General features: G+C 62.8%; 145 protein-coding genes, 3 tRNA genes and 1 riboswitch (1 of these 149 cut by a window edge). Of the genes, 59 read left to right on the top strand and 89 right to left on the bottom strand.

The annotated features are described in order from the left end of the window. Positions 1 to 102 precede the first annotated feature (102 nt). Together A477_RS0113205 and A477_RS0113200 are read left to right on the top strand one after the other, a co-directional pair. Positions 103 to 831: a VIT1/CCC1 transporter family protein gene (locus A477_RS0113205; protein WP_017199457.1), complete on the top strand. Its 729-nt coding sequence runs from the start codon at positions 103 to 105 to the stop codon at positions 829 to 831. 49 nt (positions 832 to 880) lie between these two features. Beyond that, positions 881 to 1,888: an aminoglycoside phosphotransferase family protein gene (locus A477_RS0113200; protein WP_044568825.1), complete on the top strand. Its 1,008-nt coding sequence runs from the start codon at positions 881 to 883 to the stop codon at positions 1,886 to 1,888. A gap of 28 nt (positions 1,889 to 1,916) precedes the next feature. On the opposite strand, the gene A477_RS0113195 is transcribed toward A477_RS0113200, so the two are convergent. Beyond that, a complete protein-coding gene (locus A477_RS0113195; protein WP_017199455.1) occupies positions 1,917 to 2,714 on the bottom strand; it encodes a sulfite exporter TauE/SafE family protein in 798 nt (265 codons plus the stop codon). Further along, positions 2,711 to 4,522, bottom strand: a complete 1,812-nt coding sequence (locus A477_RS0113190) for a proline--tRNA ligase (RefSeq protein ID WP_017199454.1) — start codon at positions 4,520 to 4,522, stop codon at positions 2,711 to 2,713. Before A477_RS0113190 ends, A477_RS0113195 begins: the two co-directional genes overlap by 4 nt. A 500-nt stretch (positions 4,523 to 5,022) precedes the next feature. Here A477_RS0113190 and A477_RS0113180 point away from each other — a divergent pair, with 500 nt between their 5' ends. The 3 genes from A477_RS0113180 to A477_RS0113170 are packed head-to-tail and all read left to right on the top strand — an operon-like array spanning position 5,023 to position 7,153. Further along, positions 5,023 to 5,793 carry an ABC transporter ATP-binding protein gene (locus tag A477_RS0113180; RefSeq protein ID WP_017199452.1) on the top strand — a complete coding sequence of 257 codons (771 nt, stop codon included), beginning with the start codon at positions 5,023 to 5,025 and terminating at the stop codon, positions 5,791 to 5,793. A gap of 8 nt (positions 5,794 to 5,801) precedes the next feature. Beyond that, on the top strand, positions 5,802 to 6,545 hold the full coding sequence (locus tag A477_RS0113175) for an ABC transporter permease (RefSeq protein ID WP_044568824.1): 744 nt from the start codon (positions 5,802 to 5,804) through the stop codon (positions 6,543 to 6,545). Further along, on the top strand, positions 6,542 to 7,153 hold the full coding sequence (locus A477_RS0113170) for a TetR/AcrR family transcriptional regulator (protein ID WP_017199450.1): 612 nt from the start codon (positions 6,542 to 6,544) through the stop codon (positions 7,151 to 7,153). Before A477_RS0113175 ends, A477_RS0113170 begins: the two co-directional genes overlap by 4 nt. 13 nt (positions 7,154 to 7,166) lie before the next feature. Here A477_RS0113170 and A477_RS0113165 read toward each other — a convergent pair whose 3' ends face one another. From A477_RS0113165 to dxr, 5 genes are read right to left on the bottom strand one after another with little or no spacing between them, the layout of a single operon-like run. After that, positions 7,167 to 8,045, bottom strand: coding sequence for a GNAT family N-acetyltransferase (locus tag A477_RS0113165; protein ID WP_026005598.1), 879 nt, complete (start codon positions 8,043 to 8,045; stop codon positions 7,167 to 7,169). Further along, positions 8,008 to 9,174, bottom strand: a complete 1,167-nt coding sequence (gene ispG / locus A477_RS0113160; protein WP_011774258.1) for a flavodoxin-dependent (E)-4-hydroxy-3-methylbut-2-enyl-diphosphate synthase — start codon at positions 9,172 to 9,174, stop codon at positions 8,008 to 8,010. The genes A477_RS0113165 and ispG overlap by 38 nt, the downstream gene beginning before the upstream one ends. Positions 9,175 to 9,222: 48 nt before the next feature. After that, positions 9,223 to 9,516 carry a YciI family protein gene (locus A477_RS0113155; protein WP_017199448.1) on the bottom strand — a complete coding sequence of 98 codons (294 nt, stop codon included), beginning with the start codon at positions 9,514 to 9,516 and terminating at the stop codon, positions 9,223 to 9,225. Positions 9,517 to 9,538: 22 nt separating this feature from the next. Continuing rightward, the gene (locus A477_RS0113150) at positions 9,539 to 10,870 is read right to left on the bottom strand and encodes a M50 family metallopeptidase (RefSeq protein ID WP_017199447.1); all 1,332 of its coding nucleotides are present in this window, start codon (positions 10,868 to 10,870) and stop codon (positions 9,539 to 9,541) included. Positions 10,871 to 10,902: 32 nt separating this feature from the next. Continuing rightward, positions 10,903 to 12,087: a 1-deoxy-D-xylulose-5-phosphate reductoisomerase gene (gene dxr / locus A477_RS0113145; RefSeq protein ID WP_017199446.1), complete on the bottom strand. Its 1,185-nt coding sequence runs from the start codon at positions 12,085 to 12,087 to the stop codon at positions 10,903 to 10,905. A 104-nt stretch (positions 12,088 to 12,191) separates the two neighbouring features. Here dxr and A477_RS0113140 point away from each other — a divergent pair, with 104 nt between their 5' ends. Next, on the top strand, positions 12,192 to 13,649 hold the full coding sequence (locus tag A477_RS0113140; protein WP_017199445.1) for a lipase maturation factor family protein: 1,458 nt from the start codon (positions 12,192 to 12,194) through the stop codon (positions 13,647 to 13,649). Positions 13,650 to 13,678: 29 nt separating this feature from the next. Here A477_RS0113140 and A477_RS0113135 read toward each other — a convergent pair whose 3' ends face one another. Continuing rightward, complete coding sequence (locus A477_RS0113135) at positions 13,679 to 14,710, bottom strand: LacI family DNA-binding transcriptional regulator (protein ID WP_017199444.1); 1,032 nt, start codon at positions 14,708 to 14,710, stop codon at positions 13,679 to 13,681. A 249-nt stretch (positions 14,711 to 14,959) separates the two neighbouring features. On the opposite strand from A477_RS0113135, the gene A477_RS0113130 reads away from it, so the two are divergent. From A477_RS0113130 to A477_RS0113100, 8 genes are read left to right on the top strand one after another with little or no spacing between them, the layout of a single operon-like run. Further along, on the top strand, positions 14,960 to 16,285 hold the full coding sequence (locus A477_RS0113130) for an extracellular solute-binding protein (RefSeq protein WP_017199443.1): 1,326 nt from the start codon (positions 14,960 to 14,962) through the stop codon (positions 16,283 to 16,285). Continuing rightward, a complete protein-coding gene (locus tag A477_RS0113125; RefSeq protein WP_017199442.1) occupies positions 16,282 to 17,211 on the top strand; it encodes a carbohydrate ABC transporter permease in 930 nt (309 codons plus the stop codon). The genes A477_RS0113130 and A477_RS0113125 overlap by 4 nt, the downstream gene beginning before the upstream one ends. Before the next feature lies 1 nt (position 17,212). Beyond that, entirely contained in the window at positions 17,213 to 17,344 is a 132-nt protein-coding gene (locus tag A477_RS23865; RefSeq protein WP_286130200.1) for a hypothetical protein, read from the top strand. After that, positions 17,345 to 18,115, top strand: coding sequence for a carbohydrate ABC transporter permease (locus A477_RS22315; RefSeq protein ID WP_237715798.1), 771 nt, complete (start codon positions 17,345 to 17,347; stop codon positions 18,113 to 18,115). 12 nt (positions 18,116 to 18,127) lie between these two features. Then, positions 18,128 to 19,348, top strand: coding sequence for a Gfo/Idh/MocA family protein (locus tag A477_RS0113115; RefSeq protein WP_017199441.1), 1,221 nt, complete (start codon positions 18,128 to 18,130; stop codon positions 19,346 to 19,348). An 11-nt stretch (positions 19,349 to 19,359) separates the two neighbouring features. Next, the gene (locus tag A477_RS0113110) at positions 19,360 to 20,364 is read left to right on the top strand and encodes a sugar phosphate isomerase/epimerase family protein (RefSeq protein WP_026005596.1); all 1,005 of its coding nucleotides are present in this window, start codon (positions 19,360 to 19,362) and stop codon (positions 20,362 to 20,364) included. Between the two features lie 46 nt (positions 20,365 to 20,410). Next, positions 20,411 to 21,112: a ThuA domain-containing protein gene (locus A477_RS0113105; RefSeq protein ID WP_026005595.1), complete on the top strand. Its 702-nt coding sequence runs from the start codon at positions 20,411 to 20,413 to the stop codon at positions 21,110 to 21,112. Next, positions 21,097 to 22,236 carry a Gfo/Idh/MocA family protein gene (locus A477_RS0113100; protein WP_017199438.1) on the top strand — a complete coding sequence of 380 codons (1,140 nt, stop codon included), beginning with the start codon at positions 21,097 to 21,099 and terminating at the stop codon, positions 22,234 to 22,236. Before A477_RS0113105 ends, A477_RS0113100 begins: the two co-directional genes overlap by 16 nt. A 65-nt stretch (positions 22,237 to 22,301) precedes the next feature. On the opposite strand, the gene A477_RS0113095 is transcribed toward A477_RS0113100, so the two are convergent. The 7 genes from A477_RS0113095 to A477_RS0113065 are packed head-to-tail and all read right to left on the bottom strand — an operon-like array spanning position 22,302 to position 30,129. Beyond that, entirely contained in the window at positions 22,302 to 23,150 is an 849-nt protein-coding gene (locus tag A477_RS0113095; RefSeq protein ID WP_017199437.1) for an HpcH/HpaI aldolase/citrate lyase family protein, read from the bottom strand. A gap of 45 nt (positions 23,151 to 23,195) precedes the next feature. Beyond that, complete coding sequence (locus A477_RS0113090) at positions 23,196 to 23,681, bottom strand: MaoC family dehydratase (protein WP_017199436.1); 486 nt, start codon at positions 23,679 to 23,681, stop codon at positions 23,196 to 23,198. Then, the gene (locus A477_RS0113085) at positions 23,678 to 24,430 is read right to left on the bottom strand and encodes a CoA transferase subunit B (protein WP_017199435.1); all 753 of its coding nucleotides are present in this window, start codon (positions 24,428 to 24,430) and stop codon (positions 23,678 to 23,680) included. Before A477_RS0113085 ends, A477_RS0113090 begins: the two co-directional genes overlap by 4 nt. Beyond that, positions 24,427 to 25,194, bottom strand: a complete 768-nt coding sequence (locus A477_RS0113080; RefSeq protein WP_017199434.1) for a CoA transferase subunit A — start codon at positions 25,192 to 25,194, stop codon at positions 24,427 to 24,429. Before A477_RS0113080 ends, A477_RS0113085 begins: the two co-directional genes overlap by 4 nt. Before the next feature lie 20 nt (positions 25,195 to 25,214). Further along, complete coding sequence (locus A477_RS0113075) at positions 25,215 to 26,378, bottom strand: acyl-CoA dehydrogenase family protein (RefSeq protein WP_017199433.1); 1,164 nt, start codon at positions 26,376 to 26,378, stop codon at positions 25,215 to 25,217. Further along, the gene (locus A477_RS0113070) at positions 26,375 to 28,516 is read right to left on the bottom strand and encodes an ATP-binding protein (RefSeq protein ID WP_017199432.1); all 2,142 of its coding nucleotides are present in this window, start codon (positions 28,514 to 28,516) and stop codon (positions 26,375 to 26,377) included. The genes A477_RS0113075 and A477_RS0113070 overlap by 4 nt, the downstream gene beginning before the upstream one ends. 2 nt (positions 28,517 to 28,518) lie before the next feature. Then, positions 28,519 to 30,129 (bottom strand): carboxyl transferase domain-containing protein, encoded by a 1,611-nt coding sequence (locus tag A477_RS0113065; protein ID WP_017199431.1) that lies wholly within the window; start codon positions 30,127 to 30,129, stop codon positions 28,519 to 28,521. Positions 30,130 to 30,269: 140 nt separating this feature from the next. Between A477_RS0113065 and A477_RS0113060 the strand changes: the two genes are divergently transcribed. After that, positions 30,270 to 30,902 (top strand): SACE_7040 family transcriptional regulator, encoded by a 633-nt coding sequence (locus tag A477_RS0113060; RefSeq protein ID WP_017199430.1) that lies wholly within the window; start codon positions 30,270 to 30,272, stop codon positions 30,900 to 30,902. A 47-nt stretch (positions 30,903 to 30,949) separates the two neighbouring features. On the opposite strand, the gene A477_RS0113055 is transcribed toward A477_RS0113060, so the two are convergent. Both A477_RS0113055 and A477_RS0113050 read right to left on the bottom strand, forming a co-directional pair. Beyond that, on the bottom strand, positions 30,950 to 32,743 hold the full coding sequence (locus A477_RS0113055; protein ID WP_017199429.1) for an alpha/beta fold hydrolase: 1,794 nt from the start codon (positions 32,741 to 32,743) through the stop codon (positions 30,950 to 30,952). Then, the gene (locus tag A477_RS0113050; RefSeq protein WP_020372821.1) at positions 32,740 to 33,339 is read right to left on the bottom strand and encodes a TetR/AcrR family transcriptional regulator; all 600 of its coding nucleotides are present in this window, start codon (positions 33,337 to 33,339) and stop codon (positions 32,740 to 32,742) included. The genes A477_RS0113055 and A477_RS0113050 overlap by 4 nt, the downstream gene beginning before the upstream one ends. 209 nt (positions 33,340 to 33,548) lie before the next feature. Between A477_RS0113050 and A477_RS0113045 the strand changes: the two genes are divergently transcribed. Continuing rightward, a complete protein-coding gene (locus A477_RS0113045; RefSeq protein ID WP_017199427.1) occupies positions 33,549 to 34,421 on the top strand; it encodes an NAD-dependent epimerase/dehydratase family protein in 873 nt (290 codons plus the stop codon). Between the two features lie 94 nt (positions 34,422 to 34,515). Here the strand turns inward: A477_RS0113045 and A477_RS0113040 are convergent, their stop codons facing one another. From A477_RS0113040 to pdhA, 3 genes are read right to left on the bottom strand one after another with little or no spacing between them, the layout of a single operon-like run. Then, complete coding sequence (locus A477_RS0113040; protein WP_017199426.1) at positions 34,516 to 35,958, bottom strand: dihydrolipoamide acetyltransferase family protein; 1,443 nt, start codon at positions 35,956 to 35,958, stop codon at positions 34,516 to 34,518. Then, on the bottom strand, positions 35,955 to 36,965 hold the full coding sequence (locus A477_RS0113035; RefSeq protein WP_017199425.1) for an alpha-ketoacid dehydrogenase subunit beta: 1,011 nt from the start codon (positions 36,963 to 36,965) through the stop codon (positions 35,955 to 35,957). The genes A477_RS0113040 and A477_RS0113035 overlap by 4 nt, the downstream gene beginning before the upstream one ends. Further along, a complete protein-coding gene (gene pdhA / locus A477_RS0113030) occupies positions 36,965 to 38,134 on the bottom strand; it encodes a pyruvate dehydrogenase (acetyl-transferring) E1 component subunit alpha (protein ID WP_017199424.1) in 1,170 nt (389 codons plus the stop codon). Before pdhA ends, A477_RS0113035 begins: the two co-directional genes overlap by 1 nt. Positions 38,135 to 38,329: 195 nt before the next feature. On the opposite strand from pdhA, the gene A477_RS0113025 reads away from it, so the two are divergent. The 5 genes from A477_RS0113025 to A477_RS0113005 all read left to right on the top strand — a co-directional run bounded on the left by A477_RS0113025 (position 38,330) and on the right by A477_RS0113005 (position 41,916). Continuing rightward, positions 38,330 to 38,800 carry an Lrp/AsnC family transcriptional regulator gene (locus tag A477_RS0113025; protein ID WP_017199423.1) on the top strand — a complete coding sequence of 157 codons (471 nt, stop codon included), beginning with the start codon at positions 38,330 to 38,332 and terminating at the stop codon, positions 38,798 to 38,800. A gap of 431 nt (positions 38,801 to 39,231) precedes the next feature. After that, positions 39,232 to 39,642, top strand: coding sequence for a hypothetical protein (locus A477_RS23740; protein WP_017199422.1), 411 nt, complete (start codon positions 39,232 to 39,234; stop codon positions 39,640 to 39,642). Positions 39,643 to 39,771: 129 nt separating this feature from the next. After that, positions 39,772 to 40,179, top strand: coding sequence for a DUF4383 domain-containing protein (locus tag A477_RS0113015; RefSeq protein WP_011774231.1), 408 nt, complete (start codon positions 39,772 to 39,774; stop codon positions 40,177 to 40,179). Between the two features lie 41 nt (positions 40,180 to 40,220). Continuing rightward, entirely contained in the window at positions 40,221 to 40,823 is a 603-nt protein-coding gene (locus A477_RS0113010; protein WP_017199421.1) for a hypothetical protein, read from the top strand. A gap of 73 nt (positions 40,824 to 40,896) precedes the next feature. Further along, entirely contained in the window at positions 40,897 to 41,916 is a 1,020-nt protein-coding gene (locus A477_RS0113005; RefSeq protein ID WP_017199420.1) for a PHP domain-containing protein, read from the top strand. Between the two features lie 99 nt (positions 41,917 to 42,015). Here A477_RS0113005 and A477_RS0113000 read toward each other — a convergent pair whose 3' ends face one another. Together A477_RS0113000 and A477_RS0112995 are read right to left on the bottom strand one after the other, a co-directional pair. Beyond that, complete coding sequence (locus tag A477_RS0113000) at positions 42,016 to 43,635, bottom strand: monocarboxylic acid transporter (protein ID WP_017199419.1); 1,620 nt, start codon at positions 43,633 to 43,635, stop codon at positions 42,016 to 42,018. Next, positions 43,632 to 44,012 (bottom strand): DUF485 domain-containing protein, encoded by a 381-nt coding sequence (locus A477_RS0112995; protein WP_017199418.1) that lies wholly within the window; start codon positions 44,010 to 44,012, stop codon positions 43,632 to 43,634. The genes A477_RS0113000 and A477_RS0112995 overlap by 4 nt, the downstream gene beginning before the upstream one ends. Before the next feature lie 208 nt (positions 44,013 to 44,220). Here A477_RS0112995 and A477_RS0112990 point away from each other — a divergent pair, with 208 nt between their 5' ends. From A477_RS0112990 to A477_RS0112970, 5 genes are read left to right on the top strand one after another with little or no spacing between them, the layout of a single operon-like run. Continuing rightward, complete coding sequence (locus tag A477_RS0112990) at positions 44,221 to 45,420, top strand: sensor histidine kinase (RefSeq protein WP_017199417.1); 1,200 nt, start codon at positions 44,221 to 44,223, stop codon at positions 45,418 to 45,420. A gap of 19 nt (positions 45,421 to 45,439) precedes the next feature. Continuing rightward, positions 45,440 to 46,159 carry a LytR/AlgR family response regulator transcription factor gene (locus tag A477_RS0112985; RefSeq protein ID WP_017199416.1) on the top strand — a complete coding sequence of 240 codons (720 nt, stop codon included), beginning with the start codon at positions 45,440 to 45,442 and terminating at the stop codon, positions 46,157 to 46,159. Next, the gene (locus tag A477_RS0112980) at positions 46,156 to 46,527 is read left to right on the top strand and encodes a hypothetical protein (RefSeq protein ID WP_017199415.1); all 372 of its coding nucleotides are present in this window, start codon (positions 46,156 to 46,158) and stop codon (positions 46,525 to 46,527) included. Before A477_RS0112985 ends, A477_RS0112980 begins: the two co-directional genes overlap by 4 nt. Further along, a complete protein-coding gene (locus tag A477_RS0112975; protein WP_017199414.1) occupies positions 46,524 to 47,990 on the top strand; it encodes a sodium/solute symporter in 1,467 nt (488 codons plus the stop codon). Before A477_RS0112980 ends, A477_RS0112975 begins: the two co-directional genes overlap by 4 nt. A 48-nt stretch (positions 47,991 to 48,038) precedes the next feature. Beyond that, a complete protein-coding gene (locus A477_RS0112970) occupies positions 48,039 to 48,737 on the top strand; it encodes a hypothetical protein (RefSeq protein WP_017199413.1) in 699 nt (232 codons plus the stop codon). A gap of 28 nt (positions 48,738 to 48,765) precedes the next feature. Here the strand turns inward: A477_RS0112970 and A477_RS0112965 are convergent, their stop codons facing one another. The 6 genes from A477_RS0112965 to rpsB all read right to left on the bottom strand — a co-directional run bounded on the left by A477_RS0112965 (position 48,766) and on the right by rpsB (position 53,654). Next, entirely contained in the window at positions 48,766 to 49,350 is a 585-nt protein-coding gene (locus A477_RS0112965) for a DivIVA domain-containing protein (RefSeq protein ID WP_017199412.1), read from the bottom strand. Positions 49,351 to 49,370: 20 nt separating this feature from the next. Further along, positions 49,371 to 50,306 (bottom strand): phosphatidate cytidylyltransferase, encoded by a 936-nt coding sequence (locus A477_RS0112960; RefSeq protein ID WP_017199411.1) that lies wholly within the window; start codon positions 50,304 to 50,306, stop codon positions 49,371 to 49,373. After that, positions 50,306 to 50,863 (bottom strand): ribosome recycling factor, encoded by a 558-nt coding sequence (gene frr / locus A477_RS0112955; RefSeq protein WP_011774219.1) that lies wholly within the window; start codon positions 50,861 to 50,863, stop codon positions 50,306 to 50,308. Before frr ends, A477_RS0112960 begins: the two co-directional genes overlap by 1 nt. Before the next feature lie 101 nt (positions 50,864 to 50,964). Beyond that, positions 50,965 to 51,702 (bottom strand): UMP kinase, encoded by a 738-nt coding sequence (gene pyrH / locus A477_RS0112950; protein WP_014921238.1) that lies wholly within the window; start codon positions 51,700 to 51,702, stop codon positions 50,965 to 50,967. A gap of 121 nt (positions 51,703 to 51,823) precedes the next feature. Then, a complete protein-coding gene (tsf, locus tag A477_RS0112945) occupies positions 51,824 to 52,660 on the bottom strand; it encodes a translation elongation factor Ts (protein ID WP_011774217.1) in 837 nt (278 codons plus the stop codon). Positions 52,661 to 52,781: 121 nt separating this feature from the next. Beyond that, positions 52,782 to 53,654 (bottom strand): 30S ribosomal protein S2, encoded by an 873-nt coding sequence (rpsB, locus tag A477_RS0112940; RefSeq protein WP_017199410.1) that lies wholly within the window; start codon positions 53,652 to 53,654, stop codon positions 52,782 to 52,784. A gap of 407 nt (positions 53,655 to 54,061) precedes the next feature. Here rpsB and A477_RS0112935 point away from each other — a divergent pair, with 407 nt between their 5' ends. Continuing rightward, entirely contained in the window at positions 54,062 to 54,577 is a 516-nt protein-coding gene (locus A477_RS0112935; RefSeq protein ID WP_026005593.1) for a M23 family metallopeptidase, read from the top strand. 59 nt (positions 54,578 to 54,636) lie between these two features. Here the strand turns inward: A477_RS0112935 and A477_RS0112930 are convergent, their stop codons facing one another. Further along, the gene (locus A477_RS0112930; RefSeq protein WP_026005592.1) at positions 54,637 to 55,827 is read right to left on the bottom strand and encodes an acyl-CoA dehydrogenase family protein; all 1,191 of its coding nucleotides are present in this window, start codon (positions 55,825 to 55,827) and stop codon (positions 54,637 to 54,639) included. 249 nt (positions 55,828 to 56,076) lie between these two features. Here A477_RS0112930 and A477_RS0112925 point away from each other — a divergent pair, with 249 nt between their 5' ends. Then, a complete protein-coding gene (locus A477_RS0112925) occupies positions 56,077 to 58,845 on the top strand; it encodes an AAA domain-containing protein (protein ID WP_017199407.1) in 2,769 nt (922 codons plus the stop codon). Positions 58,846 to 58,911: 66 nt separating this feature from the next. On the opposite strand, the gene A477_RS0112920 is transcribed toward A477_RS0112925, so the two are convergent. From A477_RS0112920 to A477_RS0112900, 5 genes are all read right to left on the bottom strand, one after another. Then, a tRNA-Ile gene (locus A477_RS0112920) sits at positions 58,912 to 58,985 on the bottom strand. Positions 58,986 to 59,067: 82 nt separating this feature from the next. Continuing rightward, positions 59,068 to 60,264 carry a glycosyltransferase gene (locus A477_RS0112915; protein WP_017199406.1) on the bottom strand — a complete coding sequence of 399 codons (1,197 nt, stop codon included), beginning with the start codon at positions 60,262 to 60,264 and terminating at the stop codon, positions 59,068 to 59,070. 107 nt (positions 60,265 to 60,371) lie between these two features. Further along, a complete protein-coding gene (locus A477_RS0112910) occupies positions 60,372 to 61,277 on the bottom strand; it encodes a DMT family transporter (RefSeq protein ID WP_017199405.1) in 906 nt (301 codons plus the stop codon). Continuing rightward, positions 61,277 to 61,900: a CDP-alcohol phosphatidyltransferase family protein gene (locus tag A477_RS0112905; RefSeq protein ID WP_017199404.1), complete on the bottom strand. Its 624-nt coding sequence runs from the start codon at positions 61,898 to 61,900 to the stop codon at positions 61,277 to 61,279. The genes A477_RS0112910 and A477_RS0112905 overlap by 1 nt, the downstream gene beginning before the upstream one ends. 46 nt (positions 61,901 to 61,946) lie before the next feature. After that, positions 61,947 to 62,795, bottom strand: a complete 849-nt coding sequence (locus tag A477_RS0112900) for a phage holin family protein (RefSeq protein WP_017199403.1) — start codon at positions 62,793 to 62,795, stop codon at positions 61,947 to 61,949. A gap of 172 nt (positions 62,796 to 62,967) precedes the next feature. Between A477_RS0112900 and A477_RS0112895 the strand changes: the two genes are divergently transcribed. From A477_RS0112895 to A477_RS0112875, 5 genes are all read left to right on the top strand, one after another. Further along, positions 62,968 to 64,197, top strand: coding sequence for a multidrug effflux MFS transporter (locus A477_RS0112895; RefSeq protein ID WP_017199402.1), 1,230 nt, complete (start codon positions 62,968 to 62,970; stop codon positions 64,195 to 64,197). Between the two features lie 23 nt (positions 64,198 to 64,220). Continuing rightward, on the top strand, positions 64,221 to 64,400 hold the full coding sequence (locus A477_RS0112890) for a YMGG-like glycine zipper-containing protein (RefSeq protein ID WP_017199401.1): 180 nt from the start codon (positions 64,221 to 64,223) through the stop codon (positions 64,398 to 64,400). Between the two features lie 124 nt (positions 64,401 to 64,524). Further along, on the top strand, positions 64,525 to 67,038 hold the full coding sequence (locus A477_RS0112885; protein WP_017199400.1) for a bifunctional lysylphosphatidylglycerol flippase/synthetase MprF: 2,514 nt from the start codon (positions 64,525 to 64,527) through the stop codon (positions 67,036 to 67,038). A 22-nt stretch (positions 67,039 to 67,060) separates the two neighbouring features. Beyond that, complete coding sequence (locus A477_RS0112880) at positions 67,061 to 68,344, top strand: alpha/beta hydrolase (RefSeq protein WP_017199399.1); 1,284 nt, start codon at positions 67,061 to 67,063, stop codon at positions 68,342 to 68,344. 44 nt (positions 68,345 to 68,388) lie between these two features. Further along, positions 68,389 to 68,796, top strand: coding sequence for a hypothetical protein (locus A477_RS0112875; RefSeq protein WP_017199398.1), 408 nt, complete (start codon positions 68,389 to 68,391; stop codon positions 68,794 to 68,796). Positions 68,797 to 68,845: 49 nt separating this feature from the next. Here the strand turns inward: A477_RS0112875 and A477_RS0112870 are convergent. The 9 genes from A477_RS0112870 to A477_RS0112830 form a co-directional block, all read right to left on the bottom strand. Further along, positions 68,846 to 68,918 (bottom strand) — tRNA-Asn (locus A477_RS0112870). A gap of 116 nt (positions 68,919 to 69,034) precedes the next feature. After that, positions 69,035 to 69,107: transfer RNA gene (locus A477_RS0112865), tRNA-Asn, on the bottom strand. Between the two features lie 53 nt (positions 69,108 to 69,160). Beyond that, complete coding sequence (dnaG, locus tag A477_RS0112860) at positions 69,161 to 71,053, bottom strand: DNA primase (protein ID WP_017199397.1); 1,893 nt, start codon at positions 71,051 to 71,053, stop codon at positions 69,161 to 69,163. Positions 71,054 to 71,111: 58 nt separating this feature from the next. Then, a complete protein-coding gene (locus tag A477_RS0112855) occupies positions 71,112 to 72,428 on the bottom strand; it encodes a deoxyguanosinetriphosphate triphosphohydrolase (protein WP_017199396.1) in 1,317 nt (438 codons plus the stop codon). A gap of 64 nt (positions 72,429 to 72,492) precedes the next feature. Beyond that, on the bottom strand, positions 72,493 to 73,674 hold the full coding sequence (dusB, locus tag A477_RS0112850; RefSeq protein ID WP_017199395.1) for a tRNA dihydrouridine synthase DusB: 1,182 nt from the start codon (positions 73,672 to 73,674) through the stop codon (positions 72,493 to 72,495). Between the two features lie 133 nt (positions 73,675 to 73,807). Then, complete coding sequence (locus tag A477_RS0112845; protein ID WP_017199394.1) at positions 73,808 to 75,307, bottom strand: YibE/F family protein; 1,500 nt, start codon at positions 75,305 to 75,307, stop codon at positions 73,808 to 73,810. A 136-nt stretch (positions 75,308 to 75,443) separates the two neighbouring features. Then, entirely contained in the window at positions 75,444 to 76,406 is a 963-nt protein-coding gene (locus A477_RS0112840) for a GNAT family N-acetyltransferase (protein WP_017199393.1), read from the bottom strand. 2 nt (positions 76,407 to 76,408) lie between these two features. Beyond that, the gene (locus A477_RS0112835; RefSeq protein ID WP_017199392.1) at positions 76,409 to 77,794 is read right to left on the bottom strand and encodes a glycine--tRNA ligase; all 1,386 of its coding nucleotides are present in this window, start codon (positions 77,792 to 77,794) and stop codon (positions 76,409 to 76,411) included. 156 nt (positions 77,795 to 77,950) lie between these two features. After that, positions 77,951 to 78,955: a DMT family transporter gene (locus A477_RS0112830; RefSeq protein WP_017199391.1), complete on the bottom strand. Its 1,005-nt coding sequence runs from the start codon at positions 78,953 to 78,955 to the stop codon at positions 77,951 to 77,953. Positions 78,956 to 78,978: 23 nt separating this feature from the next. Between A477_RS0112830 and A477_RS0112825 the strand changes: the two genes are divergently transcribed. Continuing rightward, on the top strand, positions 78,979 to 79,206 hold the full coding sequence (locus A477_RS0112825; protein WP_017199390.1) for an RNA-binding S4 domain-containing protein: 228 nt from the start codon (positions 78,979 to 78,981) through the stop codon (positions 79,204 to 79,206). Between the two features lie 13 nt (positions 79,207 to 79,219). Here the strand turns inward: A477_RS0112825 and A477_RS0112820 are convergent, their stop codons facing one another. Continuing rightward, the gene (locus tag A477_RS0112820; protein ID WP_017199389.1) at positions 79,220 to 79,870 is read right to left on the bottom strand and encodes an alpha/beta hydrolase; all 651 of its coding nucleotides are present in this window, start codon (positions 79,868 to 79,870) and stop codon (positions 79,220 to 79,222) included. A gap of 70 nt (positions 79,871 to 79,940) precedes the next feature. Here A477_RS0112820 and A477_RS0112815 point away from each other — a divergent pair, with 70 nt between their 5' ends. The 3 genes from A477_RS0112815 (at position 79,941) to A477_RS0112805 (ending at position 82,479) form a co-directional block, all read left to right on the top strand. Further along, a complete protein-coding gene (locus A477_RS0112815) occupies positions 79,941 to 80,783 on the top strand; it encodes an SGNH/GDSL hydrolase family protein (protein WP_044568807.1) in 843 nt (280 codons plus the stop codon). An 8-nt stretch (positions 80,784 to 80,791) separates the two neighbouring features. Beyond that, a complete protein-coding gene (locus A477_RS0112810; RefSeq protein WP_017199387.1) occupies positions 80,792 to 81,967 on the top strand; it encodes a winged helix DNA-binding domain-containing protein in 1,176 nt (391 codons plus the stop codon). Positions 81,968 to 82,029: 62 nt separating this feature from the next. Then, positions 82,030 to 82,479, top strand: coding sequence for a hypothetical protein (locus A477_RS0112805; protein WP_026005590.1), 450 nt, complete (start codon positions 82,030 to 82,032; stop codon positions 82,477 to 82,479). A 3-nt stretch (positions 82,480 to 82,482) separates the two neighbouring features. Here the strand turns inward: A477_RS0112805 and metX are convergent, their stop codons facing one another. Together metX and A477_RS0112795 are read right to left on the bottom strand one after the other, a co-directional pair. Further along, a complete protein-coding gene (gene metX / locus A477_RS0112800; protein WP_017199386.1) occupies positions 82,483 to 83,604 on the bottom strand; it encodes a homoserine O-acetyltransferase MetX in 1,122 nt (373 codons plus the stop codon). 15 nt (positions 83,605 to 83,619) lie between these two features. After that, positions 83,620 to 83,736, bottom strand: a riboswitch (SAM riboswitch). Positions 83,737 to 83,898: 162 nt separating this feature from the next. Further along, the gene (locus A477_RS0112795; protein WP_017199385.1) at positions 83,899 to 85,239 is read right to left on the bottom strand and encodes a bifunctional o-acetylhomoserine/o-acetylserine sulfhydrylase; all 1,341 of its coding nucleotides are present in this window, start codon (positions 85,237 to 85,239) and stop codon (positions 83,899 to 83,901) included. Between the two features lie 203 nt (positions 85,240 to 85,442). On the opposite strand from A477_RS0112795, the gene A477_RS0112790 reads away from it, so the two are divergent. Then, positions 85,443 to 86,081: a VOC family protein gene (locus tag A477_RS0112790; protein WP_026005588.1), complete on the top strand. Its 639-nt coding sequence runs from the start codon at positions 85,443 to 85,445 to the stop codon at positions 86,079 to 86,081. 123 nt (positions 86,082 to 86,204) lie between these two features. On the opposite strand, the gene A477_RS0112785 is transcribed toward A477_RS0112790, so the two are convergent. Next, on the bottom strand, positions 86,205 to 86,978 hold the full coding sequence (locus A477_RS0112785; protein WP_017199384.1) for a CPBP family intramembrane glutamic endopeptidase: 774 nt from the start codon (positions 86,976 to 86,978) through the stop codon (positions 86,205 to 86,207). A gap of 23 nt (positions 86,979 to 87,001) precedes the next feature. On the opposite strand from A477_RS0112785, the gene A477_RS0112780 reads away from it, so the two are divergent. Then, positions 87,002 to 87,682: a histidine phosphatase family protein gene (locus A477_RS0112780; protein ID WP_026005587.1), complete on the top strand. Its 681-nt coding sequence runs from the start codon at positions 87,002 to 87,004 to the stop codon at positions 87,680 to 87,682. Positions 87,683 to 87,721: 39 nt separating this feature from the next. On the opposite strand, the gene A477_RS0112775 is transcribed toward A477_RS0112780, so the two are convergent. The 9 genes from A477_RS0112775 to tdh all read right to left on the bottom strand — a co-directional run bounded on the left by A477_RS0112775 (position 87,722) and on the right by tdh (position 97,183). After that, positions 87,722 to 88,513, bottom strand: a complete 792-nt coding sequence (locus A477_RS0112775; RefSeq protein ID WP_017199382.1) for a DeoR/GlpR family DNA-binding transcription regulator — start codon at positions 88,511 to 88,513, stop codon at positions 87,722 to 87,724. Positions 88,514 to 88,536: 23 nt separating this feature from the next. Next, positions 88,537 to 89,391: a class II fructose-bisphosphate aldolase gene (locus A477_RS0112770; protein ID WP_017199381.1), complete on the bottom strand. Its 855-nt coding sequence runs from the start codon at positions 89,389 to 89,391 to the stop codon at positions 88,537 to 88,539. Further along, complete coding sequence (locus A477_RS0112765) at positions 89,373 to 90,341, bottom strand: 1-phosphofructokinase family hexose kinase (protein WP_017199380.1); 969 nt, start codon at positions 90,339 to 90,341, stop codon at positions 89,373 to 89,375. The genes A477_RS0112770 and A477_RS0112765 overlap by 19 nt, the downstream gene beginning before the upstream one ends. Further along, entirely contained in the window at positions 90,338 to 91,273 is a 936-nt protein-coding gene (locus A477_RS0112760; protein ID WP_017199379.1) for an ROK family protein, read from the bottom strand. Before A477_RS0112760 ends, A477_RS0112765 begins: the two co-directional genes overlap by 4 nt. Positions 91,274 to 91,283: 10 nt before the next feature. Further along, a complete protein-coding gene (locus A477_RS0112755; protein ID WP_017199378.1) occupies positions 91,284 to 92,201 on the bottom strand; it encodes an SIS domain-containing protein in 918 nt (305 codons plus the stop codon). A gap of 204 nt (positions 92,202 to 92,405) precedes the next feature. Then, entirely contained in the window at positions 92,406 to 93,635 is a 1,230-nt protein-coding gene (gene hutI / locus A477_RS0112750) for an imidazolonepropionase (RefSeq protein WP_017199377.1), read from the bottom strand. An 11-nt stretch (positions 93,636 to 93,646) separates the two neighbouring features. Continuing rightward, the gene (locus A477_RS0112745; RefSeq protein ID WP_017199376.1) at positions 93,647 to 94,744 is read right to left on the bottom strand and encodes an NAD(P)/FAD-dependent oxidoreductase; all 1,098 of its coding nucleotides are present in this window, start codon (positions 94,742 to 94,744) and stop codon (positions 93,647 to 93,649) included. Between the two features lie 157 nt (positions 94,745 to 94,901). Further along, positions 94,902 to 96,095, bottom strand: coding sequence for a glycine C-acetyltransferase (locus A477_RS0112740; protein ID WP_017199375.1), 1,194 nt, complete (start codon positions 96,093 to 96,095; stop codon positions 94,902 to 94,904). 41 nt (positions 96,096 to 96,136) lie between these two features. Next, complete coding sequence (gene tdh, locus A477_RS0112735) at positions 96,137 to 97,183, bottom strand: L-threonine 3-dehydrogenase (RefSeq protein ID WP_017199374.1); 1,047 nt, start codon at positions 97,181 to 97,183, stop codon at positions 96,137 to 96,139. Between the two features lie 106 nt (positions 97,184 to 97,289). Here tdh and A477_RS0112730 point away from each other — a divergent pair, with 106 nt between their 5' ends. After that, complete coding sequence (locus A477_RS0112730) at positions 97,290 to 98,216, top strand: LysR family transcriptional regulator (protein ID WP_017199373.1); 927 nt, start codon at positions 97,290 to 97,292, stop codon at positions 98,214 to 98,216. Here the strand turns inward: A477_RS0112730 and A477_RS0112725 are convergent. The 5 genes from A477_RS0112725 to A477_RS0112705 all read right to left on the bottom strand — a co-directional run bounded on the left by A477_RS0112725 (position 98,213) and on the right by A477_RS0112705 (position 104,263). Next, the gene (locus tag A477_RS0112725; protein ID WP_017199372.1) at positions 98,213 to 99,406 is read right to left on the bottom strand and encodes a Gfo/Idh/MocA family protein; all 1,194 of its coding nucleotides are present in this window, start codon (positions 99,404 to 99,406) and stop codon (positions 98,213 to 98,215) included. The genes A477_RS0112730 and A477_RS0112725 overlap by 4 nt on opposite strands. 16 nt (positions 99,407 to 99,422) lie before the next feature. Continuing rightward, a complete protein-coding gene (locus A477_RS0112720) occupies positions 99,423 to 100,466 on the bottom strand; it encodes a LacI family DNA-binding transcriptional regulator (RefSeq protein WP_017199371.1) in 1,044 nt (347 codons plus the stop codon). A 55-nt stretch (positions 100,467 to 100,521) separates the two neighbouring features. Beyond that, a complete protein-coding gene (locus tag A477_RS0112715; RefSeq protein ID WP_017199370.1) occupies positions 100,522 to 102,180 on the bottom strand; it encodes a type 2 periplasmic-binding domain-containing protein in 1,659 nt (552 codons plus the stop codon). A gap of 82 nt (positions 102,181 to 102,262) precedes the next feature. Continuing rightward, positions 102,263 to 103,186, bottom strand: coding sequence for a carbohydrate ABC transporter permease (locus A477_RS0112710; RefSeq protein ID WP_017199369.1), 924 nt, complete (start codon positions 103,184 to 103,186; stop codon positions 102,263 to 102,265). Between the two features lie 42 nt (positions 103,187 to 103,228). Continuing rightward, a complete protein-coding gene (locus A477_RS0112705; protein WP_017199368.1) occupies positions 103,229 to 104,263 on the bottom strand; it encodes an ABC transporter permease in 1,035 nt (344 codons plus the stop codon). A gap of 346 nt (positions 104,264 to 104,609) precedes the next feature. Here A477_RS0112705 and A477_RS0112700 point away from each other — a divergent pair, with 346 nt between their 5' ends. Beyond that, positions 104,610 to 105,617: a formylglycine-generating enzyme family protein gene (locus A477_RS0112700; RefSeq protein WP_017199367.1), complete on the top strand. Its 1,008-nt coding sequence runs from the start codon at positions 104,610 to 104,612 to the stop codon at positions 105,615 to 105,617. Here A477_RS0112700 and A477_RS0112695 read toward each other — a convergent pair. The 5 genes from A477_RS0112695 to A477_RS0112675 form a co-directional block, all read right to left on the bottom strand. Then, positions 105,614 to 106,174: a DUF5666 domain-containing protein gene (locus A477_RS0112695; protein ID WP_017199366.1), complete on the bottom strand. Its 561-nt coding sequence runs from the start codon at positions 106,172 to 106,174 to the stop codon at positions 105,614 to 105,616. The genes A477_RS0112700 and A477_RS0112695 overlap by 4 nt on opposite strands. 106 nt (positions 106,175 to 106,280) lie before the next feature. Next, positions 106,281 to 107,789 carry an Asp-tRNA(Asn)/Glu-tRNA(Gln) amidotransferase subunit GatB gene (gatB, locus tag A477_RS0112690; protein ID WP_017199365.1) on the bottom strand — a complete coding sequence of 503 codons (1,509 nt, stop codon included), beginning with the start codon at positions 107,787 to 107,789 and terminating at the stop codon, positions 106,281 to 106,283. Beyond that, positions 107,789 to 109,342, bottom strand: coding sequence for an Asp-tRNA(Asn)/Glu-tRNA(Gln) amidotransferase subunit GatA (gatA, locus tag A477_RS0112685; RefSeq protein WP_017199364.1), 1,554 nt, complete (start codon positions 109,340 to 109,342; stop codon positions 107,789 to 107,791). Before gatA ends, gatB begins: the two co-directional genes overlap by 1 nt. 5 nt (positions 109,343 to 109,347) lie before the next feature. Next, positions 109,348 to 109,644 (bottom strand): Asp-tRNA(Asn)/Glu-tRNA(Gln) amidotransferase subunit GatC, encoded by a 297-nt coding sequence (gatC, locus tag A477_RS0112680; RefSeq protein WP_017199363.1) that lies wholly within the window; start codon positions 109,642 to 109,644, stop codon positions 109,348 to 109,350. 230 nt (positions 109,645 to 109,874) lie between these two features. After that, positions 109,875 to 111,371 carry a CitMHS family transporter gene (locus A477_RS0112675; RefSeq protein ID WP_017199362.1) on the bottom strand — a complete coding sequence of 499 codons (1,497 nt, stop codon included), beginning with the start codon at positions 111,369 to 111,371 and terminating at the stop codon, positions 109,875 to 109,877. A gap of 198 nt (positions 111,372 to 111,569) precedes the next feature. On the opposite strand from A477_RS0112675, the gene A477_RS0112670 reads away from it, so the two are divergent. Beyond that, positions 111,570 to 113,270: a sensor histidine kinase gene (locus tag A477_RS0112670; protein WP_026005585.1), complete on the top strand. Its 1,701-nt coding sequence runs from the start codon at positions 111,570 to 111,572 to the stop codon at positions 113,268 to 113,270. Further along, positions 113,263 to 113,922: a response regulator gene (locus A477_RS0112665; protein ID WP_017199360.1), complete on the top strand. Its 660-nt coding sequence runs from the start codon at positions 113,263 to 113,265 to the stop codon at positions 113,920 to 113,922. Before A477_RS0112670 ends, A477_RS0112665 begins: the two co-directional genes overlap by 8 nt. A gap of 95 nt (positions 113,923 to 114,017) precedes the next feature. Here the strand turns inward: A477_RS0112665 and A477_RS0112660 are convergent, their stop codons facing one another. Beyond that, a complete protein-coding gene (locus A477_RS0112660; RefSeq protein WP_017199359.1) occupies positions 114,018 to 114,398 on the bottom strand; it encodes a RidA family protein in 381 nt (126 codons plus the stop codon). A 58-nt stretch (positions 114,399 to 114,456) separates the two neighbouring features. Continuing rightward, positions 114,457 to 114,969 (bottom strand): GNAT family N-acetyltransferase, encoded by a 513-nt coding sequence (locus A477_RS0112655; RefSeq protein ID WP_017199358.1) that lies wholly within the window; start codon positions 114,967 to 114,969, stop codon positions 114,457 to 114,459. 300 nt (positions 114,970 to 115,269) lie between these two features. Here A477_RS0112655 and A477_RS0112645 point away from each other — a divergent pair, with 300 nt between their 5' ends. Continuing rightward, positions 115,270 to 116,637, top strand: coding sequence for an LLM class flavin-dependent oxidoreductase (locus A477_RS0112645; RefSeq protein WP_017199356.1), 1,368 nt, complete (start codon positions 115,270 to 115,272; stop codon positions 116,635 to 116,637). Positions 116,638 to 116,652: 15 nt separating this feature from the next. On the opposite strand, the gene A477_RS0112640 is transcribed toward A477_RS0112645, so the two are convergent. From A477_RS0112640 to A477_RS0112550, 19 genes are all read right to left on the bottom strand, one after another. Beyond that, positions 116,653 to 117,861, bottom strand: a complete 1,209-nt coding sequence (locus A477_RS0112640) for an AAA family ATPase (RefSeq protein ID WP_017199355.1) — start codon at positions 117,859 to 117,861, stop codon at positions 116,653 to 116,655. 24 nt (positions 117,862 to 117,885) lie between these two features. Next, positions 117,886 to 118,710: an inositol monophosphatase family protein gene (locus A477_RS0112635; RefSeq protein WP_017199354.1), complete on the bottom strand. Its 825-nt coding sequence runs from the start codon at positions 118,708 to 118,710 to the stop codon at positions 117,886 to 117,888. After that, on the bottom strand, positions 118,707 to 121,013 hold the full coding sequence (ligA, locus tag A477_RS0112630; protein ID WP_017199353.1) for an NAD-dependent DNA ligase LigA: 2,307 nt from the start codon (positions 121,011 to 121,013) through the stop codon (positions 118,707 to 118,709). The genes A477_RS0112635 and ligA overlap by 4 nt, the downstream gene beginning before the upstream one ends. Positions 121,014 to 121,052: 39 nt before the next feature. Further along, positions 121,053 to 121,688, bottom strand: coding sequence for a hypothetical protein (locus tag A477_RS0112625; protein WP_017199352.1), 636 nt, complete (start codon positions 121,686 to 121,688; stop codon positions 121,053 to 121,055). A gap of 12 nt (positions 121,689 to 121,700) precedes the next feature. Then, positions 121,701 to 126,155 (bottom strand): type VII secretion EssC family protein, encoded by a 4,455-nt coding sequence (locus A477_RS0112620; protein WP_017199351.1) that lies wholly within the window; start codon positions 126,153 to 126,155, stop codon positions 121,701 to 121,703. Continuing rightward, a complete protein-coding gene (locus tag A477_RS0112615; protein ID WP_017199350.1) occupies positions 126,152 to 126,856 on the bottom strand; it encodes a hypothetical protein in 705 nt (234 codons plus the stop codon). The genes A477_RS0112620 and A477_RS0112615 overlap by 4 nt, the downstream gene beginning before the upstream one ends. A 45-nt stretch (positions 126,857 to 126,901) precedes the next feature. Then, positions 126,902 to 128,662: a serine/threonine-protein kinase gene (locus A477_RS0112610; protein WP_017199349.1), complete on the bottom strand. Its 1,761-nt coding sequence runs from the start codon at positions 128,660 to 128,662 to the stop codon at positions 126,902 to 126,904. Continuing rightward, positions 128,659 to 130,542 (bottom strand): FHA domain-containing protein, encoded by a 1,884-nt coding sequence (locus tag A477_RS0112605; protein ID WP_017199348.1) that lies wholly within the window; start codon positions 130,540 to 130,542, stop codon positions 128,659 to 128,661. The genes A477_RS0112610 and A477_RS0112605 overlap by 4 nt, the downstream gene beginning before the upstream one ends. Beyond that, the gene (locus A477_RS0112600; RefSeq protein ID WP_017199347.1) at positions 130,529 to 131,455 is read right to left on the bottom strand and encodes a PP2C family protein-serine/threonine phosphatase; all 927 of its coding nucleotides are present in this window, start codon (positions 131,453 to 131,455) and stop codon (positions 130,529 to 130,531) included. Before A477_RS0112600 ends, A477_RS0112605 begins: the two co-directional genes overlap by 14 nt. Then, positions 131,452 to 133,002, bottom strand: a complete 1,551-nt coding sequence (locus A477_RS0112595; RefSeq protein ID WP_017199346.1) for an RDD family protein — start codon at positions 133,000 to 133,002, stop codon at positions 131,452 to 131,454. The genes A477_RS0112600 and A477_RS0112595 overlap by 4 nt, the downstream gene beginning before the upstream one ends. Continuing rightward, positions 132,995 to 135,478 carry a transglutaminase-like domain-containing protein gene (locus tag A477_RS0112590; RefSeq protein WP_017199345.1) on the bottom strand — a complete coding sequence of 828 codons (2,484 nt, stop codon included), beginning with the start codon at positions 135,476 to 135,478 and terminating at the stop codon, positions 132,995 to 132,997. Before A477_RS0112590 ends, A477_RS0112595 begins: the two co-directional genes overlap by 8 nt. Beyond that, entirely contained in the window at positions 135,475 to 136,878 is a 1,404-nt protein-coding gene (locus A477_RS0112585; protein WP_017199344.1) for a DUF58 domain-containing protein, read from the bottom strand. Before A477_RS0112585 ends, A477_RS0112590 begins: the two co-directional genes overlap by 4 nt. Positions 136,879 to 136,921: 43 nt before the next feature. Beyond that, positions 136,922 to 137,893: an AAA family ATPase gene (locus A477_RS0112580; RefSeq protein WP_017199343.1), complete on the bottom strand. Its 972-nt coding sequence runs from the start codon at positions 137,891 to 137,893 to the stop codon at positions 136,922 to 136,924. Between the two features lie 61 nt (positions 137,894 to 137,954). Next, on the bottom strand, positions 137,955 to 144,140 hold the full coding sequence (locus tag A477_RS0112575) for an Ig-like domain-containing protein (protein ID WP_017199342.1): 6,186 nt from the start codon (positions 144,138 to 144,140) through the stop codon (positions 137,955 to 137,957). Between the two features lie 157 nt (positions 144,141 to 144,297). Then, a complete protein-coding gene (locus tag A477_RS0112570; RefSeq protein WP_017199341.1) occupies positions 144,298 to 150,432 on the bottom strand; it encodes an Ig-like domain-containing protein in 6,135 nt (2,044 codons plus the stop codon). A 147-nt stretch (positions 150,433 to 150,579) separates the two neighbouring features. Beyond that, positions 150,580 to 151,758 (bottom strand): adenylate/guanylate cyclase domain-containing protein, encoded by a 1,179-nt coding sequence (locus tag A477_RS0112565; RefSeq protein ID WP_017199340.1) that lies wholly within the window; start codon positions 151,756 to 151,758, stop codon positions 150,580 to 150,582. Continuing rightward, positions 151,748 to 152,341, bottom strand: coding sequence for a PH domain-containing protein (locus tag A477_RS0112560; protein WP_017199339.1), 594 nt, complete (start codon positions 152,339 to 152,341; stop codon positions 151,748 to 151,750). The genes A477_RS0112565 and A477_RS0112560 overlap by 11 nt, the downstream gene beginning before the upstream one ends. Then, positions 152,334 to 153,284 carry a biotin--[acetyl-CoA-carboxylase] ligase gene (locus tag A477_RS0112555; RefSeq protein WP_017199338.1) on the bottom strand — a complete coding sequence of 317 codons (951 nt, stop codon included), beginning with the start codon at positions 153,282 to 153,284 and terminating at the stop codon, positions 152,334 to 152,336. The genes A477_RS0112560 and A477_RS0112555 overlap by 8 nt, the downstream gene beginning before the upstream one ends. A 67-nt stretch (positions 153,285 to 153,351) precedes the next feature. Then, positions 153,352 to 154,242, bottom strand: a complete 891-nt coding sequence (locus A477_RS0112550) for an SDR family oxidoreductase (protein ID WP_017199337.1) — start codon at positions 154,240 to 154,242, stop codon at positions 153,352 to 153,354. 216 nt (positions 154,243 to 154,458) lie between these two features. Between A477_RS0112550 and A477_RS0112545 the strand changes: the two genes are divergently transcribed. From A477_RS0112545 to A477_RS0112505, 9 genes are all read left to right on the top strand, one after another. After that, the gene (locus tag A477_RS0112545) at positions 154,459 to 156,042 is read left to right on the top strand and encodes an acyl-CoA carboxylase subunit beta (protein WP_017199336.1); all 1,584 of its coding nucleotides are present in this window, start codon (positions 154,459 to 154,461) and stop codon (positions 156,040 to 156,042) included. Next, entirely contained in the window at positions 156,039 to 156,296 is a 258-nt protein-coding gene (locus A477_RS0112540) for an acyl-CoA carboxylase epsilon subunit (protein ID WP_017199335.1), read from the top strand. Before A477_RS0112545 ends, A477_RS0112540 begins: the two co-directional genes overlap by 4 nt. 65 nt (positions 156,297 to 156,361) lie before the next feature. Continuing rightward, positions 156,362 to 158,044: a DUF885 domain-containing protein gene (locus tag A477_RS0112535; protein ID WP_017199334.1), complete on the top strand. Its 1,683-nt coding sequence runs from the start codon at positions 156,362 to 156,364 to the stop codon at positions 158,042 to 158,044. Between the two features lie 115 nt (positions 158,045 to 158,159). Then, positions 158,160 to 159,593 carry a dicarboxylate/amino acid:cation symporter gene (locus A477_RS0112530; protein ID WP_017199333.1) on the top strand — a complete coding sequence of 478 codons (1,434 nt, stop codon included), beginning with the start codon at positions 158,160 to 158,162 and terminating at the stop codon, positions 159,591 to 159,593. A gap of 94 nt (positions 159,594 to 159,687) precedes the next feature. Continuing rightward, positions 159,688 to 160,128: a YbjQ family protein gene (locus A477_RS0112525; protein WP_017199332.1), complete on the top strand. Its 441-nt coding sequence runs from the start codon at positions 159,688 to 159,690 to the stop codon at positions 160,126 to 160,128. Positions 160,129 to 160,300: 172 nt separating this feature from the next. Beyond that, complete coding sequence (locus tag A477_RS0112520) at positions 160,301 to 160,990, top strand: TetR family transcriptional regulator (protein WP_017199331.1); 690 nt, start codon at positions 160,301 to 160,303, stop codon at positions 160,988 to 160,990. Position 160,991: 1 nt separating this feature from the next. Further along, positions 160,992 to 163,517 (top strand): MMPL family transporter, encoded by a 2,526-nt coding sequence (locus A477_RS0112515; protein WP_017199330.1) that lies wholly within the window; start codon positions 160,992 to 160,994, stop codon positions 163,515 to 163,517. Between the two features lie 181 nt (positions 163,518 to 163,698). Beyond that, on the top strand, positions 163,699 to 164,370 hold the full coding sequence (locus A477_RS0112510; RefSeq protein ID WP_017199329.1) for a Maf family protein: 672 nt from the start codon (positions 163,699 to 163,701) through the stop codon (positions 164,368 to 164,370). Positions 164,371 to 164,430: 60 nt separating this feature from the next. After that, positions 164,431 to 166,302, top strand: coding sequence for an acetyl/propionyl/methylcrotonyl-CoA carboxylase subunit alpha (locus tag A477_RS0112505; RefSeq protein ID WP_017199328.1), 1,872 nt, complete (start codon positions 164,431 to 164,433; stop codon positions 166,300 to 166,302). A gap of 73 nt (positions 166,303 to 166,375) precedes the next feature. On the opposite strand, the gene A477_RS0112500 is transcribed toward A477_RS0112505, so the two are convergent. Beyond that, positions 166,376 to 167,785 carry an MFS transporter gene (locus A477_RS0112500; protein WP_017199327.1) on the bottom strand — a complete coding sequence of 470 codons (1,410 nt, stop codon included), beginning with the start codon at positions 167,783 to 167,785 and terminating at the stop codon, positions 166,376 to 166,378. 295 nt (positions 167,786 to 168,080) lie between these two features. Between A477_RS0112500 and A477_RS0112495 the strand changes: the two genes are divergently transcribed. Genes A477_RS0112495 through A477_RS0112485 form a run of 3 tightly spaced genes read left to right on the top strand, consistent with a single transcriptional unit; the run spans position 168,081 to position 173,239 of the window. Beyond that, complete coding sequence (locus tag A477_RS0112495) at positions 168,081 to 169,493, top strand: MFS transporter (RefSeq protein WP_017199326.1); 1,413 nt, start codon at positions 168,081 to 168,083, stop codon at positions 169,491 to 169,493. Next, entirely contained in the window at positions 169,494 to 171,680 is a 2,187-nt protein-coding gene (locus tag A477_RS0112490) for a molybdopterin oxidoreductase family protein (protein WP_017199325.1), read from the top strand. After that, on the top strand, positions 171,677 to 173,239 hold the full coding sequence (locus A477_RS0112485) for an FAD-dependent oxidoreductase (RefSeq protein ID WP_017199324.1): 1,563 nt from the start codon (positions 171,677 to 171,679) through the stop codon (positions 173,237 to 173,239). Before A477_RS0112490 ends, A477_RS0112485 begins: the two co-directional genes overlap by 4 nt. A gap of 184 nt (positions 173,240 to 173,423) precedes the next feature. Here A477_RS0112485 and A477_RS0112480 read toward each other — a convergent pair whose 3' ends face one another. After that, positions 173,424 to 174,833 carry an NAD(P)H-quinone dehydrogenase gene (locus A477_RS0112480; RefSeq protein ID WP_017199323.1) on the bottom strand — a complete coding sequence of 470 codons (1,410 nt, stop codon included), beginning with the start codon at positions 174,831 to 174,833 and terminating at the stop codon, positions 173,424 to 173,426. 121 nt (positions 174,834 to 174,954) lie between these two features. Between A477_RS0112480 and A477_RS0112475 the strand changes: the two genes are divergently transcribed. From A477_RS0112475 to A477_RS22305, 3 genes are all read left to right on the top strand, one after another. Further along, positions 174,955 to 175,755 carry a purine-nucleoside phosphorylase gene (locus A477_RS0112475; RefSeq protein WP_017199322.1) on the top strand — a complete coding sequence of 267 codons (801 nt, stop codon included), beginning with the start codon at positions 174,955 to 174,957 and terminating at the stop codon, positions 175,753 to 175,755. A gap of 458 nt (positions 175,756 to 176,213) precedes the next feature. Next, positions 176,214 to 177,812 (top strand): glycoside hydrolase family 68 protein, encoded by a 1,599-nt coding sequence (locus A477_RS0112470; protein WP_017199321.1) that lies wholly within the window; start codon positions 176,214 to 176,216, stop codon positions 177,810 to 177,812. A 90-nt stretch (positions 177,813 to 177,902) separates the two neighbouring features. After that, positions 177,903 to 177,978 carry the 5' end (the start) of a glycoside hydrolase family 32 protein gene (locus tag A477_RS22305; protein ID WP_017199320.1) on the top strand. The gene runs 1,547 nt beyond the window's last position, so the window shows 76 of its 1,623 coding nt (coding positions 1-76); it begins with the start codon at positions 177,903 to 177,905; its stop codon lies off the right edge, out of view.

Here is a 177,978-nt window from a genome sequence, read left to right as displayed (position 1 = left end):
CCCCCCCCCCCCCCCACCACTACCCCCGCATCCACCTCCGACGGCGGATAGGCGAGCCTAGCCATGCTGGTCACGGCGGGCTGCCAGTGCTTGGCTTGATGCATGGCCTCCACAGAAACTGCCACCACGCACGGGAATGAACCACACCGGGACGATCTGGCCCACCGCTTGAACTGGTTGCGGGCCGGAGTCCTCGGCGCCAATGATGGGATCGTGTCCGTCGCAGCGATTGTGGTGGGTGTGGCAGGAGCCACCACCAGCACAGGCAGCATCCTCGCCGCAGGCACCGCAGGCCTGGTGGGTGGCGCCATCTCCATGGCTCTGGGTGAATACGTCTCAGTCAGCAGCCAAAGCGACACCCAAAAAGCGTTGATCGAAAAAGAAAAACGCGAACTGGCGGAGCAACCGGAGGATGAACTCGAAGAGCTGGCAGCGATCTACGAGGCCAAAGGGCTCAGCACCAAGACAGCCCGGGCCGTCGCGCAGGAACTGACCGAGCACGACGCGTTGGCCGCCCACCTCTCGGCCGAGCTGAACATCCATGAAGACGACATCGTCAGTCCTTGGAACGCAGCCCTGGCTTCTGCCGTTGCATTCACCTTGGGAGCGGCGCTTCCCATGCTGGCCATTCTGTTGCCTCCACCGGAGCTGCGGGTGCCCCTGACGTTCATTGCAGTCCTGTTGGCCTTGGCGATCACCGGCGCCGTTGGTGCTTGGATCGGCGGCGCTGCCCGTTTCCGCGCAGCGGCCCGGGTGGTCCTCGGAGGAGCTTTAGCGCTGGCCGCCACGTTCTCGATAGGAACCCTGTTGGGAGCCAGCGGCGTTTTCTAGGAAGCTCGCGTTGACTCGGAGTTAGGCTGTTGGCGTGACCCTTCACGCGATGATTCCCATTCCGGGCGACCTCCACTCCCGGTACAACCGCGACTCCGCGGGCAGGGATTGGCTGGCCAGCCTCCCGGGGCTTATCTCAACCGCGTTGGATCGCTGGCAGCTATCGGTGGACCTGGCGCCTGGCGCTCAGCCTTGGAACGGTCACGGAGCCCTGGTGGTACCTGTCCTTCGGAGCGGCGCACCCGCAGCACTGAAGATCGCTTTCCCCCACGAAGAAGCTCTGGTGGAGCGCCACGCGCTGGCGCTCTGGAATGGCCGCGGCGCGGTTCGCCTGCTTGCGTCCGACGACGCAAGTTGCTCGATGTTGCTCGAACGCCTCGATGCCTCCCGCTGGCTCCAGGACGCCCCACTGGATGAAGCCAGGGACGTGTGGGGCACCATCATGCGCGAGCTCTCGATCCAGCCCGATGACCGACTCGAGTGGCGCGCTTTCGACCATGTTGCTGCAACAGCCGAGCGGTGGAGCGATGAACTCCCCGCAGAGTGGGAACACTTGGACCGCCCCTTCCCCAGGTGGCTGCTGGAGGCGGCACTGGAGGTGTGCCAAACGCGCGGGGCCGTGGGACGCCGTTCCGGCAGGGATGTCCTGGTGCATACCGACCTTCACTTCATGAATATCCTTGCCACCACATCTGCCGAAGAACTGTCCCTCCGCGGAGACTTTCTGGCCATAGATCCCCAACCACAGATTGGCGAGGCGGAGTTCGCCGTCGCCCCCATCCTGTGGAACCGCATCCACGACCTTCCGCGGACCGATGCGGAGGCCGGGTTGCTGGAGCGGTGCCAGGACTTCAGCCACGCCGCTGGATTGGACCCTGAGGTTGCCCGCCAATGGAGCATCGCCCGCGAGGTGCAGAACGCATTGTGGTACGCCGCAAAGCCCGGACACGGCGGTGACCTTGCGCGCTCCCTCTGGGTCGCCAGCACCCTCGCCGGCAGCACACTGGACAACCTGCCATCGCCCCACGACCTCCCCGAGCCCGGCGAAGCGGCCTGACACCAGGGCACTCCTGGCCGCAGCTGTCCTACGCTGCGAAGTTCTCATTCCAGACGTCCGTGCCAAGTTTAATGATCAGCGCAGCCACCACCACCAGGAAAACGAGGCGTACAAACTTACTTCCCCTCGCCACGGCGGTTCTGGCCCCAAGATAGCCGCCCGCCATGTTAGCCAGGCCCAGGAGTAGTCCCACGCCCCAGAGCAACGAGCCGTGCGGGAGGAAGAAAATCAACGCTCCGGCATTGGTTGCCATGTTAACGATTTTTGCTTTTGCGCTGGCCTCGAGGAAGGCATAGCCCATCGCCGAAACGAGGGCAATCACCAGGAACGAGCCAGTACCGGGGCCGATCAGACCGTCATAAAAGCCGATGACGCCACCGATGAGGCAGGCCACCACGTAATGCTTATGGCCATCGTGGCGGAGCGCGGTCAGTTCACCGGCGCTGGGACGCACGGCAGTGAAAACAGCGACGGCGATCAGCGCCACAACAATGATCGGTTTGAAGACGCTGGCCGGAAGAGACGCGGCAAGGATGGCCCCACCGAAGCTCCCGGCAAGTGCGATGACCGCCATGGGAATCGCGGTCTTGAGATCCGGGCCGACGCGGCGATAGTAGGTGACCGCGCTTGTGGTGGTCCCAAAGATGGAGCCCATCTTGTTCGTGGCCAAGGCCTGGACGGGCGTGATGCCCGGGACCAGCAGCAGGGCGGGGAGCTGAATCAGTCCCCCGCCCCCAACTACGGCGTCAACCCAGCCTGCTGCGAATCCGGCCACCACAATCAGGATGAGTGTGGTGAGCTGGATCGATTCGAAGCCGGAAATCACCGGGTTCGTACAGCGTTGACCACGTAATCCACGGCTTTGTCCACCGAAATGTTCTCGGCTTCGCCGCTGCGGCGGTCCTTGATTTCTACGACACCGTCCACCAGGCCGCGGCCAACGGCCAGGATGGTGGGCACACCCACGAGTTCGGCATCGCCGAACTTCACGCCGGGAGATACCTTCGGGCGGTCGTCGAAAATGACGTCCAGGCCGGCAGCTTCAAGCTCAGCCGAGAGCCTTTCAGCTGCTTCGAAAATCTCGTCGCCGCGGCCGACTGCCACGACGTGCACATCTGCCGGAGCCACGGAGCGCGGCCACACGAGGCCGCGGTCGTCATGGTTTGCTTCGGCCAGCGCTGCGACAGCACGCGTCACGCCAACGCCGTAGGAGCCCATGGTGACAACCTGCTGCTTGCCGTTTTGATCCAGGACCTTCAGGTCCAGAGCCTCGGCGTACTTACGACCGAGCTGGAAAATGTGGCCCATTTCGATGCCACGAGCGGTCTCAAGTGGTCCGGAGCCGTCCGGGGCGGGATCGCCGGCACGCACGTCAGTGCTTTCGATGACGCCGTCCCATGTGAAGTCGCGACCGGCGACCAATCCGAAGACGTGCTTGCCCTCGGCATTGGCACCGGTCACCCAGCTGGTGCCGGAGACAACCCGGGGATCCACAAGGAAGAGCACCTTGGAGGACCCTTCGAGGCCGAGGACGGGCTCGTCGAGGGACAGGCCCGGTCCGATGTAGCCCTTGACCAGCCACGGCAGCTTCTTGAGGTCCTCTTCGTTGGCAGCCTCGAGGCCGATTTCGCCGGCGACGGGCAGGTGGGATCCGATGTTGGCTTCCACGCGCTTGAGGTCCACGCCGCGGTCGCCGGGAACGCCGATAACCACGATCTGACGGTCACCGGTGGGCAGCGTGACGGCGAGGACAACATTCTTGAGCGTGTCAGCGGCAGTCCAGGGGCCGCCGTCGGCCTCGCTTCGGGGAGCGAGTTGATTGGCGGCGTCCACCAAAGTATCGATGGTGGGAGTGTTCGGGGTGTCCAGGACCTCGGCGGCCGGAGCGTTGGTGTAATCGATATCGTCCGGCACCACGGTGGTCACGGCTTCAACATTGGCGTAGTAGCCGCCGGCCGAGCGCACGAACGTGTCCTCGCCAATCTCGGTGGGGAACAGGAATTCCTCGCTCTTGGAGCCACCCATGGCACCAGCGGTGGCGGCAACGGGAATGACCTCCAGGCCCAGGCGCGCAAAGATCTTCAGGTAAGCACCCCGGTGGGCGGCGTAGCTTGCGTCCAAGCCGGCGTCGTCAATGTCGAAGGAGTAGGAGTCCTTCATGATGAACTCGCGGCCACGGAGGAGTCCTGCCCGCGGACGCGCTTCATCGCGGTACTTGTTCTGGATCTGGTAGAGGCTCAGCGGCAGGTCCTTGTACGAGGAGTACAGGTCCTTGACCAAGAGCGTGAACATCTCCTCGTGCGTGGGAGCAAGGAGGTAGTCCGCACCCTTGCGGTCCTGGAGGCGGAAGAGGCCTTCGCCGTATTCGGTCCAACGGTTGGTGGCTTCATAAGGCTCACGTGGAAGCAGTGCCGGGAAGTGGACTTCCTGGGCTCCGATGGCGGACATTTCCTGGCGGACAATCTCCTCCACCTTCCGCAGGACGCTCAGCCCCAGCGGCAGCCACGTGTAGATACCGGGTGCAGCGCGGCGGATGTAGCCGGCGCGAACCAGGAGCTTGTGGCTTGCGACCTCGGCGTCGACGGGATCTTCACGCAGGGTGCGCAGGAACAGCTGGGAAAGGCGAAGGACCACGGGTACGTATCCGTTTCTATGGCAGATGTGGCAAAAACAACTGCCTACTAATCTACCGGCTGACGGCAGGGCCGCTTGAACGGGGCCGCATCGCGTTCGAACAGCCTGAACACAGAAGAGCCACGCCGTCGCGTTTGGAAGCCCCTGGCCGCAACCGGCTGGTCATCCTGCGATGGCGTGGCTCAGCGGCCGGCCGGCCGCAGACTCTGTCCTGGGACTAGATCGCCGTTCCCTCCAGCGGAACGGGATCGGCTGCGGCTGGGAAGCATTGGTCACTGCCGAACACACGGATGGTACGGCCGCCACTGGCGCCCTTCAAGGACTTGTTCATGATTCCCCCTGTACCACCCGTACCCCAACGACACGGCTTGGGAAGAACCTATGTGATAGCGGACACATTTTCAAGGACTGCCTTCGCTGTCGGGCCCTTGACCTGCATCTTCGCTGGATCTAGCTTTAATTCATCAGTTGGTGAATTAATTGAGCCATCGGAGGCCCGCATGACACCCGCCCCATCGGCCATCGAGGCGACGGGACTTCATGTCTCCCGTTCACGCACCAAGATCCTTCGAGGCCTGGACTTCACGGTTGGCGCCGGTCGCATCACCGGGCTTTTGGGCCCTTCCGGAAGCGGCAAAACGACGCTCATGAGGGCAATCGTCGGCGTCCAGCGAATCACTCGGGGCACCGTTAACGTCCTCGGCCGACCGGCAGGCAGCGCACCGCTCAGGCACGACGTCGGTTACGTCACCCAAGGCGCGAGCGTTTATGGAGACCTCAGCGTTGAAGCGAACGTTCGGTACTTCGGAGCCATGCACGGCGCAACGGCGGCCGATGCAGCCGAAGCAATCGCCGCCGTCGGGCTTCAGGAGTTTGCCCGCCAGAAGGCGGCGGACCTGTCCGGCGGGCAATTCAGCCGGGTGTCCCTTGCATGTGCTTTGGTGGCCCATCCGCAGCTCCTGATTTTGGACGAGCCTACTGTGGGGCTGGATCCCGTACTTCGCGCCGAGTTGTGGGAGCGATTCGGCGCCATGGCTGCCGGCGGAACCACCCTGCTGGTGTCCAGCCACGTCATGGAGGAAGCTTCCCACTGTTCCTCACTCCTGCTGCTGCGCGATGGCCTGCTCCTGGCGCAACTGACTCCTGCAGAGCTGGCCGAACGCGGCGGGAGCGACGATCTGGAGCGGGCGTTCCTGACCATCATCAAAGCCGCTGAGCAGGCCATCAAGGGCGCTCATCGGGGCCAGGAAGAGAGCCAGGTGACGCCATGAATCTCCGCATGACCCTTGCCACCACCACCCGGGTCCTGGGACAACTGAGGCACGACCGTAGGAGCGTCGCACTGATCCTCGTGGTTCCGGCACTACTCCTGACCGCGGTCTATTTCCTCTTCGAGAACGAAACACTCCCACCCGGGTTCCCCCGCACCTTCGACCGCGTGGGCCTGATGATGTTGGCGATCTTCCCCTTCGTGGTGATGTTCCTGGTCACGTCCATCACCATGCTTCGGGAACGCACCTCCGGGACTCTCGAACGCCTTCTGACCACCCCGATCCACAAGGCAGACCTGCTGTTTGGCTACGCCCTGGCCTTCTCCATCATGGCCGCCCTGCAATCCTTGGTGGCAACAGCCGTGGCCTACTGGATTTTCGACCTCGACATCAAAGGAAGTCCCGGCTTCGTGGTGATGATCGCCGTGATCAACGCCGTCTTGGGCGTCGCATTGGGGCTCTTGTGTTCAGCGTTCGCCCGCACCGAGTTCCAGGCCGTGCAGTTCATGCCCGTGGTGGTGGTGCCGCAAATCCTGTTGTGCGGCCTGTTCGTGGCCCGTGACGATATGAACGAGGCCCTGGGAGCAATCTCCGGTGCTTTGCCGCTCACGTTCTCCGTGGACGCGCTGCAGGAGATCGCCGGGAATGCCGAAGCCACATCAGCGATGTGGCAGGACGCCCTGATCATGGGCGGGATCGTTGTAGGAGTCCTGGTCCTGGCATCACTGACCCTTCGGCGGCAGACCCGATGAGCCTCCCGCAGGCACGTCGGGGCCGTCGCAGCGCAGGCGATCATTCGCGCGAAGCCATCCTCGCAGCTGCACGGAAACTGTTCGCTGAGCAGGGATTCGAAGGGACAAGCCTGCGGCAAGTAGCCCGCGAGTCATCGGTGGATCCGGCTATGGTGCACCACTTTTTCGGGGGCAAGGACGAGCTTTTTGCCGCCAGCGTGGAGTTGCCCGCTGATCCGGCAGAAGTACTTGCCGGCGTCGATACCCTGGACCCGGACGTAAGGGCTGAAGCGATTGTCCGGGCCGTACTGCGGCTATGGGAAAGCCCAGCTCAGCACGGCCTGGTGGCCTTCGTCCGGGGAACCATCGGCTCCAAGGCCAAGACGGCACTCATGCGCGAAATGGTCACCCGCACCATCCTGTCCAGGATCATGGCAGGGCTGCCAGGTTCACCCGAGGAAGTGCGCGTGCGCGGAAATCTTGTGGCCACCCAAGTGGTAGGGCTGATGCTGGTCCGCTACGTGATCAGGCTTGAGCCCCTTGCCTCGGCGGATCAGGAAGACGTGGTCCGCTTCGTTGCACCAAATATCCAGCGCTACCTCACAGGAGACCTGGACACGTCCAAGTAGCTTGCAGTTGTGGCTAGAACAGCACCGTCGCGAAGGTGCCCACTTGTTCGAAGCCAACCCGTTCATATGTGGCGCGGGCTTTGGCGTTGTAGTCATTTACGTAAAGGCTCGTCACCGGGGCGAAGGTCCGCGAGAGATTCACGACGGCGGCCATGTAGCCACCGCTTTGGCCGCGGCCCCGCAATTCGGGGTTCATCCATACGCCTTGAACCTGGGTGACCTCCCGCGTGACTGCCCCCAACTCGGCCTTGAAGACCACAGTGCCATCGGCATCGATGTGGACCAAGGAATGGCCCTCGCGAATAAGGCCAGCGACGCGCCTGCTGTAGAACTCCTGCCCTCCGAGGAAAGGCGAGTAGCCAACTTCTTCTTCGAACATGGCTGCGCAGGCGGGCAGGATGCGATCGAAATCCGCCATGGTGCCGAATGTCAGCGCAGGGTTGGCGCCAATGACAGGTGGACTGGAAATGGTGAGTAGCGGTTGCTGGGAGCGAACTTCGTGGGCACCGTGACCCAATTGCTCGAATCGCGTATAGAGGGCCAGGACAGTTTCCGCCGGACCAAAAATTGACGCGTAGCGGCGGCCTGTTTCGTGTGCCGCGGTAGCCACATATCCCGCCAGGCCGGGATCGAGCTGCACAGGGACCAGGTTGGCTCCCGCCCAACACGCGCCAAGGAGCGTGTCGCCGTCGAAGACTCCGAAAATACTGGCACCGCCGCTGGTGGGCGCCGCTGTTCCGGTGCTTTCCAGGTGGGCGAGGATGAAGACGTTAGCTACCACGTCTTCCCGGGCCAGGGCGCGAAGAGCCAGGGTGTCGGCACTGCCGAGCACCCTGACTCCCAAGCCGTTCTCGTTACGAGACGCTAACCACGGGGCTACCCTTGACAGCATCTTCGCCATCGGCCTCCCCCATCTCTTCGGCGATGCGCATGGCTTCTTCGATCAGTGTCTCAACAATTTCGCTCTCAGGCACAGTCTTGATGACTTCGCCCTTCACGAAAATCTGGCCCTTGCCGTTTCCGGAGGCCACGCCGAGGTCCGCTTCACGGGCCTCACCGGGTCCGTTGACGACGCAACCCATGACGGCAACGCGCAACGGGATCTCCATGCCTTCCAAACCGGCCGTTACCTGCTCCGCCAACGTGTACACGTCCACCTGCGCGCGGCCACAGGACGGGCACGAGACGATTTCAAGCTTGCGCGGGCGAAGGTTCAGGGATTGCAGGATCTGGTTGCCCACCTTGATTTCTTCCACGGGCGGAGCCGAGAGGGAAACACGGATGGTGTCGCCAATGCCGCGGGACAGGAGTGCACCGAAAGCTGTTGCCGACTTGATAGTGCCCTGGAATGCCGGCCCGGCCTCGGTCACGCCGAGGTGCAAGGGCCAGTCGCCCTTCTCGGCCAGCATCTCGTACGCGGCCACCATGATCACGGGATCGTTGTGCTTAACGGAGATTTTGAAATCGTGGAAACCGTGCTCTTCGAACAGCGAGGCTTCCCAGACGGCGGACTCAACAAGTGCCTCCGGGGTTGCCTTGCCGTACTTCTTCATGATGCCGGGTTCAAGGGAGCCTGCGTTCACACCGATCCGGATGGACGTTCCATGGTCACGCGCGGCTGCGGCAATTTCCTTGACTTGGTCATCGAACTTGCGGATATTTCCCGGGTTGACGCGAACTGCCGCGCATCCGGCTTCAATTGCGGCAAATACGTACTTCGGCTGGAAGTGGATATCCGCGATCACGGGGATCTGGGACTTGCGGGCGATGATCGGCAGAGCCTCGGCATCGTCGGCAGACGGGCAGGCAACACGCACGATGTCGCAGCCGGACGCCGTCAGCTCCGCAATCTGCTGCAGCGTGGCGTTGATATCCGTGGTGGGCGTGGTGGTCATGGACTGCACGCTGATGGGCGAGTCAGAACCGACGCCAACCGACCCTACCTTGATCTGTCGCGTCTTACGGCGCGGGGCAAGGACGGGGGGTGGGGCTGCTGGCATTCCCAGGCTGACCGAGGTCACGTGGACTCCTTGGGTTGGGGTGGATCGTTGTGGTGGAGAACGTCCGGACTAGGACGCGTGGGGAGCCAGGACGCCGATGATGGGCGCCCATTCCGTGGTGCGGATGCCGGCGATAACTCCGGCTTCGGCAAACGGATCCTGCTTGAGGAGGTCATTGAGTTCGGCTTCGTCCGCGGACTTGAAAATCAGCAGAGCGCCGGCCCCGTCACCGTAGGGGCCGCTGGCCAGCAGCTTGCCTTCCTCGGCCAGATCGCCGAGCCAGGCACGGTGTGCGGGGCGGGCTTCGTCGCGGAGGGCGCCGGAATCGGCGACGTATACATACTCAACAGCGAAAACAGTCATGGAGCTAGCCTATCCCGCCTACTCAGCCGAAAATGTTCACGGGCTTGACGATGTCCGCGTAGATCAGGAGGGCGCCCATGGCCATCAGCAGCGCCGCAACCACGTAGGTGGCTGGCAGCAGCTTGGCGATGTCGAACGCTCCCGGGTCCGGTTTACCCAGTAGCTTGGCCACCCGGCGTCGGGCCCCTTCGTAGAGCGCACCGGCTACATGGCCGCCGTCGAGGGGCAGAAGGGGAATGAGGTTGAAGATCGCCAGGGCGAAGTTGAGTCCGGCGAGCAACCCGATCAGGGTGCCGATGCGGGCTTGCATGGGCACCTGTTCCATGGCCGCGACTTCACCCGCTACCCGGCCCACACCCACAACGCTGATGGGTCCGTTCGGGTCGCGGGGCTCTTCGCTGAAGGCCGCTTTCGCCACTCCAACCACTCTGGCCGGCAGGTTGAAGATCACACCGGATATCTGCTTGATGTTCTCTCCGGCCATGGGCAGAACGGCCGACGCCGGTTGGGGAACCAATTCACTGCGGGCCCCGATCCCCAGGAATCCGACTTCCTGGTATTTCAGCACCCCGTTGGCGTCCTGCTCAGGCCGGCCGTCGGCCCCGACCACGGGCCGTGAGGAGAGTACGGGCGTCACGGTAGTTTCCACCGTTGCTCCGTTCCGTTCCACAGTGATGGGCACGTCCCTTCCGGCGGACGCACGGATCCAGCTGGTGAGTTCGTCCCAGCTGGTGACGGCCTTTCCGTCGAAGGAAGTAATGGTGTCCTGAGGCTGGAGGCCCGCCGCCGCGGCGGGAGTCAGTTTGCAATCGGCGGAGTCGGGGTCCACGGTCTCCCCTGCGGCAACCTGGCACTTGGAAACGTCCGCGATGGTGGTAGTTGCTGTTGCCATGCCGAAGCCCATGAGCAGGACCGCCAGCAGTATCAACCCGATCAGCATGTTCATGGCAGGGCCGCCGAGCATGACGATGATCTTCTTCCAGACGGGTAGCTTGTAGAAGACGCGGTTTTCGTCTCCAGGTCCCACTTCCTCATGCGCCATGGAGCGCGCCTCAGTGGCGAGTGTCTGGAACATCCCTGTGCTGGAGGGGCGGACAGCGCCGTCTTCCTTGTTCGGCGGGTACATGCCGATCATGGAGACGTAGCCGCCCAACGGAAGAGCCTTAAAGCCGTACTCGGTCTCGCCCTTCTTCTTGGACCACAGGGTGGGTCCAAAACCAATCATGTACTTGGTGACGCGCACTTTGAACAGCTTGGCTGGAACCAGGTGGCCCACCTCGTGAAGCGCAATGGAAACAGCTACGCCGATCGCGACGAAGACGACTCCGAGAATGAAGAGAAGGACGGGACTCATACCGGTGGGACTGCTTCCATAAGGGTTGTGAGCTACAGGGCGCTGCTGGCTAAACGATCAAGGGTACGGGCGCGTGCCCACTTCTCAGCATCCAGCACGGACTCCACTGTTAGCTCAGAAGAGCCTGAATGTTCGCTGAGGACGGATTCCACGGTATCCACAATGTCCGTGAAGCGGAGGCGGCCAGCGTGGAAGGCCTCTACGGCTTCTTCATTGGCGGCGTTGAAGACCGCCGGGAACGTGCTGCCCTGCTTGGCTGCGTCTTTGGCGAGGTCCACTGCAGGGAAGGCCACCCTGTCCAGGGGTTCGAACGTCCAGCTGGTCGCCTGGGTCCAGTCGCAGGCCTGGGCAGCCCTGGGAACCCTGTCCGGCCAGCCCAGCCCGAGGGCAATCGGCAGCCGCATGTCCGGCGGCGAAGCCTGGGCAATGATGGAGCCGTCCACGAACTGGACCATGGAGTGGACCACCGACTGAGGGTGAACCACAACATCGATCCTGTCCAAGGGAACGTCGAACAGCAGGTGGGCCTCAATCACTTCAAGGCCCTTGTTGACCAGGCTGGCCGAGTTTGTGGTGACCATGAGGCCCATGTCCCACGTGGGGTGGGCGAGCGCCTCCTGCGGCGTGACGTCGTGGAGCTGTTCCCGGGTGCGGCCGCGGAACGGTCCCCCGGATGCCGTCAGGATCAGCTTTTCGACCTCCTGGTCGGTGCCCGAACGGAGGCATTGGGCGATGGCTGAGTGCTCGGAGTCGACGGGCACAATCTGGCCTGGGCCGGCAGCGGCTTTGACCAGGGCACCGCCGACAATCAGCGATTCCTTGTTGGCAAGTGCCAGGGTGGCCCCGGTGCCGAGCGCTGCCAGGGTGGGCGCTAAGCCGATCGAACCGGTGATGCCGTTGAGGACGACGTCACACTCAATCGCTGCAATCTGTGTGGAGGCGTCCGGCCCAACAAAGATTTCCGGCGCGAAGTTGCTCACGCCGGCCACGGCTGCCGCGGAGTCGATCAATTGGCGCAGGACTGCTGGGTCTCCCTGCGCAATGCCCACGGCTCGAGCCCTGGTGTGGACGGCCTGCTGCGCAATGAGTTCAAGGTTTCCTCCTCCGGCGCTGAGTGCCACCACCTCAAACCGATGAGGGGCGGCATCGACAACGTCAATGGCCTGTGTGCCGATGGAACCGGTGGACCCGAGGATGACGATCTTGCGCGGCTGCATTGCTTAAGTATCCCAGTCGCCACCGGGGGGTGCGAACGGAATGGGGCGTACGTGGAAAAAGCGGCAGTGCTTGACCGCCGCGTTCCCCCGCGTACCGTGGAATCGTGGAATGGCTGTCCTGGTTTGATGCGCGGGACTACGAGTTCGCCCGGCAAGTGCTGCAGCGCGGCACAGCCGTGCTCTACGCAGTTGCGTTCCTCTCGACGTTGAACCAGTTCCCGGCACTCCTCGGCGAGCGCGGCCTGCTGCCTGTACCGACTTTCCTGGACATGGCCCGCAAGCTGGCAAGGCCCACGCTGTTCCAGTGGCACTACTCCGACGCGCTGCTGAAGGCCGTGTGCTGGACGGGGATGGGCGTGTCGATTCTGCTGGTGGCCGGCCTCCCCCAAATGGGCCCTCCGTGGCTGCCCATGCTGGCTTTCCTTGCCCTCTGGTTCCTCTACATGTCGATCGTTAACGTCGGCCAAACGTTCTATGGGTTCGGCTGGGAGATCCTTCTCCTGGAGGCCGGATTCACCGTGGCATTCCTTGGCTCGGACCAGACTCCGCCGCCCACGACCATCCTCATTCTCATTCTGTGGCTCGTGTTCCGGCTTGAATTTGGTGCCGGAATGATCAAGATCCGGGGCGGCCGCGAGTGGCGCGACATGACGGCGATGTTCTATCACCATGAAACGCAGCCGATGCCTGGCCCGCTCAGCAGGCAGGCGCACCTTTTGCCGCGTCCGCTGCACAAGGTGGAAGTGGTGGGTAACCATTTCGCGCAGTTGGTGGTTCCGTTCTTCCTGTTCGCGCCACAACCGCTGGCAAGTATTGCCGCTGGCATCATCATCGCGACGCAGCTGTGGTTGGTGGGTACCGGGAACTTTGCCTGGCTGAACTGGGTGGCGATCATCCTGGCTTTCGCTGCCGTCAGCGATCCCGTGGCCCATGCGGTGTTTCCGTTTATCCCGCTGGAGTGGCACCAGGGCGCCAATACCCCCGCGTGGTGGCTCGCCGTCGTCGTGCTTGTCACCGTTCTGTTGCTGGTGTTCAGCTACCCGCCGCTCCTCAACCTGTTCTCCAGCCATCAGCTAATGAACGCCAGTTTTAACCGGTGGCGCTTGGTGAACGCCTATGGAGCTTTTGGAACGGTGACCAAGCAACGGATCGAGATCGTGGTGGAGGGCACCCTGGCCGAGGAACCCGACGCACCGGACGAGCACTGGCTTGAGTACGGCTTCAAGGGCAAGCCCGGCGATGTTCGGCGACTCCCCCGGCAATGGGCGCCGTACCACCTGCGCTTGGATTGGCTGATGTGGTTCCTGCCGCTGCGAACCGTCCATGAGGACTGGTTCCATATGTTCCTGCAGAGACTGCTGGAGGCCGACAAACCCACGCTCGGACTGCTGCGCCATGACCCGTTCGACGGCGAACGCCCCCGTTGGGTACGGGCGCGCAGTTACCTCTACCGTTTCGCCAGCCGCGCTGAGTTCCGTGAGACGGGCCAACGTTGGGTTCGGGTGCTGCTCCATGACGCGATCCCACCACTCTCGCTGAGTCCTCGACGGCGGCGGCCCTAGCGTTCGACGCCGGCCTGACGTCCGTGAGGCTATCGCGGCGGGGCCGTGGACTCACGAACCACCAGGTGGGTGGCCAGTTCAACCCTGCGGGAATCGATATCTTCACCACGCATCTGGCGCAGGATAAAACTCAGGGCGGAGCGCCCCATCTCCTGCAGTGGCTGCGACACGGACGTCAACGGAGGCACTGACTCCTCCGCCTGGGGTGTTCCGTCAAAGCCCACCAAGCTCATGTCTTCAGGAATCCGCACGTTTTGCCGCCGTGCCTCGGCAAGGACTCCCAGAGCGATGCTGTCGCTGGCAGCAAATATGGCAGTAGGCGGATTTTCCAAGGCCAGCAGTGCCTTCATACCGCGGACTCCGTTTTCCGGTTTGAAGGGGCCGGCGGAAACGTACTCGTCGTCCACGGTTATTCCCGCGGCCATCAGTGCAGCCATGTAGCCGTGCAGCCGGGCCTGGCTGCACTCCGCCGCGGACGGGCCGCCAATGTAGGCGATTTTTCGGTGTCCCAGCTCCAGCAGGTGTGATGCGGCAGCCTTACCTCCAGCCCAGTTGCTCGCGCCCACACTGAAGACGTCGGCAGGCGGTGGATTAAGCGGATCAATGACCACGATGGGAATCTGCCTGCGGTTGAAGGCCTCCAGCTGGGCGGTGCCGAATGCCGAAGTCACCACGATCATGCCGGCACGGCCTTCGTCGACCATACGCTGGGCCCGCGCCTCGGGGCCCAGCGGAGAAGCAGCCTGCCGCCTGGTGATCGAAAGGATCACTTCCATGTCCGACACCGCAGCCTGGTCCATCAAGCCGTTGAGGATTTCCACGCCGTAGGCCGAATTCAAGGAGTCGAAGACAACTTCAACCGCCCGGTGCACCGGGGCACTCTTGCGCTGGAGCGGCGATTTGTAACCAGTGCGATGAAGAGCTGCCATGACCCGTGCACGAGTAGCTTCAGCCACGTCCTCGCGGCCGTTGACAACCTTGGACACTGTGGGCGCCGAGACACCCACTTCGGCGGCCACGGCTGCCAAGGTTAGCTTGCTCGGCCGGAGATCTCGTTCCACAATGCTCCTATTTTCGAAATATTTCGATGCCACCGAGTATGACTCGCATTCGCACGAATCTCAACTTCCTCCTGATAAATGAGCAGAAATTTTTACGGGAAATCGTCTTGACGGCCCGATGGGAACCCTTTAGTTTGGACCGTGACCTAAATCATGGCCGCGAAATATTTCGATATTTTTCGGAGATAGGCACTTTTCGGAAGTGAGCACCGAAGCTTGCTCAGCAGTGCGACTACCCCTGGAGAAGCAATGAAGCAGTTCCAATCATCCCGGCGTTCCTTTCTGGCTCTCGCGGCCGTGACGCCCTTTGCAGTCATGGCAACCAGTGCCTGTGGGACCTCCGGGCCCGGAGGCACGACGGGTGGAGGAGCCAGCATGTGGTTCCTTTCAGGAGAACCGAACCAGACCACAATCCAGAAAGCCGTCGATGCTTTCGTATCGGCCAATCCGGACAACAAGATCGCCGTGACGTACTTCCAGAACGACGCGTTCAAGACGAAGATCAAGACAGCCATCGGCGCCGGCCAAGCCCCCACCATCGTCTACGGCTGGGGTGGCGGAACCCTGAAGACCTACGCCGAAGCCGAACAGGTAGAGGACTTGACCAGCTGGTTCGAGGCCAACCCGGAGCTCAAGAACAAGTTCTTCCCGGCGTCCTTCGGAGCGGCCACGGTCAACGGCAAGATCTACGCCCTCCCCAACCAGTACGTTGCTCCGATCGTCCTGTTCTACAACAAAGAACTGTTTGAGAAAGCCGGTGCTCAGCCGCCAAAGACCTGGGACGACGTCATGTCGTTGGTGAAGACTTTCAACGATATGGGCGTAGCTCCCTTCTCCCTGGGCGGACAGTCGCGTTGGACTTCCATGATGTGGCTGCAGTATCTCCTGGACCGCATCGGAGGCCCCGAGGTGTTTAAGGCCATTTTCGAAGGCAAACCTCAAGCCTGGATGGATCCGGCCGTGATCGAAACCGGCACCAAGGTCCAGGAACTTGTCTCCGCGGACGGTTTCATCAAGGGCTTCTCCTCCATCACGGCTGATTCAAAGGCTGATCAGGCCCTGCTGTTCACCGGCAAAGCGGCCATGATGCTCCACGGTTCCTGGACCTACGGCTCCATGAAAAAGGACGGACAGAATTTCGTCCAGGACGGGAAACTCGGCTTTGCCAACTTCCCAACCCTCCCGGGCGGCAAGGGCGATCCAAAGAACGGCGTCGGCAACCCCGCCCAGTACATGTCCATCTCGGCCAAAGCCACTGACGAGGAAAAGGAAACGGCGAAGAAGTTCTTCAAGGACGGGATCATGACTGATACCGTCATCGACGCATACATCAACTCCGGATCCGTTCCGATCGTCAATGGCATTGAAGACAAGCTCGCGTCATCCGAGGACAAAGACTTCCTGAACTTCGTCTACGATCTCGGCAAGAACGCCCCCAACTTCCAGCAGTCCTGGGACCAGGCCCTCAGCCCGACCGCTGCCGAGGCATTGCTGAACAACATCGACCAGCTCTTCCTCAAGTCGATCACCCCGCAACAGTTCGCCGAGAACATGAATGCCACCCTGGGCAAATGAGCGCCGCCACCACACACAGGGCTGCCAGCGGTCTCCCAAAAAACGAGCTGACGTCGCAGCCAAAGTCCGCCTTGGCCTGGCTGACGCTACCCGCACTGTTATTCTTCGCTGTCTTCGCCGTCATACCCCTGATAGGGGTATTGATCCTCAGCTTCGCCAAATGGGACGGCATTGGCGCCATCGGCGCGGCAGGGATGGAAAATTGGACCTCGGTTCTGGCAGATCCCGATCTCTACAACTCCCTTGGCCTGACCTTCCTGATCATGATTGTCTCCTGGCTCGTCCAGACGCCCATCAGCCTGCTGCTGGGCGTGTTCACGGCAGGCACCCAACGCTATAGGGCGGCTTTGGCAGTCCTGTACTTCTTGCCGCTGCTGCTTTCCTCGGCGGCAGTTGCCATCGCCTACAAAGCGCTGTTGGACCCCAACTTCGGTTTAGCCATGGGGCTGGGACTCCCGTTTCTGGCCCAGGACTGGTTGGGAGTCCCACAATTGGCCCTTGGCTTGATCATCTTTGTGATCGCATGGCAGTTCGTGCCTTTTCATACCCTTATTTACCAAGGTGGCGTCCGGCAAATCCCCAAGTCCCTCTACGAAGCGGCCCAGATTGATGGTGCAGGGACCATCAAGCAGTTCTTCCACATCACCCTCCCTCAGCTGAAATACACCATCATCACTTCGTCAACACTCATGGTGGTGGGGTCGTTGACCTACTTTGACCTCATCTTCGTTCTCACTGGCGGCGGCCCGGGCAACTCCACGCGCATCCTGGCGCTGGATATGTACCTTCGAGGCTTCCGGGCCAACCTCATGGGACCGGCCAGCGTCATCGCGGTCATCCTCGTCGTCATCGGACTTGCGCTTGCTTTGTTCCTCCAACGCCTCGGAGGCAAGGACAAACAAGGCAGCCAATTGGAAGGTATGTAAGGTGAGCACACTCCTGAAAGGCGTTCCGGTCACCGGGTCCCCTTCCCCGAACTCCCCGGTAAAGGCCAAGTTGAGCCCGGGCACACGCCTCAAACGGCTGAATATCCCCGGCGGTCTGGGCGGCTGGATCTGACTGGCCATCATCATTATTCCGATCTACTACATCGTCATCACCAGCTTGAAGACCTCCGAGGGCTACTTCGGGCAGAATCCGATGGCCCTGCCCGCTTCACCGACGCTGGAAAACTACCAGCTTGTTCTTGAGGCCAACTTTTCGACCTACTTCATGAACAGCGTGATGGTCACCTTGGGCTCGGTCATCCCCACCGTTCTGATGTCCTTTATGGCCGCCTTCGCGATCGTCCGTGGGCGCGGCAGGTACTTGAAGTTCGTAAACGGTATCTTCCTTATGGGCCTGGCGATTCCGCTCCAAGCAACCATCATTCCCATTTACCTGATGATCATCCGGTTGAACCTGTACGACAGCCTCCTGGCCATCATGCTTCCGTCCATTGCGTTTGCCATACCTTTGACAGTCCTTATCCTGTCAAACTTCATCAGGGACGTTCCCAACGAGCTGTTCGAGTCCATGCGGCTGGATGGCTGCAGCGACTGGCAGACCATGTGGCGCTTGGCACTCCCCCTGACGCGGCCCGCGATAGTGACCGTGGCCATCTACAACGGCCTGCACGTCTGGAACGGGTTCCTCCTTCCACTGGTCCTCACCCAGAGCCCGGAACTGCGTGTCCTCCCCCTGGGTTTGTGGACCTTCCAAGGCGAATTCAGCGTCAACATCCCCGCCGTCCTGGCTTCCGTCGTCCTGAGCACCCTGCCCATCCTGGTGATCTACGTCCTGGGACGCCGACAGTTGGTCAGCGGCCTGACCGCAGGCTTCAGCAAGTAGAAAGGATTTCCCATGACAAACCCTCAACCCTTGCGAGTCGGCATGGTGGGCTATGCCTTCATGGGCGCCGCCCACTCCCATGCGTGGAGGACCGCGCCCCGCTTCTTTGACCTCCCACTCGCTCCGGAACTGACCGCGGTGGCGGGCCGGAACACGGAAGGTGTACGGGCAGCGGCCAGCAAATACGGCTGGGCCTCCACCGAGACAGATTGGCGCCGCCTCATAGAGCGCGATGACATCGACCTCATCGACATCTGCACTCCCGGCAATACCCACGCAGAGATAGCTATTGCAGCGCTCGAAGCCGGCAAGCATGTCCTCTGCGAAAAGCCTTTGGCCAACTCAGTGGAGGAAGCCGAAAAGATGACGCTGGTGGCCCAGGCAGCGGCCGAACGCGGGGTGTTCTCAATGTGCGGCTTCAGTTACCGACGCACGCCTGCCCTGGCGCTGGCCAAGCGAATGGTGGACGACGGTCGCTTGGGCGAGATCCGCCACGTTCGCGCCCAGTACCTTCAGGACTGGCTCAGCGACGCCGATGCGCCGCTGACCTGGCGACTGGACAAGGCCAAGTCCGGGTCCGGATCCCTGGGTGACATCGGTGCGCACAGCATCGACGCCGCGCAATGGATCACCGGACTCAACATCACCGGAGTCTCGGCGCTGTTGGAGACTTTTGTGAAGGAGCGCCCGGTAGGCGGCGACTTTGTGGGCCTTGGCGGTCATGGTGGCGCGGGCGGACCTCGCGGTCCGGTGACCGTGGACGACGCTGCCCTGTTCACCGCCCGTTTCGAGCGCAAGCACGACGACGGCGCTGACGCCGGCCCACGCGGCAGCGGCACTTCCGGTCCCATCGGCATCTTCGAAGCCACCCGTTTTGCCTTGGGCCGCAAGAACGCCATGCGCCTGGAACTCAACGGCACCAAGGGGTCACTTTCCTTCGACTTCGAGGATATGAACTCCCTGCAGTTCTACGATGCCGCGTTGGAACCCGACGCAGGCTTCCGAAAAATCATGGTTACCGAACCGTCCCACCCCTACACCGCCAACTGGTGGCCCACAGGGCATGGACTCGGCTATGAGCACGGCTTCACGCATCAGGTGGTGGACCTCGTGACTGCCATCAGCGCAGGCGAGCAGCCCTCGCCGTCGTTCGCTGACGCCTTACAGGTGCAAAAGGTGCTGGCCGCCGTCGAGACGAGCGCAGGCAACGCAAGCCGCTGGCAGAACCTGTGAAAGGCAACACCATGAACCGACCCATCACCCTGTTTACTGGTCAGTGGGCCGACCTTCCGTTCGAGGAAGTGGCACGGCTGGCTGGAGAGTGGGGCTTCGACGGATTGGAGATCGCCTGCTGGGGCGATCACCTCGATCCCGAACGCATTGTGGCAGACGACAACTACCTGCAGGGCAAGCTGGACATCCTGGAAAAGCACAAGCTGACCGTCCATGCAATCGCCAACCACCTCACCGGTCAGGCGGTCTGCGACGACCCTATTGACGAACGCCATCGGGACATCCTCAGCCCCTCAGTCTGGGGCGATGGTGAGCCGGAGGGCGTTCGCCAGCGGGCTGCGGAGGCCATGAAGACCACGGCACGAGCTGCCGCGAGGCTGGGAGTAAAGACGGTCACAGGATTCACAGGCTCGTCCATTTGGAAGTGCGTGGCCATGTTCCCACCCGCCTCGGATGCCATGATCGAGCGTGGTTACCAGGACTTTGCCGACCGGTGGAATCCCATCCTGGATGTCTTTGACGAAGTGGGCGTCCGATTCGCGTTGGAAGTCCATCCCTCTGAAATCGCCTACGACTACTGGACGGCCAAACGAACATTGGACGCGGTAGGACATCGGGAGAACTTTGGCCTCAATTTCGATCCGTCCCATTTCATCTGGCAGGACCTGGACCCGGTGATGTTCCTCCAGGACTTTGCGGACAAGATCTTCCATGTCCATGTAAAGGAGTCCGTCAGGCAACTCAACGGACGGAACGGCCGGCTGGGTTCGCATCTCCCATGGGCTGATCCACGCCGGGGGTGGGACTTCGTCACAGCCGGCCACGGGGACGTGAACTGGGAGCCAATCTTCCGCACCCTCAACGCCATTGGCTACGAAGGACCAACCAGCATCGAGTGGGAGGACGCCGGCATGGACCGACTCATAGGAGCTCCGCAAGCGCTGCGCATGGTCCGGGAACTGGCCGCCATACGCCCACCGGCCGCCGCTTTTGACTCTGCCTTTGCAACGCGCTGATCCCAACACCTTTACGCACTCAAACACGCCCCAAACGAAGGAAACCATGACGAGCAACAACAAGACAGCGCTGGTGGTTCGCGGCGGCTGGGACGGACACCAGCCGGTGGAGGCCACAGAGCTGTTCATCCCCTACCTGAAGGACAATGGCTACGACGTCCGCGTGGAGGAATCCCCCAAAATCTACGCCGACCCCGAATATATGGCCACCGTGGACCTGATCGTCCAATGCATGACCATGACCACCATCGAGAAGGATGAATTTGAGGGCCTCCGCGCTGCGGTCGAAAACGGCACCGGACTGGCGGGCTGGCATGGCGGGATCGCTGATTCATACCGCAACAACTCGGACTACCTGCATCTGATCGGCGGCCAGTTTGCCTGCCACCCCGGCAAGCATGCTGACGAGCAGATCGGCGAGCAGTCAGACAACTACGTTCCGTACACCGTCAACATGCTGCCCGCAGCATCCAACCACCCCATCACTCAGGGAATCGGCGACTTCGACCTCGTCACCGAACAGTACTGGGTCCTGTCAGACGACTACATCGACGTCCTGGCTACCACCACCCAGAAAGTCCGCGAGTGGGACCCATGGAACCGCGAAGTCACCTCTCCCGCCATCTGGACCCGTCAGTGGGGCAAAGGAAAGATCTTTGTCTGCACCCCGGGCCACCGCGTGGAAATCCTCCAGGACAGCAACGTCCGCACCATCATCGAAAGGGGCATGTTGTGGGCATCCCGATAAAAGAGGCCAAGCCGCTGAACGCCGATACACCGCTGAACGTGGGAGTTATCGGCTGTGGAGCCATTATCGCCCAGTACTTGGCCAACTTCCGTCGGCTGGATTCCATTAATCTTGTGGCAGTCGCGGATCTGGATCCGGCGCGGGCTCAGGCCGTCGCGGACTCGTACGACGGAGTCCGGGCACTTACCGTGGACGACCTCCTGGCCGCGGACGACGTGGACCTCGTGCTGAACCTGACCATCCCTGCCGCCCACGCGGAGATCGCGCTCAGGGCCATCGCAGCCGGCAAGTCCGTCTACGGCGAAAAGCCGCTGGCGGCCACCACGGCAGAGGCGCAGCAGGTACTGGATGCGGCTGCCGCGGCCGGACTCACTGTGGGCTGCGCACCTGACACAGTGCTGGGAACGGGCATCCAGACAGCCCGTAAGGCCATTGATGACGGACTGATCGGCTCACCTGTTTCCGCTACGGCCACCATGGCGACGCCTGGGCACGAACGTTGGCATCCGAACCCTGATTTCTACTACCAGCCAGGGGGTGGCCCCTTGCTGGATATGGGTCCCTACTACGTCTCGGCGCTTGTCACGCTGCTAGGACCCGTGGTTTCAGTGGTGGGCGCTGCCAGCCATACCCGCAGCGAGCGCACCATCGGTTCCGGCCCCAGGCAAGGCCAAAAAGTTCCGGTGGATATCGACTCGCACGTCACCGGAGTTTTGGTACACGCCTCGGGTGCTTTGTCCACCCTGTTCATGAGCTTCGACGCCGTAAAGACCAAGAGCCCCAACATCGAGGTCCACGGGGAAACGGGTTCGCTGATGGTCCCGGACCCCAATTATTTCGACGGCGATGTGCAGTTGTTCGCGCTTGGTGCCGAGGATTGGGAGACGCTCCCCGTCTCGGCCGGCTACGTGGACTCAGGGCGCGGCTTTGGAATTGCCGACCTCGCAGCGACCCCGGCCGGCCAGGAACCCCGCGCCGGCGGCCAACTGGCTTTCCATGCCTTGGAAGTCATGGAATCGGTGCTGGAATCGGCCAAGAGCGGACAGTCGGTCGCCATCAAGAGCACCGCCTCCCGACCCGCCGTGGTTGAACTGACGGAACTGTCGACGCCGGTGCGCGCCTAGCGCTCAGCACACCCGCCGGGATGACAGTTAACACCTATGTTTCCGCCGAACATGGGTGTTAACTGTCATTTCACGGGGTGTCCGGCGCGGCGAAGTGTCGCTTCGGCGTGCTTGAGAATGGGTCCGTCGATCATCTTGCCCTTGAACTGGAACACTCCCGTGCCCGCAGATGCTGCCGCTTCCAGGAGCTCGGTGGCTTGGGCTATGGCTTCGGGAGTGGGCGCGTAAGCCTCACGGACTACTGCTACCTGATTCGGATGGATGCAGGCCTTCGCGCCGAATCCACTGGAAATGGCGTCGCGCGACTCAGCCAACAGGCCTTCGAGATCCGGGATGTTCACATACACCGAGTCGATGGCTTCCTTGCCCGCGGCTTTGGCGGCGAGCAGTACCGAGGACCGGGAGTGCAGGGCGACGGCCCGGTATCCGCCGTCGTCGTTCCTGCTGGAGAGGCCACCCAGTGACGCCAACAAATCTTCGGCGCCCCACATCAGCCCCACGACGTTCGGTTCTGCGGCGATAGCTGAGGCGTTGACGATACCCGCCGCAGTTTCGCAGAGTGCGATGACCTGATAGCCCTCCAAAGACCTGAGTTGCTCCGCACTCTCCGCCTTTGCCAGCATCACCGTGCTGTAAGGCGTTCTTGCCAAAGCCTCAAGGTCGAGGTCGAACTCGGGCGTCCCCACGGGATTGATCCGAACAATGGTGCGGCTTGGCTCCAGGCCACCGGAACCGGCCTGCTCAAGAATCGCGTCGCGGGCCCCCGGCTTGTCCGCAGGAGCTACGGCATCCTCCAAGTCCAGGATGACGGCATCGGATCGATCGGCGGCCTTGCCGAAACGCTCCGGCCGGTCTGCAGGGCAGAACAAGAGGGCAGGACCCATGGTGAACGGAGTCGCGTTGGAAGAAAGCATGGAGGTCCTTGCTGCTGGTGTCCTACAGAGTTTGGAAATGGTGGTTCAGGACTGCGCGGCGTGCGCTTCCTTGGTCCACATCAGGCAGGTCCGGGTAGCCAAGGCCACCACTGCCCCTTCCTGGTTGCGGCCCGTGTGCTGCATGGTCACCACGCCTTGACCCGGGCGGGACGACGACAGCCGTTTTCCCGTGATCACCGTTTCCGTATACAGGGTATCGCCGTGATAAAGCGGGTGAGGAAAGGTGACATCCGTCAAACCCAACTGCGCAATGATGGTCCCCTGCGTCAACTGGGTCACGGACTGCCCCACCATGGTGGACAGTGTGAACATGGAGTTCATCAGGCGCTGCCCGAACGGCTGCCCGGAGCTCCAGGCCGCGTCCAAATGCAGCGCCTGCGTGTTCATGGTCATGGTGGTGAAAATGACGTTGTCAGCCTCGGTGACAGTGCGGCCGGGTTTGTGGGCGTAAATCACGCCCTCTTCAAGTTCATCGAAGTACAACCCGCGTTGCTCAACCACCCTGGTCATACGGTGAGCTCCTGGTCTTCCTCGAACAGCTCGGCACCAGTAGCGGCCAGGACATCCTCAAGGGTGACGTTGGGGGCCAACTCACGGAGGACCAGGCGCGGGTCACCTTCGTCCTTGACGACGTCGATGACCGCCAAATCCGTGATGATCCGGTCCACGCAGCCTTTCCCTGTGAGCGGGAGCGTGCAGTCCTGGACGATTTTCGGCCGGCCGCTGCGGTCTACATGTTCCATCATGACTATGACCTTCTTGGCACCGAACACGAGATCCATGGCACCGCCCATACCCTTGACCATCTTGCCGGGAATCATCCAATTGGCCAGGTCACCGTTCGCGGCCACCTCCATGGCACCCAGGACGGCTACGTCCACGTGACCGCCGCGGATCATGCCGAAGGACGACGCCGAATCGAAGAATGCAGCCCCCGCATTCGTGGTGACGGTTTCCTTGCCCGCGTTGATGAGGTCGGGATCAACCTTGTCCTCGGTGGGGTAGGGCCCAACGCCAAGGATCCCGTTCTCGGAGTGAAGAATGACCTCCACGCCATCGGGAATGTAGTTGGGGATCAGCGTGGGCATCCCGATTCCCAGGTTTACGTATTGCCCGTTGGTGAGCTCCCTGGCAACGCGGGCGGCCAGTTCGTTGCGCGTCCAGCCTTTGGCCTCGTGATGTTCGACGTCGGCGCGACGGTACTCGTGCCGGACGGCTTCCGGGCGGGGCGGGATGTCGTGGTAGGTATTGTCGGTCATCGATCCGCTCCTGCCCTCAGCGCTACCGTACGCTTTTCTATCCGCTTCTCGTTCGAGGTTGCCACCACTACCCTTTGGACGAAGATCCCCGGAGTGTGGATGTGCTCCGGATCAAGCTCGCCGGGTTCCACCAACTCCTCCACTTCGGCAATGGTGGTCCTGGCCGCCATGGCACAGAGGGGGTTGAAGTTCATCGCTGTCGCGTGGAAAACCAGGTTGCCGTGCCGGTCTCCCTTCCAGGCGTGGACAAGGCCGAAGTCCGGTGTCAGGGACTCTTCCAGCACGTAGTCCGCGTCGTTGAAGGTGCGCACTTCCTTCGGTAAGGAGGCCAGCGCAACGTTTCCGTCGGCGTCGTACTTTTGCGGAAGTCCGCCCTCGGACACCTGGGTTCCCACACCGGCTTTGGTGTAGAAGGCCGGGATGCCGGCACCACCGGCGCGCAGCTTCTCAGCCAGGGTGCCCTGCGGGGTGAGGACTACTTCCAGCTCCCCCGCCAGATACTGCCGGGCAAATTCCTTGTTCTCGCCCACGTAGGAGCTGATGGTCCGCCGGATTCGGCCATCCTTCAGGAGAATGCCAAGGCCCCAGTCGTCCACGCCGCAGTTGTTGCTGACCGTCTCAAGATTCGTAGTGCCTTGCTGGTGAAGGGCATCGATGAGGGAAACGGGGATGCCGCATAAGCCGAAACCTCCCACCGCCAGCGAGGCACCGTCCGGAATGTCCTTCACCGCTTCCGCGGCACTGGCAACAACCTTGTCAATCATCCTTGATCCTTCCCGTACGGTTAGAGACCCAGCTCGCGGGCGATGAGCATCAACTGGACCTCGGTGGTGCCCTCCCCGATTTCAAGGATCTTGGAGTCGCGGTAATGCCGGGCCACCGTGAATTCGTTGATGAAGCCATAGCCGCCGAACACCTGGGTGGCGTCCCGCGCGTTATCCATGGCTGCCTCGCCTGCGACCATCTTAGCGATGGCCGCTTCGGTCTTGAACGGCTTGCCAGCCAGCATGCGGGAGGCGGCGTCGTAGTAGGCAAGGCGGGCAGTGTGGGCCCGTGCCTGCATCCGGGCAATCTTGAACTGGATGGCCTGGTACTTACCGATGTTCTGCCCGAACGCGCTGCGTTCCTTGGCGTACTTCACGGACAAGTCCACGCAACCCTGAGCTGCGCCGGTGGCCAGTGCTGCGATGGCGATGCGGCCTTCGTCAAGGATGGAAAGGAAGTTGGCATAACCCCGGCCACGCTCGCCCAAGAGGTTCGCTTCAGGAACACGGACGTTGTCCAGGGTGAGCGGGTGAGTGTCGGACGCGTTCCAGCCCACCTTGTTGTACGGCTTTTCCGCCCTGAAGCCGGGCGTGTCAGTCGGTACCAGGAGGGTTGAGATTTCCTTCTTGGTACTGCCGTCAGCGTTCTCTTTCCGGCCCGTGACTGCCGTGACGGTGACCAGCGTGGTGATATCCGTGCCAGAGTTGGTGATGAACTCCTTGTTGCCGTTGATGACCCATTCGCCGTTTTCCAAGTGGGCGTTGGTCTTGGTGCCGCCGGCATCCGAACCGGCTTCACGCTCCGTGAGGCCGAATCCAGCCAAGGAACGCCCGGATGCCAGCTGCGGCAGCCACTCTTGCTTCTGCTCCTCCGTGCCGAAACGGTACACCGGCATGGCACCGAGCGACACGCCGGCTTCAAGGGTGATGGCCACCGACTGGTCTACGCGGCCCAGCTGTTCCAATGCCAGCGCCAGCGCAAAATAATCGCCACCCATGCCGCCGAATTCCTCGGGGAACGGCAGGCCGAACAGGCCCATCTCCCCCATCTGCTTCACGACTTCATAGGGGAAGCTGTGCTCTTCGTCGTGCTTGGCGGAGACCGGTGCCACAACCTCGTCAGCGAACTCGCGGACGGAGTCGCTAAGGTCCTGGTATTCCTCATTGAGTTCAAACGTGCTCATCGCTGGACTTCCTCGTCTGTGCTGGTCTTGTCTACGTGAATGGTGGCGAGCACCTGGTCCGCTTTGACCAGGTCGCCGGGTTTGCTGCTGAGGTGGACGGTTCCCGCAACGGACGCCACCAGTTGGTGCTCCATCTTCATCGCTTCCACGGCAAGGAGCGCCTGGCCTTCCTCCACCAGGTCACCGTCGACTACGGACACCGAAACCACCGTCCCGGGCATCGGCGAGCGCACCTCCGGGTCAGCGGCCCCTTCCTCGCGTTGGATGCCGGCGAGCATCCGCCGCAGGCGCTCAGCACGGTTCAGCACCTCGAACCTGCAGGACCAGCCATCGTTGCCGACGTAGATTTCGCGGGCATCGCCTTGGGCAATGCCCACCGCGAAGGTGACCAGGTCGCCGTCGAGCTCCAACGCGATGCTGGTAGCGGTCCGATCCACCGCTTTGATGCTGGAGGGATTCCCGCCGTCGATGCTTGCAGTGACAGTCCCGTCCTCTTCGAGGATGGACACCGTCGTAATTCCACCGCCCGGAACACCAAGGCCGGTTGTCCACGCGCCACGGCCGCCGACGCGCCAGGCGTCGGGCGTCTTCCACGCGTCCCCCGCGAGTGCCGAACCCGTGCGCTCCAGCCAGAGGGTGAGCGCGGCGGCGATCAGTTCGGCGGGACCAGCGTGCCTGAATTCCAGGGACGGCAGCTTGCGCTCGATCAGCCCCGTATCGAGGTGCCCGGCGCGGACCTCGGGATCCTTGATCAGCAACCGCAGATATTCAACGTTCGTGTCGACACCCAGCAGTGTGTAACGGCCGAGCGCAGCGTCAAGGGTATCCAGCGCCGCTGCCCTGTCCTCGCCCCACGCAATGACCTTGGCGAGCATGGGATCGTAGTCCCCTGTGATCTCCAGGTTGTCCTGCATGGCGGAATCGATGCGTACGTTGGCATGGGCCTGCTGCTGCCCGGAAACGGTGGCATCCGCCGCGCCCTGCTCTGCGAGCGCCACAATGCGCCCCATCGACGGCATGAAATTCCGCTCGGGCACCTCGGCGTAGACGCGCGCCTCCACGGCATGGCCCTTAAGTACGACGTCGGACTGTGCCACGGTGAGCACCTCACCGGCCGCGATCCTTACCTGCCATTCCACAAGGTCGATGCCAGTGACCATCTCCGTGACCGGATGCTCTACTTGCAGCCGGGTGTTCATCTCCATGAAGAAGAACTCGTCGGGGTGTTCGTCGGAGACCAGGAACTCGACCGTCCCCGCGCCACTGTAGTTGACCGAACGTGCCGCGTTGCAGGCCGCCTCGCCGATGCGCGCCCGTTCCCCTGCGCCATCGGGCAGTGACTCGAAGAGCGCGGACGGGGCTTCTTCGATGACTTTCTGGTGGCGTCGTTGCAGCGAGCACTCGCGCTCGCCGAGGTGGATGACGTTGCCGTGGTTATCGGCCAGGACCTGGACCTCGATGTGCCGGGGCGCGCGAATGAGCCGCTCAAGGAAGAGGGTGTCGTCGCCGAATGCGGACGCTGCCACACGTCTTGCCGTGACCAGCGTGGAGGCCATGTCCTCGGGCCGTTCCACGATGTGCATGCCTTTGCCGCCGCCACCTGCGGACGGCTTGATGAGCAAGGGGAAACCGACCCTTGGTGCCGCCTCCATCAACTCCTGGTCGGTGAGTCCTGGTTGTGCGATGCCAGGCACACAGGGAACGTCGTAGGCCATCACGTGGTTCTTGGACCGGATCTTGTCTCCCATTACTTCGATGGCGCCAATTCCCGGCCCGATGAACGTGATGCCCGCGGCGTCCAGCGCCTTGGCGAACTCCACATTCTCCGACAGGAAGCCGTAGCCCGGGTGGACTGCCTCCGCGCCGCTTCGACGACACGCGTCGATGATGGCATCGATCTTTAAGTAGCTGTCGGCGGGCGCCGTGCCACCGATGGCGACGGCGGTGTCGGCGAGGGCCACGTGCTTGGCGTCTTTATCCACGTCCGAGTACACGGCGACGGAACGGATGCCCATCTCCTTCAGCGTCCTGATAACGCGGCAGGCGATCTCACCACGGTTGGCAACAAGGACGGCGTTGAAGGTTGGGGCTTCGACCGCCGGGATGGGTGGTGCTGTGGTGGTTGTTGGGAAGCTCATGGTCACATCCTGAAGAGACCGAAGGAGGTCTCGGGCAGTTGTTGGCGTGAGACGACGTCCAGGGCCATGCCCAGGACGCGCCGTGTGTCAGCGGGATCGATAATGCCGTCGTCCCATAGCCTGGCGGTGGAGTAGTAGGGGCTTCCTTGGTCCTCGTACTGTTGCTTGATGGGTGCTTTGAAGGCTTCCTCGTCCTCGGCGGACCATTCCTGGCCTGCGGCTTCGTACTGGTCCCTTTTGACGGTGGCCAGGACGCTGGAGGCCTGGTTTCCACCCATCACGGAAATGCGGGCCGCGGGCCACATCCAGAGGAACCGCGGCGAGTACGCGCGGCCGCACATGGAGTAGTTGCCTGCGCCGAAGGAACCGCCGATCACAACAGTCAGTTTCGGGACCCTCGCTGTTGCGACTGCTGTGACCATTTTGGCGCCGTTCTTTGCGATGCCGCCTTGCTCGTAGTCCTTTCCCACCATGAACCCGGACAGGTTCTGCAGGAAGACCAGCGGAATGCCTCGCTGGTCACAGAGTTCGATGAAGTGGGCGCCCTTCAAGGACGATTCGCTGAAGAGCACGCCGTTGTTGGCCACGATGCCCACGGGGTGGCCGTGCAGGTGCGCGAACCCGGTCACCAGGGTGGTGCCGTAGTTCTTCTTGAATTCATGGAATTCCGATCCATCCACCAGCCGTGCGATGACTTCGCGGACGTCGTATTGGGCGTTCACATCGGTGGGAACTACGCCGTAGATCTCTGAAGGGTCGACGACGGGCGGCAGGACGACGTCGGACACGTCCCAGGCCGGCTGCGCCGGCTTCGGCAACGTCGCCACGATGTCCCGAACGATTTCCAGCGCGTGCTGGTCGTTCTCGGCCAGATGGTCCGTGACCCCGGAAATCCGCGAGTGCACGTCGCCGCCACCCAACTCCTCGGCCGTGACGATCTCCCCAATGGCCGCTTTGACCAGCGGTGGGCCGCCCAGGAAGATGGTGCCTTGGTTGCGGACAATGACCGTCTCGTCGCTCATCGCCGGCACGTAGGCGCCGCCGGCCGTGCACGACCCCATGACGGAGGCGATCTGCGGGATCTTGGCCGCAGACATCCTAGCCTGGTTGTAGAAGATCCGGCCGAAGTGCTCCTTGTCCGGGAAGACCTCATCCTGCTTGGGCAGGAACGCTCCCCCGGAATCGACGAGGTAGATGCATGGAAGCTTGTTCTCCAACGCGATTTCCTGGGCCCGGAGGTGCTTCTTCACAGTCATGGGATAGTAGGTGCCGCCCTTGACTGTGGCGTCGTTGGAGATCACCAGGACGTGCCGGCCATGGACGAGGCCGATGCCGGCGATCACCCCGGCGCCGGGAGAATCGTCGTTGTACATGCCGTTGGCCGCCAAAGGTGCAATTTCAAGGAACGGGCTGCCGTCATCCAGCAGGAAATCAATGCGCTCCCGCGGCAGAAGCTTCCCCCGGGCGATGTGCCGCTCCCGGGACTTGGCCGGGCCGCCAAGTGCCGCCGTCGCCAGGCGTTGCCTCAGTTCGTCCACCAACGCCAGTTGCGCTTGCTGGTTGGTCTCAAAGGTGCCGCTGGCAGCTCCCGTCAGACTGGCAATTGTCTCCATTGACCCCTGTTCCATTCCCGGCCGCAGGCCATCTCGGTTAGTGCCACGTAACTGAAATTTAGGTTAGTCTTTATTAACTGTGATGTCCAGCACAGGCGGTCCCGCAAGCGCTGGGCCTGGACCGGCGCAAGGAGGAAGACGTGACCGCAGGTCAGGAAGCACGCATCGAGGGCACCCGAGCCGCCGCCACGCAACGCGGCCAGGCGAAGGAGCTCCGCAGATTGGCCTTGTTGTCCGCTGCTGCCGGACTCTTTGCGGAGAACGGTTTTACGCGCGTGTCGCTCGAGGACCTCGGAGCAGCAGCAGGCGTCAGTGGGCCCGCCGTCTACCGGCATTTTCCCGGCAAGCAAGCGGTCCTCGGAGAGTTACTACTCAGCGTCAGCCGTGACTTGCTGGACGGTGGACTGCGGGTAGTGTCGGAGTCCGAAGATCCACGGACCGCGCTGAAGGGACTCATCCAGTTCCAGGTCGATTTCGCCCTCAGCAATCCTGACGTCATCCGTGTCCAGGACCGGGACTTCGGAAGCCTCAGCGACGCCGACCAGGCAGAGGTCAGGTCACTGCAGCGCAGTTACGTCGAAACGTGGGTAGACGTCTTGGCCCGCATACACACAGACGCAGATGTCTCCGGCCTCCGTGTCCGTGCACACGCGGCCTTTGGTTTGATCAACTCCACACCCCACTCAGTGCGCCACCACGGCAGGAAGATCGCCATGAAGTCAGCCAGGCCTATCCTGGAACAGATGGCCCTGGCGGCTCTCACTTCAGCCTGATCGCCACGCCTCGTTGGCGGATTCTCACACGGTGCGGGGCGCCCTGTTCACTCGAGCGATCCCTTGATGAGCGCGACGAGATCATCACCATGCGTCAGTTGCGGATGGTGCCCGGCACCCGGCACCGAGATCAGCTGAACATTCGGAAGTGACTTGAGCTGCTCAACCACACCCGGGGCCAGGGGGTCATCGCTTCCAGTGACGATGCGGACCGTGCCGGTGAATCGCCCCAGCGCTTCCCGAAGCCCGGTACGCCACGGCTTCGATCCCGCAAGGGCGAGGTGCTCGGATACCCTCTTGGCACTGCTTCGCTTGAGGTCACTGAGACTGGACTCCAGACCAGCCGCGCTCCCTCCTGATCCGGTCAGTTGGTGTGACAGCCGCGCCGGGTTGACGTGTCGCAAGTAGGCGGACACGAGCGGCCGCAGTCTGGCCGGGCCACCCATCGGGACCTGGAGAAAGAATGGTGCTATCAGCGTGAGGGACTTAACCTGCCCCGGGAGCCGGTCAGCCGCGACTACCGCCGCAGCCGCACCGATCGAGTGGCCAATGAGGTCAGCAGGTTCCCCACCCAACACAGCAGGCAGCCACTTTTCCCAGTCCTGAACGCCTGTTCCACCACTGAGGCCGAGTCCGGGCAGGTCTACAACCCGGGCGCCGATGCCCGACGCCACGTCGGCCCACGTATCTGCGTTGACCGGTAGGCCGGGAAAGACCACCCTGCTGGACCTTGCTACGCCGAGCTCAAATGTCCTTTGACCGCCAACGTCGGCGAATCGACGACCGTCAGCCGTGACGGCGCCAAACCGATGCGCAGCCAAGTGGTCGGCCCACCGCTCCAGCGACACCAGCACATCCGGCATCGGGATCCTGTGCCTGGCGGCGAACTCGGTGGCTGAATCTGTCGGATAGCGGTCAGCGGACATGAACGTCAGTGTCTCGGGATCTGCCTTGGTGATCCGCTGCGGGAGCCGCTTGATGACACCGATCGGCATTCTTACCCGCGGGACCTTGACCCCGAGATGACGGCCAACGTGCGTGAGCAGATCTGCAAGCGGCGGGGTGGCGTCGTCGAGAATCCAATAGGCCTTGCCGGCAGCAACCGGATCGACCGCCGCTGCAGTCATGAAGGCCGCCAGATAGTCGACCGTGACGACCGGAAGGAACGTCTCTTGGTTTCCAGGCAGTGCGGCCATGGTGCCGTCCCAGATCTGCCCAATGGTGGTGGCCAGCCCGATGAGTTGATCGGACTCACCGGTCACGCTGTCCCCGATCACACTGGCCGGATTGACGATGGTCCAGGGGACTCCCCGCTCCAGCGCCCGGGCTTGAAAGATGGCGTCGGATTCCACCTTTGAGGCTTCATAGGCTCCAAGTTCCTCATAGACCGCGGTGCGATGGTCCTCTGACCATGGAACGGTCGCAGGGTCCTGCCCGCCGACGCGGTAGCCTGAGACGTGGACGACGCGCTGCAGATTGGGGAGTTCTTCGGCAAAGTCAATGAGCTTCTCGACAATGCCGACGTTCGCACTGCGCGCCTCCTGCGCGGTCATTCCGAACCGATACAACCCGGCGCAGTTATGGATCTCGGTGATGAACGGGAATGCCGAGGGGCCGCCCTCGATGATCTCTGGAGCATCGAAGTCGACGATCGTCGTGCGGATGCTCCCCACCAAACCATGCTCCCTGACCCATCCCTCGACCCGCGCTCCGGACTCTGGGGTACGAACTGCCGCCGTGACGTTAGCGCCAGCTTCAGCAAGGGACAGGACGAGGTGCCGGCCGACCATTCCCGAAGCCCCGAAGACCAGGGCGTGGCGGGAGTCTTCGTGCGGTGTCATCGCGCCCCGCCAACGGTCTTGCATCGCTGGTTGATGAGCGCCTCCACGACGTCAGCGGCCGAAAACAGGGGTTGGGTGCTTTGCGTGGCGCGAGAGACGATCACCGCCCCCTCGATCGTCGATACAACAACGGTTGCCAAGGACCGGGCCTCCCCGGCGTCAAGACCGCCGGCCTCGAGGAGCGCGGACGTCGGAGCTATCCAGGACTCGAAGGCAGCGGCACACGCCTGCCTCAGCCGCTCGCTTTCCGCGCCCATCTCCAGGGTGACGACGGAGACCGGGCAACCAAGCCGGAAGTTGCTCTCACTGACGATGGCGGCTAAGACCTCAATCGCGGTACGGGCAGCCTCAGCCACACTCCCAGCGGAAATTGCGGCCTCTGCAATGAGCGCCTCGAACTGCTTCGCGGCGAGCTCGACCGCTGCGACGCCCAGCCCCTCCTTTCCATCGGGGAAGTGGAAGTAGACCGATCCCTTCGGTGCTCCGGCGTGTTCGATCACAGCATTCAGCCCCGTGCCGCTGTAGCCACTGGTCTGGATGAGCTGGAGCATGGACTCCGCGAGCCGTGCTTTTGTCAGGTTCCCTTTTATTGCCATAAGCAAATAATAGACCGGTCTATATATTTTGCAAACCGCTGACTGCCCTGCGCACAAGCCAGCAGTGGGTCGTTCCGGCGTACCTAGGACTCCCAGGGCCAGCCTGACAGGCTGTTTTCTGCCGCCGCGCCGCTTAGGCTGAAGCTCGAACCCGTACCGAATCCATAAAGCAACAAGGTTTGGTACCAGCCACCATCGAGGAGCGCACCATGAGGATTGCCGTCACCGGCGGAAGCGGAAAACTGGGCAGGAGCGTGGTCCGACGTCTTACGCAGGACGGCCACGAGGTGCTCAACATGGACCGCGCAGGCACACGCGGCCGGGGTTACGTCAACGTTGACCTCCGAAATTACGGCCAGGTCCTGGATGTCGTCCTGGGCCTGGACGACCAACACGACGGCTTGGACGCGATAGTTCATTTGGCAGCCATTCCAGCACCGGGGCTGGCCCCCGATGCTGCGATCTTTGAAAACAACATGGTGTCCACTTACAACGTGTTCCAGGCGGCGCGGAGGGCGGGCATCAAGAAGGTGGTCTATGCCTCCAGCGAGACCGTGCTGGGACTCCCCTTCGACATCGAGCCTCCCTACATTCCCGTGGACGAGGAGTACGCGGCCAGACCGGAAAGCACCTACTCGCTGGTTAAGCATCTGGAGGAGCAGATGGCCATCCAAATGACGCGCTGGGATCCGGAGCTGAGCATCACGGCTTTGCGCTTCTCGAACGTCATGGACCCCGAGGACTATGACGCTTTCCCGTCCTTCGACTCAGACGCAACGCTCCGGAAATGGAACCTCTGGGGATACATCGACGCCCGGGACGGCGCCCTTGCGGTGGTGAGGGCCCTGGAACATGCGGAACCGGGCTTCGAGGCCTTCATCATTGCCGCAGCCGATACCGTGATGGGTCGAAGCAGCGCCGAACTGGCAGCCGAAGTCTTCCCCGGCGTCGAGGTCCTCAAGGAACTGGGCGAGCACGAAACCCTGCTGTCCATCGACAAAGCCCGCAGGCTGTTGGGCTTTGAGCCGGAGCACAGCTGGCGCAACGTCCACTCCAACCGCACCACGCCAACCGAAGACTGACGCCGCCCACCGGCTGACACGCGACGGCCCACCCCTTAGCCGCAGTTTCCTGCAAACACTCGTAAAGGGATGGGCCGGCGCAGCTTCGGACGCGTCAGATCATGGTCATGACCATGGCGGGGTCAGCCAGGATTGAGCCGAGGTCCGCAAGGAATCGTGAGCCCTGCTCCCCATCCACCAGGCGGTGGTCGAAGGACAGGCTGAGCGACATGACCTGCCGAACGGCGAGTTCATCGTCAACAACCCACGGCGCCTTCCGCACAGCCCCTAAAGCCACAATGGCGGCCTCGCCCGGGTTCAGGATGGGAGTCCCGGCGTCGATACCAAAAACGCCGATGTTGGTTATGGAGATGGTGCCACCAGACAACTCCGACGGCGAGGTCTTACCTGTCCGCGCCGTATCGGTCAGTTCAGTTAACGCCGTGGAGAGCTCACGCAGCGTTAGCCTGTCCGCGTCCTTGATGTTTGGAACCGTCAGGCCGCGAGGTGTTGCGGCCGCGATGCCCAGGTTCACGTAATTGAACCGGACAATCTCCTGGTTGGCCTCATCCCACCGCGAATTCAACGATGGGTTGTTCCGCAACGCCACCAGAACCGCCTTGGCGGCAATGGTCAGTGGCGTCAGCTTGTAGCCTTCGAATGCCTTATTGCCTTTGAGCCTGGCCAGCAATTCCATGGTTGCCGTGACGTCCACGGTGAGGAACTCCGTCACATGCGGAGCAGTGAACGCGCTCTGGACCATGGCTGCGGCCGTGAACTTGCGAACACCCTTGATGGGCGTTCGGGTTTCCCTCTGCCCCTGTGCAGCAGAAACGGGAGCCCCAGCTGGCGCTTCCGGTGTGGCGGAGAAGTTCTGAACGTCCTCGCGAGTGATGAGCCCGCCCGGTCCAGTGCCGGGAACGAGCTCCAGGTTGACCCCGAGGTCGCGGGCGAGCTTTCGGACCGGCGGGGTTGAGCGCGGGCGCTCAGAGGTTTGGACTTCTGCCTGATGTGACACCGCGGGCCCGGGGGTCGCCGCTGCCTCCGGGGTTGGTGCCTCCGGCGTTGGGGCCTGCACGTTCTGGACCTGAAGGCGGGCCCGCCGTGTCGGGCGGCCGGAATGTTCGACGACGGCGCCGTACCCCACCAGGTTCGGCTCACGTTTGGCGGGGCTCCCCACCCCGTCGGCGGCGGCGCCGGCGGCGCCATTGGCAGATGTCCCGACGGCGGCACGGTCACCTGCGGACGCGTCACCGGCGACCCCCTTACCAGCAACAGGTGCGCTGCCCCCGTTGGAGGACCCGACGTCGTCAACCTCGAACGAAACGATCGGCTTGCCAACTTCCACCACAGTGCCGGGCTGCTCATGAAGTTCCGCCACCACTCCCGCGAAGGGCGAGGGCAACTCGACGACGGCCTTGGCGGTTTCGACCTCAGCGATGACCTGGTTCAGCGTGACGGTGTCACCCACCGCCACTTTCCAACTCAGGATTTCCGATTCGGTCAGGCCCTCGCCGAGGTCCGGCAGCCTGAATTCCTTGATCATGGTGGCGGTCATCCTTCCAGTCCGCTCAGGGAGTTGCGCCGGCCCAAGGCACGGTCCACGCCGTCAAGAATTCTGTCCAAGTCCGGCAAGTGGTGCATTTCGAGCTTCGAGTAAGGGTACGGAACATCGAAGCCGGTGATGCGGACCGGAGCAGACTCCAGGTAATGGAAACAGCGTTCGGTGATGCTTGCAGCTATTTCGGCGCCGAGGCCACCGGATTGGCCAGCCTCGTGGGTGATAACCAGCCGACCGGTCTTGCGGACAGAAGCTTCGACCAGGGGGTAGTCCACAGGGGCCAGGGAGCGAAGATCGATGACTTCGACGGAAATGCCTTCATCGGCAGCCGCCATGGCAGCGTCCTTAGCCGTCTTGACCAGTGGACCGTAGGCAACCACCGTCACATCGGAACCTGGTGTAACCACGGCAGCCCTGTCCAAAGGAAGCGCAGTGGAAAGGTCAATGGCCTCGTCCACGTCTCCCTTGTCGTGGTAACGCCGTTTGGGCTCAAAGTAGAGGACGGGATCATCGGACGCGATGGCCTGCTGGATCATGGTGTAGGCGTCCTGCGGATTCGACACAGCTACAACCCGGAGGCCGGAAGTGTGCGTGAAGTACGCCTCGGGTGATTCGGAATGGTGCTCCGGCGATCCGATGCCACCACCGAATGGAACACGGATAGTGATGGGCATCTTGACCCGCCCTTGGGTCCGGTAATGCATCTTGGCTACCTGGCTGACGATCTGGTCGAACGCCGGGTAGATGAAACCATCAAACTGGATCTCGCAAACGGGCCGGTAGCCACGGTAGGCCAGGCCAACTGCGGTGCCGATAATGCCGGACTCAGCCAGCGGAGAATCGATCACCCTGTGCTTCCCGAAATCTTTCTGCAGCCCATCCGTGACGCGGAAAACGCCACCGAGCGAACCGATGTCTTCTCCCATGAGCACTACTTTGGGATCGTTCTCGAGGGACTTCCGGAGGCCGGCATTGATGGCCCGGGCAAAAGTGAGCTTGGACATCAGAGTGCACCTTCCTCGACAGGCTGGTTGAAACTGTTCAGGTAGCGCGAGTAGTGGTCCTTCTGTCGTTCAATCCAGGAATTGGGGGTGCTGTAGACGTGGTTGAAAACATCCAGCGGCTGCGGGTCCGGCATGTCGATGCAGCTGGACCGAAGTTCCGCGGCCACCGCATCAGCCTTAGCCTTCACGCGGGTTTCAACGTCCTCGGTCAGGAGGCCCTTGGCCTCCAACAGCCTGCGCAGCCTCAGGATCGGGTCCTTGGCGGCCCAATCCTCCAGCTCGTTTGGGTCACGGTACCGTGTGGGGTCATCAGCGGTGGTGTGCGGACCCATGCGGTAGGTAACCGCCTCGATGAAGGTAGGTCCGCCGCCCTTACGCGCCCGATCCAAGGCAACCCGGGTCGCAGCCATGACGGCCAGGACATCATTGCCATCAACCCGCATGCTCGGGATACCGAATCCGGTGGGCCTGTCAGCCAACTGCACGTGGGACTGCACACGAACGGGCTCGGATATTGCCCAATGGTTGTTCTGGCAGAAGAACACCACGGGAGCCTGGTAGCTCGCGGCGAACACCATGGCCTCGTTCACGTCGCCTTCACTCGTGGCACCATCGCCAAAGTAGGCAAGGACCGCAGTGTTGGCACCATCCAACTGGACACCCATGGCATAGCCGGTGGCGTGCAGGCTCTGCGAGCCAATGATGATCTGAGGCGTCGCCAGGTTGATGCGCAGGGGATCCCAGCCGTAGGAGGCGTTGCCTCGCCAAACGCGGGCAATTTCGGAGAGGTGGGCGCCTCGCACATAGGCCACACCGCTTTCCCGGTAGCTTGGGAAGACGAAGTCATCGTCCCGCAGCGAGCGGCTTGAACCGATCTGGGCCGCTTCCTGCCCCAGCAACGGGGGCCACAATGCAAGCTCTCCCTGCCGCTGCAACGCCGTAGCTTCCGCATCGATACGGCGAATCACCGTCATATCCTCATACAAGGAGCACAGTTGCTCATCGCCGACGTCCTTGACCCAGATATCAAATTCGGGGTGGCTGATGCGCTCGCCGTCCGGCGACACCAACTGGAGCAGATCGCCGCCAGTCCTCAAGGGATTTTGTGCACTATGTCCTGGGCGTGGAGTGTCGTGGTGCACTCCCTTGCCCGCCTGATCCGTTAACACAGGTGATCGCAACCTTCCGGCTCGTTTTCGTCGGCGCTGGCGGGACTTGTGATCCTGTCGCAGACCGGCCCTCCGGCACCTTCGCCGGAGTTAATTGTGACCCTACTCACAACGCGCATCAGGTACAACTACCCTCGTTGAAGTTGAGCATTATGCCCTGTTTTGAGCCCCACAGCCGTGCTAATCTTGCGCATTATGCAACCCTTGGATGGCACTGACACCCGGCTCCTTTCCGCCATGGCAAAAGACCCCCGCGGGACGGTGGTGGCTCTGGCGCAAAAGCTGGGTTTGTCCCGCAACACGGTGCAGGCCCGCATGGCCCAGCTCGAGAAGAAGCACGCATTCCTGTCCTTCGAGCGGAGGATCAATCCGGTGGCCCTCGGCTACCCGCTGACGGCATTCATCACCGTCCATGTGCAGCAGCAGAAACTGGCCTCACTTGCCCAGGACCTGGCCGATATTCCGGAGATCCTGGAAGGTTTCGGACTGACGGGATCCGCGGACCTGTTGCTGCGGGTTGTGGCCCTGGATGCGGAGGACCTTTACCGCATCAACGGGAAGATCCTCGGCTGCGACGGCGTGGACCGGACAGACACGGCACTGGCCATGCGGGAGATGATCCCCTACCGGGTCCAACCCTTGCTGGGGCGGCGTGCCGAAGCCTGAATTTCCCTTTCCACCCTGCAGTTATTCCTGGCGAACTCTTGCCCGGGGAAGTGGACTTGCGCTTTGATGCAAGAGGACGAATCGGGGACCGTCCAGAGGTTCCCGGCCAGGTGGTGGCGCTGCCGAAGGCTGCCGAAAGGGGCACTACCGTGAGCAATCCGCAAGAACCCAACCAGCCGGACCACCAACCCGGGTACAACCCGCCGCCGGTTCCGACGGGACCCGGGTACCCCCCACAAAGTGGCGTTTCCCCGCAATGGCAACAGCCGCCGTCGTCCGCGCCTACCCAAGGCAACCCTCAATATGGCGTGCCGGACCAGCCCCAAAACCCTTACCCTCAGGGTCAAAATCCTTATCCGCCGGGCCAATATCCGCCGGGGCAATATCCGCCGGGGCAATATGGCCAGCAGCCACCGAAAAAGAGCCGGAAATTGCTGTGGATAGTCCTCAGCATTGTGGCTGGAGTTATCGTGCTGGCCGTGGTGGGCATACTGGTGCTCGTCAACGTGGTGGGCAACGCAACCTCCAAGGCGAGGTCCCTGGCCGATGAATTCACTAATCTGGTGGTGTCAGGCCAAACGGAGCAGGCCTACGACAACTACCTCAGCCAGCCATTGAAGGACGAACTGGACAAGCAATCTTTCGTGGATGGCATTGCCAGCCTTGAGCTGGACAGCTCATGCAAACCAAACTACAACTCCGTGAACGTGAACTCGGAGAACGGTAACAACAAGGCGGACCTTGCCGGCAAGCTCCAATGTGACGGCAAGACCATCGATCTCCAATACATCTTCGAGGGCACCAACGACCTGAAGATGAGCAGCATCCGCCTGCGCCCCTAAGTCGCAGCAAAATAATTCTGCCCACCACCCATCCACCTGCGCGAATGGTCCGAATCACTTCCTGAGAGCCCCACCCGGGGCTCAGCAGGACGGCCGGGATTTCCGGCCATCACCGGAAGGTTCGGACCAATGCGTACTTCGCCCAATCGCTTGATCGCCACCATTTTCGGAGCCGTTTACCTCTTGGTAGGCGTGCTCGGATTCTTTGTCACCTCGGGAATCGGCTTCTTCGCCACCGAGGGTGCCAACTTGATCATCTTCGCAGTGAACCCGCTTCACAACATCATCCACTTGGCCATTGGCGCCGCCCTTCTTTATGCCGGCATGAACAGCGTGACGCTGTCCAAGTCCGTCAACACGGCTGTAGGAGGCGTCTACCTCCTGGTGGGTATCCTCGGGCTCTTCCTGGTGGGTTCCTCGCTGAACATCATTGCCCTCAACGGCGCAGACAACGTCCTGCACCTTGCCAGCGCAGTGGTCCTTTTGGGCGTGGCACTGTCGCAGGATAAGGCCGCAGTAGCCTCCGCCCGCGCCTGATCACCCGCTACGCCCCAAAGAGTGAAAGGACGGCACGAGCCATGGAAAGCAACCATCCCACGCTGAAGGCAGCCACCCTGCTGTTCGTGTACTTCGCTGCCATGGCGGCCGGGATGGTTGAGCTTTCCCTTGCCGCCGGGTATCTCACCGGCACCACCTCCATGACAGGTGGCTTGGTGGTTTCAGGTCTGGCTACCCTCCTGGGTGGACTGGCTTTCCTGGCGTGGTCTTTGTGGGGCCTGCATCGCAACTCACTCGTTTTGGCCCGCTATGCCGTTCCCGCTTTGGCAGTGGCTGCCGCGGCCCACGTCGCAGTCATGGCGGCCGGCATTTCCACCCAGCGCTCACTCGATGTGAGCCACCTTGCCGCACTCGGCCTGACGCTGATGGCACTTGCCGGAGCAGGCTGGTTGAGGCGGCAGCACAAGACCAACGACGGCGGCGCCCACGGCCAGCCAAGGACCGGGCGGCTTCTGGCAGCCGCGTTCGGAGCCGCCGTCGTTGTTGCAACTGTGGCGACACCCGGCCTGGCAGCATCGATGGCCGGGCAGCACGCCGTGCCCCATGGGGAACACGGCCAGTCGCCGGACGGAAAGAACGGCCAGGGCTCCAATCCCGCCCTGGACCCGGGTCGCCACCACTAGGCGGCGACTGGACCGGCGCACCATCAACACTGCCCACTGTTGATGGTGCGCCTGGTTCGTGGATCATGGAGCCATGGATCCCATCGAGGCGCTCGACGAAATTTCATTCTGGCTGGAACGAAGCCAAGCTCCCACTTTCAAGGTCCAAGCCTTCCGCAAGGCAGCCGACGCCGTGCGGCAGCTTCCGCGGGAAGAGCTGGCAAAGCTGGTGGGCAGTGGCCGGATAACCAGCCTTAAGGGCGTGGGAAGCCGGAGCGCGGAAATCATCACGCAGGCCATGGAGGACCGTACCCCGGACTATCTGGCCGGTCTCCGTGAACGCGGAACGGAACCTTTGGCCTCCGGCGGTGACACCCTGCGGGCCGGGTTGCGCGGGGACCTTCACAGCCACAGCAACTGGTCCGACGGCGGCTCACCCATCGAAACCATGGCTGCCGCAGCCCGCACTCTCGGACGGGAGTACCTTGCTTTGACGGACCACTCCCCCAACCTAACCATCGCGAATGGCCTCAGCGTCGAACGGCTTGAGAAACAACTGGGCGTGGTGGAAGGAATAAATGCCGCACAGGACGGCTTCCGATTGCTCAAAGGCATCGAGGTAGACATCCTTGAGGACGGAACCCTGGACCAGACACCGGACATGCTGGACCGCCTGGACGTTGTGGTGGCCAGCGTTCACTCCAAGCTTCGGTCAGACAAGAAGACCATGACCAAACGAATGCTGGGCGGCATCAGTGACCCCCATACCAACGTCCTGGGGCATTGCACGGGCCGCCTGGTCCAAGGATCGCGGGGTACCAGGCCTGAGTCTGAGTTCGATGCTGCCAAAGTGTTTCAAGAGTGCGCCGAATGGGGCGTGGCGGTTGAAATCAACTCACGACCAGAGCGACAGGATCCGCCGGATAACCTCATCAGGTTGGCCCTCGACGCCGGCTGCCTGTTCAGTATCGACAGCGACGCCCATGCTCCGGGCCAACTCGATTTCCTGCAGTATGGGGCGGAGCGGGCCGAAGCCCTCGGCGTGCCGAAAGAACGGATTGTCACCACGTGGCCGTTGGAGCAGTTGAAGGAGTGGCTGAGCCTGAAGAAGTGACTGACCTGCACAGAAGAAGGCTCCTCCTGCAGTTCGCAGGAGGAGCCTTCTTTTGTGTTGGCTTTGTGTTGGCTTTGAGTCGGGCCGGTATCGGCGGGGTTAGTGGTCTACTGCTTTCTCAGCACCAACACCGGTCAGCGAGCGTACTTCCATTTCCGCCTGCTTGGCCGGATCCTCGCGCCGCTTGTCCAGGACCGTACCGAGCCAGCCAAGGAAGAAGGCCAGCGGAATGGAAACGATGCCCGGGTTGCTCAGCGGGAAGAGGGCAAAGTTCGCTCCCGGGATCATGGAGGTCTTGGCCCCCGAAACCACAGGCGAGAACGTGATCAGCAAGATGGCCGCAAGAAGGCCGCCATACATGCTCCAGACCGCGCCTTGGGTGGTGAATTTCCTCCAGAACAGGGAGTAGACGATGGTGGGCAGGTTCGCCGAGGCTGCTACAGCGAAGGCCAAAGCCACCAGGAAGGCCACATTCTGGCCATTGGCGAAGATGCCACCCAGGATGGCCAGGACTCCGATCACAAGGACCGTGCGACGGGCCACCTTCACCTCGGTAGTTGCGTCGGCTTTGCCCTTGGCAATGACGTTGGCGTAAATGTCATGGGCGAAGGATGCTGCCGCCGTGATGGTCAGGCCGGCCACTACCGCCAGGATGGTGGCAAAGGCAACCGCCGAAATGAAGCCCAGAAGCAGCGGCCCGCCAAGGTGGAAGGCCAGCAGCGGTGCGGCAGAGTTGACGCCGCCGGGTGCGGATTTGATGGTTTCTGCGCCCACCAGGGCTGCTGCACCGTAGCCCAGTACCAAGGTGAAGAGGTAGAACAGGCCGATCAGCCAGATCGCCCACACTACGGACTTCCTGGCCTCCTTGGCCGTGGGGACGGTGTAGAAGCGCATCAGGACGTGCGGCAGGGCCGCGGTTCCGAGGACCAGTGCAAGTCCAAGGGACATGAAGTCGAGCTTTGACGTTTCGGTCTTGCCATATTGCAGGCCCGGGTTAAGAATGGCCGGATTGTTGGCGGCCTCAGCTGCGGAGCCCAGCAGACTGGAGAGGTTGAAGCCATAGATCGCAAGCACCATGGCCGTCATGACTCCCGCACCGGCAATCAGCAGGATGGCCTTGATGATCTGTACCCAGGTGGTGCCCTTCATGCCGCCGATCAGTACGTACATAATCATCAGGGCCCCGACGACGATGATCACCAAGGCTTGGCCGCCCCAGTCGCTGATGCCCAGCAGGAGTGAGATCAGGCTGCCTGCGCCTGCCATCTGCGCCAGGAGGTAGAAGAAGCAGACTGCGAGGGTGGACAGGGCTGCCGCGATACGGACCGGGCGCTGACGCAGCCTGAAGGAGAGGACGTCGGCCATGGTGAACTTGCCGGTGTTGCGGAGCAGTTCAGCCACCAGCAGCAGGGCTACCAGCCACGCAACCAGGAAGCCGATGGAGTACAGGAACCCGTCGTAGCCGTTGATGGCAATGGCGCCTGTGATGCCAAGGAATGATGCCGCCGAAAGGTAGTCGCCGGCAATGGCCGTTCCGTTTTGGGAGCCGGTGAACGATCGGCCGGCTGCGTAGTAGTCTGCCGCGGTCTTGTTGTTCCGGCTTGCCCGGAAGACGATCACCATGGTGACCGCCACGAAGAGGGCGAAGATGCCCATGTTGAGCAAGGTGGTGTCTTTCAGCGCTTCGACGTTCACTGCTGCCGGGACGATGGTGTTCATTTGGCTGCCCCGCTGATCACATTGCCGTCCTTATCAAACTCGTGGCCCTCAATCTCGTTGCGGATTTCAGCAGCGATGGGGTCCAGTTTCCTGTTGGAGTAGCTCACGTACCAGGCCGTGATGCCGAAAGTGGTGACGAACTGCAGCAGGCCGAGAATCAGGCCGACATTGATGTTGCCCCAAACCTTGATGGACATGAAGCCGACCGCGTAGTCGGCCAAGAGAACGTATGCGAAATACCAGAGCAGGAATACCACTGCCATTGGAAAGACAAAGCTGCGGTGCCGCTTGCGCAGTGTCTTGAACCGTTCCGTCTGCTGGACTTCCTGGAAGTCCACGGACGCCGTTGCGTCCTGGGGTTGGGCCTCATTACCCATGGTTCCTCCTGATTGTGATGTGTCCACATCAGCTCCACACGCATTGCCAATGTGACTGCAATCACTATCGAACGCTCTGCAGTGTCTGATCCAGAGGATCGTCCACTGCCGTCGCCCAACGGTTGCGACGTTGCGCCCAACGGTGGTCGCGAGGGAGCATCCGTGCGAGCCGGCGAACCGCGGCAGTGCGTCGGGCTACGCTGGCCTTATGCCCGATTCCCCGCTTTTCACCGCAGCTGCGATCGCCGTGATCGTGCTGGCAGTCGCCGTCGTCGTGGGCGTTGGACTCAAAGTGATCCGCTCGTTCCGCGACCTTGGCACGGACGCCGAACGTGCCACCTACAACACACTCCATGCAGCTTCCAAGGCTGGACAGCATCTTCGCGGTGGCCTCCATCCCGGCGGCGCTGCCAAGGCCAGCAAGCAATTACGGGCCCTGCTGGGCTGCGATGCGTTGGCCATCACGGACACGGACGGCGTGCTCGCCTGGGATGGTGCCGCCGAGGAACTCCGGCCATCGCTGATGCGGCTCGCAGAGGAAGTGTTGACCACTGGCCGCACTGTTGTGGTGGCTGTCGGGTACCCCTCAGCCGCCAGGCCGGATCACGGCAATCACGACTTCAGCGCTGTCATCGCACCGATCCGGGCCGGATCCAGGGTGGTTGGTTCCGTGGCCGCACTTGCCCCTGCGGCCGGGGCCGGTTTGGTGCGGGCAACAAGCGAGGTGGCCGACTGGATTGCCGCGCAGTTGGAGCTCGCGGAACTGGAATCATCGCGCACCCTCCTGATGGAGGCCGAGGTCCGTGCACTGCGGGCCCAGATAAGCCCACACTTCATCTACAACTCGTTGAATGCCATTGCCTCGTTCATCAACACCGACCCGGCCCGGGCCAGGGAGCTAGTGGTGGAATTCGCCGATTTCACCCGCTATTCGTTCCGACGGCACGGCGACTTCACTACTGTGGCGGAGGAACTCCGGTGCATTGATCGCTACCTCTTGCTGGAGCGGGCCAGGTTCGGCGAACGGGTCCAAGTGAGCCTGCGGATCGCTCCGGAGGTCCTCAGCACGGTCATCCCGTTCCTTAGCCTGCAACCGCTGGTGGAAAACGCCGTCCGGCACGGCCTGGAGGCCAAGGAGGGCCCCGGGCATATCACCATTTGTGCCAATGACTCCGGTTCGTTCGCCGAAGTGACCATCGAGGACGACGGCGTCGGCATGGACCCGGAGCATCTGCGGTCTGTGCTCGCCGGGCACACGGACGGGATCCACGTGGGACTTCGCAATGTGGACGCCCGCCTGCGACAGGTCTACGGCGACGAGCATGGACTCATCATCGACACGGCCCCGGGCGAAGGAACCATGATCACGATGCGGGTCCCGAAATCGCAGCCCGGGCACGACGCCTGAGGCCGGTTAGTCTTTAATCATGATCAACGTGCTCGTCGCTGATGACGAACTGCCCGCCGTGGAGGAGCTCGCCTTCCTGTTGGGCCGGGATGAGCGGATTGGCGCCATCCACCGGGCATCGTCCGGCGCAGAGGCGCTACGGACCTTGGAAACAGAGTCAGTGGACGCCGTTTTCCTGGACATCCATATGCCGGCGCTCTCCGGGTTGGATATCGCCCGTGCCATTTCCCGCAGCAGTAGTCCGCCCGCCGTCGTATTTGTCACCGCAGACGAAGACTGCGCACTCGAAGCCTTTGACCTCGCCGCAATCGACTATCTGCTAAAGCCCTTGCGCGCTGAACGGCTTTCCCGTTCGGTGGACCGCATCAGTGAGCTCATCAAGGACGGAACCCCCGCGCCGGAGATGATCACGGTGGACCTCGGCAGCACAACCCGCATGATCCGCCGCGACGACGTCACGTATGTGCAGGCCCAAGGTGACTACGCAAGACTGCACACGGCCGAGGCCAGCTATTTGATCCGTGTGCCCCTCAGCGATCTCGAACAGAAGTGGGCGGACGCAGGCTTTCTCCGGATTCATCGCTCGTATCTCATTGCCTTGAACCACGTGCAGCACCTCAAGCTTTCCGCAACGGGGCCGAGCGTGGCAGTTGCCGGCGCAGAGCTGCCCATCAGCCGCAGGCACCTGCCGTCAGTAAGGGACAAGCTGCAGTCCACCCGCATCCGGCCGCAGGGATGACACGCGTCCGCGTCACGGCCCCGCGCCAATCAGCCACGGCGACACCGGGGGCCTCGGGAAAGTCGCCGCACCCCAGGGAATTTGTCGAGGACTCCGATGCCGGCCGGATTTTTATCCGCTCGCTCATACGCTCACAATTGCGGTTGGCTTTGGTGGTGGCCTGCGGGTTCCTGGTCATTCTTTCCGTGATCGCAGTATTCCTTGTCTATGGCCCGGGTGTGGCGGAAACCCGCATCGTCGGCATTCCCTTGGATTGGCTGGTTCTGGGGGCGGGCATCTACCCCGTCATCGGACTGAGCGCTTGGCTCTACAATCGTGCCGCCGCCCGGAATGAGGCGCGTTACCAGGACCTTGTGGAGGACAAATGAACCCTGCCGTTGGTCTGTTCGCTTTTCTGGCCGTTTCCATCGCGACGGCGGTCATTGGCTTCTACGGCTTGCGCATCTCACGCACCACGGGCGATTTCTACGTCGCCTCCCGAACTGTCCCGCCGTGGTGGAACGCATCCGCAATCGGCGGCGAGTACTTGTCCGCCGCCAGCTTCCTGGGCGTCGCCGGCCTGATCCTGCTTTCCGGAACCGACGCGCTTTGGTTCCCGGTGGGGTACACCGCCGGCTACCTGATGCTGCTGCTCTTCGTGGCCGCTCCCCTCCGCCGCTCCGGTGCCTACACCATTCCGGATTTCACCGAAGCGCGGCTGGACTCCAAGCTGGTCCGCAGGGTGACAAGCCTGGTGGTGGTGGCCGTCGGTTGGCTGTACATCGTTCCCCAACTCCATGGCGCAGCGCTCACAATCCGGATCACCACAGGACTGCCGTCGTGGGTAGGTTCGACGGCGGTGGTTCTGGTTGTGTGCCTCACGGTGGTGGCAGGTGGAATGCGCTCCATTACCTTTGTTCAGGCCTTTCAGTACTGGCTGAAACTGACCGCTCTGGCAGTACCTGTGGTCTTCGTTCTTCTGGTACTGGCAGGCACTGGTGCGCAACCACAGGCACCCCTGCCCCTCAACCCCACCGGCCAAAGTGCCGCCGGGGCGTACCAACACATATCACTCTTGGTGGCGTTGCTCTTCGGAACCCTGGGCCTACCGCACGTCCTGGTCAGGTTTTATACCAACCCGGACGGCCAATCGGCCCGCCGGACAACGCTGATCGTGTTGGGGCTGCTCTCCGTCTTCTATCTGTTTCCCACCCTGTCGGGTGCCTTGGGGAGGATGTTCGCGCCCGACCTCGCGCAGTCCGGCCAGGCAGACGCCTTGGTCCTGTTGCTGCCCGGGAGGTTTGTAGGCGGCGTGGCCGGTGACATGTTGTCTGCCCTGGTGGTGGCCGGCGCTTTCGCCGCTTTCCTGTCCACGACGTCAGGGCTGGTCGTTTCACTTTCCGGCGTCATCAGCCAGGACCTCTTTGGAGGAAGCGTAAAGGGCTTCCGCCTCGCAGCGCTGCTCGCCGCCGTCGTGCCTTTAGGGTTTGCCTTGATGACCGACACGCTTGCGCTGGCTGGAAGCGTTGGCTTGGTTTTCGCCTTCACGGCCTCCACCATCTGCCCGGTGCTGCTGCTGGGGATCTGGTGGCGTGGGCTGACGGACGCGGGGGCTATCGCGGGGATGCTGATTGGTGCGCTTCTTTGTGGCGGCGCCATGGTGGCAGGCACCCTCATGGGCCCGGGCAACGCGCCCGCGTGGTTGGCGCAGCCTGCAGCATGGAGCGTCCCGGCCGCCTTCGCGGTAACGGTGACCGTGTCATTCATGACGAAGAACCGCGTACCGGCCTCGGTAAACCGGGTGATGTCACGCCTGCATGTGCCGGAGCGTCCGGTCGTCACGGAGAGATAGCGTCAGCAAGCCGTTGTCCGCGGCCCTTTCAGGGTGGACAATGACGCCATGTCCGATGAAGCGGGTGCGGCGAGCCCGGAACCGCCGGCGCTCCCCGCGGAGCTATCTCCCAGCGTCCGGGCGCAATTGCTGGCCACGGAACACTGGAGCCTGCTTGCTTCAAGGAGTACCACCCAAGGCGAAGTCCTCACCCGGATCAGCATGTTCCTGACTTTCACATCGGCGAGCCTGCTCAGTGTCGCCCTCGTGGGCAACGCCACCCAGTTTTCAGATGCGTTCCGTGCATTCGCGCTGACCATTCTGTGCATCGATCTGGTGGTCGGCCTGCTTACCCATATCCGTGTGATGAGCGTGGGCATGGAGGACCTGATGTATGTCCTGGCAATGAACCGGCTGCGGGCTGCCTATGTCGATCTGGATCCAGGCATGAGGCCCTACCTCATGGCTGGGCACCACGACGACGAAGAAGGTGCCAAGCGGACCTACTACTTCCTCGGCGGGCGAACCGATTTTCGCCAAGTGGCGGGCAGCAGCATGGTTTTTATGGGTTTTGTAAACTCGGCGCTGATTGCCTTGCTGCTTGGCTCAGCAATGCTGACCGCCGGACTTCCCGCTCTGGCGGCAATACCTGTCGCCATCCTGGCCGCACTGGGCTTTTTCGGCACGTCGCTGGTGCGTGGGCATCGTCGCTATCTGGACGTGTGGAAGAACAATCCGCCAATTTCGCCCACTCCCCCGCAGGCTTGACCGTTTGGTCGGAGTCGATGACGGGTCCTTAGTCGATAGCCGCCATGAGCTCAACAACACGCGCGAGAAAGGCATCCACCTGCGCCTCTTCGTAGCCATCGGCGCCCTTGGCCGCACGGAAAACAGCACGACGCACAGTGTCTACGCTCAAGGCCTGATCGTGCTCGAGGTACCCAATAAGCTCGGCACACAAGGCGTCGACATCCTGGACGTTGTAGCTGCGGGTCCTTTTCCCCGACGGGCGCCGGAAGCGCTCGCCGTCAGGCCGGTGCAGCCTGCCGCGCAGGATGCCGGACAGCTTGCCAATCTCGCGCAGCCAAGCCTCTTCGCCCTGCTGGCTGATGAGGTCGTCCCTCTCCCGACGCGCAAAGGCATCCTCCAGCCGGTCCAGGGCAGCATCCACGCTATTGGCGTCGTAGCCACCCTTGACGGGGTCGAAAGCCACAGCACGTACATCTACGCTGGCCACTTGGTCGGCCGCGCCCACAGGGTTCTCAAACGACGTCCTGGCTCGTTGGAGGAACTCATCCACTTGCTTGGCGTTATAGCCGTACTTGCTGCGCTCCACGCGATCGAACGTTGCGGGGATCTGGCGTCGAATATCCAAGGCCACTAACTTTCCTTCATTGGTTGTCAGACGCCGCTCAGCAGCGCGAACAGAACATAGGCTACAGGGGCTGCGAACACGATGGAGTCGAGGCGGTCCATCACGCCACCATGGCCGGGCAGGATGCTGCTCATGTCCTTCACGCCAAGTTCGCGTTTGACCATGGACTCGGCGAGGTCTCCGGCGGTTGATGCGGCCACCATCCCAACGGCCAGCACAAGCCCCACCCACCAGGGCTTGCCGAGGAGGAAGATACAGGCAAGGACGCCGATGACCATGGCCCCACCCACTGATCCCGCGAAGCCCTCCCAGGACTTCTTGGGGCTGATCTTGGGGGCCATGGGGTGCTTACCGAAGGTGGCACCAACGATGTAGCCGAACGTGTCATTCGAGACCACCAACAGCAACAAAGTGGCTATCTGCCACGCGCCGTCGGGAATCCCGTTCGGCCAAAAGCCGAAGGGAGTGGCGCCACCGGTGGCATGGAGCGGCAATGCCGCGAAGCTGATAAGGAACGGAATCCAGGCCAGGGTGAAAACGCCGGCAAACACGCTGCGCGGCGCCCCGGACGCGCTCTCGATGGAGCGCCACAGCAAAACGGCCACCGAACTCGCCGTCATCGTGAAAAGCAAACCCTCAAGTCCGCCAAAGTAGGCCGACACCGGCATCACCAGGCTGCCGACCATCACGGGAACGATCGGCATCCTGGTCCCCTGTGCCTCAAGCGCCCGGAAAACTTCCCAGACACCCAGTACCGCAAAAGCAGTAGTGAGAAGGACGAATCCCAGCGGGAGGAACAGCAATCCGCCCAAAACGGCCAAAAGCATGGCAAGCCCGACGCCGATGGCCGCCGGAAGATTCCGGCCTGCCTTGGGTGTGGGGTTCTTCCGCACGCGCCTGACGCGCTTGGGGGTATCGCGTGTCGGGACCCGCTCAGCGGGCGCCGGCTCAGCCTGGTTCATCAGACCTCGAGCAGCTCGGCTTCCTTGCGCTTGAGCAGTTCGTCGATGCTGTCCACGTGCTGCTTGGTCAGGGCATCGAGTTCCTTCTCAGCGCGTGCACCCTCGTCCTCTCCGGCTTCGCCGTCTTTGACGAGCTTGTCCAGGGAGTCCTTTGCCTTCCGGCGGATGCTTCGGATGGATACCTTCGCGTCCTCACCCTTGCCCTTGACGATCTTCACGTACTCCTTGCGGCGCTCCTTGGTGAGCTCCGGGATGGTGACGCGGATGACGTTGCCGTCGTTGGAAGGGTTGGCGCCAACCTCAGAGTCGCTCAGTGCCTTCTCAATGTCGCGCAACGCGGTCTTGTCGTAAGGGGTGATCAGGATGGTCCGGGCATCCGGCACACCGAAGGAGGCAAGCTGCTGAAGCGGAGTGGGCGTGCCGTAGTACTCGACGATCACCTTGTTGTAGAGGGCGGGGTTGGCCCGGCCAGTGCGGATCGAGGCGAAATCGTCCTTGGCTACCTCCACCGCCTTATCCATCTTCTCGCCGGCTTCGAGCAAGGTCTCTTCGATCACGGGTTTCTCCTCAGAAATAGTTGCTGCCCAACTGCAGGCGGCAATGCACAGTAAAGATCCGCCACCAGGGGCGGACGGTCCTAGAAATATCCTAGCCCTTGCTAGGGAGTAACCAGGGTTCCCAGCGTTTCGCCCAGGATGGCGCGGGTAACGTTGCCCTCACCCTCCATGCCGAAGACCACCATGGAAAGACTGTTGTCCTTGCACATGGTCATTGCCGTCTGGTCCATGACCCGGATGTCACGGCGCAAGGCGTCATCGTAGCTGAGGACATCCAACTTCTCGGCGGTGGGGTCCTTCTTGGGATCAGCGGTGTAGACGCCGTCCACACCGCTCTTGGCCATGAGGACCACGTCCGCGTGCACTTCAAGGGCCCGCTGCGCCGCAACTGTGTCAGTGGAGAAGTAGGGCAAACCGGCACCTGCGCCGAAAATGACCACTCGGCCCTTTTCCATGTGCCGGATGGCGCGGCGGGGAATGTAAGCCTCAGCGACCTGGCCCATGGTGATGGCGCTCTGGACCCTGGTCTCTACACCCGCCTGCTCCAGGAAGTCCTGCAGGGCCAGGCAGTTCATCACAGTGCCCAGCATGCCCATGTAATCGGCGCGGGAGCGGTCCATACCGCTTTGCGACAGTTCGGCGCCGCGGAAGAAATTACCGCCGCCGACAACAATTGCCACTTCTACCTCGGTGACAGCTGCCGCGATTTGCTTGGCGATGGCGCGTACGGTCTCAGGATCGACGCCGAGCTTGCCTCCGCCGATTACCTCGCCGGAAAGTTTCAGAAGTACACGTCGGCGGGTCTTCTCGGGCTGGATAGCAGTGTTGACGGTTTCCATGGTGCCTTCCCGTTGGTGGACTCTGGCTAGATTATCGTGCTGTGGGTCCGCGCAGGTACTACCCGGACGGGTGCATGAAAAAGGGGCGGCCACCGAAGTGACCACCCCTTTTCATGAATTACTAGTTTCCGACGCGGAAACGGGTTACTGCGGTTGCCTTGACGCCGGCTTCTTCGAGGACCTGTGCAACAGTCTTCTTGGAGTCCTTGGCGAATGCCTGGTCAACCAGAACTTCACCCTTGTAGAAGCCCGTCACGCGGCCTTCCACGATCTTGGAAAGAGCAGCTTCGGGCTTGCCTTCAGCCTTTGCAGTCTCTTCCGCGATGCGGCGCTCGGACTCGACCAGTTCGGCCGGTACATCCTCGCGGGTCAGGTAGTTCGGAGCCATGGCTGCAACGTGGACAGCGATGTCGTGCGCGGCGGTGGCAGCGGCTTCGCCTTCACCGTCGACAGCGAACAGGACGCCGACCTGGGCCGGGAGGTCCTTGGACGTCTTGTGCAGGTAAGCGTCAACCGTGGTGCCCTCAACGCGGGAGATACGGCGGACAACAACCTTCTCGCCGAGGACTGCGCCTTCTTCGACAACAACCTCGGACAACGGCTTGCCGTCGACCTCGGTGGCCAGCAGGGTCTCGAGGTCGGCTGCGCCGGACTCGACTGCAACGTTGAGGACCTTGTCGGCCAGCTGGATGAACTTGTCAGCCTTGGCGACAAAGTCAGTCTCGCAGTTGACTTCGATCATTACGCCGACGCCACCGTTGACCTTGGCAGCAACCAGGCCTTCAGCAGTGGAACGGCCTTCGCGCTTGGTAGCACCCTTGAGGCCCTTGATGCGGATGATCTCGATGGCCTTCTCAGCGTCACCGTTGGCTTCGTCAAGAGCCTTCTTGACGTCCATCATGCCGGCGCCGGTGCGCTCGCGCAGGGCCTTGATGTCAGCAGCAGTGTAGTTCGCCATGTGAACCCCTCTGTCTAGAAATTTGTGTGTTTACGGACTGACAGGACGGCAGCCCACCGCGTGAGCCGCCATCCTGTCAGTTGCCCCCGACGCTGTGTCCAGCATCAGGGAAGGTCCAGATTTACTTGGCTGCTTCGGCTTCGCCGGCTGCAGCTTCAGTTGCTTCGGGAGCCTCAGCTGCGGGAGCTTCTGCTGCCGGTGCCTCGGTTGCCGCTGCTTCTTCGGCCTTGCTGCCTTCGAGGAGCTCGCGCTCCCACTCAGCCAGGGGCTCTTCCGGAGCTTCGGTGGTGCCCGTTGCACGCTGGTTGCGGGCGATGAGGCCCTCAGCCACGGCGTCGGCAACAACGCGGGTGAGCAGGTTGACGGAGCGGATGGCGTCGTCGTTACCCGGGATCGGGAAGTCAACTTCGTCGGGGTCGCAGTTGGTGTCCAAGATGGCAACAACCGGGATGTTCAGCTTCTTGGCTTCGTCAACAGCAAGGTGTTCCTTCTTGGTGTCAACAACCCAGAGAACCGAGGGAGCCTTGGTCAGGTTGCGGATACCACCGAGGTTGGACTCAAGCTTGGTGAGTTCACGTTTGAGGAGCAGGAGCTCCTTCTTGGTGTATGCCGAGCCAGCGACGTCGTCGAAGTTGATCTCTTCGAGTTCCTTCATGCGCTGGATACGCTTGGCGACGGTCTGGAAGTTGGTGAGCATACCGCCCAACCAACGCTGGTTGACGTACGGCTGGCCAACGCGGGTAGCCTGCTCGGCAATTGCTTCCTGAGCCTGCTTCTTGGTGCCAACGAACAGGACGGTGCCGCCGTGGGCGACAGTAGCCTTGACGAACTCGTAGGCGCGGTCGATGTAGGACAGCGACTGCTGGAGGTCAATGATGTAGATGCCGTTGCGCTCCGTGAAGATGAAGCGCTTCATCTTCGGGTTCCAACGACGGGTCTGGTGTCCAAAGTGGACGCCGCTGTCAAGCAGCTGGCGCATAGTTACGACGGGCATGCCGACGCTCCTTCCGGCAGGTCATTCATGAGAGAGCCCATGGGGCTGCTCTTACCCTGCCAATAGTTGACGGTTGTTTAGCCTTTGCCCGGTTGGGCGTGGCTCCTGGCATCCATTGCACTTCTCATCCGGCACGGAGCCTGAGCTCGGCCGGACCGCAAGAGGCGCAATCCTCCGCAGCATAAAGCCATGTGGCTTAGCTGGTGGAGGGCTGGATACGCGTAGTCAGCCTGGGACCCTCACATATCTGAATGAGACATGCTCCTGAACAAGCTTGAGGGCACAGCAAACTGCTCCACCAAGTGTACTACAGCGACCCCACCGATTTGACCGCGGAAAACCACCCGTTGTCCACATACGGCAGTCAACGCATCGCGTCGCAGGGGTTGCCCCGGAAGGCTGGCTCCATGACCGTTTTCAAACTCCTATTGACCATGCTCGCCGCCTCCGCCATCGTTGTTGGCAACACAAGCGCAGCCACGCCGGATCCCACGATTACCCAGTCGGGACAGGCGCAGTGGAGTTGGCCACTCTCCCCCAAGCCTTCCGTCCTGCGGACGTTCGACCCACCTGACAAACCGTGGCTCAGCGGGCATCGCGGCGTGGACCTGGGACCAACTCCCGACGGCGCCACGGTCACCGCGCCGTCTGACGGCGTGGTGACCTTTGTCGGCGTCGTGGTTGATCGTCCGGTACTGACCATCGATCATGGCAACAGCCTCAAGAGCAGCTTCGAACCCGTGGCCAGCGAACTCAAAAGCGGAGACGCCGTCCGCAAGGGGCAGTTCATCGGCACCCTGGAACCTGGCCACTGCAGCAGCGCCACCTGCCTTCATTGGGGCGTGCGGCGCGGCGAGGACTACGTCAATCCATTGGGCTTCGTGTCGGACATACGGCCATCCGTACTGCTGCCGCTCAAGTGAGTTGCCAGCAACAACACCCACGTCCCCGCCGCATCTCCCCCACGACGCCGGCGGCCGTCCTAGACGATGGCCGACACTCCCGTGATGGCACGGCCTGTCACCAGGGTGTTGATCTCGTGCGTGCCCTCGTAAGAGTAAATGGCCTCCGCATCCGAGAAGATCTTGGCCATGCCATAGTCCGTGACAATGCCGTTTCCACCCAGGATGCTGCGTCCCAGGGCAACGCTTTCGCGCATGCGTGCCGTCGTGAAGGCCTTGGCCAGAGCCGACTGCTCATCCTTGGCCACACCGGCGTCTTCGAGTTGGGCCAGGCGAACCATCATGCCCATCGAGGCAACGGTGTTCCCGAGGATCTGCACCAGCTGGTTTTGCACCAATTGGAACGCTGCCAGTGGACGTCCGAACTGCTGACGCTCCACGGCGTAGCTGCGCGCAACATCGAAGGCAGCCATCTGCAGCCCCACGGCCTGCCACGCGACCGCCAGGCGGGTTACTTTGAGGACTTTGTTTGTGTCGCGGAAGCTGTTGCCGTTGGCAAGCTTGAAGAAGTCCGGAACCACCACATTGTCAAGAACGATGTCCGCATTCTGCACCGTACGCAGGGAGATCTTGTTTTCAATCTTGGTGGCCGAGTAGCCGGGCAGCGACGTGTCCACCAGAAATGCCTTGACCTGGTTGTCTGCCACGTCCTTGGCGTAGATGACCACCCAATCGGAGAAAGTGGCGTTGCCGATCCAGCGCTTGGCGCCGTTGAGGATCCAGTTGTCGCCGTCGCGCCTCGCTGTGGTGCGCGTTCCGCCAGCGACATCCGAGCCGCCCAATGGCTCGGTCAGCCCGAAGGCGCCAATCTTCTTCAGCGAGTAGATGTCCGGCAACCAGGCATCCTTCTGTTCCTGCGACGCGAGGGCCTCGATGGAGCCTGTGAAGAGGCCGTCATGGACACCCATAAAGGTTGCAATCGAAGCATCCGCACGGGTCACTTCCGCGTGGAGCATACCCGCGAACAGGTTGGAGTACCCCTGGCGGCGGACGGGGCTGACAAGGTCCAGTTCACCGAGCTTGGGAATGAGGTCCATGGGGAACTCGCCCAGGTTCCAGCAGTCCGCCGCGATGGGTTTGACCTCACGGATGAGAAATTCGCGGACCTCCGCCAGTCGATCCTGCTCTTTTTCTGTCAGCATCTGCTCAAAGGCGTAAAAATCCCCGTCGGCATACGGAAGGTTGGTGGCATCGAATGCAGCGTTGGACATATTCGCTCCTTCAAGGGTGGTCACCTGCGACCACGTCAGGTCCGGACTGATTGCGCTGACCCACGGTAGAGGGATGGCAGGGCAGCCAAGTTACCGGCGAGTAGTAAGTTACTGATCAGTAACATACCGTACGCCGTCCAGTCTCCGCAACGCTTGAGTTGTCCTTCCGGACCCCGAACCATCTGGTCTCAGCGGACAATTCTGTAACGTCGGTAGTGCAACGCTGCACATGAATTTGGGGGAATTACAGTGATCAATCCACGTTACGAGGCGATTCTGGTCCGCAAACGTCACCAGAATGGCCTTGATGACAAGACGTCGGAGGTGACGGAGTATCGTGCCGCCGGTGCTTTCACGCATATCACCTTCAGTTCCGGAAAGACCTACAAATACTCGGCCGACAACGTCGTTGTTCTCCGGAATCCAGCGCCCATACTCCTCAAGCCGCGCGACACGGTAACGGTACGTGCCAAGGTGTTTGAGGCCGTCACCGAGGTCCTCCGTTTCGAATCGCCGCACGGAACGTGGTTGCGTGTTTTTCACACGGGTGACGCAGGACCCGGATATGAAACCTGTCGTGACACGGAGATAACAATCTCCCAGCCGACAGGGGAAGAAATAAGAGCCCAGGCTGTGCTGGATTACTGGCGTGACGTCGCCTCGAAGCTGAGGGAGGACGATCCGCTACGCCGGCAATACGAGGATTTCAGGCGCGTCCCCGCAGGAAGCGCTCTGGAAGCACTGCTCCAGCGCCAACCCTTGATTTCCCCGGAAGAAATTCAACGACATCCGATTCTGCCTTTCTCGTCAAACATCAGCCAACGCGAGGCTCTCCTCAGAGGACTCAGCCATCGAATATCGGTGATCGACGGTCCACCAGGCACGGGCAAGACCCAAACGATCCTGAACCTTGTGGCCAACATCGTTACAGCTCCCGGCCAAAAGGTTGGGATCGTATCTTTCAACAACGCCGCCGTAGAGAATGTCCGGGACAAACTTGCCGAGGAAGGCTACGGACACATCGTGGCGGACCTCGGTCGGAAAGAAAAAATTACCGAATTCTTCGCAGGTCAGGAAGCCAGGAACGCCGCGGTCGATCAATTCGTAGGCAGGCCACCTGGCGAGGCGCCCCCGGCAGCCTATGTGGCCGAACTCGACAGTCGCCTGCAGACCCTGCAAGGCACCGCAAGACAGCTGGCCATGTGGAAGCAAGAGCTCGACGCCTATCAACTCGAGAGGCGCCATTTCCTGCTCCAGGCGGAGACCCGTGAGTTGCCCAAGCTGGAAGGCGTCCCGCTACTGCGTGGTCCATCCGGTCGGATCCTCGAATTCCTGGCCGACACCGCATTCATGCCTCTCGAAGCGGCACCGCTCCGGAAACTTTTCCGCAGCCTGAGGCTTCGACTCCGATACGGACCACTCGGGCGAGGGGATCCGCACGACTCTGACGTCGTTCTGCGGCTTCAGGGCGCCTACTACGACAGCAAGATCGAGGAGCTTGAAAAGCGCATCGATCTTGCAGAGCGGCTGCTGGCAAATGAGGACTACGGGCAACTTGAAAAGGAGCATCGACTGGCTTCCAGGCACACGTTGGAAGCCTCTCTTCACCGCCGCTACGTCCGTAAGCGAAGGAAGATCCACTCTGAAGCAACGTACAAGTCGAACTTTGCGGACTTCACCGCTGACTACCCGGTAATTCTGAGCACGTGCCACTCCCTGCGACGTAATGTACCCCCAGGAGAGCTCCTCGATTACCTGATCATTGACGAGGCCTCCCAAGTTGACCTACTCGCGGCCGGACTGGCACTCTCCCGCGCCCGGAACGTCATTGTGGTCGGAGACCTTCAGCAGCTTCAACACATTGCCGATGAGAGAGCATCAAGAAACTCCACGAGAGCCCCGTCCACCAGCGTTGACTACAAGACGCACAACATTCTGTCCTCAATCATCGAGCAGTTCGGCGATGACCTTCCCCGCACCATGCTTCGGGAGCACTACCGCTGCGATCCGGCGATCATCGACTTTTGCAACAGGAAGTTCTACGGCGGGAGGCTGATCCCCTACACCTCCAGCGGGTCGGGCGGCCAGCCGTTGGTGGTCGTCCGAACGGCCGAGGGGAACCACATGCGGCAGCACAACAGCGGGGGCCGGACCAATCAGCGTGAGGCGGACGTCATTGCCGAGGAGGTACTCGGGCGATTCTGCTCGGGGATCAGGAACGACCAGATTGGCGTGGTGACCCCGTATCGACGGCAAGTGGATAAAGTAGCCGAGGCCCTGCTCAATAGCATCCACGCCGATACGGTCCACAAGTTCCAAGGGCGGCAGAAGGACGTGATCATCATGAGCACAGTCCTGGACGAAACAAATAGCGGACACCAAGGCGTCAGCTTCGTCGATGACCCACACCTCGTCAATGTCGCCGTGTCCCGCGCAGTGAAACGGTTCGTGCTTGTTACCAACAATGAGATGCTGCCGAAAAGCCGACACCTTCGGGACCTGGTGCACTTTATTCGCTACCAAAATCCGGAGGACGGTGTTTTCGACAGCAACGTCCTGTCCGTCTTCGACCTCCTGTACAGGGAATACTCAGCACTCCTGCGCCCCTTGGCCGCCCGGCTCCGGCGTGGCTCCACGTACACATCGGAGAATATTATGTGGACTCTCCTGTCGGAGGTCCTTGAGGACGCGCCGTTTTCCGACTTAGCCGTGGCGCCACAGGTCCTGCTGAAGAATTTGCTTCGGGATCCTGCGATGCTTACATCACAACAGGCTTCTTTTGTCCAGAACCGGGCAAGCCTGGACTTCGTTATCTATAACCGCGTCACCAACATGCCGGTTCTGGCCATTGAAGTTGACGGCTTCGCTTTCCACGAAAACAATCCCGCGCAGCAAGTCCGGGATAACCTCAAAGATGCCATCTGCCGAGCACATGGGATCCGCCTTCTGCGGCTCGCGACCACGGGAAGCGGAGAGGAAGCCCGCATCCGCTCCGAATTAGCGGCGGCAATGAGTTGAACGGCCAGCAAAAGAGCCGTGGGCGACGAAGAATAGATCGTCGGCCACGGCTCCCATGCGAAAAAGTAGGGCTACTCGGACTTGAACCGAGGACCTTAGGATTATGAGTCCCGCGCTCTAACCAGCTGAGCTATAGCCCCGTGATGCCCGGTCCGGCCGCTGAAACAGCTGAACCGGGCAAAGCACTCCAGCAATTCTAATAGGTGCCGGGGAGTGCTTTTGTCACACCACCATGTCCTCGTAGGATGCACCCCTGTAGAGGTCCTCGAATGTCTGGAGGGTGCCGTTGATGCTGTGCGGTTCCACCATCTCGCGGCTCAGCTTGCCCATGGCCTCAAGTTCGTCCTTGGGAAGCTCCACGAGCTGGGTGATCCGGGCAGCGAGTTCGTTGCTGTCGTTGGGGGTGAAGAGGTAGCCGTTCTCCCCGTCACGAACAAGATGAGGAAGCGCCATGGCGTTGGCCAGCAGCACCGGAGTGGAAGCAGACATGGCCTCCAATGTCACCAGGGACTGAAGCTCGGCTGTACCGGGCATGCAGAAGATATCGGCTTTGATGTACGCCTCACGCAGGTCCTCGTCGCTCGCCAGCCCGAGGAATCTCACCCGATCCCCCAGGCCAAGCTTCGCAACTTGGGCTTCAAGGGCAGGCCGGACTTCGCCACCACCCACGATTTCCAGGTTCACGTTGAGTTCGCGGGGGGTCTTGGCCACGGCATCGATCAGCACGTTAATGTGTTTCTCTTCCGCAAGGCGGCCCACGAACAGGACCGTGGGGTTGGCGTGCGGCTCTATGACTTCGCCGGGCTGGAGCTCGTAGGCCGATGAGTCGATGCCGTTGGAAAGGGGCAGGACCTTGCGCAGGAAAGCGTGCTGGTGCATGGCCTTGGCGGCGAGCGGTGTGGGCGTGGTGACCACGTCTGCCTGGCCCATGACCTTCCCCATGTCCTTCCAGGAAATCCGACCAACGATGTCCTTGAACCACTGCGGGAACGGAAGGAACGGATTGAGGTTCTCGGGCATGAAGTGGTTGGTGGCCACAATCCGGATTCCGCGCTTAACAGCCTCGTAGAGGACGTGCTCGCCAATCATGTAGTGGCTCTGGATATGGACGACGTCCGGCTGGACCTTGTCGAAAAGAAGGCTGATTTCCTTCTTGATTTCCCACGGGAAGCAGATCCGGAAGTACTCGTGGGTGAAGACACCATGCGAGCGGAGGCGGTGAACGGTGGCTTCGTCGCGGAACTCGGTGTAGCTCTTGCCCGTGTCCGGACGGCAGGCCAACACATGCACGTTGTGCCCACGTGCAGTCATCCCCTTGGCCAGGCGGTAGCCGAACTGGGCGGCACCGTTGACGTGCGGCGGGTAGGTATCCGCGGCAATCAGAATAGTGAGGGGCTTGTTGGTGTCGGGAATGGTCACGTGGAGAACTCCTGATGGTCACGGTGCGGACAGCGTTGCTTGTGGCAATGCTGCGGTGTCGCCGGGTTGCCGCCCGCAATAGCGGTGGCGCAAGGTAAAGCCCTGGCCTAAGCCTTTCGGTTGGCAGCCGCCTTCGCATCCTTCTTGCGTTTGGTGACTTCCGGATGGTGCCGGCTCAGGGCAATAACCCCCACGATAGCAAGCGTAGCGGCCGTGGCCATGGCGATGGCCATCACGGCGTGGACATCCGGACGAAGCTCACCAAGGATGACGATGCCGATTGCGATGCCCACCATGGGGTCGATAACGGTCAGACCTGCGATGACCAGATCAGGTGGACCACCAGAATATGCACTCTGGACGAACCAGGAGCCCAGTCCTCCGGCGGCCACAATGGCAATGAGCGTGTACCACTGGACATTGAGCAGGAACAGGCCATTGGGATCGAGCAAGTGCTTGCCGATAATGCGTGTCAGCACGGCGACAAAGCCGAACAGGACACCGGCCCCCAGGATGTAGATAAAGGCGCTCATACGGTGTTTGAACATCACGGCCAAGGTGCCAAAAACGCCCACTGCGAGAGCCAGAAGGAGAACAATCGTCAGTTCGTCGTCGCTATTTACGTGATGGTTCTCCTGCGTGACGTTGACTGCCAGCAGCACGAACAGCGCTGAACCCGTGACACAGGCGCTGATGGCCACCACAGTGGCGCGGTTGATGCTGAGGCCCTGGTCCTTGGCGTTGACCACCGTAGTGATGACCAGGGCGATGGCACCGATGGGCTGCACCACTGTGAGGGGTGCAGACACCAGGGCGATGGCGTTCATCACCATGCCGAGGGCAAGGAACAACAGCCCGAGCATCCAGCGGGGATTCTTCAGGAGCCGCAGGAAACCATTGGAGCTGAGCGCCAAGCCACCCGTATCGGCTTTCACCGCGCTGCCTTGCCGCTGGGCGCCGATAGCGAGGAAGAAGGCACCAAGTACCGCGAGAAAAACCGCCAGCCAGACCATCAGCCTCGTCCGTCGTCGTCGGTTTTCAATTCTTTACCCTTACGCAAGATGGCCCAAAAATAGTTGTAGGCCGCAATCCAGTGGCCGATCAGGCCGAAGCCCAGGAATGTCCATGCAGCCACGAAGTAGACCTCGGTAAAAGCAATGGGCAACTTGGACAGGACAAGCAACGGCGTGCCGACCAACAGCAGCGCCGTGCGGATTTTTCCGATGATGCTCACCGGTAGGTCCGGATGGCTGCGGAAGTAGATCAAAGATGCGATGGCCAGGACGGTGTCAGGAACCAGCAGCGCGGCCAGGTACCACCACTGCACGACGCCGGCAATCGCCAGCGTGAACGCGACGGCAAGCAGCGCGGCCCGGTCGGCCATCGGATCCAGGATCCGGCCAAGTTTGGAGGTCTGGTCGAAGCGCCTGGCGATGTAGCCATCCACCCAGTCGGTGCTGCCCATGATCACCAGCACCAGCACCGCGAAGCCGTACTCCTGTTCCGACAATACGAGCCAGACGAACAGGGGCACACCCATGAAGCGAAGGACCGTAAGGATGTTGGGGACAGTGAAGATGAGGTCATGATCGACCTGCGGTCGATCGGGGTGCGACCCAGCTCCGATCAATCTCATCCTGTCCCCCTTCCTCGACTTCAGTCTTTGGCGCCGCCTGGAGCTGCTACTTCTTCAGCAGTTTCCGCAGCGCAACAACGAAGACCACTGCAGCAGTGGCAAACGCTGCAAGGTCCTTCCACCGGGCGGCAAGCCGTTCGGTCAGGCTTTCGGGGACGGAGTCTTCAAGGGCGGCAAACTTCGCTGCCGCAAATTCCTTGCCCTCTTGGAACTTTCCGTTCGCGCTTTCCAGCAAAGCCTGACCCTGCTTCTTGACGTCCAGCTGTTCACCAAGTTCGTCGCGGACACCGGTCAGGTGTTCACGGCGCCGCTTCAGGCGTGAGCGAAGCTCAGCTTCGGTGGGCGCCTTGACGGCGTCTGCTTCCTTGGCGGCTTCCTTTGCCGCCTTTTCTGCCTTGGCCTTCTCCGCCGCCGCGTCCTTTTCAGCCTTGGCTGCCTTGGCGGCAGGTGAAGTGGGATCAAGGATCGATTCGTCGAAGTCGGAACCTTCCTTGGCGATTCCGAGATCGTGCTTGATCCCGCGGATGGTGTCCTCGGGGACCAAGGGCATGGCCTTCTTGAATTTGGCGATGCCGATCAAGGATGCGATAGCCACGACAATCAGGAAAAAGGCCGCAACAATGAGTGCCGCCAGCCAGCCAGGCATGATCGTGGCCAAACCAAGGATCGCTGCGACAACCAGGGCAATCACCAGTAATGCCAGGAAGACCAGCGCCACTCCGAAGAAGGCGCCGGCGATCCCAACCTGGGTGGCCTTTCGCTTGAGTTCCACTTTCGCCAGGGCGATTTCATCGTTGAGTTGCCTCGGAGCCAGCCGTGCTACGAGCTTGAGGGTCTTCGGCAAAGTACGAATGGCTGGTCCTTGACTGGGCCGGCCGGTGTGACGTCCACTCATGGGTTCCGCCTAACTGCTTCCTCTGGGCATCGTGTAAGGGGAACGCGGCGGAAAACCATTGCCACGGACACCTGTCCTCAAAGCTATCATTCAGGTTCCTGCTGAACTTTCGGGAGCAACCCGTGGCGCGCCTGTCATACATCCAATAAATATGATCTGGGCCATAGGATAGATGATCGTGACCTCTCCCATTGCTCCGGGCGATTCTCTGAGCCGACGTGAAAAGCTTGTCTACATTCTCCTGCTGGGTGCACTGACTGCCCTGGGTCCCTTCACCATCGACCTGTATCTTCCGGCGTTCCCCGCCTTGGAAGAGAGTTTTGATGTCTCGGCCGCTGCAATCCAGCTCACACTGACCGGGACAACGGTTGGCTTCGGGCTCGGCCAGCTGCTGGTGGGGCCCTTCAGCGACAAGGTGGGGCGCCGCCTGCCCTTGATCCTGGCGACGGCTGTGCACATCGGCTCTTCGCTTGGGGCGGCGCTGTCCACGGACATCGGGATGCTGTCCCTCTTCCGCGTACTCATGGGAATCGGCGCGGCCGGCGGTGGCGTGGTGGCCATGGCCATGGTCCGCGACCTCTTTCATGGCTATTCCATGGTCCGGATGTTCTCAAGGATGTCACTGGTCAACGGCCTGGCACCGATCCTTGCACCGGTCATCGGATCCCAATTGCTGCTGGCATTCCCCTGGCCGGGCATCTTCTACTTCCTGGCGGGTTATGGCCTGCTGGTGATCCTTGCCTCCATCTTTTTCATTCGGGAGACACTTCCGGCGGACCAGCGTGCAAAGTCCACCGTCACGGTGGCTCAACGCTATAAGACCGTCCTGACGGACAGGATTTTTGTGGGCATGGTGCTCGTGGGGAGCCTGAACTTCGGTGGGCTTTTCGCCTACCTCTCGGCTTCCACGTTCCTCTTCCAGAACGTCTACGGCTTCTCACCGCAGGAATACGGCATCCTGTTCGGCATCAACTCACTGGGGATCGTGATGGGCGTGCAGATCAGCTCGCGACTGATCCGGCGGGTGGCCCCGCAGTGGATCGTGGCGGGAGCCACGGTGTTCATGCTGTTCGCTGCCCTCCTGATCGTGGTGCTTGACCTGTTGCAGGTGGGGCTGTGGGGAATCCTCATTCCGTTGTGGTTCTACATCTGCGCAACCGGCTTCATGTTCCCGTGCGTTCAGGTCCTGTCCCTGGCCAACCACGGCGCACAAGCGGGCACCGCTGCCTCTCTCCTGGGCGCGTCCCAATTCATGATGGCCGGAATTGTCCCGCCGGTCGTCGGTTGGCTGGGCGTCAGTTCCGCCGTTCCCATGGGTGCCGTCATGGCCGGTTGCATCACCGGCGCGATCGCCGCGTTGTGGCTGATAGTACGGCCCGGATCCGTACCATCCATCCATTAGCAGCAGCCCCGTAGGCTGTGACCATGACTAACAAACCGCACCGCAACGGCAGGGGCTTGTTCCTCGGTGCTCTGCTCGGCGCCGTCGCAGGCGCCCTTCTTGGTCGCGCCGCCGGCAGTGCGCTGTTTGGTGCCATCCTGGGCGCTGTGATCGGCGCCGCTGTGCTGTACCGCGTAAATCCTGGCCCTTGGAAGCGGGACTAGGCTAGCTGCCACCGGCGACCCGCCGCCGTCGAGAGTTACCAGACCCTCCCCTAACCGCCTGCTGCAGGGCAGAATGGTGGCCAGCCGGGGTAACCGGTGCTGCAACCGGTGAAGGGGACATCACATGAGCACGGCTGTTGGATTTCGGGGCAACGTGCGCGGGCTGGCAGCCGTGCGCAGATTGCCACTGACGCTGGTTCTCGTAGTGCTCCTCTGGGTGCTGGGTGCCGTCTCCGGTAGCCTCATCAACGGCCCCGGCCAAGCCTTGTTGGATCAAGTGGGTATCGGCCTGGCGGTGGAACCCGGACCGTGGTGGTCCATTTTCACGTCAGCTTTCTTTGCTTCGTCCTTGCTGGACTATTTGGCCTGCACAGCCGCGATCCTGGTTGGTGTCGGCATTGCCGAACGCGTCATGGGCCCTTGGCTGGCCCTGGCTGCCTTCGTGGCCGGCTCAGCCCTCAGCGCCCTGGTGCTTGTGGTCCTGGTGACCTTCGGTACGGACGCCAGCGACCAGTGGCTGAGTTTTCTGGGCGGAGAATATGTAGTCGGTGCTTATGGTGGCGCGGCCGCTGCGTTGGGATGCTCGACGTCGGCACTCGAGGCACTATGGCGTCGCCGCCTGAGGACGTGGCTACTGGCCGCGACGCTGATGTTTGCCCTGTTCGTAGGGGTCGCCCAAACCCTGCAGGCATTTGCTGGAGCCGTGATCGGCATCCTGGCGGGTTGGGTCATCCAGTCGTTGGTGCTGCGCCACCGGGCAGGATCCCTCCACTCCTCAAGCCTTCGGGAGACACGTTTCCTGGTAGGCACCGTGGTGGGTGTCTTCGCGGTTGGACCTTTGCTCACGCAACTGACCGGAACGTGGGAAATCGGGCCCCTCTCCGTTGTTTCCGAGGTCATGCTCCAGGCCAGTCCGGACGCGGATGAGGTTCAGGAAGCGTGCAACAACGACACCAACTGTGTCACCTTGCAAAGCATCGTCGGCGTCCAGAGCTTCGGAGCGGCGATCCTGACACTGATTCCGGTTCTTCTGCTGCTCGTCTGCGCCGAGGGGCTCCGGCGTGGCCGCCGGCTCGCATACAGGCTGACGCTCGTTATCCAGCTGTATCTGGCTGCAGTGACCGTCCTGTCCATCGTCCAGTACGTTACAGATCCGGACGTCACGTTAGGCGGCGACGACTTCGCGTATCTCCTCCTGTACGCGGTCCCCGCGGTCCTCGCCCCTGTCATCATCGTGGTGTTGCTGCTGGTAAACCGGCATAAGTTCCGGGTCGAGTCGAGCGACGCCGGTTATCGGGTCCTCGGCCGGACCTCGCTCATCCTCGCCGTTGCGGCGGTGATCTTCTACGTCGCGTTCTGGTTCATTGAAGGCAACCCTGGTCGCTCGACGCTGCTGGACCTTGCCGGGCAGCTGACACATATTCTGGTTCCCTTCCCTGTGCCGTTCGTGGTGGCCCTCCCGCAAGGCTTGCTAAGCACGGTGATATACGGACTGGGTGGGGACATCATTTGGCTCTGCATCCTTGTACTTGTCCTGAATAACTTCCGTCGGTTCCGGATGCTCACCACCGATCCGGCAGCAGATCTGGGCCACGCCAGGGAGCTCTTGCATGATGGCGGCGGAACGCTGTCCTGGATGGCTCTATGGGACAACAACCAGTACTGGTTTACCCCGGATAGGAAGGCCGGTGTTGCTTACCAGGTTCATAACGGCGTGGCCCTCACAGTTGCAGGGCCCTTTGGTGCAAACGAACTCCATGCTGAGGCGGCCACGGGTTTCATCAAGCACTGCTCCAGCCTTGGGCTGATTCCGTGCTTCTACTCAGTTACGGCAGAGCTCGACGCTGCGCTGCTCCCCCATGGGTTCAGGAAACTGGAAGTGGCGGAAGAGACACTCCTCAATGTCCAGGCCATGACCTTCAAAGGGAAGGAATGGCAGAACGTCCGCACCGCCCTGAACCGCGCCGACAAGCTCTCCATCAAGGATCACTGGTACAGCTACCCCGGGATGCCGCCGGGAATCAGGGCACAGCTCGCCGAGATTTCCGAAGAATGGGTAGCCGATAAGGCACTTCCTGAAATGGGCTTCACCTTGGGTGGCCTGAACGAACTCAAAGACCCCGAGGTGCTCTGCTGTGTGGCCGTGGATGATGACGGCCTGGTCCATGGAGTCACCAGCTGGCTTCCGGTCTTCAGGGACGGTGCCATCTCAGGGTGGACCCTGGATTTCATGCGCCGCCGCACCACAGGTTTCAAGGGCGTCATGGAGTTCCTCATCGCTTCTGCCGTAACACACTTCAAGGAAGAAGTACCCCAAATCTCGTTGTCCGGCTCTCCGCTCGCCAACGCAGGAGCCGATGCCGGCGAGGGAGACCACGGCGCTCTGGACCACAGCACCCTGGACCGCGTGCTTGCGCTCCTCGGCAACGCCTTGGAACCCATGTATGGCTTCAAGTCGTTGGCCGCCTTCAAATCGCGGTTCCAGCCTGAGCATCGCACCTTGTACATGTACTACCAGGATCCGTTGGCCTTGCCGTCCATCGGTATCGCAGTGGGTTCCGCCTACCTGCCGGGACTCTCTCCCGCACAAAGCGCGGGGCTGTTGCGGCAGATGGTAGCCAAGGAGCCCGCCGTATGACGTCAGAGCGGAGTCCCCAGCCATGAACGACCTCCTGAAGGTTGAAATCAGCGGACCCGTGGTCATGACGATTGCCGGGGTGATCGGCGTCGGGTTCTTCCTGCTGCTGTTCCTTAGGCCGTCAGCGCGCTGGGCCCTCACCGCGATCACGGCCGTCGTGGTCGCAGCACTGGTGGGATGGCTGACGGTGTGGATAGTGGAGGACGTGATGGATGTCTTCCACGTGGGGTTGACACCGAGGGTCTGGTTCTGGGCAATTTCCTGCTTCGCTGCCCTGGGTCTGGCCGTGGTTAGCTTCCGCCATAGCCCACGGTGGCGGAAAGTGGTGGCTGCGGTATCCGTTCCAGTGTTCGTGGTGGTCGCGGCCCTTGGCATCAACACGGAGTTCGGACTGAACAAGACCCTGGGCTCGGCCTTGGGAATCTCCACGGAGGATGCCATTCACCTGGCCAAACCGGACCCGGACGCCTCCATTCCGACGGGTCCCCTGTGGCAAAGCTGGAAGCCCCCGGCCAACCTGCACGCAAAGGGCGAAGCCGGCACACAAATCATTCCAGCCACAGCCTCCGGTTTCGACGCCAGACCCGCCGGCATCTACCTGCCCCCTGCAGCGCTGACAGCTAATCCGCCCAAGCTGCCCCTGTTCGTCCTGATGATGGGCCAGCCGGGACTCCCGGACCCGCAATACGTTTCCGCCGCCCTGGATGAGTTCGCGGCCAGGAACAACGGCCTGGCCCCTATCGCGATCGTCGCGGACCAGATAGGCCCGGACCAGAATGACACCCTCTGCTTGGACACCGCGAAGTACGGCAACGTGGAGAAGTACATCAACGAGGATGTGGTGAACTGGGCCAAAGCCAATTTGAACATCCTCACCGACCGCGAACACTGGACCATCGCCGGGTACTCCAACGGCGGCCAATGTGCCATTTCCTTCGCGGTCAAATACCCGGACATGTGGGGCAACGTGGTGGACATCTCCGGCGAAGAGTTCCCCGGAGCGGAGGATCCGGCCGGCAACCTCGCAGCGATCTTCAACGGCAACCAAGCTGCCTACGATGCCCAGAAGCCCATCAACATCATGAAGGGGAAGCAGTTCCCCAACACAACGGCAGTTTTCACCGTAGGTTCGGACGATACTACGTACGTGGCGGCCGCCAAGGCCGTCTCCGAAGCCGCCCGGGATGCAGGGATGACAGTGACGTACTACGAGGTGCCCAACGGCGGCCACGTGGGCCTGGCGCTCAATGCGGGGCTCACCAAAGGCTTTGAGGTTCTATATCCGAGGCTGGGCCTGTCCAAGTAGGTCCTACCCTTTTCCGGTCCGCGCCCGGGCGATAAAGTTGAGATGTGCCACATTGGCAAGAGCTGCAGCCGCTACCGGCACCGTGGCAGCGTCGGGATGAACGCATCCTGCCGCTGTGGTGGGAAAGGCTGTGCTCGGTGACCAGCCCGCAATCGGCTGCCCTCTACGCCGCCGGGCTCTTCACGGACGACCGTCGCCGCCCCATTGCCCAGTGGTACAACCCCGAAACGAACGCCGCGCTCTTGGTCGCGCCGGAGACCTCACCTGAATGGCCGGTCCAGCGCTTCGGCATCTTCTATGCCCCGCCAGGTGGTGGCTTCACCCGCGTCTACTCGGCGCCCCACGAGTGGCACCCCCGAGAGCCCCGGACTCCGCCCACCGAGCAGGATTCGTTCCTGGCGGCCGTGGCCGAGGCCGCCCGATTCCTGCAAGTGGAGATGGATTTCGTCTGATAAAAGGCGGACCCCGCACCAGCAGTGAAGCCGGTACGGGGTCCTTATGCTCCTCCGACTGGACTTGAACCAGTAACCCTTCGATTAACAGTCGAATGCTCTGCCAATTGAGCTACGGAGGAATGAAGCGGTTATGACTTTAGCAAAGGTTCTACCCGAATGCGAAATCGGCCGCGCATACCCCTGGGGGGTATAAAAATACCCCCGCTCCGAAGGATCGGAACGGGGGTATTGTGCGCTCCTCCGACTGGACTTGAACCAGTAACCCTTCGATTAACAGTCGAATGCTCTGCCAATTGAGCTACGGAGGAATGAAGCGGTTACTAGCTTAACAGGGGCCCGCCGGAAAACGAAATCGGCCCGTTTAGCCGTCCGAACGCAGCGCCCTGCGCTCCATCTCGAGCTGCATCAGCTCCCGGTTCAGCCGCTGGAATTCCTCCGGGTTGGCCCCTGCATCCAAGCGTTGCAGCTGCCCCATCTTGTCTGCCTTGATCCGGGTGATCTGCAATTCGAAGAGGCGGGCCAGGATGTCGCGGCAGTATCGCTGCATGGCCTCGGGTGTGCTCGCCGGCAAGGGAGTTACGGCCAGCTCCGAGACAAGAGGCCGCAGCGGCTCCGGGACTTCCTGTCGGACCTGTTCCACCCAGGCCACAGGGTCATCCGAGTGGGCGAGGCCCGCAGCGCGCACGGCAGTGTGGACGGCCGCATAAGCAGGCGTGGTGAAGCGTGAGGCCTCGAAGCGTTCCCAGGCTCCCCCGCCCAACACTCCCGGCTCCTGGAGTACAACCTCAAGCGCTTGGCGTTCCATACCGGCTATAGGGTCCCTGGGGTCGGGCCGTTGGAAGACCGGGCCGCTCGACGGCGGTGCTGCCGCCGTCGTCGCCTGTCCTGCGGGGGCTGCCGTGCTGGCGGTGCCGCCGCCGGAAGCGGCTCGCTTGGCGGCCGCCCCAACGTAACCGCTGACTTCCTCGATGGGCATGCCCAACCAGCCGGCCAGGTTGCGCGTGTAGCCAGGCCTGGTGGCCGAATCCCGGATCTGTGCCACCACGGGTGCGGCTTCGCGCAGCGCAGCTACACGGCCTTCCACGGTGTCCAAATTGTGGCGGCGGAGAGTGGCCCGGATAGCGAACTCGAAGAGTGGCTTGCGGGTGCTGATGAGTTCACGGACTGCGGCGTCGCCCTTTGATTGGCGAAGATCACAGGGGTCGGCCCCGGAGGGCTCCACTGCGACGTACGTCTGGGCGGTGAAGCGTTGGTCTTCCTCGAAAGCCCGCAGAGCCGCCTTCTGGCCGGCGGCGTCGCCGTCGAAGGTAAAGATGACCTCTCCCCCGCTGCCGTCGTCGGAGAGCAGTCGCCGGGCAACCTTGATGTGCTCGGTACCGAAGGCAGTACCGCAGGTGGCTACCGCCGTCGTGACTCCGGCAAGGTGGCAGGCCATAACGTCCGTGTATCCCTCGACCACCACCAATTGCCGTTCCTTGGCGATGTTCCGCTTGGCGATGTCGATCCCGTAGAGCACTTGGGACTTCTTGTAGAGCGTGGTCTCAGGAGTGTTCAGGTACTTGGGGCCCTGATCGTCGTCAAAAAGTTTGCGGGCACCGAAGCCGATAGTGTCGCCCGCAATATCCCGGATGGGCCAGATCAGCCTGCCGCGGAAGCGATCGTAAATTCCGCGGTTTCCTTCAGAGAACATGCCCGTGAGCTTCAACTCGGCATCAGTGAACCCACGGCCGCGCAGGTGCTTCAGGAGGGCGTCCCAGCCCTGCGGCGCGTAGCCGACGCCGAAATGCTCAGCGGCAGCGCGGTCAAAACCGCGGCCATCCAGGAAGTTGCGCCCCTCGGCCGCCCCGGGGGTCAGCAGCTGGGCGCGGAAGAACTCATCGGCGATCTTGTGGGCATCCAGCAAGCGCTGGCGTTTGCCCACTTCCTCGCGGCTAGGGCCAGTGCCGCCGTCCTCGTAGCGCAGCTCGTAGCCGATTCTGGCGGCAAGTTTCTCCACGGCTTCATGAAACGAGCTGTGGTCCATTTTCTGCACGAAGGAGATGGCGTCGCCGTCCTCACCGCAGCCGAAGCAGTGGTACCTGCCCACCTGCGGGCGGACAGTGAAGGAGGGAGAGCGTTCGTCGTGGAAGGGGCACAGTCCCTTGAAACTACCCAGCCCGGCGCCCTTGAGCGTGACGTAACCGTCAACGACTTCCTTGATGTCCGTGCGCTGGCGTACTTCGTCGATATCTTCACGTTTGATCAGGCCAGCCACGTGACCATCCTAGTCGCTTGCCCCAAGGGTCCCCGCCGTTAACGGAACACCGGAAGGGTTACCAGAGCGAGGGAAGGCTGCCCACAAGCCGCTCATACATGGCCAGCGCAGACACGTCCGTCAGCGACGCCACCTGGTCGATCACCACGCGCAAACGCGCACCGTCGTCTACGGCGTCACGCCAGTCCGCAGCGAACATCGGCTCAAGGTGACGGTCGCCCGTGGCGTTCAAGACACCCACCAGCGCATGCAGCACTTCGCGTTGGCGTTCGTACACCGGCTGGCGGTGGTCGGTGGAGATCACGAAGGTAGTGGCCAAGCCCTTGAGGACCGCAATTTCGGTGACGGTGTCCTCGGGGACCATGAGTTCCGCGTCGTAGCGGGTGAGATTGGCTGGTCCAAAGTGGGCACGCGTTGTCTCCATGGCGCTCTGGCAGAAGCGGCCGATCAGTTGGCTGGTCATGTCCTTCAAGGCAGCCATGGATTTCCGGCTGCCGTCAGCTTCGCGGACCCAGACCGTGGTTGCCTCCAGCCGTGCAAGGGCGGCATCAATTTCAGCGGGGTCGTTGTGCGGCAGGTACCACTGCTTGGTGTAGCCCACCACGCGCGCACGATGGTCCGGGTTTTCCATCCATTTGAGCTGGAAATGACCGGCAACGATCGCATCCTCAACGTCGTGCACGGAGTACGAGATGTCGTCGGCAAGGTCCATCACCTGGGCCTCGATGCACGAGCGGTTACCTGGAGCGCCTTCCCGGAGCCATTCGAACACCGGAAGATCGTCTTCGTACGCGCCGAACTTACTGGTGCGGTGGCCATGGATCACGGGGGCGTCGACGGCGGACCACGGGTATTTGGACGCAGCATCCAGGCTGGCACGAGTCAGGTTAAGCCCTGCCGGCCTGCCGTCCTCGGCGAGTACTTTTGGTTCGAGCCGAGTCAGCAGCCGCAGTGTCTGGGCGTTGCCTTCAAAACCTCCAATGGTGTGCGCTACTTCGTTCAGCGCGGACTCACCGTTGTGGCCGAAGGGCGGATGCCCAAGGTCGTGGCTCAGGCACGCAGTATCCACCACGTCAGGATCGCATCCCAGGGAGCGGCCAAGTTCGCGGCCCACCTGGGCTACTTCGAGGCTGTGTGTAAGCCGGGTGCGGACAAAGTCGTCCGTGTCCGGTGCAACTACCTGCGTTTTGGCACCGAGCCTGCGCAACGCCGAGGAGTGCAGGACCCTGGCGCGGTCCCGTTCAAAATCCGAGCGATAGTTGCTCTTGCGCGGCTCTTCGACCCACCGCGAGGAATCTGCCTCGGCGTAACCGGGGATGGCCAGCACAAAATCGTGAGCCGTCCCGTCGTGGCCAAGTATCGCTTCGGTTCCCATGGGTATCTGCCTCCTTCAAGCGCCGGGGTGTGGAGCTTCTTGAGTCAGTCTTACACGCGTGAGGCTAGCCGCCCGAAACGTCCAGCTCCGCGGCCGAGATATCCGCGCTCTGTTCAGCGTTCAGCTGACGGCTCACCAGCCAGTCCTTGGGCAAGGCAGGCTTCTTGGGTGAGCCCGCACGGCCGCGGGGGCCCTCGGAATCGACTCCCGGGTAAGGCGAGTCCATGTCCAGTTCATCAAGGTATTCGCGCAGCACCTCAAGGGTGGGCACGGTGGCCATCTTGGCACGGAGCTCGCCGCCCACTACGTAGCCCTTGAAGTACCAGGCCATGTGCTTGCGGATCTCGCGGAGCGCCTTGTATTCATCGTTCCCGAACGTTTCCACCATGAGCTCGGCGTGACGATAAACGCCTTCAGCAACTTCGCGGAGGCCCGGGCGATGCCGCTGGTCGCTGCCTTCGAAGGCAGCTTGCAGGTCACCGAAGAGCCATGGCCTGCCCTGGCAGCCGCGGCCCACAACCACGCCGTCCACGCCGGTCTCCCGCACCATGCGGACTGCGTCCTCAGCGGACCAAATGTCGCCGTTGCCCAGCACAGGGATGTCAGGGAGCGCCTCACGGAGCCGGGCGATAGCGGACCAGTCGGCCTGGCCGGAATAGAACTGAGCGGCAGTGCGGCCGTGGAGGGCGACGGCGGCCACGCCGGCGTCGCGAGCGATCCGACCGGCGTCGAGATACGTCAGGTGGTCCTCGTCGATGCCTTTGCGCATCTTGATCGTCAGCGGGATGCCGCCCTTGGAGGCTTCCTTGACCGCTGTCTGGACGATGGAGGTAAAGAGATCGATCTTCCACGGAAGCGCTGAGCCACCACCACGCCGGGTGACCTTGGGCACGGGGCACCCGAAGTTGAGGTCGATGTGATCGGCCCGGTCCTCCTCGACGAGCATGCGCACAGCAGCACCAACGGTCACCGGATCCACGCCGTAGAGCTGCACGGACCGGACTTTCTCGTCCTCATCATGCGAGATGATGCGCAACGATTCCGGCGTGCGCTCCACCAAAGCACGCGAGGTCACCATCTCGGCCACGTACATGCCGCCACCATATTCACGGCAGAGCCTACGGAAGGCAGAGTTGGTGATGCCCGCCATGGGCGCAAGGATTACCGGGGTGTCCACGGTAATCCCACCGAGCTTCAAAGGCGGGAGCTCGAGCTTTGGTGCAGGGGGCGTCGCTACTACAGTCACCTATCCATTGTTGCAAAGTCAGGCAAATCGGCGGACCACCCGGCGGCACCCGGCCTGTTTACCCGGCTCCGCGTAGCCCGACCGGCCTGCTGAACGTCCGGCAGGGTCCGGCGAAGGAGAGCAGGAACCATCGTTACGTGGCTCCACCTGTGGTGTCTCCGCGCCGCTCAGCTTCCCGCTGGGCACGGCGGCTGCCCGGCCGTGCCGGCCTGCCGGAATCGTCAAGGCGCGTACCGGCGTCGTGCTTGTCATGCGGATCTGAACCTACGACGGCGGCGGCGGCTGCCAGCGAACCGGTGTCGTTGAGCTCATCTGCGGTAACAGCGGGCCCACCCGCTGCAACCGGACGCTTCATGCCGGTGGCCTTGACCACCAGGACGGCAATCAGCGTAGTGACCGGGATGGCGAGGACAAGGCCTATGGAGCCCACCAAAGTACGAATGACTTCTTCGGACAGCTCCGCACTGGTCAGTGCTTCAGCCAGGGGGCGGTCATAGAGCATCACGATGATAAGGATGGGAAGCGCGGCTCCGGCGTATGCAAAAGCGATGGTGTACACCGTGGAAGCGATGTGGTCCCTACCGATCCTCATGGCTGAGGAGAACAGCTTGCGGGCACTGGTGTTGGGGGCGAGTTCGTACAGTTCCCACACAGCAGAGGACTGCGTGATGGTGACGTCGTTAAGCACGCCAAGGCCGGAGATGATGAGGCCGCACAGGATGATGCCTGAAATAGAAATCCGGGGTGACATGTTCACCAGTGTTGAGGCGTCGTGGTTCCCCACTCCAGCCAGGTTGGCGGCGTCCGTAGCCCAGGCCGCCAGCAAGGCAGTGATGCTCAGTCCAAAAATGGTGCCCAACAAGGCCGTGGACGTTCGCGCCGAGAATCCGTGCGCGAAATACAGGACCCCGATCATGATCACCGTGGATCCCACCAAGGCGAGCAAGAGCGGCGGCTTGCCCTCCACCAAGCCCGGCAGGATAAAGCTGACCAAGACGAAGTAGGCACCCACCAGGCCAAGAAGTGCCCGGAAGCCCCGCCATCGGGCCACCGCGATGACAACGGCGGCGTACAGGACGGCCAAAAGCGCGATCGGGATGCTGCGGACGAAGTCCACGAAAACGTAGGCGGGAGCGCCGCTTCCGGCATTCGTACCTTGGACCGCGGACAGATTGAGATACCGGATGGAGTCCCCCACGTCCACGCCGTGGGACATGGCGACGTCAGGGTTAATGACAACCTTGACGACGTCCCCGCCCTTATCCGGCTCGGTGAAGGCGAAGGTGCACTGTGATCCGCCGGACTGGTTGTTTTGGCCAGTGTCAGGCTGGCCCGTGTTGCTCTGACCGGTGTTGGGCTGGCCCGTGTTGCTTTGACCGGTCTGCGTGCAGCTTTCCACCACCACGCTCTGAATCCGGCCGGTATCGAACGTGACCCCCGGGGCAGCCTGGTACGGGCTCGAGAACGAGATCCCTTCCCGACTGCCTGAGGGCCACATGACCATCATGGCCACGAGCGTCAGGACGCCCAGCGGAACAAGTATGGCCGCCAGAATCCAGTTGGCCCTCTTCCGCGATGCAAGAGCCTGCGGCGTTGGTTCGGAATTTTCAGAATGACCGTGGGAGTGGCCCATCAGCAGCAAAACCTCATGCCCTTAACCCTACGCGGGACCGAACACCAGCAAAGGCAGTCATGAGACGCAAGATCCCACGCGGCCCGCAAATTACTGGCAGCGTGGGATCCTGGCGAGTTAGACGTAAGAACCGTGGTTAGTCGCTAACGATCAAGGTGTCGGCACCCCGCACGTGGGCTTTTCCGGATTCCAGCAACGGGTCCAGAACCGCGCGCAGCGCCGTCATGGACTCATCGACTTCCAGCAGCACAGGGTGTTGGTAGGCAATGAGCGCCAAGAGGTCCCGCACGGCAAAAGCTGCGTCTTCGGCGGATAGCTGGGGGTCGTGTCCCAGGAAGACATCCGACGGCTCATCCGAGTCGCCTTGGGCGTAGCTGATGGCGAACGCCTGGATTTTGCCCTTGCGGCTCGCCGGAACGCCTTGGCCGAAGGCACTGGCCTTGGGCGCGCGCAGGACGATTGCGCCGTGGGCGCCAGTCAGGTCATGCAGGAACAAGCGCTGCACCGTGGGGATGCTGAGCTCCCCCGGGCTGTCCCAATGGTGCACGTGCGAGTAGTACCTACCCACCACGTCGCTCAGCTCCACCGAACCCGTGGCCAGGTCCTCCACGCGCTCGGAAGCGGCTTCCTCGGAACCGTCGCCGAACCGCGGCAAGGACAGGGGTTCAGGTTCAACCACCACCAACTGCGAACGCTGTATGGGCGCAAGTCCCGCAGCCGCGGCGAATGCCGCACCTGCGGTATCCGGCTCCACCTTGCTGCGCAGCTTGGAAACGCCCGACGGCGAGTTCCCGGCTTCGCGGCGAAGCATGGTCAGCAGGGTGGCACCCACGCCTTCACGGCGGTGGTCCTTGGCAACTTCGATGTAGGCCCAGAGTCGTTCCGGGTGCAGGGATGCCTCGTGGACAACACCGGCGGCAACGGGAATACGCACGCCGTCCACCACGTCCTCGGCCACAATGCAGCGGCGCCAGGGCTGGTTGCTGGACGGCGCCAGGGCCGCCCGGAACTGCTCAGCGGGAAGGGTTTCCGGGCCGCCCCAGATTTCCAAGAGGGCGAGGTCGTCGCCCTCCTTCCATTCGCGGTACTCCAAAGCCACGGCTAGGCGCCGATCAGTCGTGCAGCCAGGTAGCCCTCAACCTTGTCCAGGGACACGCGTTCCTGGCTCATGGTGTCGCGCTCACGAATGGTGACGGCCTGGTCCTCGAGAGTGTCGAAGTCCACCGTGATGCAGAACGGGGTACCGATCTCGTCCTGGCGACGGTAGCGGCGGCCGATGGCGCCGGCGTCGTCGAAGTCGATGTTCCAGTTCTTGCGCAGCTGGGCGCCGAGCGCCTTGGCCTTCGGGGACAGGTCCTCGTTGCGGCTCAGCGGCAGGACCGCGGCCTTGACCGGCGCCAGGCGCGGATCCAGCTTCAGCACAGTACGGACATCGACGCCGCCCTTGGCGTTGGGGGCTTCATCTTCGGTGTATGCGTCAATCAGGAAAGCCATGAAGGAACGGGTCAGGCCAGCGGCGGGCTCGATCACGTACGGCGTGTAGCGCTCGTTGGTTGCCTGGTTGAAGTAGCTCAGGTCCGTTCCGGAGGCCTTGGCGTGCGTGGAAAGGTCAAAGTCGGTGCGGTTGGCGATGCCCTCGAGCTCGCCCCACTCCGAGCCTTGGAAACCGAAACGGTACTCGATGTCCGTGGTGCCCTTGGAGTAGTGGCTGAGCTTCTCCAACGGGTGCTCGAAGAATCGAAGGTTGTCTTCACGGATGCCCAAATCCGTGTACCAGGACATGCGCTCCTTCATCCAGTACTGGTGCCACTCAACATCGGTGCCGGGCTCGACGAAGAATTCCATTTCCATCTGCTCGAATTCGCGGGTACGGAAGATGAAGTTGCCCGGCGTGATTTCGTTACGGAACGACTTGCCGATCTGGCCAATGCCGAACGGCGGCTTCTTCCGGGACGTGGTAAGCACGTTGTTGAAGTTCACGAAAATGCCCTGGGCCGTTTCGGGGCGCAGGTAGTGCATGCCTTCATCGCTGGCCACGGGGCCGAGGAAGGTCTTCAAGAGGCCGGAGAATTCCTGCGGTTCAGTCCATTCACCACGGGTGCCACAGTTGGCGCAGACGATGTCCTTGAGGCCGTTTTCTGCCGGGCGGCCCTTCTTTTCCTCGTATTCTTCTTCGAGGTGGTCGGCACGGTAGCGCTTGTGGCAGGAAAGGCATTCAACCAGGGGGTCGGAGAAGACCTCCACGTGGCCGGATGCTTCCCATACCTGGCGGGGAAGGATGACGGAGGAATCCAGGCCTACGACGTCCTCGCGGCCGCGGACCATGCTCTGCCACCACTGGCGCTTGATGTTTTCCTTCAGTTCGGCACCGAGGGGACCGTAATCCCATGCCGAACGGGAGCCACCATAGATTTCACCGGCCTGGAAGACAAAGCCCCTCCGCTTGGAGAGGGAAATGACCTGGTCAAGGACGGATTTTGCTGCCATGGGTAACTCCATTTGTTCTACAGGGCCGCTGGGTGCGGTCCGCGGTGGTTTGCCCCGAAATCCGGACGAGGTTGTCCGGCGGGGTACTGGGGGAAATTTACTGCAAAGTACTTGAGACTACTGGAATAAGTACTGCAGGGCACTGCGCCTACTAGCCTACCGGCCTTTGGCCACACCTCTCCGTGCGAAAGCTCCCCTGGGCCAGGGCAACGTGGCCACGATGATCGCGGCAAGCGTCAGGACCGTACCCAGCACCGTGGGCAAGGCAACCACCGCGCCGGGACTGGGGATCACGACGTCGAGCACCAGCGACCCCACCAACTGCCCGGCGATCATGCCCAAACCGGTGATCAGGACCCCAAGGCTACGGACCAGCAGCGCCGCCAGGCCGATGAAGAGGCAGCCCATGGGACCGCCAAGGTAGTACCACCACTCGCTGGGAAGCGGATGTCCCGGCCCGGCCACAGCCAGCTTGATAATCCACGCGGTCCATAGAATGAGGGCCCCTGCTATGAAGTTGACCAGCGTGGCGGCGATGGGCGTCCCGTAATGAACTGTGGCGGTTCCGTTCATTGCCTGCTGGAAGCTCATGAAGAAACCGGCGGCCAGCGGCAGGAGGACAGGCACTACAAGCGAGGCGATGTCGGTGTCGCCGCTGAAGCGCGGGGAAACAGCCCACGCTACCGCGGCCACCGTCAGGACACTGCCCAGGATCCGGACTCCCGTGATGGCTCGTTTTCCTCCCGGGCCAATGCCCATCCGGTCCACGAGCAGTCCGCTCAACGTCTGGCCGGTCACCGCTGCGACCGTGAACAACGCGACACCCAACAGGGCAACAGTGAACGACTGGGCAAAGACGAACAACGCGCCGATGGCACCGGCCATGACGTAGAACCGGGGGAAGCTGCGGTTCCGGACGGCAGGAATGATGCGCTGGAGCCCTGCCCTGCCCTTGGGGGTGGCAAGTGAGATGGCACTGATGAGGAGGAGCCCTGTGGTGAAGCTCACCACAGCTGCGGCGATACCGTCGTCCAGTTTGGCGCCGAGGGCCCCGTTGATCCTCCCTTGAAGCGGGATGACCAGGCCCGTTGCTACTGCAGTGGGAAGGCCAATGACCAGCGGAAGGGCGGGACGGGGAGAAGGCTGCGGCACCGTCACCACACTACTTCAGGCATCATTGCTATATGAGCAACCCCGAAATTGAAGAGATCCCCATCCGCGACGACATGATCCGACTCGGCCAGCTGTTGAAGCTCGCCAACTTGGTGGAGGACGGCGTTGAAGCCACGGAGCTCATCAAGAACGGTTTGGTCAAAGTCAACAACGAAATCGATGACCGCCGCGGACGCCAGCTCCACGTCGGCGATACCGTGAGCGTCAATGGCCGGACGGTCCGGATTACCGCAGCCTGAGACACCGGAAAACTCAGTCAGTGAGCACCTTGTGGGTGAGGAATTCGCCCACGTGTCCGATCTCCTGCTGGTTGATGCCGTGCCACATTCCCGTGTAAAGCACTTTGGTGAGGTCAACGTGCTTGCGCACCCAGCCCATGGTGTATTCGATCTTGTCCTGGGTAATGACGGGATCCTGCTGGTCGCGGCCCCAGAACATCGGCAGGGTTCCATCCAGTTCGTCGTCCCGGAAGGCGGCGTCAGCACCGGCGTCGATCACAAAGCCTGAAAGCCCGACGACGGCAGCGAAGTCCGCGGGACGGTAGCGGAGCATGGTGGTGGCCATTGCCATGCCCATGGAGAAGCCGAGCAACGTCACGGATGAGTGGTTGGCTTTGACTGTGTCCAGCCATTCGAGGGCGTACTCGGCTGCCTGCTTTACAGCTTCCAACGAATAGTCGATGGACGCCGTGAGGGGGAACCACGTGAACCCCGGCCCCATGGGCATCGGCGCGCGAAGGGCGGCCACCACAAAGCCATCGGGCAGCAATCCGGCCAAGCTGAACAGGTCGTCCTCGTTGGAGCCGTAACCGTGTAGCAGGACCAGGAGTGGTTTGCCTGCACGCTCTGATTCGTCGTGGGACCACAGGACAACGGGGGCGGGAAATGTGGGTGCTTCAGTCATGGGTCCATTCTTGCAGTTACCCACCAGTAACAACCTACGGTGGCGTAGGGTCGACGTCACGGTGCAGGATATGAGCGTGAGTGAGAACAATCCTTTACTGAAGCCGGGCGAGCCCGTTCAAAAGCACCCCTGGACCCGTTACGTGGCCTTGGGTGACTCCTTCACGGAGGGCATAGGCGACCCCGAGCCCCGAAACCCGGGCGGTCACCGTGGCTGGGCGGATCGGGTTGCCGAGGAACTGGGCCGTAGCCAGGAAGACTTCGCCTACGCCAACCTTGCTATCCGTGGAAGGCTGCTGCAGCAGATCATCGATGAACAGGTGGGCCCCTGTATGGAGCTGCAGCCTGACCTCGTGTCCATTTCGGCCGGCGGCAACGACCTCATCCGTCCCGGCGGCGATCCCGATTTGTTGGCGGAAAAGCTCGACGCCGCAGTCGCGAAGCTGAGCTCGGGCGGTGCCACTGTGGTGCTTTTCAATGGCCCGGACACGGCAGCATCAGTACTCGGGCGTATCCGCGGCAAGGTGGCCATCTATAACGAGAACCTCAGGACGGTAGCTGCACGCCACGATGCCATCATCGCTGACATGTGGTCCTTGCGGCAGTTGGCGGATCCCCAAATGTGGGACGCTGACCGCCTTCACTTCTCGCCGCTGGGCCACCACACCATCGCCATGATGGTTTTGGAGGCATTGAACGTCCAGCACACGCTTGAGCCCCTGATGCCCAAGTCCCTTCCACCGCGCACGTGGCGTGAGGCCCGGTCTTCCGACCTCGTCTGGGCACGTGAGTACTTTGTCCCATGGGTGATCCGGCGGCTTCGACACCAGTCCTCCGGCGACGGCATCACAGCAAAGCGTCCGACGCCGGGACCCGTCTTCGGCTCCACCGGCACCTTGCTGCCGCGCCGCTGAGGTCCGCCGTGCCGGGTGACAGCTCTATCCCCACGGAGACTATTCGGAGGATTCGGTTACGGCGGCAGCAGTTGCGGGCTCCCTACGCCGGACGTCCCGGCGATGTGGTTCGAAACCTCCTGGCCGTCCAGTCCCAGGAGTTCCCCTACGCGAGGTGGACGCTTGCGCAGAGAAGCTCCACCAGCGCTTCATCGATGGTCACGGCGGCAGAGGTTGAGCAGGCCGTAGCCGATGGAACCATCCTCCGGACGCATATCCTCCGGCCAACCTGGCATTTTGTGCATCGCGACGACCTCGGCTGGTTGATGGCATTGTCCGCAGATCGCCTCCACCAAGGCAACAAGGGCATGTACCGCCAAACAGGAATCGATGAGGACTCCGCAGCCAAGAGCGGCCGGATCCTGGCCGCTGCCGTGGCGGACGGAGCCCACAAGACACGCGAGGAACTGGCCGAAGCCCTGGGACAGTCCGGATTTCCCAGCAAGGGGCTGGGCTTCATTTACCACCTGATGCACGCGGAAATCAGCGGCGTCCTGGTCAGCGGCTCACCCGTCCGCTCTGCAGGAGGCGCCCTGAAACAGACCTATGCCCTGTTTGACGAACGGGTACCGGACCCGGCGCTGCTACCCCTAACCCACGAAGGCCGCGAACAGGCTCTTGGACGGTTGGCACTCCGATACTTCACCAGCCGGGGACCCGCCACTGTCAAAGACTGTGCTGCGTGGTCCGGGTTGACCATGAAAGACATAAAGCGGGGAATCGACGTGGCGGGTGACATATCCCCCGGGAGTTTGGGCTCGGTGCAAATTGATGGGCTCGGGTTCTATCTGGCTTCCGAGGAAGTGGAAGCACTCAGGAGTGGTGTTCATCCTTCGCCCGTTAAAGACTCCGGGGTCCCCCGCATGGATCTCATCCAGTGCTACGACGAATACGTGATGGGCTATTCCCAGTCCCGGCACTTCCTTGGCGGAACAGCGCCATACTTCCCCGAGGACAACGGACCCATGCATGTGGTCTTGCTGGACGGCAGGTTGGCTGGATGGTGGCGTCACGGGTTCTCCGGCGGAACCTGCGAAGTGGACGTCCGAATGAACCAGCCCCCCACCGCGGAAGAGCAGGCCGCCCTGCAGTCCGAGGTAGATCGCTACGGCCGTTTCCTGGGCATGGAGACCAAACTGGTTTAAGGCGGCCGGATGGGTTTCGCTGGGCAGGACTAAGCTGGGATGAGACCTAGGAGGCCTGCACTGTGAACAATCTGATCTTCTGGATCATCGTCTGCTCGTGGCTGATTCCCCTCGGGATCCGCATGTACAACCGCTCCCGGGCGCGCCGGATCCAGGAACACAATTTCCACGGCCCCGGCTACCCACAGCAGAACCTGCCCGGACCAGGGTATCCGCAACAGCATTACCCGCAGCAGAATTACCCCGGTCAGGGACATCCGACGCAGGGTTATCCAGGCCAGAATTACCCCGGGTACCCTTCGGAGCCGACCGTCAGCCGCCCCGCGGATTCGACGCCGCAGGCCGGGCCGCCGTCGAACCCTTCATCCCCGGCACCGTTCCCCTCAGCGGGCGCTTCGGAGCCGCAGGGATTCCGCGCTCGCAAGTTGGCGGAGCTGGATACGAAGTTCAGCAACGGCGAGATCGCCATGGAGGATTACATGAAGCAGCGCGGCGAAATCATGAACGGCTAAGGGCTAGGCGAAGAATGATTCGCGGAGTTGCGCCGAGAGCTGGCCGATCTCCGTGAGGAAGCCATCGTGACCAATCGGCGCCTCAATGAGGTGGACCGGCACATCCCCGGGTAGCGCCGCGGCAAGTTCCCGCGACTGTGCAGGGAAGTAGAGCCTGTCGCTGTCCACCGCCGCCACGAAGAACTCAGCCGTGGCGCGCGACAACGCCTGTTCCAGCGGGCCGCGGCCACGCGTGACGTCGTGGGACATCAGGGCTTCGGTGATGGCGATGTAGCTGTTGGCATCGAAACGGCGGACCAGCTTTGTTCCCTGGTGGTCCAAATAGCTTTCCACCTGGTAACGGCCACGCTCCCCCAACACCGCGGCGGCGAGTGGTGTCTCCTGGTGCTGGGCTTCCCTGCCGAAGCGGAAATCCAACTCCAAGGCTGAGCGGTAGGTGATGTGGGCGATACGTCGGGCCAGTGCCAAACCATGTTCAGGTGCAGTGCCGCCGTAATAGTCACCGTTGTTGAAGTTCGGGTCCTGCCTGATGGCCAAAGTCTGGGCCTGGGCGAAGGCAATCTGCTCGGCCGTGCTGTAGGCGCCCACCGAGATGACGGCGCAGCGTTTGACCCTGTCAGGGAACGTCACGGCCCATTCAAGGGCCCTGGCGCCGCCCATCGAACCGCCCAACACGGCGTGCCAGGCATCGATTCCCAGGGCATCGGCGAGGCGCGCCTCAGCCTCCGTGCTATCGCGCAGCGTGACCAATGGGAAACGTGAGCCCCAAGGACGTCCGTCCGGTGCTTCTGATGATGGGCCGGTGCTGCCATAACAGCCACCCACGATGTTGATGGAGATGACGAAGAACTTGTTGGTGTCGATGGTGGCACCCGGCCCCACGAGTTGCTCCCACCAACCTTCCTCGTCAGTGGCTCCACGGGCTACGTGAGTGCTGCCCGTGAGCGCGTGCTGGATGAGCACGGCATTGGAGGCATCGGCGTTCAGCCGCCCCCAGGTCTCGTACGCGAGGACAACATCGGGGAGGAATCCGCCGGCTTCAAGTTCCAACGGTCCGATGCCGGCGTACTTGACGGTTCCGTCTTCTTCTCCGGATTTTGGAAGGGCTGTAGCAGTAATGGTCATTCCTTTGACACCTTAACCTCGCGCTTGCCCGTCGCCTTGCGTGCGAACAGGCCAGGTCTTCACCCGGGGCACCCCACCGCGGAGGAGGGTTGCCGGCCAGCAAGCCGGGGCTGTGTGCTGGCACTCATGACCTAATACGAAGAGTCTAGGAAATGCAGGGCGGTTCTGGCGAAGAATGTGACAACAGTGTGACGGTTTGGGGTGCCTTCGTTCACGAATGAGCACCCTGAACTGCCGCCCGGCGAATAATCGTCGACGCGGGCGGCAGTCGGGCCGAGGCTTTGAACCGCGGCGTTAGGCGCCCTTGGCAGCCCGGAAGCCGGCTTCGAGGTCGGCGATGATGTCGTCGACGTGCTCGATACCCACGGACAAGCGCACGAGGCCAGGGTTGACGCCTGCAGCGACCTGCTGTTCCACCGTCAGTTGGCTGTGCGTGGTCGACGCCGGGTGGATGACCAGCGAACGGACGTCGCCGATGTTGGCAACGTGCGAGTGCAGCTCCAAGCCGTCCACGAAGCGCTTGCCCGCTTCTACGCCGCCTTTGATGTTGAAGGCCACAATGGCGCCTGTGCCCTTGGGTCCGTACTTCCGGCCACGGTCATACCACGGACTGGACGGCAAGCCCGCATAGGCGACCGATTCCACGTCGTCGTGGTTTTCCAGCCATTCGGCCACTTTGGTGGCGTTGGCAACATGGCGTTCCACGCGCAGGCTCAAGGTCTCCAGGCCCTGGGCAATGAGGAAGGCGTTGAACGGGGACACGGCAGAGCCGAGATCGCGAAGCAACTGGACTCGGGCCTTGAGGATGTAGGAGAGGTTCGCACCCAGCGCACCGTCCTTGCCGAGGTCCCGGGCGTAGACCAGGCCGTTGTAGCTGGGGTCCGGGGTGTTGAAGCCGGGGAAGCGCTCCGGGTCCTTGCCGAAGTCGAAGTTGCCGGAATCCACAATCACACCGGCGATTGCGGAACCATGACCACCGAGGTATTTGGTTGCGGAATGGACCACGATGTCCGCTCCCCACTCGATGGGACGGATCAGGTAGGGCGTGGACAGCGTGTTGTCGACGATGAGGGGCACGCCGGCCTCGTGGGCGGTGCGGGCGATGCCCTCGATGTCCAGGACATCCTGGCGGGGGTTGGACACGACCTCACCGAAAAATAGCTTGGTGTTCGGCCGGACTGCATCACGCCACTGGTCCAGGTTGTCCGGGTCCTCCACGAACGTGACCGAAATTCCAAACTTCTTCAGCGTGTGTGCCAGCAGGTTGTACGTGCCGCCGTACAGGCTGGGGCTCGCTACGATGTGGTCGCCCGCCTCGGCGATATTCAGGATGGCGAACGTCTCCGCAGCTTGCCCGGAGCTGAGCAAGAGGGCACCCAGGCCGCCCTCAAGGCTCGCAACGCGCTGCTCCACTGCATCCTGCGTCGGGTTGCCGATCCGGGTGTAGATGGGGGCGAGCTCGGCCAAGGCAAAGCGATTGGCGGCGCTCTCGGCACTGGGGAACACGAAGGACGTGGTCTGGTAGATCGGAAGCGAGCGTGCTCCCGTGGCGGCGTCAGGCTCCTGGCCTGCGTGGATCTGGCGGGTTTCGAAAGACCATCCTTGGGACATGGAGTTCTCCTGTTCGTAACGCATGGGTTTGGCAGGCAAGGTGAAGCGGTGTGAGCTGGGGCCAGTCTAGGAACTGTCCGGAGGCGAAGACAGCTTTGTGACGCCGGTGGAGTCTTTCGGTCTCCCCGCGTCCCTCCATGACGCCTACTACTACCGGTTATGCACATCCCACCTTAGTTAGGCTTGACTTAGCTGAGACCCCGATCACAAAGTGCCAAGATGAAGCCATGCGCATGGATCACGTCTCTTACGCCTGTGAACGAGATGGCCTTTTGGCCACTACCGAACGAATTTCCGCGGCATTGGGAGTGGACGCTGTCCGGGGCGGAGTGCACCCGCGCTTCGGCACCCGGAACATGATCATTCCCCTTGCGGATAACAAGTACCTGGAAGTGGTGGAGGTCCTGGACCACCCCGCGTCCGACAAAGCACCCTTTGGCCAGGCCGTCCGTGCCCGCTCGGCTGCCGGTGGTGGATGGATGGGCTGGTGCGTCGCCGTTGACGACCTTGCACCGTTCGAAGACCGCCTTGGCCGTTCGGCTGTTCCGGGCAACCGCAAGTTCCCCGACGGACGCGAACTGGTGTGGCAGCAGATTGGCATCCTCGGCCTGATCGCGGATCCCCAGGTGCCCTACCTGCTCAAGTGGGAGGGTGACCCCTCGCTGCACCCGTCCAGGATTTACGAGAGCGATGTCAAGATGTCCAGCCTCACCATCGCGGGCTCCGCTGAACGTGTCACCGAATGGTTGGGCGAACCGGTGGAGAAGCCGCTGGAGGATGTAGCCGTTCAGTGGATGGCACCGCACGGCACTCCAGGCATTCTTGCTGTAACTTTCGAGACTGCCTCAGGAGCCGTCACCATCTGACCGATCCATTCATCCGGGCTGGTCCCGGCCCCGGTCACCCATGTCCGGGCTAAGCTTCGGCCGCCATCAGCGGGTGCCAATGACGTCACCCACCGATGGCGGCCGGATACTTTTAACGGACCGCTACCCCAAGCCCATTGCCTTGCCGAACAGGCTAAATCCTACGAACGCCACAATATCCAGCAATGCGTGGGCAATCACCAAAGGCATGACCCGCTTGGTCTTGGTATAGATCCACGCGAACAGCAGGCCCATGACCACGTTCCCTATGAACGGCCCAAAGCCCTGGTACAGGTGGTAGCTTCCCCGCAGGACGGAACTGACCACGATGGCCACCGGCATGCTCCACCCGAATTTACCGAAGCGGTCCATGAGGTACCCCACCACGATCACTTCTTCCACGATCGCATGGCGCATGGCCGAAAGGACCAGCACCGGCACCGTCCACCAGTAAGCGTCCAGGCCACTGGGCACAATTGCAGTGGTGATTCCCAGCGCACGACCGGCGGCATACAGGCCGAGCGAGGGTATGCCAATTGCAGCGGCCAGGCCAACACCCTGCAGAAAGTCCTTGCCGGGCCTGGCAAAGTTGAAGCCCAGCCGGGCGAATGCCGAGCCGCCCCCGCCTTCCCTGCCGCCGGGTGAATGGGTGGACAGGAAGTAGAACACCAAGGCCACGGGCACCAGTGCGAACACAATGTCCAGCACTTGGTACGTGAGGTCGAAGTACTCGCGCGTGCTTTGGGACCTGTTCAGCGTTGACGTGGCGTCCGCCAATGGTGCCCTCGTCATCTTGTCCAACAGTTGAACTACGGAGTAGACGGCTGATTGGCCCAAGGACAGGCCCAGCACAATAAGTACTTCGGCGCGCAGCCGGCGACGGGAAGCAAGGAACATATACCCACCCTATGCTTGGTGGGATGGGTGCCCCTGAGAGAATCTTCATGATCCGGCACGGCCAGTCTGCCGCGAATGCCGACACGTCCATCTACAACCGTGTGCCGGACTACCGGATCCCGCTGACGGAGCGCGGAGTGGAGCAGGCACGGATTGCCGGGGAGGACCTGCGCCGGAAGCTCGACGGAGAGCAGGTCTGCGTCTACGTCTCCCCCTACTTGCGCGCGTACCAGACCCTCGAAGCCATGAACCTCGGCCCCCTGATCGAGCGGGTCATCGAGGAACCCCGGCTTCGCGAGCAGGACTGGGCCAACTTCCAGATCGCCGGAGAGATTGAGGACCAAAAGGAACTGCGCAACCTCTACGGCCATTTCTTCTACAGGTTCCGCGAGGGCGAGTCCGGTTCGGATGTTTATGACCGGGTGTCATCCTTCATGGAGACGCTGTACCGGCACTGGCAGAAACCCACTTACGCACCGAACACGCTCCTGGTCACGCACGGGCTGACCATGCGCTTGTTCTGCATGCGGTGGTTCCACTGGACGGTGGAGTACTTCGAGTCGCTCAACAACCCGGACAACGCCGAGCTGCGCACCCTGATAAGGAACGACGGCGACCAGTACAGCCTGGATATACCGTTCACCCAGTGGGTGCCCCGGGAAGTAGACGACTCAGTGCTGCACGCACCGAGGATGCGCTTCTAGCGTGTCCTGCTCGGCCGGCCGGTCCCAGCCCGCAGGCGCTCAGCCCGCAGGCGCGACGATGACTTCGGTGCCCTTGGCCTCGAACGCAGCTTTATGTTCGGCACTGATGCCGGAGTCCGTGATGAGGTGCCTGAAGTCGTAGCCTGCCATGGCGGCAAAGGAGCGGCGGCCAACTTTCGAAGAGTCAGCCACGACGTAGGATTCCGTGGCACGGCGTGCCATCACCGTGTTGACCATGGCTTCGCCTTCGTCGGTGATGGTGGGGCCGAGGTCCGGGTCGACGCCGTTGACACCAATGAACGCAATGTCCAGGGCAACTTTTTGCATGATGACATCCGTGTAGGGCCCCACTAGCTCGTAGGAGCGGGGGTTGAGGATGCCGCCGGTCACCATGATTTTGATGTTGGGCCGGACTGCGAGCTGCGAGGCGATGTTGATCGCGTTGGTCACCACAGTCAGGGTGGGCCGGTTTGACGGTGCGTTGAGGTCCTCACGGGTGGACAGCAGCTGGGCCAAAGCAGTGTTGGTGGTACCGCCGCTGAGGCCAATCACGGCACCAGGGCGAATCAATGCTGACGCAGCCAGGGCGATTTCCTGCTTGGCGGAAGCATGGTCGTCACGGTTATAGCGGCCCGGAAGGTCGTAGGCAACGGACCCGGTAGTGGCGCCGCCGCGGGTGCGGCTGAGCAACCGCTGCTTGGCAAGGCTGTCAAGATCCCTGCGGGCCGTAGCAGGTGAGACACCCAGGCGGGTCACGATGTCCTCGACTTCCACATGGCCGGACTCGGCCAGGAGGTCGAGTATGGCAGTGAGCCGATCGGTGCGGGTCATGACAAGCCTTTCGCGGGTTCCAGCTAATTCGCTTTGGCGAACAGCGTCAGCATACGTGCGGACTCCAGCACAAGGGCATCCCGGCCGGCCTTGATGTATTTCCGGGAATCCACCACTGCAGGGTTGGCATCGAGGTACTCACGGACGGCGCGGGTAAAGAACCCGTTCAAATGTGTGGATACGTTGATCTTAGTCATACCCGCACGGATAGCGGCTATGAGCATGTCATCTGGCACACCGGAGGAGCCGTGGAGGACCAGTGGTTTTCCCACCGCAGTCTTCAATCTGGTGATGAGGTGCAGGTCCAGGGCCGCGCTGCGTTCGGTCATGGCGTGGGATGAGCCGACGGCAACGGCGAGCGCGTCCACCCCGGTTGCCTCAACGAATGCGTGGGCCTCACCGGGGTCTGTTCGGACACCGGGGGCGTGGGCTCCGTCCTTGCCACCCACTTTTCCGAGCTCGGCCTCCACATAGACACCTCGCTCGTGGGCATACTTGGCCACCCGTTGCGTGACTTCCACGTTCCATGCGTACGGCAAGTGTGCGCCGTCGTACATGACGGAACCGAAACCCAAGTCCACCGCCGCAAGGGCCAGGTCTTCGGATTCTGCATGGTCCAGGTGAAGGGCAACGGGCACCGCAGCGGAGCGGGCGATTGCCAGGGCTGCCGAGGCGATGGGTTCGAGTCCGCCGTGGTACTTGGCGCAGTTCTCGGAAATCTGCAGAATTAGTGGGACGCCGGCCGCTTCGGCCCCTGCCACCAAGCCTTCGGCAGTTTCGATGTGGATGATGTTGAACGCACCTTGGCCTGTGCCTGCGTCGGCGGCCCTGTCCATGAGTTCCCGAGTGTTGACCAGGGTCACCGGGTCTCCTTCCATGTCACGATCAATTGGTCCTGGAGTTCCTGGTATCGCGGCGAAATTTCACCTGCGGCAGGCATGAGCACGGCCGCGGCCGACCAGGCGGTGGCGCGGCGAAGGATTTCGCGGGGCTCGGTGATGCCTTCGGCGAGTGCGACGGCGGCAGCCGCCACACCGGCGTCGCCTGCCCCTGTGGGGTTGCCGCTGAGCGCTTCGGGCAGGCGGGCGCTCCAGTAGCCGCCCGGGGCGGCGTGGTCGAAGGCAAGCATGCCGTCCGCGCCGGCGCTGACGAGGACCGTGCGGGCACCCATGTCGATCAGAGCGAGGGCGGCTGCTTCAAGGCTGGACTCCCCCGTCGCTTCGGCCAGCTCGTGATGATTCGGCTTGAGGATGTCGGCGCCGGCTTTGGCCGCAGCGATGATCCCGGGACCGGAGGTGTCGATGATGGCCGGGATACCGGCGTCGTGGGCCAGGCGCACCAGCTCCGGGTAGAAGTCCGCCGGAGCGCCCGGCGGCAGGCTTCCCGAACCGACCAGGACGGAGGCCGGCAGGTTGCGGTTACCGCTCACGGCCTCCACCACGGCGATCCGCAGTGAGCGCCAGTCATCCGGTAGAAGGGCCTGGCCCTCCTCGTTGAAGATGGACGTTTCCCCGGCAACAGTGTCCACCAGCGCGATGCTGCGGCGGGTTTCTGCCGCGACTCCCACCAGGGTGTGCGGCACCCCGCTGGTCCACAGTTCGGCGGCAAGGGTCTGCCCTGCCGCACCACCGGTAGGGGCAATGGCGAGCACGGGGTACCCCAACTGGTGGGTGACGCGGGCTACGTTGATGCCCTTGCCACCCGCACGGCTCAAGGGCGTGGGTACCCGGTGGCTGGAGCCCTCGGTGATTCCGTGGACGGTGTAGGTCATGTCGATGGCCGGATTGGGTGTGACGGTAATAATGCGGTTCACGTTGGCTCGCTTCATGGTGTGCCTCCCAAGAGTGCCCGGGCGTTCAGAGCCGCGCCGAGCAAGCCGGCGTCCTGCCCCAGTTGGGCACGGATGAGTTGGGGCCTGCGCTGGAAGTCCAGGATGGCGTCAACCCGTTTGCGGAGTGGCTCGAGCAGCTCGTCGCCGGCTTCAGCCAGGCCTCCGCCGATCACCACGGCTTCTGTACCAATGATGTTCACGCACTGGCAGATAGTGAAGGCCAGAGCATCAACAGCGTCAGCCCAAACACGAACGGCCACGGCGTCTCCCGCGCTTGCCCTGAGCAACACACCGCGCGCACCGTCCACCGGGTTTCCCGATGCCCGGTGGTAACGCCTGGCAATTGCTCCGGCCGAGCCCACTGCTTCCAGGATGGTGGAGCCTGTGACGTCCGGCCCGGCGTCGGGGTCCGGAACCTGGGCGTGGCCGAGCTCGCCGGCGAAACCACCCGCGGTGACCGCCTTGCCACCTGAGAATACGGCTGCAGCAATGCCGGTTCCCACCACCATCACCACAACGTCGTTGAACTCTCTGGACCCTCCAAAGCTGTGTTCAACTGCCGCAGCGGAACGGACATCGTGATCGAACGCAACGGGGATGCCAAGCCGCTTTTCAGCTTCGGCCGTGAATGGGAAGTTGCGCCATCCGAGGTTGGCGGAATAGATGCCCACTCCGGCTACGGAGTCCACGATTCCAGGGACGATGATGCCTGCTGCTTTGGCGGGGGCTTCAGGAAACTCAGAAGCCAACTCCGCTTTAAGCTCTGCAAGCCTGTCCAGGACCGCTTCGCCGGGACGTGCAGGATCCAACGGCGTAGGGACGCGGCGCATGCCCAGGACGATTCCCCGGGCATCCACCAAACCAGCTTTGATGTCTGTCCCGCCAACGTCGAACGAAAGGACCGGTGATTCCGCGGCTCCGAGAACCATGATCGGCTGCCTAGGCTGAGGCGTCGAGGATAACGGAGCGCGTCAGGTTGCGGGGCAGGTCCGGATTCAGTCCACGAACGCGCGCACGCTCCAGGGTGACTTTGTGGACACGTGCAAGTTCAGCCAGCGGGTGCTTATCCGTGTGGATGTAAAGGGCGCCGGTGACGGCCATGTCATTGTCCAAGCCCTCGGGCTGGGGACCAAAAAGCCAGGTGACGCGGCCGGGGGCAGCGATGGAGATGGGGCCGTGGCGGTATTCCATGGCGGGGTAGGACTCGGTCCACCCCTGAACGGCTTCGCGCATCTTCAAGCCGGCCTCGTGGGCCAGTCCAACGGTCCAGCCGGTGCCGAGGAAGGTAAATTGCTCGGCATCCAAGAGTTCCTGGGAGACCGGCGCAGCCACCGCATCACGGGCATCATCGATTGCCTTTGCCACGTCGATGCCAAGGCTGGTCAGCATGTAGACCAGCGCCGTGGTGGCGAAGCGGGTCTGCACCACGGAGCGTTCATCGGCGTACGGGAGGCCCACCACGGCGTCTGCCAGCTCGACAATTGGCGAGGAGGTGTCGCCAATGACGGCCACGGTGGGGACAATCCCCTTCAACCCGGCCAGAATCTCCAGCACCTCAGTTGTGGTACCTGACCGGGTAATGGCCACGACGGCGTCGTACTGGCGATCGGCGCTGTTGCTGTTCAGGAAAGCCTCTGACGCGGCGAACGCATCCGTGACCCCTTTGCCGGCGAATTCGCGGGCAAAAGCGTAGCTCTGGGCCATAAACCATGATGTGCCACAACCGATGACGGCAACGCGCTTGCCGTCCGCCGGGAGTAACTGCTCCGTACGAGCCTGCTCCACGGCGCGCTGCCAAACCTCGGGTTGGGAAACCAGCTCTTCTTCCATGAAGGCACCCAGTGTGTTCTCGCTCATCGTGTGTTTCGCTCCCGCTCAGCTTAATGACGTTTTCTGATCTATAGAAACACTAAACGATCATTTTCGATCTAACAAGGATCATTGGTGCGCTGAGACTGCTCATTATTTGCGCGTCAACGGCGGGCAGCGTGAACCCCCAAAGCAAGAGGGGCCGCGTTCCAACCGGAACACAGCCCCTCTTTCTCGTCTATGACTCTGTCCTTAGACAGCCCGCACGCCGGCCCGCCACACCGCATGAGTCAACGGAATCCCGGGGCGGTACGCCAGATGCGTGGCCGACGGCGCCTTCAGCATGTGCAAATCTGCGCGATGTCCGACGGCGAGCGAACCCACCGCCCGTTCCCCGTCGACGTCGTTCCCTGACTCCCGGCCCAACGCCAAAGCGCCGCCAAACGTCGCCGCGCGGACGGCTTCGTGGACGCTCAAGTGCATCTGCAGCACAGCCGTCGTCACACAGAAGGCCATGGAGCTGGTGTACGAGGTCCCCGGGTTGCAGTTGGCCGCAAGGGCAATCTGTACGCCCGCGTCGATCAGTTCACGGCCGGGAGCCAACGGCTGGCGCGTGGAAAGGTCGCAAGCGGGAAGGCACGTGGCCACCGTACCCCGCGCGCCCGTTCCGGAGGCCGCATCCCACCCGGCCCACGTTTCCGCGAGCGCCTGGACATCCTTATCCGAAAGGTAGTTCACGTGGTCCACGCTTGCAGCCGCAAACTCAACAGCCAGCGCCACGCCCGGGCCCTCCCCGAGCTGGTTGCCGTGGACCCTGAGGCCCAGACCGGCGTTGCGGGCAGCAGTGAGGACCCGACGCGACTGATCCTCCGTGAACGCACCCCGCTCGCAGAAGACATCAGCCCAGCGGACATACGGCAGTACGGCGTCCAGCATGGGGCCACACACCAGGTTTGTATACTCCTCAGGATCGGAGCCGCTGGGAACCAGGTGCGCGCCAAGGTAGGTCACCTCGTCCACTTCAGCTGCTGCGATGCGGGCGCTGCGGGCCTCGTTCTCCACGTCCAGCCCGTAACCTGTCTTGCTCTCCAAGTACGTGGTACCTTGCGAAACTGCCTCAGCCACCCGGTCCCGCACAAGGCGCGTAAGTTCGTCGTCGCTGACGCTGCGCGTGGCCCCCGTGGTGACGGCGATCCCACCAGCGCTGTAACTTTCACCAGCCATTCGGGCCTCGAACTCTGCAGTGCGGTCCCCCGCGAAAACGAGATGCGAGTGCGAATCCACCCACCCGGGCAGGACGGCGCGGCCCTCCGCGTCGATCCTTTCGTCAGCGGCAGGGGCGTCTTTACTGGCCCCCAACCAAGCAATGCGCTCGCCGTCGATCACGATGGCGGCGTCCTTGAGGACAAGGTGCTCCAGGTCCTGGGTCATCAGTTCACCAATGTTGGTGATGAGGGTAGTGGTTGGATTGGTTGCGCTCATGACCCTATTGTTCAGCGTCGGATGGACCAGCGTACGGCCGCGAGCTGCTCCGCTGTCCGGGATTCCGGACTGTCGGCCTTCACCTCGCCGAGGATCAGTGCGGCGGCCAGCTCGGCGATGGCGGAGGATGTTTGAAAACCGTAGCCCCCTTGACCGGCAAGCCAGAAGAAACCCGGCGCTTCGGCGTCGAAACCCACTACCGGGATTCCGTCCGCAGCTTCTGTCCTGAGGCCCGTCCACGCACGGTCCACGGAGCGGATTCCAAGGGTGGTGACCGTGTTGAGTTTGTCGATCAATGTCTCCACGTCCCCGGCGTAGGGTTTGGCGTCTTCGGCTCCGCTGGGCACGGTTTCCGACGGCGAGATCAGCACCTGATGGCCCTCGGCGCGGAAATAGAACGTATCGTCAGCGGCGCACACCATGGGTGTTTCCGGCGTCAGCGGGTTCTCCACGTTCACGATCGCCGCAGTCCGTCTGTACGGCTGAAGCCCCAGCTTTTCCACGCCGCTGATAACGGCCAGTTCATCGGCCCACGCACCTGCAGCATTAACCACGACGCCGGACTGGAAGCCTTCGGTGCCGGCGCCGAGCTGCCAGCCACTCCCGAGCCGCTGGGCAGAATGCACCTTGGCGCCCGTGATGATGTCCACGCCCGCAGCTTCCGCGGTCCGTCGGTGTTGCTCGAGCAGCAACGGTGCATTGCAACCGAAGGAGCCACTATCCAGCCCTGCTGCCGTGAAGGAGTCCGGGTTGAGGGCCGGGCAAAGACGCATGGCTTCATCGTGAGTGATGGGATGCATGTTGCCGCTTGCCTCGGCCCGGACGGTTTCCTCGTCACCTACCAACATGAATCCGCGCGGTGTCAGGATCGGAGTTCCTGCCTCCGCGTCCCGCGCGGCCAGCATGTCGAGTGTGCGGATGGTCAGATCCTGGACCACGGCCGGACCGTAGCTGGGGATCAGTTGCCGGGCAGACCGTGAAGAAGTGTGGAAAGCCAGTGACTGTTCAGCCTCGACAAGGGCCACAGTGCACTTACCCGCGAGAGCAGCCGCCAAGGACAGTCCACCGATGCCACCGCCAACGATTACCACGTCATAATTCGAAGCCATGGCTCCATCCTGACAGACCGGGCGCTCTCTCACCTCCCAAGCCCTTCACCCGGACCCTCTCTCACTTTCATCAAGAAAGCGAGAGAGGGCCGGCCGGAAACCCGAGGGACGTGAGAGAGGGCCGGCCGGAAACCCGAGGGACGCGAGAGAGGGTTGGCTAGGCGACCGCGGCGCGACTCTTGACGAACGCCTGAACGCACGCTTCGACGTCGTCCGTGCTGTGCGCAGCGGAGAGCTGCACGCGAATGCGGGCCACACCTTTCGGCACCACCGGGAAGCTGAAGGCCGTGACGAAAACGCCGTTGTTGAGCATTTCGTCGGCAACCTTTGCAGCAACTACCGCATCGCCGAACATCACGGGGATGATGGCGTGTTCGCCCTCGAGGAGTTCGAAGCCTTCTTCGCTCATTCGGCGACGGAACAGCGCTGCATTCTCGAACAGGCGCGTACGGAGTTCGCCGGACTCCTGCACGAGCTCGATCGCCTTGATGGTTGCCGCAACGATGGCCGGGGCAAGCGAGTTGGAGAACAGGTACGGGCGCGCCTTTTGGCGGAGCATCGCCACGATTTCGCCGCGGCCGGAAACGTAACCACCCGAGGCGCCGCCGAGTGCCTTGCCGAACGTACCGGTGTAGATGTCCACGCGCCCTGAAACGCCGGCGTGCTCCGGGGTGCCCGCGCCGGTGGGTCCCATGAAGCCGACGGCATGGGAGTCGTCCACCATGACCAGCGCGTCGTGCTTCTCGGCGAGGTCGCAGATGGCCTCAAGCGGAGCGAGGTACCCATCCATGGAGAAGACGCCGTCCGTGACGATGATTTTCCGTCGGGAGCCCTCGGCCTCAATTAGTTTGGCTTCGAGGTCTGCCATGTCCTGGTTGGCGTAGCGGAAGCGCTTGGCCTTGCTCAGGCGGATGCCGTCGATGATGGACGCGTGGTTCAGGGAGTCCGAGATGATGGCGTCCTCAGGACCGAAGAGGGACTCGAACACGCCGCCGTTAGCGTCGAAACAGCTGGAGAAGAGGATGGTGTCCTCGGTTCCCAGGAACTTGGAGACCCGGGCCTCAAGCTCCAGGTGCAGGTCCTGGGTTCCACAAATGAAACGCACGGACGCCATGCCGAAGCCGCGCTCGTCCATGGCGGACTTCGCGGCAGCAATGATGTCCGGGTGGTCAGCCAGGCCAAGGTAGTTATTGGCGCAGAAGTTCAGGACCTTGTTGGCCGGCTCGCCGAGCTGGCCCGCTGCGATATGGCTGGCCTGGGGGGAATCGATGTGGCGTTCGGTCTTGAAGAGTCCGGCGCTGCGGATCTCGTCCAGTTCGCCCTGCAGTTGGTCTTTGATGGCTGAATACATGGTGCTCCTAAAGTCTTTGGGATCCGGTGAGTTCGGTCCGGTTACAGTTCGGTCCAGTCGAGGACCACTTTGCCGCCGGTTCCGTTGCGGGCGATTTCGAAGCCCTTTTCCCAGTCGGCTGCGGACAGCTTGTCTGTGACGACGGCGGAGATGCTGCGGTGCAGCACGGGGTTGGAGGACAGCATGGCGCTCATGGCGTACCAGGTCTCAAACATTTCACGACCGTAGATGCCCTTGAGCGTGAGCATGTGGGTTACTACCTTGCCCCAGTCGATGTCGATGGACTGGCTGGGTAGGCCCAGCATGGCGATGCGGCCGCCGTGGTTCATGTTGTCGATCATCTCAGGCAGTGCCGTGGGGTGTCCCGACATTTCAAGTCCGATGTCGAAGCCTTCGCGCATGCCCAGTTCCTGCTGCGCTTCGCGAACGCGCATCTTTGAAACGTCCACGGCGAGGTCCACGCCCATCTGGCGTGCCAGTTCCAAGCGCGGTGCGGACACATCCGTGATGGCGATCTTGCGGGCACCGGCGTGCCGGGCGACGGCGATGGCCATCAGGCCGATGGGACCTGCACCGGTGATGAGAACGTCTTCGCCGACCAGCGGGAAGCTCAGTGCGGTGTGGACGGCATTGCCGAAGGGGTCGAAGATGGCGCCGAGCTCAGGGGTGACTGACTCGTCGTGGTGAACCCAGACATTGGTTTCCGGGATGACGACGAATTCGGCGAAGGCACCATCGCGCTGCACGCCGACGGAGACGGTGTGGATGCACATCTGGCGACGTCCGGCACGGCAGTTGCGGCAGATTCCGCACACCACGTGGCCTTCGCCGGAGACCCTGTCCCCTACCTTGACGTCACGGACGTCCTCGCCGATTTCCACTACTTCGCCATAGAACTCGTGTCCGGCAATGAGGGGCGTTTCGATGATGCCCTGTGCCCAGGCGTCCCAGCTCTGGATGTGGAGGTCGGTACCGCAGATACCGGTGGTCATCACACGGATTTTGACGTCATTGGGGCCCGCTTGGGGCTCTGGACGTTCGACGAGTTCGAACCCTGCGTGGGGTCCGGATTTGTAGAGAGCCTTCATGGAATTCCTCACTGCCGGGCTGCTTCAATGCTGCTGAATCCATTAGAGCCCCGCGCACGATTTAGCACAACTAGAATCTTCTCAATCAACGATTTAGGATTTGCTAATGGAAATTCATCAGTTGCAGATGCTTCGCGAACTCGGCGATTTGGGAAGCGTCAAGGCCGTCGCTGAGACATTGATGGTCACACCATCGGCAGTTTCACAACAGCTTGCCCTGCTACAGAAATCCGTGGACGTGCCGTTGACGCGCAAGGAAGGCCGCGCTCTGGTGCTCACGGATGCAGGCCGCGTCCTCGCCGAGGCGGGTGCCGCCGTCGTCAATGCCATGGCAGATGCGCGGGCTGCGATCGGCGCCTATCACGACGCTCCCGACGCGCCGGTGAGCGTCAGCGCGTTTCACAGCGCGGGGCAGGCGCTGTTTGCGCCGTTGGCGGCGCTGTTGGCGTCCGACGGCGGGGAGTCGCCTCGCCTGCGGCTGTCCGATGAGGATGTGGCCCAGGAGGATTTCCCGGGGTTGGCTGCCCGTTACGACCTTGTTTTGGCACACAGAATGGACAACAGCCCGTCCTGGCCGGAAGACAAGGTAGCAGTGATTCCACTCGCCGACGAGCCTTTGGACATCGCGCTTCCAGCGGATCACCCGCTGGCAAACCGGCGCGAAGTGGAGCCGTCCGACGTCGTGGGTGAATCCTGGGTGACCAGCCGCGACGGCTACTCCCCTGCGGACGTCCTTGCCGCCGTCGTTGCCGTCAGTGGACGGCCGGCAGAAGTACTGCACCGCATTAACGACTATTCGACCGTGGCTGCGCTGGTGTCTGCCGGTGGCGCGATCGGGCTGCTGCCGCGGTTCACGGCACGCCGCGTGTTGGACGCCGGAGTGGTGCTGCGTCCGCTGTCCGGGGTGAATTCGGTCCGCAAGATCGACATCCTGGCCCGGCCGGAAACGCTCAAACGGAAATCGGTCATGACGGTTTGCGAGTCACTTCAAACCGTCATGACCGAGCTTATCGAGCTATCCAGTCCCCGCTAGTCGCGGACGAGGGCGGGCTGGCCGGCGTCGAAGTACTCCACTAGTTCGGCCGGGAGCTCCGGTACCTCGCGGGCCGAGCCGTCACCGCGTAGGGATTCTGCCGCGAGGATGCCCGCCACTACCGCCTGCCGCGCTGCAATCGGGCTTGTCTGGGTCTGGCCGCCGTCGGAGGCAAAGCGCAGGAATTCCTCGATCAACCGGGGATCCGCGCCGCCGTGGCCACCTTCGCCGTCCTGAATGGTGATGACCTCGTCCGGCGCCGCATACCCGGACGTCCGGCTCGTCCACACGTTGATGGTTTCTCCCGGTCCATCGCCAAGGTTCTCGATCCGGCCCTTGGTGCCGATGACGGTGTAGTTCCGCCAGTAGTCCGGCGTGAAGTGGCACTGCTGGTAGCTGGCCAGGACGCCGTTATCCAGCACCATGTTCATCATGGAAATGTCTTCTACGTCAATCACCTCCGCCAGGTCCTTCTGCTCGGTGGGCGGCCAGTTGTCCATGGAGAACCAGTCCCCCATGCGCTTGCCCGCGTTGTTGCTGCGGTTGGCCACGTCGCCGTAGACCGCAAGATCTCCGACGGCGGCAACGCGCTGGGTGTATCCGCCGGCCAACCAGTGGATCACGTCGATGTCGTGGGCACCTTTTTGGAGGAGAAGGGACGTGACGTTGGCGCGCTGGGCGTGCCAGTCCTTGAAGTAGTAGTCTCCCCCGTGACCCACAAAGTGGCGGCACCAGACCGCTTTGACATCGCCGATCCTGCCGTCCTCGATCAGTTTGCGCATCTGGACCACCACGGGCATGTGGCGCATGTTGTGGCCGACGTACAAACGAGTCCCGGTCTCGTAGGCGGTCTTCAGGATCAGGTCCGCAGCCTCCACTGTGATGTCCAGAGGCTTCTCGCAGAAGGTGGGGATGCCCGCCTTAAGCGTTCGGACAGCGACGGCGGCGTGCTGGTTATCGGGGGTCAGGACCAGGACAGCGTCGATCCCGCTGCTCAGCAGTTCCTCAAGATCCCCCGTGACGCGGGCCGATGGGATGCGTTCAGCGGCGTCTGCCCGGCCACGTTCACTGAGGTCACAAACAACAGTGACCTCCGAGCCGTGGCCCGGCTTGTGGGCGTGCTTCCACAGCCCTGAACGCAGGCCGAAACCCACGATGCCGACCTTCAAATCCTTTTCCATGGTGTGCAATTTCCTTCTGCTGTTCTTAGTAAAGTCTGGTTGCGGCGCTGCGGTGCGGGGCCGATTCGCGCACGAACAAGTGCCAGGGGAAGTCGAGGACGCCGGGCGACTCCGGCGCGGTGTGACCTGTTGCCCGCCGAAGGAGCAGCCGGGCGAGCTTGTCGAAGAAGTCGACGGGGCCGACGGTGCTCAGCGACGGTGACATCCGTTCGCCCTCCACGGTGTTGCCTACGCCGATGATGTCCACGTCAACGCCGACAGCAAGCCCCAGGCGTTGGGCGGCATTGATGGCGCTGACTGCTGCATAGTCCGTGGTGGCATAGATGGCGGTAGGACGGTCCGGCATGCTGAGCAGCCGGGTTGCCGCAGCGTATGCCCCCGCGCTGGTGCCGTCGAACAGGCCAACATAGTCGTCCTGTTCCTTGATCTTCGCCGCGGCCAAAGCATCCGAATAGGCCCGATACCTTGTCCCACCAGAGGTGCCCGCTGCCGTAGCCGGGGTCAGGCAGGCAATCCTCCGGTGGCCGTGGAGCAGATGCTCCACGGCCATGCGGCAGCCGGGTCCGGCGATGGAGCGGATGACATCGAAGCCCTCCGACTCCAAAGCTTCGTCAAAGACCACCAGCGTGGTGCCGTGCTCGGCGAGCTTGCCCAGGGCTTCCCGCTGATCAGGACGGACTGCGTCCACGAACACAGCATCGGCGTTGTGCGTGCCGAGCACTTTGACCCAATCGGCGTCACCCAGGATCATCGGTGTGATGCCCAGCGGGACCGCTGCCTTCTGAACGGCCTCGATGACGGACAGCGACCACGGATCGGACAGCATGGTCAACGACAGGATCACAGTGTTTGTGCGTCCCGTCCGGATGGCCCGGGCGGCCTGATTGGGGCGATAGCCAAGCCGCTCCGCAGCGGCCTTGACCTTTTCCGCCGTCGGATCCGACACTCCCGGCCCGCCATCACCGCGGCGACCCGACAACACGTAGGAGACCGTGGCTGTGGAGACGCCCGCCAGTTCGGCCACCATGCGGATGGTTGGCCTGACGCCCGTGCTGCCCGCTTTTGCCATGGTTCCCCCTGCTGTGTTCTTCGTCTTTGCGTGTTGGTTCGTTATTGGTTTGAGGCTAGCTCCTGAATACCGGCGCGTTGGGGTCCAACGCGGCCTGGTACTCGTCGCGCATCTTGTCGCCGCCTTCGCTCTTCCAGCGCTTGACCGCGTCCTTGAGTTCGTCAATCTTGGCGCGGCCGGTAATGATGTCAACCACTTTGTCGCGCAGCTGCTTGGTGATCTTGGCGCCCACCTTCGCGTTGGTGTCGGAGTAGGAACCGTTGGTGGGGTTGCGCCACGCGAACTCGAGCAGCTTCTCTTCCTGCTGGCTGACGTACCGTGTGTCGTCGTCGAAACCAGGGTTGAAGATGACGTTCTCCGGGCTGGACATGATGTTCAACGCTGATACAAGGCCGGGCGCATTGGTGGCTCCCGTCTCGGTGCGTGCAGGGTTGCCGGAGGCATCGATGGTGTAGTCCTGGCCCAGCTCGCCGAAGTTCTTTTGCATGTACTCCACCGTGCCGAACGGTGCCGACAGGTAGTTGATCAGGGCCAACAGCTCGCGAATCTTGCCCTCTTCAGCCTTCTTGAACGGGGTGAAGCCCACCGTGCCGTAGCCCATGTCGTACACAGGCTTGACCTTGCCATCGGCGCTGAACGGAATCAGGATGTCGAACTGGACGTCCTTGTTAAGGGCGCGGTAACTGCGGATGTCATGCGGGCCGCTGACCACCTGCGCCGCAACGCTGCCATTGGCAACGCGGGAACGGATGTCCGTGGCCTTGGAGTCAGGGTAAAAGACGCCCGCTGCGAACATCTTGGCGGTGAACTCCACGCCCGCCATGTACTCGTCCGTCTCATAAAGGTGGGTCAGGGTGCGGTCCTTGTTGACCGCCCAGCTGTTCGGGGCGCCAAACCATTCGGTGACCATGTGGAGGGCGTTGATGTAGGCCGGTTCCAGCGCGTACTTCTGGTCGCCCGGGCGGGTCAGCTCCTTGGCCTTCTCCAGGAATTCGTCAGCACTGCCGGCCGCAAAGCCACCTACCTGCGCCCAGACATCGTGGTTGCCCACATACACCTGACCGAAGGGGGTGCTGGGGATGGGAGCTCCCCAGATCTTGCCGTTCACGACGGCGGTCTTCCAGGAATCGGGCTTAAGTGCGGCCAGGTTGGGGTACTCAAGGACAGCGTCACCGGAGAGATACGGCGTCAGGTCCTGGAACTTGGCTTCGAGCATTGGACCGACGTTGGGGATGCCTTGGTTCGGCGGAACCCACATCATGTCCGGAAGATCGTTGCTGGCCAGGACCGTGGCGAACTTTGCCGGGTACCCGTCTCCGATGTCTTCGGCTATTTGGAGCTCCAAGTCGCCACCGAGCTTGGCGTTGAGGCGCTGCCAGAAAGGGTTGTCCTTCAGTCCCGGGCTCATGGTGTCGAAGGTTTCGGTCAGGCCGGTGACCTTGCCCTTGAGCGGCGGCGTCTTGACGGACTGCACAGCCGTAGGCAGTTTGAAGTAGCCGGCCTGGAGGCCCTTGGCGTTGCCCGCGATGTCCGGGGTGACGCCGGTGAATTCCTTGTACGTTGGCAACTTGACCGACGCGGAGGCAGCGGCGCCTCCGTTGCTCGCGGCTCCGCCACCACCGCAGGCGGACAAACCTGCAGCGGTCACGGCCAGGCCAGCAAGGCCAAGGAAACCGCGGCGGCTGAATCCAGCCTGAGAGGTAGTGCTCGTCATGGCATAACCCTTTCTGGTTACTTGCTTCATTTCTGACTTTTGAGTGATGGGTTCTTTGGGGTTTGGGTGCTTTTGTGTGCCGCTAGCCCTTGACGGCGCCGGTGATGACGCCCTTGGCAAAGTGCTTTTGGAGGAACGGGTAGACCATCAGGATCGGGACAAGTGCCACCACCACCACGGCCATCTGGATGGACTGCGGCGGCGGAGTGGTGGTGATTCCCAGCTGGTCCGCTGCGCCACTGCCCTGGACCACGAAGTTACGGAGCAGCAGCTGGATGGGCCACTTGCTGTGATCGTTGATGTAGAGCAGGGCGTTGAAGAACGAGTTCCAGAACCCGACCGCGTAAAACAGCCCGACGACGGCAATCACCGCTTTGGACAACGGCATCACGATGCGCCACAGGATTTGCCAGTCGTTGGCGCCGTCGATCCTGGCACTTTCGATCAGTTCACCCGGGATGTTCATGAAGAACGAACGCATCACCACAAAGTTGAAGGCCCCAAAGATGCCGGGGAGGATCAGCGACCAGAGGGAGTCCAGCAGGCCGAGCTGACGGATCATGAGGAAGGACGGGATGAGGCCGGGTGCGAACAGGAGGGTGAACAGGACTGCCAGGACAACCGGCCGGCCGAAGAGGACCGAGCGGCTGGTGGCGTAGGCCATGGTGATGGTCACGAACAGCGCCAGGATGGTGCCTACTGCGGTGACCAACATGCTTACGCCGAGTGACTGCAGGACCATGGGGCCTTTGAAAATGGTGGCGTAGGCCTCCAGGGTGGGACGTTCGGGCCACAGTACGAAGCCTCCGGCTTTCACGAGCTGTTCCGTGTCCGCCAGCGACGTCGAGACCACCAGCAGAATGGGCGTGAGGATGGACAAGCTGAAGACAATCAGGACTACCGCTTTGACCGTTTGATACAGGGCGGAAGGCTTTTCCTTCCACACGGGGCGCTTGGGGTTGTAGCTAAGCTCCCGGGGTTTCTTGGTGAAGAGTGTTGTTGCCATGGGGTTCTCCTTGTGCGGCAGGCGCGCGGGTCAGCGTGGTGTTCAGCGCACTTGTTTTGCGAAGATTCCGTCTTCGCCGAAGCGGTGGGCAAGTTTGTTGGCGCCGTAGATCAGCAGGGCGCTCACTACGCCCTTGGCCAGGCCGGCTGCCGCGCCTGAGCTCCAGCCGCCTCCCACTACGCCGGTGTAGTAGGTAAAGGTGTCCAGTACTTCCGCGGCTCCTGCTCCCACGGCATCCCGCTGCAGGATGAACTGTTCAAATCCGACCGAAAGGATGTCGCCGATGCGAAGGATCAGAAGGAGGACGATCACGGGCCTGAGGCCGGGCAGGGTGATGTGCCACATCCTGCGCCATCGTCCCGCGCCGTCAGCCGCTGCAGCTTCGTAGAGCGAGGCATCAATGCTGGCCAACGCAGCGAGGAAGATGATCATGGCCCAGCCGGCGTCTTTCCAGATCATTTGGACCACCACCATCACCGGGAACGTCTCGGGGTTGGTCATGAACGGTATGGGCTCCATGCCCCAGTCCCTCAGAAGGTTGTTCACGAAGCCCGCACCGCCGAGCATCTGCTGGAAGAACGCGATCACCAACACCCAGGAAAGGAAGTGCGGCAGATAGGCGATACTTTGGAAGATCCGCCGAACCCGGGTGCTGATCAGTGAATCAACAATCAGCGCCAAAACCAACGGCACGGGGAACAGGAAGACCAGCTGCCAGGCGGCGAGGTACAGGGTGTTCCAGAAGGCGTGAACGAAGTCCGGATTGCCGAAAAGGTCTACGAAGTTCTGCCAGCCGACCCACAGGCTGTCGCCGATGCCCAGATAGGGCTGGTAGTCCTGGAACGCGATGACGTTGCCCAGGATGGGGATGTAGAAGAAGAGCAACAGGAAAGCCACACCCGGGAGCATCATGAGCAGCATCTGTTTGTCGCGTCGCAGACGGGACCGGAAACTTTGCTGCGGGACCTTGCTCCTCTTCCGCTTCTTCGGACCGGATCCGGAGGCGTTTCCGCCCGGCGGGCCCGGGACTCGGCGAGCTTCGGGCAATGCCGGAGCCTGTTCCGTCGTCGAGTTCATGCTGTCTCCTCAAGTGCTGAGCCGAAACCACTGATGTGATCCAAGCCACGCTCGTTAACCGTTTAACAAACCATAAGTGACCCGAGTCTCTCTTTGCAAGATGATGATCGAAACTGCCCGCAGAAATCACTTTTAATCACGCTGCGCCTGTGAGGCTGCCCCATGCCCGCACCCGTTGCCGCCGATCGCCCCTGTAAGAACGGGTGCGCCGGCGGAAAAGGGTGCGCCACCGGAGTTCACGTGGTGCCGCACGCGGAAACGCGCCCGAGGGGTTGGGCGGGAGCGCGTGGCAGGCTGCGGGACCCCGCTAAAGTACTAACAGGTGGAAATCAGACAGAAGGTTGAGATGGCAGATTGCTGTAGCCCCGGTGCCGCCGCCCGGGCGCACTCCGAGCCGGGGCTGGGACTCCCCCTTCGAATGGCCGGCGACCATCCGAAGGCGCGCACCGCCGTCGAACCTTCCGCCGCCAGCGGTGCCCCACAGGCAGGAGACGTCGAGATTCCCGCGGGAACCTTCGCCATGGGCGATCCGTTCAACGAGGGCTACGGCGACGACGGCGAGTCGCCTGTGCACGAAGTGTCCGTCTCAAAATTCAGGGTCAGCGCCACCACCGTAACCAATGAAGAGTTCGCTGGGTTCGTCGACGCCACCGGCTACCGCACCGAGTCGGAAACCTACGGAACGTCAGCAGTGTTCCACCTTGCCGTGAAGGCAGATGCACGCGACATCCTCAACAGGGTCAACAACGTCCCGTGGTGGCTCAACGTCCGTGGAGCCGACTGGGCGCACCCGTCCGGACCACTCTCCAGCTGGGCGGACATCCCCGACCATCCTGTCACCCATGTTTCGCACAACGATGCCTTGGCGTACTGCCAATGGGCCGGCCGCCGCCTGCCCACGGAAGCCGAGTGGGAATACGCGGCCCGCGGCGGGCTGTCCGGGCAGCGCTACCCTTGGGGAAATGACCTGCACAACGATGCGTCCAACCAAGCCGCTCATAACTGCAACATTTGGCAAGGGGAATTCCCGTCCCGCAACACGATCGACGACGGTTACCTCACCACCGCGCCCGCCAAGTCATTCCGCCCCAACGGCTACGGGCTGTACCAAACCAGCGGAAATGTCTGGGAGTGGTGCAGCGACTGGTTCCTGCCCAAGTACTACAAGACGTGCCTGGCACAAGGAACGGTGGAGAACCCGCAGGGGCCCAGCGTCGGCCGGGGAAGGGTCATGCGCGGCGGCTCCTACCTCTGCCACGACTCATACTGCAACCGCTACCGCCTCGCAGCGCGGAGCTCAAACACGCCGGACTCCGCCAGTGGCAACCTGGGCTTCAGGACTGTGGCGCTCTAAAACTTGGGGCCGTGGCCGCGCTTTGGTCCGTGACCCTTGACGCCCGCCGGCAGCTCTCCTGACACGATCTTTGTTGCTGCCACGGCGTCGCCGTCCTTGGCGCCGCTGACCCGCACTTTGTCACCGGCTTTGAGGTCGGCAACAGTGGCAGCAGGCAGCGAAGGCCTGCCCCTGCCGTTCCTGAGCTCGGCAGGGTCGGCGGGGACCTTGGTGATCCGCGTATCCGCGGTGATCGCATAGCGTTGCGTGTAGCCGTCTTCGCTCTTCACGGTCACCTCGGTGCCACTCACCGATTCGATGGTTCCGGCTTGCGTCAGAACCGTGCGGTAGCTCCCGTCCTGCTGCTTCACTACGTGTTCGCCGTGGATAGCCTGGCCGCGCCCTTCGGTGGACTTGGCATTCACGGATGCCGACGGGCCGGGGGAAGCGGAAGTGCTCGACGGCGAAGGGCTGGGTTGAGTGCCCGCCCACACAGCGGCGGCCCCGCCGCCGGTCAATGCGACAGCGATCCCGCCCGCGAGGAGGCCCTTACGAAGGCCTGGTGTGAGAGTGGCCATGCATCCATTGTGCGCCCTCTCCAAACAAAAGTAGCCCGCAGTTGTGGCTGTTCTGAGCTTTCCAACAACCACAACTGCGAGCTACATGGGCATCAAACTGCGGGGTTTAGCCCTCGACGCCGAGCTTCTCCAGGATGAGTTCGCGGACGCGTCCGGCGTCTGCCTGGCCACGGGTGGCCTTCATGACGCCGCCAACAATCGCGCCAATGGCCTGGACCTTGCCGCCACGGATCTTTTCAGCCACATCCGGCTGTGCTGCGAGGGCGGCGTCGATGGCTTCCAAGAGCGGACCGTCGTCGGACACAACGGCGAGGCCGCGCTTCTCGACGATTTCCTCGGGAGTGCCTTCACCGGCGAGCACGCCGTCCAGGACCTGGGTGGCCATCTTGTTGTTGATCTTGCCGTCTTCAACCAGCTTGTTCAGCTCCACAATGACCTGGGGCGTAACACCAAGCTCCGAAGGATCGACGTCCGCAACCTTGGCGCGGCCCACGATCTCGCCCATCCACCACTTGCGGGCGACATCCGCGGACGCACCTGCTGCGATGGTTTCCTCGATGGAATCCATGACGCCGGCGTTCACAACGTCGCGGAACTCGAGATCCGAGTAGCCCCAAGCTTCCTTGAGGCGCTTGCGGCGCTCGGCCGGGGGCTCGGGAAGGGTGGCGCGAAGTTCCTCTACCCACTCACGGGAGGCAACGACGGGAACCAGGTCCGGCTCTGGGAAATAGCGGTAATCGTCAGCGTCGGACTTGGGCCGGCCCGACGTCGTCGAACGTGTGTCCTCGTGCCAGTGCCGTGTCTCCTGGATAACCGGCTCGCCGGAGTCAAGGACGGCAGCGTGGCGCTGGATCTCGTAACGGACGGCGTGTTCGACGGCGCGCAGCGAGTTCACGTTCTTGGTCTCCGAACGGATGCCGAACCTTTCCCGGCCGTGCGGGCGCAGGGAAACGTTGGCGTCGCAGCGGACGTTGCCGCGCTCCATCTTGGCATCGGAAACACCAAGGTTCTTCACGATCTCGCGGACTGCAGCGACATATGCCTTGGCCAGCTCAGGCGCACGGCTACCGGCGCCCTCGATCGGCTTGGTGACGATTTCAACCAGCGGTACACCGGAACGGTTGTAGTCCACCAGCGAGTAGTCGGCGCCCTGGATGCGGCCCGCGGCGCCACCCATGTGGGTCAGCTTGCCGGCGTCCTCTTCCATGTGGGCGCGTTCGATCTCCACGCGGAAGACCGTGCCGTCCTCAAGCTCGATGTCGAGGTACCCGTCGTACGCGATCGGTTCGTCGTACTGCGATGTCTGGAAGTTCTTGGGAGTGTCCGGGTAGAAGTAGTTCTTCCGGGCGAAGCGGCAGGACTCGGCGATTTTGCAGTTAAGGGCAAGGCCGATCTTAATGGAGGACTCCACGGCCGTCTTGTTCACAACGGGCAGGACGCCGGGCATGCCCAGGTCCACCTCATTGACGTTGGTGTTCGGCTCGTCGCCAAAAACGTTCGGTGCGGAGGAGAACATCTTGGTCTTGGTGTTGAGCTCCACGTGGACCTCGAACCCCAGGACAGGATCGTACTTCTCCATGGCCTCTTCGAAGCTCAAGGTTGCATCGACGGACATTAGTTGGAACCTCCGGCGGTGGTTGTGGCAGAACCGAGGACAGGCGCCTGCGCAAGCATCGGGCCGCCCCACTTCTCTTCAAGGATGGATTCGAGGACAGCACCTACGCGGTACAGGCGGGCGTCCTGGCGGGCAGGAGCCAGCAGCTGGATCCCCACGGGCAGGCCGTCTTCGTCAGCCAGGCCGCCCGGCAGGGAGAGGCCCGGGATGCCGGCAAGGTTGGCCGGGATGGTGGCGACGTCGTTCAGGTACATCGCCAGCGGATCGTCCAGCTTCTCCCCCAGCTTGAACGCCGTAGTGGGCGCTGTGGGCGAGATGAGGACATCGGCTTTGGCGAACGCAGCGTCGAAGTCGCGCTGGATCAATGTACGGACCTTCTGTGCTGAGCCGTAGTACGCATCGTAGTAACCGGCGCTCAACGCGTAGGTACCCAGGATGATGCGTCGCTTCACTTCGTCGCCGAACCCGGCGGCACGGGTGGCACCCATGACGCGCTCGATGGTCATGGGACCATCCTTGGGGAGGACGCGCATACCGAAGCGGACGCCATCGAACTTGGCCAGGTTGCTGGACACCTCGGACGGCATGATCAGGTAGTAAGCGCCCAAGGCGTACTTCAGGTTGGGGCAGGAAACCTCGACGATTTCAGCGCCGGCATCCTTTAGTAGCTGAAGGGACTCGTTGAAACGGTTCTCGACGCCGGCCTGGTAGCCCTCGCCGTGAAGTTCCTTGACGATGCCGATCTTCATGCCGGCGACATTGCCCACGCGGGCGGCAGCAACAAGATCGTTGAACGGATCGGTCAGCGACGTGGAGTCAAAGGGGTCGTGGCCGCCGATGACTTCCTGCAACAGGGCAGAGTCCAGCACCGTGCGGGAGACCGGGCCGATCTGGTCCAACGACGATGCCATGGCAATGGCACCGTAACGGGAAACAGCACCGTACGTCGGCTTCACGCCAACTGTTCCGGTGACGGCACCTGGCTGGCGGATCGAGCCACCGGTGTCGGTACCGAGCGCGAGCGGCGCTTCGAAAGCGGCAACGGCGGCAGCAGAACCACCGCCGGAACCGCCGGGAATCCGGTCCAGGTCCCACGGGTTGCGGGTGGGACCATACGCCGAGTGCTCCGTGGAGGAACCCATGGCGAATTCGTCCAGGTTGGTCTTACCCAGGATGGGCATCTTAGCCGCGCGCAGCTTCTTCACCACGGTGGCGTCATACGGGCTGTGCCAGCCCTCAAGGATCTTCGAACCAGCCGTGGTGGGCTGGCCGATCGTGACAATGAGGTCCTTCACTGCGATCGGCACACCAGCGAGGGCGTGCAGCTCCTCAGCAGCGGAACCACCGGCGGCGCGGGCAGCGTCAACCTCGGCTGCAACAGCCAAAGCCTCTTCGCTATTAACGTGCAGGAAGGCGTTAACCTGACCATCGACGTCGGCAATACGGTCAAGATGCGCCTGCGTCACCTCGACGGCGGTAACCTCGCGGGCGGCCAGCTTGGCAGCGAGATCGGCAGCGGAGTGGTGGATGAGTTCGTTCTTCAGCTCAGTCATAGTGATTAGTCCTCATCCAGGATTGCCGGGACCTTGAAACGGTTCTCGTAAGCATCCGGAGCACCGGACAACGCCTGCTCGGCCGTGAACGTGTGGCCCACGACGTCCTCGCGGAACACGTTGGTCAACGGAATGGGGTGTGACGTCGCCGGGACGTCCTCCCCCGCAGCTTCGCTCACGCTCTTTACCGAATCCACAATGACAGCAAGCTCAACAGCCATCCTGTCCAGTTCTTCGGCACTCATTTCAATGTGAGCCAGACGCGCAAGATGCGCGACGTCGTCACGGTTGATCGCAGCCATGGATCTCCCCTGCAAAGTTCAAATGGTTTTCCGAACCAGTCTACTTGGCTTGTGTGTGCCGGTCAGACGCTACACCCGGGAGCCATCCTCCGCGTGCTCGCTCGTTCCTCGCTTAGACGCACGCTTCCGGATGCCTCCCGGCTTTCGCACCTTGTCCCGCACATCAACGCAAAACGAGACAGCAGAGCGGACCATTCGCGCTCTACTGTCTCATTGGGGTTAGGGGCAGGTCAGCCGATGCCGATTGCTCCGGTCAGCATTCCGACTCCGAGCATTACTACCGAGATCACGGCCGTGCGCCAGAGGACCTTCTTGTGGTGGTCGCCCAAGTCCACCTTGGCGAGGGAAACCAGCAGCAGGATCGCAGGAACCAGGGGGCTCTGCAGGTGGAAGGGCTGCCCGGTGATGGAGGCGCGGGCCATGTCCACTGCATCCACGCCGTAGTGCGCGGCGGTTTCGGAAAGGACTGGCAGGACCCCGAAGTAGAAGGCGTCGTTGCTCATGAAGAACGTCATCGGGATGCTGAGGAGGCCGGTGATGACTGCCATGAACGGGCCCATCTCGGCGGGAATAATCTGGACCAGCCACTCCGACATTGCTTTGACCATGCCCGTGCCGTTGAGGACACCGGTGAGGACCGCGGCCGCCATGACCATGCTGACGACGGCCACGATGGACGGCGCGTGGGCGATCAGCTGTGCGCCTTGGTCCTTGACCTTGGGGAAGTTGACCAGCAGGGCGATCGCGGAGCCGACCATGAAGACGAACGGCAGCGGAACGATGTTGGCCACCAGGACCACCATGACCGCGACGGTCAGGCCCAGGTTGAACCAGAACAGCTTGGGTCGCAGCGTTGAGCGGTTGGGGTCAAGGGCAGTGTCAGCCATGGCGGTGTCGTGATCGTCCACCAGCGTGGCCGGGTCTTCAAGAACCGCGACGCCGGAACCTCCGCCGGTGCCCGGCTTGCCTGCGGTTGCGCCGGTGCGGCCAAAGCCGAAGCGACCAGCGCCAAATCCTGAACCCGAACCGGCGGCAAGCAAACCGCCGCGGCCCGTGCCGCCGTCGAACGCTTCCGAAGGATCGGCGACATCGCCCCAGATCTCGGGGGCAGTGGTGCGGAGGCGGTTGCGTTCCTGGAGGCCGAGCAGCCACGCGAAGACCATGACCACCATGAGGCCGACGATCAGTGAAGGCACCATGGGCACGAAGACGTCGTTCACATCAAGCTTGAGCGCGGTGGCTGCCCGGGCTGTAGGGCCGCCCCAAGGCAGGATGTTCATGGTGCCGTTGGCGAGGCCGGCCACACAGGTGAGGACTACCGGGCTCATCTTGAGACGCAGGTATACCGGGAGCATGGCAGCCGTGGTGAGGATGAAGGTAGTGGAGCCGTCGCCGTCCAGGGAGACTGCCGCTGCAAGGATGGCGGTGCCGAGGACAACCTTTGCGGGGTCGTTGCCCAGCTTGCGCAGGATGAACTTCACCAGGGGGTCAAACAGTCCGACGTCGATCATCAGGCCGAAGTAGATGATGGCGAACATGAGGAGCGCGGCCGTGGACGTCATGGACTTCATGGAGTCCATCACCATGTCGCCGATGCCGAGGCCCGCTCCGGCGAAAAGGCCGAAGACGGTGGGGACGATGATCAGCGCCAGTACTGGCGTCAATTTTTTGGTCATGATCAGGACCATGAATACCGCAATCATTGCGAATCCAAGCAAAACCAGCACGGCCGGCTCCTTACTACTGTGAATGGCGCCACGTCGGTGTGATGCGCACTACAGACGATAGGGTGGCGGACGTCACGGGCAGGGGTTTCCGGGAATTGTTGGGAATACTGCTCGTTGCGAACGTTTTGCGCATTGTGCTCAGTGATTCAATGGATCAGGAGGAAAGGAGCAAAGGTGCCGCGCAACAGCCGGGTCAGCATGCGTTTCTCCACCCAAACCCTCCTCCTCCAGTTGGGGGTTGTCCTGCTGGTGGTCCTGCTCAGCGGCACAGTCCACGCTTGGCTGGTGTACGAACGTATTGGCACCGAAGCCGAAAACCAAGCACTCACCCTTGCCAGGACGGTGGCAGCGGACCCTGATATCAGGTCCGGGGTCCAAGCCATCAGCAAAGAAGAGGGAACACCTCCCCCGGACGTCCTCGCCGGCGGCACGCTTCAAGCCGCGGCCGAAGCGGTGCGAGTTCGGACCGGAGCATTGTTCGTGGTGATTACCGATGAAACGGGACTAAGGCTGGCCCACCCGGAGACGGCACGGTTGGGTGAACGCGTCAGCACTGACCCCACCGTGGCACTGGGCGGGAAGGAAATAACCACCCGGAACACGGGAACGCTGGGTCCCTCGGCCGGAGCCAAGGTGCCGGTATACGCGCCGGAAAGCTCCGGCGCCATCGTGGGCGAGGTCAGCGTTGGCTATTCCGTGGAGTCGCTCAGCAAGAGCCTGGCCCGCGACATCATCCCCATTGCGCTCACCGCTGGCGGCGCACTACTGGCCGGTGCTATGGCGTCCTTCCTTCTCCGGCGCAGGCTGCAGCGGCTCACCCTCGGACTGGAACCGGAGGAAATCAGCATCTTGGTCCACGATCAGGTGGCGGTTCTCCAAGGTGTGGATGATGGCGTGATCGGCATCGCCGCGGACGGACGTATCTCTGTGTTCAACGCTGCCGCTGCACGACTCTTGGACATGCCCGATGCCACCGGGCAGGACTGGGCAACCACTGCCGTGCCGGAACAGCTTAAGCAGCTGACGAAACCGGCAGCCCGCGACGCCGAGGCCGTGGAAATCGTGGCGGGCGGCCGCGTTCTGGTGGCCAGCGCGCGCAAAGCCTGGCACCGGCAGGAGGACCTTGGCTGGGTGGTCATGGTGCGTGACCGCACGGAATTGCAGCAGCTCACCCGCCAGCTCGACGCCGTGGGGACCATGTCTACAGCCCTCCGCGCCCAGCGCCACGAATTCGCCAACCAGCTGCACACCATTGCCGGGTTCATGAGCATCGGCCAGCACGAAGCCGCCACGGAGTACTTGGCCCGGATCTCGGCCACCGGTCCGCTGAAGTTCCCCGTGGAGCAGGCCGAACTGCTCCAGGACACGTATTTGCAGGCGTTTGTTGGCGCGAAAAGTGTGGAGGCTTCGGAGCGCGGCGTGGCCCTCCGCATCGGACCCGAAACACTGGTCCGTGGACACGTGGCCGACCCGCAGGACGTCACCACAGTGCTCGGCAACCTGATAGACAACGCCGTGAGCGCCGCCGTCGCCGGCTCTTCAGCGGACCGTTGGGTGGAAGTTGAACTGCTGGACGATGTCACCCACAACGGCGGGACCCTGCACATCGTGGTGGGTGATTCAGGCGACGGTTTGGGAAGCCTGCAGCCGGAGGAGGTTTTCGCCGAAGGATTTACGACGTCGGAACAACCGGTACGCTCGGGGGCTGGACAAGGTTTGGGGCTGGCGCTGGTGCGGCAGCTTGCGCGGCGGCGCGGCGGTGATGTTCGCGTCCTGGACCCCGGCAGCCACAGCGGTCCGGGCGCAGTGTTCATGGCCACCATCCCCGGCGTCATGGATTCCGCGGAGCAAGCGGGCACAGGGGCCGACTCAACGTTGAGGGAGGACAGCAATGGCTGAGGATTTGCGGGTATTGATCGTGGACGACGACTTCCACGTGGCAAGACTCCATGCGGCCTATGTGGATTCCGTGGCCGGCTTCACGGCCTTGGCTCCGGCGGGGTCGGTTTCCCAAGCGCTGCAAGCGATCCACAGCCTGCGTCCCGATCTGGTGCTGCTGGACGTGTATTTGCCCGACGGCTCCGGTCTGGACCTGCTGGGCCAGCTGGACGTGGATGCGATCATGCTTACTGCTGCCTCGGACGCGCAATCCATCAAGGTCGCACTACGGCGCGGCGCCTTGGGTTACATGCTGAAGCCGTTCAGTGCCGAGTCCCTATCCCAACAGCTCCGGTCCTACGCCCGGTATCGCCGGATCCTGGGGCAGCAAACAGCCGTTGACCAGACCACCATTGAACGAGCAAAGCGATCCCTGATCCCGGGCGACGTCACACCGTCAGCCAAGCCGCGGTCCGCTACGGAGGCGGCGGTCCTGGAATCGTTGCTTCCCGGTGAGCAATATTCGGCTGCCGAGGTTGCTGAGCGGGTGGGCGTTTCCCGGGCCACAGCGCAAAGGTACCTGTCCTCCCTGGCGGACGATGGCGCCGTCGAGATCCAATTGCGCTACGGAAGCACAGGCCGCCCCGAACACCGCTACGGCGTCCCGGCCTGACCCAAGCAGCCGCATTTGTGCGCGTCCTGTGTGCGGTCTTGAAGTGGCGCTTTCAAAACGCGCACAAAGGCGACTCTGTGGGTGCGGTAGGTGGCTTACGCGGACTTCTGCGCCACAAGCTCGATCTCCACCAGCATCCGGGGGTCGAGGAACGGCAGGACGTGTACCAGGGCAAGCGTGGGACGAATCTCGCCGAAAACCTCGCCGTGCGCGCGGCCGGCGTCTTCCCACTTACTGATATCCGTCAGGTACAGCTTGGACTGGACGACGTCCTCGTACGAGAACCCGGCGTCTTGGAGCACAGCGCCGAGCTTCTCCAGGATGTACTTGGTCTGCGAGTAGAAGTCATCGCCAACAATGCCGTCAGGCCCGGATGCGGCCGTGGCAGAGATAAAAAGTGTGTTGTCCACCTGGACTGCGCGGGAGTAACCCAGCGTCTGTTCCCAGACCGAACCCGTGCCGAATGTCTTGCGCATGCCGCGCCTTTCCTGTCGTTTTCGCACGGTCCGGTGACCGGCGTTTACGAAGGAAACTTTATGACTGCGGGAGGTCCAGCCGGTAAACGAACAGCTTTATGTCGGTGCCGGGAACGAACCAGTCGCGATGCGGAACGCGGCCAAAACCTGTTCGCGCATAAAGAGCGTTGGCGCTTTCCCACGTGGCGCCAGTAGTCAGCGACACGGCGTTGATACCGTCCATGGCCTTGGCCTGGTCAACCACGGCCTGCACCAAGGCGCGGCCCGCCCCCGAGCGCTGGACTGCCGGATCCACCACCAGGGTACGGAGTTCCAGTTCGTCCTCCAGGCCGATGTCAGAAAAGCCGCCACCTGCAGGTGCTGCCGTCACAGAGCCAATGACCTCGCCGTTGCGCTCCGCCACCAGGATCTCTGCGTGCTCAGCGCGTCCGGCCACGTCCTGAAGCTTCTGCAGGTACGGGTGATCGGCGTCGCCGTAGTACCCCGCGGTGACGTAGGAATCCTGCGTAATGCGGGCAACGGCGTCGTAGTCTTCGGGCAGGGCGGGACGGACGGTAATCGGCGAAAGCACCTACCAATGGTAGTCGCGCTTCAAGCACAAACTGCGCTAAATGCCCCTTTCCGTGATGGAACTATCAATCACGGACGGAACGCACGACGCCGGGTGGTTGAGGTGCGCTGTTCGCCTGCGCCGCCGCTGGTGTGCCATTTTGTGTTGCCTCCCGTGGCGTCCAATTGAGCCGCGTTGCGCGCCGTGAACCCCGGTTTCGTGCTGTTGCGGGCAGATGTCGGGCTGCTGGCAAAGGTCTTGGGACCCGTGTTTGAGTTGCCACACATCGGCCCCAACCTGTCCTGACTCCGAGGAGAAACCATGACCCCGCCAGACCGCCAACTGCACCTCAACGCGTTCCTCATGAGCACCGGGCATCACGAAGCATCGTGGCGTCTCCCTGAAAGCGATCCGCTTGCCCCTACCAAAGTGGAGCACTACCAGCATCTTGCACGCACAGCCGAACGAGGAAAATTGGACTCCATCTTCTTCGCGGACTCCCCCGTCCTGTTCGGGGAAGTTGGCAGGCGCCCGGCCGGGAAGTTGGAGCCCACCGTGCTGCTGACGGCCCTCGCCGCAGTGACCCAAAAGATTGGCCTGATCGCTACCGCGTCCACCACCTACAACGATCCTTTCAACCTTGCCCGCCGCTTCGCCTCCGTTGACTGGGTCAGCGGAGGCCGCGCCGGCTGGAACGTTGTCACCACGGCCGGGCCCGATGCTGCCCGGAACTTCGGCGTGGATGACCAGCCGGCACACGCAGTCCGCTACGAACGGGCCGCCGAGTTCATTGATGTGGCCCAAAAACTCTGGGACAGCTGGGAAGACGACGCCATTCCGGCGGACAAAGCCGACGGCGTCTGGGGTGACGACACCAAGATCCGCACCATCGACCACGAAGGGAAGCACTTCCGCGTCCGCGGGCCACTGAACGTCCCCCGCTCCCCGCAAGGCCACCCACTGATCGTGCAGGCGGGGTCCTCGGAGAACGGCAAGAACCTGGCGGCACGGTACGCGGAAGCCGTCTTCACAGCACATCAAACGCTGGCCGACGCCCAAGCCTTCTACTCCGACCTGAAAGCACGCACGGCGGCTGCCGGACGCGATCCGCAGGGCATCAAGATCCTGCCGGGAATCGTTCCGGTGATCGGATCCACCGAGGCGGAAGCCGTCAAACTCGAGCGTGAACTGGACCAACTCATCAAGCCCGAATATGCACGGGAGCAGCTGGCCAAGACACTCCGCTTAGCTCCGGAGGACCTTCCGCTGGACCGACAGCTGCCTGCCGACCTGCCCTCAGAGGATGAGATCGAGGGAGCGAAGAGCCGCTACACGCTGATCGTGGAGTTGGCCAGGCGCGAACAGCTCACTGTACGGCAGCTGATTGGGCGCTTGGGCGGCGGACGCGGTCACCGGACCTTCTCCGGCACCCCCGAGCAGGTGGCCGATGCCATCCAGGACTGGTTCCACGCCGGCGCCGCTGATGGGTTCAACATCATGCCACCCGTGCTTCCTTCCGGCCTGGACGTCTTCGTGGACCACGTGGTGCCCATCCTGCAAAGGCGTGGGCTCTTCCGGACCGAATACACGGCGTCCACACTCCGGGGACACTACGGGCTCGCACGTCCGGAGAACCGCTACGCCGGGAGCGCCGCGCAGGAGCTCACGTCCATTGGCTCTGCGTTCTGAACCGGCCGTAACTTCTCAACGCTTGGGCCAGCTCCACAACGGCCCTTCCAGCGGTCCCAGACCCTTGATCCGTGTCTCGCCAAGGTCCTTATAGAGCTCGTGCTCGTGGGCGGCTCCGCTGTCCCGTAGTGCTTTGAGCAAGGCCTCGGAATGGGTTACCACGATCATCTGGCTGTTGGCACTGGCCTGGACAATCAGTCCGGCCAGTGCCGGCATCAGGTCAACGTGAAGGCTTGTCTCAGGTTCGTTGAGGACCATGAGCTCCGGGGGCCGCGGTGTCAACAATGCAGCGGTGAGCAGGAGGAAGCGCAGCGTTCCGTCCGAAAGTTCGGCTGCTTTCATGGGCCGCAGCATGCCCGGCTGGCGCAACTCCACGCTGAATCGGCCGTCGCTGACGGCGATCTCCAGCCGGCTTCCGGGAAAGGCGTGGTCGACGGCGGCATCCAACTCCCGTTCGAAGCCCACCTCGCGCAGCGTTTGGAGGGCAGCGGCGAGATCCTTGCCGCTGTGATGCAGCACGGGCGTACGTGTTCCGAGCTGCGCCTGACGCGCTGGAGCTTCGGCATCAGTGCGAAAATGATCGTAGAACCGCCATGATCGAACCGAGTCACGGACCCGCAGGACTTCCGGGGCACGGTCCTGGTCCGATACCTCTGTCAGCATGCTCTGGAAGGTGTCCAAGCGCCGGGACAGTTCGGTCCACTCACCATCCGCTCCGCGCAACTTGGCGAGGCTCCCCTTGCGGTCCACCAGCAGCGAACCGGGCCGTGCTACGGGGCCTGAGAAAATCTGTTCCCGTTTGATCTCCGGATCCAAGCTAAAGGCCGAGGGCCGCGAACGGCCGGTTTCCGGGTCAAAACCGGCTCCGCTGGATGCCGGCATGCCCAGGTCCACCAGATACCCGAAGTCGTCACTGGAGTAGCCCAGTTTCAGGTTCACCGATTCCCGACGAACCGTCCCTTGGACGGGAACTTCGCCACGACGCATGGCCTCGCTGATGGACTCGGGCCCAGCCCACAGCGTGGAGGCCAACCCGCCGTCCCGGGCCAGGGATCCCACCACGTTTCCGGAGTCACCGCCGGCGCATTCGGCGAGCAGCCGAAGTGCCCGGTAGAGGGAGGACTTCCCACAACCGTTGGCACCGGTCACGATGTCCAGGCCATGCAACTCGATGGCAAGATCCCGGATGGAACGGTAGTTGGCGATGGCGAGTGCTTTGATCACTGGCTGATGGTCACTGGCTAACAGTCACAAGGGGAATTTGCCGGAGAGTTCCAGGGTCCCTGCGCACATCCAGGCGGACAACCGGTCTTCTGTGCTCGGACCGCCATCCAGCGGGCTCTCAAGGCGAGGCCGGCGCACCCAGCAACCGGCTTCTTCCGCAATCAGCGCACCTGCAGCGAAGTCGTGCTCGTTGAGGCCCCGTTCACCGTAGGCGTCGAAGGTTCCGTCTGCCACCAAGCAGAGGTCCAGTGCAGCCGATCCGAGGCGTCGGACGTCGGCGAATCCGTCCATGAGCCCGGCGAGACCTTCAGATTGGCTGGCCCGGGTAGCGGGATCGTAGCTGAAGCCGGTGGCCAGGATGAGGCCGGTGCGCCCGGGAACCGGACCTGCCAGGCGCGTCGCCTCTCCCCCGGATTCCATCCACGCACCGTGACCGCGGGCCGCATGGTAGATGCGCCCCAGCGCCGGCGCGTGAACCACGCCGGCCTGCCAGACGCCGTCGGAATCTGCTACAGCAACGGATGTGGCGTAGTAGACGATGTTGCGGATGAAGTTGGTGGTCCCGTCCAGGGGATCGATGGACCACCGGTATCCGGAGGGCTGTTCGGGCCTGGTGGTACCGTGTTCCTCCCCTGTGATGGTGTCGTGCGGCCGTTCGGCAATGATCGCTTCACGGACCGCATTCTCTGCTGCGACGTCAAAAGCGGTGACCCAGTCCCCGGCCTCGCCCTTGTTGCTGGTTTCCAGGCCGTCGCCGCCAGTGCCGGTGGTGGACCGCTGTGCAAGGACAGCGGCGCCCGCAGCCGCGGCACGTTTGGCTACAGCAAGCAGCTCGTTGACGTCCATCATTCTGCCGCCGCTTCCACCGCTGTTTCAGCCACCAGGGTTTCTTCATCCGTTGCCGCTTCGGATTCCGTCCCGGCCTGTACCGGTCCGTTGGCCAGGAGCTCGCGGAAGCCGTCCTCGTCCAGCACCGGAACGCCGAGTTGCTCGGCCTTGTCCAGCTTGGTGCCGGCACTTTCACCGGCCACCAGGTAACTGGTGTTCTTGGAGACGGAGCCGGAGGCTTTGCCGCCGCGGATGATGATGGCTTCCTTGGCTTCGTCGCGGCTGAAGTTGGGCAGCGTACCGGTGACTACCACCGTGAGCCCCTCAAGGGTCCGAGGCACCGAAGTGTCCCGTTCATCCTCCATGCGCACGCCGGCAGCCGCCCAGCTGTCCACGATCTCGTTGTGCCAGTCAACGGCGAACCATTCTTTGAGCGCCACTGCAATGGTGGGTCCCACGCCGTCAACGTGAGCCATTTGCTCTTCCGTGGCGTTGCGAATGGCATCCATGCTCCCGAATGCGGTGGCAAGAGCACGCGAAGCAGTTGGCCCGACGTGCCGGATGGAGAGCGCTACCAGTACTCGCCACAGCGGCTGGGTCTTTGCCTTCTCCAGCTCCACGAACAGTTTTTCCGTCGTTGCAGTGGGCTTGGACGGAGACTTGGCCGTTCCCTTGGTGTAGAAGTACGGAACGAGCTCGTATTCCCCCGTTCCCACACCCTTGGACCGCTTTTCCCTGCGGATCCTGACGTCCGCCAAGTCCTCACGCGTCAGGCTGAACAGGCCGGCCTCACTGGTGAGGGGCGGCGTCTCAGGCTCTGCTGGCTGCGTGAGGGCGATGGCTGCTTCCCAGCCGAGTGCTTCGATATCGAACGCGCCGCGGCCCGCGAGGTGGAACACGCGTTCCCGCAGCTGCGAGGGGCAGGACTTGGCGTTGGGGCAACGAATGTCCACATCGCCTTCCTTCGACGGAGCCAACGGCGTACCGCACGACGGGCACTCCGTGGGCATCACGAATTCGCGCACCGGCGGATCCTGCTTGTCACGCAGTGCCAGCACCGGGCCGACGATCTCCGGAATGACGTCTCCGGCCTTGCGGAGAATGACGATGTCGCCGATCATGACGCCCTTGGCCTTGACCACGTCCTGGTTGTGCAGGGTAGCCATTCCCACCGTGGAACCGGCCACCTTCACCGGCTCCATCAGTCCGAATGGAGTCACGCGCCCTGTGCGGCCAACGTTGACGGCGATGTCCAGGAGCTTGGTGTGGACCTCTTCGGGCGGGTACTTGTAGGCCGCAGCCCACCTGGGCACCCTGGAGGTGTAACCAAGGGCACGCTGGGTGGCAAAGTCATCGACCTTGACCACAATGCCGTCGATCTCATGCAGGAGCTTATGCCGGCGCTCACCGTAGTCGGCGATGAACTTCAGGACGTCGTCGAAGGTGTCCAATACCTTGAGGTACGGGCTGACAGGGAGCCCCCATTCTTCGAGGAGCTTGTACGTTTCCGACTGGCTCTTGGCCTCCAGCCCTTCACGGGCGCCGATGCCGTGGACGAACATGCTGAGTGGACGCTTGGCAGTTTCAGCGGGATCCTTTTGGCGGAGCGAACCAGCGGCGGCATTGCGGGGGTTGGCAAGCGGGGCTTTACCGGCGGCGACGAGCGTCTCGTTGAACTCAACGAAGGCCTTGGAGGGGATGAACACCTCGCCACGGATTTCCACTTCCGACGGATAACCCGAACCACTGAGCTGCCGCGGGATCTCTTTGATGGTGAGGACGTTGTGGGTAATGTCCTCACCCGTGGTACCGTCGCCCCGGGTGGCGGCTCGGACCAGTTTCCCGTCCCGGTACAACAGATTGACGGCAAGGCCATCGATCTTCAGTTCAGTCAGCCACGCGATGGGCGGGACGGAATCGCCGAGCTTCGCCACCGACGCTTCCGCCTTGCGGACCCAGGCTTCAAGCTCGTCCAGGGAGAAGACGTCGTCAAGGCTGTACATCCGTTGCAAATGCTCCACCGCCGCGAAAGCGGACGAGACCTCGCCACCAACCTCTTGCGTGGGCGAGTCATTGGAGACGAGCTCCGGGTGCAGTGCTTCCAGTTCCTCCAGCCGGCGGTAGAGTTCGTCGAACTCGGCGTCGGAAACCGTTGGCGAGTCTTCTTGGTAATAGGCATACCGGTACTTACGGACCAGGTCCGCTAATTGCTCGTACTCATCCCGCAGGGACTCCGACGGCGGAGTCCCTTCCTCCGCGACGATTGCCGCAGCGGCGTCCTGGGTTGTGGTGTCGACCGGATCCGGATTCTCTGGTGTGCTCACAGGTCTATCTTGCCGTAACCCACGGACATTAAAGAGTTGCTAGTGGGACGACAGCCGGTTCTTGCTCCATAACGCGAATGCCAGCCCTCCCAGGCCAACCACCAGGACGGCCCCCAGGATGCCGAACAGGCCGATCACGTTGGGACCCGAAAATGAGCTCGAAGCCAGTGCGGCCGCTTCCGTCTCCTTGCCCTTATCCACCGGCGTGTCCCAGTTGGAGGACTTGCCCGGGCTTGCGCTTGCGGAGCCAGAGGAAGGAGAGGACGACGGCGTTGCCGGCGCCGGCGTCGTACCAGAGGTTGCGGTGGGTTCGGACGAGTCCGACCCCGCACCGGTCGCCTGGGGCGCGACGGTGACGAACTGGGTCACCGCGGGTTGTTGCGGAATCTGAACAGGCTGCGGGGCTTGCACCGGTGTTTGAATCGGCGGGGCTTGAACCGGCGGGGCAGGCGCAGGAGCAACCTCCGGCTCCCTGACCCGGGTCGGCTCCGGTTTGGATGATGGGATCTTGTCCGTTTCCGGAGCGAGCCCAGGCTGCGTGGGTTCCGGTTCCGTGGGTGCCTCCGAGGGTACGCAGAGGATCTTCCCATCGCACGGTGCAGCGTGTGCGGCTGCGGCGGGCGCAAACAGCAATCCACCAGCCAATACCACGGCTGGAACTACGGGGTGTCGCATGGCGGTAGCCTCCTAGCTACGGTTTTCAGGCGGCATGGCGATCTGGAGCTTGCGTACCTTTCCACGTCCCACGATGTATCCGCGGCCCGGGATGAAGTCCTTGCTGATACGGCCCAACGAGGTGTTAAGGAGGCTGTCGCCTTCCACATCTCCCGGGTTGAGCAAAAGCCCGCGGCGTCCGGATTTGAACGGCTGGGCAAGGGACCACGCCTGGGACCAGGTGGAGGTCTCGGATTCACCCACCACCCACTGATCGGCCTTAATCGCGGCCGTAACCAAACGTCCCACGCCGGATTCGGCCAAGGTATCCGTGAACTCGGTGAGGCCTTCAATGAAGATGGCCATGGTGCCAGGGTTGTCCGAGGCTTTGTCGATCAGGTCATCCACTACGTCCGAGACCTCGTCCGGCCCCACCAACGACCTGCTCCAGATGTTCAGTGATGCCACGGCGGAACGCCGGGAACCGATGTAGATCAAGTCAGTGCGCGGGTTGGAACGCCGCAAGGCGTAGGCCAAGGTGACCAGGGCGACTGTGCGTCCGGCGCCTGGAGGGCCAGCCAGCAGAAGTGATCCCTTGGCTGCGATGGCCGCCGAACCCAGCGTTTCGTCGTCGACACCTATCACTGGGTTGTCCGGGGCACCGGTGGGCAGGATGTCCAGGTCCACAAGCTCCGGAAGCCGCTGGATCTGCGGTGCTTGCTCGAGGCCCTGGCGCAGCATCGCCTGGCTGAGCTTGGCCACTTCCCGGGCCTGGAGCGCGAGGTTCGAGTTCCCTCCCAGTACGGCGAGCTGAACTTCCAGCCCGTCCAGCAGGCCACGCCCGGGAGGCGATGCTGCGTTGAGGACATCCTTGGGGACGTCGAGGGTCATGTAGTCGTCTTCGGAGCTGAGACGCAGGACCAGCCGCTTCTGGATGGAGGCAAGGAGCGACGCCGGAACAGAGTTTGTGCGGTCACCGCTGACTACCAGGTGGATGCCCAACGGACGGCCGTCGGTGGCCAGAGTAAGGAAAATGTCCCACAGCGCAGACAAGTTGCTGTACTCGTAGGATTCACGGAAGGAAGACATACCGTCCACCAGGATGAAGATGCGCTTCTCCTCCGGGCGGTTGGCCAGCTGCCGGTATTCGACGATGGTGGAGGCGCGGACCTCAGCGAACCGTGCTGCCCTGTCGTCCGCCACTTCCTTGAGCCACCGCAGCAACCGCCCAACGCGCTCCACGTCGTCGCCGTTGATGATTTCGCCAACGTGCGGAAGCCCATCGAGCATCTTGAGTCCCGAGGAACCGCAGTCAATGCCATAGATGTGGACCGGCCCACCACGTGGCGTGACAGCCGCGGCGATCGCAATCCCGCGCAGCGCCGCCGACTTACCGGATCCGCCCGTGCCGTAGACGGCCATATTGCCGTCCTTGTCAGGCTCGTAGAACACTGTGGGCTGGTCCTGGTGGGCGGGGTCATCTGCCACGCCGAGCAGGAGCCGCTCATCGGTCCGCGGGTTGGGGAGCTTGGAGAAATCGTAGGTAGTGGCGAGTTCGTTGAGCCATGGCTTCCGGGGAGGCTCGATGGACAGGACGTCAGCTGCCCGGATGATGTTCCCGGTCATCCTGGCGATGTCGTTCGGTCCGGCCGGTTCTTCTTCAACCTGCGACACCAAGGGTGGTTCCCAGGTGGGCCCGGACCCGAACGCCATCTCTACGATGTCGATCCGGGGCCGCTGCGGCTTTTCCGTCGTCCAACCGCCGGCGTACCCGGTCTGGAAGCCCTGGATACGGCCGGGGCCGGTCTTCGCGGCGCCGCGGCCGGGAATGGACGGATCAAAGTATGCCGCCGTCGGAACGCCCAGGATATCTGTCGCGTCCACTTCGTCGGCCATGCGCAAGGCAACGCGGAGGTTGGTGTTGGCCCGCAGGTTGTCTTTGATGACGCCGGCAGGCCGTTGCGTGGCCAGGATCAAGTGCAGGCCCAAGGACCGGCCACGGGCAGCGACGTCCACTACACCGTCAACGAACTCGGGAACTTCGGTAGCCAGCGCCGCAAATTCGTCCACGATGATGATGAGGTACGGGGGCGCCTCGGGATCGGCTTCGCGTTGCAGCGCCAGGAGGTCTTTGGCTTTCTTACGGTTCAGGAGACGTTCGCGGTAGTGGAGCTCTGCCCGAAGGGATGTCAGTGCACGGCGAACCAGGTGCGGGGACAAGTCGGTCACCAGGCCAACGGTGTGCGGCAAGTGCAGGCAGTCGGCGAATGCGGCGCCGCCTTTGTAGTCCACGAACAGGAAGCTGACACGGTCCGGGCTGTAGGCGGCCGCCATGCCCATCACCCAGGACTGGAGGAACTCGGATTTACCGGCACCCGTGGTTCCGCCGACCAGTGCGTGCGGACCTTCGTTCTTGAGGTCGAGGTAGAACGGCTCCACACCCTTGGAACCAACCAGCGCACGGAGGCTGCCGTTGTCCTTCCGGTTGGGCACGGCCGTGGCGTGGACAGAGTTGTTCTCCTGCCAACGCTCGGCCACGGCCTGTGGATTGTCCATCAGTTCCTTGCCGATCAGCGTGGCGTAGGAGACGGCGCGCGGGAGGTCGGAGTCGTCGTCGAGCGGGTTTCCAACATCCACCAGCGGCGACATCATGCGCGCCAACTGGCTGGCGAGGCCCGCGTCAAGGCTTTCGCAGCTCACCGGGTACGTGTGGCGACCCAAGCGGACCTGGCCAGTAGTGGTGCCATGATCGCCGTCCACCGAGAGGAAGTCACGGCATGCCGCGGGAAGTGACTGTACGTTGGCCGCCACCCACATAACGTGTACGCCGTAGTCAGGGCCGCGTTCCACCAGCCGCGTGAGGCGGCCGCGGTCCACGGGGGCGTCGTCTTCAACGATCACCAGGACGGCCGGAACCACGGGACCAGGAACTTCTTCATGCTCGTTCTTAAGTCCGGGCCGCGGATGCGGGCCAGGCTCCTTGGCCACGGATTCGCGCTCTTCCACGAGGTTTTCGAGCCGGGACAACAAGGCGGCACCGGCACCGGGGCCGGCCGCGAGGTGATCGCCGGATATGGGGCTGTGGCCTGAACCGACGTGCGGGAGCCACTGCAGCCAGTCCCAGCGCTCACGGGAACGGGCCGAGGTCAGTGCCGTGAGGACAACTTCGGCCGGTGAATGGAGTCCCACCAACTGGAGCACCATGCCGCGGGCCACGTCGTCCACCACGCTGCGGTCCCCCGCCACGCCAAAGGAACCCGAAGTGCGCAGCTGCGACACGATGGGAACGCCTTCAATGACTCGGACCTGCTGCAGGCACTCCTGAATTTCCCGCATGTACTGCGGTTCAGTTTCATTGGCGCCCGGTTCGTCGAACTGGATGCGCGATGGTGCGGAGCCCAGTCCGAAGCGAACCCCCAGGAAGTGCTGATGCTCCGGGCGGTGCGTCCAAAGAAGGGGCCCGAGTTTGTAGATCGCGTCCACGGTGTCGCTCACGGACGGCGCTTCCTGGAGCCGCACAGCGCGCTCAATGTTCTGCTGCTTGTCGATGTCTTCGCGGAAGGCCAGCATGGCGGCTTTGAACTGTTTGTGGCCTTCCTTGGCCTGCCGCTTGCTCTGCATTTTGTGGTCCACGTAGTGCCCGACAATGAACAGCGGCATCATCGCCATGAAAATCACGGAGAGCAGGTTCTGCGTGAAAGCGAAGAGCACGCCGCCCATCAGGAGCGGCGCGATCAGCATGATGTAAGGGAAGGGCTGGTGTTCCGGGCGCTTCGGCCCCGCAGGAGGCACGCGCTTGGGCGACTCGAACCTGGGCAGCACGCGCGGCGAGCGGTTGAAATCCACCAGCGGCGACGACGGACCACCGCTGTGGTTTCGGGACAGGGCAACGACGCCTACGGAAGTATCGCCCAAAGTGACGGTGTCAGAGGATTCGAGCGTTGCCCGGGTTACCGGCAGCCCATCCATGAGGAGGCCGTTGGCGGAGTTCGTGTCCACGATTTCCACGGTTTCGCCCACCGTGATCCGCGCATGGCGCTTGGACGTCAGCGGGTCCGACAAACGGATGTCGGCGTCCCGGTCCCGGCCGATGTAACTGGTGCCGAAAGGCAGTGAAAATTCGCGTCCGACGTCGGGCCCTGACATCACGCGCAACGTCGCCGCCGCCGGTCCCCTGCCATTGCCGTTGGCGTGCCCGTTGGATGCAAACTGCTCGCTGACCTGCGCGAGTGAAACCTTGGAGCCTGGCCGCAGCCCGGACTCCAGCAGGTTGTCCGTGGGCCGCAGGACGTGCCCGGAGAGCCCGCCGCCCACGAAAGCCTCGTCCACGCTGATGGACAGGTTCGACGGCGGTTCGGTCCCCTTTCGTGCGGGGTCGGCAGCCCAAAGTTCGGTGGCAATATCAGCCACGGTGGCACGACCATCCACCGTTACGGCGAGGTCCTTTGCTTCCGCAGGGTCACGCCGCAAGGTCAGGCGGAACTTCATCCTTCGTCGACTCCACTCATTTTTTCAAGGAGGTGCAGGTCAGCCGGTGTCACCAAATGTGACGTCACGGCGTGTTCCACCAAGCGCGCCCGGCGGTTGGTGGCGAGTTTTCCGACCCCGCCGCGCAGTCCAACTACGCCTACCCGGTCCAGCTTGTCGCAGACGTTATCCAGCTTGCGGTTGAAACGGGTCAGGGCCCAGCCCAGTCGCTTCGCAGCTTCGGCTGATGACGGAATGGCACTGAAGCCGGTGCCGTCGCGCCGCAACATGGGTTCGGCCAAGGCGACGATGAGCGCCTTTTGCGAATCGGTGAAGACCACAGGTCCGATCGTGGTGTCTCCCGCTTGGTCGTCGTCGCGTGCTTCGTGCCGGAAGGACGGCGTCTTCAAGTGCACGGCGAATTCGTAGGTGGTAGGTCCGGCTGTGAAAATCACGTTGGTGTGGCTGAAGACCAGCGGGATCCTCGCCCCGGGCGCAAGCCAGGCCTGCATACCTCCGGAACCGTCAGCAATGGTGGCGGACAACATGCTGCCAACGTTGCTGAGCCACCACATGCCGTCGTAGCGGGCGATCTGCAGGAAGCGTCGGTGCAGATAGGGGTTATCGTCCACTTCCAGGTCACCTTCGCGTCCAATATCGAAGATGTCCTCGTCGGATGGTTCGTACCATTCCCCACAGAAATCTATTGCTAGATCCCCCATGATCTGTGCCTCCTCAGTCGGCGGTAAGTAAGTCTCATGTGCCGGTTACTCGTCCAGGCAGGCGATGGAATCCGGCCCGCCGGGTGAGGCACTGCCGTCAGCCCGGACAATAATTGCTTGCACGCAGATGGGTGGATCAGCCAGCGCGCCGAGGAACGCCTTTCCAGTGGACGTGGTCTCATAGACACCTTCGGATTTTGCCGACTTGACGCGCCACTTGAACGTGTCTCCGGGCAGCGGCTGGGGGTTCGTCCAGGAGAAGACGACGATATTCCGGTCCTTGGTGTCCCGCGCCGCAGACATTCCCGCAACCTCCGGAACGCCGCCATCCCCCAGAGCGTCAGCCGGCTGCTTGCTTGTCGTTTCCGTGGGCGCCACTTTGGGCTGCGCCTGCGCGCCCAACACCACGCCCACCACAATGGCCACTACCAGCACTGCAGCGCCGCTGGCGGCCAGCCAGAGGTTGCGCTTGCTGTGGTCTGCAGGCGGAGCGTCCTCCTGCGTGACCGGCGATGCACCGGAGGTAGCGTTGGCACGACTGACCGTTGCGCCAAGATCGTCCTGGGGACGTGAAGGCTGCCAGCCACGCAACACTGTGGACTCTGCCGTGTCAGGCTCGGCGGGAGCGTTTTGGCTGCCGGGGGCTGTGTACGATCCCGGCGCGGCGTATCCCGACGCAGGCGCGTGGAACTGCGGCGGGGCCGACGGCCCGGTGTGGGACGGGACCGTTTGCGGAGGGTTGGTGGGCTGGGCCGGTTGTTGTGTCGGCTGTTGGGTGGAGCCTGGAACGGTGGACGGGAAGGTTCGCGCCGGGAAAGTGGGCGCTGACCCTGTGGTGGCGGTTCCCGAGGCGTCGGGATCGATCGAGGCAATGCTCCGGACCCGGGTTTCCTCGAAGTTGTCGTCCGGGTGCTGGTCGTCACCGTGGCCGGGTTCTTCGAGAACCTCGAACGGCGTGACGGACAGGTTCAATTCAGCCTGGATCCGTTGGAGTGCCAGCGCGAAAGCATGTGCTGATGAATAACGGGATTCCGCTGACTTGGCCATGGACGTAGCCAGGACGAGTTCCAGGGACTCCGGAACGTCGGCACGGCCCAGCCTGGGCAGGGGTGCGTTGGTGATGCGCGAGATCAGTTCCCGCTGGGAGTTGTCCTGTCCCGGAAGGACAAACGGCGAACGACCCGCCAGCAGGGTGTACAGCGTTGCGCCCAAGGCCCAAATATCCACAGGAACACCGTCGACGGCACCTCCGCGGAACTGCTCCGGCGGAGACCACGGGATGGACATGCCGGCGTCGTCCTCGGTGTCGGCGCCGATGGTGCCGGAGATGCCAAAGTCAGTCAGGGCAGGCCGGTTGTAGTCGGTGACCAGGATGTTGGCTGGCTTGATGTCCCGGTGCACAATGCCGGCCCGGTGAGCGGTCTCGACGGCGGAAGCCACCTGGATCCCGACGGCCAGGACCTCGTCCACGCTGAATCGCTGGCGACGATAACGGACGTCGAGGCTCGGCCGGGAGCAGTACTCCATGGCGAGGTACGAGTGTCCGTTCTCAGTGATCTCGGCTTCGAAAATGGTCACGATGTAAGGGTGCGACGACAACTGCGCCATAAGGTTCGCTTCAGACTCGAAGCGGCGGCGGGCCCCTTCGGTCTTCAAATCGGACAACAGCACCTTGACCGCTACTTTTCGGCGGGGTCGATCCTGCTCGTAAAGGTAGACATCCGAGAAGCCACCGGAGCCGAGCAGGCTGATGTACTTGAAACCCGGGATGGGTGGAGGCGGCGCAGGGGGCCTCTTGGAACTCAAAGAATCTCCTCGAAACGCAATGAAATGTTGTCGCCCAGCTCGGCGATGTCGCCGTCCAGCAGGATGGCCATTTCGTTTTGGGCAAGCCGGCGGGGTGCCTGGCCTTCCCTGATGAGTACGGTGCCGTTGGTTGCCTTCAGGTCGCACAGCATGACGTGCCAACCTTCTAGCCGGACCTCGACGTGGGAGCGGGAAATGTCCCCACCGGGGCTGTCCACTTGGACCAGACGCGGCATGGTGCCGCCTTGCACCCGGGAAACCGACGGCTGGCGGCCGATGATGAGCGACTGGTCAAGGTCAATCAACTCACCTGTAGAGAGCCGCATCCTACCCAGCCTCGGACGTGGGACGTGGATGGCGTCGCCGGAAACGGCAACACCGCACACCGAACACTGCGGGTACGTGGGTGGATTGGCGTGCCCTTGGGAGCACATCCGTGCCAGAACGCTCGGCCCGTTGACGGCCGACGTTTCCGCGCGGCCAACAAGAGCTTTTGCGCCGGAATCCTCAGTGGGGAGGCTGCTCTTCATGATGGTCTGTCCGTCATGGTCAGAGTCCTCGTCCGCGGCCATGGCCGCTGGAGCCGACGACCAGGCGGCCGGTACTTGGGCCGCAGGATCGGCTACGGGCCCGGGCGGAACTGATTGCTGGTCGCTGTCCGGCTGAGGCGTGGAGGAACCGCTGCGCAGCCACGGGACGGAGTCAATCAGCCCGCTTGCTGCTTCGGCTGGCGGGGTTGGAGACGGGCTCTCCGGCGCCGGCGTCAGCGGTTCCATGGCTGGCGGGGTTGGAGACGGGCCCTCCGGCGCCGGCGAAAGCGGTTCCATGGCTGGCGGGGCGACCGGTGTAGCTGACGCGGGCGAGTCGTGGTCGTCGGATCCTTCGTCCGTGCGGACTGCAGCGTCCTCAATGTTGCGCATCACCGTCTTGTCCCACAGGTGATCGTAGTTTGTGGTGTTTTCCAGCGACGGAAGTATTGGATCCGTGGTACTCGTGTGGACGGGTTCCCCGGATGCGTCCGAATCCGCCTGGCTGGCTGGTTCCAGCTCCGGTTCTTCGAGCGCGGCCGACTGCTCCGGCGCCGCCAACTCATCGTGGTGCGGCGCTTCGTCGGTCAGCGGATCCTCCGGCGCTTCCGCTTCCTGGTTAGCTGGCACGTCCGCAGCAGGCTTCTGGGCCATTGACTCGGGAGCGGCCAACACGTCGGAGGACGACTCGCTGGCGGGAACCATGTGACCGGGTGCGATCGTCAGGCCAAGGTCCGCTTCCGTGTAGCCGATCATGGTTTCGTCTGACACCGTCGCGGGCCGGACTTCAGGTTTGCTGACTGCCTGCCCTGCAGCATGGCCCTCGGCGTCGAGCGAGGCCAGGAGCACCACACCCTCTCCCAGCGGAAGACTGTTCAAAGGCGAGCCGTTCAAGGGCGAGCCGTTCAAGGGCGAGCCTTTGAACGGAGCGCCTTCACCCGTCGTCGGAATTCCCGCGGACGGGGCAGGCTTGTTCCCTATCCGGACGCTGTAAGAGGTGGCGTCCGCGAGGCGTCTCTCCGTCCACGTGGTGACGTCACGCCCCGTGAGGCGTTCCTCGCCACCGGCCGTCTGCACCATAAGTTCGAGGTCTCCGCGGAGGAACACTCTCAGTGCGTCCTTCGAGTCGATGATTCCGAAAGGCGGGATCCGGCTGAGGGAAACACCAAAGGCATCCGTCACCTCATGCAGGACTTCGTGGGCCTCGGGCGCGGATGCCAGCAACTCCCACACAGTGTCGATCAGTGCGTGTGGTGTATCCGGGCCGAGGAGCACCACGGTTCCGCTCCGCACCACCCCGAACCAGTCACCCTGCTGATAGCGGGTCAGCGAAAGATGGTTATTGCTTGCCATCGACGCCTTCCTCCTGCCCAGCCCCTGCGACGTCGTCGGTGCCGTTCACCCAGGCCCGGGGAAGGGTATCTTCTTCAACCTCGGACGCGACCTCGGGGCGCGGCGCAGTGGTGGCGATGCCGGCGTCGTTCAAGACGTTCTTGGCGTCAACGACGATGACGGTGACGTTGTCCCTGCCGCCGCTTCTCAGGGCAGCCTGAATCAGTGCGTCCACGGCGTCCTGCGGATGGGCAACAGTGCTGAGGATGCGGAACATGTGGTCATCGCCCAGTTCCCCGTTGAGACCGTCTGAGCAGATCATGATCCGGTCACCTTCCTGGATGGGAAGCAACCAGAAATCGGCCTCGGTTTCGTCGCCGGTACCCAGGGCGCGGGTCACCACGTGGCGGCGCGGGTGGACGGTGGCCTGCTCCGCTGTGATATCCCCGGAATCCACCAGTTCCTGCACCTCGGAGTGGTCGACGCTTACCTGCGCAAACTCCCCTTGGCTGAGGCGGTAAGTCCTGGAATCGCCGATGTTCATGACCAGCCAGTAGGGCAGGCCCATCTGCTCCACCACCACGACGCCGGACAGCGTGGTCCCGGCGCGGGCTCCGGTTGCGTTGCGGATGGCAGCATCGGCCTTGAGCAGGCAGGACTGAAGGTCGGCCGCTGAAGCGGTGCGCACGCCGGCGGACAATTCAGGGGCGCCGCCCAAAGCCCTGACGCACATGCCGCTGGCGATCTCGCCTGCCTCATGCCCGCCCATGCCGTCGGCAACGGCGAAGACGGGGTCAGAAGCAATGAACGAATCTTCGTTCAGTTCGCGGCGAAGCCCGCGGTCCGTTCCGTACCCGTAGCTGAGCCGAAAAGAGGATCCGCCTGCGGCGGGACCCGCTTCGGCGTTGGCGGGTGTGGCCGGCTGTGAATTCATGCTTGTCCTAGGTGGAAGGAACGGTCCCCAAAGTGAACGGTGGAACCGGGACGGACAAAGCTCGCTTCGCCCGGGTGGAGCCTGGTCTGGATGCTGTCGGGGGTGGTGACAGCGCTGCCGTTGGTGGAGTTACGGTCCGTGACCCAGACACCGTCGCCATCAACGCGCAAATGTAAATGTGTTTTGGAGATGGACCGGCCGGGGTCTGACACGGGCAGCAATTGTTCCACGGTTTCCCCGGGCTGCGGCGCCGGGTTGCGGCCCAGGAGGACTGACCCGCCCAACTGGATATCCTGGCCATCGTCGATCCGAATCCGCAAGACGGCTTGGGCACGGGCTGCCCCGGGGCGCATCTGGGTCCGCTCCACGTCGTCGTCCGGATGGTCGGCGGCCGCGGGTGCCTGCTGCGGCGCAACCGTGGCGGGGCTCGATGACGCTAAGGTGCTCGGTGCTGTCGACCCGCTCGGTGGTGCTGGTGTGCGGGGCGCCGGCGTGAAGGGCGCCGTGGGTGGGCGCCACTGGTTCGGATCATGGGAAGGCTGCACAGCGGGTGTCGCAGGAGACGCCTGCGCCGGTGCTGGCAGCGGACTCGCACCCGGACGGGCGCCCTGGCCAAACCCGGAGGGGACCGGGGAAGCGACGGGCTGAACCGGCGGGAGATCCATCGGCGCGAAGCTGTAGGGGCCTTGGATGCCTCCCGTGGTCACCGGATTCCGGCCCGCGTTCACGTCGAACACCAAGGACTTTGCAGCTTTGTCATGCCAGCCCCGCAGCTTGCCGTTGGCGTCCCAGGCGTTGGAGATAACTACAAGGAAAGCCCAGACAACGCCGAGGAACATCAGGGGCAGGGCGATCCACAGAACCAGCCCGATGTGTCCCAGAGCTGACAGGATGACGGCAACGATGGACCCCAGCAGCAGGAGCCCGCCAGTAAGGATCCCGCGAACGAAAACCACTCCAGCGCCGGGCGCGTAGCCATCGGAGTCCGAACTGCGGATGCCCATGAGCTGGTTGCCGATGGTGTTACCGGACTTTGCCTCAATTCCGAGGAGGACAAAAGTGTAAACAACGGTCACACCCAGGCCGATGCTGCCCAAGAGAACCAGGAGCCCCGTGTCATAGACAATGAAGCCGTTCCTGCGGGTTTGAGTGATGCCGGCAATTCCAATCGCGAACGTGGTGGCAAGCACGGCGACGGGACCCAACCAGTCCAGCACAGCCGCGCCCAGGCGCTTCCCGGCAGAGGCGGGCACCAACTCGAGTTTGGTGGTCATAGTGGTCCCTCCCCCTGGCCCCGGCCTTCGGTCCGGCATGGTCTTTGATCCCTGCTGCATCGGCGAAGCCGGCGCCGACACTACCGAGATACTACCGGGATCGGCGAAGCCCTGCCGGTTGGCGAACTCCAAAGCTGCTTTCTGTGCGTGGTTGATGTTGCCCTCCCTGCGGGCACCACGGTTGTTCAGCGGTGAACCGCACTGCGTGCAGAACGTCGCGCCAGGACGTACCCCCTGCCGGCAAGCCGGGCAGAGCTCTGACTCATTACTCATCGGTGGTGTCCTTCTTGAACGGCAACGTGAAGCGGGGCTTGGCCGGGTCTCCTGGCGTCTGTTGCCGGCGGCGAAGGGCAGCGCGGCCATCGGACAGCAAGGACCGCGGTGAGAACCGTGCCTGCTGTCGTTTCCAGAAACCGACGCTTCCTGTGATGTCCGTCAGCGATGTGTCAACGATCTCCCAGTACTCCTTGACCTCCTCCTCGCTGGGCTGACCGGCACCGAAGACGGCAGCATCGGCCCGGTGGGCAAGCATGGTGGTGGTAGTCCCGGTGGTGGGGAAGGCATCCGCGATGACCGTAGCCGATTCACGCCTTGTGGACTTGGTGTCAATCGAGGCACCCATGTCAGTGACCAGGCTCAGCACTTCGTTCCATCCTCCGCCGACCCGCTGGGCGGGGTGGCCGTCACGGAAACGCGCCTTCCGGCGTCGTGATTTCAGCAGGAGGATCAGCAGCAGCGGCAAGGCAAGGATCCCCAGCGGAATCAGCGCCACACCGATGGCCGCCAGCAGCGGCCCCCAGAAGAGCCAAGGGTTGTTCTTCTTCTCGTCAGCGTCCAGGGCGTCCGGGGTGGAATCCGGTGGCAGGTCCGCGGGTTCCTGCGGCGGGGGCGGTGGCTGCAGCACCTGCGGTTTGGGCTTGGACTTGTTTTCCGGGTCGGGCGGGATGGGCACATTGTCCTTGGGCGGGGTGGGATCAAAAGCAACCCATCCCACGCGGTCAAACGCCACCTCAACCCAAGCGTGGACGTCCTTACCCGTGATCTTGATATCGCCGGCGCCATTTTCAGGGCTCTTGGGGTCGGGATAGAACCCCATGACCACCCGGGAAGGAATGCCAAGGTGGCGGAGCATGAGGGACATGGACACAGCGTATTGCTCGTCGTCCCCCAGCATCTGCTTGGCCGAGAGCATGTTGCGGACGCGCGCAGCACTGTGGCCGGGAAGGCTCGGGAGCTGTCCTTCCGCCACCAGGCCGTTGCTGAAAGCGCCGCTCTTCTGGAAGTGCGCCTCAATCTGCCGGACGCGGTCAATGGCCGTCGGGGCATCCGCGGAAAGCTGGTTCGCTTGGGAAGCCACGATGGGCGGCACTTCCTCCGCCTCGGGCAGCGTGAGCTTGGCGAAGTCGTACTGCGTGAGCTGGCCGTGCTCCAGCGTCCCGGGGTCCGAGACCTGCACGGTGTAGTTGTCGCCCTTGGCCAGGCCCTTGGTGGTTACGGCCGTGTCCGTGCCGGCGTTGAAGTAGAGGCCGGCAGCGGCTCCGGAAGTGTCCGCAAAACTCATGCCCGTGGTGTGCCGGCCACCCGGGACAAAGTAGCCCTGGTAGTCCTCCACGGTGATGTCCAGCGTGTAGTTGGTGCCCTCCACCGGGCTCCCGGAATCAGCCAAGGTGTTCAGCGAACGGGCATCGCCCACTTTGCTGAAGTTGCCGGAGCTGTTGGGATCCATGGTGTAGTTCAGGCCGTTGAACGCATCCAGTGCAGCCAGCCGTACGCGGGCATCTTTCGGCAGCCCCTTGACCGTAAACAGCGTGCTGTCCTTCTCATCCTTGACGAAGCTGCGGAAGCTGGCCAGCGGCGTGATGTAGTCCCGGGGGTCAAACGGCGGAACGATCGTGTTGCGGAGCACCTTTCGGTCATCGCTGGCGGTGACCAACGGCGAGGCAATTGCGGTGACGCCCACCGCAACAGCGATCACGGCTGCAGCAGTCCCCAGGCGGCGGAGCTGGCCACGGCGGGCTGTAGCGGCGTCGGAGCCCGGCCTATTGGCCGAAACGGTCTTGGTGCTGTTCCGCCTAAGCACGTCACGGCGGAACGTCGCCCACACGATGGACACAATGGTCAGCGAGACGCCGCGCTCCACGTTAAGGAAGCCCGCGCTGGTACTGAAGGCGATTCCCGTGACGAAAAGGACCAGCACCGGCAACAACGGCCAGTACGGGCTCTTCAAACGCCACGTAAGCAGGCCTGCTGCCAGCGCGGTCAACAGTGAACTGAGGAACGGCACAATGAGCATCCCGTTCGCCGTCCCCACCGGAACGCCAACGGTCAGCATGTCCTTCCACGCAAACACGATGCCCAGCAGGAGTGTACGCAAGGAGTCGAGGCTGGGGAGGAACCCGAAGACGGTCGAATCCGGCACGGCCAATGCCGAGCCAAACACCATGTAGGCGCCGAAGGTCACGGCAGTGGTGATGAGCAGTCCCAGGCGGAAGTGCACGTTGAGGACAGCGATGCCCAGCCCCAGCAGCACACCGCCCAGACCTGCGATGAGGAAGCGGGCGTCTCCCCCGAAGCTCAGCGTGAAACCGAGGACGCCAAGGAACAGGAGCACCAGGAGCGCTCCGCAGTCAACGGCGAAGTGCCATAGTGGCCTGCCGTCGTCGAATATCGATTCTCCGGTGCCGCGGGCGGCCGACCGGGTTCCCTTGGCTGCACGGGGACGCACGCGGAGATTGGGAGCGGTGCTCATGCTGCCGCCTTTCGAAGAACTATGGCGAGATCGTCCAGGTCGCCAACCGTGAGGACCGTCAGGTCCGCGATGTTGGCCCTCGACGGCGCCGCTCCGGGTTGGACACGGACCGCCAGGCTCCGCACGCCGGGGGGAACGGACGAGGCCGCCGAGCGCAGTTGGGTGGCAGTCACATGGCTCCCCACGACGAAAAACACCACGGAGGCGTTGGGGACTGTATCCGAAAGGGTGCGGGCGAGGTCGACGGCGGTCTTCCGCATGGGTGCCCCGACAATGCGGGTCATATCGTCAAGCAGGTTCCGGCCGGTTTCGCAGCGGAGCGGCCCCTTTTGGGTCAGGACGTCCAGCTCACGCTGCTCACGAATGGCCTGCCTGCCAATGGAAGCAGCCACAGATATGGCCATTTCGAACTCGGGCTCGGAGTCATACTCGTCTGTATTGATGGAGAGCGAGATGGCCAGGTGTGCGCGCCGGGTCTCCTCGAACTGGCGAACCATGAGCTTGTTGGTGCGGGCTGTGGTCTTCCAGTGGATGTGGCGCCGATCGTCCCCGGGAACGTAATCGCGCAACGCATGGAAGGAGACATCCGCGCTGGAAAGTTCCGTAGTGGGCATGCCTTCAAGGTCGCGGATAAAGCCGGCCGCCGAGCTGCCCAGGGACACGGTCCGGGGATGGACGAACAGGTCCACCGGATCGGTCCACATCACGCGACGACGCAGCAAGTGGAGGGGGTCGGCGCGAACAGATCGGACCGGACCCACAACAATTACTGCACGCCGCGCTGTAGGGATGGTGAAGAGATCCTCGTGCACCTGTGCCGGCTTCATGCGGGGCAAATGGAAAACGGCAGTGTTGGAACCCACCGGCAGCTCCAACGCTGCAGGCAACAACGGCCTCGTGGACACGTTGGACACGGCAATGCTGCCCACGGCGTCATCCCCCACAGCCACCCTTGTGCGGGCAAGGTCCAGAACCACTCCATAGGCCGAGCGGCCCACAATGAAGCCGATGGCAAGGAGGAACAGCAGGAACGCCACCATGGCAGCTGACGTGGCTTCCTGCCAACCCCACGCCTGTCCCGCCCACCAGAGCCCGATCGAGGCAGCCAAGACTACCCAGCCGAGCAGGCTCACCACTGCCAGGACGGGCCAGACGAACCTCAGCCAGACAGCCCTGACCTTTGCCCACCCCGGCGCAAGGAAGTCGCCCGCAGTTCCGGCTGCTTCCGACCAAACGGCTGCGGGGTGGAGCTTGCTGGTTTTGCCGCGCTGGCTTGACCGGCCGGGGCGCGTGCCCGGCACGTCGCCAGGGCCGCGCAAGGAACGCATCTTGCCGCCGAGAGCGGACGTAACGCGCTTGAACGAGTCAGCAGCCCTGTTCAGGGGTGTGCTGGAGGACATGTCTGGGCCTTTGTTCGAGCTGGGGTGCGGTAGGGAGTTGTGCTTATGCGCTCGCGCGTTGCTGCGGGGCGGCGACGTCGGCGAGGACGCGGTTGAGTACCACCTCTGGCGTTGCGCCGGAGAATTCGGCTTCGGGGTCCATCACCAAACGGTGCGTCCACACCACGGGTGCGAGCTCCTTGATGTCGTCCGGCAGCACGAAGTTGCGGCCTTGGCTGGCCGCCCACACCTTCGCAGCGCGGACCATGGCCAAAGCGCCACGAACAGAAACACCAAGCCGCGTTTCGGAGGCATTGCGGGTCTCTTCGCAGAGGCGGGAAATGTACTCCAGCACCGCGGTGTCCACGTGGGTGGTGGCTGCCAGGTCCGCCATGTCCGCTACGGCCTGGGTGGTGATCAACGCGCTGAGGTCCTTCGAACGGTCCTTCAAGTTCGCGCCGCCCAGCAACCGGACGGTGGAAGCGTGGTCCGGGTAGCCGATGGAGGTCTTAATCAGGAAGCGGTCGAGCTGGGCCTCGGGGAGGCGGTAGGTGCCTGCCTGTTCGATGGGGTTCTGGGTAGCCAGGACCATGAACGGTCGGCCTGCCTCGTACGTGGTGCCGTCCACGGTCACCCGGGATTCCTCCATGACTTCCAACAAAGCGGACTGCGTCTTCGGGGAGGCACGGTTGATCTCGTCAGCCAGGACGATGTTGTTGAAGACCGGGCCCTTGTGGAACTCGAACTTCTGGGTCTTTTGGTCGTAGATGGTCACACCCGTCACGTCAGACGGCAGGAGGTCAGGCGTGAACTGGATACGGTTATGCGAACCCTGGACCGTCGCGGCCAAGGCGCGGGCAAGGGAGGTCTTACCCGTGCCCGGCGCGTCTTCAAACAGGACATGGCCTTCGGCCATCATGGCCGTGAACGTCAGCCGGATGACGTGTTCCTTGCCCAACACGGCCTTGCCCACGTTGGCAACGAGCTTCTCGAACGTTTCTGCAAACCACGCGGCCTGCTCGTTTGTCATGGTCATCGGTTGATCCTGTTCCTTGTGTAGGTGTGCGAATGGAGTTGTTGATCGGCCTGACGGAGCATCAGCAGCCGCCGGGCTCATTGCCAAAGCGGTCCACGGTGATGGCCTTGACGAACCATCCAGGGTGGCTTCCCTCCGTGACTCGATACCACTTGGTGCTCCCGCCGTAAATGTTCTTTGTGCAGTCAATCTTCAGGCGTCCTTCAGAGCGGGAGACCCAGCCAACTCCACACGTCGGCCCGCTTGGGTTGTAGGTGTCCGGCTGATTCGGTTTACCCGGGCATGTGTTGTTGTGCGCCTGGATCGTTGTGGATGGAGGCGGTGGGGGCGGCGGTGGCGTGGGGTCGTCGCCACTCGTCGCGTTGACTTGGCCGCTATGTGCGCCAGCCACTACTGTGAAGGCCCGGACGTTGAGCTTCCTCGTCTTGTCCCACCCGCCACCTGAGGCGTCGAAGCTCGTTGCCTTGCCAACGCTGGTCCAGCCGCCGCCGTCGAGATTGACCTCGTAGTGGTCGAGGGCGCGGCCGTTCATGTTCGGCGGATTCCAATTCCAGTGCACCTGGCCGTCGCCCTTGGCGGACTTTCCGCCCGAGACATTCGGCGCGTTCGGGGGCGCATAGGGGTTACCTGTGCCGATCGCCTTCGCATCGCCGGCCATGCCGTTCTTCACCGAAGTGGCGATGATATTTACTACCACGTCGGTTCCATTGGGCTGCCCACCGATGATTCCGCCTCCGCGGGCAATCTGCCCGGAACCATGAGCGGTCTGCCAGCGGTAAGTAATCTCGTTGTCCTGCGAGCCGTTCCGCTCGGCTGCAGTAAGCGGCGTGAAGGCAACCTCGAGCCGACCAGAGTCGCCGGTCGCTTTTACGGATCCACTCCCCACCATCCCGGGCTTGCCTGCAGCCCGGATTGGGGCCGACTGTTGGCTGACACCGCTGACGCCGGCCTTGTTTGTGGCTGACACCGTGAATGTGTAGTCCGCTTCGGAGTTCGCCACGGTGACGTTCTGCGAGGTAGCCCCCACAGATTGCGTAGCTACGACGGCGCCGCCCATGTACGTGGTCAAGGTGTAGGCGGACACCGCGTCACCGTTGTTATTCGGCGCCGCCCAGCTAACCTGCAACTGGCTCTGCGTACCCACGGAACCGGCTCCCGCAACTGAAGGAGCCGCAGGGGCCACCGGCACTCCTGCAGGAGTTTCGGCAGCAGAGTAGGTACTCCATTCCGAGGGCTCCTTGGCGTCATTCCTGGCCAGGACCCGGACCTTGTAGGCCACGCCATTGGTCAGACCGCTCCAAACATGGCTGTTGGCCGTGAGGTTTTGGATCTGCGGGTTCTGGCCCGCAGGCGCAGGCGAGATCTCAAGGTCGTAGGACTTGATGGGCGAGCCCTTGCTTGCGGGAGGAACCCACGCCACGGACAGCTGCTTGTCGCCGAACTTCAGCGTGGGTGCAATCGGCGTGTCGGGCTTGACGTCCGGACGGACCTCGGCCGACACCGGTGACCGCTCGGATTCGTTGATCGCATTCGTGGCAGTGACGGCAAAGTGGTACTTCACATTGTTGGTCAGGCCGGTCAACGTACAGGTATTCGCGGGGCAGTCCTGCTTAAAGCCGTTCTCCCCGTACACCGTGTACTTGGTGATAGCCGAACCACGGTCAGCGGGCGCGTTCCATGTGAGCAAGGCAGTTTGGTCGCCCACGGACTGCGCCAGCGGCGTGGTTGGTGCTGCCGGCTTGTCCTTGACCGTCAAACGGATGCGGGCAGTGGCATATCGGGAGATCTCGCCGGTCTTATCTTCCACGGTGTACGCAACCACCATGGTTCCGGTGAATCCGCCTGCGGGTGTGACGGTCACGCTGTCCCCGCCGGCTTCAGCCGTTCCCTGGCCCGTTTCCGTGACGGCTGAGACGATCTTCAACGGAGTTTCCGGGAACGGATTCGAATCGTTGGCCAACACGTTGACCGTCACAGGCTTCCCGGATTGCGCCTCGGGTTCAGAGTCGTCGTTTGCCACGGGTTTTGGCCGGTTGGAGGCCGACAGGGACAGCTTGTACGTTGCCACAGCTTCGAGCCCGCGGCGGTCCTTTGCTTTCACCTGGACGGTGCCCGACTGCCCAATCTGCACGGAATCATCCGCAGAGACCTTGAGCGTCTTGCCCTCCACATTCACCTTGAAGCCGCCCTGGGCTGCGCCCACCAGCTCGTAGCCCATGTTCTGCACGTCATCCTGGTCCGGATCCGACGTCAGCTTCTCCAGGTCCAGGCTGGCAGAGTCGCCCTTGGGAACTTCCACGTCGCTGCCCAGCAGAACCGGCGGGTTGTTCTTGTTGGGGTCGGGCAGCACTTTGGTTCGGATGCTGAGCGTCGACTTCAGACCGTTGGGATCGTCCGGACCTGTTCCATCAGTGACTTCGAAGCTGATGGAGCCGGGGCCAACATACTCAGCACCTGCCGTGTATTTCAGGGCAGTGCCACCGTTGGCTACGGGATCGCTGCCGTCGGCACCGATGAGCTTGATGCGGTCGGTCTGGGTCAGGCGTGGTGTGCGCCCTTCACGGACTTTGACCCACTCCGCGAGATTTACCGTGACGGACTGGCCTGAGACAAGCTCCACTACCTCGTCCTTGGCGAGCGTAGGAACCTGCTGGCCAATACCGGGAACCCAAATGATGGCCGTGGACTTTTGTCCGTCCACGTCCTCCACGGTGTAGGGCACCAGTTGCGGCTGCTCGGTGAGGTCAACAATGACGTTGCCCTCGGGACCGGGACGCGCGGTTTCCAGACCGGTAGCGACCTTGAGGTTCTCCCCCACGCCGTCCGGATCTTCGTCGTTCTTCAGGACGGGAACATCCACGGCAGTTTTACCAAGTGTTTGTGCCGAGGTCACGCGGTCGTCTCGGGCAATCGGCGCCTGCAGCGGTAGATCGTTCTGGACTACCACCCGGATACTGGCCTGTCCTACGGCATCGCGGTCGTCGGCAACGGAATAACGAACGTTGACGGTGCCCTCGGCGGCGGGAGCGGTTACCAGAATCCGTCCGCTGGTCTTGCTGACCTTGGCATCAAGACCTGCGTCGGCTTCGATGCTGTCCGTCAGGATTCGGATGATGTCACCATCGGGGTCCGTGTCGTTCGCGGTCGCGTCCACGGCGATCTGGCGGCCAGGGCGGACCTTGACTTCATCATCGACGGGAGCAGGTTTCTGGTTGTCCTCGCCGCGGGGCGCGACGCCCACCGTCACCGTTCCGGTGTTGACCGCGCCTTGGCGGTCGATCACCTTGTACCGGAACGTATCGGTACCCGCGCCGTCACCGGCGGCCACGAAGTCGATGAAGCTGCTGCCCGCCGTCGCGGTTCCCATGGTGGGTGTGCTGTCGATGCCGGTGAGCTGTACCGAATCGCCGTCGGGGTCTATGCCGTCCAGCGGAACCGGGATCCGGACGCTGCCGCCCGCCACAACGCGTGCCGTCAGGTTTTGCGGTTGCGGACGCGAATTCTGGGTACCTTCCAGCGGAAGGATGTGAATGGTGACTGCCGCGGCGCTCTTCTGACCCTGCGGATCCACTGCGTTGTAGATGGCACGTACGGTTTTGGGCGTCGGTCCGGCAATAAAGCGCAGGGTCTTCTCGGAAATGAACGCTTTGCCGTCCTCTTCAGGGATGCTCTGCGCCAGCACCGGATCCACGGACAGTTCCTCACCCTGCGGGTGCGTGTCATTGTCCAGGACCGGAATGGTCACGACGTCGTTCACGCGGACGTTGACTTCGTCGGGTTTAGGCTGGGGAGCCTCGACGACGGCGGGAGCCGGCACCGGGACAACGCCCACCGTGCCGGTAGCTGAGGCGCGGCCGTTGGACATGGTGTAGCTGAAGACGAACGGTTCCTTGGCGCCGAGGACGTCCGTAACGCGAAGGACACTGTGGTCGATCACGCTCACGGATGCCGATGAGCCGTCGGGGACGGTGACGGATTGGAGGACCAGCACGCCACCGGAAGGATCGGAGTCGTTGGCCAGCGGATCAACCAGCACACTGCCGCCCACCGGGAGCAGTGCGACGTCGTGGACTGCGACGGGAGCTCCGGCATCCTTGCCGGACTCAACGTCCACACGGATCAGCCCTTGGCTGCTCTGGGGGCCGTTGCTGGCGATGTACGTCAAGTAGATCGGACCGGGTGTGGTGCTCCGGAAGGTGAACGTACCGCCGTCAGTGACCGGGCCGAGCTCAGCAGGGCCCGCAGCCTCAACATGGGCGACACGCAGGGCGCCACCGTTGGGGTCCACATCATTTTTCAGCGGTGCGATGACCAGGTCCTGGCCCACCACTGCGGTGACGTGGTCAGCGTTGACCACGGGTGCGAGGGCACCCGGCGGCTGGACGTTGACCACGATGCGGCCGGTAGTAGTGGCCCTGCCGTCCCACACTGTGATGGTGACGTTCTTCTTGCCCGGTGCTGCGCCGGAGTCCTGGTACGTCAGGAGGCCGTCGCGGCGTACCTTCACTTGGTCCTGGTCGTTGTCAGACTTTGCATCCAACAGGACGAGGTCGTCGCCATCGGGGTCCATCCAGTCGGTCAGGATGTTCTGGCTGACCGACTTGCCCTGCTCCACCAGCATTGTGGTGGGCTCGCCTCGTTTGAAGAAGGGCGGTTTGTTCTCTTCAGGGGCTACCACCCGCAGTGTGACCTTGCCACCGGCGGACAAGTCGCGGCCATCGGCGGCGTTATAGTCGAAGACTTCCGTGCCCGGTTTCGCATCTGCCGGGACCTTGATCTGGAAGGCGGATCCTCCGTAGATGTTTTCCAGCGCACCCATCTTGGGGCCGTTGGCGCCCACCGACGCGGTGAGGACATCGCCGTCGGGATCTGAATCGTTGTCCAGCACGCTCAGGATGGAAGTCCGGCCCGGCCGGACACCGAACTCGTCCGGTTTGGTTTCGGGCGGACGGTTGGGCTTGGTGCGGTCCGGGAGGACATTGATGGTGTTGTTGTCCGCGGACTCCTGGTCCTGGTCATCGGACTGGTTTTTAGGCGGGACTACGTCGTCCCAGTTGTTCACCAGCTGCATGTTCTGGTTGACCAGCCACACGCTGCCCGAGTTCACGTCGTTGAGGACAACCAGGTCCCGGTTCACACGGAAAACGTAGCTTGGGGAGGCACTGGCTTTGGGGACGTCGTTCTTCTTGTCGTCGGCGTCATTGTCGCAGTCCCGGACGTACTTGTTGGCGCCGGACCACGCTGAGTGAACACACTTGCTGACCTGAACCGGAGCCGCGGGGACACCTTCCCCGTCAGCATTCACGGTTGCGGCCGTGGACCCGTCCAAGGGCTGCTTCAGCAGGGCCTTCTGTGTGGCAATGGCGACGTAGTTGCTGTCTTCACTGTTCTGCTGGAGCTTGGCTTCGCGGGCATCCTGAAGTTGCAGCTTGCGGCCGCCCGGCAGGAAGAGGTTGCCGGAAGCAGCGTCAAGGATCACAGGCTTGTCGCCCACCACGGCCAGTTGAAGGTCGCCGGCGCCCTTGAGCTCGTCCACCTTGCTGACCTGCGAGTCGGTCCGTTCACCGTTGGCGTCCACCGTGGTGACGATGATTTCGCCCTTACCCGGATCTGCTGTGTAGATCCGGTTGTCGGATCCCACGGCAGAGACCATGCCCGGGGAACCAGTCAGTACGGGTTCGGTTCCTTCTTCGTCGAAGCCGTTGACGGTGGAGGGAGACAGTGCCCAGACTTTGCCCCGGGCCGGATCGGTCACCGAGAGCACGGTGGACCCGTAGCTGACTTGCGACGACGACGGTAGCTGCTTATCGCCACCGAGCTTCAGGTTTGCGGCCGACACCTGGTTGATGGTGGAACCGGATTCGTCGTCCACGAAGACGTTGCCGTCATGCTGCAGCACATCAAACGTGGTGGTAGCGGGAGTGACGGCACCATCAAGGACGCGGGAGGGATAGTTCAACCGGCCTACGGCGTTCTTGGTTTTGCTCACGACCCACACGCCGCCGTCATTCAAGTCCACCTCGGTGGTCTTGAACCCCGGGTACAGAATCGCCCCGGTGATCAGCAAAGCGCCCGCCGCTGTGGCGGCAGTCCCCGCTATGAACTTCTTGTTTTGACGCTTTTTCAGCCCCAGCTTGCCGAAGAAAGTTGTCACAGCCCCAGAATTCCCTTTGTGTTCAGCCGCCCCCCAGTGGCTTCCAAGCCAACCGGCAGATGCCGGCGGCCGTACATTTCGCAGTACCCCCATACGGCGGCGGAAATTTCAGTCCCTAAGACTATCCCACGCGCCCCACGGCCGGCCAAGGAAACCCGAGACCGGGCTATCCATTGGCTTTGACAGCGTACTGTCCCCTTGGGCCGGGGCGCGATGGGGACAACTATCCAGCGCCCCGGCGTCGATTGACTCAGCATTGCGGAATCTGATGGGGTCCGGGGTCTCCCAAGGTGGTGTTGCCTTGGGCGATGAAACGGCCTGCGTTAGCGCCGCTGGTCAGGCGGTACCAGGCCGCATAGTTCAAGTACGGGGTGCTGCGGTTGATGTAACAGTTAACCGTGAATGTGCCATTGGACTCGTACTGCCATGGGGCTCCATAGACCACGCCATCGCAGCGGTGCCCCGGAGTGTTGGGGTCCCAGGACGTCTGACCGGATGGCGCGGTGTCCGTGCACGTACGGAAGCTGCCGGACGGCAAGGTCGCATCCCAGGACGTCTTCTGCGGCCCACTCTGAGCACTCGCGGTAGCCACGCCTCCGCCCTGGCCTATGGAGTTGAACGTCTGGACCTCAATGGTGCGGGTCTGGTTGTAGCCACCGGTGTTGACTACACGGCTGCCGGAGGCTGACTCGTTGATCCACCCGGTATCAGTTCCACCGCCGGTGATCCTGATCTTCGTGACCGCGACGTCGTTGCTGTTTGTGGACGGCGAGGACCAATTCAGCGTCAACGTGGTCTGGTTCTGGCCGCCGTTTGCACCTGAAGCGGACGGCGTACCGGGCGAACCATACGGCGTGGTGGTTGCCGGTGCGCTGGCATTGGAACTCGGCGCCACTGAGGACACGGCCGTGACCGTGATGGAGGTAGCCTGCCCATTGGCGAAACCACCCACCGTTTGCCCGGGCGTGATGGGACCGGACTGGCCGGTACTCGCCAGGTAGCGGTAGCTGACTTCGCTCTGCGTGGATCCGTTTCGTTGCTTGTCGTCAAGAACGGCAAAGTTGATGGTGACGGCCCGGCCCGCTCCCCCGGTATTTGCCGGCGTCACAGTGACGTTGTTAACGGTGCCTAGCTTGCCTGTGGCACGGCGCGGGGCCGAGGCGGCACTGACGCCACCCTTCCCGGCCTTGTTCTCAGCTTGCACAGTGAACGTGTAGCCGGCTTCTGCGTTCTGGGCGGTGAAGGTGGCTGACCGGACGTTCCCCGGGACTGTTTGGGTCTGGGGAACGCCGTTTCCACCACTCATGGTGACGTAGTACGTCTTGATGGGATCACCATTGATGTCCGGTTCGGCCCAATCCGCGCGGATCTGGTTACTAGTTCCCACGGACTCCACCACAGCGGTGGTGGGTGCAGCCGGGGCCGCCGGAAGGCCAGCGGGGTTGTCCTCAAGGGAGTACATTCCCCAGTCCGACGGACCGAGCTCGTTGACGGCCTGGGCACGGACCTTGTATTTCACGCCATTGCTGAGTCCGGGCCACGTGTAGCTCAGGCCGGTGACCTCGTTCTTGACGGCAATGCCGTTGGCCGGGGGCGGAGAGATCTCAAGGTTGTAGTGCTTCACAGGTGAGCCCTCAGTCTTCGCGGGGGTCCATGTCATAGCCATGTTTTTGTCCCCGGCTTTGACCGTGGGGGCGTCCGGCGGCGACGGCTTCTCATCCGGGCGGATCTCGTTGGACGCGATTGACGCCGGCGAATCCCCCACCTCATTGGTGGCGAACACCGTGAAAACGTACTTCACATTGTTGGTCAGTCCTGAGAGCGTGCAGGTGGTGGTCGGGCACACCTGTTCAAAACCGGCTGCCTTGACCGTGTACTTGGTGATGGCTGCGCCATTGTCCGACGGCGGCGCCCACTTGAGCACTGCGGTACGGCTCCGGACATCGGTAGCTACGGGTGCCGACGGAGCATCGGGCTTGTCGCGGACCGTGATCCGGACACGGCCGACAGCCTGCCTCGAGGGGTCCTTGGTCTTATCCAGCACCGTGTACCGCACCACCATGACGCCCTTGAAACCGTCCGCAGGAGTCACCGTGACCGCATCGCCTGAAACGGTCGGCTGACCAGCCGCGGAGCCCGTTTCCACTGCGGCGCTCTCGATGGTCAGTGGTGAGTCATTAAAGGGGTTGAAATCGTTGGCCAGCACATTGACGGTTTCGGAGCGTCCCGCGTTGGCTTTCTCAACAGCGTCGTCGTTGGCTGTAGGACGAGGCCTGTTGGAGGACACTACGGTACCGGTCACCGTCGCGCGAACAGCGTCGGAGCGCCCGTCCGTGACCTTCAGCGGGAAGGAGCCCACTGCACCTGGGTTCACGGAGAGGTCCGGGGTGACTTTGAGGACGCTTCCCTCCACCTTGGTTTGGAAGCCCGCCGGCTGTTGTCCGTCGAGCTCGAATTTCAAGTTTCCCTGATCCCGCTCGTCCACGTCCTTGGCGAGGTTTGCCAATTCCAGCTCGGTGGTTTCACCCTTGGGTGCCTCGATCGAAGCGCCGCTGAAGGTGGGGACGTGGTTCGCGTTAGGGTCCGGGATCACCTTGGTGATGATGGTCAACGTGGACTTGAGCCCTTGCGAGTCGTCCGGACCGGATCCGTCAGTCACCTCGAAGGTGATGGATCCAGGGCCGACGTAGTCCGTCTGCGCTGCATACCGCAGCGCATTTCCATCGCCGGAAATGACGTTGTTTGGATCGGCTCCCTGGACACGGATCTTGTCCGCCACCGTAAGCCGGGGCTGGCGGCCTTCCCGCACACGGACGTATTCCTGGAGCGAAAGAGTGACTTCCTTCCCGGACATGACCTCAACAGGCTCGGTCTTGGAAAGAGTTGGATATTGCAGCCCTTGGCCGGGGACCCACATCACGGCTGTGGCTGACTGCCCGTCCATGTCCGTCACAGTGTACGGAATCAGCTGGTCCTGCGGCGTGAGTGTCACCACCACGTTGCCGGCAGTCCCTACCCGTGCGTTCGGATTCGCATCCGGCAATGTGATGGTCAGGTCTTCCGCAACGCCGTCCGGATCAGAGTCATTCTTCAGTACCGGGACGTCGACAGCGGTCTTGCCCAGCGTCTCAGCCAGCGTGATGCGGTCGTCTACGGCAATCGGAACGTGGAGGGCCGCCGTCGGGCTTGTTTGAACCCTGACCACAGCGCTGGCTTCAGCCTTTTTGTCGTCCTGGATCCGGTAGCTGACGCTCTCGGTCCCGGCAACGCCGGGGGCCGTCAACAGGATCTTGCCGGTGGCAGCCTCAACCTGCAGTTCCGGATTGGCTTCGAAGGAATTCACCAGGCCAAGGGGATCGCCGTCGGGATCCGAGTCGTTTTTCAACGCATCCACTGCAATACGACGACCTGGCCGGACATCAATTGCATCGTCTACGGCAATGGGTTTCTGGTTGTTCGCCTCCGCCGGTGCGATTCCCACAATCACGGTGCCGGTGTTTTCGGCTCCAATGCGGTCTCGAACGCGATAGCTGAACGTGTCAGTCCCGGCAGAATTGGCGGCGGCAGTGAATTCCATGTAGCCATCCCGCACCACGGCTGTGCCAAGTGCGGGCGCTTTGTCGACGCCAATGAGCTGCACCGAGTCGCCGTCGGCATCAATGCCGTCCAACGGTACGGGGATCTTGACGGTCATGCCCGCCACCACACGTGCGGTCAGGTTTCGCGGCTCGGGGCGGGAGTTCGTGGCGTCGTCCCTGGCCCGGATACGGATAGTGACTTGCTGCGAATCGATCTGGCCTGACGCGTTGCTTACCTTATAAATGGCATAGACGGTCTTGGGAACCTCGCCTGCGATGAAGCGCAGGAAATTGCCCGCGATGAAGGTCCTGCCATCCGCTGCGTCGGGCTGTTGCGCCAGTGCGGGATCAAGGGTGAGCTCTCCGCCGTTGGGGTCCGAATCGTTCTCCAGGACAGGGATGGTCACAACGTCGCCGACGCGAACCGACACTTCGTCGGGTTTGGCCTGCGGAGCCTGCAGCTTGCTCGGCGCCGGCACCACCTGCACTGAGATGTCTCCCGTGGCCGACGCCTTACCGTTCGAAATCGTGTACTTCAGGGACAATTGTCCGGTCGCGTGGATGTCGGTGACCTTGACCACCGAATGGTCCAGGACCGCCACCGTGACCGGCAGGCCGTCCTCCGCAGTGACCGATTGGACAACCAGTACACCGCCGGCCGGGTCCGAGTCATTGCCCAGCACGTCCACCACGGTGCTGCCGCCGCTGGGCAGAAGCGCGATGTCGCGAACCGCGACGGGGGCGCCGTCATTATTGCCGGACACTACGTCGACACGCACCAACTGCTGGGCACTTGCCGGGCCGTTGGTGACCATATAGGTGACGTAGTGCGGGCCCACAGTCGTGGAGTTGAAGGTAAACGTCTGCTGGTCAGGACCTATGACGGCGGTGGCCTGTTCGTCCGGCTGGGCCTGTGCCAGCCGGAGAGTCCCGCCTTGCGGATCAGTATCGTTTTTGAGCGGGGCGATCACCGTGTCCTGGCCTGCCACAGCCACCACGTGATCGGCGTTGGCGATCGGAGGCAGAGCGCCCGGAGCCCGAACATCCACACTGATGCGCCCCTCTGTGGTCAGGGTGCCGTCGGAGATCGTCACGGAAATGGTCTTCTTGCCGGGCCCGGCTCCGGAATCCTGGAACGTCAGCAGTCCGTCCGGCCTGATGCGCACTTGGTCGGCGGGGTCGCTGCTGCCGGCAGCCACCGCGAAGATGTCATCACCGTCGGGATCTATCCAGTCACTGAGGATGTACTGGTTGGCGATCTTTCCGGATTGCACCACCAGGGCATTGTTCCTGTTGGGCTTCTGCTGGGGTGCATTGTTCTCGCCGGGAGGGACTATCCGAAGGTCAACGTTCGCTGCCCCGGTACCGCCACGGCCATCGTCCACGGAGTACTTGAAAGTCTCAGTGCCGGATTGCTCCGCAGGGACGGAAATCTGGAAACCCGTCCCGCCGTAGACGGGCGCCAACGCCCCCGACCTCACGGCCTGGTCAGCGGAGACCGTGAGGACATCGCCGTCGGAATCGGCGTCGTTGTCCAAAACCGGCAGGAGGGTCGTCTTCCCGGCGCGCACGCCAAAGGCGTCCGGCTTGGCCACGGGCGGGGTGTTCGGTTTGCTTCGGTCCGGAAGGACCGTCTGCTGGACTTCGTCAGCGGAGTCCTTGTCGGCGTCGTCCGATGTTTGCTGGGGCGGGATGACGTCGTCCCAGTTATTGACCAACTGCATGTTCTGGTTGACCATCCACACGTTGCCGGAATTGACGTCGTTCAGGACCACGAGGTCGCGGTTGACCCGGAAAACGTACGACGGCGACGCACTCGCCTTGGGAACGTCGGCGCGGCGGTTGTCAGCTTCGCTGCTGCATTCGCGGATGTACTTGTTGGCACCGGACCATGCTCCGTAAGTGCAGGTGCCCAACTGCACGGGGGCCGCGGGAATGCCTTCGCCGTCGAGCCGGACGGTTTTGGCTGTCCCACCGTCCAACGGCTGAAGCAGGAGCGCTTTGGTGGTGGCGATGGCCACGAAATCCGCGGCTGGTCCGCTTTGCTGGAGCTTTGCATCGCGGGCGTCATCCAGGTGAACGGTTGCCCCGCCCGGGAGAACAATGTTTCCGGTAGCTTCATTGAGGACCACGGCCCTGTCACCCACTGCGGTGAGTTGCAGGTCTCCTGCGCCCTTGAGTGCATCATCCTTGCGGGCCTGCGAATCCACTGACCTGCCGTTGGCGTCCACCTTGGTGGCGGTCACGCTGCCGGACTCCGGATCCACGGTGTGAATGGTGTCGTCCGTACCCACCACCGAAACAATTCCGGGCGATTGCTCGAACAGTGGCTCTGACTCATCGCTGAAGCCGCCCACTGAGCCGGGCGACAGTGCCCAGACCTTACCCTTTGAAGGGTCGGTGACAGCCAGCACTTTGTGGCCAAAACTTACATCAGCAGAGCCAGGTAGCTTCTGGTCTCCGCCCAGCCGCATGTTCGCCGCGCTGACCGGGTTGATAGTGGCGCCATCGGAGTCATCTATGAAGACGTCACCGGCTTGCTGGAGGATATCGAAGTCCTTGCTGGCCGGTGTCACGGCACCGTCCAAGGACTTGGAAGGGTAGTTGAGCCGTCCAGCGGCATTCTTGGACTTGCTGACCACCCAGACGCCGCCATCATTGAGGTCAACTTCGGTGGTTCTGAAGCCCGGGTAGAGGATCGCGCCGGTCACCAGGACTGCAGCAGCAACAGAAAATGCGGTTGCCGCGATGACCTTCCGCCGGCGATTCTTGGCACGGCGGTTCCCGGACCCGTCAGGCAGAGCCATCCACATTCCCCCACACGTTAGCCAGCACTAGGCAGCCGGCACCGAACCTTCGGCCATCCACGACACAAACACCGCTAAGACTACCGGGTTAATCCATCGTTTTGCTAAGTCGTGACGTAGTTCTCAGAGGGCACAGTTGGCAGTGGCTTAGTCGAGCACCAAACCCTTGCCTCGTCCGCGGGCGAGCATCACGGGATGGATCTCGCCGAAACCACGGACGTTCTCCGACTTCTGGGGAATCAGGACAAAGCGGTCGTCCTGTCCAAGGGCAGCGGCGGTCATGGCGTCCACAAGGACAGTCCCGGGCTGCGCCAGGGTGGTCAGCCGTGCGGCAAGGTTGACGGTGGGCCCGTAGATATCGCCGAGCCTGGAAAGAATGCGGCCCCACACCATGGATACACGGCACTGCGGCAGGATCTCGTCCTCCGTGAAGGCTTGCGCCAACGCCAAGGAAATCTCGGCTCCGGCGGCCGGGGTTTCAGCGATGTACAGGACTTCGTCACCCACGGTCTTGACCAGTCGCCCGCCACCGACGGAAATGATCTCGGCGCATTTGTTCTCAAAGCGCTGCACCAGCTGGGCGAGCGTTTTCTCGTTCATGCGGCGCGACAGGCTGGTGTAAGAGACAAGGTCAGCGAATCCCACGGCACGGGCCAAGGGCAACGGCGAATCGTCTTCGTCGCCCTCGCGGCCCTCCTCGCTGGCCTGCAACCCGGCCTCCGCCCGAACGGCAAGCCGCTGAACGCCGGCGTTGAGCTGGCGGCGGTAGGAGTACACCAGGATCTCTTCGAGCGAATCAACCAAGGCAGGCAGTTGCCCTACCAACTGCTTGCGGGCCACGGCATCAGGGATTCCCTGTTCGGAAACCATGTCCTCCACCAAGGCTTCGATTTGCCACACCACCATGCGGTCCGTCATTTGGCCGATGGACCGGGTAACGGAGATCGCGGCGTCCTCTGTCAGGAGTCCTGCACGGACCAAGTCCAGGATCCTGGACAGGGCAGCTTGGTCGCGTTCAGTGAACGCGACGTCCTCGTCCCCAAAGTTAGGGAATCCCAGTGCGCGCCAGATCTTGCGTGCCGAAAGGATGGACACGCCCGCACCGGCAGCAACTTCACGACGCCGGAGCTTGCGTTCTCCGCCCAGGAGTTTCGCCTCAAGCGCTTTAATAGCCAGGCGCTCCGCGGACATCACACCAGTGGGCGGACCTGTTTGCACCGACGCCGGAGCAGGCCCGACCTCAGTCTCCTCGTCCACGGAAGGTTCCGGTACGGCGTCGAACTCCTGGTCCAGGTCCTCGCCGGACTGCTGATCCTCAACGCTCATCTCTTCCACCTTCTCTCAACTCCCATGGCAATTCTTCAAAATCCCTCAGTACTTCACCCTCAAAAACCTCACCTTGCGGGAGTTCGTCCATCGCGTCAAGAATGAATCCCCGGAACTTCCCGACTTCGGGAACATCGGCCAGGACGGCTATTCCGGAGTGCCCGGTATCCAAGGATATATTCCCTGAGTGCAATGCCCGTTGGATCATGTTCTGCTGGACACCCACGTTGCGGACGGCCATCAGCGACACCTGCCAATCACTCCGCCGAAACATTCCGTTCTTGGCAAGTACACGCCTGCTCGTCAGGATGTACCTGATCGACCGCCACCGCAAGACGCGCCTCATGCTGTACGCGGCGAGGAACCACGCCGCGAGCACAACTACAGTGCCTACGAGCCAGGGCGTCCATTCGGCAGTGATGAACGGCGCCAGGCGCTGGGGGTTTTCCCTGACGATCCAGGCACAAGCAAAACCCGTGAGCGCGGGAACCACGATGAACGCCAGCACCGGGAAAAAGAGTGAACGGCCCTGTTGGCGCGTGATCGTGATGACCTGCTCCCCCGGAAGTAGCTCTTTACGCATAACCGCTTTCTGTGGCGCGCAAGTGCACCACGTCCCCGGCTGTCACTACGTGCTCCCTGCCGCCGTGATCCACCACCAGCAATGAGCCGTGCTCATCCAAGCGCGAGGCGTGCCCCACGAGTTCGTGGTCCCCGGGCAAGTGCGCCCGCACTTCGCGGCCCAACGTCACCATGGCAGACTCAACACGTTTATGCAGCGACGGGCCACCTACCAAGCCGGCTGCAGGGTCCCCCTCCGAGTTGCAGAAACTGCGGTACAACCTGGCGAAGCGGGAAAGGTAGCTCTTCAGCAGCGCAGTGCGGTCCGTCGTCGTGGCCCCTTCCAGGGCAAGCGACGTAGCCGTGGGAACCGGAAGTTCCTCCTCGGCCAAGGACACGTTGAGGCCAACGCCCAGGATGACGGCCGGAACGGAGCCGTCGCCCAGCGGAGTCATCTGGGCCAGGATGCCAGCCACCTTCCGCCCGTTAACCAGCACGTCATTGGGCCATTTGATCTCCGCGGTGATGCCGGCCGTTTCCTGCAGGGCTTCCCGCAAAGCGACCGCGGCCAGCAGCGAAAGCCAGGAGTAGCTCTGCGTCGGAACCGGCATGCCTTCTGCCGTGACGGGGCGCAGCACCATGGAGACGGACACTGCGGACCGCTCGGGTGATTCCCAGTGGCGGTCAAGCCGTCCGCGCGCCGCCGTCTGGTGTTCGGCGGTCAACACGGAAAGGTCGGCCCACTTTTTCGGTTCCACCGTCACGGCCCTCACGAGGTCCTGGTTGGTGGATCCCGTGGAATCGACAATCTTCAGCTGGGAGATGCCGGTAGCCGACAAGAAGTCCGGCTGGAGCAGAGCATCACGGTCCAATGCCCTACGATCCACAGAGGAACGGGACTGCCCGGACGCGACCTCTCCGGACATGACCTGGGGTTCGCTGCTCTCTGGCTGTTCGGCATCCATAGCTGAATCCTATCCAGTTGCGACGTCCCCGGATGATGGCTGCGCTGAAAAACGGCTATGAATCCCCTTAAAGGAAGATGTCCGGCACCAAGCGGTCTTCGGGTGCGCCGAGGCTGTATGGAGTGAAATCCGAAACGCCGGCAGCGCGCAGCACTTCTTCGTCTGTATAGAAATTCCCGGTGGCACCCGAACCGGTCAGCACGGCGTGCGCGGCATCGGCCATGATCTCCGGTCCGCGGGCCGCCTGCACGATTTGCTGCCCACCGGGCATGTTCCGGATCGCGGCCGTATCGATCAAGGTGCATGGCCAGAGCGAGTTGACCGAGACGCCGTCGTCCTTCAACTCTTCGGCGAGCCCCAAGGTGGTGAGGCTCATCCCGTACTTGGCCATGGTGTAGGCCAAGTGCATTCCGGCCCATTTCGGGTCCAGGTTGAGGGGCGGAGACAAGGTGAGGATGTGGCCGTGGTTGGATTCCCGCAGAGCAGGCAGTGCCAGCTTGGACAGCAGGAACGTGCCCCGGACATTGATGTCCTGCATGAGGTCGTAGCGCTTCATGTCCACGGCGTCGGTACGGGAAAGGTCGATCGCCGAGGCGTTGTTAACCACGACGTCGATTCCACCGAAACGCTCGACGGCGGCGGCGACCGCGGCGGCGACGTCGTCATCATTGCGGACGTCCCCGACGAGCGGCAGCGCCTGGCCGCCAGCTTCGACCAACTGATCTGCTGCGCTAAAAACCGTTCCTTCCAGCTTGGGGTGGGGATCGCCGGTCTTGGCCATGAGCACAATGTTGGCGCCGTCGCGCGCCGCACGGGTGGCGATGGCCAGGCCGATGCCACGGCTGCCGCCGGACAAAAGGATGGTCCTGCCCTTGAGCGAAGCGGTGGCCACGTAGGGGCTGGTGCGTTGCGTTTGACCCTCTGTTGAGGCGGAGGAAGCGCCGTTGCTTGAAGTCATGGGGACACTCTAACCCAAGCATGTTACTGGCGGGTAACATAGCGGTGGCTTTGGCTTGGACGCGGAAAATTGTAGGGTTTCTACAGCGGTTCGCGGCAAAGGCGTCACTAGACTGGCCTGCGGGGCCTGTTCTTTGTACGGAAGCTACTTAAGTCAGCTACTTGTCCGTGCCGGGATTGCGCCAGCGAATATCAGCTACAGAGCCGGAGACACTTGATGAGCCACGATCTGACAACGACAGCGGGAAAGATTGCCGACTTCCGCGACCGCCAGGCCCGTGCAGAACAGCCTTCCGGCCCGGAAGCAATCGAAAAGCAGCACGCTCGCGGCAAGAACACCGCCCGCGAACGCATAGACCTCTTGGTCGACCCCGGATCGTTCGTCGAGTTCGACGCCCTCGCAGTCCACCGCTCCACCGCTTTCGGCATGGAAAAGAAAAAGCCGCTGGGTGACGGCGTGGTCTCCGGATATGGAACCGTGGATGGCCGCCTCATCGCCATCTACAGCCAGGACTTCAGCGTCTACGGCGGCTCACTCAGCCAGGTCAACGGCGAAAAGATCGTCAAGGTCCAGGAATTCGCCCTCCGCAACGGTTGCCCGGTGGTCGGGATCAACGACGGCGGCGGCGCACGAATCCAGGAAGGCGTCGCTTCGCTGGCGATGTTCGCGGACATCTTCCGCAACAACGTCCACGCTTCCGGCGTGGTCCCCCAGATCTCCCTGATCATGGGCCCCTGCGCTGGCGGCGCCGCCTACTCGCCCGCATTGACCGATTACGTGGTCATGGTGGACAAGACGTCGCACATGTTCATCACCGGGCCTGACGTCATCAAGACAGTCACCGGTGAGGACGTGGACATGGAAACCCTCGGTGGCGCGCGGCAGCACAACGCCACCACCGGCACCTCCACCTACTTGGCTTCCGACGAAGCCGACGCGATTGAATTCGTCCGCGAACTTTTGGACTTCCTCCCCTCCAACAACCTGTCCGAGGCCCCCGTGGTGGAGCACGACCAGGAACTGGACCTGAACGACGACGACCACGCGCTGGACGGACTGATCCCCGATTCCGCCAACCAGCCATACGACATGCGCAAGGTCATCGAACAGATTGTGGACGACGCCCACTTCCTGGAAATGCAGTCGCTCTACGCTCCCAACGTGATGATCGGCTACGGCCGCGTTGAGGGACACACCGTCGGCATCGTGGCCAACCAGCCCATGCAGTTCGCGGGCACGCTCGATATCTCTGCCTCGGAGAAGGCTGCCCGGTTCGTCCGCCATTGCGACGCTTTCAATATCCCGATCATCACGCTGGTTGACGTTCCCGGCTTCCTCCCCGGAAAGGACCAGGAGTTCCAAGGCATCATCCGCCGTGGAGCCAAGCTCCTGTACGCCTACGCCGAAGCAACAGTTCCCAAGCTCACCGTCATCACCCGCAAGGCCTATGGTGGCGCGTACATCGTGATGGGCTCCAAGAAGTTGGGCGCAGACCTCAACCTCGCCTGGCCCACTGCGCAGATCGGCGTCATGGGCGCCCAGGGGGCAGTGAACATCCTTTACCGTCGCGATCTCGCTGCCGTGGCCGAAGCCGGCGGCGACGTGGAGGCCAAGCGCGCCGAGATCATCCAGGGCTACGAGGAAGAACTGCTCAACCCTTACCAGGCAGCACAGCTGGGCTATGTCGACGCAGTTATTGCTCCGTCGGACACCCGCCTGCAGATCATCCGCGGACTCCGGGCCCTCCGCGACAAGCGCGCGAGCCTGCCCACCAAGAAGCACGGAAACATTCCGCTGTGACGGCTCCCAAGCATCGCGCCGATTCGGCGCCCGACGGAGCATCTGCCGAACCGCCTGCCGAACCGAAGTTCTCGGTGGTCAAGGGCGAACCGACAGCCGAAGAGCTCGCGGCACTTGCCGCCGTCGTGGTTTCGCTGGGAGTCCGGCAGGAAGCGGCCTCGTCCAAGCCGAACATCCGTCACTGGGTGCGGCGCCAACAACTCCGCCTGGACCCCACACCGGGTCCGGGCGCTTGGAAGCGCAGCCGGGGTTAATTCACCCCTCCGCAGAAAGTTCAACAACCCTTTCACGTAAGCGTTGTCGCGGATAGGCTCTGTGGGTGACTACTGCAAACACTCCCGTACGCCCGAAGTCCGCCATCGATGCCGTCGCTGACGCGTACACAGACAAGCTGATCGAACTCAATCCCAGCTTCGCCACCACGCTGGGATTGCCGGGACACGAAACGGAATATCAGGACTACTCGCCTGCCGGGGCTGAGGCCCATGCGGAGGCTACAAGGCTAGCCTTGGATGCCCTGGCAGGCCTTGAGCCTTCCGATGATGTGGACGCCGTCACCCTCGACGCCATGCGCGAGCGGCTCGGCTTGGACCTGGAGATCCACGAGTCCGGCTGGGATGCGGCCGAGCTCAACAACATCGCCTCCCCCGCCCAGGACATTCGCGCCATCTTCGACCTCATGCCCACGGACACGGTGGAACAGTGGGAGCACATTGCCGGCCGTGCTGCGAACGTTCCCGGTGCGATCGAGGGCTATATTGCATCACTTCGCTCGGCTGCTGCCGCCGGAAAAGTAGCCGCCGCCCGCCAAGTGCGGATCGTCATTGAACAGACCGGCCGATACGCCTCAGAGGACGGCTTCTTTGCCAAGCTGGCTTCATCCGCTTCCCTTGGTGGACAACCGCTGCCTGCGGACGTTCAGTCAAAGCTCGACGCCGGGACTGCGGGCGCGCGTTCTGCGTACAGCGCCTTGGGCGACTTCCTTCGGGACGAGCTCCTTCCCGTAGCCCCTGAGAAGGACGCTGTGGGCCGGGAACGATACGCCTTGGCTTCCCGTTCGTTTATCGGCGCCGAAGTCGATCTGGAAGAAACGTACGCCTGGGGCGTCCAAGAGCTCGAGCGGCTGATCAGCGAGCAGGAGAAGGTTGCCGGCCACATCAAACCGGGCGCCTCCATTGAAGAAGCCAAGAGCATTCTCAATAACGATCCCGCCCGGCAGATCAAGGGCACGGAGGCCTTGAAAGCCTGGATGCAGGAGCTCTCCGACCGTGCAGTCTCTGAGCTCGCCGACGTTCACTTCGACATCCCTGACGTCATGAAAACCCTCGAATGCATGATCGCGCCCACCGATGAGGGCGGCATTTATTACACCGGCCCTTCCGACGATTTCTCAAGGCCCGGCCGCATGTGGTGGTCCGTGCCGGCAGGCGAAGACACTTTTACCACCTGGTCCGAAACAACCACAGTGTTCCACGAAGGTGTTCCCGGCCACCACCTCCAGGTAGCCACCGCCACGTATCGCCGCGAAGTCCTCAACAACTGGCGTCGGAATGTTTGCTGGGTGTCCGGACACGGAGAAGGCTGGGCACTCTACGCCGAGCAGCTCATGCTTGAACTGGGCTACCTCAAGGACCCGGGCGACCACATGGGCATGCTCGACGGCCAGCGCATGCGTGCTGCCCGCGTGGTATTCGACATAGGCGTCCACTTGGAACTACCCGTTCCGGAGCGCTGGGGAACGGGGACGTGGACTCCTGAGAAGGGCTTCGACTTCCTCAAAGCCAACCTGGACATCAGCGAAGGCCAGCTCCAGTTCGAATTCACCCGCTACCTCGGCTGGCCGGGCCAGGCCCCGTCCTACAAAGTGGGCCAGCGCTTGTGGGAGCAAATTCGTGCAGAGCTTGAATCCCGCGAAGGCTTCGAGCTCAAGTCCTTCCATAGCAAGGCATTGAACATCGGCTCGGTTGGCTTGGACGTACTGCGCCGGGCGCTGTTGGGATAGTTTTTGTTCCCGCCCGAGACGCACGCCACGCCCCGGGCGGGAATAACTTCATAGCTGCGTAACATTTCTCAACGTCCGTTCGCTATGTTATTTGCGATGCACCTACCGTGTTCCGGTGAGCACCTCAACCAACACCCCCCTAGCAGCTGGCAAGACCGGCTTCCGGCTCCCCAAGTGGGCCGGATCCTTCGGCGTCCAGATCATCGCAGCCCTCATCGTCGGCCTTATTCTGGGCCTCATCGCCAAGTACACGGGCAGCACCAAAGCTGCTCCCAACGGCCTCGGCGCTACTCTCCAGACGATTGGCACCAGCTACGTATCGTTGCTGCAGACCGCCGTCGTTCCCTTGATTTTCACCGCCGTGGTGAGCTCCATTGCGAACCTGCGCCAGGTGTCCAACGCTGCGCGACTGGCGTGGAACACTCTGCTGTGGTTCGCCATCACCTCACTGGTCTCGGTGCTGATCGGCATTGGGCTCGGCGTGCTCCTGCAACCTGGCGCCGCAACGGGCATCACCGAAGAGGCAAAGTACGCCGGCAAGACCGGTGACTGGTGGGCCTTCCTGATTGGTTTGTTCCCCAAGAACTTCCTTGGGCTCGGCGCCAGCTCCACGGTCACCGAGAGCGCCAACGCTGCCACCACAGTCAGCACAGCCGTCAACTTCAATGTGCTGCAGATCCTGGTGATCGCGATCGCCATCGGCGTTGCCGCCCTCAAGGTGGGCAAGCAGGCCGAAGCTTTCCTGACCTTCAACGCTTCCGCATTGGCAGTCATCCAGAAGGTCCTGTGGTGGATCATCCGCATCGCCCCGCTGGGGACCATCGGCCTGATCGGTAACGCCGTGGCCATCTACGGCTGGGACACCATCGGCTCCTTGGGCAAGTTCACGGCCGCCATCTACATTGGCCTGGCGCTGGTGCTCTTCGTCCTCTACCCCATTTTGGTCCGCGTCCACGGGCTGTCCGTCAAGCAGTACTTCTCCGGTGTTTGGCCGGCCGTCCAGCTGGCGTTCGTCTCCCGCTCCTCGATCGGCACGCTTCCGCTCACGCAGCGCGTCACCGAGCGGAACCTGGGCGTCCCTTCCGGTTACGCTTCCTTCGCTGTCCCGCTGGGTGCCACCACCAAGATGGACGGCTGCGCAGCGATCTACCCGGCCATCGCAGCGATCTTCGTGGCACAGTTCTTCGGCATCAACCTGGACTTCAGCCAGTACCTGCTGATCGTACTGGTCTCCGTCCTCGGTTCCGCTGCTACGGCAGGCACCACCGGCGCCGTCGTCATGCTTACGCTGACCCTGTCCACGCTGGGTCTCCCGCTTGCCGGCGTCGGCCTCCTGCTGGCGATCGATCCGATCCTGGACATGGGCCGCACCGCCGTCAACGTCGCGGGCCAGGCGCTGGTCCCGGCCATCGTGGCCAAGCGCCAGGGCATCCTGGACGAATCCCTCTATAACGCACCCCGCAACGGTGCAGCGTTCGCGGACGAGTTTGCCGCCGATAAGGCAGCCGCTGAAGGCAACGAGCGCGAATTGGCCGATTCAAAGGCCTAGGACTTAGCCGCTTTTGCAAAGGCACAAATCCCCCGGGGAGTTCTCCCCGGGGGATTTCCCCGTTTAAGGGCGAAAGTCTGGATAGGCTCGGACCATGTTGATCGTCACCTCCAACGAAATCCCAGGCCACCGGATCGACGCCGTCTTTGGCGAAGTCATGGGCCTCACTGTCCGTTCACGCGATATCGGGTCCCAGATGCTCGCCGGCTTCCGCTCCCTTGGCGGCGGCGAGCTGCCCGAAATGACCAAGGCCCTCTACGAAAGCCGCCAGGAAGTCATGGCACGCATGGTCAACGAGGCGCAGCAGCGTGGCGCCAACGCTATTGTGGCCATGCGCTTCGACACCTCGGAAATGGGCACCAACTGGACCGAAGTGTGTGCCTACGGAACCGCCGTGTATGTGCTGCCGCTGGGTGAGGGTGAGCCGGGAGCAACGGGCCAGTCGATCTACCTGACCAAGACCGCAGCCCAACAGTCATCCCAGCAGAGTCAGCCGACTCCCCCCGCTCCACCGGTGCCCCCAACACAGTTCTAGCCCCACCCTTCCGGGTCCCGCCCTGGTTCGCTCCGCCTCGCCATTCAACGGTGGGCATGACGAACCAGGGCGGGACTCTTCGTATGCCGCTCGGCTCAAATTGCGCAGAGTGCAAACTTGCACTTAGTGTAAGTATGTGACCCAAACCAGTAGCCAGGAAGCCGCTGCGGAGGTGTCCACCACTGCTGAGCCCGCTACCCCGTCACGGCGCGAACTCAACAAGGCGGCCACCCGCAGCTCCATCGCCTCCGCAGCCTTGGACCTTTTGCGCAGCAACGGGTCCGGTAATTTCACCGTGGAAGACATCGCCGCCAGCGCGGGCGTCTCACGGCGAACCTTTTTCAACTACTTTCCCAGCCTCGAAGCTGCCCTGGCCTCCGTCGCCGACGGCTTTATGGACCACGCGTTGGAGCAGTTCCGGTTGCGGCCGGCGGACGAGTCTATCCTCGAATCCGCGCAGGCCGCCCTCATGGCGCTGGCCGATCCCATGTCCGTTGCACCCATGGCCGAATTGTTCAGCTTGACCCAAGACAACCGCCAGCTGGCCCGCTCCGAACTTGAAGCCTGGGAGCACTGCACCGAGCAAATCATTGACGCCGCGCGCGGCAGGCTCGGCACTGGAATCAGTGAGCTCTACCTTCACGCCCTCGCAGGTTCCGTTATTTCCTGCGGCAAAGCGGCAATGACCGTCTGGTTCGCCGAACACGGACCGGACCTTTCCCCCACATCCCTTGCCGTCCTCCGCCAGCACCTCATCGATGCGATGGGCCTTCTCGGCGCCGGCTTCGCGCCGCCGTCGGACGCTTCCCTACACGGCCCAGCAGCCTCACCTTCCGTTTCAACCACCAAAGATCGGTTCTGACATGGCCTCGTTCCTCTACCGTCTCGGCAAATTTTCGTATCGCCGCCGCTGGCTGGTCATCTCCATATGGCTGGCCGTCATGGTGGCAGTAGGCGGCTCGGCCGCAGCGTTCCACGGCACCATGTCCAACAACTTCACCATCCCGGGCACCGAAACCCAGCAGATGGCGGACAAGCTCAAAGAGGCCCTGCCCGATTCGTCCGGCGGCTCGGCCAGCGTGGTTTTCGATGCCGGAGATACCGGCTTCGACCAAGCCAAGAAGGACGCGGTTGCCGCCGCGCTCACCAAGCTTGAAGCCATGCCGGACGTTCAGGGCACGGTAAACCCCTTCACCACGCAGGAGCAGCTGGACAAGGCCGCAGCGGACATTGCCGCCGGCGAAGCCAAGGCTGCCGAGGGCCAAACCCAGCTGGACGCCGCCCGCGCCCAGTTGGCTGCCGGCGAAACCCAGCTCGCAGGGGCTGAGCAGCAACTGGCAGCGGCCGGCCTCAGTCCGGCACAGATTGAAGCGCAGCTGGCTCCGCAGCGAGCCGAACTCGCCGCAGGAAAGGAAAAGCTCGACGCCGGAACCAAGGAAGCGGCCGACGGCGCCGCCGCACTGGCCCTCGGCAAGCGACAGCTTGAGGCCTCTAAGGGCATGCGTTTTGTCTCCAGCGACAACAGAGCTGCAATCGCGCAGGTCCAGTTCAAGACCTCCATCAACGCCGTTGACCCCGCTGTCCGCGAGGAAGTCCAGGAGATTGTCCACGGAGTCTCTTCCGCCGGCGTCACGGCTTACGCCAGCAAGGAAATCACCGAGGACGTCTCTGAGATCTTCGGCATTGCAGAAATCGTGGGCGTCGCAGTGGCTGCCCTTGTCCTGATTCTGATGCTCGGCACTCTTATCGCGGCTGGCCTGCCTCTTTTGATGGCCTTGATCGGCGTTGCCGTGGGCGTCGGTGGAACGTTCGCCCTCACCAGCGTGATCGACATGAGCTCCATCTCCCCCATGCTTGCCCTGATGCTCGGACTCGCTGTTGGCATTGACTACTCCCTCTTCATCGTCAACCGCCACCGCACGCAGCTCCTGTCCGGTATGGACGCGGAGGAATCCGCGGCCTTGGCCACCGGAACCTCCGGTAACGCCGTGCTATTCGCCGGCCTCACGGTCATCATCGCCCTCGCCGCCCTGGTGGTTCCCGGGTTGCCCTTCCTCGCTGTGATGGGTGTTGCGGCCGCGGCGACAGTCGGCGTAGCCGTCGTCGTAGCTTTGACCCTGACGCCCGCTGTCCTGGCCCTGATCGGCCGCCGACTCATTTCCAAGCGCGCTTGGGCCAAAGCTGCCAAGCACAACGCCGAGCCCGGCCACGAAGCCGCGGACCGCGAACGCGAGGAGAAGCGCAGCAGCGGGGGCTGGGGCGGCATGGTCACACGTCACCCGTGGGCTGCCCTCGTGGCAAGCGTCGTGCTGCTGGGCGCCTTGGCGTTGCCCGCATCGCAACTGCGACTGGCACTTCCCGACGGCGGCTCCGAGCCGGTGGATTCGCAAGCCTTCAAGGCCTACGACCTCACGCGCAGCAGCTTCGGCGAAGGCGTGACCGGACCGATCGTCGTCGTGGGCGAATTCCCCGACGGTCTCAGCGAGAACGACGCCAAGAACAAGCAATTCGACGTCGCGGACCAGCTCCGCAGCGTAGAGAACGTGATTGCCGCTGTGCCCGTTGCCTTGAGCGAAGACCGCCGTACTGCCGTCTTCCAGGTCATACCGAAGGAGGGTCCCGCCAGCGCCGGCACCGTGCAGGTGGTGTCCGATCTCCGCGCCAAGGGCTCCGCAATTCACGACGACCTGGACGTAACGATCGGCCTAACGGGCCAAACCGCAGGCAACATCGACGTCTCCAACAAGCTGGGCGCCGCCTTGCCGCCCTACCTGGCAATCGTCGTCGGGCTTTCACTGCTGCTGTTGCTGCTGGTGTTCCGCTCCATCGTGGTGCCCCTGCTGGCAACAGGCGGATTCCTGCTCTCCCTCGCCGCTGCTTTCGGCGCCGTGGTTGCCGTGTACCAGTGGGGCTGGCTGGGAGGGATCTTCGACGTCGCCAATCCGGGTGCTGTGCTCAGCTTCCTGCCCATCATCCTGATCGGCGTGCTGTTCGGCCTGGCGATGGACTACCAGGTGTTCATCACCTCCGGGATGCGGGAGTCCTTCATGCACGGTGAGTCCGCCAAGCACGCGGTCCGCTCAGGATTCAGCCACGCCGCAGCAGTGGTCACCGCAGCCGCGATCATCATGGTCAGCGTGTTCTCCGGCTTCATCTTCAGCCACCTCACCATGGTCAGGCCCCTCGGCTTCGCCATGGCATTCGGTGTGCTGATTGATGCCTTCGTGGTCCGCATGACGATTGTTCCGGCCGTGATGTACCTTCTGGGTGAGAAGGCCTGGTGGCTGCCCAAGTGGCTGGAACGGATCCTCCCGGATGTGGATGTGGAAGGCGCCAAACTGGACCGCAGTGATCGCCGTAAGGCCGACGCCGAGGAACTCGTCCACTAACGGTCTCTCATCTAACAGCCAATATTCACGAACGCTCGCTCCCTTGCTTGAGGCAAGTGAGCGAGCGTTCGGTTTAAGCACGCGGGACGTGAGCGAGCGTTCGGTTTAAACACGCGGGACGTGAGCGAGCGTTCGGTTTAAGCACGCGGGACGTGAGCGAGGGCCGTACTAGGCTGGGACCGTGACCCGATTGATCCTTGCCTCCCAGTCCCCCGCCCGCACCAAACTGCTCACGGAAGCCGGAATTCAGCACGACGTCCTGGTTTCGGACGTCGACGAAGATGCGGTCCAGGCAAAGTACGGAGTGACGGACGCCCACGACACCGCGCTCTTGCTGGCCCGTGCCAAGGCCGAGGCCGTTGCCGCCCTCCCCGAAGCTGAAGGTGCCTTGGTGATCGGATGCGATTCGGTTTTCGAGTTCGACGGCGAGTCCCATGGCAAGCCCTACACCGCAGAGGTCGCCCGGGAGCGGATGCTGCGGATGAGCGGCTCACAGGGAGTGCTCCACACCGGCCACTGGCTGGTTGATTGCCGGGACACCGCCGCTGACGCGGACGAAGAGGCAGACGCAGATGAAACTCCCGAAGGCACGGGCGCCACCGTGGGAGCGGTATCGAGCGCTGAGGTCCACTTCGCCCACATGAGTACCCAGGACATCGACGCCTACATCGCCACCGGAGAACCCCTTCACTGCGCCGGCTCGTTCACCATCGACGGTTTGGGTGGGGCCTTCATCCGTAAGGTGGACGGCGACCCGCACGCCGTCGTCGGGCTTTCCATTTCCACCCTCCGGGACCTGCTGGTCCATGCGAACGTGGGCATTACGGAGCTGTGGGACGCGAAGAGCCAGTAGAGGCGGTTTGTAGCAACCCTACAAAGGAACATCGCCTCACACACGGAATCCCCCATCAATATGGGCGGAACCCTCACAATCACGCTAGGCTCCTCAAGGACAGAAGGAGTCAACAACTTGTCAGCTAACCCGGCGCAGCCCATTTCCAGCCCTCTCACCAAGGTCTTGATTGCCAACCGCGGCGAAATCGCGGTCCGCATCATCCGAGCCGCCCGGGACGAAGGCATCGCCTCCGTAGCCGTTTACGCCGAGCCCGACCGTGACGCCCTCCATGTCCGCCTCGCCGACGAAGCTTACGCCTTGGGCGGCAACACTGCTGCCGAGTCGTACCTGGTGATGGACAAGATCATCGACGTCGCCAAGCAGTCAGGCGCCGATGGCATCCACCCCGGCTATGGCTTCCTGGCCGAGAACGCCGAATTCGCGGCCAAGGTCATCGACGCCGGTATCACGTGGATCGGCCCCTCCCCCGAAGCCATCTCGGCCCTGGGTGACAAGGTCCAGGCCCGCCACATCGCCGAAAAAGTAGGCGCACCCCTCGTCCCCGGCACCGCTGACCCCGTGGAATCCGCCGACGAAATCCTGAAGTTCGCCGAGGAATTTGGCCTGCCTATCGCCATTAAGGCTGCCTTCGGCGGTGGTGGACGCGGCATCAAGGTCGCCCGCACCATGGAAGAGATCCCGGAGCTCTACGAATCAGCCGTCCGTGAAGCGGTGGCCGCCTTCGGCCGCGGCGAATGCTTCATTGAGCGTTTCCTCGATGCTCCGCGCCACGTCGAAACCCAGTGCCTGGCCGATGCTTTCGGCAACGTTGTGGTGGTTTCCACCCGTGACTGCTCGCTGCAGCGCCGCAACCAGAAACTTGTTGAGGAAGCCCCTGCTCCGTACCTCAGCGAAGAGCAGAACAAGCGCCTCTACGAGTCCTCCAAAGCCATCCTGAAGGAAGCCAACTACCTCGGCGCCGGCACCTGCGAGTTCCTGGTGGGCCAGGACGGCACCATCTCCTTCCTCGAGGTCAACACCCGCCTGCAGGTGGAGCACTGCGTGTCCGAAGAAGTCACGGGAATCGACCTCGTCCGCGAGCAGTTCCGCATCGCCCGCGGCGAAGCACTTGGTTATGACGACCCCGAGGTCCGCGGCCACTCCTTCGAGTTCCGCATCACCGGCGAGGACCCGGGCCGCAACTTCATGCCCGCCCCCGGCACCATCAGCACACTGAAGAACCCGACGGGCCCCGGCGTCCGGATCGATTCCGGCATTGAGCAGGGCGACGTCATCAGTGGCAACTTCGACTCCATGCTCTCCAAGCTGATCATCACGGGCGCCACCCGCGAGCAAGCCCTCCAGCGTTCGCGCCGCGCGTTGGAGGAGATGGTGGTTGAGGGCATCCCAACCGTCATCCCCTTCGACCTCGCAGTAGTCACCGATCCCGATTTTGCACCGGCGGAAGGACCCTTCAAGGTTCACACCCGCTGGATCGAGACCGAGTTCGTGAACAGCATCCCGGCCTGGTCTGCCCACGGCGCGGGTGCTGAAACGTCCGACGCCGGTGACCGCCAGCGCGTCGTCGTCGAGGTTGGTGGCAAGCGGCTTGAGGTCGTCCTGCCATCCGGCCTGGGCGGCAGCATCGCTACGGTTTCCAGCGGTTCGGGCACCAAGTCCGGCAAGTCCAAGAAGCGCTCCCGTTCAGCTGGTGCAACGGCTGCGGCTGCGGGCGGCGATGCGCTGACGTCCCCCATGCAGGGCACCATCGTCAAGGTGGCAGCTTCTGAAGGCGACGTCGTGGCTGAAGGCGACCTGATCGTGGTCCTGGAAGCCATGAAGATGGAACAGCCGCTGACCGCCCACAAGGCCGGTACGGTGCGCGGCCTCGCTGCCACCGCAGGCGAGACCGTCGCCGCAGGTGCAGTCATCGCCACCATCGAGGACTAACTCCAAGAACCTCTTAACGACGCCGGCCCCGCACCGTTTGTTTGGTGCGGGGCCGACGTCGTTATTGGGCTGCTTAGGCCACGTTGTTCTCGTAGTCCATGTCCTTGGTTTCGCGCGTCAGCCAAAGCGCCACGAAGGTGACCACAGCGGCAGCGGCCATGTAGGCGCCAACCAGCCAGGTGCTGCCGTTGGCTGCAGACCAGAGGGCAATGGCCACGAACGAGGCGGGAGCGGCTCCGATCATGGAGGACAGGTTGTACGCCACTGCCGACCCCGTGTAACGGACGTTGGCCGGGAACAGCTCGGGAAGGATGGCCGCCATGGGACCGAAGGTCAGGCCCATGAGGGTGAAGCCCACAATGAGGCCGACCATGGCCGCTGCCTGGCCGGGTCCGAACATGGTGAACCAAAGCGCACCGAAGACGAAAATACCGGCAGTGACGCCCAGCAGGAACTTGCGTCGGCCCCACTTCTCAGCGAGTGGTCCGGAGACCACCGTGAAGATCCCGAAGAACACGACGCCGATGATCAGCATCCAGAGGAAGTCGGACCGGGTGATGCCCAGGCCAGGGACGAACGCCGCGACCTGCTCGGGGGTCATGGGCGTACCGGCCTTCTCAGCCGCTGCCTGGGCGCCGGCCAAAGTGGGCTTGGTGCCATAGGACAGCGTGAACGTAGTCATGATGTAGAAGAGGACATAAGTGGCGAACATGATGAACGTACCGGCCACCACGGGGCGCCAGTGGCTCTTCAGCGTGGCCGCGAGGGGCAGCTTCTGCACCTTTTCCTGCTCGATCACCTTGGTGAAGGACGCGCTCTCCACCAGCTTCAATCGGACGTAGAGGCCCACGATGACCAGGACCGCGCTGAGGAGGAACGGAACCCGCCAGCCCCAGGCGAGGAATTCTTCGGCGCTCAGGGACACGTTCATCCAGATGAAGATGACGTTGGCGATGATGAAGCCGATGGGTGCGCCCAACTGCGGGAACGTTCCGTAGATGGCCCGCTTTCCCTCGGGCGCGTTCTCAGTGGCCAGCAACGCTGCGCCCGACCATTCTCCACCGAGGGCCAGGCCCTGGAAGAAGCGCAGGATGACCAGCATGATCGGAGCCAGGATGGCCCATCCCGGCATGGAGGCCGTGGGCAGGAGGCCTATGAGGAAGGTTGCGATACCCATGGTCAGCAGCGATGCGACCAGGGTGCCCTTACGGCCGATCTTGTCACCGAAGTGGCCGAAGACCACGGCACCGATGGGCCGCGCGAAGAAGGCAACGCCGAAGATGGCGAACGCACTGAGCAGCGCGTTGATGTCAGTGGCGTCCGGGAAGAAGAGCTTCGGGAAGACGAGTACCGACGCGGTGGCATAGGCGTAGAAGTCGTAGAACTCGATCGTCGTGCCGATCAGGCTCGCGAAGATCACCTTGCCCCGCGAGTTCACTGGCTTAGTGGACTCGCCTTCCTTGGATGGTGCAGTGGAAGACATGTATTTGCAGCTTTCTTTCACGCCGGCCGGGTCTCCAGGAGGCCACCCGGCGAAGGATTATTCAAGAGTTCAATAATAGTTTCCGCCGTCCATTGAATGGACAACAAAGTCCACCATGCGGACGCGCAGGAAAATCTCATCTTGTGGTCCGCGCCACATTACCTCACCATCGCCTCACGCGCCGGTGACCCCGCCGATAGGGAAATGTCACAGCACGTTTACAAACGGCGCCCGTCCTCGAAATGCGCGAAACCTACCTTGGAATAACAACGTCCCCCACCAAGGAGGCACTTCCGTGACTGTTGACCGCTCCGCAGATGAACTGGCCCCCGTCCAGTCCACTGCCACCGCAGCCCCCGCCCTTGAACACCGCCCCGGCCGCTGGATTGCCAACTGGGATGCCGAGGACAAGGGCCAGTGGGAAGCCGAAGGCCGGTCCATCGCCAAGCGCAATCTCTACTGGTCGATCTTCGCCGAATTCCTCGGATTCGTCGTCTGGCAGCTGTGGTCCATCGTGGTGGTCCAGCTCCCCGCAGCCGGCTTCCAGTTCGATACCAACCAGATCTTCTGGCTCATCTCCATCCCCAGCCTCGTAGGCGCTACTCTCCGTATCCCCTACACCTTCATGGTTCCCAAGTTCGGTGGCCGGAACTGGACCATCGTCTCGGCGTTGCTCCTGCTGATCCCCACCACGGGCCTCGCCATCTGTGTCTCCAACCCGGAGACGCCCTTCGGAATCATGCTCCTCATGGCCGCACTCGCCGGTTTCGGTGGCGGCAACTTCGCCAGTTCGATGGCCAACATCACCTTCTTCTACCCTGCCCGTGAAAAGGGTTGGGCGCTGGGCCTGAACGCTGCCGGCGGCAACCTCGGTGCCGCCGTCGCACAGCTTGTTGTCCCCATCGCCATCACGCTGCTGGCTGCCGGGACCGTCAACCTGCCGATGGCAGGCATCATCTGGATCCCGTTGATCATCATCGCCGCCTTCGGCGCCTACAAGTACATGAACAACCTCACCAGCGCCAAGGGTGATGTGGCTGGTTCCCTGGCTGCCCTCAAGGAACCGCACCTGTGGATCATGGCATTCCTCTACATCGGTACGTTCGGCTCATTCATCGGCTTCGCGGGCGTCTTCCCCAAACTGATCAAGGACTACTTCCCGGACTTCTCCTCCATCCATGTCGGCGCGGTGGCACTCTCGCTGGCCTTCCTCGGCCCGCTGGTCGGTTCCCTGGCCCGCCCCTACGGCGGACGCATGGCAGACCGCATGGGCGGCGCCCGGATGACCATCGCCTCGTTCGCTTCCATGGCCGTCATCACGTTGACCATGATCTGGACGCTGCCCCTGAAGAACTTCTGGCTCTTCCTCACCTTGTTCCTGCTGCTCTTCCTGGCCAGCGGTTTCGGAAACGGTGCGACGTACCGCATGATCCCCGTCATCTTCGCTACATCCAGCCGGGCAGCCCGCGCAGGCGCTTCGAGCGCCAGCACCGCACGACTCGCTTCTTCCTCACTGGGCCTGATCTCCGCGATCGGCGCCTACGGCGGGTTCGTGATTCCACAGGTGCTCAATGCTTCCAACACGGCCAGCGGCTCCTACACCCCGGCGTTCTACGGATTCGTTGGAACCTATGTCCTCATGCTCACCGTCTGCTGGGTCTGCTACATCCGCCCCGCCCGGAAGCGCAACACGATCGGACACATCTAGATGCCCAACGGCGCCGATACCCACTGCCCGTACTGCGCGCTCCAGTGCGCCATGACGCTGACCCCGGCTGCCACTGCAGCCGGGGCAGTGCCCGCGCCGGAGGCAGCACCCGCCCCGCCCCTGGAAGTATCCGGGCGCGACTTCCCCACCAACCGGGGCGGGCTGTGCCGCAAAGGCTGGACATCGGCGTCGTTGTTGCGTCACAACGGCCGCGTCACCGAGCCGATGCTCAAAGGTTCCGACGGGGTGCACCAACCCATCTCCTGGGACCAGGCACTCATGCTCATCACTGCTGCCGTCAAGGACACCCAGCAGCAGTACGGGAATGACGCCGTAGGTGTCTTTGGAGGCGGCGGCCTCACCAACGAGAAGGCGTATTTGTTGGGCAAGTTCGCGCGGCTGGCCCTGCGCACCTCGCGGATCGACTACAACGGCCGCTTCTGCATGTCGTCAGCCGCAGCTGCGGGCAACCGGGCGTTCGGCGTGGACCGCGGCCTCCCCTTCCCTGTTACGGACCTGGACACCGCGTCCGTCATCCTTATGCTCGGTTCCAACGTTGCCGAGACCATGCCTCCGTTCGTCCAGCACCTGCAGGGCGCACGGGACGCCGGTGGGCTGATCGTGGTGGACCCCCGCCGCTCGGCTACTGCGGCGTTCACGTCCGACGGCGGTGGCCTCCACTTGCAGCCGACGCCCGGCACAGACTTGGCCCTCCTTTTGGGCATCAGCCATGTGGTGGTCCACGAAGGACTGGCCGACACCGGCTACATCGAGGCAAACACCAAGGGCTATGCCTCCGTAGTCCGGAGCCTCAATGCGTTCTGGCCCGAGCGCGTGCAGTCCATCACCGGCGTACCCGCCACCCTGATCCGCGAAACCGCCCGCCGCTTGGCGCAGGGAGCCCGCGACGGCGGCAGCTATATCCTCAGCGGCCGCGGTGTGGAACAGCATGTGGACGGGACGGACACCGCCACCGCGGCGATCAACCTGAGCCTCCTCCTGGGCCTGCCTGGCTCGGCCCGCAGCGGCTACGGCACGCTGACCGGCCAGGGCAACGGCCAAGGCGGCCGCGAACACGGCCAGAAGGCCGACCAGCTTCCCGGCTACCGCAAGATCACCGATCCCGCGGCCCGCGCGCACGTCGCCGGCGTGTGGGGCATCGACGAGTCACTGATCCCCGGACCCGGCCTCCCCGCCGTCGAACTTCTTAAGTCACTCGGAAAGCACGACGGCGTCCGCTGCCTTTTTGTGCACGGCGCCAACGTGGTGGTGTCGGCACCCGATACCAACGCAGTGATCCAAGGCCTCCGCAGCCTGGACTTCCTGGTGGTCTGCGACTTCTTCATGTCCGAGACCGCAGCTGAAGCCGACCTGGTTCTGCCTGTGACCCAATGGGCCGAGGAAGAAGGCACGCTCACCAATCTGGAAGGCCGGGTGATCCGGCGCCGCCGCGCGCTGACTCCTCCCCCGGGCGTTCGCAGCGAGTTGTGGCTCATGGCCCGGCTTGCCGAGATGCTTGAGGCACCTTCTACGTTCAGCGATGATCCCCAGACCGTTTTCGAAGAGCTTCGCTTGGCTTCCGCCGGTGGCCTGGCCGACTACTCGGGCATCGATTACGCCATGCTGGACCGGGGCGAAGCTGCTTACTGGCCCTACCCCGTGGGAAGCACCGGGACACCGCGACTCTTCGCCGACGGGTTTGCCCATGCTGATGGCCGGGCAGTCATGGTTCCGGTGACGCCGTCCAAGCGGGCCGTTCGTTCGTTCGCGGACGATTCTCTGGCTCTGGCAACCGGCCGGCTCCTGGAGCACTACCAATCCGGCGCGCAGACCCGACGCGTGAGCGAGCTCCTGGCATCGCAGCCCCAGGCCCGGCTCCTCATTCACCCGGGTACGGCGGCTTCACGCGGCATTGCCGACGGCGACTACGCCACCGTGACAAATGAGCGCGGTGAAGTGCTTTGCCGTGCCGAGCTCAGCAACTCGGTCCGCCCGGACACCGTCTTCCTGCCGTTCCACTTCCCTGGCCAGGAAAACGCCAACCGCCTCACGGAGGCGGCCACAGATCCCATTTCCGGCATGCCGGAGTTCAAGACCAGCCGGGTATGGGTCCGGAAGGCAGTCTCCACCCAGGAACGGGTTCCAGCTGGAACGCGGCTGCCACTGCACGTCAAGGAGGCATCATGAGCGAGCGCATTGTTGTTGTTGGATTCGGGCCCGTTGCAGCACGGCTCATTGACGAACTGCTCCCAGCCGTCCGCTCGGGGCTGGTGCAATTATTGGTGGTCGGCCAGGAAACCGAAGCAGCGTACAACCGCGTGATGGTTGCTGAACTGGGCGTTGGCCGCACCACGCCGGAGGCTCTCGCGATGGCTGATGCGTCCGAGTTGGAAGCCGACGGCGTGGAAGTGCGTCTGGGCGTCAAGGTCAAAAGGATCGACCGCGCCCGCCAAAATATAGTTCTGTCCGATGACAGCACCGAGCACTATGACCGGCTGGTGTTCGCCACCGGGTCCCGGCCCGTCATTCCGAACCTCACCGGGCTCAACCCGGATCCTTCCCGGCCGGTGCTTCCGGCCGGCGTCACTGCTTTGCGCGATCTACAGGATGCCGCCGTGCTGCGGGCGGCGGTGGCCGACGGAAAGCGTGTGGTGGTGCTGGGTGGCGGCGTACTTGGCCTGGAAACCGCCTTGGCTGCCTCGGAAGAGGGCGCTCAAGCAACTGTGGTCCACAATGGGCCTTTCCCCCTCGGCAGGAGCATTGACCGCGGCAGTGGATCCGTCCTCATCAACAGCCTGCGGGCCGGCGGTGTCCGGGTGGCAGGCAATGCACGTTCTACTGGTGTGGAGACGGCAGGACCGGGCGGCAGCTTCTCGGCTTTGCTGTTGGATGACGGCTCGGCGATCGACGGCGACCTGCTGGTTCTGTCCTGTGGTGTGCGCCCCCGCATTGAATTAGCGGAAGGCTGTGGCTTGCCTGTTGCGACAGGGATCCTCGTGGACCACCACCTCCGGACCTATCACGAACCCCACATGTTCGCGATCGGCGACTGTGCTGAAGTGCGCTGCCCCGACGCCGCCTGCGTTGACTGCCGAACGGCCGCAGGTCCCTCCGGGCTGGTGGGTCCGGGCTGGCGTCAGGCTGAGTGGTTGGCCGAATACCTCATGGTGCTGGCGCGGGATGGCCAGGCCGCCGCAGATGCCCTGGAAGCGCTGCCCCAGGAGAAGCCCGGGGTGGTTGTCCTGAAGGCACGCGGCATCAACCTGGCCGTGGCGGGCGACAACCAGGCCGATCCTTGGGACGAGGAGTTGCTGGAAGCCGGTGCCGCGTCAGGGCGTGCCCGCAGGCAAATTTCACAGTGGGCCGATCCCGAACACGGCCGCTACGTGAAGATGACAACCCGGGGCGGAGTGCTGGAAGGCTTGGTGGCCGTAGGTATGCCCCGGACAGCCGCCGAGCTGGTGGTGCTCTTCGAGCGTTCCTCGGAGCTGCCCGCAGACCGGTCCTTGCTGCTCCGCCTGGACGGACCCGACCAGTTGGATGCCGGCGCCACGAGCAACGACCCCCAAAGAACGGTGTGCCGCTGCGCCGGGGTGAGCGCGGCCAGCATCGAGGATTCCGTGGTGGAAGGCTGCAGCACGGTGGGCGAGGTTTCCAAGGCCACGCGCGCCGGCACAGGCTGCGGAGGATGCCATGGGGACATCAAGGGGATCATCGAAAAACATTTCCAAGCGGCTGCCGCCTGACGCCGCTTAGCTCTCGCTCCGATTCGGGGGCCAGGTTCTGGTGCGTGCATGGCGGCCCTCGGTGTTCCGATGGATGTAGGCAGACGGCGGAGCCCGTCTCTACGGCTCGCTGCACACTAGACGGTAGGAATCGTCTACTGCGCAGCGGGCCATCGAAACGGGCACCACGCTGGTCAGCGTGAAGCTACATGTGCACGTGCAGGCGCCGTGCGGCCTCCGAGATGGAACCTGTCAGCGATGGGTACACGGTGAATGCGCTGGCGACGTCGTCCACGTGGAGCTTCTGGGTTACAGCTACGGAGATCGGGAAGATGAGCTCGGACGCGTTCGGCCCAACCACTACGCCGCCGATCACGGTGCCGGATCCCTTGCGGGCGATGATCTTGACGAAGCCGTCCTTGGTGTTGCGCATCTTGGCGCGGGCATTACTGAGCAGGGACAACATCACGACGTCGCCCTGGTATTTGCCGGAAGCGAGATCGGCCTCGGAAACACCCACGGAGGCGATTTCCGGAGAGGTGAAGATGTTGGACGCCACCTGGTTGAGCTTCAGCGGCTTGACGCCGTCGCCCATGAAGTGGGCAATCGCAATTCGGCCCTGCATGGCTGCAACGGATGCCAAAGCGAACACGCCCGTGCAGTCGCCGGCGGCGTAAATGTTAGGCGCAGTGGTGCGGGAAACGCCGTCCACCTTGATGTGCCCGGACTCTGTCAGGGTCACGCCTGCTTCTTCAAGGCCGATGCCTGCGGTGTTGGGGATGGAACCGACACATACCAGGCAGTGCGAACCTGTCACCACGGATCCGTCACCCAAGGTGACCTTCACGCCGTCGTCGGTTCGCTCCACTGCATTGGCGCGGGACTTCGACAGGACGTGTACGCCACGGCGTTCGAAGACGCCTTCCAGCAGCTTGGCTGCGTCTGTGTCCTCGCCGGGTAGAACCTGGTCACGGCTGGAGATCAGGGTGACCTTGGATCCCAAGCCGTTGTAGGCGGATGCGAACTCGGCGCCGGTAACTCCCGAACCCACAACGATGAGTTCTTCGGGAAGCTCGTCCAGGTTGTAGATCTGGGCCCAGTTGAGGATGCGTTCGCCGTCGGGCTTGGCCGTGGGAAGTTCGCGAGGGTGGGCACCAACAGCCAGCAGGATCGCGTCGGCGTCAATGGTCCGTGTTCCTTCGAGGGTGAGGACCTCGATGGTGTTGTTATCCAGCAGCTTGCCGGAACCGATGACGATCTCCACGCCCAGGCGCTCGAGGCCTGCGCGGATGTCGTCGGACTGGCCGTGGGCCAGGGTCAGGACGCGATCGTTGATGTGCTTGAGGTCGGCACGCGGCTTGGAGGCCGTGCCGTCGCCGTCGAATTTCACTCCGAGTTCGTCCGCCTCACCGACGCGCGTCATGAGGTCGGCGGTGGCAATAAGGGTTTTGGAAGGCACGACGTCGGTCAGCACCGCGGAGCCGCCGAGGCCTGCCCGTTCGACGATGGTGACGTGCGCGCCGAGCGAGGCGGCAACCATGGCAGCTTCATATCCGCCGGGACCACCTCCAAGGATCGCGATACGGGGGGCACTGAAGTCAACTTGGGTGGTCACAGTCCTCAATTCTCGCTCATTGCCACGCTTGGTGCCACCCAGCCCAACCTCACTCCACTCCGATCCCTACCAATGTCCTGTAGCCGCAGGGTAGCTTGTACCAGTGAGTAACACTGAGCTAATGAACACTGACCCTTTCGAGGCCGCGCAGGCCGCCGCTGACTTCATCGCCGCGGAGACCGGCGTCGAGTCCCACGACGTAGCCCTGGTGCTCGGATCCGGATGGGCGGAGGCCGCCGACCTGATCGGCGAAACCACCGCCACCCTCAACGCCTCCGAGGTTCCCGGCTTCCACAAACCAGCGGTGGTGGGCCATGTGGGCACCATCCGCTCCGTCCTCACCAAGGAGGGCAAACGAGCCCTGGTCCTAGGTGCCCGGACGCATTACTACGAAGGCCGCGGCGTGCGGTCCGTCGTCCACGGCGTACGCACGGCCGCAGCGGCCGGGTGCAAGACGCTGGTGCTCACCAACGGTTGTGGCGGGCTCAATGAAGATTGGGCCCCCGGAACTCCAGTGCTGATAAGCGACCACATCAACCTCACCGCAACCTCACCGCTTGAGGGCGCAACGTTCGTTGATCTCACGGACCTCTATTCCTCACGGATCCGCGACCTCGCCCGTGAAGTCGATTCCTCCCTGCAGGAAGGGGTTTACGCACAGTTCACAGGCCCGCACTACGAGACGCCGGCAGAGGTTCAGTACGCCAAGCGAATCGGCGCAGACTTGGTGGGCATGTCCACAGCGCTGGAAGCCATCGCCGGCCGCCACGCAGGGATGGAAGTGTTTGGCATCTCCCTTGTCACCAACCTTGCAGCCGGCATCAGCCCGGTTCCCCTGAGTCATGCGGAAGTCCTTGAAGCAGGTCACGCAGCCGGTCGGCGGATCTCCAAGCTTCTGGCGGAGATCATAGCCAAGCTCTAGTCACTGCCATCTGCGATGCGGGGTCACCGTCCACGGTGACCCCGCATCGCTCTTTAAGGGTTTGCGCTAACAACTTCGGAGGAGAAGTAAACGCACAGTAAATTCTCATCTTAAATCTGATTTGTGGCGAAACATTTGATTGGGGCCGCCCGGATGTGTCACGCGCGCACGTTGCCAATGTAAGCGCTTGCGCAATTACTGACGAGTAACCGGGAAGGCCCCTGAAATGCCCTTTGCCCTCAGACCTAACACGTGTCTAGCGTGGGAGTGTTCCGGTAAGTCGACGTGCCGGAACCACCGCGGCGGATAGCTACAAGGTTTCCCCGCACCTCGAAACGATGGCGTCCTTCGATGACGCCTACAGCGGATCGACGGACGCCTGAGTAGAGAACCCCCAACAGGGGGTCAGGGCATGCGCCCCACTCCACGAAGTCCAACACTCCGCGAGAAGAGCAAGCATGAACACGCACTCAACCCCTCCACGGCCGCGCCGCCGGCTGCGACAGGCAGTAGCCCTCGCAGCGGCGGCAGGCGTGGCCGGCAGCATCCTGCTGGTGACGCCGGCCGCGCAAGCCAACCTGCCGGCCGACCCGCCGTCGAGCACCATGCCGGCGCCCACGCCCGGCTTCCCGCTGCCAACGACGCACACCCAGCAGGCGTACGATCCGGCAGCTGACTTCACGTCCAAGTGGACGCGAGCCGACGCCAAGCAGATCATGGCCCAGAGCAACCCCAACGTTGCCCCGGGCGAGAACTCCATGAGCCCCAACGTCACCATGCCGGAAATCCCCAAGGACTTCCCGGCCATGAACGACGACGTCTGGGTTTGGGACACGTGGTCCCTGACAGACGAAAACGCCAACCAGATCAGCTACAAGGGCTGGGATGTCATCTTCTCCCTGGTTGCTGACAGGCACGCGGGCTATGGCTTCGACCAGCGCCACTGGAACGCCAGGATCGGCTACTTCTTCCGCAAGACCAACGCTGATCCCGCCAAGGACAAATGGAACTACGGCGGACACCTGTTCCTGGACAACACATCCATCGGCAATACGGAGTGGTCAGGCTCCACGCGCCTCATGCAGGGCAACAAGATCAACGTCTTCTACACCGCCACCACGTTCTACGACGTCGCCGAGCGGAATGCAGGTGGCGGCGGGATCGCTCCGGACGCTGCAATCGCCAAGGCACTGGGTAACATCCACGCCAACAAGGACGGCGTGACCTTCGACGGCTTCCAGCACACCAAACTGCTGGAGCCGGACGGAAAGCTGTACCAGAACAAAGCCCAGAACCCCGGCTTCGCGTTCCGTGACCCGTACACCTTTGCGGACCCCGCCCACCCGGGTAAAACCTTCATGGTCTTCGAAGGCAACACCGGCGGCACCCGTGGCTCCTACAAGTGCAAGCAGGAAGACCTCGGCTACCAGCCGGGCGACCCCAACGCCGAGACTGTGGCGCAGGTCAACAGCACCGGCGCCTGGTACCAGACTGCCAACGTGGGCCTCGCCGTGGCGGACAACAAGGACCTCACCAAGTGGAGCTTCCTGCCGCCGATCCTCTCGGCCAATTGCGTCAACGACCAGACTGAACGTCCGCAGATCTACATCCAGAACGAGAACGGCAAGAACAAGTACTACCTGTTCACCATCAGCCACCAGTTCACGTATGCAGATGGAATGCGCGGCCCCGACGGCGTGTACGGCTTCGTCGGCGACGGCGTCCGGTCCGACTACCAGCCGGTCAACAACAGCGGCCTGGCTTTGGGCTCCCCCACGGACCTGAACATGCCGGCCAACGCGCCGGAGGGTCCGGACCCACGACAGAACGGCCGTCAGTTCCAGGCCTACTCGCACTACGTGCAACCTGGCGGACTGGTCCAGTCCTTCATCGACAACGTGGACGGCGTCCGCGGCGGCTCCCTGTCCCCCACCGTGAAGATGAACTTCAAGGGCGGCGTGACGCAGGTTGACCGCAGCTTCGGCCAGAACGGCCTTGGCCCGTTCGGCTACCTTCCCACCAACGTTCGCGTTGGCGGCGAGGGCCTCTACAAGTAAGCAGTAACACCCCGGCCGACAGGCCACGGCAGGGGTGCCGGACCCACAAGGACGGGCACCCCTGCTACCCCCAACCCCCAGGATCTCCCCATGACTTTTCCCAGCCCCCACCTGTCCCGCCGCCAAATGCTGGCCGCAAGCGCCGCCGTCGTGGTCGCCTTTTCCG

The organism is Arthrobacter sp. M2012083, from assembly GCF_000281065.1.
GTDB lineage: Bacteria > Actinomycetota > Actinomycetes > Actinomycetales > Micrococcaceae > Arthrobacter.
The sequence above is the reverse complement of the archived record's forward strand: the minus strand, read 5'-3'. Positions and strand labels throughout refer to the sequence as shown.

Bases quoted from the DNA above. Each gene is read 5' to 3' on its own strand.
- A477_RS0113205 (WP_017199457.1), top strand. From the start codon at position 103: ATGGCCTCCACAGAAACTGCCACCACGCACGGGAATGAACCACACCGG.
- A477_RS0113200 (WP_044568825.1), top strand. From the start codon at position 881: ATGATTCCCATTCCGGGCGACCTCCACTCCCGGTACAACCGCGACTCC.
- A477_RS0113180 (WP_017199452.1), top strand. From the start codon at position 5,023: ATGACACCCGCCCCATCGGCCATCGAGGCGACGGGACTTCATGTCTCC.
- A477_RS0113175 (WP_044568824.1), top strand. From the start codon at position 5,802: ATGACCCTTGCCACCACCACCCGGGTCCTGGGACAACTGAGGCACGAC.
- A477_RS0113170 (WP_017199450.1), top strand. From the start codon at position 6,542: ATGAGCCTCCCGCAGGCACGTCGGGGCCGTCGCAGCGCAGGCGATCAT.
- A477_RS0113165 (WP_026005598.1), bottom strand. From the start codon at position 8,045: ATGCTGTCAAGGGTAGCCCCGTGGTTAGCGTCTCGTAACGAGAACGGC.
- A477_RS0113155 (WP_017199448.1), bottom strand. From the start codon at position 9,516: ATGACTGTTTTCGCTGTTGAGTATGTATACGTCGCCGATTCCGGCGCC.
- A477_RS0113150 (WP_017199447.1), bottom strand. From the start codon at position 10,870: ATGAGTCCCGTCCTTCTCTTCATTCTCGGAGTCGTCTTCGTCGCGATC.
- dxr (WP_017199446.1), bottom strand. From the start codon at position 12,087: ATGCAGCCGCGCAAGATCGTCATCCTCGGGTCCACCGGTTCCATCGGC.
- A477_RS0113130 (WP_017199443.1), top strand. From the start codon at position 14,960: ATGAAGCAGTTCCAATCATCCCGGCGTTCCTTTCTGGCTCTCGCGGCC.
- A477_RS0113125 (WP_017199442.1), top strand. From the start codon at position 16,282: ATGAGCGCCGCCACCACACACAGGGCTGCCAGCGGTCTCCCAAAAAAC.
- A477_RS0113115 (WP_017199441.1), top strand. From the start codon at position 18,128: ATGACAAACCCTCAACCCTTGCGAGTCGGCATGGTGGGCTATGCCTTC.
- A477_RS0113110 (WP_026005596.1), top strand. From the start codon at position 19,360: ATGAACCGACCCATCACCCTGTTTACTGGTCAGTGGGCCGACCTTCCG.
- A477_RS0113105 (WP_026005595.1), top strand. From the start codon at position 20,411: ATGACGAGCAACAACAAGACAGCGCTGGTGGTTCGCGGCGGCTGGGAC.
- A477_RS0113095 (WP_017199437.1), bottom strand. From the start codon at position 23,150: ATGCTTTCTTCCAACGCGACTCCGTTCACCATGGGTCCTGCCCTCTTG.
- A477_RS0113090 (WP_017199436.1), bottom strand. From the start codon at position 23,681: ATGACCAGGGTGGTTGAGCAACGCGGGTTGTACTTCGATGAACTTGAA.
- A477_RS0113085 (WP_017199435.1), bottom strand. From the start codon at position 24,430: ATGACCGACAATACCTACCACGACATCCCGCCCCGCCCGGAAGCCGTC.
- A477_RS0113080 (WP_017199434.1), bottom strand. From the start codon at position 25,194: ATGATTGACAAGGTTGTTGCCAGTGCCGCGGAAGCGGTGAAGGACATT.
- A477_RS0113075 (WP_017199433.1), bottom strand. From the start codon at position 26,378: ATGAGCACGTTTGAACTCAATGAGGAATACCAGGACCTTAGCGACTCC.
- A477_RS0113070 (WP_017199432.1), bottom strand. From the start codon at position 28,516: ATGAGCTTCCCAACAACCACCACAGCACCACCCATCCCGGCGGTCGAA.
- A477_RS0113065 (WP_017199431.1), bottom strand. From the start codon at position 30,129: ATGGAGACAATTGCCAGTCTGACGGGAGCTGCCAGCGGCACCTTTGAG.
- A477_RS0113055 (WP_017199429.1), bottom strand. From the start codon at position 32,743: ATGACACCGCACGAAGACTCCCGCCACGCCCTGGTCTTCGGGGCTTCG.
- A477_RS0113050 (WP_020372821.1), bottom strand. From the start codon at position 33,339: ATGGCAATAAAAGGGAACCTGACAAAAGCACGGCTCGCGGAGTCCATG.
- A477_RS0113045 (WP_017199427.1), top strand. From the start codon at position 33,549: ATGAGGATTGCCGTCACCGGCGGAAGCGGAAAACTGGGCAGGAGCGTG.
- A477_RS0113040 (WP_017199426.1), bottom strand. From the start codon at position 35,958: ATGACCGCCACCATGATCAAGGAATTCAGGCTGCCGGACCTCGGCGAG.
- A477_RS0113035 (WP_017199425.1), bottom strand. From the start codon at position 36,965: ATGTCCAAGCTCACTTTTGCCCGGGCCATCAATGCCGGCCTCCGGAAG.
- A477_RS0113025 (WP_017199423.1), top strand. From the start codon at position 38,330: ATGCAACCCTTGGATGGCACTGACACCCGGCTCCTTTCCGCCATGGCA.
- A477_RS0113015 (WP_011774231.1), top strand. From the start codon at position 39,772: ATGCGTACTTCGCCCAATCGCTTGATCGCCACCATTTTCGGAGCCGTT.
- A477_RS0113010 (WP_017199421.1), top strand. From the start codon at position 40,221: ATGGAAAGCAACCATCCCACGCTGAAGGCAGCCACCCTGCTGTTCGTG.
- A477_RS0113005 (WP_017199420.1), top strand. From the start codon at position 40,897: ATGGATCCCATCGAGGCGCTCGACGAAATTTCATTCTGGCTGGAACGA.
- A477_RS0113000 (WP_017199419.1), bottom strand. From the start codon at position 43,635: ATGAACACCATCGTCCCGGCAGCAGTGAACGTCGAAGCGCTGAAAGAC.
- A477_RS0112995 (WP_017199418.1), bottom strand. From the start codon at position 44,012: ATGGGTAATGAGGCCCAACCCCAGGACGCAACGGCGTCCGTGGACTTC.
- A477_RS0112990 (WP_017199417.1), top strand. From the start codon at position 44,221: ATGCCCGATTCCCCGCTTTTCACCGCAGCTGCGATCGCCGTGATCGTG.
- A477_RS0112985 (WP_017199416.1), top strand. From the start codon at position 45,440: ATGATCAACGTGCTCGTCGCTGATGACGAACTGCCCGCCGTGGAGGAG.
- A477_RS0112980 (WP_017199415.1), top strand. From the start codon at position 46,156: ATGACACGCGTCCGCGTCACGGCCCCGCGCCAATCAGCCACGGCGACA.
- A477_RS0112975 (WP_017199414.1), top strand. From the start codon at position 46,524: ATGAACCCTGCCGTTGGTCTGTTCGCTTTTCTGGCCGTTTCCATCGCG.
- A477_RS0112970 (WP_017199413.1), top strand. From the start codon at position 48,039: ATGTCCGATGAAGCGGGTGCGGCGAGCCCGGAACCGCCGGCGCTCCCC.
- A477_RS0112960 (WP_017199411.1), bottom strand. From the start codon at position 50,306: ATGAACCAGGCTGAGCCGGCGCCCGCTGAGCGGGTCCCGACACGCGAT.
- pyrH (WP_014921238.1), bottom strand. From the start codon at position 51,702: ATGGAAACCGTCAACACTGCTATCCAGCCCGAGAAGACCCGCCGACGT.
- tsf (WP_011774217.1), bottom strand. From the start codon at position 52,660: ATGGCGAACTACACTGCTGCTGACATCAAGGCCCTGCGCGAGCGCACC.
- rpsB (WP_017199410.1), bottom strand. From the start codon at position 53,654: ATGCCCGTCGTAACTATGCGCCAGCTGCTTGACAGCGGCGTCCACTTT.
- A477_RS0112935 (WP_026005593.1), top strand. From the start codon at position 54,062: ATGACCGTTTTCAAACTCCTATTGACCATGCTCGCCGCCTCCGCCATC.
- A477_RS0112930 (WP_026005592.1), bottom strand. From the start codon at position 55,827: ATGTCCAACGCTGCATTCGATGCCACCAACCTTCCGTATGCCGACGGG.
- A477_RS0112910 (WP_017199405.1), bottom strand. From the start codon at position 61,277: ATGGTCTGGCTGGCGGTTTTTCTCGCGGTACTTGGTGCCTTCTTCCTC.
- A477_RS0112905 (WP_017199404.1), bottom strand. From the start codon at position 61,900: ATGAGATTGATCGGAGCTGGGTCGCACCCCGATCGACCGCAGGTCGAT.
- A477_RS0112900 (WP_017199403.1), bottom strand. From the start codon at position 62,795: ATGAGTGGACGTCACACCGGCCGGCCCAGTCAAGGACCAGCCATTCGT.
- A477_RS0112895 (WP_017199402.1), top strand. From the start codon at position 62,968: ATGATCGTGACCTCTCCCATTGCTCCGGGCGATTCTCTGAGCCGACGT.
- A477_RS0112890 (WP_017199401.1), top strand. From the start codon at position 64,221: ATGACTAACAAACCGCACCGCAACGGCAGGGGCTTGTTCCTCGGTGCT.
- A477_RS0112885 (WP_017199400.1), top strand. From the start codon at position 64,525: ATGAGCACGGCTGTTGGATTTCGGGGCAACGTGCGCGGGCTGGCAGCC.
- A477_RS0112880 (WP_017199399.1), top strand. From the start codon at position 67,061: ATGAACGACCTCCTGAAGGTTGAAATCAGCGGACCCGTGGTCATGACG.
- A477_RS0112855 (WP_017199396.1), bottom strand. From the start codon at position 72,428: ATGGGAACCGAAGCGATACTTGGCCACGACGGGACGGCTCACGATTTT.
- A477_RS0112845 (WP_017199394.1), bottom strand. From the start codon at position 75,307: ATGGGCCACTCCCACGGTCATTCTGAAAATTCCGAACCAACGCCGCAG.
- A477_RS0112835 (WP_017199392.1), bottom strand. From the start codon at position 77,794: ATGGCAGCAAAATCCGTCCTTGACCAGGTCATTTCCCTCTCCAAGCGG.
- A477_RS0112825 (WP_017199390.1), top strand. From the start codon at position 78,979: ATGAGCAACCCCGAAATTGAAGAGATCCCCATCCGCGACGACATGATC.
- A477_RS0112820 (WP_017199389.1), bottom strand. From the start codon at position 79,870: ATGACTGAAGCACCCACATTTCCCGCCCCCGTTGTCCTGTGGTCCCAC.
- A477_RS0112815 (WP_044568807.1), top strand. From the start codon at position 79,941: ATGAGCGTGAGTGAGAACAATCCTTTACTGAAGCCGGGCGAGCCCGTT.
- metX (WP_017199386.1), bottom strand. From the start codon at position 83,604: ATGACCATTACTGCTACAGCCCTTCCAAAATCCGGAGAAGAAGACGGA.
- A477_RS0112795 (WP_017199385.1), bottom strand. From the start codon at position 85,239: ATGCGTTACGAACAGGAGAACTCCATGTCCCAAGGATGGTCTTTCGAA.
- A477_RS0112790 (WP_026005588.1), top strand. From the start codon at position 85,443: ATGCGCATGGATCACGTCTCTTACGCCTGTGAACGAGATGGCCTTTTG.
- A477_RS0112785 (WP_017199384.1), bottom strand. From the start codon at position 86,978: ATGTTCCTTGCTTCCCGTCGCCGGCTGCGCGCCGAAGTACTTATTGTG.
- A477_RS0112780 (WP_026005587.1), top strand. From the start codon at position 87,002: ATGGGTGCCCCTGAGAGAATCTTCATGATCCGGCACGGCCAGTCTGCC.
- A477_RS0112775 (WP_017199382.1), bottom strand. From the start codon at position 88,513: ATGACCCGCACCGATCGGCTCACTGCCATACTCGACCTCCTGGCCGAG.
- A477_RS0112770 (WP_017199381.1), bottom strand. From the start codon at position 89,391: ATGGAAGGAGACCCGGTGACCCTGGTCAACACTCGGGAACTCATGGAC.
- A477_RS0112765 (WP_017199380.1), bottom strand. From the start codon at position 90,341: ATGAAGCGAGCCAACGTGAACCGCATTATTACCGTCACACCCAATCCG.
- A477_RS0112760 (WP_017199379.1), bottom strand. From the start codon at position 91,273: ATGGTTCTCGGAGCCGCGGAATCACCGGTCCTTTCGTTCGACGTTGGC.
- A477_RS0112755 (WP_017199378.1), bottom strand. From the start codon at position 92,201: ATGAGCGAGAACACACTGGGTGCCTTCATGGAAGAAGAGCTGGTTTCC.
- hutI (WP_017199377.1), bottom strand. From the start codon at position 93,635: ATGAGCGCAACCAATCCAACCACTACCCTCATCACCAACATTGGTGAA.
- A477_RS0112745 (WP_017199376.1), bottom strand. From the start codon at position 94,744: ATGGCTTCGAATTATGACGTGGTAATCGTTGGCGGTGGCATCGGTGGA.
- A477_RS0112740 (WP_017199375.1), bottom strand. From the start codon at position 96,095: ATGTATTCAGCCATCAAAGACCAACTGCAGGGCGAACTGGACGAGATC.
- tdh (WP_017199374.1), bottom strand. From the start codon at position 97,183: ATGAAGGCTCTCTACAAATCCGGACCCCACGCAGGGTTCGAACTCGTC.
- A477_RS0112730 (WP_017199373.1), top strand. From the start codon at position 97,290: ATGGAAATTCATCAGTTGCAGATGCTTCGCGAACTCGGCGATTTGGGA.
- A477_RS0112720 (WP_017199371.1), bottom strand. From the start codon at position 100,466: ATGGCAAAAGCGGGCAGCACGGGCGTCAGGCCAACCATCCGCATGGTG.
- A477_RS0112715 (WP_017199370.1), bottom strand. From the start codon at position 102,180: ATGACGAGCACTACCTCTCAGGCTGGATTCAGCCGCCGCGGTTTCCTT.
- A477_RS0112710 (WP_017199369.1), bottom strand. From the start codon at position 103,186: ATGGCAACAACACTCTTCACCAAGAAACCCCGGGAGCTTAGCTACAAC.
- A477_RS0112705 (WP_017199368.1), bottom strand. From the start codon at position 104,263: ATGAACTCGACGACGGAACAGGCTCCGGCATTGCCCGAAGCTCGCCGA.
- A477_RS0112700 (WP_017199367.1), top strand. From the start codon at position 104,610: ATGGCAGATTGCTGTAGCCCCGGTGCCGCCGCCCGGGCGCACTCCGAG.
- A477_RS0112695 (WP_017199366.1), bottom strand. From the start codon at position 106,174: ATGGCCACTCTCACACCAGGCCTTCGTAAGGGCCTCCTCGCGGGCGGG.
- gatB (WP_017199365.1), bottom strand. From the start codon at position 107,789: ATGTCCGTCGATGCAACCTTGAGCTTCGAAGAGGCCATGGAGAAGTAC.
- gatA (WP_017199364.1), bottom strand. From the start codon at position 109,342: ATGACTGAGCTGAAGAACGAACTCATCCACCACTCCGCTGCCGATCTC.
- gatC (WP_017199363.1), bottom strand. From the start codon at position 109,644: ATGGCTGCGATCAACCGTGACGACGTCGCGCATCTTGCGCGTCTGGCT.
- A477_RS0112670 (WP_026005585.1), top strand. From the start codon at position 111,570: ATGCGTTTCTCCACCCAAACCCTCCTCCTCCAGTTGGGGGTTGTCCTG.
- A477_RS0112665 (WP_017199360.1), top strand. From the start codon at position 113,263: ATGGCTGAGGATTTGCGGGTATTGATCGTGGACGACGACTTCCACGTG.
- A477_RS0112660 (WP_017199359.1), bottom strand. From the start codon at position 114,398: ATGCGCAAGACATTCGGCACGGGTTCGGTCTGGGAACAGACGCTGGGT.
- A477_RS0112645 (WP_017199356.1), top strand. From the start codon at position 115,270: ATGACCCCGCCAGACCGCCAACTGCACCTCAACGCGTTCCTCATGAGC.
- A477_RS0112635 (WP_017199354.1), bottom strand. From the start codon at position 118,710: ATGATGGACGTCAACGAGCTGCTTGCTGTAGCCAAACGTGCCGCGGCT.
- A477_RS0112625 (WP_017199352.1), bottom strand. From the start codon at position 121,688: ATGCGACACCCCGTAGTTCCAGCCGTGGTATTGGCTGGTGGATTGCTG.
- A477_RS0112620 (WP_017199351.1), bottom strand. From the start codon at position 126,155: ATGAAGTTCCGCCTGACCTTGCGGCGTGACCCTGCGGAAGCAAAGGAC.
- A477_RS0112615 (WP_017199350.1), bottom strand. From the start codon at position 126,856: ATGGGGGATCTAGCAATAGATTTCTGTGGGGAATGGTACGAACCATCC.
- A477_RS0112605 (WP_017199348.1), bottom strand. From the start codon at position 130,542: ATGGCAAGCAATAACCATCTTTCGCTGACCCGCTATCAGCAGGGTGAC.
- A477_RS0112600 (WP_017199347.1), bottom strand. From the start codon at position 131,455: ATGAATTCACAGCCGGCCACACCCGCCAACGCCGAAGCGGGTCCCGCC.
- A477_RS0112595 (WP_017199346.1), bottom strand. From the start codon at position 133,002: ATGAGTAATGAGTCAGAGCTCTGCCCGGCTTGCCGGCAGGGGGTACGT.
- A477_RS0112590 (WP_017199345.1), bottom strand. From the start codon at position 135,478: ATGAGCACCGCTCCCAATCTCCGCGTGCGTCCCCGTGCAGCCAAGGGA.
- A477_RS0112585 (WP_017199344.1), bottom strand. From the start codon at position 136,878: ATGTCCTCCAGCACACCCCTGAACAGGGCTGCTGACTCGTTCAAGCGC.
- A477_RS0112580 (WP_017199343.1), bottom strand. From the start codon at position 137,893: ATGACCATGACAAACGAGCAGGCCGCGTGGTTTGCAGAAACGTTCGAG.
- A477_RS0112575 (WP_017199342.1), bottom strand. From the start codon at position 144,140: ATGGGGGTACTGCGAAATGTACGGCCGCCGGCATCTGCCGGTTGGCTT.
- A477_RS0112570 (WP_017199341.1), bottom strand. From the start codon at position 150,432: ATGGCTCTGCCTGACGGGTCCGGGAACCGCCGTGCCAAGAATCGCCGG.
- A477_RS0112565 (WP_017199340.1), bottom strand. From the start codon at position 151,758: ATGAGCGTTGAGGATCAGCAGTCCGGCGAGGACCTGGACCAGGAGTTC.
- A477_RS0112560 (WP_017199339.1), bottom strand. From the start codon at position 152,341: ATGCGTAAAGAGCTACTTCCGGGGGAGCAGGTCATCACGATCACGCGC.
- A477_RS0112555 (WP_017199338.1), bottom strand. From the start codon at position 153,284: ATGGATGCCGAACAGCCAGAGAGCAGCGAACCCCAGGTCATGTCCGGA.
- A477_RS0112550 (WP_017199337.1), bottom strand. From the start codon at position 154,242: ATGACTTCAAGCAACGGCGCTTCCTCCGCCTCAACAGAGGGTCAAACG.
- A477_RS0112545 (WP_017199336.1), top strand. From the start codon at position 154,459: ATGAGCCACGATCTGACAACGACAGCGGGAAAGATTGCCGACTTCCGC.
- A477_RS0112525 (WP_017199332.1), top strand. From the start codon at position 159,688: ATGTTGATCGTCACCTCCAACGAAATCCCAGGCCACCGGATCGACGCC.
- A477_RS0112515 (WP_017199330.1), top strand. From the start codon at position 160,992: ATGGCCTCGTTCCTCTACCGTCTCGGCAAATTTTCGTATCGCCGCCGC.
- A477_RS0112505 (WP_017199328.1), top strand. From the start codon at position 164,431: ATGGGCGGAACCCTCACAATCACGCTAGGCTCCTCAAGGACAGAAGGA.
- A477_RS0112500 (WP_017199327.1), bottom strand. From the start codon at position 167,785: ATGTCTTCCACTGCACCATCCAAGGAAGGCGAGTCCACTAAGCCAGTG.
- A477_RS0112490 (WP_017199325.1), top strand. From the start codon at position 169,494: ATGCCCAACGGCGCCGATACCCACTGCCCGTACTGCGCGCTCCAGTGC.
- A477_RS0112485 (WP_017199324.1), top strand. From the start codon at position 171,677: ATGAGCGAGCGCATTGTTGTTGTTGGATTCGGGCCCGTTGCAGCACGG.
- A477_RS0112475 (WP_017199322.1), top strand. From the start codon at position 174,955: ATGAACACTGACCCTTTCGAGGCCGCGCAGGCCGCCGCTGACTTCATC.
- A477_RS0112470 (WP_017199321.1), top strand. From the start codon at position 176,214: ATGAACACGCACTCAACCCCTCCACGGCCGCGCCGCCGGCTGCGACAG.